Annotated in this window: 225 protein-coding genes, 1 tRNA gene, 3 pseudogenes and 1 other annotated feature (1 of these 230 running past the window's edge); of the genes and pseudogenes, 117 read left to right on the top strand and 112 right to left on the bottom strand. The window is 54.4% G+C overall.

Annotation, left to right across the window (positions count from 1 at the left end; translation table 11 throughout):
* The 15 genes from atpB to phoU form a co-directional block, all read left to right on the top strand.
* On the top strand, positions 1–669 hold the 3' portion of the coding sequence (gene atpB / locus PUZ33_RS07500; protein ID WP_013099405.1) for a F0F1 ATP synthase subunit A. It extends 147 nt beyond the left edge of the window; only the last 669 of its 816 coding nucleotides appear in the window; the start codon falls outside the window, past its left edge; it ends in the stop codon at positions 667–669.
* Positions 670–718: 49 nt separating this feature from the next.
* Positions 719–958: a F0F1 ATP synthase subunit C gene (gene atpE / locus PUZ33_RS07495; RefSeq protein ID WP_000429386.1), complete on the top strand. Its 240-nt coding sequence runs from the start codon at positions 719–721 to the stop codon at positions 956–958.
* Between the two features lie 48 nt (positions 959–1,006).
* Entirely contained in the window at positions 1,007–1,477 is a 471-nt protein-coding gene (gene atpF / locus PUZ33_RS07490; RefSeq protein ID WP_013099406.1) for a F0F1 ATP synthase subunit B, read from the top strand.
* A gap of 14 nt (positions 1,478–1,491) precedes the next feature.
* Entirely contained in the window at positions 1,492–2,025 is a 534-nt protein-coding gene (atpH, locus tag PUZ33_RS07485; protein WP_013099407.1) for a F0F1 ATP synthase subunit delta, read from the top strand.
* Between the two features lie 12 nt (positions 2,026–2,037).
* On the top strand, positions 2,038–3,579 hold the full coding sequence (gene atpA / locus PUZ33_RS07480; protein ID WP_003862367.1) for a F0F1 ATP synthase subunit alpha: 1,542 nt from the start codon (positions 2,038–2,040) through the stop codon (positions 3,577–3,579).
* A gap of 51 nt (positions 3,580–3,630) precedes the next feature.
* A complete protein-coding gene (gene atpG, locus PUZ33_RS07475) occupies positions 3,631–4,494 on the top strand; it encodes a F0F1 ATP synthase subunit gamma (RefSeq protein WP_003862364.1) in 864 nt (287 codons plus the stop codon).
* A gap of 31 nt (positions 4,495–4,525) precedes the next feature.
* On the top strand, positions 4,526–5,908 hold the full coding sequence (gene atpD / locus PUZ33_RS07470; protein WP_003862362.1) for a F0F1 ATP synthase subunit beta: 1,383 nt from the start codon (positions 4,526–4,528) through the stop codon (positions 5,906–5,908).
* Positions 5,909–5,928: 20 nt separating this feature from the next.
* Positions 5,929–6,348, top strand: a complete 420-nt coding sequence (locus PUZ33_RS07465; RefSeq protein ID WP_006177560.1) for a F0F1 ATP synthase subunit epsilon — start codon at positions 5,929–5,931, stop codon at positions 6,346–6,348.
* A gap of 137 nt (positions 6,349–6,485) precedes the next feature.
* Positions 6,486–7,856, top strand: a complete 1,371-nt coding sequence (glmU, locus tag PUZ33_RS07460) for a bifunctional UDP-N-acetylglucosamine diphosphorylase/glucosamine-1-phosphate N-acetyltransferase GlmU (protein WP_038420852.1) — start codon at positions 6,486–6,488, stop codon at positions 7,854–7,856.
* A 237-nt stretch (positions 7,857–8,093) separates the two neighbouring features.
* On the top strand, positions 8,094–9,923 hold the full coding sequence (glmS, locus tag PUZ33_RS07455; RefSeq protein WP_020690250.1) for a glutamine--fructose-6-phosphate transaminase (isomerizing): 1,830 nt from the start codon (positions 8,094–8,096) through the stop codon (positions 9,921–9,923).
* A gap of 324 nt (positions 9,924–10,247) precedes the next feature.
* Complete coding sequence (gene pstS, locus PUZ33_RS07450) at positions 10,248–11,288, top strand: phosphate ABC transporter substrate-binding protein PstS (protein WP_013099410.1); 1,041 nt, start codon at positions 10,248–10,250, stop codon at positions 11,286–11,288.
* 128 nt (positions 11,289–11,416) lie between these two features.
* Entirely contained in the window at positions 11,417–12,376 is a 960-nt protein-coding gene (gene pstC, locus PUZ33_RS07445) for a phosphate ABC transporter permease PstC (RefSeq protein ID WP_013099411.1), read from the top strand.
* Positions 12,376–13,266: a phosphate ABC transporter permease PstA gene (gene pstA, locus PUZ33_RS07440; protein WP_020690249.1), complete on the top strand. Its 891-nt coding sequence runs from the start codon at positions 12,376–12,378 to the stop codon at positions 13,264–13,266. Before pstC ends, pstA begins: the two co-directional genes overlap by 1 nt.
* Before the next feature lie 47 nt (positions 13,267–13,313).
* Complete coding sequence (gene pstB, locus PUZ33_RS07435) at positions 13,314–14,087, top strand: phosphate ABC transporter ATP-binding protein PstB (RefSeq protein ID WP_008500183.1); 774 nt, start codon at positions 13,314–13,316, stop codon at positions 14,085–14,087.
* A gap of 14 nt (positions 14,088–14,101) precedes the next feature.
* Positions 14,102–14,827, top strand: a complete 726-nt coding sequence (gene phoU, locus PUZ33_RS07430; protein WP_008500182.1) for a phosphate signaling complex protein PhoU — start codon at positions 14,102–14,104, stop codon at positions 14,825–14,827.
* A gap of 50 nt (positions 14,828–14,877) precedes the next feature.
* Here the strand turns inward: phoU and yieH are convergent, their stop codons facing one another.
* On the bottom strand, positions 14,878–15,543 hold the full coding sequence (gene yieH / locus PUZ33_RS07425; protein ID WP_013099413.1) for a 6-phosphogluconate phosphatase: 666 nt from the start codon (positions 15,541–15,543) through the stop codon (positions 14,878–14,880).
* Positions 15,544–15,708: 165 nt separating this feature from the next.
* Between yieH and adeP the strand changes: the two genes are divergently transcribed.
* Positions 15,709–17,046, top strand: coding sequence for an adenine permease AdeP (gene adeP / locus PUZ33_RS07420; RefSeq protein WP_139153273.1), 1,338 nt, complete (start codon positions 15,709–15,711; stop codon positions 17,044–17,046).
* 61 nt (positions 17,047–17,107) lie between these two features.
* Here the strand turns inward: adeP and PUZ33_RS07415 are convergent, their stop codons facing one another.
* From PUZ33_RS07415 to rpmH, 9 genes and pseudogenes are all read right to left on the bottom strand, one after another.
* Entirely contained in the window at positions 17,108–17,674 is a 567-nt protein-coding gene (locus PUZ33_RS07415; protein WP_013099415.1) for an NADPH-dependent FMN reductase, read from the bottom strand.
* A gap of 36 nt (positions 17,675–17,710) precedes the next feature.
* On the bottom strand, positions 17,711–18,457 hold the full coding sequence (locus tag PUZ33_RS07410; protein ID WP_013099416.1) for a 4'-phosphopantetheinyl transferase family protein: 747 nt from the start codon (positions 18,455–18,457) through the stop codon (positions 17,711–17,713).
* Between the two features lie 149 nt (positions 18,458–18,606).
* A pseudogene (locus PUZ33_RS25205) lies at positions 18,607–18,687 on the bottom strand (hypothetical protein); the annotation flags it as partial.
* A gap of 60 nt (positions 18,688–18,747) precedes the next feature.
* Positions 18,748–18,915: pseudogene (locus tag PUZ33_RS25200) on the bottom strand (multidrug transporter subunit MdtL); the annotation flags it as partial.
* A 99-nt stretch (positions 18,916–19,014) separates the two neighbouring features.
* Positions 19,015–20,379, bottom strand: a complete 1,365-nt coding sequence (gene mnmE / locus PUZ33_RS07400; protein ID WP_058681559.1) for a tRNA uridine-5-carboxymethylaminomethyl(34) synthesis GTPase MnmE — start codon at positions 20,377–20,379, stop codon at positions 19,015–19,017.
* A 72-nt stretch (positions 20,380–20,451) separates the two neighbouring features.
* The gene (gene yidC, locus PUZ33_RS07395) at positions 20,452–22,092 is read right to left on the bottom strand and encodes a membrane protein insertase YidC (protein WP_020685445.1); all 1,641 of its coding nucleotides are present in this window, start codon (positions 22,090–22,092) and stop codon (positions 20,452–20,454) included.
* Between the two features lie 2 nt (positions 22,093–22,094).
* Entirely contained in the window at positions 22,095–22,352 is a 258-nt protein-coding gene (gene yidD / locus PUZ33_RS07390; protein WP_001307474.1) for a membrane protein insertion efficiency factor YidD, read from the bottom strand.
* Entirely contained in the window at positions 22,316–22,675 is a 360-nt protein-coding gene (gene rnpA, locus PUZ33_RS07385; protein WP_028028049.1) for a ribonuclease P protein component, read from the bottom strand. Before rnpA ends, yidD begins: the two co-directional genes overlap by 37 nt.
* 16 nt (positions 22,676–22,691) lie before the next feature.
* Complete coding sequence (rpmH, locus tag PUZ33_RS07380) at positions 22,692–22,832, bottom strand: 50S ribosomal protein L34 (protein ID WP_000831330.1); 141 nt, start codon at positions 22,830–22,832, stop codon at positions 22,692–22,694.
* A 637-nt stretch (positions 22,833–23,469) separates the two neighbouring features.
* Between rpmH and dnaA the strand changes: the two genes are divergently transcribed.
* From dnaA to gyrB, 4 genes are read left to right on the top strand one after another with little or no spacing between them, the layout of a single operon-like run.
* Complete coding sequence (gene dnaA, locus PUZ33_RS07375) at positions 23,470–24,867, top strand: chromosomal replication initiator protein DnaA (protein WP_014830027.1); 1,398 nt, start codon at positions 23,470–23,472, stop codon at positions 24,865–24,867.
* Between the two features lie 4 nt (positions 24,868–24,871).
* A complete protein-coding gene (dnaN, locus tag PUZ33_RS07370) occupies positions 24,872–25,972 on the top strand; it encodes a DNA polymerase III subunit beta (protein WP_008500170.1) in 1,101 nt (366 codons plus the stop codon).
* Positions 25,972–27,045 (top strand): DNA replication/repair protein RecF, encoded by a 1,074-nt coding sequence (gene recF, locus PUZ33_RS07365; protein ID WP_013094779.1) that lies wholly within the window; start codon positions 25,972–25,974, stop codon positions 27,043–27,045. The genes dnaN and recF overlap by 1 nt, the downstream gene beginning before the upstream one ends.
* 28 nt (positions 27,046–27,073) lie before the next feature.
* Positions 27,074–29,485, top strand: a complete 2,412-nt coding sequence (gyrB, locus tag PUZ33_RS07360) for a DNA topoisomerase (ATP-hydrolyzing) subunit B (RefSeq protein WP_013094780.1) — start codon at positions 27,074–27,076, stop codon at positions 29,483–29,485.
* Positions 29,486–29,505: 20 nt separating this feature from the next.
* On the opposite strand, the gene PUZ33_RS07355 is transcribed toward gyrB, so the two are convergent.
* Positions 29,506–30,453 (bottom strand): LysR family transcriptional regulator, encoded by a 948-nt coding sequence (locus PUZ33_RS07355; RefSeq protein ID WP_058681560.1) that lies wholly within the window; start codon positions 30,451–30,453, stop codon positions 29,506–29,508.
* A 110-nt stretch (positions 30,454–30,563) separates the two neighbouring features.
* Between PUZ33_RS07355 and PUZ33_RS07350 the strand changes: the two genes are divergently transcribed.
* The 8 genes from PUZ33_RS07350 to PUZ33_RS07315 all read left to right on the top strand — a co-directional run bounded on the left by PUZ33_RS07350 (position 30,564) and on the right by PUZ33_RS07315 (position 38,788).
* The gene (locus tag PUZ33_RS07350) at positions 30,564–31,589 is read left to right on the top strand and encodes a zinc-dependent alcohol dehydrogenase family protein (RefSeq protein WP_013094782.1); all 1,026 of its coding nucleotides are present in this window, start codon (positions 30,564–30,566) and stop codon (positions 31,587–31,589) included.
* 114 nt (positions 31,590–31,703) lie between these two features.
* Positions 31,704–32,516 carry a sugar-phosphatase gene (gene yidA / locus PUZ33_RS07345; protein WP_020685441.1) on the top strand — a complete coding sequence of 271 codons (813 nt, stop codon included), beginning with the start codon at positions 31,704–31,706 and terminating at the stop codon, positions 32,514–32,516.
* 226 nt (positions 32,517–32,742) lie between these two features.
* Positions 32,743–33,432: a D-galactonate utilization transcriptional regulator DgoR gene (gene dgoR / locus PUZ33_RS07340; protein ID WP_003861109.1), complete on the top strand. Its 690-nt coding sequence runs from the start codon at positions 32,743–32,745 to the stop codon at positions 33,430–33,432.
* The gene (locus PUZ33_RS07335) at positions 33,429–34,307 is read left to right on the top strand and encodes a 2-dehydro-3-deoxygalactonokinase (protein ID WP_058681561.1); all 879 of its coding nucleotides are present in this window, start codon (positions 33,429–33,431) and stop codon (positions 34,305–34,307) included. The genes dgoR and PUZ33_RS07335 overlap by 4 nt, the downstream gene beginning before the upstream one ends.
* Positions 34,291–34,908: a 2-dehydro-3-deoxy-6-phosphogalactonate aldolase gene (locus PUZ33_RS07330; protein WP_029883592.1), complete on the top strand. Its 618-nt coding sequence runs from the start codon at positions 34,291–34,293 to the stop codon at positions 34,906–34,908. Before PUZ33_RS07335 ends, PUZ33_RS07330 begins: the two co-directional genes overlap by 17 nt.
* Positions 34,905–36,053 carry a galactonate dehydratase gene (dgoD, locus tag PUZ33_RS07325; RefSeq protein WP_013094786.1) on the top strand — a complete coding sequence of 383 codons (1,149 nt, stop codon included), beginning with the start codon at positions 34,905–34,907 and terminating at the stop codon, positions 36,051–36,053. The genes PUZ33_RS07330 and dgoD overlap by 4 nt, the downstream gene beginning before the upstream one ends.
* A gap of 117 nt (positions 36,054–36,170) precedes the next feature.
* Positions 36,171–37,508, top strand: coding sequence for an MFS transporter (locus PUZ33_RS07320; protein ID WP_161496901.1), 1,338 nt, complete (start codon positions 36,171–36,173; stop codon positions 37,506–37,508).
* Between the two features lie 50 nt (positions 37,509–37,558).
* On the top strand, positions 37,559–38,788 hold the full coding sequence (locus PUZ33_RS07315; RefSeq protein ID WP_058681562.1) for a DUF3748 domain-containing protein: 1,230 nt from the start codon (positions 37,559–37,561) through the stop codon (positions 38,786–38,788).
* Here the strand turns inward: PUZ33_RS07315 and PUZ33_RS07310 are convergent.
* On the bottom strand, positions 38,785–39,117 hold the full coding sequence (locus PUZ33_RS07310; protein WP_020685435.1) for a YceK/YidQ family lipoprotein: 333 nt from the start codon (positions 39,115–39,117) through the stop codon (positions 38,785–38,787). The two genes, PUZ33_RS07315 and PUZ33_RS07310, sit on opposite strands and share 4 nt — an antisense overlap.
* A gap of 248 nt (positions 39,118–39,365) precedes the next feature.
* Positions 39,366–39,438 (top strand) — a sequence feature (ROSE (Repression Of Heat Shock gene Expression) occurs in the 5'-region of heat shock genes and acts as an RNA thermometer to modulate expression.).
* Here PUZ33_RS07310 and ibpA point away from each other — a divergent pair.
* From ibpA to PUZ33_RS07295, 3 genes are all read left to right on the top strand, one after another.
* Entirely contained in the window at positions 39,432–39,842 is a 411-nt protein-coding gene (ibpA, locus tag PUZ33_RS07305; protein WP_006177605.1) for a small heat shock chaperone IbpA, read from the top strand. It overlaps the preceding feature by 7 nt.
* A 136-nt stretch (positions 39,843–39,978) precedes the next feature.
* Positions 39,979–40,407 (top strand): small heat shock chaperone IbpB, encoded by a 429-nt coding sequence (gene ibpB / locus PUZ33_RS07300; RefSeq protein WP_013094790.1) that lies wholly within the window; start codon positions 39,979–39,981, stop codon positions 40,405–40,407.
* 165 nt (positions 40,408–40,572) lie between these two features.
* Positions 40,573–42,234, top strand: a complete 1,662-nt coding sequence (locus PUZ33_RS07295; protein WP_274205310.1) for a putative transporter — start codon at positions 40,573–40,575, stop codon at positions 42,232–42,234.
* Here PUZ33_RS07295 and PUZ33_RS07290 read toward each other — a convergent pair.
* Positions 42,202–42,948 carry a GntR family transcriptional regulator gene (locus PUZ33_RS07290; protein ID WP_062676530.1) on the bottom strand — a complete coding sequence of 249 codons (747 nt, stop codon included), beginning with the start codon at positions 42,946–42,948 and terminating at the stop codon, positions 42,202–42,204. The two genes, PUZ33_RS07295 and PUZ33_RS07290, sit on opposite strands and share 33 nt — an antisense overlap.
* 222 nt (positions 42,949–43,170) lie before the next feature.
* Between PUZ33_RS07290 and PUZ33_RS07285 the strand changes: the two genes are divergently transcribed.
* The 4 genes from PUZ33_RS07285 (at position 43,171) to PUZ33_RS07270 (ending at position 46,898) form a co-directional block, all read left to right on the top strand.
* Positions 43,171–44,793, top strand: coding sequence for an alpha-glucoside-specific PTS transporter subunit IIBC (locus tag PUZ33_RS07285; protein WP_013094793.1), 1,623 nt, complete (start codon positions 43,171–43,173; stop codon positions 44,791–44,793).
* Positions 44,790–46,112 carry a 6-phospho-alpha-glucosidase gene (locus PUZ33_RS07280; RefSeq protein ID WP_058681564.1) on the top strand — a complete coding sequence of 441 codons (1,323 nt, stop codon included), beginning with the start codon at positions 44,790–44,792 and terminating at the stop codon, positions 46,110–46,112. Before PUZ33_RS07285 ends, PUZ33_RS07280 begins: the two co-directional genes overlap by 4 nt.
* Before the next feature lie 92 nt (positions 46,113–46,204).
* A complete protein-coding gene (locus tag PUZ33_RS07275; protein WP_013094795.1) occupies positions 46,205–46,552 on the top strand; it encodes a YidH family protein in 348 nt (115 codons plus the stop codon).
* Positions 46,542–46,898, top strand: coding sequence for a DUF202 domain-containing protein (locus PUZ33_RS07270; protein WP_058681565.1), 357 nt, complete (start codon positions 46,542–46,544; stop codon positions 46,896–46,898). Before PUZ33_RS07275 ends, PUZ33_RS07270 begins: the two co-directional genes overlap by 11 nt.
* 23 nt (positions 46,899–46,921) lie before the next feature.
* On the opposite strand, the gene dsdA is transcribed toward PUZ33_RS07270, so the two are convergent.
* Both dsdA and PUZ33_RS07260 read right to left on the bottom strand, forming a co-directional pair.
* The gene (gene dsdA, locus PUZ33_RS07265; protein WP_058681566.1) at positions 46,922–48,208 is read right to left on the bottom strand and encodes a D-serine ammonia-lyase; all 1,287 of its coding nucleotides are present in this window, start codon (positions 48,206–48,208) and stop codon (positions 46,922–46,924) included.
* A 17-nt stretch (positions 48,209–48,225) separates the two neighbouring features.
* Positions 48,226–48,453 (bottom strand): annotated as a pseudogene (locus PUZ33_RS07260) (GntT/GntP/DsdX family permease); the annotation flags it as partial.
* Between the two features lie 294 nt (positions 48,454–48,747).
* Here PUZ33_RS07260 and dsdC point away from each other — a divergent pair.
* Positions 48,748–49,674, top strand: coding sequence for a DNA-binding transcriptional regulator DsdC (gene dsdC, locus PUZ33_RS07255; protein ID WP_058681567.1), 927 nt, complete (start codon positions 48,748–48,750; stop codon positions 49,672–49,674).
* Between the two features lie 84 nt (positions 49,675–49,758).
* A complete protein-coding gene (locus PUZ33_RS07250; protein ID WP_058681568.1) occupies positions 49,759–50,847 on the top strand; it encodes a cellulase family glycosylhydrolase in 1,089 nt (362 codons plus the stop codon).
* Here the strand turns inward: PUZ33_RS07250 and emrD are convergent.
* The 4 genes from emrD to tisB all read right to left on the bottom strand — a co-directional run bounded on the left by emrD (position 50,750) and on the right by tisB (position 53,606).
* The gene (gene emrD / locus PUZ33_RS07245) at positions 50,750–51,934 is read right to left on the bottom strand and encodes a multidrug efflux MFS transporter EmrD (protein ID WP_023620624.1); all 1,185 of its coding nucleotides are present in this window, start codon (positions 51,932–51,934) and stop codon (positions 50,750–50,752) included. The genes PUZ33_RS07250 and emrD overlap by 98 nt on opposite strands.
* A 175-nt stretch (positions 51,935–52,109) precedes the next feature.
* Positions 52,110–52,943, bottom strand: a complete 834-nt coding sequence (locus PUZ33_RS07240; protein ID WP_058681569.1) for an EamA family transporter — start codon at positions 52,941–52,943, stop codon at positions 52,110–52,112.
* Between the two features lie 62 nt (positions 52,944–53,005).
* On the bottom strand, positions 53,006–53,452 hold the full coding sequence (locus tag PUZ33_RS07235; RefSeq protein ID WP_013094803.1) for a GNAT family N-acetyltransferase: 447 nt from the start codon (positions 53,450–53,452) through the stop codon (positions 53,006–53,008).
* 64 nt (positions 53,453–53,516) lie between these two features.
* The gene (gene tisB, locus PUZ33_RS07230; RefSeq protein WP_020684667.1) at positions 53,517–53,606 is read right to left on the bottom strand and encodes a type I toxin-antitoxin system toxin TisB; all 90 of its coding nucleotides are present in this window, start codon (positions 53,604–53,606) and stop codon (positions 53,517–53,519) included.
* Positions 53,607–54,094: 488 nt separating this feature from the next.
* Between tisB and PUZ33_RS07225 the strand changes: the two genes are divergently transcribed.
* The 10 genes from PUZ33_RS07225 (at position 54,095) to PUZ33_RS07180 (ending at position 63,401) form a co-directional block, all read left to right on the top strand.
* The gene (locus PUZ33_RS07225; RefSeq protein WP_058681570.1) at positions 54,095–54,409 is read left to right on the top strand and encodes a type II toxin-antitoxin system HigB family toxin; all 315 of its coding nucleotides are present in this window, start codon (positions 54,095–54,097) and stop codon (positions 54,407–54,409) included.
* Complete coding sequence (locus PUZ33_RS07220) at positions 54,409–54,825, top strand: helix-turn-helix domain-containing protein (RefSeq protein ID WP_058681645.1); 417 nt, start codon at positions 54,409–54,411, stop codon at positions 54,823–54,825. Before PUZ33_RS07225 ends, PUZ33_RS07220 begins: the two co-directional genes overlap by 1 nt.
* A 146-nt stretch (positions 54,826–54,971) precedes the next feature.
* Positions 54,972–55,070, top strand: a complete 99-nt coding sequence (gene ivbL, locus PUZ33_RS07215; RefSeq protein WP_071830013.1) for an ilvB operon leader peptide IvbL — start codon at positions 54,972–54,974, stop codon at positions 55,068–55,070.
* 163 nt (positions 55,071–55,233) lie between these two features.
* Positions 55,234–56,922 (top strand): acetolactate synthase large subunit, encoded by a 1,689-nt coding sequence (gene ilvB, locus PUZ33_RS07210; protein WP_058681571.1) that lies wholly within the window; start codon positions 55,234–55,236, stop codon positions 56,920–56,922.
* A 3-nt stretch (positions 56,923–56,925) separates the two neighbouring features.
* A complete protein-coding gene (gene ilvN, locus PUZ33_RS07205; RefSeq protein ID WP_001171659.1) occupies positions 56,926–57,213 on the top strand; it encodes an acetolactate synthase small subunit in 288 nt (95 codons plus the stop codon).
* An 82-nt stretch (positions 57,214–57,295) separates the two neighbouring features.
* Positions 57,296–57,889: a transcriptional regulator UhpA gene (uhpA, locus tag PUZ33_RS07200; protein ID WP_014830056.1), complete on the top strand. Its 594-nt coding sequence runs from the start codon at positions 57,296–57,298 to the stop codon at positions 57,887–57,889.
* The gene (uhpB, locus tag PUZ33_RS07195) at positions 57,886–59,391 is read left to right on the top strand and encodes a signal transduction histidine-protein kinase/phosphatase UhpB (RefSeq protein WP_058681572.1); all 1,506 of its coding nucleotides are present in this window, start codon (positions 57,886–57,888) and stop codon (positions 59,389–59,391) included. The genes uhpA and uhpB overlap by 4 nt, the downstream gene beginning before the upstream one ends.
* Entirely contained in the window at positions 59,384–60,703 is a 1,320-nt protein-coding gene (locus PUZ33_RS07190; RefSeq protein WP_013094811.1) for an MFS transporter, read from the top strand. The genes uhpB and PUZ33_RS07190 overlap by 8 nt, the downstream gene beginning before the upstream one ends.
* A gap of 140 nt (positions 60,704–60,843) precedes the next feature.
* Entirely contained in the window at positions 60,844–62,235 is a 1,392-nt protein-coding gene (gene uhpT, locus PUZ33_RS07185) for a hexose-6-phosphate:phosphate antiporter (protein ID WP_013094812.1), read from the top strand.
* Positions 62,236–62,396: 161 nt separating this feature from the next.
* Positions 62,397–63,401, top strand: a complete 1,005-nt coding sequence (locus PUZ33_RS07180) for an alpha/beta fold hydrolase (protein ID WP_038418263.1) — start codon at positions 62,397–62,399, stop codon at positions 63,399–63,401.
* Here the strand turns inward: PUZ33_RS07180 and PUZ33_RS07175 are convergent.
* Complete coding sequence (locus PUZ33_RS07175; protein ID WP_058681573.1) at positions 63,389–64,291, bottom strand: LysR family transcriptional regulator; 903 nt, start codon at positions 64,289–64,291, stop codon at positions 63,389–63,391. The two genes, PUZ33_RS07180 and PUZ33_RS07175, sit on opposite strands and share 13 nt — an antisense overlap.
* Positions 64,292–64,390: 99 nt before the next feature.
* Here PUZ33_RS07175 and PUZ33_RS07170 point away from each other — a divergent pair, with 99 nt between their 5' ends.
* From PUZ33_RS07170 to nepI, 3 genes are all read left to right on the top strand, one after another.
* Complete coding sequence (locus PUZ33_RS07170; protein ID WP_014830062.1) at positions 64,391–64,843, top strand: DUF1198 domain-containing protein; 453 nt, start codon at positions 64,391–64,393, stop codon at positions 64,841–64,843.
* 96 nt (positions 64,844–64,939) lie between these two features.
* A complete protein-coding gene (locus tag PUZ33_RS07165; protein ID WP_058681575.1) occupies positions 64,940–65,467 on the top strand; it encodes an SRPBCC domain-containing protein in 528 nt (175 codons plus the stop codon).
* Between the two features lie 64 nt (positions 65,468–65,531).
* Complete coding sequence (gene nepI, locus PUZ33_RS07160; RefSeq protein WP_013094817.1) at positions 65,532–66,722, top strand: purine ribonucleoside efflux pump NepI; 1,191 nt, start codon at positions 65,532–65,534, stop codon at positions 66,720–66,722.
* A gap of 48 nt (positions 66,723–66,770) precedes the next feature.
* Here nepI and PUZ33_RS07155 read toward each other — a convergent pair whose 3' ends face one another.
* The 6 genes from PUZ33_RS07155 to PUZ33_RS07130 form a co-directional block, all read right to left on the bottom strand.
* A complete protein-coding gene (locus PUZ33_RS07155; protein WP_058681646.1) occupies positions 66,771–67,676 on the bottom strand; it encodes an EamA family transporter in 906 nt (301 codons plus the stop codon).
* A gap of 134 nt (positions 67,677–67,810) precedes the next feature.
* Positions 67,811–69,190 (bottom strand): carbohydrate porin, encoded by a 1,380-nt coding sequence (locus PUZ33_RS07150; protein WP_013094819.1) that lies wholly within the window; start codon positions 69,188–69,190, stop codon positions 67,811–67,813.
* Between the two features lie 134 nt (positions 69,191–69,324).
* Positions 69,325–69,627, bottom strand: coding sequence for a PTS lactose/cellobiose transporter subunit IIA (locus PUZ33_RS07145; protein ID WP_008500136.1), 303 nt, complete (start codon positions 69,625–69,627; stop codon positions 69,325–69,327).
* 11 nt (positions 69,628–69,638) lie between these two features.
* On the bottom strand, positions 69,639–71,012 hold the full coding sequence (locus PUZ33_RS07140; RefSeq protein ID WP_013094820.1) for a glycoside hydrolase family 1 protein: 1,374 nt from the start codon (positions 71,010–71,012) through the stop codon (positions 69,639–69,641).
* A gap of 17 nt (positions 71,013–71,029) precedes the next feature.
* Positions 71,030–72,355, bottom strand: coding sequence for a PTS cellobiose transporter subunit IIC (locus tag PUZ33_RS07135; RefSeq protein WP_013094821.1), 1,326 nt, complete (start codon positions 72,353–72,355; stop codon positions 71,030–71,032).
* 11 nt (positions 72,356–72,366) lie between these two features.
* On the bottom strand, positions 72,367–72,681 hold the full coding sequence (locus PUZ33_RS07130; protein ID WP_013094822.1) for a PTS sugar transporter subunit IIB: 315 nt from the start codon (positions 72,679–72,681) through the stop codon (positions 72,367–72,369).
* A 293-nt stretch (positions 72,682–72,974) separates the two neighbouring features.
* Between PUZ33_RS07130 and PUZ33_RS07125 the strand changes: the two genes are divergently transcribed.
* Positions 72,975–73,925, top strand: a complete 951-nt coding sequence (locus PUZ33_RS07125; protein WP_274205309.1) for a LacI family DNA-binding transcriptional regulator — start codon at positions 72,975–72,977, stop codon at positions 73,923–73,925.
* 100 nt (positions 73,926–74,025) lie between these two features.
* Here PUZ33_RS07125 and PUZ33_RS07120 read toward each other — a convergent pair whose 3' ends face one another.
* The 4 genes from PUZ33_RS07120 to PUZ33_RS07105 form a co-directional block, all read right to left on the bottom strand.
* Positions 74,026–75,390: an efflux transporter outer membrane subunit gene (locus PUZ33_RS07120; protein ID WP_058681576.1), complete on the bottom strand. Its 1,365-nt coding sequence runs from the start codon at positions 75,388–75,390 to the stop codon at positions 74,026–74,028.
* Positions 75,390–78,500, bottom strand: coding sequence for an efflux RND transporter permease subunit (locus PUZ33_RS07115; RefSeq protein WP_058681577.1), 3,111 nt, complete (start codon positions 78,498–78,500; stop codon positions 75,390–75,392). The genes PUZ33_RS07120 and PUZ33_RS07115 overlap by 1 nt, the downstream gene beginning before the upstream one ends.
* Positions 78,500–79,621 (bottom strand): efflux RND transporter periplasmic adaptor subunit, encoded by a 1,122-nt coding sequence (locus PUZ33_RS07110; RefSeq protein ID WP_058681578.1) that lies wholly within the window; start codon positions 79,619–79,621, stop codon positions 78,500–78,502. Before PUZ33_RS07110 ends, PUZ33_RS07115 begins: the two co-directional genes overlap by 1 nt.
* A 148-nt stretch (positions 79,622–79,769) precedes the next feature.
* The gene (locus PUZ33_RS07105; protein WP_013094828.1) at positions 79,770–80,339 is read right to left on the bottom strand and encodes a TetR/AcrR family transcriptional regulator; all 570 of its coding nucleotides are present in this window, start codon (positions 80,337–80,339) and stop codon (positions 79,770–79,772) included.
* Between the two features lie 187 nt (positions 80,340–80,526).
* Between PUZ33_RS07105 and PUZ33_RS07100 the strand changes: the two genes are divergently transcribed.
* From PUZ33_RS07100 to nlpA, 4 genes are all read left to right on the top strand, one after another.
* Positions 80,527–80,946: a GNAT family N-acetyltransferase gene (locus PUZ33_RS07100; protein WP_058681579.1), complete on the top strand. Its 420-nt coding sequence runs from the start codon at positions 80,527–80,529 to the stop codon at positions 80,944–80,946.
* Positions 80,947–81,073: 127 nt separating this feature from the next.
* The gene (locus PUZ33_RS07095) at positions 81,074–81,334 is read left to right on the top strand and encodes an antitoxin (RefSeq protein WP_020686447.1); all 261 of its coding nucleotides are present in this window, start codon (positions 81,074–81,076) and stop codon (positions 81,332–81,334) included.
* Positions 81,335–81,337: 3 nt separating this feature from the next.
* Positions 81,338–81,736 carry a type II toxin-antitoxin system VapC family toxin gene (locus PUZ33_RS07090; RefSeq protein WP_020686448.1) on the top strand — a complete coding sequence of 133 codons (399 nt, stop codon included), beginning with the start codon at positions 81,338–81,340 and terminating at the stop codon, positions 81,734–81,736.
* 140 nt (positions 81,737–81,876) lie between these two features.
* Positions 81,877–82,677 (top strand): lipoprotein NlpA, encoded by an 801-nt coding sequence (nlpA, locus tag PUZ33_RS07085; protein ID WP_029881865.1) that lies wholly within the window; start codon positions 81,877–81,879, stop codon positions 82,675–82,677.
* 12 nt (positions 82,678–82,689) lie between these two features.
* Here nlpA and PUZ33_RS07080 read toward each other — a convergent pair whose 3' ends face one another.
* Positions 82,690–83,370 (bottom strand): EAL domain-containing protein, encoded by a 681-nt coding sequence (locus tag PUZ33_RS07080; protein ID WP_045901862.1) that lies wholly within the window; start codon positions 83,368–83,370, stop codon positions 82,690–82,692.
* Positions 83,371–83,439: 69 nt separating this feature from the next.
* A complete protein-coding gene (locus PUZ33_RS07075) occupies positions 83,440–84,057 on the bottom strand; it encodes a helix-turn-helix transcriptional regulator (protein ID WP_028027982.1) in 618 nt (205 codons plus the stop codon).
* Between the two features lie 111 nt (positions 84,058–84,168).
* On the opposite strand from PUZ33_RS07075, the gene PUZ33_RS07070 reads away from it, so the two are divergent.
* On the top strand, positions 84,169–84,381 hold the full coding sequence (locus tag PUZ33_RS07070) for a hypothetical protein (RefSeq protein ID WP_252107599.1): 213 nt from the start codon (positions 84,169–84,171) through the stop codon (positions 84,379–84,381).
* Between the two features lie 130 nt (positions 84,382–84,511).
* Positions 84,512–85,177, top strand: coding sequence for a LuxR C-terminal-related transcriptional regulator (locus tag PUZ33_RS07065; RefSeq protein ID WP_020686451.1), 666 nt, complete (start codon positions 84,512–84,514; stop codon positions 85,175–85,177).
* Between the two features lie 41 nt (positions 85,178–85,218).
* Here the strand turns inward: PUZ33_RS07065 and PUZ33_RS07060 are convergent, their stop codons facing one another.
* The 4 genes from PUZ33_RS07060 to PUZ33_RS07045 are packed head-to-tail and all read right to left on the bottom strand — an operon-like array spanning position 85,219 to position 90,136.
* Entirely contained in the window at positions 85,219–86,283 is a 1,065-nt protein-coding gene (locus PUZ33_RS07060) for a fimbrial protein (RefSeq protein WP_013094835.1), read from the bottom strand.
* A gap of 12 nt (positions 86,284–86,295) precedes the next feature.
* Positions 86,296–88,791, bottom strand: a complete 2,496-nt coding sequence (locus PUZ33_RS07055; protein WP_040021078.1) for a fimbria/pilus outer membrane usher protein — start codon at positions 88,789–88,791, stop codon at positions 86,296–86,298.
* A 15-nt stretch (positions 88,792–88,806) separates the two neighbouring features.
* Positions 88,807–89,499, bottom strand: coding sequence for a fimbrial biogenesis chaperone (locus tag PUZ33_RS07050; RefSeq protein WP_058681580.1), 693 nt, complete (start codon positions 89,497–89,499; stop codon positions 88,807–88,809).
* A 52-nt stretch (positions 89,500–89,551) separates the two neighbouring features.
* Positions 89,552–90,136 (bottom strand): fimbrial protein, encoded by a 585-nt coding sequence (locus PUZ33_RS07045; protein ID WP_013094838.1) that lies wholly within the window; start codon positions 90,134–90,136, stop codon positions 89,552–89,554.
* 374 nt (positions 90,137–90,510) lie between these two features.
* Between PUZ33_RS07045 and PUZ33_RS07040 the strand changes: the two genes are divergently transcribed.
* The 15 genes from PUZ33_RS07040 (at position 90,511) to PUZ33_RS06970 (ending at position 105,189) form a co-directional block, all read left to right on the top strand.
* Positions 90,511–91,311, top strand: a complete 801-nt coding sequence (locus tag PUZ33_RS07040; RefSeq protein WP_038418292.1) for a winged helix-turn-helix domain-containing protein — start codon at positions 90,511–90,513, stop codon at positions 91,309–91,311.
* Positions 91,312–91,315: 4 nt separating this feature from the next.
* The gene (locus PUZ33_RS07035) at positions 91,316–91,801 is read left to right on the top strand and encodes a hypothetical protein (RefSeq protein WP_072203706.1); all 486 of its coding nucleotides are present in this window, start codon (positions 91,316–91,318) and stop codon (positions 91,799–91,801) included.
* Positions 91,802–92,030: 229 nt separating this feature from the next.
* Positions 92,031–92,654, top strand: coding sequence for a common pilus major fimbrillin subunit EcpA (locus tag PUZ33_RS07030; RefSeq protein WP_013094841.1), 624 nt, complete (start codon positions 92,031–92,033; stop codon positions 92,652–92,654).
* 45 nt (positions 92,655–92,699) lie between these two features.
* Entirely contained in the window at positions 92,700–93,377 is a 678-nt protein-coding gene (locus PUZ33_RS07025) for a fimbria/pilus periplasmic chaperone (protein WP_020686458.1), read from the top strand.
* Positions 93,378–93,383: 6 nt separating this feature from the next.
* Positions 93,384–95,978: a CS1-pili formation C-terminal domain-containing protein gene (locus PUZ33_RS07020; protein ID WP_013094843.1), complete on the top strand. Its 2,595-nt coding sequence runs from the start codon at positions 93,384–93,386 to the stop codon at positions 95,976–95,978.
* On the top strand, positions 95,956–97,554 hold the full coding sequence (locus tag PUZ33_RS07015) for a hypothetical protein (RefSeq protein WP_023620607.1): 1,599 nt from the start codon (positions 95,956–95,958) through the stop codon (positions 97,552–97,554). Before PUZ33_RS07020 ends, PUZ33_RS07015 begins: the two co-directional genes overlap by 23 nt.
* Positions 97,555–97,560: 6 nt before the next feature.
* Positions 97,561–98,214 carry a hypothetical protein gene (locus PUZ33_RS07010; protein WP_062676531.1) on the top strand — a complete coding sequence of 218 codons (654 nt, stop codon included), beginning with the start codon at positions 97,561–97,563 and terminating at the stop codon, positions 98,212–98,214.
* A gap of 72 nt (positions 98,215–98,286) precedes the next feature.
* Entirely contained in the window at positions 98,287–98,481 is a 195-nt protein-coding gene (locus PUZ33_RS07005) for a hypothetical protein (RefSeq protein WP_013094846.1), read from the top strand.
* Positions 98,482–98,503: 22 nt separating this feature from the next.
* Entirely contained in the window at positions 98,504–98,689 is a 186-nt protein-coding gene (locus PUZ33_RS07000; RefSeq protein ID WP_013094847.1) for a hypothetical protein, read from the top strand.
* A gap of 64 nt (positions 98,690–98,753) precedes the next feature.
* Positions 98,754–100,850 carry a peptidase domain-containing ABC transporter gene (locus PUZ33_RS06995; protein ID WP_062676532.1) on the top strand — a complete coding sequence of 699 codons (2,097 nt, stop codon included), beginning with the start codon at positions 98,754–98,756 and terminating at the stop codon, positions 100,848–100,850.
* A complete protein-coding gene (locus tag PUZ33_RS06990; RefSeq protein ID WP_058681583.1) occupies positions 100,847–101,596 on the top strand; it encodes a hypothetical protein in 750 nt (249 codons plus the stop codon). Before PUZ33_RS06995 ends, PUZ33_RS06990 begins: the two co-directional genes overlap by 4 nt.
* 6 nt (positions 101,597–101,602) lie before the next feature.
* On the top strand, positions 101,603–102,853 hold the full coding sequence (locus PUZ33_RS06985) for an HlyD family secretion protein (protein ID WP_013094850.1): 1,251 nt from the start codon (positions 101,603–101,605) through the stop codon (positions 102,851–102,853).
* Between the two features lie 89 nt (positions 102,854–102,942).
* Positions 102,943–103,722: an MBL fold metallo-hydrolase gene (locus PUZ33_RS06980; protein WP_058681584.1), complete on the top strand. Its 780-nt coding sequence runs from the start codon at positions 102,943–102,945 to the stop codon at positions 103,720–103,722.
* 25 nt (positions 103,723–103,747) lie between these two features.
* Entirely contained in the window at positions 103,748–104,734 is a 987-nt protein-coding gene (locus PUZ33_RS06975; RefSeq protein WP_058681585.1) for a GlxA family transcriptional regulator, read from the top strand.
* A 125-nt stretch (positions 104,735–104,859) separates the two neighbouring features.
* On the top strand, positions 104,860–105,189 hold the full coding sequence (locus PUZ33_RS06970) for a hypothetical protein (RefSeq protein WP_023621569.1): 330 nt from the start codon (positions 104,860–104,862) through the stop codon (positions 105,187–105,189).
* On the opposite strand, the gene PUZ33_RS06965 is transcribed toward PUZ33_RS06970, so the two are convergent.
* From PUZ33_RS06965 to PUZ33_RS06940, 6 genes are all read right to left on the bottom strand, one after another.
* Positions 105,167–105,970: a DUF4225 domain-containing protein gene (locus PUZ33_RS06965; RefSeq protein ID WP_058681586.1), complete on the bottom strand. Its 804-nt coding sequence runs from the start codon at positions 105,968–105,970 to the stop codon at positions 105,167–105,169. The genes PUZ33_RS06970 and PUZ33_RS06965 overlap by 23 nt on opposite strands.
* Positions 105,971–106,142: 172 nt before the next feature.
* Positions 106,143–106,874, bottom strand: coding sequence for a carbonic anhydrase (locus PUZ33_RS06960; protein ID WP_013094853.1), 732 nt, complete (start codon positions 106,872–106,874; stop codon positions 106,143–106,145).
* A 114-nt stretch (positions 106,875–106,988) separates the two neighbouring features.
* Positions 106,989–108,077 carry an AAA family ATPase gene (locus PUZ33_RS06955; RefSeq protein WP_252107601.1) on the bottom strand — a complete coding sequence of 363 codons (1,089 nt, stop codon included), beginning with the start codon at positions 108,075–108,077 and terminating at the stop codon, positions 106,989–106,991.
* A gap of 145 nt (positions 108,078–108,222) precedes the next feature.
* The gene (locus tag PUZ33_RS06950) at positions 108,223–109,182 is read right to left on the bottom strand and encodes a YbgA family protein (protein ID WP_029881877.1); all 960 of its coding nucleotides are present in this window, start codon (positions 109,180–109,182) and stop codon (positions 108,223–108,225) included.
* 102 nt (positions 109,183–109,284) lie between these two features.
* The gene (uraH, locus tag PUZ33_RS06945) at positions 109,285–109,695 is read right to left on the bottom strand and encodes a hydroxyisourate hydrolase (RefSeq protein ID WP_047023317.1); all 411 of its coding nucleotides are present in this window, start codon (positions 109,693–109,695) and stop codon (positions 109,285–109,287) included.
* A gap of 99 nt (positions 109,696–109,794) precedes the next feature.
* Entirely contained in the window at positions 109,795–110,520 is a 726-nt protein-coding gene (locus PUZ33_RS06940) for a MerR family transcriptional regulator (protein ID WP_020686466.1), read from the bottom strand.
* A gap of 117 nt (positions 110,521–110,637) precedes the next feature.
* Between PUZ33_RS06940 and PUZ33_RS06935 the strand changes: the two genes are divergently transcribed.
* On the top strand, positions 110,638–111,162 hold the full coding sequence (locus PUZ33_RS06935; RefSeq protein WP_020686467.1) for a lipocalin family protein: 525 nt from the start codon (positions 110,638–110,640) through the stop codon (positions 111,160–111,162).
* A gap of 3 nt (positions 111,163–111,165) precedes the next feature.
* Here the strand turns inward: PUZ33_RS06935 and PUZ33_RS06930 are convergent, their stop codons facing one another.
* From PUZ33_RS06930 to PUZ33_RS06905, 6 genes are read right to left on the bottom strand one after another with little or no spacing between them, the layout of a single operon-like run.
* Positions 111,166–112,176, bottom strand: coding sequence for a fimbrial protein (locus PUZ33_RS06930; protein ID WP_058681647.1), 1,011 nt, complete (start codon positions 112,174–112,176; stop codon positions 111,166–111,168).
* Positions 112,176–112,691: a fimbrial protein gene (locus PUZ33_RS06925; protein WP_058681587.1), complete on the bottom strand. Its 516-nt coding sequence runs from the start codon at positions 112,689–112,691 to the stop codon at positions 112,176–112,178. Before PUZ33_RS06925 ends, PUZ33_RS06930 begins: the two co-directional genes overlap by 1 nt.
* Positions 112,682–115,204, bottom strand: a complete 2,523-nt coding sequence (locus PUZ33_RS06920) for a fimbria/pilus outer membrane usher protein (RefSeq protein ID WP_058681588.1) — start codon at positions 115,202–115,204, stop codon at positions 112,682–112,684. The genes PUZ33_RS06925 and PUZ33_RS06920 overlap by 10 nt, the downstream gene beginning before the upstream one ends.
* Before the next feature lie 23 nt (positions 115,205–115,227).
* The gene (locus PUZ33_RS06915; RefSeq protein ID WP_023621016.1) at positions 115,228–115,905 is read right to left on the bottom strand and encodes a fimbrial biogenesis chaperone; all 678 of its coding nucleotides are present in this window, start codon (positions 115,903–115,905) and stop codon (positions 115,228–115,230) included.
* A 53-nt stretch (positions 115,906–115,958) separates the two neighbouring features.
* The gene (locus PUZ33_RS06910; RefSeq protein WP_252107603.1) at positions 115,959–116,543 is read right to left on the bottom strand and encodes a fimbrial protein; all 585 of its coding nucleotides are present in this window, start codon (positions 116,541–116,543) and stop codon (positions 115,959–115,961) included.
* Between the two features lie 52 nt (positions 116,544–116,595).
* Positions 116,596–117,198 carry a LuxR C-terminal-related transcriptional regulator gene (locus PUZ33_RS06905; protein ID WP_013094865.1) on the bottom strand — a complete coding sequence of 201 codons (603 nt, stop codon included), beginning with the start codon at positions 117,196–117,198 and terminating at the stop codon, positions 116,596–116,598.
* Positions 117,199–117,908: 710 nt separating this feature from the next.
* Between PUZ33_RS06905 and PUZ33_RS06900 the strand changes: the two genes are divergently transcribed.
* From PUZ33_RS06900 to PUZ33_RS06880, 5 genes are all read left to right on the top strand, one after another.
* Positions 117,909–118,700: a winged helix-turn-helix domain-containing protein gene (locus tag PUZ33_RS06900; protein ID WP_058681590.1), complete on the top strand. Its 792-nt coding sequence runs from the start codon at positions 117,909–117,911 to the stop codon at positions 118,698–118,700.
* Position 118,701: 1 nt separating this feature from the next.
* Positions 118,702–119,184: a hypothetical protein gene (locus PUZ33_RS06895; protein ID WP_013094867.1), complete on the top strand. Its 483-nt coding sequence runs from the start codon at positions 118,702–118,704 to the stop codon at positions 119,182–119,184.
* 238 nt (positions 119,185–119,422) lie between these two features.
* Positions 119,423–120,310 carry a GlxA family transcriptional regulator gene (locus PUZ33_RS06890; protein WP_058681591.1) on the top strand — a complete coding sequence of 296 codons (888 nt, stop codon included), beginning with the start codon at positions 119,423–119,425 and terminating at the stop codon, positions 120,308–120,310.
* 85 nt (positions 120,311–120,395) lie between these two features.
* Complete coding sequence (locus PUZ33_RS06885) at positions 120,396–121,394, top strand: class I SAM-dependent methyltransferase (protein ID WP_058681592.1); 999 nt, start codon at positions 120,396–120,398, stop codon at positions 121,392–121,394.
* A gap of 95 nt (positions 121,395–121,489) precedes the next feature.
* The gene (locus tag PUZ33_RS06880; RefSeq protein ID WP_047024216.1) at positions 121,490–121,930 is read left to right on the top strand and encodes a GNAT family N-acetyltransferase; all 441 of its coding nucleotides are present in this window, start codon (positions 121,490–121,492) and stop codon (positions 121,928–121,930) included.
* On the opposite strand, the gene PUZ33_RS06875 is transcribed toward PUZ33_RS06880, so the two are convergent.
* A complete protein-coding gene (locus PUZ33_RS06875) occupies positions 121,927–122,955 on the bottom strand; it encodes a virulence RhuM family protein (protein ID WP_047024215.1) in 1,029 nt (342 codons plus the stop codon). The genes PUZ33_RS06880 and PUZ33_RS06875 overlap by 4 nt on opposite strands.
* Before the next feature lie 58 nt (positions 122,956–123,013).
* Positions 123,014–123,355, bottom strand: coding sequence for a SymE family type I addiction module toxin (locus tag PUZ33_RS06870; RefSeq protein WP_038982749.1), 342 nt, complete (start codon positions 123,353–123,355; stop codon positions 123,014–123,016).
* Between the two features lie 128 nt (positions 123,356–123,483).
* On the opposite strand from PUZ33_RS06870, the gene PUZ33_RS06865 reads away from it, so the two are divergent.
* The 3 genes from PUZ33_RS06865 to PUZ33_RS06855 all read left to right on the top strand — a co-directional run bounded on the left by PUZ33_RS06865 (position 123,484) and on the right by PUZ33_RS06855 (position 125,521).
* Positions 123,484–123,657 carry a YlcI/YnfO family protein gene (locus PUZ33_RS06865; RefSeq protein ID WP_065187088.1) on the top strand — a complete coding sequence of 58 codons (174 nt, stop codon included), beginning with the start codon at positions 123,484–123,486 and terminating at the stop codon, positions 123,655–123,657.
* Positions 123,658–123,777: 120 nt separating this feature from the next.
* Entirely contained in the window at positions 123,778–124,560 is a 783-nt protein-coding gene (locus PUZ33_RS06860) for a hypothetical protein (RefSeq protein ID WP_072203709.1), read from the top strand.
* 58 nt (positions 124,561–124,618) lie between these two features.
* The gene (locus tag PUZ33_RS06855; RefSeq protein ID WP_058681593.1) at positions 124,619–125,521 is read left to right on the top strand and encodes a hypothetical protein; all 903 of its coding nucleotides are present in this window, start codon (positions 124,619–124,621) and stop codon (positions 125,519–125,521) included.
* 398 nt (positions 125,522–125,919) lie between these two features.
* On the opposite strand, the gene PUZ33_RS06850 is transcribed toward PUZ33_RS06855, so the two are convergent.
* The 6 genes from PUZ33_RS06850 to PUZ33_RS06825 all read right to left on the bottom strand — a co-directional run bounded on the left by PUZ33_RS06850 (position 125,920) and on the right by PUZ33_RS06825 (position 131,453).
* The gene (locus PUZ33_RS06850; RefSeq protein WP_252107607.1) at positions 125,920–127,587 is read right to left on the bottom strand and encodes a hypothetical protein; all 1,668 of its coding nucleotides are present in this window, start codon (positions 127,585–127,587) and stop codon (positions 125,920–125,922) included.
* 162 nt (positions 127,588–127,749) lie between these two features.
* On the bottom strand, positions 127,750–130,083 hold the full coding sequence (locus PUZ33_RS06845; RefSeq protein ID WP_062676838.1) for a primase-helicase zinc-binding domain-containing protein: 2,334 nt from the start codon (positions 130,081–130,083) through the stop codon (positions 127,750–127,752).
* 14 nt (positions 130,084–130,097) lie between these two features.
* Positions 130,098–130,418 carry a DUF5375 domain-containing protein gene (locus PUZ33_RS06840; protein ID WP_062676837.1) on the bottom strand — a complete coding sequence of 107 codons (321 nt, stop codon included), beginning with the start codon at positions 130,416–130,418 and terminating at the stop codon, positions 130,098–130,100.
* Complete coding sequence (locus PUZ33_RS06835; RefSeq protein ID WP_032983269.1) at positions 130,415–130,642, bottom strand: hypothetical protein; 228 nt, start codon at positions 130,640–130,642, stop codon at positions 130,415–130,417. Before PUZ33_RS06835 ends, PUZ33_RS06840 begins: the two co-directional genes overlap by 4 nt.
* Entirely contained in the window at positions 130,639–131,190 is a 552-nt protein-coding gene (locus PUZ33_RS06830) for a host cell division inhibitor Icd-like protein (RefSeq protein WP_062676836.1), read from the bottom strand. Before PUZ33_RS06830 ends, PUZ33_RS06835 begins: the two co-directional genes overlap by 4 nt.
* On the bottom strand, positions 131,187–131,453 hold the full coding sequence (locus tag PUZ33_RS06825) for a helix-turn-helix transcriptional regulator (protein ID WP_013095392.1): 267 nt from the start codon (positions 131,451–131,453) through the stop codon (positions 131,187–131,189). Before PUZ33_RS06825 ends, PUZ33_RS06830 begins: the two co-directional genes overlap by 4 nt.
* 537 nt (positions 131,454–131,990) lie before the next feature.
* Between PUZ33_RS06825 and PUZ33_RS06820 the strand changes: the two genes are divergently transcribed.
* The 3 genes from PUZ33_RS06820 to PUZ33_RS06810 are packed head-to-tail and all read left to right on the top strand — an operon-like array spanning position 131,991 to position 133,547.
* Positions 131,991–132,734: a hypothetical protein gene (locus PUZ33_RS06820; RefSeq protein ID WP_062676835.1), complete on the top strand. Its 744-nt coding sequence runs from the start codon at positions 131,991–131,993 to the stop codon at positions 132,732–132,734.
* 2 nt (positions 132,735–132,736) lie between these two features.
* A complete protein-coding gene (locus PUZ33_RS06815; protein ID WP_014830132.1) occupies positions 132,737–132,955 on the top strand; it encodes an ogr/Delta-like zinc finger family protein in 219 nt (72 codons plus the stop codon).
* 28 nt (positions 132,956–132,983) lie between these two features.
* A complete protein-coding gene (locus tag PUZ33_RS06810; protein WP_062676834.1) occupies positions 132,984–133,547 on the top strand; it encodes a phage polarity suppression protein in 564 nt (187 codons plus the stop codon).
* 5 nt (positions 133,548–133,552) lie between these two features.
* Here PUZ33_RS06810 and PUZ33_RS06805 read toward each other — a convergent pair whose 3' ends face one another.
* Positions 133,553–133,696, bottom strand: coding sequence for a hypothetical protein (locus PUZ33_RS06805; RefSeq protein WP_032667872.1), 144 nt, complete (start codon positions 133,694–133,696; stop codon positions 133,553–133,555).
* 267 nt (positions 133,697–133,963) lie between these two features.
* Here PUZ33_RS06805 and PUZ33_RS06800 point away from each other — a divergent pair, with 267 nt between their 5' ends.
* A complete protein-coding gene (locus tag PUZ33_RS06800; protein ID WP_023302871.1) occupies positions 133,964–135,328 on the top strand; it encodes a hypothetical protein in 1,365 nt (454 codons plus the stop codon).
* 4 nt (positions 135,329–135,332) lie between these two features.
* On the opposite strand, the gene PUZ33_RS06795 is transcribed toward PUZ33_RS06800, so the two are convergent.
* On the bottom strand, positions 135,333–136,517 hold the full coding sequence (locus tag PUZ33_RS06795) for a tyrosine-type recombinase/integrase (RefSeq protein WP_023302872.1): 1,185 nt from the start codon (positions 136,515–136,517) through the stop codon (positions 135,333–135,335).
* Positions 136,518–136,678: 161 nt separating this feature from the next.
* Positions 136,679–136,773: transfer RNA gene (locus PUZ33_RS06790), tRNA-Sec, on the bottom strand.
* A gap of 328 nt (positions 136,774–137,101) precedes the next feature.
* Between PUZ33_RS06790 and yicI the strand changes: the two genes are divergently transcribed.
* Entirely contained in the window at positions 137,102–139,420 is a 2,319-nt protein-coding gene (gene yicI / locus PUZ33_RS06785) for an alpha-xylosidase (protein WP_062676833.1), read from the top strand.
* Between the two features lie 60 nt (positions 139,421–139,480).
* Here the strand turns inward: yicI and PUZ33_RS06780 are convergent, their stop codons facing one another.
* Complete coding sequence (locus tag PUZ33_RS06780; RefSeq protein WP_029881892.1) at positions 139,481–141,184, bottom strand: AsmA family protein; 1,704 nt, start codon at positions 141,182–141,184, stop codon at positions 139,481–139,483.
* Positions 141,185–141,303: 119 nt separating this feature from the next.
* The gene (gene xanP / locus PUZ33_RS06775; RefSeq protein WP_014830139.1) at positions 141,304–142,695 is read right to left on the bottom strand and encodes a xanthine/proton symporter XanP; all 1,392 of its coding nucleotides are present in this window, start codon (positions 142,693–142,695) and stop codon (positions 141,304–141,306) included.
* Positions 142,696–142,920: 225 nt separating this feature from the next.
* Between xanP and gltS the strand changes: the two genes are divergently transcribed.
* Positions 142,921–144,123, top strand: a complete 1,203-nt coding sequence (gltS, locus tag PUZ33_RS06770) for a sodium/glutamate symporter (protein ID WP_013094878.1) — start codon at positions 142,921–142,923, stop codon at positions 144,121–144,123.
* A 2-nt stretch (positions 144,124–144,125) separates the two neighbouring features.
* On the opposite strand, the gene recG is transcribed toward gltS, so the two are convergent.
* From recG to gmk, 5 genes are read right to left on the bottom strand one after another with little or no spacing between them, the layout of a single operon-like run.
* Positions 144,126–146,207: an ATP-dependent DNA helicase RecG gene (gene recG / locus PUZ33_RS06765; protein ID WP_058681606.1), complete on the bottom strand. Its 2,082-nt coding sequence runs from the start codon at positions 146,205–146,207 to the stop codon at positions 144,126–144,128.
* A gap of 3 nt (positions 146,208–146,210) precedes the next feature.
* On the bottom strand, positions 146,211–146,900 hold the full coding sequence (gene trmH / locus PUZ33_RS06760; RefSeq protein ID WP_020686483.1) for a tRNA (guanosine(18)-2'-O)-methyltransferase TrmH: 690 nt from the start codon (positions 146,898–146,900) through the stop codon (positions 146,211–146,213).
* 4 nt (positions 146,901–146,904) lie between these two features.
* Positions 146,905–149,019: a bifunctional GTP diphosphokinase/guanosine-3',5'-bis pyrophosphate 3'-pyrophosphohydrolase gene (spoT, locus tag PUZ33_RS06755; RefSeq protein ID WP_013094882.1), complete on the bottom strand. Its 2,115-nt coding sequence runs from the start codon at positions 149,017–149,019 to the stop codon at positions 146,905–146,907.
* A 19-nt stretch (positions 149,020–149,038) separates the two neighbouring features.
* On the bottom strand, positions 149,039–149,314 hold the full coding sequence (rpoZ, locus tag PUZ33_RS06750; protein ID WP_000135058.1) for a DNA-directed RNA polymerase subunit omega: 276 nt from the start codon (positions 149,312–149,314) through the stop codon (positions 149,039–149,041).
* Between the two features lie 54 nt (positions 149,315–149,368).
* Positions 149,369–149,992, bottom strand: a complete 624-nt coding sequence (gene gmk, locus PUZ33_RS06745) for a guanylate kinase (RefSeq protein WP_013094883.1) — start codon at positions 149,990–149,992, stop codon at positions 149,369–149,371.
* Between the two features lie 251 nt (positions 149,993–150,243).
* Here gmk and ligB point away from each other — a divergent pair, with 251 nt between their 5' ends.
* A complete protein-coding gene (gene ligB / locus PUZ33_RS06740; RefSeq protein WP_058681607.1) occupies positions 150,244–151,914 on the top strand; it encodes an NAD-dependent DNA ligase LigB in 1,671 nt (556 codons plus the stop codon).
* Positions 151,915–151,916: 2 nt separating this feature from the next.
* On the opposite strand, the gene PUZ33_RS06735 is transcribed toward ligB, so the two are convergent.
* Positions 151,917–152,534 carry a trimeric intracellular cation channel family protein gene (locus PUZ33_RS06735; RefSeq protein ID WP_013094886.1) on the bottom strand — a complete coding sequence of 206 codons (618 nt, stop codon included), beginning with the start codon at positions 152,532–152,534 and terminating at the stop codon, positions 151,917–151,919.
* 216 nt (positions 152,535–152,750) lie between these two features.
* Between PUZ33_RS06735 and PUZ33_RS06730 the strand changes: the two genes are divergently transcribed.
* Positions 152,751–153,839, top strand: a complete 1,089-nt coding sequence (locus tag PUZ33_RS06730) for a hypothetical protein (protein ID WP_058681608.1) — start codon at positions 152,751–152,753, stop codon at positions 153,837–153,839.
* Between the two features lie 45 nt (positions 153,840–153,884).
* Here the strand turns inward: PUZ33_RS06730 and PUZ33_RS06725 are convergent, their stop codons facing one another.
* A complete protein-coding gene (locus PUZ33_RS06725) occupies positions 153,885–154,748 on the bottom strand; it encodes a YicC/YloC family endoribonuclease (RefSeq protein WP_013094887.1) in 864 nt (287 codons plus the stop codon).
* Positions 154,749–154,873: 125 nt separating this feature from the next.
* Here PUZ33_RS06725 and rph point away from each other — a divergent pair, with 125 nt between their 5' ends.
* Positions 154,874–155,590, top strand: a complete 717-nt coding sequence (gene rph / locus PUZ33_RS06720) for a ribonuclease PH (RefSeq protein ID WP_013094888.1) — start codon at positions 154,874–154,876, stop codon at positions 155,588–155,590.
* 66 nt (positions 155,591–155,656) lie between these two features.
* A complete protein-coding gene (pyrE, locus tag PUZ33_RS06715; RefSeq protein WP_013094889.1) occupies positions 155,657–156,298 on the top strand; it encodes an orotate phosphoribosyltransferase in 642 nt (213 codons plus the stop codon).
* Positions 156,299–156,381: 83 nt separating this feature from the next.
* Here pyrE and slmA read toward each other — a convergent pair whose 3' ends face one another.
* From slmA to coaBC, 3 genes are all read right to left on the bottom strand, one after another.
* Entirely contained in the window at positions 156,382–156,978 is a 597-nt protein-coding gene (gene slmA, locus PUZ33_RS06710; RefSeq protein ID WP_013094890.1) for a nucleoid occlusion factor SlmA, read from the bottom strand.
* 120 nt (positions 156,979–157,098) lie between these two features.
* Positions 157,099–157,557: a dUTP diphosphatase gene (gene dut, locus PUZ33_RS06705; protein WP_058681609.1), complete on the bottom strand. Its 459-nt coding sequence runs from the start codon at positions 157,555–157,557 to the stop codon at positions 157,099–157,101.
* Positions 157,535–158,746 (bottom strand): bifunctional phosphopantothenoylcysteine decarboxylase/phosphopantothenate--cysteine ligase CoaBC, encoded by a 1,212-nt coding sequence (coaBC, locus tag PUZ33_RS06700; protein WP_105826592.1) that lies wholly within the window; start codon positions 158,744–158,746, stop codon positions 157,535–157,537. Before coaBC ends, dut begins: the two co-directional genes overlap by 23 nt.
* 172 nt (positions 158,747–158,918) lie before the next feature.
* Between coaBC and radC the strand changes: the two genes are divergently transcribed.
* The 4 genes from radC to mutM all read left to right on the top strand — a co-directional run bounded on the left by radC (position 158,919) and on the right by mutM (position 161,115).
* Complete coding sequence (gene radC / locus PUZ33_RS06695) at positions 158,919–159,587, top strand: RadC family protein (RefSeq protein ID WP_058681610.1); 669 nt, start codon at positions 158,919–158,921, stop codon at positions 159,585–159,587.
* Between the two features lie 217 nt (positions 159,588–159,804).
* Entirely contained in the window at positions 159,805–160,041 is a 237-nt protein-coding gene (gene rpmB / locus PUZ33_RS06690; RefSeq protein ID WP_002436699.1) for a 50S ribosomal protein L28, read from the top strand.
* Positions 160,042–160,063: 22 nt separating this feature from the next.
* The gene (rpmG, locus tag PUZ33_RS06685) at positions 160,064–160,231 is read left to right on the top strand and encodes a 50S ribosomal protein L33 (RefSeq protein WP_013094893.1); all 168 of its coding nucleotides are present in this window, start codon (positions 160,064–160,066) and stop codon (positions 160,229–160,231) included.
* 74 nt (positions 160,232–160,305) lie between these two features.
* Positions 160,306–161,115 (top strand): bifunctional DNA-formamidopyrimidine glycosylase/DNA-(apurinic or apyrimidinic site) lyase, encoded by an 810-nt coding sequence (gene mutM / locus PUZ33_RS06680; protein ID WP_013094894.1) that lies wholly within the window; start codon positions 160,306–160,308, stop codon positions 161,113–161,115.
* Positions 161,116–161,117: 2 nt separating this feature from the next.
* Here mutM and coaD read toward each other — a convergent pair whose 3' ends face one another.
* The 7 genes from coaD to rfaQ form a co-directional block, all read right to left on the bottom strand.
* Positions 161,118–161,597, bottom strand: a complete 480-nt coding sequence (gene coaD, locus PUZ33_RS06675; protein WP_020686494.1) for a pantetheine-phosphate adenylyltransferase — start codon at positions 161,595–161,597, stop codon at positions 161,118–161,120.
* Positions 161,598–161,600: 3 nt separating this feature from the next.
* Positions 161,601–162,371: a glycosyltransferase family 2 protein gene (locus tag PUZ33_RS06670; RefSeq protein WP_014830152.1), complete on the bottom strand. Its 771-nt coding sequence runs from the start codon at positions 162,369–162,371 to the stop codon at positions 161,601–161,603.
* Positions 162,371–163,645 carry a lipid IV(A) 3-deoxy-D-manno-octulosonic acid transferase gene (waaA, locus tag PUZ33_RS06665; protein WP_013094897.1) on the bottom strand — a complete coding sequence of 425 codons (1,275 nt, stop codon included), beginning with the start codon at positions 163,643–163,645 and terminating at the stop codon, positions 162,371–162,373. Before waaA ends, PUZ33_RS06670 begins: the two co-directional genes overlap by 1 nt.
* A 66-nt stretch (positions 163,646–163,711) precedes the next feature.
* Entirely contained in the window at positions 163,712–164,701 is a 990-nt protein-coding gene (locus PUZ33_RS06660) for a glycosyltransferase (RefSeq protein WP_013094898.1), read from the bottom strand.
* 11 nt (positions 164,702–164,712) lie between these two features.
* Positions 164,713–165,813 carry a glycosyltransferase gene (locus PUZ33_RS06655; protein ID WP_029881896.1) on the bottom strand — a complete coding sequence of 367 codons (1,101 nt, stop codon included), beginning with the start codon at positions 165,811–165,813 and terminating at the stop codon, positions 164,713–164,715.
* Positions 165,814–165,815: 2 nt separating this feature from the next.
* Complete coding sequence (locus PUZ33_RS06650) at positions 165,816–166,943, bottom strand: glycosyltransferase family 4 protein (RefSeq protein ID WP_013094900.1); 1,128 nt, start codon at positions 166,941–166,943, stop codon at positions 165,816–165,818.
* Positions 166,940–168,010, bottom strand: coding sequence for a putative lipopolysaccharide heptosyltransferase III (gene rfaQ, locus PUZ33_RS06645; RefSeq protein WP_013094901.1), 1,071 nt, complete (start codon positions 168,008–168,010; stop codon positions 166,940–166,942). The genes PUZ33_RS06650 and rfaQ overlap by 4 nt, the downstream gene beginning before the upstream one ends.
* Positions 168,011–168,160: 150 nt before the next feature.
* On the opposite strand from rfaQ, the gene PUZ33_RS06640 reads away from it, so the two are divergent.
* Complete coding sequence (locus PUZ33_RS06640; RefSeq protein ID WP_023620215.1) at positions 168,161–169,123, top strand: polysaccharide deacetylase family protein; 963 nt, start codon at positions 168,161–168,163, stop codon at positions 169,121–169,123.
* A gap of 15 nt (positions 169,124–169,138) precedes the next feature.
* On the opposite strand, the gene PUZ33_RS06635 is transcribed toward PUZ33_RS06640, so the two are convergent.
* Genes PUZ33_RS06635 through rfaD form a run of 6 tightly spaced genes read right to left on the bottom strand, consistent with a single transcriptional unit; the run spans position 169,139 to position 175,262 of the window.
* Positions 169,139–170,302: an O-antigen ligase family protein gene (locus tag PUZ33_RS06635; protein ID WP_058681611.1), complete on the bottom strand. Its 1,164-nt coding sequence runs from the start codon at positions 170,300–170,302 to the stop codon at positions 169,139–169,141.
* Entirely contained in the window at positions 170,289–171,194 is a 906-nt protein-coding gene (locus tag PUZ33_RS06630) for a hypothetical protein (protein ID WP_058681612.1), read from the bottom strand. Before PUZ33_RS06630 ends, PUZ33_RS06635 begins: the two co-directional genes overlap by 14 nt.
* Position 171,195: 1 nt before the next feature.
* Positions 171,196–172,290 (bottom strand): glycosyltransferase family 9 protein, encoded by a 1,095-nt coding sequence (locus tag PUZ33_RS06625; protein ID WP_023620211.1) that lies wholly within the window; start codon positions 172,288–172,290, stop codon positions 171,196–171,198.
* Positions 172,291–172,293: 3 nt separating this feature from the next.
* The gene (gene rfaC / locus PUZ33_RS06620; RefSeq protein ID WP_058681613.1) at positions 172,294–173,277 is read right to left on the bottom strand and encodes a lipopolysaccharide heptosyltransferase RfaC; all 984 of its coding nucleotides are present in this window, start codon (positions 173,275–173,277) and stop codon (positions 172,294–172,296) included.
* A 3-nt stretch (positions 173,278–173,280) separates the two neighbouring features.
* The gene (rfaF, locus tag PUZ33_RS06615; RefSeq protein ID WP_062676832.1) at positions 173,281–174,327 is read right to left on the bottom strand and encodes an ADP-heptose--LPS heptosyltransferase RfaF; all 1,047 of its coding nucleotides are present in this window, start codon (positions 174,325–174,327) and stop codon (positions 173,281–173,283) included.
* A 2-nt stretch (positions 174,328–174,329) separates the two neighbouring features.
* Positions 174,330–175,262, bottom strand: coding sequence for an ADP-glyceromanno-heptose 6-epimerase (gene rfaD, locus PUZ33_RS06610; protein ID WP_058681615.1), 933 nt, complete (start codon positions 175,260–175,262; stop codon positions 174,330–174,332).
* Positions 175,263–175,477: 215 nt separating this feature from the next.
* Between rfaD and kbl the strand changes: the two genes are divergently transcribed.
* From kbl to PUZ33_RS06595, 3 genes are all read left to right on the top strand, one after another.
* Entirely contained in the window at positions 175,478–176,674 is a 1,197-nt protein-coding gene (kbl, locus tag PUZ33_RS06605) for a glycine C-acetyltransferase (protein ID WP_058681616.1), read from the top strand.
* A 9-nt stretch (positions 176,675–176,683) separates the two neighbouring features.
* Positions 176,684–177,709: an L-threonine 3-dehydrogenase gene (gene tdh, locus PUZ33_RS06600; protein WP_029881902.1), complete on the top strand. Its 1,026-nt coding sequence runs from the start codon at positions 176,684–176,686 to the stop codon at positions 177,707–177,709.
* A 164-nt stretch (positions 177,710–177,873) separates the two neighbouring features.
* Positions 177,874–179,454, top strand: a complete 1,581-nt coding sequence (locus tag PUZ33_RS06595) for a phosphoethanolamine transferase (protein WP_058681617.1) — start codon at positions 177,874–177,876, stop codon at positions 179,452–179,454.
* Positions 179,455–179,527: 73 nt separating this feature from the next.
* Here the strand turns inward: PUZ33_RS06595 and PUZ33_RS06590 are convergent, their stop codons facing one another.
* Positions 179,528–180,625, bottom strand: a complete 1,098-nt coding sequence (locus PUZ33_RS06590; protein ID WP_058681618.1) for a glycosyltransferase family 9 protein — start codon at positions 180,623–180,625, stop codon at positions 179,528–179,530.
* 310 nt (positions 180,626–180,935) lie between these two features.
* Between PUZ33_RS06590 and PUZ33_RS06585 the strand changes: the two genes are divergently transcribed.
* A complete protein-coding gene (locus PUZ33_RS06585; RefSeq protein WP_252107609.1) occupies positions 180,936–181,736 on the top strand; it encodes a glycosyltransferase family 2 protein in 801 nt (266 codons plus the stop codon).
* A gap of 11 nt (positions 181,737–181,747) precedes the next feature.
* Here PUZ33_RS06585 and PUZ33_RS06580 read toward each other — a convergent pair whose 3' ends face one another.
* The 3 genes from PUZ33_RS06580 to gpmM are packed head-to-tail and all read right to left on the bottom strand — an operon-like array spanning position 181,748 to position 185,521.
* Positions 181,748–182,680, bottom strand: coding sequence for a divergent polysaccharide deacetylase family protein (locus tag PUZ33_RS06580; protein WP_013094917.1), 933 nt, complete (start codon positions 182,678–182,680; stop codon positions 181,748–181,750).
* 3 nt (positions 182,681–182,683) lie between these two features.
* Entirely contained in the window at positions 182,684–183,943 is a 1,260-nt protein-coding gene (envC, locus tag PUZ33_RS06575) for a murein hydrolase activator EnvC (protein WP_235836494.1), read from the bottom strand.
* A gap of 33 nt (positions 183,944–183,976) precedes the next feature.
* Positions 183,977–185,521, bottom strand: coding sequence for a 2,3-bisphosphoglycerate-independent phosphoglycerate mutase (gpmM, locus tag PUZ33_RS06570; protein WP_029881907.1), 1,545 nt, complete (start codon positions 185,519–185,521; stop codon positions 183,977–183,979).
* Between the two features lie 248 nt (positions 185,522–185,769).
* Here gpmM and PUZ33_RS06565 point away from each other — a divergent pair, with 248 nt between their 5' ends.
* The 5 genes from PUZ33_RS06565 (at position 185,770) to cysE (ending at position 188,881) form a co-directional block, all read left to right on the top strand.
* Positions 185,770–186,201, top strand: a complete 432-nt coding sequence (locus PUZ33_RS06565) for a rhodanese-like domain-containing protein (RefSeq protein WP_013094920.1) — start codon at positions 185,770–185,772, stop codon at positions 186,199–186,201.
* Between the two features lie 11 nt (positions 186,202–186,212).
* Positions 186,213–186,464, top strand: a complete 252-nt coding sequence (gene grxC / locus PUZ33_RS06560) for a glutaredoxin 3 (protein ID WP_010426371.1) — start codon at positions 186,213–186,215, stop codon at positions 186,462–186,464.
* A gap of 33 nt (positions 186,465–186,497) precedes the next feature.
* The gene (gene secB, locus PUZ33_RS06555) at positions 186,498–186,965 is read left to right on the top strand and encodes a protein-export chaperone SecB (protein ID WP_003860835.1); all 468 of its coding nucleotides are present in this window, start codon (positions 186,498–186,500) and stop codon (positions 186,963–186,965) included.
* On the top strand, positions 186,965–187,984 hold the full coding sequence (gene gpsA, locus PUZ33_RS06550) for an NAD(P)H-dependent glycerol-3-phosphate dehydrogenase (RefSeq protein WP_020686508.1): 1,020 nt from the start codon (positions 186,965–186,967) through the stop codon (positions 187,982–187,984). Before secB ends, gpsA begins: the two co-directional genes overlap by 1 nt.
* Before the next feature lie 75 nt (positions 187,985–188,059).
* Positions 188,060–188,881, top strand: coding sequence for a serine O-acetyltransferase (cysE, locus tag PUZ33_RS06545; RefSeq protein ID WP_013094922.1), 822 nt, complete (start codon positions 188,060–188,062; stop codon positions 188,879–188,881).
* Here the strand turns inward: cysE and trmL are convergent.
* The 12 genes from trmL to PUZ33_RS06485 form a co-directional block, all read right to left on the bottom strand.
* Complete coding sequence (trmL, locus tag PUZ33_RS06540) at positions 188,878–189,351, bottom strand: tRNA (uridine(34)/cytosine(34)/5-carboxymethylaminomethyluridine(34)-2'-O)-methyltransferase TrmL (RefSeq protein WP_058681621.1); 474 nt, start codon at positions 189,349–189,351, stop codon at positions 188,878–188,880. The genes cysE and trmL overlap by 4 nt on opposite strands.
* A 45-nt stretch (positions 189,352–189,396) precedes the next feature.
* Positions 189,397–190,737, bottom strand: coding sequence for an MFS transporter (locus PUZ33_RS06535; RefSeq protein WP_058681622.1), 1,341 nt, complete (start codon positions 190,735–190,737; stop codon positions 189,397–189,399).
* A gap of 181 nt (positions 190,738–190,918) precedes the next feature.
* On the bottom strand, positions 190,919–192,106 hold the full coding sequence (gene lldD, locus PUZ33_RS06530; RefSeq protein ID WP_013094925.1) for an FMN-dependent L-lactate dehydrogenase LldD: 1,188 nt from the start codon (positions 192,104–192,106) through the stop codon (positions 190,919–190,921).
* A complete protein-coding gene (gene lldR / locus PUZ33_RS06525; RefSeq protein ID WP_020686511.1) occupies positions 192,103–192,876 on the bottom strand; it encodes a transcriptional regulator LldR in 774 nt (257 codons plus the stop codon). Before lldR ends, lldD begins: the two co-directional genes overlap by 4 nt.
* Positions 192,873–194,528, bottom strand: coding sequence for an L-lactate permease (gene lldP, locus PUZ33_RS06520; RefSeq protein WP_023621174.1), 1,656 nt, complete (start codon positions 194,526–194,528; stop codon positions 192,873–192,875). Before lldP ends, lldR begins: the two co-directional genes overlap by 4 nt.
* 276 nt (positions 194,529–194,804) lie before the next feature.
* Positions 194,805–195,230: a nucleoside triphosphatase NudI gene (gene nudI, locus PUZ33_RS06515; protein WP_047024108.1), complete on the bottom strand. Its 426-nt coding sequence runs from the start codon at positions 195,228–195,230 to the stop codon at positions 194,805–194,807.
* Position 195,231: 1 nt separating this feature from the next.
* On the bottom strand, positions 195,232–195,939 hold the full coding sequence (locus PUZ33_RS06510) for a deoxynucleoside kinase (protein ID WP_047024109.1): 708 nt from the start codon (positions 195,937–195,939) through the stop codon (positions 195,232–195,234).
* On the bottom strand, positions 195,936–196,799 hold the full coding sequence (locus PUZ33_RS06505; RefSeq protein ID WP_058681623.1) for a radical SAM protein: 864 nt from the start codon (positions 196,797–196,799) through the stop codon (positions 195,936–195,938). Before PUZ33_RS06505 ends, PUZ33_RS06510 begins: the two co-directional genes overlap by 4 nt.
* 295 nt (positions 196,800–197,094) lie before the next feature.
* A complete protein-coding gene (locus PUZ33_RS06500; RefSeq protein WP_023621173.1) occupies positions 197,095–197,457 on the bottom strand; it encodes a YibL family ribosome-associated protein in 363 nt (120 codons plus the stop codon).
* Between the two features lie 58 nt (positions 197,458–197,515).
* Positions 197,516–198,106 (bottom strand): mannitol operon repressor MtlR, encoded by a 591-nt coding sequence (mtlR, locus tag PUZ33_RS06495; protein ID WP_047024110.1) that lies wholly within the window; start codon positions 198,104–198,106, stop codon positions 197,516–197,518.
* Complete coding sequence (gene mtlD / locus PUZ33_RS06490) at positions 198,103–199,251, bottom strand: mannitol-1-phosphate 5-dehydrogenase (protein ID WP_047024111.1); 1,149 nt, start codon at positions 199,249–199,251, stop codon at positions 198,103–198,105. Before mtlD ends, mtlR begins: the two co-directional genes overlap by 4 nt.
* Positions 199,252–199,353: 102 nt before the next feature.
* Positions 199,354–201,261 carry a PTS mannitol transporter subunit IICBA gene (locus PUZ33_RS06485; protein WP_020686515.1) on the bottom strand — a complete coding sequence of 636 codons (1,908 nt, stop codon included), beginning with the start codon at positions 201,259–201,261 and terminating at the stop codon, positions 199,354–199,356.
* A 659-nt stretch (positions 201,262–201,920) separates the two neighbouring features.
* Here PUZ33_RS06485 and PUZ33_RS06480 point away from each other — a divergent pair.
* From PUZ33_RS06480 to exaC, 6 genes are all read left to right on the top strand, one after another.
* A complete protein-coding gene (locus PUZ33_RS06480) occupies positions 201,921–202,277 on the top strand; it encodes a DUF3302 domain-containing protein (RefSeq protein ID WP_013094935.1) in 357 nt (118 codons plus the stop codon).
* Positions 202,278–202,279: 2 nt separating this feature from the next.
* Entirely contained in the window at positions 202,280–203,416 is a 1,137-nt protein-coding gene (locus PUZ33_RS06475; protein WP_062676829.1) for an HlyD family secretion protein, read from the top strand.
* 89 nt (positions 203,417–203,505) lie between these two features.
* Positions 203,506–204,114 carry a glutathione S-transferase gene (locus PUZ33_RS06470; RefSeq protein ID WP_013094937.1) on the top strand — a complete coding sequence of 203 codons (609 nt, stop codon included), beginning with the start codon at positions 203,506–203,508 and terminating at the stop codon, positions 204,112–204,114.
* Positions 204,115–204,217: 103 nt separating this feature from the next.
* The gene (gene selA, locus PUZ33_RS06465) at positions 204,218–205,603 is read left to right on the top strand and encodes an L-seryl-tRNA(Sec) selenium transferase (protein WP_058681625.1); all 1,386 of its coding nucleotides are present in this window, start codon (positions 204,218–204,220) and stop codon (positions 205,601–205,603) included.
* Positions 205,600–207,447 (top strand): selenocysteine-specific translation elongation factor, encoded by a 1,848-nt coding sequence (gene selB, locus PUZ33_RS06460; protein ID WP_058681626.1) that lies wholly within the window; start codon positions 205,600–205,602, stop codon positions 207,445–207,447. The genes selA and selB overlap by 4 nt, the downstream gene beginning before the upstream one ends.
* A gap of 86 nt (positions 207,448–207,533) precedes the next feature.
* Entirely contained in the window at positions 207,534–209,072 is a 1,539-nt protein-coding gene (gene exaC / locus PUZ33_RS06455; protein WP_020686520.1) for an acetaldehyde dehydrogenase ExaC, read from the top strand.
* Here exaC and PUZ33_RS06450 read toward each other — a convergent pair.
* Positions 209,069–210,034, bottom strand: coding sequence for a LysR family transcriptional regulator (locus tag PUZ33_RS06450; RefSeq protein ID WP_062676828.1), 966 nt, complete (start codon positions 210,032–210,034; stop codon positions 209,069–209,071). The genes exaC and PUZ33_RS06450 overlap by 4 nt on opposite strands.
* 117 nt (positions 210,035–210,151) lie before the next feature.
* On the opposite strand from PUZ33_RS06450, the gene PUZ33_RS06445 reads away from it, so the two are divergent.
* The 3 genes from PUZ33_RS06445 (at position 210,152) to PUZ33_RS06435 (ending at position 211,707) form a co-directional block, all read left to right on the top strand.
* Positions 210,152–210,892, top strand: a complete 741-nt coding sequence (locus PUZ33_RS06445) for a MipA/OmpV family protein (protein ID WP_058681627.1) — start codon at positions 210,152–210,154, stop codon at positions 210,890–210,892.
* Positions 210,893–211,102: 210 nt separating this feature from the next.
* A complete protein-coding gene (locus PUZ33_RS06440; RefSeq protein ID WP_071843252.1) occupies positions 211,103–211,288 on the top strand; it encodes a type II toxin-antitoxin system HicA family toxin in 186 nt (61 codons plus the stop codon).
* Positions 211,289–211,302: 14 nt separating this feature from the next.
* A complete protein-coding gene (locus tag PUZ33_RS06435; protein WP_013094943.1) occupies positions 211,303–211,707 on the top strand; it encodes a type II toxin-antitoxin system HicB family antitoxin in 405 nt (134 codons plus the stop codon).
* Positions 211,708–211,760: 53 nt separating this feature from the next.
* Here the strand turns inward: PUZ33_RS06435 and PUZ33_RS06430 are convergent, their stop codons facing one another.
* Positions 211,761–213,716 carry a glycoside hydrolase family 127 protein gene (locus tag PUZ33_RS06430; protein WP_058681628.1) on the bottom strand — a complete coding sequence of 652 codons (1,956 nt, stop codon included), beginning with the start codon at positions 213,714–213,716 and terminating at the stop codon, positions 211,761–211,763.
* A 10-nt stretch (positions 213,717–213,726) separates the two neighbouring features.
* Positions 213,727–215,127 (bottom strand): MFS transporter, encoded by a 1,401-nt coding sequence (locus tag PUZ33_RS06425; RefSeq protein WP_020686524.1) that lies wholly within the window; start codon positions 215,125–215,127, stop codon positions 213,727–213,729.
* Between the two features lie 224 nt (positions 215,128–215,351).
* On the opposite strand from PUZ33_RS06425, the gene PUZ33_RS06420 reads away from it, so the two are divergent.
* Positions 215,352–216,170 carry a helix-turn-helix domain-containing protein gene (locus PUZ33_RS06420; protein WP_058681629.1) on the top strand — a complete coding sequence of 273 codons (819 nt, stop codon included), beginning with the start codon at positions 215,352–215,354 and terminating at the stop codon, positions 216,168–216,170.
* On the opposite strand, the gene araD is transcribed toward PUZ33_RS06420, so the two are convergent.
* The 8 genes from araD to yiaK all read right to left on the bottom strand — a co-directional run bounded on the left by araD (position 216,171) and on the right by yiaK (position 223,894).
* On the bottom strand, positions 216,171–216,866 hold the full coding sequence (gene araD, locus PUZ33_RS06415) for an L-ribulose-5-phosphate 4-epimerase (RefSeq protein WP_013094947.1): 696 nt from the start codon (positions 216,864–216,866) through the stop codon (positions 216,171–216,173).
* Positions 216,860–217,720 (bottom strand): L-ribulose-5-phosphate 3-epimerase, encoded by an 861-nt coding sequence (locus tag PUZ33_RS06410; RefSeq protein ID WP_020686527.1) that lies wholly within the window; start codon positions 217,718–217,720, stop codon positions 216,860–216,862. Before PUZ33_RS06410 ends, araD begins: the two co-directional genes overlap by 7 nt.
* 2 nt (positions 217,721–217,722) lie before the next feature.
* Positions 217,723–218,376 (bottom strand): 3-keto-L-gulonate-6-phosphate decarboxylase UlaD, encoded by a 654-nt coding sequence (gene ulaD / locus PUZ33_RS06405; protein ID WP_038418390.1) that lies wholly within the window; start codon positions 218,374–218,376, stop codon positions 217,723–217,725.
* Positions 218,373–219,878, bottom strand: coding sequence for an FGGY-family carbohydrate kinase (locus PUZ33_RS06400; RefSeq protein ID WP_058681630.1), 1,506 nt, complete (start codon positions 219,876–219,878; stop codon positions 218,373–218,375). The genes ulaD and PUZ33_RS06400 overlap by 4 nt, the downstream gene beginning before the upstream one ends.
* A gap of 96 nt (positions 219,879–219,974) precedes the next feature.
* Positions 219,975–221,294 carry an MFS transporter gene (locus tag PUZ33_RS06395; protein WP_058681631.1) on the bottom strand — a complete coding sequence of 440 codons (1,320 nt, stop codon included), beginning with the start codon at positions 221,292–221,294 and terminating at the stop codon, positions 219,975–219,977.
* Between the two features lie 45 nt (positions 221,295–221,339).
* Positions 221,340–222,266, bottom strand: coding sequence for a DUF4862 family protein (locus PUZ33_RS06390; RefSeq protein WP_058681632.1), 927 nt, complete (start codon positions 222,264–222,266; stop codon positions 221,340–221,342).
* A gap of 151 nt (positions 222,267–222,417) precedes the next feature.
* Positions 222,418–222,885, bottom strand: a complete 468-nt coding sequence (locus PUZ33_RS06385) for a YhcH/YjgK/YiaL family protein (RefSeq protein ID WP_252107610.1) — start codon at positions 222,883–222,885, stop codon at positions 222,418–222,420.
* Positions 222,886–222,895: 10 nt separating this feature from the next.
* On the bottom strand, positions 222,896–223,894 hold the full coding sequence (yiaK, locus tag PUZ33_RS06380) for a 3-dehydro-L-gulonate 2-dehydrogenase (protein ID WP_013094954.1): 999 nt from the start codon (positions 223,892–223,894) through the stop codon (positions 222,896–222,898).
* 225 nt (positions 223,895–224,119) lie between these two features.
* On the opposite strand from yiaK, the gene yiaJ reads away from it, so the two are divergent.
* Positions 224,120–224,938: an IclR family transcriptional regulator YiaJ gene (gene yiaJ, locus PUZ33_RS06375; RefSeq protein WP_058681634.1), complete on the top strand. Its 819-nt coding sequence runs from the start codon at positions 224,120–224,122 to the stop codon at positions 224,936–224,938.
* A 3-nt stretch (positions 224,939–224,941) separates the two neighbouring features.
* The gene (locus PUZ33_RS06370; protein ID WP_058681635.1) at positions 224,942–225,397 is read left to right on the top strand and encodes a 4Fe-4S dicluster domain-containing protein; all 456 of its coding nucleotides are present in this window, start codon (positions 224,942–224,944) and stop codon (positions 225,395–225,397) included.
* A 4-nt stretch (positions 225,398–225,401) separates the two neighbouring features.
* On the opposite strand, the gene avtA is transcribed toward PUZ33_RS06370, so the two are convergent.
* A complete protein-coding gene (gene avtA / locus PUZ33_RS06365; protein ID WP_020686533.1) occupies positions 225,402–226,658 on the bottom strand; it encodes a valine--pyruvate transaminase in 1,257 nt (418 codons plus the stop codon).
* Between the last annotated feature and the right edge of the window lie 345 nt (positions 226,659–227,003).

Raw genomic sequence — 227,003 nt, 5'->3', positions numbered from 1 at the left:
GTGGTTTTGGGTCTTCTGTTCCTGGCCATGTTCCGCGGTGTTGCTAAAAAGGCGACCAGCGGTGTTCCAGGGAAATTCCAGACGTTCGTTGAGATGATCATCGGCTTCGTCCATGGCAGCGTGAAAGACATGTACCATGGTAAGAGCAAGCTGATTGCGCCACTGGCACTGACCGTGTTCGTGTGGGTCTTCCTGATGAACCTGATGGACCTTCTGCCTATCGATTTCCTGCCGTGGATTGGCGAGCATGTCTTCGGTCTGCCTGCTCTGCGCGTGGTTCCGTCTGCTGACGTGAACATCACCCTGTCGATGGCGCTGGGCGTGTTTATCCTGATTCTTTTCTACAGCATCAAAATGAAAGGCGTAAGCGGCTTTGTGAAAGAGCTTACCTTGCAGCCGTTCAACCACTGGGCGTTTATTCCGGTCAACCTGATCCTGGAAGGCGTTAGCCTGCTGTCCAAACCTGTTTCACTGGGTCTGCGACTGTTCGGCAACATGTATGCGGGTGAGCTGATTTTCATTCTGATCGCGGGTCTTCTGCCGTGGTGGTCACAGTGGGTTCTGAATGTGCCGTGGGCCATTTTCCACATCCTGATCATTACGCTGCAAGCCTTTATCTTCATGGTTCTGACGATCGTCTATCTGTCGATGGCGTCTGAAGAGCACTGATTTTTTACCAACACTACTACGTTTTAATTGAAACAAACTGGAGACTGTCATGGAAAACCTGAATATGGATCTGCTGTACATGGCTGCCGCTGTGATGATGGGTCTGGCGGCTATCGGTGCTGCGATCGGTATCGGCATCCTCGGGGGCAAATTCCTGGAAGGCGCTGCGCGTCAACCTGATCTGATTCCTCTGCTGCGTACTCAGTTCTTTATCGTTATGGGTCTGGTGGATGCTATCCCAATGATCGCTGTAGGTCTGGGTCTGTACGTGATGTTTGCTGTCGCGTAGTAGTTGTTTTAAAACCCCAAGCCACAGAAATTTAAGAGGTATTGTGCTGTGAACATGAACGCAACAATCCTCGGCCAGGCCATCGCGTTTATTATCTTTGTCTGGTTCTGCATGAAGTATGTATGGCCGCCTTTAATGGCTGCCATCGAAAAACGTCAGAAAGAAATTGCTGACGGTCTGGCTTCTGCAGAACGTGCAAAGAAAGATTTGGACCTTGCACAGGCCAACGCGACAGACCAGCTGAAAAAAGCGAAAGCGGAAGCTCAGGTAATCATCGAACAGGCTAACAAACGCCGTTCTCAGATCCTGGACGAAGCCAAAGCTGAAGCAGAACAGGAACGTACTAAGATCGTGACACAGGCTCAGGCTGAAATTGAAGCTGAGCGTAAACGTGCTCGTGAAGAACTGCGTAAGCAGGTTGCGATTCTGGCTGTTGCTGGCGCCGAGAAGATCATCGAACGTTCCGTGGATGAAGCTGCTAACAGCGACATCGTGGACAAACTTGTCGCTGAACTGTAAGGAGGGAGGGGCTGATGTCTGAATTTGTTACGGTAGCTCGCCCCTACGCCAAAGCAGCTTTTGACTTTGCTGTCGAACACCAAAATGTCGATCGCTGGCAGAATATGCTGGCGTTTGCCGCTGAGGTGACGAAAAACGAACAAATGGCCGAGTTGCTTTCTGGTGCATTAGCACCTGAAACCCTCGCCGCGTCGTTCATCGCCGTGTGCGGAGAGCAACTGGATGCCAACGGCCAGAACCTGATTAAGGTAATGGCAGAAAATGGTCGTCTCCGTGTGCTCCCGGATGTTCTCGAGCAGTTTGAGCACTTACGTGCCCTTAGTGAAGCTACTGCTGAAGTTGAAGTAACTTCTGCGACTGAACTGAGTCATGAACAGCTTGCGAAAATTACCGCCGCGATGGAAAAACGTCTGTCACGCAAAGTTAAGCTGAATTGCAAAATCGATAAGTCTGTAATGGCAGGCGTAATCATCCGCTCGGGTGATATGGTCATTGATGGCAGCGTACGCGGCCGTCTTGAGCGCCTTGCAGACGTCTTGCAGTCTTAAGGGGACTGGAGCATGCAACTGAATTCCACCGAAATCAGCGAACTGATCAAGCAGCGCATTGCTCAGTTCAATGTTGTGAGCGAAGCTCATAACGAAGGTACTATTGTTTCTGTAAGTGACGGTGTTATCCGCATCCACGGCCTGGCCGATTGTATGCAGGGTGAGATGATTTCCCTGCCGGGTAACCGTTACGCTATCGCACTGAACTTGGAGCGCGACTCCGTAGGTGCAGTTGTGATGGGTCCATACGCTGACCTCGCCGAAGGCATGAAGGTTAAGTGTACTGGCCGTATTCTGGAAGTTCCGGTTGGCCGTGGCCTGCTGGGTCGTGTTGTTAACACCCTGGGTGCACCAATCGACGGTAAAGGTCCGGTTGAGCACGATGGCTTCTCTCCAATCGAAGTTATCGCACCGGGCGTTATCGACCGTCAGTCCGTAGATCAGCCTGTTCAGACGGGTTATAAGTCCGTTGATGCCATGATCCCAATCGGTCGTGGTCAGCGTGAACTGATCATCGGTGACCGTCAGACCGGTAAAACCGCGATGGCTATCGATGCCATCATCAACCAGCGTGACTCCGGCATCAAATGTGTGTACGTGGCTATCGGCCAGAAAGCGTCCACCATTTCTAACGTGGTTCGTAAACTGGAAGAGCACGGCGCGCTGTCTAACACCATCGTTGTTGTGGCTACCGCTTCTGAATCTGCTGCACTGCAATACCTGGCGCCATACGCTGGTTGTGCAATGGGTGAATACTTCCGTGACCGCGGTGAAGATGCACTGATCGTATACGATGACCTGTCTAAACAGGCTGTTGCTTATCGTCAGGTTTCCCTGCTGCTCCGTCGTCCACCAGGACGTGAAGCGTTCCCTGGCGACGTATTCTACCTCCACTCTCGTCTGCTGGAGCGTGCTTCCCGCGTTAACGCGGAATACGTCGAGAACTTCACCAAAGGTGAAGTGAAGGGTAAAACGGGCTCTCTGACCGCGCTGCCGATCATTGAAACCCAGGCGGGTGACGTTTCTGCGTTCGTTCCGACCAACGTAATCTCCATTACCGATGGTCAGATCTTCCTGGAAACCAACCTGTTTAACTCCGGTATTCGTCCGGCGGTTAACCCGGGTATCTCCGTATCCCGTGTAGGTGGTGCTGCTCAGACCAAGATCATCAAGAAACTGTCCGGTGGTATCCGTACCGCGTTGGCACAGTATCGTGAACTGGCTGCGTTCTCTCAGTTCGCATCCGATCTGGACGAAGCAACCCGTAAACAGCTGAGCCATGGTCAGAAAGTGACCGAGCTGCTGAAGCAGAAACAGTACGCACCAATGTCTGTTGCTCAGCAGGGCCTGGTACTGTTCGCGGCTGAACGCGGTTACCTCGAAGATGTGGAACTGGCGAAAATCGGTAGCTTCGAAGCCGCTCTGCTGGCTTACGTCGACCGTGATCACGCTCCGCTGATGCAAGAGATCAACCAGACCGGTGGCTATAACGACGAAATCGAAGGCAAGCTGAAAGCTATCCTCGATTCCTTCAAAGCAACCCAATCCTGGTAATCGTCCGGCGGCTTGTCTCAGGACAAGCCGCCTGGCATTGAGGAGAAGCTCATGGCCGGCGCAAAAGAGATACGTAGTAAGATCGCAAGCGTCCAGAACACGCAAAAGATCACTAAAGCGATGGAGATGGTCGCCGCTTCCAAAATGCGTAAATCGCAGGATCGCATGGCGGCCAGCCGTCCTTATGCAGAAACCATGCGCAAAGTGATTGGTCACCTTGCAAACGGTAATCTGGAATATAAGCACCCTTACCTGGAAGAACGCGATGTTAAGCGCGTGGGCTACCTGGTGGTGTCGACCGACCGTGGTCTGTGTGGCGGCTTGAACATTAACCTGTTCAAAAAACTGCTGGCGGATATGAAAGGCTGGTCCGATAAAGGCGTTCAGTGCGACCTCGCATTGATCGGCTCTAAAGGCGTCTCTTTCTTTAACTCCGTTGGTGGCAACATTGTCGCTCAGGTGACCGGTATGGGTGATAACCCGTCCCTGTCCGAACTGATCGGCCCGGTTAAAGTGATGTTGCAGGCCTATGATGAAGGCCGTCTGGACAGACTGTACGTTGTCAGCAACAAATTTATTAACACCATGTCTCAGGTGCCAACGCTCACTCAGATGCTGCCTTTACCGGCTTCAGAAGATGACGAGCTGAAACAGAAAGCCTGGGATTACCTGTATGAACCCGATCCGAAACCGCTGCTGGATACCCTGCTGCGTCGTTACGTTGAATCTCAGGTTTATCAGGGCGTTGTAGAAAACCTGGCCAGCGAGCAGGCCGCACGAATGGTGGCGATGAAAGCCGCGACCGATAATGGCGGCAGCCTGATTAAAGAGCTGCAGTTGGTTTACAACAAAGCTCGTCAGGCCAGCATTACTCAGGAACTCACCGAGATCGTCTCGGGGGCCGCCGCGGTTTAACCAGGTTTACGAATTACGTAGAGGATTCAAGATGGCTACTGGAAAGATTGTCCAGGTAATCGGCGCCGTGGTGGACGTCGAGTTCCCTCAGGACGCCGTACCACGCGTGTACGACGCGCTTGAGGTACAGAATGGTAACGAGAGCCTGGTGCTGGAAGTTCAGCAGCAGCTCGGCGGCGGTATCGTGCGTACCATCGCGATGGGTTCTTCCGACGGTCTGCGTCGTGGTCTGGAAGTTAAAGACCTTGAGCACCCGATCGAAGTCCCGGTAGGTAAAGCAACACTGGGTCGTATCATGAACGTATTGGGTCAGCCAATCGACATGAAAGGCGACATCGGTGAAGAAGAGCGTTGGGCTATCCACCGCGCGGCACCTTCCTACGAAGAGCTGTCCAGCTCTCAGGAACTGCTGGAAACCGGTATCAAAGTTATCGACCTGATGTGTCCGTTTGCGAAGGGCGGTAAAGTTGGTCTGTTCGGTGGTGCGGGTGTAGGTAAAACCGTAAACATGATGGAGCTGATCCGTAACATCGCGATCGAGCACTCCGGTTATTCCGTATTTGCGGGCGTAGGTGAACGTACTCGTGAGGGTAACGACTTCTACCACGAAATGACCGACTCCAACGTTCTGGACAAAGTATCCCTGGTTTACGGCCAGATGAACGAGCCACCAGGAAACCGTCTGCGCGTTGCGCTGACTGGTCTGACGATGGCTGAGAAGTTCCGTGACGAAGGCCGTGACGTTCTGCTATTCGTTGATAACATCTACCGTTACACCTTGGCCGGTACGGAAGTATCTGCACTGCTGGGTCGTATGCCTTCAGCGGTAGGTTATCAGCCTACGCTGGCGGAAGAGATGGGTGTTCTTCAGGAACGTATCACCTCTACCAAAACCGGTTCTATCACCTCCGTTCAGGCGGTATACGTACCTGCGGATGACTTGACTGACCCATCACCAGCAACCACCTTTGCCCACTTAGATGCAACCGTGGTACTGAGCCGTCAGATCGCGTCTCTGGGTATCTACCCGGCCGTTGACCCGCTGGACTCCACCAGCCGTCAGCTGGATCCACTGGTTGTTGGTCAGGAACACTACGACACCGCGCGTGGCGTACAGTCCCTGCTGCAGCGTTACCAGGAACTGAAAGACATCATCGCCATCCTGGGTATGGATGAACTGTCTGAAGAAGACAAACTGGTGGTAGCACGTGCGCGTAAGATCCAGCGCTTCCTGTCCCAGCCGTTCTTCGTTGCGGAAGTATTCACCGGTTCTCCAGGTAAATACGTTTCCCTGAAAGACACCATCCGTGGCTTTAAAGGCATCATGGAAGGCGAATACGATCACCTGCCAGAGCAGGCGTTCTACATGGTTGGTTCCATCGAAGAAGCTGTGGAAAAAGCCAAAAAACTTTAACGCCTTAATCGGAGGGTGATATGGCAATGACTTACCACCTGGACGTCGTCAGCGCAGAGCAACAAATGTTCTCTGGTCTGGTCGAGAAAATCCAGGTAACGGGTAGTGAAGGTGAACTGGGTATCTTCCCGGGTCACGCACCGCTGCTCACCGCCATTAAGCCTGGTATGATCCGCATCGTTAAACAGTTCGGTCACGAAGAGTTTATCTATCTGTCCGGCGGCATTCTTGAAGTGCAGCCTGGCAGTGTGACCGTTCTGGCCGATACCGCTATTCGTGGCCAGGATCTCGACGAAGCGCGAGCCCTGGAATCGAAGCGTAAGGCTGAAGAGCACATTAGCAGCTCTCATGGTGACGTGGATTACGCTCAGGCGTCTGCGGAGCTGGCCAAAGCGATCGCCAAACTGCGCGTTATCGAGTTGACCAAAAAAGCGATGTAACACCGGCTTGAAAAGCACAAAAGCCAGTCTGGATACCAGGCTGGCTTTTTTTTCGTCCTTAATTCATGACGAAAAAGATGTAGAATTTTAAGCACCAAACGTTTTTACTTCTCACTCAAACTACCGTCAGGATGCGTATGTCAAACAGTGCGATGAGCGTGGTGATCCTTGCCGCAGGCAAAGGTACCCGCATGTATTCCGATCTGCCTAAAGTGCTTCATACACTGGCAGGAAAGCCAATGGTGCAGCATGTTATTGATGCAGCAAATGAATTGGGCGCTCGCCAGGTTCACCTGGTCTATGGCCACGGCGGCGATCTGCTTAAAAAGACGCTGAGCGATGACAAGCTCAACTGGGTGCTTCAGGCTGAACAGCTGGGAACCGGCCACGCAATGCAGCAGGCAGCACCGTTCTTTGCCGATGACGAAGACATTCTGATGCTCTACGGCGATGTTCCGCTGATCTCCATCGACACACTGACTCGCCTGCGTGAAGCCAAACCGCAGGGCGGTATCGGTTTATTAACCGTCGTGCTGGACGATCCGACCGGCTACGGCCGCATCACCCGTGAAAACGGCAACGTCACGGGTATCGTTGAACATAAAGACGCCAGCGAAGCACAGCGCCAGATTCAGGAGATCAACACCGGTATCCTGATGGCTAACGGCGCGGACATGAAGCGCTGGCTGTCTAAGCTCAACAACAACAACGCGCAGGGTGAATACTACATCACCGACATCATTGCGATGGCGTACCAGGAAGGGCGTGAGATTGCGGCGGTTCACCCGGCGCGTATCAGCGAAACCGAAGGGGTGAATAACCGCCTTCAGCTTTCCCGTCTGGAGCGTGTTTATCAGTCCGAACAGGCCGAAAAACTGCTGCTGGCCGGCGTGATGCTGCGCGATCCGGCGCGTTTCGATCTGCGTGGAACGTTAGCGCACGGGCGCGACGTTGAAATTGATACTAACGTTATCCTGGAAGGTAACGTCACGCTGGGTAACCGCGTCAAAATTGGTGCGGGCTGTGTGATCAAAAACAGCATCATCGGTGATGATTGCGAAATTAGCCCATACAGCGTGGTGGAAGATGCCCGTCTTGACGCGGCGTGCACCATTGGGCCGTTCGCGCGTCTGCGCCCGGGGGCTGAGCTGCTGGAAGGCTCACATGTTGGAAACTTCGTTGAGATGAAAAAAGCGCGTCTGGGTAAAGGCTCTAAAGCGGGTCATTTGACCTATCTGGGCGATGCGGAAATTGGCGACAACGTGAATATTGGCGCAGGAACGATTACCTGCAACTATGACGGCGCGAATAAGTTTAAAACCATCATCGGTGATGATGTGTTTGTTGGTTCCGACACTCAGTTGGTGGCGCCTGTTACCGTGGGTAACGGCGTAACGATTGCCGCCGGGACAACCGTTACGCGCGATATCGCCGATAACGAACTGGTATTAAGCCGTGTGCCGCAGGTGCACAAGCAGGGCTGGAAACGCCCTGTGAAGAAGAAGTAACGGATTTACTCCTCACCCTAACCCTCTCCCTAAAGGGAGAGGGGATCGTTCGGTGCGGTGTTTTTCTCCCTCGCCCCTTTGGGGAGAGGGCCGGGGTGAGGGGATAATATAATCCTCACCCCATAAGCAGTACCCATAACAATAACCCCACTCTCTACAAGGCTCGGGGCGCCCGGAAAGGGCAAATACAGGTCAGCGACAACGCATGGCATAACGCCATAATCAGGAAATCTAACTATGTGTGGAATTGTTGGCGCAGTTGCGCAGCGTGATATTGCTGAAATCCTTCTCGAAGGTTTACGTCGTCTGGAATACCGTGGCTACGACTCTGCCGGTCTGGCAGTGGTGGATGCAGAAGGTCATATGACCCGTCTGCGTCGCCTCGGTAAAGTGCAGATGCTGGCCCAGGCCGCGGAAGAACACCCGCTGCACGGTGGCACCGGTATTGCGCATACCCGCTGGGCGACACACGGCGAACCGTCTGAAGGCAACGCGCACCCGCATGTGTCTGAACACATCGTGGTCGTGCATAACGGCATTATCGAAAACCACGAACCGCTGCGCGAAGAACTGAAAGCGCGCGGCTATACCTTCGTTTCTGAAACCGATACCGAAGTGATTGCGCACCTGGTGCACTGGGAGCTGGCACAGGGCGGCACGCTACGTGACGCTGTGCTGCGCGCGATCCCACAGCTGCGCGGTGCGTACGGTACAGTGATCATGGACTCCCGCGATCCGTCCACCCTGCTGGCGGCGCGTTCCGGTAGTCCAATGGTTATCGGTATGGGCATGGGCGAAAACTTTATCGCTTCTGACCAACTGGCGCTCCTGCCGGTCACCCGCCGCTTTATCTTCCTGGAAGAGGGGGATATCGCAGAAGTGACTCGCCGCAGCGTGACGGTATTCGATACCAAAGGCGAGCAGGTGAAACGCCCTGAAATTGAATCCAATCTGCAGTACGACGCGGGCGACAAAGGCGCTTACCGTCACTACATGCAGAAAGAGATTTACGAGCAGCCAAACGCCATCAAAAACACCCTGACCGGTCGTATCAGCCACGGCGAAGTGGACCTGAGCGAACTGGGTGCCAACGCAAACGAGCTGCTCAGCAAGGTTGAGCACATTCAGATTGTGGCCTGCGGTACCTCCTACAACTCCGGGATGGTCTCTCGCTACTGGTTTGAGTCGCTGGCTGGCGTGCCGTGCGATGTGGAAATCGCCTCTGAATTCCGCTATCGCAAATCCGCCGTGCGCCGTAACAGCCTGATGATCACCCTTTCTCAGTCTGGCGAAACGGCAGATACCCTGGCGGCGCTGCGTCTCTCTAAAGAGCTGGGTTACCTGGGATCGCTGGCTATCTGTAACGTGCCGGGCTCATCGCTGGTGCGTGAATCCGATCTGGCTCTGATGACCAAAGCGGGCACTGAAATCGGCGTGGCCTCCACCAAAGCGTTTACCACGCAGCTGACGGTTCTGCTGATGCTTGTGGCGAAACTGGCGCGTCTGAAAGGGCTGGATGCTTCTGTTGAGCATGACATCGTTCATGGTCTGCAGGCGCTGCCAAGCCGTATTGAGCAGATGTTGTCTCAGGATAAGCGCATTGAAGCCCTGGCTGAAGATTTCTCTGACAAGCACCACGCCCTGTTCCTCGGCCGTGGCGACCAGTACCCCATTGCGCTGGAAGGCGCGCTGAAGCTGAAAGAGATCTCCTACATCCACGCTGAAGCCTACGCGGCAGGCGAGCTAAAACACGGCCCGCTGGCGCTGATTGACGCGGATATGCCGGTTATCGTTGTGGCACCTAACAACGAACTGCTGGAAAAACTGAAGTCCAACATTGAAGAAGTTCGCGCCCGCGGTGGTGTACTGTACGTCTTCGCTGATAAGGACGCCGGTTTTGCCAGCAGCGACAACATGCACATCATCGAGATGCCGCACGTAGAAGAGGTTATTGCCCCTATCTTCTACACCGTGCCGCTGCAGTTACTGGCTTACCACGTTGCGCTGATCAAAGGCACCGACGTTGACCAGCCGCGTAACCTGGCGAAATCGGTCACCGTAGAATAATCCCTCCAGGCTCCACCTTCGGGTGGAGCTTTTTTTTACCCTTACTGGTTTGTTTTTAATCAACGCATTCGCGTTTTTATTTATGACAATCTGTCATCTTCAGCTACTTTTTTCAGTGTCACATAAAGAAAATATTTCTGAAAAGTTGTTGTCATGATTGTGGCTAACATGATGATAAATCAGGAATCTTTCGCTGCTTTTTAAGCTAAATTTCCATTGTCATAAAACTGTCATAATTCGTACATTTATCTGTCACCTGTTTGTCCTATTTTGCTCATCGTAGCCACTTAAACAATGATTTACGAAATCCTTGCAGGAGACATTATGAAAGTTATGCGTACCACTGTCGCAACTGTTGTCGCCGCGACCTTATCTCTGAGCGCTTTCTCTGTATTCGCAGAAGCAAGCCTGACTGGCGCTGGTGCAACCTTCCCTGCGCCGGTGTATGCCAAATGGGCGGATACCTACCAGAAAGAAACCGGTAACAAGGTTAACTATCAGGGTATCGGCTCCTCCGGTGGCGTGAAACAAATTACCGCAAACACCGTTGATTTCGGCGCATCCGACGCTCCGCTGTCTGATGACAAACTGGCTCAGGAAGGCCTGTTCCAGTTCCCGACCGTAATCGGTGGTGTGGTTCTGGCGATCAACCTGCCGGGCGTGAAGTCGGGTGAGCTGGTGCTGGACGGTAAAACCCTGGGTGATATCTACCTGGGCAAAATCAAAAAATGGGATGACGAAGCCATCGCTAAGCTCAACCCTGGCCTGAAGCTGCCTTCTCAGAACATCGCCGTGGTTCGCCGCGCGGATGGTTCTGGTACCTCTTTCGTCTTCACCAGCTACCTGGCGAAGGTGAACGAAGAGTGGAAATCTAAAGTCGGTTCCGGCTCTACCGTTAACTGGCCAACCGGTCTGGGCGGTAAAGGGAACGACGGTATCGCCGCGTTCGTACAGCGTCTGCCGGGTTCTATCGGTTACGTAGAATATGCGTACGCCAAGCAGAACAACCTGTCCTACACCAAACTGGTTTCTGCTGATGGCAAACCTGTCAGCCCGACTGAAGAGAACTTTGCCAACGCTGCAAAAGGCGCTGACTGGAGCAAATCCTTCGCTCAGGACCTGACTAACCAGAAAGGTGAAGACGCGTGGCCAATCACCTCTACCACCTTCATTCTGGTTCACAAAGAGCAGAAGAAACCTGAGCAGGGCGCAGAAGTGCTGAAGTTCTTCGACTGGGCATACAAAAACGGCGGCAAACAGGCTAATGACCTGGATTATGCCAGCCTGCCAGACAGCGTGGTTGAGCAGATTCGTGCTGCATGGAAAACCAACGTGAAAGACAGCAGCGGTAAAGCGCTGTACTAACAGGATATATTTAACGAAGATGGCGGGTGGCGCTACGCTTACCCGCCCTACGGTTAACGCTGTAGGCCCGGTAAGCGTCAGCGCCACCGGGCATATTCGTAAAAACGTCTCAAACAGAAGAGTAATTTATGGCTGCAACCAAGCCTGCATTTAACCCTCCGGGTAAAAAAGGTGACATGATTTTCAGCGCGCTGGTGAAACTGGCTGCGCTGATTGTGCTATTGCTGCTGGGCGGCATTATCGTGTCTCTGATTTTCTCCTCCTGGCCGAGCATTCAGAAATTCGGTTTCTCCTTCCTGTGGACCAAAGAGTGGGACGCGCCGAATGATATCTACGGTGCGCTGGTGCCGATTTACGGCACGCTGGTCACCTCGTTCATCGCCCTGCTGATTGCAGTTCCGGTAAGCTTTGGTATCGCCCTGTTCCTGACGGAACTGGCACCGGGCTGGCTGCGACGCCCGCTGGGTATCGCCATTGAACTGCTGGCGGCCATTCCAAGTATCGTGTACGGCATGTGGGGTCTGTTTATCTTTGCGCCACTGTTTGCCACGTATTTCCAGGAGCCGGTGGGTAATGTTCTTTCCGCTATTCCGTTTGTGGGGGCGCTGTTCTCCGGCCCGGCATTCGGTATCGGTATTCTGGCGGCTGGTGTGATCCTCGCCATCATGATTATTCCGTACATTGCGGCAGTTATGCGCGATGTGTTCGAACAAACCCCGGTGATGATGAAAGAGTCGGCTTACGGCATTGGCTGCACCACCTGGGAAGTGATCTGGCGTATCGTTCTTCCGTTCACCAAAAATGGGGTTATCGGGGGCGTGATGCTGGGCTTAGGGCGTGCGTTGGGTGAGACCATGGCGGTGACCTTTATCATCGGTAACACCTACCAGCTCGACAGTGCCTCGCTCTATATGCCGGGTAACAGTATTACCTCCGCACTGGCGAACGAATTCGCCGAAGCGGAATCCGGGCTGCACGTGGCGGCGCTGATGGAGCTGGGTCTGATCCTGTTCGTGATTACCTTCATCGTACTGGCGATCTCCAAGCTGATGATCCTGCGTCTCGCGAAAAATGAGGGGGCACGCTAATGGCAACTCTCGAAATGCAAAGCACTGCTCAGCTTGCGGAATCCCGCCGCAAAATGCAGGCGAAGCGTCGTTTCAAAAACCGTATCGCGCTGACGCTCTCGATGGCGACGATGGCATTCGGTCTGTTCTGGCTGATCTGGATCCTCTTCTCAACCGTGGTTCGCGGTATCGACGGCATGTCTCTGGCGCTGTTTACCGAAATGACGCCGCCGCCGAACACGGCGGGTGGTGGACTGGCGAACGCCCTGGCAGGCAGCGGATTGCTGATCCTGTGGGCGACGGTATTCGGTACGCCGCTTGGCATCATGGCGGGTATCTATCTGGCGGAATATGGCCGTAAATCCTGGCTCGCAGAAGTGATTCGTTTCATTAACGACATTCTGCTCTCTGCGCCGTCTATTGTGGTGGGTCTGTTTGTTTACACCATTGTTGTGGCACAAATGGAACACTTCTCCGGCTGGGCGGGTGTGATTGCGCTGGCGCTGCTGCAGGTGCCTATCGTCATTCGTACCACCGAGAACATGCTCAAACTGGTGCCGGACAGTCTGCGTGAAGCGGCGTATGCGCTGGGTACACCAAAGTGGAAAATGATCTCCGCGATTACGCTTAAAGCCTCTGTCTCCGGGATCATGACCGGTATTCTGCTGGCCATTGCCCGTATCGCGGGTGAAACGGCACCGCTGCTGTTTACCGCCCTCTCCAACCAGTTCTGGAGCACGGACATGATGCAGCCGATCGCCAACCTGCCGGTGACGATCTTTAAATTTGCGATGAGCCCATTCGCGGAATGGCAGCAGCTGGCCTGGGCCGGGGTGCTGATCATCACCCTTTGCGTATTGTTGCTGAACATTCTGGCGCGCGTCATTTTCGCGAAGAAGAAACACGGTTAAATTTTTACGGCGCGGCAACTCGCGGCGCCGAATGAGGAAATGAGTCAATGAGTATGGTTGATACTGCCCCGGGTAAGATTCAGGTTCGTGATTTGAACTTCTACTACGGCAAATTCCATGCCCTGAAGAATATCAACCTGGATATCGCGAAGAACCAGGTAACGGCATTCATCGGTCCGTCCGGCTGTGGTAAATCCACGCTGCTGCGCACCTTTAACAAAATGTACTCGCTCTATCCAGAGCAGCGTGCCGAAGGCGAAATCATCCTGGACGGTGAAAACATTCTGACCCAGGCTCAGGATATCGCCCTCCTGCGCGCCAAAGTGGGCATGGTTTTCCAGAAACCGACGCCGTTCCCGATGTCGATTTACGACAACATCGCGTTTGGCGTACGCCTGTTTGAAAAGCTCTCCCGTGCCGATATGGACGAGCGCGTGCAGTGGGCCTTGACCAAGGCCGCATTATGGAACGAAACCAAAGATAAGTTGCACCAGAGCGGTTACTCTCTCTCCGGCGGGCAGCAGCAGCGTCTGTGCATTGCGCGTGGAATCGCGATCCGCCCGGAAGTGTTGCTGCTGGATGAGCCGTGTTCAGCGCTGGACCCGATCTCCACCGGTCGTATCGAAGAGCTGATCACCGAGCTGAAGCAGGATTACACCGTGGTTATCGTGACCCACAACATGCAGCAGGCTGCGCGTTGCTCCGACCACACGGCATTTATGTACCTGGGCGAGTTGATTGAGTTCAGTAACACGGACGATCTGTTCACCAAGCCCGCTAAAAAGCAAACAGAAGACTATATCACCGGTCGTTACGGTTGATTCAGGAGCGCGCTATGGACAATCTCAATCTTAATAAACACATTTCCGGCCAGTTCAACGCAGAGCTGGAAAGTATTCGCACTCAGGTCATGACCATGGGTGGCATGGTCGAGCAGCAGCTTTCTGATGCGATCACGGCGATGCATAACCAGGACAGCGAACTGGCGAAGCGCGTTATCGAAGGCGATAAAAACGTCAACATGATGGAAGTGGCGATTGACGAAGCGTGTGTGCGCATCATCGCCAAGCGTCAGCCGACGGCGAGCGACCTGCGTCTGGTGATGGCCATCATCAAAACCATCGCCGAGCTGGAACGTATCGGTGACGTTGCGGATAAAATCTGCCGCACCGCGCTGGAGAAATTCTCCCAGCAGCATCAGCCGCTGCTGGTAAGCCTGGAGTCGCTGGGCCGCCACACGGTGCAGATGCTGCACGACGTGCTGGATGCCTTTGCGCGTATGGATCTGGATGAAGCGGTACGTATCTACCGTGAAGACAAGAAAGTCGACCAGGAGTATGAAGGCATCGTGCGCCAGCTGATGACCTACATGATGGAAGATTCACGTACGATCCCAAGCGTACTGACCGCCCTGTTCTGCGCGCGCTCTATCGAGCGTATCGGCGACCGCTGCCAGAACATTTGCGAATACATTTTCTACTTCGTGAAAGGTCAGGACTTCCGTCACGTGGGCGGCGACGAGCTGGACAAGCTGCTGGCGGGTAAAGATCCAAAAGAGTAATCGGTGGTTAAAATGCCCGGTGGCGCTGCGCTTACCGGGCCTACAAAAACCTATCGTGTAATATTCCACCCGCGCGCCTTCCACAATTCCGGCAACTGCGCCAGATCGGTAAAGGTCGTCACTTTTGGATGATCGATCGGCTTGTTGTGCGGGTCGGCACAGAAATAAAACACTTCCATTCCTGCATCAATGCCCGACTGCGCGCCCGCGGACGAGTCATCCACCAGAATACAGTTCTCTACGTTGACGTTCATTGCGTTTGCCGCATGGAACATCAGCGCAGGATCTGGCTTCCAGCGTTGAATATCGTAGCCGCTGAACAATTTTTCCGGGAAGTGGTGCAGCATCTCAAGCTTACCCAGCGAGTGCTGCATTTTGCTGACCGGTCCGTTAGACACCACGCAGATCGGTACCGTCATGGCATCCAGCAGCGCGTTTGCGCCAGCAATGACCTCCAGCTCAGAATCGAACAGCCGTGCGACCTCGGCGCGGTACACCGGTTCCAGATCCGTTTTTGCCAGATCCACACCGTGTTCGGCGTTAATGATGTCGATGATCTCGTACAGCTTCACGCCCTTAAAGCGTTTGAACACCTCGTCGAGATCGAGCGTAATGCCAAATTCCTGGAACATGGCGACATACGCGCGGGAACAAATGACCTCACTGTCGACCAGCGTACCGTCGCAGTCGAAAAATACCGCTTCAATTCCGGACATGCCTTTCCCTTTTTACAAGTTTAACGTTTACGTACTGCAGTTCAACGAGACGCAATCGTTGCCGTATAAGCAAAATCAATGAAAAAAGTATCTCGTAACCGCCACTATTGTCGCATTTTGGTATAGGATAGCGACGAATTTTCCCTCCTTGTTCGGAAATTGATGATGAGTCAACAACACACAACCCAGACATCGGGTCAGGGTCTGCTTGAGCGCGTGTTTAAACTGCGCGAGCACGGCACAACGGCACGCACCGAAGTGATCGCCGGTTTTACCACCTTCCTGACGATGGTCTATATCGTTTTTGTTAACCCACAAATTCTGGGCGTTGCTGGCATGGATACCAGCGCCGTCTTCGTAACCACCTGCCTGATCGCTGCACTTGGCAGCATTCTGATGGGCGTATTCGCTAACCTGCCGGTTGCGCTGGCTCCGGCGATGGGGCTTAACGCATTCTTTGCGTTCGTAGTAGTTCAGGCGATGGGGCTGCCGTGGCAAGTCGGCATGGGCGCTATCTTCTGGGGCGCGGTTGGTCTGCTGCTGCTGACTATTTTCCGCGTGCGTTACTGGATGATTGCTAACATTCCTGTCAGCCTGCGCGTGGGTATCACCAGCGGTATCGGTCTGTTCATCGGTTTGATGGGGCTGAAAAATGCCGGTGTTATCGTCGCTAACCCGGAGACGCTGGTCAGCATCGGTCACCTGACCTCCCATAACGTGCTGCTGGGCGTGCTGGGCTTCTTTATCATCGCGATCCTCGCTTCCCGCAATATTCATGCGGCGGTGCTGGTATCCATCGTAGTGACCACCCTGCTGGGCTGGATGCTGGGTGACGTTCACTATAATGGCATTGTCTCCGCACCACCGAGCGTCTCTACCGTTATTGGTCATGTTGATCTGGCGGGTTCCCTGAATCTGGGCCTGGCGGGGGTGATTTTCTCCTTTATGCTGGTGAACCTGTTTGACTCCTCCGGCACGCTGATCGGCGTGACCGACAAAGCGGGTCTGGCGGATGAGAAAGGTAAATTCCCGCGCATGAAGCAGGCGCTGTTTGTGGACAGCATCTCCTCTGTCAGCGGTGCTTTTATCGGAACCTCTTCTGTTACCGCTTACATTGAGTCCTCTTCCGGTGTCTCCGTAGGGGGCCGTACCGGTCTGACCGCGGTAGTGGTGGGTATTCTGTTCCTGCTGGTGATCTTCCTTTCTCCACTGGCTGGCATGGTTCCACCGTATGCGGCTGCCGGTGCGCTGATTTACGTGGGGGTACTGATGACCTCCAGCCTGTCGCGCGTGAAGTGGGATGATTTAACCGAAGCGGTACCGGCGTTTATTACCGCGGTAATGATGCCGTTCAGTTTCTCTATTACTGAAGGTATCGCGCTGGGCTTTATCTCTTACTGCGTGATGAAGATTGGCACCGGTCGTTTCCGCGACCTCAGCCCGTGCGTCATCATTGTGGCGCTACTGTTTGTGCTGAAGATTGTGTTTATCGACGCCAAATAAACATGTTTGCACCCTCTCCCGTGGGAGAGGGCTGGGGTGAGGGCATCAGCCCGCACCTCACTTAAGCCTTCACCCTCTTGATATAATCCCCAAACGCCGTCAGTTGGCCAGAGAGATGGTCACGCGTGCTCTGATCCACCACTTCACCCGTCTGCGGGTCGACCTTATTCTGAATCACACCACCCATAAATTCCGGCTTGTTCATGACCATTGCATCCAGGAATACCAGGATCTGGCGCAGGTGATACTGGCAGCGCGCACCGCCAATGGCACCCATTGAACTGGTCTGAATCAGCACCGGCTTACCGGAAAGCGGCTGCTCCGGCAGGCGGGATAGCCAGTCAATTGCGTTTTTCAGACCACCCGGAACCGAGTAGTTATACTCTGGCGTCACAATCACCACCCCGTCAGCCTGGCGAATCTGCTCAGCCAGCGCTTCGACGCTCTGCGGAAAGCCTTCTTCCTGCTGCACGTCCGCATCGTAAAGGGGAATGTCACCAATGGACGGCAGGGCGCTAATCTCCATACCCGCCGGAGCCAACTGTGGCAGCGTACGGGCAACCATCCCGTTAAATGAACCTTTGCGCAGGCTTCCCAGTAATGTAACGACTTTCAACGTTTCAGACATGATTACTCCTGTTTCATCATGATGACCCTGAACGGATCAGCTAAGGGTATATGCTTTTTCTGCCGGTAAACTGGTTAATCTCATCAGGCGCGCGGCGGGCTCGTTGGCACGTTCGGGCACATCCGGAAGGCTACTCCATCCCTGTTTACTGTCAAATTCCCAGATTTTCAGCCGTTCAATGGCAGGTGTCACTGCTACAGACCAGATCAGTACGTCCTCAACATCGCTGAGCGCTTCTACCAGCGCGGCTTGCGTGGAGCGCAGGCGTCCGGAGCCCGGCAGGAGTTGCAGCTGACTGGCATCGTCTGACGCGCAACCACAGAGCTTACGAATGCTCTGACGCAAGGTAATAAGCTGAGCCCGGGCTTCAGTGGGATCGTTCTGGTTGCGCACCCACAGCTGTTCATTGCTGGAGAGCGGGTAATCATCATGCGGGCTGGCGCCGTGAAAACCGCGTGTCGCGCGCTGAAGCTCCATATCCAGCCCGCAATCGCCTTCGGTGGTGAGTGCCACGCCAATAATATTGCCCGTATAGGCAATGGAGAAACGCGGCAGCTCCGGGTCGGCAAAGACCGGACGACCTTCAGGTTGGATGATGATGTCCGGCAGCTCACTGGTGCCGTACAGCATAAACAGCAGTTCAGCAAGAAGCGCCCGGGACGCCAAAAAACGCGACCGACGGTGCTCAGGTAGTTTGAGCGCTTCACTGTGACACGCTGAAGAAATTCTGGCCGATACGAGACGACCTTCTGTCAGTATCCCTCTTGCAAAGTGCGTAGCCATTTTTCGCTCCTTGATAATGGTCGTAGTCGGTTAAACGGTTACATCATTATCGCTTAACTCAACTCCTGTTTTAATCAGTAAATGATAGTAAGAAAAGGCTGAGGACCGAACTTTACATTTTCTTAGGCGAAAATTGGATCGCTGACACCCTATAACGCCTTGATGGTCTCGCGTAGCCAGAGGATTTTCGGATTATGGCTGTTCCGTTTATGCCAGATCTGCGTGAAGGGCTGGAGGACCATAAGTAAAAGGATGCAGAGCATGCTACAGCCAATCAGAATCCCGATCAGCATATTGCGCGCAAACGGCGTCAAGAACGAGACCGCCATAATGACCATCGTGGAATACTGCTCGCGATTAAAACCCATGGTTTCCATCAGCAGCACCAGGGAAACGGTTACATAGGTGAGGATCGCCGTCACGCACAGGGTAGCGATCAATAACCGGCTAATAAAAAACGGTTCAGAAACTTTTTGGCCGGATGGCTCTCTTTGAGTACGGCAATCGACTGGACAAGGGTGATTTCCTGGGGGGAAATCACCCTTCAGTAACGGGAGTCACTTACCAATACAGAAGCTCGAGAAGATCCTCCCAAGCAGATCGTCCGACGTAAACTCCCCGGTGATCTCACTCAGATTCTGCTGCGCCAGGCGCAACTCTTCCGCCAGCAATTCCCCCGCCCATGCGCCAATCAGCTGCGCTTTGCCCTGCTCGAGGTGACGTGCCGCCTCTTCCAGCGCCTGCAGGTGGCGACGCCGCGCCAGGAAGCCGCCTTCCATGCTGGTGTCAAAGCCCATGCTCTGCTTGAGATGGTTACGCAGGTCGTCAACGCCCTCGCCAGTGCGGGCCGACAGACGGATAAGTGAGTGACCATTCACATCGCTGATGCCCAGCGTTTCGCCGGTGACGTCTGCTTTGTTACGCACCACGGTGATCGGCAGTTTAGCTGGCAGACGGGCGATAAAGTCTGGCCAGATCTCCGCCGGGTCTACGGCGTCGGTCGTGGTGCCATCTACCATAAACAGCACACGGTCGGCCTGCTCAATCTCCTGCCAGGCGCGCTCGATACCAATACGCTCCACTTCGTCGCTGGCATCACGCAGACCCGCAGTGTCGATGATATGCAACGGCATGCCATCGATGTGAATATGCTCACGCAGCACGTCGCGGGTGGTCCCGGCGATGTCGGTCACGATCGCCGCCTCACGGCCCGCGAGGGCGTTCAGCAGGCTCGATTTCCCGGCGTTTGGACGACCCGCGATGACCACCTTCATCCCTTCACGCAGCAGGCTCCCCTGACGCGCTTCGGCGCGAACGGCATCGAGATCGGCCATCACATCATTGAGCTGGGCTTCAATTTTACCGTCAGAGAGAAAGTCAATTTCTTCATCCGGGAAGTCAATCGCTGCTTCGACGTAGATCCTGAGGTGAGTAAGTGCTTCCACAAGGTGATTTACGCGTGCGGAAAACGCGCCCTGCAACGAGTTCAGAGCAGAGCGAGCCGCCTGTTCAGAGCTGGCGTCGATCAGGTCTGCAATCGCCTCGGCCTGCGCCAGGTCGAGCTTGTCGTTCAGAAAGGCACGTTCGGAGAACTCGCCCGGCTTCGCAATGCGCAGGCCCGGCAGAGTCAGAATACGTTTTAACAGCAGGTCGAGGATGACCGGGCCACCGTGACCCTGCAGCTCCAGCACGTCTTCACCAGTAAAGGAGTTCGGGCCGGGGAACCACAGCGCAATGCCCTGGTCCAGTGGGGTACCGTCGTTGTCTTTAAACGGCAGATAATCAGCGTAGCGCGGCTTTGGCAGTTTACCCAGCACCGCTTCAGCGACCTCGCGCGCCTTCAGGCCGGAGATACGCAAAATGCCTACACCACCGCGTCCCGGTGGGGTTGCCTGGGCGACGATAGTGTCGTTATGGCTCATGGTTGCTCTCGTTCAATACAAATAAAAAAGGCGGTCAATCGACCGCCCTTATTTTAGCGTTAACTTACCGAATCAGGACTTTTTCTTTTCGCGGCTATGCAGGCCACGTTTTTCCAGACCACGGTAAATCAGCTGCTGCTGGATGATGGTCACCAGGTTGCTGACGATATAGTACAGCACCAGACCTGACGGGAACCACAGGAAGAACACGGTGAAGATGACCGGCATAAAGGTCATGATCTTCTGCTGCATCGGGTCGGTCACGGTGGTCGGAGACATCTTCTGGATGAAGAACATCGTCACGCCCATCAGGATCGGCAGGATGTAGTACGGGTCCTGTGCGGACAGGTCATGGATCCACAGCGCGAACGGCGCATGGCGCAGCTCAACGGAACCCATCAGCATGTAGTACAGCGCAAGGAAGATTGGCATCTGAATCAGCAGCGGGAAGCAGCCACCCAGCGGGTTCACTTTCTCTGCTTTATACAGGGCCATCATCTCCTGGCTCTGACGCTGTTTGTCATCGCCCAGACGCTCGCGCATTGCCTGAATCTTCGGCTGCAGCATACGCATCTTCGCCATGGAGGTGTACTGCGCTTTGGTCAGCGGGTACATGATGCCACGTACGATGAAGGTGATAACGATGATGGAGAAGCCCCAGTTACCCAGGAAGCTGTGGATGAACTTCAGCAGCTTGAACAGCGGCTGAGAGATGAACCACAACCAGCCGTAGTCAACGGTCAGATCCAGGTGCGGTGCAACAGCAGCCATTTTGTCCTGGATTTCCGGGCCGACCCACAGGGTGCTTGCCAGCTTACCGGTTTGACCCGGCTGAACCAGAACCGGCTGAGATTTGTAGCCGATAGCCGCAATACCGTTGCCCAGATTCGCGGTGTAGAAGTTATTGGTACCGTCGTTATTTGGGATCCATGCCGTTGCGAAATACTGCTGCAACATTGCCACCCAACCGCCTTTGGAGCTGACGTTCAGGTTTTCGTTATCGGCAATGGTGTCGAATTTGTATTTCTCATACTTCGCGTCAGGCGTGGAGTATGCCGCGCCACGGAAGGTATGCAGCGCAAAGTTGCTGCTTCCGGTGTCACGGTGAGACGGCAGATTGATGGACTGCTTCAGCTGACCAAAGGTCGATACTTCAAGCGGTTTCGCACCGGCGTTCTGTACGCTGTAGCCCACGTTCACTGCATATTCACCGCGTTTCAGGGTGAAGGTTTTAGTGAAGGTGTTGCCTGCCGCGTCGGTGTAGGTCATCGGAATAACGAGTTCGTTCTGGCCATCAGCCAGTACAAAGGTGTCGTTTTCGACGTTGTACAGTGGACGCGCACCGTTAGCCGGGTTATCCGGGCCATCACGACCGGTCAGGCCGCTCTGCGCCTGGTAGATAAACTCTGGCGTGGTTTCCAGTAACTGGAACGGCTCGGTAGACTTCAGCTCTTTCGGGTAGGTCAACAGCAGCGCCTGCTCAACATCACCACCACGGGTGTTGATAGTCAGCTCAAGCACATCGGTCTTAACCGTAATCTGTTTCCCCTGGCCACTGGCCGGTACGCCCTGGTCGGCGGCACTCCCCTGGCTGCTCGTTGTCTGCGTGGTCTGCTGCTGGGGTTGAGGATTTTTATCCTGCTCCCATGCCTGCCAGATCATGAAAGACACGAACAACAAAGCGATGATAAGAAGATTGCGTTGCGAATCCATCGTTAGTGTTCTCTGGTATCAAAGGGTCCTGGGGGGACGGGGTCGTCTCCACCTGGGTGTAAAGGGTGGCATTTTAATACGCGTTTCACCGTCAACCAACTGCCTTTTATCACTCCAAACCTGCGCAATGCCTCAATTCCGTAGCTTGAGCATGTTGGCGTGAAACGGCAGTGTGGCCCGAGTAGCGGACTAATCAGGCGTTGATAGACCCGAATGAGGGCTATCAGGACCCGCGAGCCAGGCGACAGTGGCGGCGCCATAATTTTTCCAACGCTTCCGAGAGAGCACGGTTATCGAGGTCGGCAACCCCTTTTTTCGCCACCACCACGAAATCCATAGAAGGCAGTTCGTGCTGACGTAAACGGAAGCTTTCACGCGTCAGACGTTTAATCCGGTTGCGTTCATGCGCACGCTTAACGTTTTTCTTGGCGACAGTAAGACCGATGCGGGGATGCCCCAGCGAATTTTGGCGGCCGAGGATGGTGATTTGCGGCGTGCCAGCCCGTAGTGGCTGCTGGAAGACGAAAGTGAAATGAGCGGGAGTTAACAAACGTAACTCCCTGGGAAATGCTAGCTTAACCACTCAGGGGTTAGCTTTATTACTTGGAAACGGTCAGACGAGCGCGGCCTTTAGCACGACGACGTGCCAGAACCTGACGACCATTTTTAGTAGCCATACGAGCACGGAAGCCGTGAGAACGGTTGCGCTTCAGTACAGACGGTTGAAAAGTGCGTTTCATGGCGATTTCTACCTAAACTTGAATAAATTCACTGACTTTTGCGTATACCCGAACGAGATTCGAACGACTAACGCCTCAGCGTGGGTGATTAAAGAGGCCGGATTGTAATAATTGTACACTCCGGAGTCAATTCTCTTTCCTTATTTCCCGCGTATTTCCGCACGATTTCGCGTGGAAAATGAGCAACGGACGACGCAGGAAGAAGAGCATCACGCGCCGGGTCGAGGATTATACGGTCTCATCAACAAAGCGCAAGGATCGTCCTGGATCTTCGTTAGATCATTTAAGCAAAAAATAGTCTGTTCTCATTAAATTTTCCAATATGCGGGCTAAATCGTGGGGCACTCCCGCCAGGATCGTTTACACTTACCCGGTTTCGGATCTTCCTGTGGATAAATCGGGAAGAATCTGTGAGAAACAGAAGATCTCTGGCTCAGTTTAGGCTATGATCCGCGGTCCCGATCGGGATCCAGCGATCCTGGCCGGGCATAAACACAATATCGTTCAGGTTGTTTCAACGATGGCGTGTATAACCGCAGATAGCGGTTCGCACATCCCCCTCATTGGGTCATGTCGATGTGCGCCAACAATCATGAATATTCAATAGTTTTCTTTTATTGTTCGAGTGGAGTCCGCCGTGTCACTTTCGCTTTGGCAGCAGTGTCTTGCCCGATTGCAGGATGAGTTACCAGCCACAGAATTCAGTATGTGGATCCGCCCGTTGCAGGCGGAACTGAGCGATAACACGCTGGCTTTGTATGCGCCAAACCGTTTTGTGCTCGATTGGGTAAGGGACAAGTACCTTAATAACATCAATGGACTGCTGAATGATTTCTGCGGGTCAGATGCCCCGCAGCTGCGCTTTGAAGTGGGCACAAAGCCGGTCACCCAGACGGTGCGCGAAACCGTAAACGTGGCAGCGCCTGCTCAGGCGGCACCCGCTCCGGCTCCTCGCGTTGCTCCTGCTGCACGTCCGGGTTGGGATAATGTGCCTGCCCCGGCAGAACCGACCTACCGCTCTAACGTTAACGTCAAACACACCTTCGATAACTTCGTGGAAGGTAAATCGAACCAGCTGGCACGCGCGGCGGCTCGCCAGGTGGCAGACAACCCCGGTGGAGCCTATAACCCGCTGTTCCTCTATGGCGGCACGGGTCTGGGTAAAACGCACCTTCTGCACGCGGTGGGTAACGGCATTATGGCGCGCAAGCCAAATGCGAAAGTGGTGTATATGCACTCCGAGCGCTTCGTTCAGGACATGGTAAAGGCCCTGCAAAACAATGCGATCGAAGAGTTTAAACGCTATTATCGTTCTGTTGATGCGCTGCTGATCGATGACATTCAGTTCTTTGCGAATAAAGAACGATCGCAGGAGGAGTTTTTCCACACCTTCAATGCGCTGCTGGAAGGTAACCAGCAGATCATTTTGACCTCGGATCGTTATCCAAAAGAGATCAACGGTGTGGAAGATCGTCTGAAATCCCGCTTCGGCTGGGGCCTGACCGTGGCGATCGAGCCGCCGGAACTGGAAACCCGCGTCGCGATCCTGATGAAAAAAGCCGATGAGAACGACATTCGCCTGCCGGGTGAAGTGGCGTTCTTTATTGCCAAGCGTCTGCGTTCCAACGTTCGTGAGCTGGAAGGGGCGCTGAACCGCGTCATCGCCAATGCCAACTTTACCGGCCGCGCGATCACCATCGATTTTGTGCGTGAAGCGCTGCGCGATCTGCTGGCACTGCAGGAAAAACTGGTCACTATCGACAACATTCAGAAGACGGTGGCCGAGTACTACAAAATCAAAGTGGCAGATTTACTGTCTAAACGTCGTTCCCGCTCGGTGGCGCGCCCGCGTCAGATGGCGATGGCGCTGGCAAAGGAGTTAACCAACCACAGTCTGCCGGAGATCGGCGATGCGTTTGGTGGCCGTGACCATACGACCGTGCTGCACGCTTGTCGCAAGATTGAGCAGTTACGCGAAGAAAGCCACGACATAAAAGAAGATTTTTCCAATTTAATCAGAACATTATCATCGTGACGCTATGAAATTTACCGTTGAACGTGAACATTTATTAAAACCGCTGCAACAGGTGAGTGGCCCATTAGGTGGCCGCCCAACGCTGCCTATTCTCGGAAACCTGCTGCTTCAGGTCGCGGACGGTACGCTGTCGCTGACCGGCACAGACCTGGAAATGGAAATGATCGCGCGCGTTACGCTGACTCAGCCGCATGACGCAGGCGCGACCACGGTTCCGGCACGTAAATTCTTTGATATCTGCCGCGGGCTGCCGGAAGGCGCAGAGATCGCGGTGCAGCTGGAAGGCGACCGCATGCTGGTGCGTTCTGGCCGCAGCCGTTTCTCCCTCTCCACGCTGCCTGCTGCGGACTTCCCGAACCTGGACGACTGGCAAAGTGAAGTCGAATTCACCCTGCCGCAGGCGACGATGAAGCGTCTGATTGAAGCCACGCAGTTCTCTATGGCGCACCAGGACGTTCGTTACTATTTAAACGGCATGCTGTTCGAAACCGAAGGGGAAGAGCTGCGTACCGTGGCCACCGACGGCCACCGTCTGGCGGTCTGTTCCATGCCAATTGGCGACTCACTACCAAACCATTCGGTGATTGTGCCGCGTAAAGGCGTAATTGAGCTGATGCGTATGCTCGACGGTGGCGACACGCCGCTGCGCGTGCAGATCGGCAGCAACAACATCCGCGCTCACGTGGGCGATTTTGTCTTCACATCCAAGCTGGTTGACGGTCGTTTCCCGGATTATCGCCGCGTATTGCCGAAGAACCCGGACAAAACGCTGGAAGCGGGTTGCGATAGCCTCAAGCAGGCGTTTGCCCGCGCGGCCATTCTCTCGAACGAGAAATTCCGCGGTGTGCGCCTGTACGTAAGTGAAAACCAGATCAAAATCACCGCCAACAACCCGGAGCAGGAAGAGGCAGAAGAGATTCTGGACGTCACCTACGCCGGGGCAGAGATGGAAATCGGGTTTAACGTCAGCTACGTGCTGGACGTGCTGAATGCACTGAAATGCGAGAACGTTCGCATTCTGCTGACTGACTCCGTTTCGAGCGTACAGATTGAAGATGCCGCATCACAGTCGGCTGCGTATGTTGTTATGCCAATGAGACTGTAATGTCGCTCACCCGTCTGTTGATCCGCGACTTTCGCAATATCGAAAGCGCGGATCTCGCTTTATCCCCTGGCTTTAACTTCCTGGTTGGCGCAAACGGCAGCGGCAAAACCAGCGTGCTTGAAGCCATCTATACGCTCGGCCATGGCCGGGCGTTTCGCAGTTTGCAGATTGGTCGCGTGATTCGCCACGAACAGGAATCCTTTGTCCTGCACGGGCGTTTGCAGGGTGAGGAGCGGGAAACCGCCATTGGCCTGACCAAAGACAAGCAGGGCGACAGCAAGGTGCGCATCGACGGTACCGACGGCCACAAAGTGGCGGAGCTGGCGCTGCTGATGCCGATGCAGCTGATCACGCCGGAGGGGTTTACTTTACTCAACGGCGGCCCCAAATACAGAAGAGCGTTCCTCGACTGGGGATGCTTTCACAACGAAGCCGGTTTCTTTAACGCCTGGAGCAACCTGAAGCGTCTGCTTAAGCAGCGTAACGCCGCATTGCGCCAGGTCACGCGCTACGCCCAGCTGCGCCCGTGGGACATGGAATTAATTCCTCTTGCGGAACAAATCAGCCGCTGGCGTGCCGAATACAGCGCAGGCATCGCCGAAGATATGGCCGACACCTGCAAACAGTTTTTACCTGAATTTTCTCTCACCTTCTCCTTCCAGCGCGGCTGGGAAAAAGAGACGGATTATGCCGAGGTGCTGGAGAGAAACTTCGAGCGCGACCGTATGTTGACCTACACCGCGCACGGCCCGCACAAGGCGGATTTCCGCATTCGTGCTGACGGCGCGCCGGTAGAAGACACCCTGTCGCGCGGGCAGCTCAAGCTCCTGATGTGCGCGCTGCGCCTGGCGCAGGGGGAGTTCCTCACCCGCGAAAGCGGGCGACGCTGCCTGTACCTGATAGATGATTTTGCCTCGGAACTTGACGACGCGCGGCGCGGGCTGCTTGCCAGCCGCTTAAAAGCCACGCAGTCGCAGGTTTTCGTCAGCGCTATCAGCGCTGAACACGTTATGGACATGTCGGACGAAAATTCGAAGATGTTTACCGTGGAAAAGGGTAAAATAACGGATTAACCCAAGTTGAAATGAGCGAGAAACGTTGATGTCGAATTCTTATGACTCCTCCAGTATCAAAGTCCTGAAAGGGCTGGATGCGGTGCGTAAGCGCCCGGGTATGTATATCGGCGATACGGATGACGGCACCGGTCTGCACCACATGGTATTCGAGGTGGTAGATAACGCTATCGACGAAGCGCTCGCGGGTCACTGTAAAGACATTATCGTCACCATCCACGCCGATAACTCCGTTTCCGTACAGGATGACGGCCGTGGTATCCCGACCGGTATCCACCCGGAAGAGGGCGTGTCTGCTGCAGAAGTGATCATGACCGTTCTGCACGCAGGCGGTAAATTTGACGATAACTCCTATAAAGTCTCCGGCGGCCTGCACGGCGTAGGTGTTTCCGTGGTAAACGCCCTGTCGCAGAAACTGGAACTGGTTATCCAGCGCGAAGGCAAAATTCACCGCCAGATCTATCAGCACGGCGTGCCTGAAGCGCCGCTGGCCGTGACCGGCGATACCGAAAAAACCGGTACCATGGTGCGTTTCTGGCCGAGCCTCGAAACCTTCACCAACGTCACCGAGTTCGAGTACGACATCCTGGCAAAACGCCTGCGTGAACTGTCGTTCCTGAACTCCGGCGTCTCAATTCGTCTGCGTGACAAACGCGACAACAAAGAAGACCACTTCCACTATGAAGGTGGTATCAAAGCGTTCGTTGAATACCTGAACAAGAACAAAACGCCAATTCACCCAAATATCTTCTATTTCTCTACGGAAAAAGACGGTATCGGCGTGGAAGTGGCTCTGCAGTGGAACGACGGTTTCCAGGAAAACATCTACTGCTTCACCAACAACATTCCACAGCGTGACGGTGGTACGCACCTTGCGGGCTTCCGTGCGGCGATGACCCGTACCCTGAACGCCTACATGGACAAAGAAGGCTACAGCAAAAAAGCGAAAGTCAGCGCCACCGGTGATGACGCCCGTGAAGGCCTGATTGCTGTTGTCTCCGTGAAAGTGCCGGATCCGAAGTTCTCCTCACAGACCAAAGACAAGCTGGTCTCCTCTGAGGTGAAATCGGCGGTTGAACAGCAGATGAACGAACTGCTGAGCGACTACCTGCAGGAAAACCCGAACGACGCGAAAATTGTTGTTGGTAAAATTATCGATGCGGCGCGTGCCCGTGAAGCGGCGCGTAAAGCCCGTGAAATGACCCGCCGTAAAGGCGCGCTGGACTTAGCGGGTCTGCCGGGCAAACTGGCTGACTGCCAGGAACGCGACCCGGCGCTGTCCGAACTGTACCTTGTGGAAGGGGACTCCGCGGGCGGTTCTGCGAAGCAGGGCCGTAACCGTAAGAACCAGGCCATCCTGCCGTTGAAAGGTAAAATCCTCAACGTTGAGAAAGCGCGTTTCGACAAAATGCTCTCTTCTCAGGAAGTGGCGACGCTGATCACCGCGCTGGGCTGCGGCATTGGTCGTGACGAATACAACCCGGACAAGCTGCGCTATCACAGCATCATCATCATGACCGATGCGGACGTCGACGGCTCGCACATCCGTACGCTGCTGTTGACCTTCTTCTACCGTCAGATGCCGGAAATCGTTGAACGCGGCCACGTCTATATTGCACAGCCGCCGCTGTACAAAGTGAAGAAAGGCAAACAGGAACAGTACATCAAAGATGACGACGCGATGGATCAGTACCAAATCGCGATCGCACTTGATGGTGCGACCCTGCATGCGAACTCCAGCGCTCCGGCACTGGCAGGTGAGCCGCTGGAGCGTCTGGTGTCTGAGTTCAACGCCACGCAGAAAATGATTGGTCGTATGGAGCGTCGCTATCCAAAAGCGCTGCTGAAGGAGCTGATCTATCAGCCAACCCTGACTGAAGCCGATCTGAGCAACGAGCAGGCGGTGACCCGCTGGGTGAACGCGCTGGTGAGCGAGCTGAACGAGAAAGAGCAGCACGGTAGCCAGTGGAAGTTCGACGTTCAGCAGAACGCGGCGCAGCAGTTTGAGCCGATTATTCGCGTGCGTACCCACGGCGTCGATACCGATTACCCGCTGGAGCACGAGTTTGTGACCGGCCCGGAATACCGTCGTATCTGCACTCTTGGCGAGAAGCTGCGTGGTCTGATTGAAGATGATGCGTTCATCGAACGTGGCGAACGTCGCCAGCCGGTGGCCAGCTTCGAACAGGCGCTGGAATGGCTGGTGAAAGAGTCCCGTCGCGGCCTCTCTATCCAGCGTTATAAAGGTCTGGGCGAAATGAACCCGGATCAGCTGTGGGAAACCACCATGGATCCGGAAAGCCGTCGCATGCTGCGCGTTACGGTTAAAGACGCGATTGCTGCCGACCAGTTGTTCACGACCCTGATGGGCGATGCGGTTGAACCTCGTCGTGCCTTCATCGAAGAGAACGCACTGAAAGCGGCGAATATCGATATTTAATCGTTGTTATACAGCACGACTCAGGCCGCGCATTTAGCGCGGCTTTTTTTGGGCGCAGGCATATCCAGCGACAGCACTGACGGTAAACGGCTGGCAAGCGTATCGATGGCAATTCTGACTCTGAGTGGCAGATGCGGCGTCTGTTGCCAGACTGCATGAACGTCGAAGCGTACGTCCGGCGCCTGCTTTAAAAGCGGGATGAGTTTCCCCTGCTGTATTTCTCTGCGGGCCATCCAGCAGGGCAACCATGCAATGCCGTGTCCTGCCAGCGCTGCGTCGCAAATCACCTGCAAATCATCCATATTGAGGGATGAGCGGGGAGTAAAGGTGTGCGATCTCCCTTCGTTATCCATCAGCTGCCAGGGTAACACTCTGCCTGCTCGCAGATAGTTAATGGCAGTATGGTGGGGTAAATCAGCAACGGTGTCTGGCTGACCGCTTTTTTGCAGATATTCTGGCGCAGCACACAGCACCATGCGGTGTTCTCCCAGCCTTCTGGCGACCAGAACGCTACTGTCCTGCAACGTGCCGTTGCGCACCGCCATATCAAACCCTTCCTCTACGAGATCCACCACGCGGTCGCTGAATGACATTTCCAGTTCAAGACCGGGATGTTCCTGCGCCAGTTCTATCAGCAGTGGCGCGACACACTGGCGACCAAACAGCACCGGCATGGCCACACGCAGGCGGCCGCTGATCTGCTGCTTCCCCGTTTCCAGCAGCGATTCCGCGCCCCTAATCTCCTCCAGCGCGCGCAGGCAGCGCTCGTAAAAAAGCGCCCCGTTATCGGTCAGGCTTTGGCTGCGGGTGGTGCGGTGAAACAGACGGACTCCCAGCCGCTCTTCCAGGCGAGCGATACTTTTCCCCACCGCGGAGCGCGACAAATGCAGGCGGATCGCGGCCTGCGCAAAACTGCCCGCCTCCACGGCGGCCACGAAAACGGGAATATCCTTCAGCGTACTGGTCATGGATTGTTTCCATTATGGCGTCAATAGTGGGAAAAGTTATCGCCACTGGCAACAAGGAGTCAACGGTAGACTGTCGATACTGAAGCTTATTTAACGGCAGGAGAAAAACGATGGCAGAGACAATGCAACGCTGGTCAATGAACGCTCTCGGACGGGAGAATCTTAAACTCACCCAGGAACCTGTTCCGAAGCCAGGTCCAGGCGAAGTGCGCGTGCGGGTGAATGCCGTTGCGCTCAACTATCGCGATAAAATGGTTATTGAAGGCATGATGCCGATCCCGCTTTCCTTCCCGTTCACACCGGCGTCTGACATGGCCGGCGTGGTGGACAGCATTGGTGAAGGCGTGACGCGTTTTCAACCCGGCGCTCGCGTCATCTCGACGTTCTTCCCGGAGTGGATCGACGGCAGGCCGCAGGCGGATGCCCGTCATTTGCCCTATAAAACGAGCGGAGGGTACTTCCCGGGGATGCTGGCTGAGTACGTGATCGTGAATGAAAACGGGCTGGTGGCCGCTCCGGAAACCCTGGATGACGTTGAGGCCAGCACATTACCTTGTGCAGGGCTAACCGCCTGGTTTGCGCTGGTGGAGCGCGGGAACTTGCGAGCCGGACAATCGGTGCTGGTACAAGGCACCGGCGGGGTGGCGATTTTCGCACTGCAAATTGCAAAAGCACTCGGTGCAGAGGTTTACGTGACCTCGGGGAGTGATGAAAAGCTGGCGCGGGCCAAAAAACTGGGAGCCGATCGGGGTATCAACCGGCTGAAAGGCGACTGGGCTGAAGCGCTTTTAACGCTGACTCAGGATCGCGGCATTGACCACATAATTGAAACCGTGGGGGGAGAAAACCTGCAGCACTCCCTGCGTGCCGTTGCCGTTCATGGACGCATCTCGGTGATTGGCGTGCTGGCCGGGAGCGAGATTACGCTATCAGCGGGTGAGTTGTTGCTGAAATCCCCGGTTATTCAGGGGATTGGTGTCGGGCATCGCCGTGCGCTGGAAGAGTTTGTCCGCGCCGTGGAGGTGACAGGGCTGAAACCGGTCATTGAGCAGCGCTACCGTTTTGACCAGCTGGAGCAGGCGCTGGAACACCTCGATCGCGGCGCGTTTGGTAAAATCGTCCTCACCCGCGAGTGAGTCAACGTTCCCCGGGATTGCGGAAAAAGGGGTTTTCTGTTGCGCAATGTAGCTCTATTTTTGTGTGCTTAATCGCGTTAGCATGAGGTAGCACTCATTTATCCCGGGGACCTCATGGCTATCAAACTCATTGCAATCGATATGGACGGCACGCTGCTGCTGCCAGACCACACTATCTCTCCAGCCGTTAAAAACGCAATCGCCGCGGCGCGCGCAAAGGGCGTGAATGTGGTACTGACCACCGGGCGTCCGTATGCGGGCGTGCACAGCTACCTCAAAGAGCTACACATGAATCAGCCGGGTGATTACTGCATCACCTATAACGGCGCGCTGGTGCAGAAAGCCGCGGACGGCAGCACGGTTGCGCAAACCGCGCTGAATTATGATGACTATCTGTTCCTGGAAAAACTGTCCCGTGAAGTCGGGTCCCACTTCCACGCGCTCGATCGTACAACGCTCTACACCGCTAACCGCGACATCAGCTATTACACCGTGCACGAATCGTATGTCGCTACCATTCCGCTGGTGTTCTGTGAAGCAGAAAAAATGGATCCGAACACTCAGTTCCTGAAAGTGATGATGATCGATGAGCCAGAGATCCTCGATAAAGCCATTGCGCGCATCCCGGCGGAGGTCAAAGAGAAATACACCGTGCTGAAAAGCGCACCGTACTTCCTCGAAATCCTCGATAAACGCGTCAATAAGGGCACCGGCGTGAAGTCGCTTGCCGACGCGCTGGGCATTAAGCCTGAAGAGATCATGGCCCTGGGCGATCAGGAAAACGACATCGCAATGATTGAATACGCGGGTATGGGCGTGGCGATGGAAAACGCCATCCCGTCAGTGAAAGAAGTGGCGAACTTCGTCACCAAATCTAACCTGGAAGACGGCGTGGCTTACGCGATTGAGAAATTTGTCCTGTCTTAGCAGTCGCCCTTAATCATCAGCCTCGGTTATCAACCGGGGCTTTTTTTGGCTCTGAATTTATTGAATTGTTCTTTTTGTGATCTGGATTGTAGTACAACATTAACTGATTGTACTACATTGTCACCACGGCAAAGGCGAAAGGCCTCACGTTTGTACTGCAAAAGTGAGGCGAAATTCAGCGGTCGCGGTAAAGTAGTGATGGACTTACAGAGCACAAGGACTCTCCATGACTCTCAATAAAACCGATCGCATTGTCATCACGCTGGGTACACAGATTGTGGGTGGCAAATATGTTCCCGGCTCGCCGCTGCCGGCAGAGGCAGAACTGTGTGAGGAGTTTGAAACCTCCCGCAACATCATCCGGGAAGTGTTCCGCTCGCTGATGGCGAAGCGGCTGATTGAAATGAAACGCTATCGCGGCGCGTTTGTTGCTCCGCGTAACCAGTGGAACTACCTCGATACCGATGTTCTGCAGTGGGTACTGGAAAACGATTACGACCCGCGGCTGATTGGCGCCATGAGCGAGGTACGAAACCTGGTAGAACCGGCTATCGCCCGCTGGGCGGCAGAGCGTGCCACCTCAGGTGACCTGGCGCAGATTGAGTCGGCGCTGAACGACATGATCGCCAATAACCAGAATCGTGAGGCATTTAACGAGGCGGATATTCGCTACCACGAGGCGGTACTGCAGTCGGTGCATAACCCGGTGTTACAGCAGCTTAGCGTGGCGATCAGCTCGCTACAGCGAGCAGTATTTGAACGTACCTGGATGGGTGATGAGGCCAATATGCCAAAAACGCTCCAGGAACATAAAGCGCTGTTCGATGCGATACGGCATCAGGACGGCGATGCGGCAGAGCAGGCGGCGCTCACCATGATTGCCAGCTCAACACGAAGGCTGAAGGAAATCACATGACATCACGCTACATCGCAATTGACTGGGGATCGACCAATCTGCGCGCCTGGCTGTACCAGGGCGAGCAGTGCCTGGAGAGCAGGCAATCAGAAGCAGGCGTGACGCGTCTGAACGGAAAATCCCCCGAGGCGGTGTTAGCAGAGGTCACACAAAACTGGCGCGACAGCGCCACGCCCGTGGTGATGGCGGGGATGGTGGGCAGCAACGTGGGCTGGAAAATCGCGCCTTATCTGCCTGTTCCTGTCTCTTTCTCCGCCATTGGCAAGCAGTTAACGTCCGTTGGCGACAATATCTGGATTGTTCCCGGTTTGTGCGTCTCGCGCGACGATAACCATAACGTGATGCGCGGTGAAGAGACACAGCTGCTCGGTGCGCGCACGCTTTCTCCTTCTTCTGTCTACGTCATGCCCGGCACGCACTGCAAGTGGGTCCAGGCAGATGCAGAGCATATCCACGATTTTCGCACCGTGATGACCGGCGAATTGCACCATTTGCTGCTTAATCATTCGCTGTTGGGGGCCGGTTTACCGGAGCAGGTTCCGTCGCCGGAAGCGTTTGCTGCTGGCCTTGATCGTGGGATCGCTTCTCCTGATGTTTTGCCGCAACTTTTTGAAGTTCGCGCCTCACACGTGCTGGGAAATCTCCCGCGCGAGCAGGTCAGCGAGTTTCTTTCTGGCCTGCTGATTGGCGCAGAAGTCGCCAGCATGCGTGAGTTCGTCGGGTGCGAGCAGGCTGTCACGATTGTCGCTGGTGCAGCGCTGACGTCGCGCTACGAGCAGGCGTTTCGCGCGATTGGCCGTGAAGTATCAACGGTATCCGGCGACACGGCATTTCAGGCAGGAATAAGGAGCATCGCTCATGCAGTGGCAAACTAGTCTTCCCCTTATCGCAATCTTGCGCGGCATTACCCCCGACGAGGCGCTGGCGCACGTCGGTGCCGTGATCGACGCCGGATTCGACGCGGTGGAAATCCCGCTCAACTCCCCCGAATGGGAAAAAAGTATTCCGACAGTGGTGGAGGCCTTTGGTGATAAAGCGCTGATTGGCGCAGGAACCGTCTTGCAGCCGGAGCAGGTGGAGAGGCTGGCAAAGATGGGCTGCAAGCTCATCGTCACCCCCAACATCAACCCCGAGGTGATCCGCCGCGCGGTGAGCCATGGGATGACCGTGTGTCCAGGATGCGCGACGGCAACCGAAGCCTTTACCGCCCTCGATGCGGGTGCACAGTCGCTCAAAATTTTCCCGTCGTCGGCCTTTGGTCCGGATTACATCAAAGCACTGAAAGCGGTCTTGCCCGCCAGCGTGCCGGTCTTTGCCGTGGGCGGCGTGACGCCAGAAAACCTGGCGCAGTGGATTAACGCCGGTTGTGTGGGCGCGGGGCTGGGCAGCGATCTCTATCGCGCCGGACAGTCCGTTGAGCGTACCGCGCAGCAGGCGGCAGCATTTGTGAAAGCGTATCGAGAGGCAGTGCAATGAAAATAACCAAACTCACCACGTACCGTTTACCCCCGCGCTGGATGTTCCTGAAAATTGAAACCGATGAAGGCGTGGTTGGCTGGGGCGAGCCGGTGATAGAAGGGCGCGCACGCACCGTGGAGGCCGCGGTGCATGAGCTGGGGGAATACCTGATTGGTCAGGATCCGGCACGCATTAACGACCTGTGGCAGGTGATGTACCGGGCGGGCTTTTATCGCGGTGGCCCAATCCTGATGAGCGCCATCGCCGGTATTGACCAGGCGCTGTGGGATATCAAAGGCAAAGTGCTGAATGCCCCGGTCTGGCAGCTGATGGGCGGCCTGGTACGCGACAAAATCAAAGCCTACAGCTGGGTGGGTGGCGACCGCCCTGCGGAAGTGATCGACGGCATTACGCAGCTGCGCAATATCGGCTTCGATACTTTTAAGCTTAACGGCTGTGAAGAGATGGGCGTGATTGACAACTCGCGCGCGGTGGACCGGGCGGTGAATACCGTGGCGCAAATCCGTGAAGCTTTCGGTAACGAGATTGAGTTTGGTCTGGACTTCCACGGACGCGTCAGTGCGCCAATGGCCAAAGTGCTGATTAAAGAGCTGGAGCCCTATCGTCCGCTGTTTATTGAAGAGCCCGTCCTGGCCGAGCAGGCGGAGTACTATCCGAAACTGGCTGAACAGACCCATATTCCTATCGCCGCAGGTGAGCGTATGTTCTCGCGCTTCGAGTTCAAACGCGTGCTGGAAGCTGGCGGTATTGCGATCCTGCAACCGGATCTCTCCCATGCGGGCGGTATCACCGAATGCTACAAAATTGCCGGGATGGCAGAAGCCTACGATGTGGCGCTGGCACCGCACTGTCCGCTGGGGCCCGTCGCGCTGGCGGCCTGCCTGCACGTGGATTTTGTCTCCCGCAATGCCGTGTTCCAGGAACAGAGCATGGGTATTCACTATAACAAGGGCGCGGAATTGCTCGACTTTGTGAAAAACAAAGAAGACTTCAGCATGGAAGGCGGTTTCTTCAAACCATTAATGAAGCCGGGCCTTGGCGTAGACATTGACGAAGCCAAAGTCATTGAGCTCAGTAAAAATGCGCCGGACTGGCGTAACCCGCTGTGGCGCCATGAGGACGGCTCCGTAGCCGAGTGGTAAATCGCCGGATGGCGCTACGCTTATCCGGACTACTCTCTCGTAGGCCCGGTAAGCGTAGCGCCACCGGGCAAAAAAAACGTACATAGAAAAAATATAACCCTCTGTAAATTACAGGGCATGGTGAGCGGCTTCGCTATGCCCAAAATCTGGAGACAGATTGCGATGGATATTCCAGTTACTGCTACAAAGACCGGGCGTCGCCGCTACCTGACGCTAATCATGATCTTTATTACCGTGGTCATTTGCTATGTTGACCGCGCCAACCTTGCCGTGGCCTCGGCCCATATTCAGGAAGAGTTTGGGATCACCAAGGCGGAAATGGGCTACGTCTTCTCGGCGTTTGCCTGGCTCTATACGCTCTGCCAGATCCCGGGCGGCTGGTTCCTCGACCGAGTGGGGTCGCGTCTGACCTACTTCATCGCCATTTTAGGCTGGTCCGTGGCGACCCTGTTCCAGGGCTTCGCGACCGGGCTGATGTCGCTGATTGGCCTGCGTGCTATCACCGGCGTTTTCGAGGCACCCGCGTTCCCCACCAACAACCGTATGGTCACCAGTTGGTTCCCGGAGCATGAACGTGCCTCTGCGGTGGGCTTTTACACCTCCGGGCAGTTTGTCGGCCTGGCGTTCCTGACCCCGCTGTTAATCTGGATCCAGGAGCTGCTAAGCTGGCACTGGGTGTTTATCGTCACTGGTGGGATCGGCATTATCTGGTCCCTGATCTGGTTCAAGGTCTATCAACCGCCGCGTCTGACAAAAAATATCACCAAAGCGGAACTGGACTACATCCGCGACGGTGGCGGCCTGGTAGACGGCGATGCGCCAGTGAAAAAAGAGGCGCGTCAGCCGCTGACCCGCGCGGACTGGAAGCTGGTCTTCCATCGTAAGCTGGTGGGGGTTTATCTCGGTCAGTTTGCGGTTACGTCGACGCTGTGGTTCTTCCTGACCTGGTTCCCGAATTACCTCACCCAGGAAAAGGGGATTACCGCGCTGAAGGCGGGCTTTATGACCACCGTGCCGTTCCTTGCCGCATTCTTTGGCGTGCTGCTCTCGGGCTGGCTGGCGGATAAGCTGGTCAAAAAAGGCGTCTCATTAGGTGTTGCGCGTAAAACGCCGATTATCTGCGGGCTGCTGATCTCAACCTGTATCATGGGCGCCAACTACACCAACGATCCGGTGTGGATTATGACCCTGATGGCGCTCGCGTTCTTCGGCAACGGTTTTGCCTCTATCACCTGGTCGCTGGTGTCGTCTCTGGCGCCGATGCGTCTGATTGGCCTGACCGGTGGTGTGTTCAACTTCGTCGGTGGACTCGGCGGGATCACTGTGCCGCTGGTCATCGGTTACCTGGCGCAGGACTACGGCTTTGGCCCGGCTCTGGTCTACATCTCCGCCGTGGCGTTGATTGGCGCGCTCTCCTACATCCTGCTGGTCGGCGACGTGAAACGAGTAGGCTAATCCCTTCGGATGTTTTACCCTGATGCGATAACTGCGCATCAGGGTATCCCATGAAACAAATCACCTTTGCTTCCCGCAACCACCAGCTCACCAATACCAATACCTGGACACCGGACAGCCAGTGGCTGGTCTACGATGTGCGCCCGTCCGGGGCATCGTTCACCGGCGAAACCATAGAGCGGGTAAACGTCAGTACGGGCGAGGTTGAGGTGATTTATCGTGCCACGCACGGCGCGCATGTCGGGGTGGTGACCGTTCATCCTGCACAAGACAAATACGTCTTTATCCACGGCCCGAAAAACCCGGATGCAGACTGGCAATACGATTTTCACCATCGCCAGGGCGTGATTGTCCATAACGGCCAGGCGAGCAACCTCGATGCCATGGATATCACCGCGCCCTATACCGCAGGCGCACTCCGTGGCGGCAGCCATGTACACGTCTTTAGCCCGAACGGGCAGTTCGTCAGCTTCACCTATAACGACCATGTGTTGCATGAGCGCGATCCAAAGCTCGATTTACGTAACGTTGGCGTCGCCGTACCCTTTGGCCCGGTCATCCCGCAGGGCAACCATCCTCATGAATATCCGGGCACCTTCTGGAGCGTGCTGGTAAGCCGCACGACGCCGAACCCACAGCCGGGCAGCGATGAGATCAACCGCGCCTATGAAGAGGGCTGGGTGGGCAACGGCAGGCTGGCGTTTATTGGCGATACCCTGTCTGTGAAAGGCGAAAAAGTGCCTGAACTGTTTATTGTCGATCTGCCCAAAGACGAGCAGGGCTGGAAACAGGCAGGCGATGCGCCATTGCAGGGCACGCCAGAGACGATGCCAGCACCGCCTGCTGGTGTGCTGCAGCGCCGTCTGACTTTCACCCATCAAAAGGCGTATCCGGGGCTGGTGAACGTGCCGCGCCACTGGGTGCGCAGCAACCCGCAGGGTACGCAGATTGCTTTTCTGATGCGTGATGATAACGGCATTGTCCAGCTGTGGCTGATCTCACCGGAGGGGGGCGAGCCGCGTCAGTTAACGCATACCGAAAGCGGTATCCAGTCGGCATTCAACTGGCATCCTTCGGGCGACAGTCTGGGATTTGTGCTGGAAAATCGTATCGCCTGCTGCGATGCGCAGACCGGAGAGGTCACGTTTTTGACGTCCGATCACGGCAATCCGCCGTCTGCCGATGCGGTCGTCTTTTCCCCGAACGGGCGCGCTATTGCATGGATGGAGGAGAAAGAGGGTTTCCGCCAGCTGTGGCTAACGGAAACCGTACAGGATTAGCGTCGCGGCATCTCGGCGGGCGGGATAACGGCGTTGGTTGCCAGATTTTGCTGCTCGCTTTTCTCAACGCGCGAGCGTACGGAACTGTCCGTGCGGAACATATCCCAGGGCAGCAAAAGCGTATCGGCCACTGCCGTGAACGGCATATCGAGGATCACCAGGGATTTGGTGCCCCAGTTCGTGTCATCATCGGAGATCATCGCCGCGCTGGCGCGCGTCCCCGGATATGTTCCTTCTTTACCGCCGGTGTGAGACATCACGCTCGAACACCCGCAAAGTAAAACCACCCCGCTGAACATCGTCAGCTTAATCAGAACATTTTTCATCATCACTCAGTCATCGTTAATGGCACTGCATAGACCTGCAACTCTGGGTTATAGCGAGCCTTGTTGAAAATGAATAGCCCAATAACCCCGCACTGTGGCAGCCATCGCAATTTAACCCTTTGTGCTGTTGTCCCAGTCTAAGCGAGAAGCACAAAAGTGCAAAAAAAAGTGCGAACGTCGCGGTTGAAAACACCGGTTCCAGACCCATTTTAAGAATGTAACCCGATAACGAGCACGCCTGATGGGTGTTCGGGGGCGCAATGGCCTGTCCATGGTGGAAGGCTAAAATTTCTCGCTGATTTCAGGAGCTTTTATTTATGCGTAACTTCGATCTTTCCCCGCTATACCGTTCTGCAATTGGTTTTGATCGCCTGTTTAACCATTTAGAAAATAACCAAAGCCAGAGCAACGGCTACCCTCCATACAATGTTGAGCTGGTTGATGAAAACCACTACCGCATTGCCATTGCTGTCGCCGGTTTTGCAGAGAGCGAACTGGAGATCACCGCGCAGGACAACCTGCTGGTGGTGAAAGGTTCACATACGGCTGAGCAGAAAGAACGTACCTACCTTTACCAGGGCATCGCCGAGCGCAACTTTGAACGCAAGTTCCAGTTAGCGGAGAACATTCACGTTAAAGGCGCGAACCTGGTCAACGGTCTGCTGTTTATCGAGCTGGAACGTGTGATTCCGGAAGAGAAAAAACCGCGCCGTATCGAAATTAATTAATGCCGCGGGTCGTGTCAGCGGCCCACTCAGAATTGCTTGCCGAACCGGGAGCATATGCGAATCCACAAGGATTTGCAGGAACAACTGTGCACAAAAATAAACTGTGCCGAACTCGCTTCTCAGAAGGAGATTTAGTATGCGTAACTACGATTTATCCCCCCTGCTGCGTCAGTGGATTGGTTTTGACAAACTGGCTAACGCCCTGCAAAGCACCACTGAGCACCAGACGTTTCCGCCGTACAACATCGAAAAAAGCGATGATAACCACTATCGCATCACGCTGGCGCTGGCCGGGTTCCGCCAGGACGATCTGGATATCCAGCTCGAAGGCACGCGTCTGACCGTGAAAGGGTCGCCGGAAAAACAAGAAACCGAGACCAAATGGCTGCATCAGGGGCTGGTGACCCAGCCATTTAGCCTGAGCTTTACCCTGGCAGATCATATGGAAGTCTCCGGCGCGACCTTTACCAACGGGTTGCTGCATATTGACCTGGTCCGTAACGTGCCGGAAGCCATCGCGCCACAGCGTATCGCCATTAGCGAGCGGCCGGCGCTGAATAGTTAATGCTGTGCGGGCTGGTGCCCTCACCCCCAGCCCTCTCCCTGTGGGAGAGGGTGAAAAGTTAAAGCCCTGCCCCGGCAGGGCTTTTTTGTGCGCCATCACCCATACAACGCCCTTCACCTCTGAGAGAATCCTTAACATAACTAAGGTTATGCAAGGAAGTGGATCATGAGTGATATCGCGTTAACCGTCAGCGTGTTGGCCCTGGTCGCTGTTGTTGGATTATGGATTGGCAACATCAAAATCCGTGGCGTCGGGTTTGGGATCGGTGGGGTGCTGTTTGGCGGCATTTTTGTCGGGCACTTTGCTGACAAACTCGGTCTGGTTCTCAGCGCCGATATGCTCCACTTTACGCAGGAGTTCGGCCTGATCCTCTTCGTCTATACCATCGGCATTCAGGTCGGGCCGGGCTTTTTCGCCTCATTGCGGGTTTCGGGATTACGCCTCAATCTGTTTGCCCTCGGCATCGTCGTAATGGGTGGGTTGGTCACCGCTATCCTGCATAAACTCTTCGCAATTCCGCTGCCCGTGGTGCTGGGCATTTTCTCCGGGGCCGTGACTAACACGCCCGCGCTGGGTGCGGGCCAGCAAATTCTGCGCGACTTAGGTATCGAACCCGGCATTGTCGACCAGATGGGGATGAGCTATGCCATGGCTTATCCGTTCGGGATTTGCGGCATTCTGCTCTCCATGTGGCTGGTTCGGGTGCTCTTTCGCATTAACGTCGACAAAGAGGCGAAGGACCACGAAACCACGCTCACCAACGGCCATATGCCGATCAAAACCATCAACATCCGCGTCGATAACCCCAATCTGAACAACATGGCGATTCAGGACGTGCCGATCCTGAACAGCGCCAATATTATCTGCTCGCGCCTTAAACGTGACGAGATGCTGATGGTGCCCGCGCCTGGCACCATTATCCGGCAAGGCGATCTGCTGCACCTTGTCGGGCAGCCCGGGGATTTAAACAACGCGCGGCTGGTGATTGGTCAGGAAGTGGATACCTCGCTCTCTACCCGTGGCACCGACATGCGCGTGGAGCGTGTGGTGGTAACTAACGAGCACGTTCTGGGCAAGAAAATACGCGATTTGCAGGTAAAAGAACGTTACGACGTGGTTATCTCTCGTCTCAATCGCGCCGGTCTTGAACTGGTCGCCAGCCCGGAAGCCAGCCTGCAGTTCGGCGATATTCTTAACCTGGTCGGGCGTCCGTCGTCCATTGACGCCGTGGCGGATATGGTCGGTAACGCTCAGCAAAAACTGCAGCAGGTACAAATGCTGCCGGTGTTTATCGGTATCGGGCTGGGCGTGCTGCTTGGCTCCATTCCGCTGTATATACCGGGGTTCCCGGTGGCCCTCAAGCTGGGTCTGGCGGGTGGGCCGCTGATTATGGCGCTGATCCTCGGGCGAATCGGCTGTGTCGGTAAGCTCTACTGGTTTATGCCCCCGAGCGCCAACCTGGCGCTGCGCGAGCTGGGCATTGTGCTGTTTCTGGCGGTCGTCGGGCTAAAATCCGGTGGCGATTTTGTCGATACCCTGGTCAGGGGGGAAGGGATGAGTTGGGTCGGCTACGGCATCTTCATCACCGCGATCCCGCTGCTGACGGTCGGCATACTGGCGCGAATGTTCGCTAAAATGAACTATCTGACGCTGTGCGGCATGCTGGCGGGGTCAATGACGGATCCACCGGCGCTGGCCTTTGCCAATAGCCTGCACGCCACCAGCGGCGCGGCGGCGCTGTCGTACGCTACGGTCTATCCGCTGGTCATGTTCCTGCGCATCATCACCCCGCAGCTACTGGCGGTGCTGTTCTGGGGGATGAGTTAGCAGGTCGTCCGGGTGGATGCGCCGCAGATGGTAGTCCACCTGGTAATCACTGGTATTTCGGAACATCACGGAATAGTTAAGGAACTCGCCGCTGTCGCTGTAGGAGAGAGAGGTAATACGCAGCAGCGGCGTTTGCTCCGGCAGGTTCATGTAACCAGCGAGTTGTTTATCGGCCAGTACCGGCGTCAGGCTCTCGTAATTGCCGCTAATTGTAATTCCGCACTCCTTCTCGATGTAATCAAACTTTGACCCTTCCAGATGCGCCAGCGAGAGGTTGCGAAACAGCTTCACGGGCATAAAGCTGTCCTCCAGCATCAGCGGTTTTCCGTCCACGTAGCGCACCCGGCGGGAAAAGTAGATCCGCTCATTCACCTGGATCCGCAGCTGGCTGGCGATGGCGGGCGGGGCGGGCATCACTTCAAACTGCAACACCTTGCTCTGTACCTCTTTGCCCTGCTGACGCAGTACCTCCACCAGCCCGGTGAGGTTGGTGGTTTCATGGTGCACATCTTTGCGTGCTACAAACGTCCCGCTGCCGTGCCGCCGCTCAACCAGCCCCCAGCTCACCAGCAGATCCAGTGCCTTGCGAATGGTCATGCGCGCCACGCCAAACTCCTGCGCCAGCGCTTTCTCACCCGGAATGGGGCTGCCGATGTTGTAGTCCGATGAATTCAGCCGTAGCCGTAATCGGTCGGCAATGGATTTGTAGATCACCAGTAGACCTCTCTGCTCGTATCAGGGCGTGGATTGCATCCTGACATGTCCATATTTACAGCGAAAAGTAGACCTGATTGGTCAAAATAAAACCATGAATGCGATCACGAATCGCAGCGGCACGCCATGTTCGCGCATCAGTAACTTCTTATGCTCACCTCAGGCCAGCACAAAACCATAAAGGCCTCTCTCCCCTACAGGTTGTTACGTGAGGATTTAAAGATGCTCAGTCAAATACAACGTTTTGGTGGTGCCATGTTTACCCCGGTGTTGCTGTTTCCCTTTGCCGGGATCGTGGTGGGAATCGCCATCATGCTTCGTAATCCGCTTTTCGTGGGCGAAGCCTTAACGGCTCCTGATAATCTGTTCGCGCAGATCGTGCACATCATTGAAGAGGGCGGCTGGGCGGTGTTCCGCAATATGCCGCTGATTTTTGCCGTTGGCTTACCGATTGGTCTGGCGAAACAGGCGCAGGGCCGCGCCTGTCTGGCGGTGCTGATCAGCTTCCTGACCTGGAACTACTTCATCAACGCGATGGGGATGACCTGGGGCCACTTCTTTGGCGTCGACTTTTCCGCCGAACCGACGGCGGGAAGCGGGCTGGCGATGATTGCCGGGATCAAAACCCTTGATACCAGCATTATTGGGGCGATTGCGATTTCCGGTATTGTCACTGCGATCCATAACCGCTTTTTCGAGAAACCACTGCCGGTTTTCCTGGGCATTTTCCAGGGCACCTCATTTGTGGTGATTATCGCGTTTTTCGTCATGATCCCCTGCGCCTGGCTGACGCTGCTGGGCTGGCCGAAAGTGCAGATGGGCATTGAGTCCCTGCAGGCGTTCTTACGCTCCGCCGGTGCGCTCGGTGTCTGGGTGTATACCTTCCTGGAACGCATTCTGATCCCAACCGGGCTGCACCACTTCGTCTACGGTCCGTTTATCTTTGGCCCGGCCGCCGTTGAGGGCGGGATTCAGGTCTACTGGGCGCAGCATCTTCAGGCGTTCAGCCAGAGCACGCTGCCGCTGAAAACCCTCTTCCCGGAAGGTGGTTTCGCGCTGCACGGTAACGCTAAGGTGTTTGGATCGGTCGGGATTGCGCTGGCGATCTGGTACACCGCCTCACCAGAAAACCGCGTCAAGGTCGCGGGCCTGCTGATCCCGGCCACGCTTACCGCCGTGCTGGTGGGGATTACCGAACCGCTGGAGTTTACTTTCCTGTTTATCTCGCCGCTGCTGTTTGCCATTCACGCCGTGCTGGCGGCCACCATGGCGACGGTGATGTACACCTTTGGCGTGGTGGGCAACATGGGCGGTGGCCTGCTGGACCAGTTCCTGCCGCAAAACTGGATCCCCATGTTCCATAACCACGCTTCAACGGTATTCACCCAGATCGGCATCGGCGTCTGCTTTACCGGCCTTTACTTCGTAGTCTTCAAAACGCTGATTGAGCGTCTGAACCTCAAAACCCCGGGTCGTGAAGAGAGTGAAATCAAACTCTACAGCAAGGCGGACTATAAGGCGGCGCGCGGACAAACCACCGCCCCGGCTGCCGCCAGCCAGCAGGTCGGCCAAGCCGCCGGATTCCTGCAGGCGCTGGGCGGCGCGGCCAACATCGAAAGCATCAACAACTGCGCCACCCGCTTGCGTATCGCGCTGGTCGACATGGCGCAAACCCAAAGCGATGAGGTCTTTAAAGCCCTCGGCGCACACGGCGTAGTGCGACGCGGCAACGGCATACAGGTGATCGTTGGCCTGCACGTTCCGCAGGTGCGCGACCAGCTGGAATCGCTGATGAAAACCCCTTTAACGAATGAACAAACCACCCTGACAGAGGCTATATCATGAAAAAATTCTCAGTTGTCATTGCAGGCGGCGGCAGCACCTTTACGCCTGGTATCGTCCTGATGCTGTTAGCCAACCGTGACCGTTTCCCGCTGCGTGCCCTGAAGTTTTATGACAACGATGGCGCACGTCAGGAAACCATCGCCGAGGCGTGCAAAATTATCCTTAAGGAACAGGCACCGGAGGTTGAGTTTAGCTACACCACCGATCCAAAAGCGGCGTTTACCGATGTGGATTTCGTGATGGCGCACATCCGCGTGGGCAAATACCCGATGCGCGAAAAAGACGAGAAAATTCCGCTGCGTCACGGTGTGCTGGGTCAGGAAACCTGCGGCCCGGGTGGGATCTCTTACGGCATGCGCTCCATCGGCGGCGTACTGGAACTGGTGGATTATATGGAGCAGTACTCCCCGAACGCGTGGATGCTGAACTACTCCAACCCGGCGGCGATTGTGGCGGAAGCGACGCGCCGCCTGCGTCCGCATGCCAAAATTCTCAACATCTGCGATATGCCAATCGGTATTGAAGGGCGCATGGCGCAGATTGTCGGCCTGAAAGACCGCAAACAGATGCGCGTGCGTTACTACGGCCTGAACCACTTCGGCTGGTGGACATCGATTGAAGATCTGAACGGTAACGATCTGATGCCGAAACTGCGCGAATACGTGGCGAAACACGGCTATGTTCCGCCTTCGGAAGATGCGCATACCGAAGCGAGCTGGAACGATACCTTCGCCAAAGCCAAAGACGTGCAGGCGCTCGATCCAGATACCATGCCAAACACCTATCTGAAGTATTACCTGTTCCCGGACTACGTGGTCGCGCACGCCAACCCGGAGCGGACCCGCGCCAATGAAGTTATGGATCACCGTGAGAAGCATGTATTCAGTTCGTGCCGGGCGATTATAGAAGCCGGAAAATCCTCTGCCGGGGAGCTGGAGATCGACGAACATGCCTCGTACATCGTCGATCTGGCGACGGCGATTGCCTTTAATACCCAGGAGCGGATGCTGCTGATTGTGCCAAACAACGGGGCCATTCATAACTTCGATGCCGACGCGATGGTGGAAATTCCGTGTCTGGTGGGCCATAACGGGCCGGAGCCTCTCACCGTGGGCGATATCCCTCACTTCCAGAAAGGGCTGATGAGCCAGCAGGTGGCGGTGGAAAAACTGGTGGTGGATGCCTGGGAGCAACGCTCGTACCAGAAACTCTGGCAGGCAATCACCCTGTCAAAAACCGTACCGAGCGCGTCGGTCGCGAAAGCGATTCTGGATGACCTGATCGAGGCCAATAAGGATTACTGGCCAGAGCTGCATTAACCCTCCTGACCGGCATCGCCTGATGCCGGTCTCCTTGTCCTGGCCGATTTACGCTATGCTGAAGCCTGCCTGCAGCATGACAAGGAGCCTTCATGAAAATTTCCCGCCTCGGTGAAGCCCCGGACTACCGCTTCTCGCTGGCCAATGAACGTACATATCTGGCGTGGATCCGTACCGCGCTGGGCTTTCTGGCCGCCGGCGTCGGTCTTGATCAGCTCGCGCCCGATTTCGCCACGCCGTTGATTCGTGAAGTGCTGGCGCTGCTGCTGTGCCTGTTTGCGGGCGTACTGGCGATTTACGGCTATCTGCGCTGGCTGCGTAACGAAAAGGCGATGCGCCTGAAGCAGGATCTGCCCTATACGCGTGGGTTACTGATCATCAGTGCGATTTTGCTGACAGTGGCGGGCGTGGTGATGGTGCTGGTGGTGTATGGCGGATAGTCGCAAAGCGCGACGCGAAGCGGACCCCGGCCTGCAGCCGGAGCGGACGTCGCTGGCGTGGCTGCGCACGCTGCTGGGGTATGGCGCGCTGATTGCCCTGGCGATTAAGCACAACTGGCACCGCACGGGGCTACCTTTCTGGATCTCACTGGTTGTACTGGCGCTGGTGGCCATCATTTTATGGCGCTATACCCGCAGCCGTAACGTGATGGACGTGGCGCAGGACGATTTTGTGCAGCCGAAGGCGGTGCGGGATAAGTTCCTCATCGCCCTGGCCGTGCTGTCGCTATCACTGCTGTTTGCGGTAACCCACATTCAACAAATTGTGCACCTGTCGGCCGGGTAAGGCGCAGCCGCCACCCGGCATAATTACTTCCCTTTCGCCAGATACTTCGCCATCTCGTCTTCCGGCACCATGCCGCCGCCGGTCGCCCACACCAGATGGGTGACGTTGGCATCAGCCTGAACACGCAGCGGCCCGGCCATGCCCGCCAGCGCCGATGGCTCCAGACGAATCCCTTCATCCTGCGCCAGCCAGCCGAGCATGTCGTACATGCTTTGATCGGAAAGGGTATAGAACCCGTCGAGCAGACGTTCCATCGCGCGGCCGACGAAGCCCGACGCGCGTCCGACCGCCAGCCCGTCCGCTGCCGTCACGTTGTCGATACCCAGATCCTGCACGGCAATCTCATCGTGCAGGCCGGTATAAACCCCCAGCAGCATGCACGGGGAGTACGTGGGCTCGGCAAAGAAGCAGTGAACGTTGTCGCCAAACGCCAGCTTCAGACCAAACGCCACACCGCCAGGCCCCCCGCCAACGCCGCACGGCAGATAGACATACAGCGGGTGCTCTGCATCCACCACACGGCCCTGTTCGGCAAACTGCGCCTTCAGGCGCTCGCCGGCAACGGCATAGCCCAGGAACAGGGTGCGGGAGTTTTCATCGTCGATAAAGAAGCAGTTCGGGTCGTTTTCCGCCGCTTTTCGCCCTTGTTCCACCGCCACGCCATAATCCTGCTCATATTCCACGACGGTAACGCCATGGCTGCGCAGTTTGGCTTTCTTCCACTCGCGGGCGTCGGCGGACATATGTACCGTCACCTTAAAGCCGATGCGTGCGCTCATGATGCCGATGGACATTCCCAGGTTGCCGGTTGAACCCACCGCAATGCTGTACTGGCTAAAGAAGTCTTTAAAGCGCGGTTCCAGCAGGATGCTGTAGTCATCTTCGGTGCTCAGCAGTCCTGCTTCCAGCGCCAGTTTTTCCGCGTGGGTCAGCACCTCGTAGATGCCGCCGCGCGCTTTAATCGAGCCGGAGATGGGCAGATGACTGTCTTTTTTCAGCAGCAGCGTTCCGGGAAGAGCCTTGCCAGATTCTCTCTCCAGCCGTTTTTTCATGGCCGGAATAGCAACCAGCTCAGATTCGATAATCCCGCCCGTTGCCGCGGTTTCCGGGAAGGCTTTCGCCAGATACGGCGCGAAGCGGTTGAGGCGCGCATGCGCGTCGTCCACGTCGGCTTTGGTCAGCCCGACATAGGGCAACCCTTCTGCAAGCGAAGTGGTTCGCGGGTTAAGCCACGTGGTCTCTTTCAGAGCCATCAGATCCTCAACCAGAGGAAACTGTGCGGTTAAAGCAGTGATAGTTGCGTTTTCCATAATACGTCTCGTCGCGCTCAGATAATGAAAGAAAGCAGGAATGTGCCGCCAAGTGCAAGCACCGAGGCGATAAACGTCGCCGTCGTATAGTATTTGAAGGTCTCATTCAGGGTCGCGCCGCAGTATTGCTTGACCAGCCAGAAGAGCGAATCGGTCACGATCGTGCAGCCAATAGCGCCGGAACCGATGGCAATGGTGATGATCTCCGGGCTTACATTCGGGTATAGCGGCAGCATCGGCGCAAGGAACGGGTGAAACTTCAGTTTTACGATGGTTAAAACAATCAACACAATGCTGACAAGCAGCGTTACCACAACCCAGACCGGCGATCCCATATCTCACCTCACCCTTATGTCATCTGTGGGTATTGGACGAAAAAACGGCGTGAGCTGACAAACGATAAAAATTGCCGTTCAGGTGAGCCAGATTGGATCAACTGAGTGACTGAACTCAAAAAAGCGCACTTATTTCGCTGTTGGTTCACATAAATTCATGCCTGGGCGGTATGCTGGGCGCAGAAATAACGTGTGAGAATTGTGATGACCGATGCGAATGAAGTCAGAAACCGGCTGCTAAATGGCTGGCAACTGTCAAAAATGTACACTTTTGAAGTGGCTGCCCGGCATGAATCCTTCGCGCTGGCGGCGGCGGAACTGTCGCTCAGCCCCAGCGCGGTGAGCCACCGCATCAACCTGCTGGAAGAGGAGCTGGGCATTCAGCTGTTTGTCCGCTCGCACCGTAAAGTTGAACTGACGCAGGAGGGAAAGCGCGTTTACTGGACCCTAAAATCATCCCTCGACACCCTGAATCAGGAGATCCTGGATATTAAAAACCAGGCGCTGTCCGGTACGCTGACGGTGTATTCCCGGCCGTCAATCGCCCAGTGCTGGCTTGTCCCCATGCTGGGGGATTTTACCCGCCGTTATCCGTCGATATCTCTCACCATTCTCACCGGCAATGAGTACGTCAATATGCAGCGAACCGGCATCGATCTGGCCATCTATTTCGACGATACGCCGCCAAACCACCTTTCTCATCACTTCTTGATGGACGAGGAGATTTTGCCCGTCTGCTCGCCCGCGTATGCCCGCGAGCATGCGCTGTTGAAAAACCCCGATAACCTCAGCCACTGCACGTTACTGCACGACCGTCAGGCCTGGAGCAATGATTCCGGTACGGATGAGTGGCTCAGCTGGGCGCAGCATTTTGCGATGAATATGCCGTCATCATCGGGTATTGGCTTCGATCGTTCCGATTTAGCGATAGTTGCAGCCATGAATCATGTGGGCGTGGCGATGGGGAGAAAGCGGTTGGTGCAAAAGCACCTTGAGCGGGGCGAGCTTATCGCCCCGTTTGGCAACAAGACCCTCAAATGCCATCAGCACTATTACATCTCAACGCTTCCCGGCCGTCAGTGGCCGAAAATTGACGCCTTTATTGGCTGGCTAAGAGAACTGGCAGGCTGAAGAATTATTACGCTTTGACGCTACACCAAAGGCGAGAAAGCGTGCTAAATACAGGTAATCCTTTTGATTTATCCAGGGTAAAACGTGTTAAAGCCTCTTATTGCGACCGCGTTGCTTCTCTCTTCCGGCTGGGCGATAGCCGCCGAGCCGCCGCTGACGGCTGCGCTTTATGCACAAAAGCTGGGCGTGGGTATGGACGTGGACTGGGCGCGCACCGAGCGCGGCATACGCGAATTCGACCCGCTGGTGGTACGCGACTTTCGCGCGAAAGGCATCAGCCATGTGCGTATTCGCGTGGCCGATGAGCCGACCGAAGCACGGCTGATCCACCTGCGTAAGCTGGTGGAAGCCTGCGAGCAGTACGGCGTGATCCCGATTATCGCGTATCAGGCGGACAGCTATAAAAACGATCCGAAAGCCGATAACGAAAAAGAGGTTACCGACTGGTGGATTGCCGTGGCGCACTATTTCGGCAAACGTTCGCCGCTGCTGGGCTTTGACCTGATTTATGAGCCTGCGGACAAGCTCAACCACAACGCAGCCTCGCTCAACCGGGTGTATGAGAAAACCATCAAGGTCATTCACAGCATTGATGCGGATCGGATGATCTTCATCGCTCCCCGCCTGCGTGCGGCCCCCGAAGATCTCCCCAGCCTCAAGCTGCCTGCGCACAGCCAAAACTTCCTGCTGGCGGAGTGGCATATCTTTCCGTGGGGGCCGCTGAAAAATAACGGCAAATACCCGTGGACCTCCGGTACGGCGGCGGAGAAAGCGGCGATTCACAATCGCATCGCGACGGCGCTGCGCTGGCAACAAAAAACCGGACACGTCAGCTGGGTCGGGGGCTGGGGCGTGGGGGAGTCAAACCGCTTTACACCCACCGCGTCGCAAATGGCCTTTGCCATGTTTATGGCCTGCGAGCTGCAAAAGGCGAAAATACCCTACGCGATTAACGCCGATTTCCAGTTTTATGACGGAGAGGAGGGGGCCTGGCGGCCAGCGCCAGAGCCGCTGCTGGAGGCGATGATTGCCCCGGCGTGTGAAAAGCCCGGCGAGAAGCCGGGCCATCATGCGGTTAAACAGGCTGCTCGTGGTGGGGAACACGCGACGCCAGCGGCAGCCAGCACAGCAAAATCAGTAGCCCCATCAGCGTCATCAGTAAACCCAAACTAGCCTGCCCGGTTTGCGGCATCATGGCGGAGAGCCAGGCCAGCGCGCCGGAACCGATGTTTTGCAAACCGCCCACCAGTGCACCCGCCGTACCTGCGAGGAACGGGAACGGCTCCATGGCGCCGCTGGTGGCAAGCGGGAACAGCATCCCCGCGCCGAAGAAGAACAGCGCCGCCGGGATCAGCAGCGTCCAGACGGTCATTACGCCAAACAGACCCGGGATCCACATCATCAGGCCAGCCAGCAGGCAGCTGATAACAGACTGCCACATCAGCGTTGAGAAGCGTTTGTTCTGACGTCCGGCGAACCAGGCTCCAAAGAACGCCGCCGGGATCGGCAGGATAAACAGAATACTCACCACCATGCTGCTCAGGCCAAGCCCCGCTCCCAGCAGTACGCCGGAGCAGGCTTCGAACACCGCAATGCCCGCCAGACCGCCGATCAGCATCAGCAGGTAACAAGTAAAAGCCCCGTTGCCGAACAGCGTTTTGTAACTGGCGAGAAGCTTCGTGCGCGGTGCGTCCTGGGGACGGGTTTCCGGCATCCAGCGCGCCATACTGAAGGTGACAATCACGCACAGCACCAGCAGGAAGGCATAGCAGGCGCGCCATGACCACATTGTGTCCAGCAGGCCGCCAATCAGTGGTGCCAGCAGCGGGCTGACCAGAATACCCATATTCAACAGGCTGTTGGCATGGCGGAGTTGCGTGCCCTGATACATATCGCGCGGTAAGGTACGCGCCATCACCCCACCGACGCCCGTGCCTACACCCTGCAGCGCGCTGGCGGCAATCAGTACGGTCAGGCTATGGGTGGTAATAGCAATAACCGTCGCGACCATGAAAATGCACATGCCGGTAAGAATGACCGGACGGCGGCCAATGCGGTCGGACAATGGTCCGTAGAACAGCTGCGAAACGCCATAGGTCAGCAGGTAGGCGGCCATCACGCTTTGTACCGCGCCCTCGCGGACGTTGAGTTCCTTTGCCATGTCGGCAATCGCCGGAATGTAGATGGTTTGCGCCATCTGACCGACGGCCACCAGTAACACCAGCATCAACAATAAGTTAACGTTCCTTTGTTTTTTCATGTCGCTGAATACTTTTGCCAAAAGAGAAAAATGAAGAATAAGTGACTACGCATTCCCATAAATGCGCGAGGAATCTACCACAATGAGATGACAAATTAAGCATTGTCATGATGAATGAAAAAAAGGATTAAGGCAGGTTTTGTAAACAAGAACGGCAACTAATGTTGCCAGTGAATTACGCCAGACGCAGCAGGATCGCACCGGCTGCAATACCCAACGCGGCAGCGATGCGCAGACCGGCAACCTTTTCTTTTAAAAGCACAAATGCGATCAGCGCACCGAAGAGTATGGAGGTTTCACGCAGCGCAGCGACAACCGCCAGCGGAGCCTGCGTCATCGCCCATAAGGCCAGGCCATACGAGCCCATGGTTCCAACCCCGCCGAGCAACCCCTTTTTCCAGTGCAAACGCAGGTAGCTGGAAGCTTCGCGGCGTCGCGCCACCACTGCCCAGCACAGCAGGCAGAAGCCGTTCATAAAGAAGGTCCACAGCGTATAGCCCAGCGCGGTATCCGATAAACGTACGCCCGTTCCGTCCACCAGCGTATAGCCGGCGATAAAGCAGGCGTTCAGCAGTGCCAGCCAGATCCCTTTGCGGGACTGCAATCGGCCATTTATCGCCATCGCGAGGATCGACAGGCAGATCACCCCGATGCCCGCCCAGGCGAGCCAGGCGAGGCTATCCCCGAGCACCAGCACGCTGATCAGCGCCACCAGCAGTGGGGCTGTTCCGCGCATCAGCGGATAGGTCTGGCTCATGTCTGAGACCTGATACGTCTTCGCCACCAGTACCGTGTACACCACCTGCAGCGCGCAGGAGACCACTAAAAATGGCCAGCAGGCTACGGAGGGTTGAGGAGAAAATGGCAATAAAACCAGTGCAATGAGCGTGGCGGAGCCGCTAACGCTGATCGCCGAGTAAAGCTTATCCGTTCCGGCTTTGACGATGGCGTTCCAGCTGGCATGCAGCAGTGCGGCGAACAGCAAAATACAGAAAACGGAGAGGGTCATGGCGTCTTTGGCGGTGAATTGTCACTCAACTGTAACATTCACCACCTGATGTCGCCAGCCAGCTACACCGCGCAAAAGAGACGATGGGTAACCCGTGGCTCGTCTGACACCAGCCTGAAGCCTGCCCGACGGTAGAAGCCGCAGGCCGTATCGGGGGCATGGGTATTGAGGAAATCAAACCAGATGCTGGCATCGGCCATCACCACCGTTAACAGCTGTTTACCAATGCCCAGACCGCGGCACTTCTCGCTGACATAAAGATGGCGAATACGTCCTGCACGCGGCTGCTGGCTGAACGGATCGCGGTTAAGGCCGCAGACGCCCACCAGCTTGCCGTTTAAAAAGGCACCCAGCAGCTTTTCACCCGGCGCGTTAAAGCGGTTTTCACCACGCTGCCAGTTCTCTTCCAGCCTGCGCAGCATATTGAAATTCGCCGCGATGCTTTCGGCTTTCAGCGCGATATACCCGGGCTCTTCCGGCGTGATGGGTTCAATTAACAGACGCGACATAGCATTCCCTCGTTATTAAAGAGGGGCGGTTGCCCGCCCCTCTCAGGTGCGACTTGAACCTGAATCACCGAAGGTATTTCAGGACAGCATCAAGCAGTTGCAGAACAGCAACAATGAGTTTGAGGATAAGTATCACCATATCCACTACGCTCATACGCGTCTCCTTTTGGTAAAAAGGAGCACGATGCTGGCGTACCTTTCCGCCGCCTGTTGCCAGCACCTCGATTGACGTAACACAGTGTGCTCACTTCAGAGGGTTAAGGCACTGACGGCACCACCCGTTTCAGCCAGGACTTCGTTGCGCCGGTAGAACTGCGGCCCCCTCGCTCACTGCGAACATCCTCAGTATAGATAAATACTGTATGCATGAACAGTATTTTGTGGACAAAATTCGAAACCCATTCCATACTCAAAAACGTCAAAATCCGTGCCGGAATTGCGCGTTCGTCTTCGATCGCATATACTTCGTGCGTTGACGTAACACAGTGTGTTCTGCGGCAACCAACCGCAAAACCCTGAAAAAACCTCGCTCCGGCGGGGTTTTTTGTTTTCTGCTTTCTGTACCGAACGGGATGCTTGTTGACTTATTGGCAACGACTGCTATTGTTGCCATAATGGCAACGGACGCGGCAGGCATGCAGTATGCATTTAATCTCGATGAAGGCAATTTTGGATGCGGTTATCCAGTTTCCGCAGCACAGGGAAGAACTCCTCGTTTTGGGACGCACTCTTGAAAAGAGTCATTGCCCAACACCTGCTGCGTTGAAAAAACTATTTCCGACGCTGGATAACTTCAAGTATCTGGATAAGCATTATGTTATTGATATTGCGAACAAAAATCTTAGGGTAGTGGCTCTCATATTCTTTGAAAGCCAAAAGTTTTATGTGCGCCATGTTTTTACTCATAAGGAATATGACCGTTTTACGGAAAAACATCTCACTAAGGGGAAGAAATGATGATCGTCGCTGATGCAATGAAAGCTACGCATGCCCTTGTTGAGGCCGTTCCTCTATTGGGAGAGCAGCCGAGCGAGAAAGATTATAACGATGCACTGGAGTTGGTTGAGTATCTGCTTATTAACGAACCTAATAGCCCATTGCTGGATATCGTGTGCGCCAGAATCAGCCGTTACGAAGCCAATCGGCCAGAGATCGTCGCGTTACGCAAGGAGATGGAACTCGTGCCTGTCGGTATCGCGGTTTTAAGAACCTTGATGGATCAGTATAAACTGACAATATCTGATTTTCAGGATGAAATTGGTAGTAAATCAATGGTTTCAAGGGTTCTGAATGGTCAGCGACAGCTTACTCTGAACCATATTAAAAAGCTGGCGTCCAGATTTGGTGTTTCACCAGCACTATTTATTGAATAAGGCAAAACGGCTTTTTTGCTTTCATCACCCAACAAACGAAATGTGATCCCTGACGCATTTTTGCGCAGATGAAAATATTTCCATTGTCACGCCCGAAAACCTGTGTTTGTATAAATTCAATCAATGATTCCAAACACAGGTCCCCCATGACTGCATCCATGAACACCGCGACCCTACTAAAAACTGCGCAACCAGCCGCAGTGGTCGTCGTGCGTGTGGTGGTGGTCGTCGGCAATGCGCCGTAGGGACTGGATCAACACACGAATCCAAAACCCCGCCGGCGCAAACCGGGCGGGGTTTTTCGTTTAGGACCCCTCCCGGATACGCTAAGTAGTTCGGGTTGCAGCCAACGCATCTGCAACCTGAAATACGACGCGTAAAGCTGGCTCAGAAGAAAAGGACTGGAGCATGGCAAGTTCGGGCACAACATCCACCAAGACGCGTTTTACGGGCGCGCAGCTGATTGTTCATTTACTGGAACGACAGGGCATTACCACGGTTGCGGGTATTCCGGGCGGTACGGTGCTGCCGCTGTATGACGCGTTAAGCCAAAGCACGCAGATCCGCCACGTGCTGGCGCGTCACGAGCAGGGAGCGGGTTTTATCGCTCAGGGCATGGCACGTACGCAGGGTAAACCGGCAGTCTGTATGGCCTGTAGCGGTCCGGGGGCGACCAACCTGGTGACCGCCATCGCCGACGCGCGTCTCGACTCCATTCCGCTGATTTGCATCACCGGCCAGGTGCCGTCCTCAATGATCGGTACCGATGCGTTCCAGGAAGTGGATACCTACGGCATCTCTATCCCCATCACCAAACATAACTATTTAGTTCGCGATATTGCCGAGCTTCCTCAGGTTATCAGCGATGCGTTCCGCATTGCACAGTCCGGTCGTCCAGGCCCGGTGTGGATAGACATTCCTAAGGATGTCCAGACCGCAGAAATTGAGATCGACGTCCTGCCGGAGCCAGGCGAGCGGGCACCCGCGCCAGAATTCAGCGCTGAGAGCGTGCGCGATGCCGCGGCCATGATCAACGCCGCTAAACGTCCGGTGCTCTATCTGGGCGGCGGGGCAATCAATGCCGCAGATGAAATCCGTCAGTTCGCTGAAAAAGCCAACCTGCCTACCACCATGACCCTGATGGCGCTCGGCATGCTGCCCAAAGCACACCCGCTGTCATTAGGAATGCTGGGCATGCACGGCGCACGCAGCACCAACTACATCCTGCAAGAGGCGGATTTGCTGATTGTGATGGGCGCGCGTTTTGATGACCGGGCGATTGGTAAAACCGAGCAGTTCTGCCCGAACGCAAAAATCATTCACGTGGATATCGACCGCGCTGAGCTGGGTAAAATCAAACAACCGCACGTGGCGATTCAGGGAGACGTGGCCGACGTGCTGGCACAGCTGATCCCGCAAACGGACGCAACTGACCGCGCCGACTGGCGTCAGATGGTGGCGGATCTGCAACGCGAGTTCCCGGGCGCGATCCCAACCGAAGGCGACCCGCTGAGCCACTACGGGCTGATTAACGCCGTGGCCGCCTGCGTGGACGACAGCGCGATTATTACCACCGACGTTGGGCAGCACCAGATGTGGACCGCCCAGGCCTATCCGCTGAACCGTCCGCGTCAGTGGCTGACCTCCGGTGGCCTGGGAACCATGGGCTTTGGTCTGCCTGCGGCAGTTGGTGCGGCGCTGGCGAACCCGGACCGCAAGGTGATCTGCTTCTCCGGTGACGGCAGCCTGATGATGAACATTCAGGAGATGGCCACCGCGGCTGAAAATCAGTTAGACGTGAAAATCATCCTGATGAACAACGAGGCGCTGGGGCTGGTACACCAGCAGCAGAGCCTGTTCTACAAGCAGGGGGTGTTTGCGGCGACCTATCCGGGGATGATTAACTTCATGCAAATTGCCGCCGGTTTTGGCCTGTATACCTGCGATCTGAACGCAGAAGAGGACGCCCACGCGGCGCTGCAGGCGGCGATCTCTCATCCGGGCCCGGCGCTGATCCACGTCCGTATCGACCCTGAACAAAAAGTGTATCCGATGGTGCCGCCGGGTGCGGCAAATACTGAGATGGTGGGGGAATAAGCCATGCAGAAACAACATGAAAACGTCATTCTGGAACTCACCGTCCGCAACCACCCTGGCGTCATGACCCACGTCTGCGGGCTGTTTGCCCGCCGGGCGTTTAACGTGGAAGGCATTCTTTGTCTGCCGATTCAGGGCAGCGAGCACAGCCGCATCTGGCTACTGGTCAACGATGACCAGCGTCTGGAGCAGATGATGGCCCAGATCGACAAGCTGGAAGACGTCACCAGAGTGGCGCGCAACCAGTCCGACCCCACCATGTTTAACAAAATTGCGGTGTTCTTCGAATAGATCGCTTAAGGTAAGCGTCTTTCGCTCTTGTAGGCCGGATAAGCGCAGCGCCATCCGGCGTTTTCAGACCGCAGGAACAGACATGACCACCATCGCTCTCATCGACGACCATCTTATCGTTCGCTCCGGCTTTGCCCAGCTTCTCAACCTCGAACCGGATTTTCAGGTGGTGGCCGAGTTCGGTTCCGGGCGCGAGGCGCTGGCGGGCCTGCCGGGGCGTGGGGTACAGGTCTGTATCTGCGATATCTCCATGCCGGATCTCTCCGGACTGGAGTTGCTGAGCCAGTTACCGAAAGGGATGGCGATTATCATGCTCTCGGTTCACGACAGCCCGGCGCTGGTGGAGCAGGCGCTCAACGCCGGCGCGCGTGGGTTCCTGTCAAAACGCTGCAGCCCGGATGAGCTTATAGCCGCGGTGCGCACCGTCGCGACGGGCGGCTGCTACCTGACGCCGGACATCGCCCTCAAGCTGGCAGCCGGACGTCAGGATCCGCTTACCCGGCGTGAGCGTCAGGTGGCAGAAAAACTCGCTCAGGGGATGGCGGTGAAAGAGATTGCCGCCGAACTGGGTTTGTCGCCCAAAACCGTGCACGTTCACCGCGCCAACCTGATGGAAAAACTCAACGTCAGTAATGACGTCGAGCTGGCGCGCCGCATGTTCGATAGCTGGCAATGAGCCCCGTCTTTTCGCGGCTGATCGCCGTTGTTGCCAGCTTTTTTATCTTCTCTGCCGCCTGGTTCTGTCTGTGGAGCATCAGCCTGCACCTGGTGGAGCGCCCGGCGCTGGCGGTGCTGCTGTTTCCCTTTGGCCTGCGTCTGGGGCTGATGTTGCAATGCCCGCGCGGCTACTGGCCGGTTTTGTTGGGCGCAGAGTGGCTGATGCTGATCTGGTTGTCGCAGGAGGTCGCCCTCGCGCATCTGCCCTTATTGATGACCGGAAGCCTGCTCACGCTCCTCCCGGTTGCGTTGATTTCCCGCTATCGTCACCAGCGCGACTGGCGCACGCTGCTGCGCCAGGGGGCGGCGCTGATTGCTGCCGCGCTGCTGCAATCCCTGCCGTGGGTAGGCGAAAAGGAGATGCTTAACGCCCTGCTGCTGACCCTGACCGGCGGCCTGACGCTGGCACCCACCTGTCTGGTTTTCTGGCACTATCTCACCAGCACTGTCTGGCAGCCGCTCGGACCATCGCTGGTCTCCCAGCCGGTTAACTGGCGCGCCCGACATCTCATCTGGTATCTGCTGCTGTTTGTGGTGAGCCTGTGGCTGCAGCTTGGCCTGCCTGCTGAGCTTTCCCGTTTTACCCCGTTTTGTCTGGCGCTGCCGATCATTGCTCTCGCCTGGCATTACGGCTGGCAGGGGGCGCTGATCGCCACACTGATGAACGCCATCGCGCTGATTGCCAGCCAGACCTGGCACGATCACCCGGTCGATTTACTGCTCTCTCTGCTGGCGCAGAGCCTGACCGGGCTGCTGCTCGGGGCAGGTATTCAGCGCCTGCGTGAGCTGAACCAGTCCCTGCAAACCGAACTGTCGCGCAATCGCCGCCTGGCAGAACGCCTGCTGGAGACCGAAGAGAGCGTGCGCCAGGAGGTGGCGCGCGAACTGCACGACGACATCGGCCAGACCATTACCGCCATTCGCACCCAGGCGGGCATTGTTCAGCGCATGGCGGCGGATAACGCCGGAGTGAAGCAGGGCGGGGCGCATATCGAACAGCTCTCTCTTGGCGTGTACGATTCGGTGCGTCGCCTGCTGGGCAGGCTCCGTCCGCGCCAGCTGGACGATCTCTCTCTGGAACAGGCGGTGCGCTCCCTGATGCGCGAGATGGAGCTGGAAAGCCGCGGAATTGTCAGCCATCTCGACTGGCGCATTGATGAATCATTGCTGAGTGAAGGCCAGCGCGTCACGCTGTTCCGCGTCTGTCAGGAAGGGCTGAACAATATCGTCAAACACGCCAACGCCAGCGCGGTGACGCTGCAGGGCTGGCAGCAGGATGAAAGCCTCAGGCTGGTGATTGAGGACGACGGCTGCGGCCTGCCGCCGGGCTCGGGGCAGCAGGGCTTTGGCCTGGCGGGCATGCGCGAGCGCGTGAAGGCGCTGGGCGGCACGCTGAATATCTCCTGCACCCACGGGACGCGCGTCAGCGTCAGCCTGCCGCTAAGGAGCCATCATGTTTAAAACCCCCGCAAACGCCGCGCCGATAGGCAACAAAGCGGAGATCGACGCCCGCTACCGCTACTGGCGTCGTCATATCCTGATCACTATCTGGCTCGGCTACGCGTTGTTCTACTTTACCCGCAAAAGTTTCAACGCCGCCGCGCCGGAAATCCTTGCCAGCGGCGTGATGACGCGCACCGATATCGGCCTGCTGGCGACGCTGTTCTACATCACCTACGGCCTGTCGAAGTTCTTTTCCGGCATCGTCAGCGACCGCTCCAACGCCCGCTACTTTATGGGTTTTGGACTAATCGCCACCGGCGTGGTGAACATTCTGTTTGGCTTTTCCACCTCGCTCTGGGCCTTTGCCCTGCTGTGGGCGCTGAACGCCTTTTTCCAGGGCTGGGGCGCGCCGGTCTGCGCCCGCCTGCTCACGGCGTGGTATTCGCGCAACGAGCGCGGCGGCTGGTGGGCTATCTGGAACACCGCGCATAACGTCGGTGGCGCGCTGATCCCGATGGTGGTCGGTGCCGCGGCGCTGCACTACGGCTGGCGCGCGGGGATGATGATTGCCGGTGGCCTGGCGATCCTGGCCGGGTTGTTCCTCTGCTGGCGGCTGCGCGACAGGCCACAAACCGTGGGGCTGCCCGCGGTGGGCGACTGGCGGCACGATGAAATGGAAGTGGCGCAACAGCTTGAGGGGGCGGGGCTGACGCGCAAAGAGATCCTCACCAAATACGTGCTGTTAAACCCGTATATCTGGCTGCTGTCGCTTTGCTACGTGCTGGTCTACGTGGTGCGTGCGGCCATCAACGACTGGGGTAACCTGTACATGTCCGAGACGCTGGGGGTGGATTTGGTGACCGCCAACTCGGCGGTGACGATGTTCGAGCTGGGCGGGTTTATCGGCGCGCTTGTGGCGGGCTGGGGCTCGGATAAGCTCTTCAACGGTAACCGTGGCCCAATGAACCTGATTTTCGCCGCCGGGATTTTGCTCTCCGTCGGTTCGCTATGGCTGATGCCGTTCGCCAGCTACGTGATGCAGGCGGCGTGCTTCTTTACCATCGGCTTCTTCGTGTTTGGCCCGCAGATGCTGATCGGCATGGCGGCGGCAGAATGCTCGCATAAAGAGGCGGCCGGTGCGGCGACGGGCTTCGTCGGGTTGTTCGCCTACCTGGGCGCGTCCCTCTCCGGCTGGCCGCTGGCGCGGGTGATCGACATCTGGCACTGGAGCGGTTTCTTTGCCGTGATCGCCATCGCGGCGGGGATATCGGCCCTGCTGCTGCTGCCGTTTTTGCATGCGCAGGCGCCGCGTGAAGCCAGTGTGATGTGATGCGCCTCACCTTTTCACTCCGAGTGGCGCAAAACTAAGAAATTTTCCCGGTTTTACCTGGACGCTGTCTCAGGCATCTCTCCTGGCTGATTTTTACAATGCCTGCCATTCGCAGGTAAAAATCAGCTCAGGAGCAAACCATGCTGGCCTTCCTTAATCAGGTGCGCAAGCCGACCCTGGATCTGCCGCTCGACGTGCGGCGCAAAATGTGGTTCAAACCGTTCATGCAGTCCTATCTGGTGGTCTTTATCGGCTATCTGACCATGTACCTGATCCGCAAAAACTTTAACATCGCGCAGAACGACATGATCTCCACCTACGGGCTGAGCATGACGCAGCTGGGGATGATTGGCCTGGGCTTCTCCATCACCTACGGCGTGGGCAAAACCGTTGTCTCGTACTATGCAGACGGCAAAAACACCAAGCAATTCCTGCCGTTTATGCTGATCCTCTCCGCCATCTGTATGCTCGGCTTCAGCGCCAGCATGGGCGCGGGCTCCGTCAGCCTGTTCCTGATGATCGCTTTCTACGCCCTGAGCGGTTTCTTCCAGAGTACCGGTGGGTCGTGCAGCTACTCCACCATCACCAAATGGACCCCGCGCCGTAAGCGTGGTTCATACCTTGGCATGTGGAACATCTCCCACAACCTCGGCGGGGCGGGTGCGGCAGGGGTGGCGCTGTTCGGTGCTAACTACCTGTTTGACGGTCACGTCATCGGCATGTTTATCTTTCCGTCGATTATCGCCCTGATTGTCGGCTTTATCGGTCTGCGTTTCGGCAGTGACTCTCCGGAATCTTACGGCCTCGGTAAAGCCGAAGAGTTGTTCGGCGAGGCGATCAGCGAAGAGGACAAAGAGACCGAAGAGAACGAGATGACAAAATGGCAGATCTTTGTTGAGTACGTGCTGAAAAACAAAGTGATCTGGCTGCTCTGCTTCTCCAACATTTTCCTGTACGTGGTGCGCATCGGTATTGACCAGTGGTCGACCGTGTATGCCTTCCAGGAGCTGAAGCTCTCAAAAGAAGTCGCGATTCAGGGCTTCACCCTGTTTGAAGTGGGTGCGCTGGTCGGTACGCTGCTGTGGGGCTGGCTCTCTGACCTCGCCAACGGTCGTCGTGCGCTGGTGGCCTGCGTCGCGCTGGCGCTGATTATCGCTACCCTGGGCGTCTACCAGCACGCCAGCAACCAGTACGTTTACCTGGCGTCTCTGTTTGCGCTCGGCTTTCTGGTGTTTGGTCCGCAGCTGTTGATCGGCGTAGCGGCGGTAGGTTTTGTACCGAAAAAAGCGATCGGCGCCGCCGATGGGATTAAAGGCACCTTCGCCTACCTGATCGGCGACAGCTTCGCCAAGCTGGGTCTGGGGATGATTGCCGACGGCACGCCGATTTTCGGCCTCACCGGCTGGGCAGGCACCTTTGCGGCGCTGGATGCTGCCGCCATCGGCTGTATCGTCCTGATGGCAATGGTTGCTGTGCTCGAAGAACGTAAAATTCGCCGTGAAAATCGTGTGCAGAAATTAAAAGCAGCCTGAGTGTGCAGGTGACTTCTTTGCCCGGTGTGTGATGCCGGGCTTTTTTGTTTTAAATTCCAGTTTTTACCCCGCTTTACACACTCGCCCCTCTCCTTGCTCTACAGTTTTTTTTGCTGCCGCCTTTCGCGCAGCCTTATTCCTTTTGCTATGGGAGAGCTTGCATGTTGACCCGACGATTATCCTGCCTGGCGCTGTTGATGGCGCTGGCAACCCCCGCAATGGCTACGGATGCGCCCACCTACGGTGAGAAGCTGGAAGGTTTCGACTACGGCTGGCCGGTAAAACACTTTACGTTTACCTCCCAGGAACAGTCTCTGGATATGGCTTATCTGGACGTGAAGCCGGAAAAACCCAACGGCCGCACCGTGGTGCTGATGCACGGCAAAAACTTCTGCGCCGGTACCTGGGACGGCACTATCCGTGCGCTCTCAGCCAGCGGTTATCGGGTGATCGCTCCCGACCAGATTGGCTTTTGTAAATCCACCAAACCGGAGCACTATCAGTACACCTTTCAGCAGCTGGCGGATAACACCCACGCCTTGCTGAAAACGCTCGGCGTCGATCGCGTGACGGTTATCGGCCACTCGACCGGCGGCATGCTGGCGACCCGCTACGCGCTGATGTGGCCGCAGCAGGTGGAGCAGCTGGTGATGGTCAACCCAATTGGTCTGGAAGACTGGAAAGCGCGCGGTGTGCCGCATATTACGGTCGATCAGTGGTACCAGCGCGAGCTGAAGGTCAGCGCCGACGGCATTCGTCAGTACGAGAAAAATACTTACTACGCCGGAGAGTGGAAGCCGGAGTACGAGCGTTGGGTCACCATGCTTGCCGGGCTTAACAACGGGCCGGGAAAAGAACGTGTGGCCTGGAACTCGGCGCTGCTCTACGACATGATTTACACCCAGCCGGTGATCTACGAATTTAGTGAACTGAAGATGCCGGTATTATTGATGATCGGCACGAAGGACAACACCGCCATCGGGAAAGATCTCGCCCCGCCTGAGATCCGCAAAACGCTCGGCAACTATGCGGTGCTGGGGAAGGAGACGGCGAAACGCATCCCGCACGCGACGCTGGTCGAGTTCAACGACATGGGGCACGCGCCGCAGATGCAGGATCCTGCACGCTTCCACGAGGCACTGCTGAAAGGGCTTCAGGCGCGCTGACAGGTTTCCAGCAACAACCCGCGCAGCCACATCTGCGCGGGATTACGGTGTGTTCTTGCGTGCCAGGCCATGCACTTGGTGAAACCCGGCACCGGAACCGGTGTGTCGCAGACAAACATTCCCGTCTGGTTTTCCGCTATCCGTGACGGTACCACGGCGATCATATCGCTTATCGCCAGTACATCCGGCAGTACCAGGAAGTTGCTCACCGATAACCCCACGTGCCGCGTCCGGCCCATTTTTTCCAGCGCGCCATCCGTCACGCCGCGAAAACTATCACCTTCATAAGAGACCAGCACGTGTTCAAGGGCGCAAAAGCGCGCCAGAGAGAGCGGTTTGCCCGCGTCAGGGTGGTCGGCACGCATCATGCAAACGTACCGTTCATCATAAAGCGCCCGGCTGTGCAGGCCGTCTGGCGTGGTATGGGGCGTGATCAGCGCCACGTCAACGTTCCCGCGTTCAAGCTGGTTCATCATGCGCTCGGAATCGACAGGTATAACCCGCACGCGTATTGCCGGTGCCCGCACCTTCAGTGCCGCGATAAACGGCACCGCGATCGCGCGGAGCGCGTAATCGGTGGCAGCAAGCGTGAAGGTGAGGGTGGCCTGTCGTGGGTCAAACGCCACCGGCTGCAGCAGGAGGTCGATATCTGCCAGGATGCGCTTCACCGGCGCGGCCAGCTCTTCCGCACGCGTCGTGGGTACGATGCCGTGGGGCGCTCGGATAAACAGCGGGTCGTCGAAGTAATCCCGCAGGCGGTTCAACATGCCGCTGACCGCCGGCTGGGTCAGGGCCAGACGCGCCGCCGCGCGGGTGACGCTGCGTTCATCCAGCAGGGCGTCGAGCGTTTTCAGCAGGTTAAGATCCAGCGTGCGCAGATCCGTTTTCATGACGACATTCTACCTTTTTTCAGTTCACTATTATGGCCGTGCCCGCTGTCGATACCCTGCGTTTCCCGCTATGATGAGCGGCTATTCAAAGGAGAACGCATGGTCTGGATAATGCTGGCAACGCTTGCCGTGGTGTTTGTGGTTGGGTTTCGTGTACTGACCTCGGATTCCCGCCGCGCCATCAAACGCTTGAGCGAACGTCTGGGTATCACCCCGATGCCGGTCGAGTCGATGATCGACCAGTTCGGTAAAACGCCCGGCAATGAGTTTATCCGCTATCTTGAACGCCCGGACGAGGCGCATCTGCAAAACGCTGCCCAGGTGCTGCTCATCTGGCAGGTCTGTATCGTCGACGGTAGCGAAGAGAATCTCCACACCTGGCACCGCATGCTGCGTAAAGCCCGTCTGGCCGCGCCGATCACCGATGCGCAAATCCGCCTCGCCCTCGGCTTTATGCGCGAGATGGAGCCGGATCCGCAGGAGCTGAACGCTTTCCAGCTGCGTTACAACCAGCTTTTTCTGCCGGAAGAGGGAGTGTTTTACCTGCACTGATATCACGAACCGTGATGATGAGTATAAGGCATCATCATTAGATTTATACCACTCACGGGCGCACCATCACCTCATCCACTCACGATGAGGTGAACCATGAAACAATCCGCCATTATCTGGCCAGACGATTACCTGCCAGGCACTACCGATAACTTTGCATCCAACGAAATCATTGTCGCCGGATTGAGCGCGAAAGCGATCTGGGCGCAGCTCAACGACACTACCCTGTGGCCGAACTACTACAGCAACGCCGAAGATATTCGTTTTCACGACGGCAGCGGTCCGGAACTGAGCGCCAACGCCCGCTTCCGCTTCACGACCTTTGGCTTTCCGGTTGAGGCGCAGGTGACGGAGTATGTTCCGCCGGTCGATGGCGAGGCGGCGCGTATCGCCTGGCACGGCTGGGTGGAAGGGGAGGAGAGCGCGCGTCTGGATGCCTACCACGCCTGGCTGTTTGAAGACTTACCGGGTAACCGCGTCCGTATTTTGACTCAGGAGTCGCAGAAAGGCGTTCCGGCACAGGAATTAGCACGTACCCTACCGAACCCGATGATCAACGCGCACCAGGAGTGGATCGTCGGGCTGGCGAAGGCGGCGATGCAAGAAAAGTTGTCGAAACGTTAAATCCGTCACACTTTTGATGATAAACTGCGCGACTTTCCCGCACGTTTTTATCTCAGGTGACACCATGACAGAACATATCCAGCCCACGACCAGACCGCAGACCAAAGAGGTTTCTCGCCCCAACTGGTCGGCGGTTTTTTCCGTGGCGTTCTGCGTCGCCTGTCTGATTACCGTGGAGTTTTTACCGGTCAGCCTGCTGACGCCGATGGCGCAGGATCTGGGCATTTCCGAGGGCGTAGCAGGGCAGTCCGTTACCGTGACCGCGTTTGTGGCGATGTTTGCCAGCCTGTTTATCACGCAGGTTATTGGCGCGATTGATCGCCGCAAAGTGGTCATTCTCTTCAGCGTGCTCCTGACGCTCTCCTGTCTGCTGGTCTCTTTCGCGGAGAGCTTCACTCTGCTGCTGCTCGGCCGTGCCTGTCTGGGTCTGGGGTTGGGCGGTTTCTGGGCAATGTCCGCCTCGCTCACCATGCGTCTGGTGCCGGCACGCACCGTGCCGAAAGCCCTCTCCGTTATCTTTGGCGCGGTCTCCATCGCGCTGGTGATTGCCGCGCCGCTGGGAAGTTTCCTTGGCGGAATCATCGGCTGGCGTAACGTCTTTAACGCCGCAGCGGTGATGGGTTTTCTCTGCATTCTGTGGGTGTGGAAAGCGCTGCCGTCCCTGCCGGGAGAAGCGGCGCACCACAAACAGAACATGTTCAGTCTGCTTAAGCGCCCCGGCGTGCTGGCGGGGATGACCGCCATCTTCATGGCCTTTGCCGGGCAGTTTGCCTTCTTTACCTATATCCGCCCGGTCTTTATGACCATGGCGGGCTTTGACGTGGATGGCCTGACGCTGGTGCTGCTCAGCTTCGGTATCGCCAGCTTTGTCGGCACCTCGCTGTCGTCTCAGTTCCTGAAGCGTTCCCTGAAAGTGGCGCTTGCTGGTGCCCCGCTGGTACTGGCTGTCAGTGCCGTCGTGCTGATCCTGTGGGGCAGCGACAAATGGGTTGCCTCGGCGATTGCGATTATCTGGGGCTTTGCCTTTGCGCTGGTGCCGGTGGGCTGGTCGACGTGGATCACCCGCTCGCTTGCCGATCAGGCTGAAAAAGCCGGGTCGATTCAGGTGGCGGTGATCCAGCTGGCGAACACCTGCGGCGCGGCGGTGGGCGGCGTGGCGCTCGACCACCTGGGGCTGACGTCGCCGCTGGTCATCTCCGGCACGCTGATGTTGCTGACCGCGCTGCTGGTGGCAGGGAAAGTGAAGGCGAAGTAATGCTTTTATCCCTCTCCCGTGGGAGAGGGCTGAGGTGAGGGCAACAGGCTACACCGGGGCTTTCACCCGTTTTCTCGAATCCATCGAAATCAACACCACCGACGACACGATCAGCAGCGTGCCCAGCCAGTCCGGCAGGGTAAACGCCACGCCAAGTAAAATCACCGACAGTAACGCGCTGCTCAGCGGCTCGGCGCAGCTCAGAATGCTCGCCTTCGGCCCGCCGATCATCTGCGCGCCTTTCAGGTACAGGCTGAACGTCAGCGCCGTGCCGATCACCACCAGGTAGAAAAACGCCAGCAGCAGGCTGCCGTCAATGACAAACGCGGTGCCGCGCCGAGCGTAGAACGGCGTCAGCGTTAAGCCGGCGATCAACATACTCCAGCCGACAATCGGCAAGGTGCCGTAACGGGCGATCAGGGTTGACGGATAGGTCGTGTAAAACGCCGCGGCAAAGGCCGAGGCAATGCCAAAGAACAAAGCCGCAGGCGAGATGGAGAGTGAAGTGGGGTCGCCGTGGGTGACCAGCAAAAATGTCCCCACCAGTGAGGTCAGGATCGCGGAAAGCACAAACAGACCCGGCCGCTTTTTCCGCGCCAGCGCAAACCACGCCACGATAATCGTCGGTGACAGAAACTGCAGCACGGTGGCCGTAGCTGCGTTGGATTTCTCGATTGTCACCAGGAAGGTGAGCTGCACCGTGAGCGCGCCAGCCAGGGAGAAAAACAGCAGGCTGAGGGCGTCTTTGCGATGTTTGATGACCGAGAAAATTTTGTCGCCGTGAACGAAGGAAAGCGTCAGCAGGATCAGGCCGGTAAACAGCAGGCGAACCATGGTCAGATACGGTGACGAGATCTGGCTTTTCTCCATGATGTACTGCGCGCAAACCCCTGAGCTGCCCCATAAAACGGCGGCAATCAGGACGTTCAGCATCCCTTTACGTGTGGAACCCATGTTCTCCTCTGCGATGTTGGTTTTTTTGTAGCATAACATGGGATCTTGCCGGGTGGCGCTACGCTTACCCGGCCTACAAAACCTTGTAGGCCCGTGCAAGCGCAGCGCCGCCGGGCGAAACAAACGACGCTCTACTAGAACCACGCCTCCCACATCGCGCCGACGTTGAAGTCGTCCAGCGTTTCGTCTTTGGTATTGTTCACGCGGGCGGTACGTTCGTTATCCACTTTGCCGCCGGTGACGTAGAAGCGCAGCATCGGACGGAACTCCGGCCCCATGGCGATAGACATGTTCTGCGACAGGGTCAGCTTCCAGCCCTTGTTGTCGCCGCCGTTGTCGTAGTCCACATGCTGCCAGCCCGCTTCCAGCCAGGTGGAGTGAACGTCGTTCCACCAGTGCATCGGACGTACAATGGCGTTGTAGTTCTTACGGTTGTCGGTCTTATCACGGCTGTTGTCGTAGTCGTGGAAGGCGAGGATGTACTCCACCTGCGTGGCCTGGGTGAATTTGTACAGCCCTTCGAAGCTGGCATAGACCGTGGTCAGATCCTCGGTTTTATTGAACACGCTGTTGTCCGCGTTATCAGAGTAACGGGCAATCACCTTGTTCACGCCGCTGTCGTTGGTGTGGCTCAGCACCACGCCACCCTGCCAGGCATTCAGACGCTCATCGCTCTCCACCGCTTTTGAATCAAAGCCGTAGTTGGCGTAAAGCTCCAGATCCAGCGGACCGACCTTCATGCCGTGGATTTTAGAGGTGGCCGCATAGTTACCTTTGTCGCCCGTGCCGGACCCGCCGGTACAGGTGATGCGTGACGGGTTGGCTTCATCTTCCATGACTTCCGGGCTACAGGATTCCACCGCCGCCACCGCGGCCACGTCAAACTGCACGCCGCCGATGTCGAAGTTCTTCACCCCGGCGCCCTGGCCGTCGTGGTTCATCCAGAAGTAATCGTTGATGCCCTGCTGCGGACGCTGGTGGAAGTCACGACCGGCCCAGAAGTAGGCGTTCGGGTTGGAGGCCATAATGTTGGTCACCCCCGCGTAGGCTTTTTTCAGGTTAACTTCATCGCCCCAGTGGTCGATCATCACGTTGATGTCCCAGATGGCGCCGTTGTCACCCTTGAAGGCCTTGGAGAGCTGGAATTCACCGCCGTTGCCTTCGTTACCCAGACGACCGATGGCAGATGCCCCGTTATAGGAACCGTCCACCGCCACGTATTTCTGGTCAGCGGCCTGGAAGTGCGCGCCGTAACGGGCATAACCGGTAAATTTAATGCCGAACGGAATAGCCATATCCGGGGATTGCGCCGCGCTTTGCGGCTCCGTCACCACGTCGGCTTTTTTCGCGACCGCGGCATCCATTTTGGCCTGACGCTCCGCGAGGGCTTTATCCACCGCTTTTGCCACAATGGCGTCGATTTGTTCCTGGGTAAATTCCTGTGCGAGTACAGAAATTGGGCAAAGCGCGGCGATAACCGCCATGGTTAATGGAAGTTTTTTTAGGGTAGTCATGGTTATCTCAATATAGTTTAATTTTATTCAGACAATAACCATCCCGCTCCGATCTGACAGAGTATGTCGCTATCATCAGAACAAGTGGATTTCTATTTAAGGTACAGAGGTATTACTCGTTATTTCGCCATAGATTATCTCTGATATAAATGAATAATTTCTTCGGATAATTCACGCGCCAGTAATGAATTCATTAAATGATCCTGCGCGTGCACCATAATTAACGTCATCGGCTGACGGGCTTCACCCGCATCCTGCTCAATGAGTTTGGTCTGCATCTTGTGCGCCTGGCGCGCGTAGCCATCGGCTTCGCGCAGCAGGCTTTTGGCTTCGTCAATGTTGCCCTGCCGCGCAGCGTGCAGTGCTTCAAAGCACAGGCTGCGCGACTGACCCGCATTGACGATGATTTCCATCACGGCTTCTTCCAAGGCAATCATCGTCTTTCTCTCTATTTCTCGAAACTATTATGTAAAGAGGTGGCAGCAAACCACTCTCCGCTCTTTTTAATGGTGCGCTGTTGCGTAGTTAAATCGAGCTGAATAAAGCCATAGCGGTTTTTATACGCATTACACCACGACCAGTTATCAATAAACGTCCACATATGGTAACCAAGACAGTGACACCCTTCGCTAATACCTTTATGCAGCCAGGCTAAATGTCCGGAAATAAAATCGATGCGGTATTGATCGTTGATTTGGCCATTTTCAATAAAACGCTGTTCATTTTCGACGCCCATTCCGTTTTCAGAAATAAAACAGCGTGGGTTGCCGTAATTGTCGCGCAGATTAACCAGAATATCGTAAATACCCGGCTCGTAAATTTCCCAGCCACGGTACGGGTTCATCTTGCGGCCCGGCATCTCGTAGTTATCAAAGAACCACTCCGGCATAAACGGCGCCTGCGGGTTCACCGCGCTGTCGCGACACTTCACGCGACGCGGCTGGTAATAGTTAATGCCGAGCAGGTCGATTTTCCCTTCCGCGATCAGGAAACTGTCCTCCGGTTTACAGGCGGGCAGCTGGTCGTAAGATTTCAGCAGAGCCACCAGATCGGCCGGGTATTCGCCGCGCAGAACCGGGTCCAGAAAGCTGCGGTTGAACATCAGATCCGCAATGTGCGCCGCCTTCACGTCCGCCGGGTTTTGCGAGCGCGGGTAGGACGGCGTCAGGTTGAGCACGATGCCGATCTCACCTGCGTAATGTCCGGCGCGGTAGGCCTGGACAGCCTTCGCGTGGGCCAGCACGGTGTGATACGCCACGGTGGCCGCCCGACGGAAATCCACCACGTTGGGGTAGTGGAAATCGTACAGATAACCGCCCTCAACCGGGACAATCGGCTCGTTGAAGGTAAACCAGTGCAGCACGCGGTCGCCAAACAGGTCGAAGCAAATCTGCGCATAGCGGGCGTAAGCGTCCACCACCTCCCGGTTTTCCCAGCCGCCAATCTCCTGCATCGCCATCGGCATGTCGAAATGGAACAGGGTGATAAACGGCGTAATGCCCTGCTCGATCAGCTCATCAATGACCTGGTTATAAAATTCGACCGCCTTTGGATTCACTTCACCGATACCGTCGGGGATCAGGCGCGCCCAGCTTATAGAAGTGCGAAAGCTGTTGTGGTTCAGCTGCTTTAACAGCTGAATGTCCGTTTTCCAGTGCTGATAAAACGTGGAGGTATGCTGCGGCCCCACGCCGTTGTGAAAACGGTTCGGCTCGCGGGCAAACCAGTAATCCCATGTGGTTTCACCCTCTCGTGTCCCTTCGGTCTGGAGAGCAGAGCTTGCGCTGCCCCACCAGAAATTATCGGGAAATGTATATTTCATGACGCTTCCTCTTTGACTTAATTGCTTGCGGTCTCAGCGGTACCGACGGTTGCCTGAGCTTTCTGCTCTTCGTTTTTCATCAACGTACGCTCGTAAGCACGCAGGAACGGCAGGTACATCAGCGCTGACATCACCATACAGATGAGACACATCACCACCGGGCTCAGCGCCCAGTTCGCGGCCCATGAGGCGCCAATTGGTGCGGGCGTGGTCCACGGCGTTAACGATACCACCTGTGCCAGCCAGCCCAGTTTGGTTGCCGCGTACGCCAGGCACGCATTCACCAGCGGAACACACACGAACGGGATAAACAGCATCGGGTTCATGATAATGGGGGCGCCGAACAGGATCGGTTCGTTGATGTTAAAGAAGCTTGGCACAACGCCCATTTTGCCGATGGTGCGTAAGTGCGTTACCCGGCTACGCAGCAGCAGGAAGGCCAGCGGCAGTGTGGAGCCTACGCCGCCAATCAGCAGGTAGTGATCCCAGAAGCCCTGCAGGTAAACGTGTGGCAGTGCCGCACCGGCCGCCAGAGCCGCCTGGTTTGCCGACAGGTTCGCCATCCAGAACGGGTTCATGATGCCGGTGACAATCAGCGAGCCGTGGATACCGGCGAACCAGAAGATCTGGCACAGCAGCACGGAGAGCAGAATGGCAGGCAGCGAGTCAGACGCAGAGACCAGCGGTTCCAGCAGGTGCATAATCGCCTGTGGGATGATCATGCCGGTCTGCGCCTCGATAAACAGGTTCAGCGGATGCAGGGTGCCAATCACCACCATCACCGGGATCAGGATCTCAAACGAACGCGCCACGCCGGTCGGGACTTCCTTCGGCAGACGAATGGTCACGTTGTTCTGCTTCAGCCACGCATAGACGCGGGTGGCGTAGATGGCGGTGATCAGCGCAGTGAAAATCCCCTGACCAGACAGATACTGGGTGGAGATCTTACCGTCCGCATACGGCGCGGCGACCAGCAGGAAGGCCATAAAGGCCAGCAGGCCGGACATCACCGGGTCGAGATTAAACTGACGCCCCAGGCTCGCCCCGATCCCCACCGAGATGAAGAAGGTCATCACGCCCATGCTGAGGTTAAACGGCAGCATCAGCTGTTCGCGATAGGTCTGGGAGAAATCCAGCCAGCCGCGGGCAAAGCTGTTGGTGGTATCCGCCGAGAACGGCGGGAAGATGAACACCAGCATAAACGAGCCGATGATCATAAACGGCAGCGCGGCGGTAAAGCCGTCGCGGATGGCAATCACATACTTTTGCTGGCCGAGCTTCGCGGCCAGCGGGGTAATTGACTGCTCAATCACCGCGACCATGGATTGATATAACGAACTCATGTGAACACCTTTTAGTGTGCCGCTTCGATGAGCGACAGAGCATAGTCCAGTACTTTATCGCCACGCTGCATGCCGTAGTCCATCATATCGATGGGCTGGACCGGAATGCCTTTTGTGGCCGCCTTGTCTGAGAGTGTCTGTAACATGTATTTCACTTGCGGTCCGAGAAGCACCACCTGATATTGCGGAAACTGCGTATCAAATTCGGAAACGCCGTACGCATCAATTTTTACCGCCAAACCGCGTTCTTTCGCCACATCGACCATTTTGCTGACCAGCAGGCTGGTGGACATCCCGGCAGAGCAGCAGAGCATAATCTTGAACATCGACAACCATCCTCAAAATGTAAATAGATATTGCGGTAATGATTGGATATCAGATGGAAACCGGTTTCCATTTATAAAAGACAGAAGTGTGACAACCATCAAGATCCCTTATATATGAGGCTAATTAACCCGATGTGCGTCACAGAATTTGGCTGTTTTGACATCATTTTGAGTGGAAACGGAAAATCGGTTTCCATGGAAAACGGAAACGGATATACTCCTTACTGGCTATAATGTGAGCCGTAGCGGTAATGGAATTTGCAGGCGCGAGGTAAGCCTGTCAGGGGAAAAAGATGTCGACAATCAATGATGTATCACGTCTTGCCGGGGTGTCGAAAGCCACGGTATCGCGAGTGTTGAGTGGGTCGCGTGGCGTAAAGGAAGCCAGCCGTCAGGCCGTTCTGAAAGCGGTAGATGAACTGAACTACCGGCCCAATGTGATTGCGCAGTCGCTGCTGAGCCAGTCAACGGGGTGTATCGGGGTGATTTGCGCGCAGGAGAATATTAACCAGACGACCGGTTATCTGTACGCGCTGGAAAAACAGCTCAGCCAGCATCAAAAACACCTGCTGCTGCGTTTCGCCCATAGCAAAGCGGACGTGCTGCACGCCCTGGAAGAGCTCTCCTGTGGGCTTTGCGATGACATTCTGGTGATTGGCGCGCGTTTTCCACTGGATATCGACATGGATAACGTCATCCTGGTTGACTGTATGGGCTCAGAAAATCCCAACAGCATCCAGTTCGATCACGCCTTCGCCGCCGAAACCGCCTGTAACTACCTTTCCAGCCAGGGACGCCGCCAGATTGCCCTGATCCATCCGCACGGTAGCGGCTTTGCCGATCAGGTGCTGCTGGGCTACAAACATGCGCTGGAAAAAAATTTCCTGCCCTTCAACCGCAACCTCGTGTTTATGGACGCGACCTCCTCGTCCGTGGCGCTGCAGGAGCTGCTGAATAACGCCAGCACGCTGAATTTCAACGCATTACTGGTTGCGGACGAGCAGGAAGCGCAGCGGGTGATCCCGCAGTTGCAGGCGTTTAATAAATCGGTGCCGGAGGACATCATGGTCTTCAGCCTTGCCGGATCGCTGCATCTGCCAGGCATTCCGGTGATCCCGGCCATTGAGTATTCCATGGATGCCATGGCGGCGCGCATCGTGAGCTGGTTGACGGAAAAAACGCAGATGCTCGGGTCGTACGTGCTGCGCGGGGATTTGATCATTCCGGATGTGCGTAAGCGTTAAAAATGTTGTGCAGGCCGGGTAAGGCGCAGTCGCCACCCGGCGAGAAGCACGTTTCCAGCCCTCAATAATCCTCCATACAATCCACTCGCGCATATCCACTTTACTCAATCCCGCCTCCGAGCGACTGCCACAGCGTGATGCGGTTTTCCAGGTCGGTTTGCTGCAGCGATATCAGCGATTCCTGCGCCGACCACAGCGACCGCTGCGCGGTCAGTACCGTCAGATAATCCCCGGCACCCGCCTGATAGCTGCGGGTCGCCACATCCAGCGTTTTTTGCTCGGCCGCAACGTATTCACGCTGGGCATCAAGCTGCTCGCTGAGCGTTTCACGGCGTGCCAGCGCATCGGCCACGTCTTTAAACGCGCTCTGGATGGTTTTCTCGTAGGTGGCGATCAATCCCTTCTTCTCCGCTTCCGCGTAGCGCAGCTGGGCCAGATTGTTGCCGCCGCTGAACAGCGGCAGGGTGATGGACGGTGCGAATGACCACACCTTCATCCCGTGGCTGAACAGGGACGAAAGCGAATCGCTGCCGACGCCCGCACTGGCGGTCAGTGAAATGGTCGGGAAGAAGTTGGCGCGCGCGGCACCGATATTGGCGTTGGCGCTCAGCAGGTTGTGCTCCGCCTCCTTAATATCCGGGCGACGCAGCAGCGCGCTGGAACTGACACCCGCCGGGATCAGCGTGATGGCGTTATCGCTCAGGCTCTCCAGCGTACCCGGCAGCAGAGTGTCCGGCACCGTGTCACCCGCCAGCAGATTAAGGGCGTTTTTGTCCTGCATTACCTGCGTTTGATAGCTCGCCACGCTGGCTCGAGCCTGCTGGTAAACCGCCATCGCCTCGCTAACGTCCGTAGCCGCCGCCACGCCGACCTGCTGCTGACGCTTCACTATCCTGAGCGAGCTGGCGGCGCTCTCCATCGTCGATTTTGCCAGCGCCAGGTTGCTGTTATCGGCCGCCAGGGTCACCCAGGCGGTGGTCAGTTCGCTGACCATCGTCAGGCGCGTGTTCTGTGCGGTAAATTCACTGGCAAGCCAGGTTTCACGTGCTGCACGCGACAGGCTCTGGTTGCGGCCAAACAGATCCAGCTCGAAGCTGGAGACCGTGCCGTTGGCCTCATCGCTGGTCGCGACACCGCTTGCCAGCGTGCGGCTGCGGGTGTGGCTCAGCTCCGCGTCCACCGTCGGGAACAGGGACGATCGCGTTTCGCCGTACTGGGCGCGCGCGGCGTCAATATCGGCAATCGCTTTTTGCAGGTCGCGGTTGCTGTTGAGCGCCATCGTCACTACGCCTTTCAGACGCCCATCGTTCATCACCTGTTGCCACTGACTCACCACGGCGGTGGCTTCGCCGTGCGCACCCGGCAACGTCGCCGGGACGGGCGCAGCCGGGCGCTGATACGTGGGATCTAAAGAGACGCAGCCCGCGCTCATCAGCGCTAACACGAAAACAGATAAACGAAACATTATGACCTCCGGTTGCTGTGTTTACCGGAGAACAGACGTTTCACCAGTACAAAGAATAACGGAACGAAGAAGATCGCCAGCAGCGTGGCGGCCAGCGTCCCACCAATAATGCCGGTACCGATCGCCACCCGGCTGTTGGCTCCTGCTCCAGTGGCAATCGCCAGCGGCGTCACGCCTGCAATAAACGCCAGCGAGGTCATGATGATGGGGCGCAGACGCGTCTGGGCAGCACGCAGCGCCGCACGTGTCAGGGAGTAGCCTTCGGCGACTTTCGCCTCGGCAAATTCAACAATCAGAATGGCGTTCTTCGACGACAGGCCGATGGTGGTCAGCAGTGCCACCTGGAAGTAGACATCATTGTTCAGGCCGCGCAGGGAGGCGGCAATCGCCGCGCCCAGCACCCCAAGCGGGATCACCAGGATGACGGAAATCGGTACCGACCAGCTCTCATACAGCGCCGCCAGACACAGGAACACCACCAGGATCGAGAGGGCATACAGGCTCATGGCCTGGCCGCTCGCCAGTTTTTCCTGTAAGGACAACCCGCTCCACGCCCAGGTGCTGCCGGACGGCAAATTATTCGCCAGCTGCTCCATTTTGCTCATCGCCGTACCGGAACTGGCGCCTCTGGCGTTCTCGCCCTGAATTTCATACGCCGCCGAGCCGTTATAGCGTACCAGGCTTTCGGGGCCATACTCCCAGCGGGTGGTGGCAAAGGCGGAGAACGGGGTCATGGTGCTGTCGCTACCGCGCACATACCACTTGTTGAGATCGGACGGCACGGCGCGATAGTCGCTGTCGCCCTGGATATAGACCTTTTTCACGCGGCCGCGATCGATAAAATCATTCACGTAGGTACCGCCCCAGGCGCTGGAGAGGGTGTCGGTAACGTCGCTCAGGGAGAGCCCCAGCGACACGGCTTTATTGTTGTCGATATCCACCTGAAGCTGCGGCATCTGCGGCAGATCGTTGGCGCGAACCGCGTGCAGGGAGGCATCCTGATTCGCCTCGCCAATCAGCTGGTTACGCAGCTTGAGCAGCGTGTCGCGGTCGGTGCCGCCGCTCGCCATCAGCTCAAAGGTAAAGCCATTGCTCTGGCCCAGGCCGTCCACCGCCGGTGGCGTCATGGCAAAGATGGTCGCATCGCGGATGGTGCTCAGCTCCTGCGTGGCGCGCAGGGCAATGGCCTGAGCGGTGTTTTCATCCCCCTTACGTTCGGACCAGTTTTTCAGGGAGACAAACGCCATCCCGGCGTTCTGGCCGCTGCCGCTAAAGCTGAAGCCCTCAATGGTGAAGATAACGTTGGTGTTGGCTTTCTCTTTGGTGAGGAACCACTCGCGCACCTGGCGGCTGACTTCGGCAGTACGGACCGTCGTCGCGCCTGCTGGCAGGGTGTACTGCACCATGATTTCGCCCTGGTCTTCCGTCGGCAGGAAGCTGCCCGGCAGTTTCAGCATCGCGAACCCCATCGCGCCGCAGAGCAGGGCGTAGATGACCAGCATGCCGCCGGAACGGCGCAGGGCGCGCAGCACCTTGTTCTGATAGCCATGCTCGGTCTTGCTGTAGAAGCGGTTAAACGCGCCGAAAAAGCCCTTCTTATGTGGGGCGGTGTGGCTCAGAATCGAGCCGCACAGCGCAGGCGTCAGGGTTAATGCCACCACCACGGAAAGGAGCATCGCCGATATAATGGTGACCGAGAACTGACGGTAAATCACCCCGGTGGAGCCGCCAAAGAAGGCCATCGGCAGGAACACCGCAGAGAGCACCAGCGCAATCGCTACCAGCGCACCGGAGATTTCGCCCATCGATTTTTCCGTGGCTTCCCGGGCGGGCAGCCCTTCATCACGCATAATACGTTCGACGTTTTCCACCACCACGATGGCATCATCCACCAGCAGCCCTATCGCCAGCACCATCGCAAATAGGGTCAGGGTGTTGATGGAGTAGCCGAACAGCGCCAGTACGCCAAAGGTGCCCAGCAGAACCACCGGAACGGCCAGCGCCGGGATCAGCGTGGCGCGGATGTTTTGCAGGAACAGGTACATCACCACGACCACGAGGATAATGGCTTCGAACAGAGTCTGAATGACATCCTCAACGGAGATTTTGATGAACTCGGTGCTGTCTTTCGGGTAGGCCACGTCGTAGCCTTCCGGCATCGACTTTTTGAACTCGGCGATTTTCTCTTTTACCGCCGTGGCGGTATTGAGCGCGTTAGCGCCCGGTGAAAGCATCACCGCCATCCCCGCGGCCGGGTGGCCGTTCAGCTTCGCGGTGGAGGTGTAATCTTCGCTGCCCATCTCCACGCGTGCAACATCGCTGATGTGTACCACCGCGCCGTTAGACTGGCTCTTAACGATGATATTTTTGAACTGATCCACCGTCTGCAGACGCGACTGGGCGCGCACGGTCGCGGTCAGCTGCTGGGCGTTCGACGAGGGCAGCGCGCCGATTTTACCGGCGGAAACCTGCACGTTCTGCGCTTCAATCGCACTTTGCACATCTGACGGCATCAGCGAGTAGGACGCCAGCTTCGCCGGGTCGAGCCAGATACGCATCGCGTATTCCGCACCAAACACCTGCAGACTCCCGACGCCATCCACACGCGCCAGCGGATCCTGCATATTACTGACCAGCCAGTCGGCGATATCCGAGCTGCTGGCGGTGTCGGTTTTGTCGTACACCCCCATGATCAGCAGGAAGTTGCTCTGCGATTTCTCGACGGTGATCCCGGACTGCTGTACTTCAGTCGGCAGGCGTGATTCCGCCTGCTGGACTTTGTTCTGCACCTGGACCTGCGCGGTGTCCGGGTCGGTCCCCTGTTCAAAGGTGACAGTAATGCTCACCGAACCGTCCGAACTGCTGGTGGAGGTGAAGTAGAGCAGGTTATCCAGCCCGGTGAGCTGCTGCTCGATCACCTGCGTCACGCTGTTTTCCAGCGTCTGCGCGGAGGCACCGGTGTAGGTGGCGGAGATCTTGATCGACGGCGGGGCGACGTCCGGGTACTGCGCAACCGGCAGCGTGCGGATCGCCAGTATCCCGGCGAGCATTATGAGGATGGCGATCACCCAGGCAAAGACCGGGCGACGCACGAAGAAACGGGAAAACATCAGGCATTCCCTCCGCTGGATTTCATCTCTTCGGCCTTCACCTGTTGGCCGGCGGTGACTTTGTCGGTGCCTTCCACAATCAGCCTGTCACCCGCCTTCAGACCGCTCAGCACCAGCCATTTATCGCCGTAGGTGTCACCCGTTTCCAGCTGGCGTTGCTCCACCTTGTTGCTGGCGTTCACCACCAGCGCGGTGGCTTTGCCTTTGGCATCGCGGGTAATGCCCTGCTGAGGAGCCAGGATCGCGTCATCCATGATGCCCTCGTCCACGCTGGCGCGGACAAACATCCCCGGCAAAAGCTGATGCTGTGGGTTCGGGAAGACGGCGCGCAGGGTGACCGAGCCGGTCGATTCATCCACCGCCACTTCGGTCAGCGCCAGACGACCCTTTTCGCTGTAGGTGCTGCCGTCTTCTAGCTGCAACGTGACGCTGAGCGTATCGCTGTTCGAGGCGAGGGTTTGTTTGCGTAATCGCAGCAGATCGGCACTCGAACGCGTTAAGTCGACATACATGGCGTCCAGCCCGCGAATGGTGGCCAGCGCGGTGTCCTGCTGAGCGGTCACCAGCGCGCCGGGCGTGACGGAAGAGATGCCGATGCGTCCGGCAATCGGCGCGGTGACGGTAGTCCAGTTGAGGTTAATGCGCGCGCTCTCCTGCGCGGCTTTCTTTGACTCGACGCTGGCCTTGTCCTGCGCGCAGGTGGATTTCGCGTCTTCCGCATCCTGGCGCGACACGCCGTCGTCTTTCACCAGCTGCGCATAGCGCCGGGCTTTCTGGCAGTCGGCCTGCACCAGCGCTTGCGCCTGTTTCAGCGCCGCGGCGGCTTCATCAAACGCGGCGCGGTAGCTGGAGGGATCGATCTGATACAGCGCTTGTCCGGCTTTCACGGTATCGCCTTCGGTGAACAGCCGCTTCTGAATAATGCCGCCCACCTGTGGGCGAACTTCGGCGCTCATTGCGGCGGTGGTACGCCCGGTCAGTTCACTGACGACGGACACCGGCTGGCTCATGAGTGTGACAATCCCCACTTCCGGAAGAGGACGTTGGGGAGCAGATGTTTGCGCATTATCACACCCTGTCAGGAGGAGTAATGCGGCGATGGAGGTTGTTATCTTTTTCATCATCTTTTTCCAGGGTGAACGATGCCCGCCCTGTTAATGGCTTAACAAGGAGGAGGGCGTTTTAAAGGCACAGCGATACCGTATCTCTGGCAGAACCAGAAATGGTAAACCGGGAAATTACCTGTTCCCGTTAATTATTCACATGCGATTACTTCGCAGTGAAAAGCATATTTAAAATATTCTGATAAATCGGCTCTAATTGTTCTGACGGCACGTTTAAAGGCGTAAGCCGACGGTAAATTGTGCCTTCGATCATCACGGCGGTAATCTCCACGCAGCAGCGAATATGTTCATCACTTAAATGAGGAAACTGCTTTTTCAGGTGCGCACAGGCGTTGCTAAACATGCGGGCCTCGGCTGCGGTTAACATGGCGGCCACCTGCGGATTACGCGTCGCCTCGGCGGACATTTCGAGCATCAGCGCATCGTCGTCTTCGTTAATCGTCTGACGCCAGGCGAGCGCCTGCGGCATGCCTTCCACCACCGTTTTGTCCTGCATTCCCTCGATACGGGAATCGATAATACGGCGGATCATCTCTTCAATAATCGCATCTTTGTTACTGAAATAACGGTAAATTTGCCCGACGCTGAGTTTCGCCTCGCTGGCGATTTGCGACATACTGGCCGCATGAAATCCACTGGCGCGAAAGCAGCGCCGCGCGGCGGTGATGATCTCGTCCTGACGTTGTTTCTGCCGTTCTTCCAGTTTTGTGCTCATCGTCGATTACCGGGTAAAAAGTGAGAATGATCGTTCTCATTATACGTTTTGGGTGCGTATTGGAAAGGCTTTTTTTATTTACATATTGAATGAATATTTCAGGATTTAAAAAATGGAGGAAATAAGGAGTTTTTATGAAGGTTAACCTGTGAGATATTCAGATTGCGTGGAAAATAAGGAGAAAAATATGCACCTGAGCATAACAGAAAAAGTCACACCCGCAGAAAAAGAAGAGTTATTTGTGGGATTAAGAGCTTACAACGCCCAGTTTTTAGATATGGCAAACTTCAGCGGCGATATTGGCGTTTACATGCGAGACGAAAAGGGCGTCATGCTGGGTGGATTAATCGGCGTACGAAAAGGTGAATGGCTGAATATTGATTATCTCTGGGTGAGCGATACCGTACGGGGAACCGGCGTGGGCAGCCAGCTTATCAAAACGGCGGAAGAAGAAGCCCGACGTAAAGGCTGTACACATGCCCTGGTCGACACGGCCAGCTTCCAGGCGCGTCCGTTTTATGAAAAACAGGGGTACCAGCTGCAGATGTCTTTGCAGGATTACCCGTATCCAGGCATGCAGCGTCATTATCTGACGAAAGCGCTTTAGGCCCGGTTCTGCATTAGTCATTCCGCTATTTATTGCGAGTCGCTTTCTGAAATTGACGCGTCTCGCTTGCCTCCCTTGAGGGCGATGGCACATGCTTCGGCCTGGTCATTCAACCAGGGAGATAGCAATGAAACGTACAGCAAAACTCTTCAAAAAGGGGCGACGTCAGGCAGTGATGTTGCCTGCTGACTTCATGTTTGATACGGAGAGTGTTTACATCCGACGAGATGAGGAAGGGAACGTCATCTTGACTGCGAGATCGGAAAAGGAGCGTCACAGAGATAATTTTTTACGTTTATTGAAGCAGACTGATGTTCCTGATTCTTTCCTGAGTAAAGAGGAACGCAATCAGAGCTATACAACAAGAGATCCATTTGAAGGGTTCTAGAAAATGCTGCATATGTTGGATACAAACATAGTAAGCCACCTCGTCAGGCAACATCCCGGGGTGATAAAGCACTATTCTCGCACCCCAATAGAAAAAATGTGTATTTCAAGCGTGACGGAGGCTGAACTGCTTTATGGAATAGCCAAAAAGCAAAGTGACAGATTACAAAAAACAATACTTGAGTTCCTTAAAACCATCACTATTTGCGACTGGGACAGTGAAGCCGCAGCAACGTACGGTGAACTCCGCGCAGAAATGGAGAAGAGAGGGAGAGTGATGGGCGATCTCGATCAACTGATCGCTGCGCATGCTCTTAGTCGGGGTACAACAATAGTGACCAACGATCATGCATTCAGAATGGTGCAGGCGCTTGCCGTTGAGGACTGGACAACAGCGTCGTGATCGCCGATGCCAGGTGGCGCAGCGTCACCCGGCAATAGACCGCATATAACCTATCCTTCTTATTGATTCCTTTTCGGTTTTTATTTCACCGCCTCGTTGCCGATATAGTCACTGAAACGTTCATCAAAAGGATAGGTCTTGTGAAACTTCGATTGGGTGCTCTGGTTCTCGCGGGTCTGCTGCTGGCAGGATGCGATCAAAGTGGCAGCGATGCCAAACACATTAAAGTCGGCGTAATCAACGGCGCGGAGCAGGATGTGGCTGAAGTCGCCAAAAAAGTGGCAAAAGAGAAATACGGTCTGGATGTGGAGCTGGTCGGGTTTAGCGGTTCGCTGCTGCCCAACGATGCCACCAACCAGGGAGAACTGGATGCTAACGTCTTCCAGCATCGTCCGTTCCTTGCAGAAGATAACAAGGCGCATAACTACAAACTGGTTGCCGTAGCGAATACCTTCGTCTTCCCGATGGCCGGTTATTCCCGCAAAATCAAATCCGTGTCTGACCTGAAAGACGGGGCGACCATTGCCATCCCTAATGACCCCACCAACCTCGGTCGCGCGCTGCTCCTGCTGCAAAAAGAGAAGCTGATTACCCTGAAACCGGACGTGGGCCTGCTGCCAACCGCGCTGGATATCACCGCTAACCCGAAAAAACTGAACATTATGGAGCTGGAAGGGGCGCAACTTCCGCGCGTGCTGGATGACCCGAAAGTGGATGTTGCCATCATCAGCACCACCTATATCCAGCAAACCGGGCTTTCCCCGGTGCATGACAGCGTCTTTATCGAAGATAAAAACTCGCCGTACGTGAACATCGTGGTGACGCGCGAAGACAATAAAGACGCAGAGAACGTAAAGGAATTTATCCAGTCCTATCAGTCACCGGAGGTAGCGAAGGCGGCGGAGACCATTTTTAACGGCGGAGCGGTGCCGGGCTGGTAATGCCCACGGAATTTACACCGTCACGCTGGCATCTATCCGGCTTTCCGGCCAGAGGAAACCCTGGCCAAACCGTGCCCCTGAGGCGCAGGCTCGCTGTAAGTCCTGCGCGGTTTCAATGCCTTCGACGACAACAGCCCGGGCAATCTTCTCTCTGACGAAGTGAACCAGTGCGTCAAAGCGGGCGGGAGAACTCAGCTCTGAGCGGTCCAGCTTGATGCCATCTACCGGCAGAGCAAGACGCGCATAGTCGTCTGCCAGTTCCTGAGTCAGATCATCCAGCCAGATTTTCCAGCCCGCCGCCTTAAGCTGAAGCAGGGCGTGATGGATGCCGCGTTGCTCTGCGGCACTCATGCGGGTCACGGTTAACGGATCCTGAATTTCTATCGTTAAGCGCTGCTGGTGACGTAGCGCAAGCAACAGGTCGATGGCTTTAGCATCAAGCAGCTGGTCTGCCGGGAGATTAAGCCAGTACTGGCCTTTGTCCGGCATCTGCAGCAGCGTATTGGCCTGCCAGAAAAAAATTTGCAGCGCGCTGCGGGTGGGCAGTGAAGCGAAGAGTGCGTCAAGATTCACGTTGTGGATCTCCACCAGAACCTCATGCGCCACCGCCTGGCCGGAATGCAAATCGACTAAAGGCTGAAACCGCAATCCGGTGATGGCATGCAGCAGGGGAGAGGGAAGCACGGTGTACATGACAAGACCTGCAGAAAAAAAGGTTCCCGCGGACACGGGAACAAAGGCAAACGACACACGGTCGGGAAGTTAATTCAGGATCCAGCGAATGCTCTGATAGAACGAGGGGCCCCGCACGGCCTTCAGCTTATTCATGGCATTGTTTTTGTAGAAATAAACTAGCCTGACGTTGCAGCCGAGCTGACGGGCAATTTGCTTGGTTTTCAGGTTACATGAGTAGCCTCGCAGCACGCTCGCTTCCTCGTTGGAGAGCCTTGCAGGGCGCTGCCGCGTCGTAATGCTCACGTTGTAATGGTTTAACGCTTTTGGCGTCTGGCTCATCAGGATTTGCCACATCGCCTTGATATCCCCCAGCGACACGCGCTTATTGATGACCCCATCCACATGCTTAAATTTCAGAAAACCGACGGATAACGAATAGATATAGATCCTCGCCGCTGGCTGTTTTTCTTTAATGCGCAGAATATCTTCATTGGGCGTAATCATAAAACTGCCGATATTCAGTGGATCATAAATGACGATGTCCCAGGTTCGTTCGCTGAGGAGAAAATCTTCAATATTGCTGAACCCATGGAAAATAACATCCCGATGCGCGTCAGGTTCACGGTTGCCAAGATATTGCAGGCCAATCATTGTGAACTCACAACTATCAATAACGGCCACATGTATTGTTTCTTTCATGGTCATTCTCCTTTAGTTGGGCACCCGGTCCGTGTAAGAGAAACAGTAATTTGAATCGTGCGGTCACCCATGCCTTTGTCGCGAGACATGGCATAAAATGTATGCCAGGAGAATGTATTGCGTAAAGCCAATCCCTTTTATTATCGAAAGATAAAATTCCAAAAATATTTTAAGGTGAGATCTAATATTTTTAATCTTCTTATAATATTAGAGATAGATTTTTATCCTGAGAAATGGCGTTTGTTAAGGTTTGATATGGATAACACACTCTTTTTATGGGGTTTTCAGGCGGGGTTTTCAGGCGGGGTTTTAGCACGTTTTGGGTGTTGATTCGCCACTTGTATTGCTTCGCCAGGAATTTTAGCCTCCCGGGCGTTAAAATCCTGGTGGGAATAAGTTGTGAGCATGGGCTTATTACACTACTATCAGTCTCCTTTTATCGTGTTAATAATGAAATAATATGATTTTTTCTGAATTCACTCTCAGGATTATTGTGTTTTATCGGGTCAATATTCTGCAGGAGATGATAAGCGATGCGCTGCGTAAATTACTGCCTGAATATTCTCTGCAAATATCAATAGTGGAATCAACAGAACAGCTCTTTGATGCCATTAGCGACGGTCAGGTCGATATTGTTATGGCCGAGTTCAGTTATCTGTTTAACCATAAATCGTGGAGCGTACAGACCAGTAACCGGCTCAATATGTTATGTCATACGCACCACGTTAAGCGTGTACTTTTTGTGCCTGAATTACAGTACGGATTATTAAAAAGGGTGCTGGAGATGAAATACGAGCTGACCCTTTCCCTGCAGGACGAGCCCGGCGAGCTGAAAAGAGAATTACAGGCGCTGCTCAGAGCAGAAGAGGCCAGGCCGCGTGTCTCATCGTATCTGAAGGGAATGATGCGCGCTGGCGCGCGCTCGCGTTCGGTGCTTTCCGCCCGGGAGTGGGAGGTGCTGCATCTTCTGGTGGAAGGCTACACCGTGACCGAAATTGCCCAGCTGCGAAGCCGCTCGGCCAGTACCATCGCCACCCAAAAGCACAATGCGATGAAAAAACTCAACCTCACCAACCACAGCGAACTCATCAAATACCTGCAGATGGCGGGCCGGATCGGAAGTTAAGCGTCGATTCGCCGGAACGACAGCGTCCCGGCAGATGCGCATCAGGGGTAGATAATATTCAGCGTCGCCGTCGTATTGAGTTTGCCCTGACTGACCTTCGCCGGTGCCCAGACATAATAGGACGCCGCCATGGGCAGGGTGAACGTCTTGCTCAGTGCCCCGCCCGCCGCCACGTTGAACAGCAGCGTGGCATTTCCGCGGCTGGTGGTAGAGGTCGAGAAGATGACCGGCTGTTGCGGGTTATTCCGCTGAATCAGCCGCAGCCCCACGCCCTGTGCGGCACCGCTGCTGGTATCAACCAGTACGGAACTGTCGGTCGACAGCAGTTGCGTGCTGGAGAGGAACATCTCAATCGCCCGGTCAGACGTCCCGTTTGTCCCCAGATTCTGACAGCTCATATTGAGCGTAAAGGGCGTCAGCCCTGGCTGGGCAGAGGCACTCAACTGTGGGATACCCAACGTAGGTAAATGAACCGTCAGCCCCGCGTTGTCGAAAGAGCAGGTGGTCAGCTTCGGCGCATATTTGATGGTCATCGGCTGGCCAAACATATCCCGGTTATCGTATGGCCACTTAAAGCCGTTAAACAGCCACTGCACGATTTTCACCAGCTGATTGATCGGCCAGGTAATGATCTCCCAGAACGACATGCCGCTCATATCGCTGACGAACAAGACATCGCTCATGGTCGCCGTGTCCCCCGAGAGGGTCGTACCACTCTGATCAACCAGCGTAAAGCGCACGGTAAACGGCGTGTTCAGTTCAGAAGCCGTATGGTTACCGCTCGCGCTCAGCGTCTTGTTGGGATGCGTGCTGGTGATCTCCGCCCGCACCCTGTATTTGTCATTGCTGAAGCCCAGAATGGTGGCGTACTTACTGTCGGTCGAGAGGATCGGCGTGTAAGAAAACTCGCTGTTGCCGGTTGAGCAGTTAAACGAGCCGCTGTACTGGGTGCTGAAGCTCCCGGTCCAGGTCGGCGTGGCGGGCGTCAGCTTATCCGACAGATCGACGCTGATCGGCGGGCCATAGGAAATACTGCCCCCGGAACAGGTGGCATAGCTTGCCCCGCTGACGCAGGCGAGAAACAGAAAGGTCAGTAACCGTATCATGTTGATGTTCCGTTAGTAATGGCAAACAGAGGACGGGCTTTCCAGTCCCCACGCCGGTGCGGCGATAGTGCAATTTCCGCCACGCAAATGAACGCTAAGCTCACGTGGTGGTTGTTCCGCGCGAATGTAGAGCACGCTGGCCTGGCCGACATAACCCACCGACTCGCCGCGCTCGTTCAGCACTTCGGTACCAAACGGCAACGGTGCCCCGTCCGGGCGGGTGGCGCGCAGCATCCAGGACTGGCGCTGGTCGGTATCGAAGCGGATATAGTTCACCGCGCCATCGTAAGGGGCGACGTTAGCGATGTTGCCCAGCACTTCTGCCCCGCGGCTGTTCGCCGTTTCGGACAGGGTGATGGCATTTTTACGGTACGGCGTGGCGTAAGGCACCAGCGCCACGCCATCACGGTTGGTCACGATACTTTCGTCGCCGTTAACCATCAGCCCTTCCGCCTGCGGCGCATCGACAATGGTCATGGTGGAGCCGGTTTCGTTGGAGGCAAGCAGATGCCACGGCACGGCCACCAGGCTGCCGCGCCCGTTCAGCCCCATCTGGCGGTAGTCGGAGGATTCACTGTAGGAGCCACCAAGCGTCGCGAAGTTTGCCCGGTATGCGGTGTTCACGCTGGCGGTGTTGTTCCCGCCCCGCGCATTGCTGCCGGAGAGCGTATAGCTCAGGCGGTTCGACGCCAGCGCGTTGCCGCTCATGCTGATATTGCTCTGTTCATAATGCGAGTCGCTGGCCGTCAGGCTGGAGGTGACCCACGCGTTGTTATCAAACAGCGAGAAGGGCAGGCTGAGGGAGAGGTAAAAACGCGTCTCTTCTTCACGCTCGCTGTTGCGCACCCGGCTGGCGGAGACGGTATAGCTTGCCCGGCCGATGGCGTTGGAGTAGCCGGCCTGATATTCGCGCGAGGTTTGGCGGGAATTCCAGTAGTCGCGCTGTGTACCCGAGATAAACACCGTGCCCCAGTTGTCGGGCAGACGCTGGTTCAGGTTAAGCGTGAAGGTGTTTTTAGGCTGTGCGGCGCGCAGGGCATCCCAGGTGCTCATCGTCATCTCCGGAGCGACCCCGAAGCGATCTTCATACTCGTCATACTGTGCTTTCAGGCGTTGATACCCTTCCCGGGAGTAAAGCGCGTCGCTAAAGCTGTAATACCCTTTCGTGGAGTAGCGGTAGGCCGCCAGCGTGAAGTTGGTGGCTGTGGTATCGATAAATTTACTGTACGACACGCGAAAGCTTTGGCCGCTGTCGGTTCTGTCCTGCAGCGTGGTTTTGGCGTGGGTGACATCCACGGATACCGCGCCAAAGGGCAAATTCCAGCCGGTGCCGATAAGCCCCGCCTGATAATTATCGCTCACGATCGTGCCCGTATAGCCGGTCATCAGGTTATTAAAGCCATAGCGCAGCGTGGCCTGCAGGAACGCCGGGTCCGCCTCAAGGGTGTTTTGATGAACCTTTCCCGCCACCACGCTGTACTCGCTCACACCCTCTTTGAGCATGCCGGGCACGGCAGAGAAAGGCACCGTGAATGATTGCTGGGAACCGTCCGCTTCGCGCACGACCACCAGCAGGTCGCCCGCTGAACCGGTCGGCTGAATGCTGTCGAGGGTGAACTGGCCCGGCGGAACGTTCTCCTGATAGATGACGTTACCGTTCTGCATTACCTTCACCAGGGCGTTAGTGCGCGCCACGCCATGTACCACCGGTGAAAAGCCCTGCTGCGAGTTAGGGCGCATTTTCATATCGGAGGCCAGCGACACGCCGCGCACACGAAGGGAATCAAACAGATCGCCGGGAATATAAAAGTCGCCCAGCGTCAGGTTGGATTTCAGCGCCGCCAGCGGGCGGCGCAGGTAGCGGGTGTTATTCTGCCAGCTGCTGTCACCGCTGGCGGATTTGCGCCAGGTGCTGCTGTCGCGAAACTGCCAGCCCAGCAGGTTGGCACCGGAATCCAGCCCGGCGTAAAAATCATCGTTGGTCTCTTTGGCGGAGCCTTTCGTTCGCGTGTTGTACCAGGTGGTGTTCCAGGAGAGCATCAGCGCCGGGATCCCTTCGTCCCAGAACTGAGGGGCAACATAGCCCTCTTCGGTACGTAAGACGGCCGCCTGTGGCACGGTGAGTGCCAGACTTAGCGTGCTGGTGTCCGTTTTTACCTCGCCGCCCTGAACCAGATCGTGCAGCTGCACCTGGCCGTCAGTAATGGCGGGGGCCGGAATCGCTTTGGTGTTGATCCCCAGCATAAGCGCGTCTTTCCAGGCAAGGCGAACGTCATCCTGTTGCTCGCCGTACGTCACGGTATAGCGCCCCTTCCAGTCTCCGTTGACGTAAATATCCATCTCCTGGGGACCGGCTGGCATGGCGTTGTTTTCGTAAAAGCGTGACAGATCGGACTCACCGGATGCGCCAGCAAGCAGGGAGGTATCAAACGTTACCGCACCTGATTTATGCGAAAGCAGAAGCGAGCAGACAGCCAGCATGCAGAGCCTGTTTTGTTTCATTTTCATGGTGAGTCTTTCCGATCACTGGCTGGTGAGCGTGCGGGTTTTATACGCACCCAAATCATCCACATACATCAGCTGGTAGGTTTGGCCGCGTTTCACCGCGTTTTTTGTTGCGACGGTGAGTTGACCAAATGGCGCGACCATCGGTGATTCCTGCAGTAATTTGGTTTTGCCCTGGGAAATATTGGCAACCGTAATATGGAAAGGGCTGTCATTAACGATGCGGAACTGTTTACCGCTGGCGATCAGCGTCAGTTTCCCCGTTGCGTTATCCAGCGTGCCGGTTAACGAGGCCGGGCGATAAAACATTTTGATGCGTGATTTAATCGCCAGCTGAACGGTATTCTGGTTTTGTATATTTTCCGGCTTTGGCGGAATGTCGAGCACGTTCAGGAAAAAGACCGATTCGCGATCGCCCGGTAAATTCGCTGGCAACTTTTTTATCCGCAATTGCTGACCATTATGTTCGCTGACCTTCACCACCGGTGGCGATAACAAAAAAGGAACGTTTGCCGTTTCCGGGGTGGAGTTAATATCGCCGTCATCAATCCAGGATTGCACCAGCGCAGGGGCATCACCCGTATTGATTAACTGAACAATGACCTCTTTGTTATTCTCAGGATAAAGAACACGCGTGCCATTAATCACAATATTGGCCCATGCGTTGCCCGCGCTGAGCAGCAGAGATGCCAGCATAATAATCTTACGCATATTGGTAACCTTAAATACAGGCTTCGCCGGGACGAAGCCTGATTAACTGAAATTACAGGTAGGAAATGGTGTAGGTCACGTTAGAGCTCAACGCACCGACCGTTGCAGCAGCAGCGTTGGTTTTATAGTAATAAACGTCCAGCGTCAGCGTTTCTGAATCTGGCGCCGCTGAGGTACCCATAATGCTGGTGGTATAAGCCTGGTTCAGCGTAACCGGCGTAGATTTACCTGGTTCAACTAAGGCGAAACCGACATTACGCGCCACGCTGGCGTCGTTTTCATTAACGCTGTTATTCAACAGGTATTTGCCGTCGGTAGAAATATTATCGGCGCTGGAGAAATACACTTTCAGCGGCGTACCGGTCGTACCTGCTGCTGGCGTACAGCCAGAGAAGGTTAACGAAATGGATTTTTTATTTTTTGTAATCAGGCCAACCGTTGTTCCGGCATCCTTAACCGAAATGGGGGAGAGGGCGACGGTCATATCCGCGCTTTTCCCGCCATTAATCGTACAGGTGGTATCGGTAATAGCACCGGTAAAGTTAATTACGCCACCCGCTGAGTTATCTGCGGCAATGGCGTGAGTAGAGGCAATGGCTGCGCCAAGCACAGATACGGTCATGATCGTTTTGAACATGATAAACTCCATAATATTTTGTTTTATCTAAGAAAGAATGTTTCCCGGCTGCGCAACACACTGTGACAGGCTTACGCGCATCGCAACCTGAGTACGAGCCTTGACGATATTATGTTGCATCAAAAAGATACATAACAAAACATTATTCCGTTAATATTAAAATAATGAGATTATAATCTTGCTATAACGTTCTTTTAAGGATTATAACCTAAATACCTTCATTCGAAGGTCTTAATTAATGAATTAATAATTGTTAATTTATGAAGTTTTCTATGCGGCGTGCTCAAATAATATTTGATGACTTGACCACACCCTCTTTAGACCTATTATTGCGAGGGAAATACAGTCGTTTATAACAGTGGTGTAACAATCATATGAAGTATCTTATTGATCTCGCAATGCTTTATGAAGTGGACTCCGGTGTGATCATGATAAATGGAGAAGAGGAATCTTCCATTAAGTTATCAAATCAGGCGGCACGTTTGTTATATGAACTCATCATTAATAATGGTAAAACCCTCGACAGGGACGACCTGATTAAGAAAGTCTGGGAAGACCGGGGTTTTTCCGGCTCCTCGGTCAGTCTTAATGTTGCCATAAGTGAAATTAGAAAAGCTTTTCGGAGTTTAGGACGTGACCCGCTACTGATTAAGACCATTCGTGGAAAAGGTTTTAGTCTGGCCGCGCATATTGAACATCACACTGTCAGGCCGCCCGTGGCCGCTCCGGAAAAAATGATGACGGAAACCGTCGATATTGTGACGCAGCAGCGAGACCCGCCTGAAGGTTTGCGTCGTCGGGACAGCGGCTTTACCACCCTGTTCGTGATGGCGCTGGTGGCAATAATGGGTATTGCCGCGCTGCTGTTCTATCAAAATATGCGCGTCGCCGATCGTCCGAAGGAGTCCGATATCTATCGGCTGGGCAAAATTGACCGCTGTACGGTTTATCTTATTGATAAGAACATGTATCAGCCGCTGCAGGTCTATCTTAACCGCGCTAAAGAGGCGATCGCCCGTCAACATATCGACTGCGAACATCAGGCTGCTGATGCCTATTATTCAAAATTTAAAAAGTCACAGCTGGAAAATGATTTTTTGGCCGTCTGTTATCTGCAGGATGGCGCCGATAGCTATAAAAATTGCATCTCTTACAGAAGCCTGACAGGGAGTTAAGATCATGTCGAAGAGACAGATGGGTATATTATTGGGCGTGGTACTGCTGCTTTCCGTTATCGTCATTGCCGTGCTTTACCCGAAAAGAACTCAGGAAGTGGGATTTGGCTGTCAGTCTGATACGGTTTCCAGGAAAAACTATTCCACGGGAGAGTCGACCGCCCTGTCATTAACCACGCTGTTTCTGTTTAATGGCAGCGATATTGTCACGGTGATCCATAAAGGGGTATTCACCCGCGGCGACAAACGTTATTTGATTGACCGAAACTATGTCCTTAACGTTGAGAAAGTTGCTGGCAGTGATATTTACTATATTAAAGGAAAAAAACTGCATAAATCTGATGATGACATTGCCCCTGATGGAATTGTCAATGAGCTGCTAATGGACAGTATCGACTTCTTTTATGTTACCCGGGTTAAAGGTCATGCCTGGCTAATTAAAGGGCTGGTATTACCAATAATGATGTGCGTGGCTGTACCCACATCCTGATATTCTACAGAATAACCAGAATAGATGTTTATCTATTCATCAAAAAGTCTCAATTTTATTCATTATGTAACAACAAGATGCAAAAGCAGGTGGATATTTTTCATCTTTTGCTTTAAAGGGAATGAAATTTTCTGTATTGCCTCGTTATTTTTCGGGTGACTATACTTCGCCCCGAAAAAGGGGCTCCCCTTTTTTAAACATCTGGATTCTTTTTTGAAGGACTAAATAAATGAATAAACTGAACGCTATCGTTCTGGGCTCACTGCTGTCTCTTTCTGCCCTGAGCGTTGCTCATGCAGCGGAAACTACCGCTTCTGCAACCTGGCAAGCTTCTGCAACGAAAGACAGCGATTCCGATCTGGTTGTCACCCCAACACGCGCACTGAACTTCGTTTATAGCGCAAACACGAAAGCCTTTAACACCGACACCGGTCTGTTTGATGTGGCTATTCGTGGCGATCACTCTTCTGCAACCAGCTTCAAACTGGAAGCTATCGTTGATGACTCTGACAACACCCTGTTCAGCGTTGGCGGCGAAGCAACCAAACTGAAAGTGGGCGCGCGCTTTGGCGGGACCGATCTGGGCTCCATCGGTGGCACAGTGGGTACGAAGTCAACGGCATGGACTACCCTGGTTGACTCTTCAAACAACACCGGCGTCTCTTCTGGCCTGTGGAACCTGACCACCAGCGCAGGCGCGACGGCAAACACCGAAGTGACCGGCCAGGACAAGTTTGTGTTCTACGTCGATTCTGCACAGGACAGCACCGGTGCGGCGAAAGAGTTCAAAGACCTGACCAACAGCCTGTGGGAAGGTACTGTCTCCGTTGCGTTCCGCGCAACCTGGGGCTAAGAGCTGACAGTTACAGGGGCGTAAGCCCCTGTTTAGGGAAATATCATGTTTAGCCTCAAACCCATCTTCTTCTCTTTATTATTTATTTCCTCCTCCGCGCTGGCGATTAATGTTGGCAAAGTCACCACCATTATTCCTGCCGATGCGGATTCCACCGCCAAGGAATTAAAAAACGAAGCGGACAGCGTGCGCATTATTTCCATCAGCGCCCAGCGTATCAGCAGCCCGATGGATGAAGGCGTGGTGATTAATCCAGAGCAAACCGACGAGTTGCTGCTGACGCCCACGCGCATGGTCATGCCCGCCGGAACCAGCAATATCGTCAAATTTTACTATCACGGTAAGGCCGACGATCGGGAGCGCTATTACCGCATTACCTTCATTGATGAAGGGGTCAGCGAAGATCTCGACAACGGCACGCAAAAGAATGGCAAAGGGATGACCCGCGCCGTGGTGAGTACCATTCTGGTGGTCCAGCCCCGGAAGAAGAACGTCGATTTCGTCTACGTGGCCGGGAAGATCACCAATAAGGGCAATACCGCGTTTCGCGTGAACGCGAGCGGAACTTGCCTGAAACCCAACCCGGAATCGCCGACCACGCCGTGCGTCAAAAACTTTTACCTGATGCCGGGCACCTCCCGCGCGATCGACGATATCAACGTAACGGACAGCCATTTTCATCTCGGAATTTGGGACCTGAAACAGTTCATTCCTGTTAAGTAAGGATGCATGGTGAAAAATAAATTAGTGTTGCCGGTGATGATGGCGTGCACATCCGGCCTCTTGCCCGCGTATGCGCATGCGGCCTCCAGCTCCGTGGTTATCGCTAATTACCGTTTTCCCGACTCGCTCTATGCCCTGCTGGAGCAGGGGATCAAAATCCCCGTTTATCTGGTCAATACCCGCCCGGGTGCAGCGCAACAGGCGGGTAGCACCGGTGACGTGAGCGAGTATGTCCGTATTGGCGACGTAACGATCTACGCAGAAGACCGGCAGCTCGGGCTGCGCGATGTCCAGGTCCAGGAGTCAGACAACGGTATTCGCCTGTCAAAAGAGATGCGGACGCTGCTGCAAAGCATCAACGGCAAGCAGTTTGACGACCATATGCGTATTCCGGTGAGCGCCGGGTCGGCGTTCGAGCTGGATCAGAAAAAAATGCGCCTGCTGCTGAACCTCTCCCAACGTGACTACGGGGTCAATATTCGTCCGCGTGAGGTGGATATCGATGCCCCTGAATCAGACGATCTGAGCGGCACGCTCTCCTATAACCTGGGGGCGTATCACACCGAGAGCGGCTACGGCGACAGCTGGTCATCCGGCTATCTCAACGCCAAAAGCTGGGTCTCGATGGGGGTCGATCACCTGCTGGTCGATGGCTCGGGCTACGTTAACGAGAACAGCAGCGACACCCAGATGAACGCGGTGATGTGGGAACGTGACTATCAGGGCATGCGCTACGCCGCCGGGATGTTGAACGGCTGGGCGATGCAGTCTCTTGCCAGCGTCAGCGGGATCTCCGGCGGAGAGGTGTACGGCGTCTCCGTGGGGAACCAGGCCAACTCGCGTAAGCGGGACAATACCCTCTCCCTGACGCCGATCGTGGTCTATTTCCCGACCGCCGGAGAAGCCCGCATTCGTCGTGACGGCCAGCTTATTGGTATTCAACGCTTTGACGTGGGTAACCACGAAATCGACACCAGCGCGCTGCCCTACGGGATTTACAGCGTGGAAGTCGAGGTGGTCAGCGGCAGCCGCACCGTGTCACGGAGCATGTACACGGTGAACAAACCTTTCACTAACAACGTGTCGGAATCGCTGCGCTGGCAGACGTGGGGCGGGATTTATAGCCGCGACAAATCCGTCGTCAACTATAAGAAGTACGCCAAACGGAAAAACGAGCAGGACAACAGCTACTACTACGATTACGACACCAAACATAAAGACACCATGTCGCTGGTCGGCGCCTCCTTCAGCAAGCGCAGCGGGATGGTCGACTGGAACGCCTCCGGCTATATGATGCGCGAACACGTGGTCAGCGAACTGTGGGCCTCCCTGAACCTGACCGGGTACTTCTCGGTGAATACCCAGACGATGGCCGCCTCTGACGGAACGTACCGCGCCAACTACGGGGCTAATGTCAGCCTGCCGTGGAATATCGGTTCGGTCTGGTACTCGCATGAGCAGCTCTCCAGCGGCAAGTTCCTTGATATCTATGAAAACAAAGGCAACACGTGGGGGGCATCGTTCAGCCTGCCGTCGTTTGGCCTGCCGTCCGCCGGCAACCTGAGCCTGATGCGACAGGAAGACGACGTATACCGCTATAAACGCTATCAGGTTGACTACTCCCAGGGGCTGTATGCCGGTCGTTATGGTACGGCGCGCCTGCGGGTGGGGATGTCGCGCAATAAATACGAAGGCTATTACGAAGAGAAAGACCGCTACGTGATGCTCGATTTCTCGATCCCGCTGGGTAACACCGTCTCGGTGGGCGTTTCCCATAACCGCGATACCGGCACGGCGCTTAACGTCAGCGCCAGCCGCCAGTTCGAAGGAGATTACCTGAAGTCGGTTACCGCCAACGTTTCACGAGCTTTCAGCAGCAACCAGGATCGCACCGTGAGCGGCGGGGGCAGCGTGAGCTTCGACACGCCGTGGAACAGCAACATTCTGAGCGTGCAGAGCGGCACCAGCAAAGGCTGGAACTCCACGCTGACCAGCGACGGCAGCGTGGGCTGGTCGAAAGAGGCGGTTGCGGCCGGTAAAGGCACCCACAGCGCAGGGGTGATCGTCAGTACCGGGCTTAAGTCCGACGAGTCGCTCACGCTGAAGCTCAACGGCCGCACGGAGCGCATCAAGGGCGATAAAACCTGGCTGTCGTTACCGGCCTATCAGGCCTATGACCTGGAGGTCATGAACAGTGAAACCGGCACCGAAAGCTATGACATTGGCGCAAATGCCCGTCGTCATATCACGGTTTACCCGGGGAACACGGTGGTGATGAAGCCGCAGGTGAAAAAAATCGTCACCCTGTTTGGCCGCCTTGTTGATGCCAACGGTAACCCGGTGAGCGCCACGCAAATCAAAAACCACGTGGGTCTGACCCGCACCGAAAACGACGGTCGCTTCGTGATTGACGTGGACAAGAACAATCCGGTGCTCAGCATTGCCACGCCGGACGACAGCGTCTGCGAGGTGCGTCTGGATATTGCGTCCAACCGTGGCGCGCTGTGGCTTGGGGACATCTCCTGCGATAAAGGCGATTTCGTCTGGCAGGAAGCAAAAGGAACACGGGAACGTGACGATGAAAAAGATATTCGCTCTTAATCTGCTGCTGCTAAGCGCGGCGGCGCAGGCGCAGCAGATGCCCTATTTCGCGATCAACAATCCGGACAACAACGGGACGGGCAACACGGCGGCGCTGTTCAGTCTGAACAGCACCTCCACCGCGTTTTTACACGGCTCGCGGGAGTGGCCCACCCTGAGTGCGAAAACCAACAACGGGATTGCCACCTATATTCCGGACAACAGTTTTAACGGCCCGGCAGGCAGCCCGCTGACCATCAACTTCAGCGTCACAGGCTCCAGCGCCTCGCCGTTCTTTAAGGGCACCGCGTGTTCGTCAAGCTGTGGTACCACGGGCTATACCGCGACGACCAGCTATTCCGACACGTCCATGGTGGTGAAACCGCCGGTCATTGAGCCGGGCACCGCTTATGGCCGCTGGGTGCTGGGGGATCCGTTCTTTGATTATCTGCTCAATGCTGCACCTGGCAACGAGGTGACGATTACTTCCACGCCACAGATCTCCTCTATCGGCAAGGTCACCACCACCAACACGCTGCATAAGGTCGGCACATTGACCATGACCAACTCGCGGGCGCTGGATCTGGGCATTGACCCGATCAGCGGCGAGGTGACCATTGTGGATGGTTCAACCGGGGCGACGTGTACTAAATACACCCGCAATACGGTGTCGGGTGTGCTTTGCGAACTGCTGGAATACACCTTTGTCGGGGAAGATATCACCGGCTACAACCCGGGGCTGGCGCTGACCTCGTCCCGCGTGAACGGCGTGCTGCAATCGCACATGAACGGGGGGACGGGGCTGGCGGCGGAAATCACCTTCGATGAGAGCAACTGGTACAGCATCTCCGGCGGCATCCTGAGCGACACTCGCGTGCTGGCGAATACCTTCCTCGCTGCGCCGCAAAAAAACGGCGGCAAGGCGTACCTGAAAATCTTCCTCCCGAAGGCGCTGATTTTGAGCGTGGCGCAGGCGGGGGATGGCAACAACATCGGCAATATCGTCAGCCTGTGCCTGACGCCGGGTAACAGCTCGCTGGCGGCGGATTTCTGCTTCCAGCCGGGGGGCGGGCTGGTGATTGACCCTATCCAGCCAGGCCTTGCGATCGTGCCGGATAACCCGGATTACACGCTCGACCCTAACGGCCTGGGCGGTTCCGGGAAAGGCACGATTGGCGAGGGGCCGATAGAGATCCCCTACACCATTACCTACAGCGGCGCGCAAAAAGATGCCGCGATTGCGGTCACGGTGAAGGTCACCGGGCCGACGCAGAGTCTGAACGGCGTGGACTACTGTGCCTTTAGCGGTAACGGCTTCACGGTGCCTGTCCCCGGTAACGTGCTGCTGGGCAAAAGCCAAACGCTGAAGGCGCATAACTGCAAAGGCGAGGCGCTGTCCATTCCCGCACCCGCCACCCATGCGGAAGAGTGGGACAAGATAAGCTCAGGCGTGACGGACATGTGGCTGTGGAAAACCCCGCTGGTATTGCAGTTTGTGATGAACAACCCGGTATCGAAAACCACCTATGACGGTAATACGTGGTTTGGTGAAGTGACGGCTCAGGGTCGAATTGATGTCAGTGCATCCTGGAATTAAACGTGTATGACTGGAAAATTCCTGGCTATTTTCGCAATAAATTGCTTCATTTCTGCAAACGCAAATGCTTTAATTATTGAAAATCTAAATATTGATTTTCTACCTGAAAAAGAAGTTGTTTTTCAGCCAATAAAAAACGATACCAGCGTACGACAGAATTATACTGTTTCGCTTATTCAGGTTGATGTCCAAAAAGAACACGGGAAAGAGACTGAAATAAAAGATGGCGAGGTGATGTTCTCGCCAAAACAGTTAACTCTGGAGAGTGGCGAGCGGGCCGGATTTAAGTTTTATTATACCGGTCCGCACGACAGCAAAGAACGCTATTATCGCGTTAAATTCACCGAGACGCCGCTTCAGGCGCGGGTTGTGATGAGCAAAGGCCAACGCATTCAGTCGGATGTGGTGGTTTCGCTTGAGGCTATTTTAATTGTCCGACCATGGACAAGGCATTTTGATTATACGTTTAGTAACGGGGTGGTGAGTAATACCGGGAATACCTGGTTTAAATATGTCTCTTCTCAGGGATGTAGCTCACAATATAATGACTCAAAATATCTTCCACCGGGTCAACGGCTGGAAATAGATAATTACGCGCAGCCCGCAAGGCGGATGATTATTTATGGAAATAAAATCATCCCGCTTACGCGCTGCCCGTAACAACCGCTTTCCTTCATAAAAGGAAATTATCCTTTGGCGCAAGCTGAAGATTTACAACTACAGGAGAATAAAATGAAAGCGATTTCATTCGTAGAAGCGAAAGATATTATCGGTGGTGCATTAAACCCATTCGCTGGCCTCGTTAAAGGTGCACAGCTGGGTTATGACACCGGTGCAAGCATCATGGGCATGGTAGGCGGCGTGGTTGGCGGAATTCTGGGGGGCGCAATGGGCTTCCTGGGTGCGCTGGTTGGCAGCTACAACTAATTCAACGAACAGGAAGACAATCATGCAAGTTATCGATTTCAAAAAAGCACAGGCCATCATCGGTGGCTGGGATCCGTTTGCTGCTGCCCTTCAGGGCGCGAGCGCAGGCTATAACGCAGGCAGCCAGATGTTAGGCGCGCTGGGCGGCACCATCGGTGGTGTGTTTGGCCTGGTGGGCGGCTTCATCGGCGGCTTCTTCAGCGCATAAGTTATCGACCTATGCTTATGGCCCGCTTTGCCGGGCCATTTTTTTATTTCAGCCACGGATAATTATGTTTTCGCTTTTTCAGTATAAAAAAAAGGGTAAGACACCCGTTATTCGCCAGCATGAATATACCGAATGTGGGCTGGCCTGCCTGGCGATGGTGCTGGGGCACTATGAACACCACGTCTCCGTCAGCCAGCTGCGCAGGGAGCTTACCGTCTCTGCCGACGCGGGCACTTCGATGGCGGAACTCATGACCCTCGCCAGCGATAAAAATATGACGGGCCGGGTGCTCAAGGGCGAAATCACTGAAATTGAAAGTGCCGAACTGCCGCTCATCGCCTTCTGGCGCGGCAATCATTTCGTGGTGATCGTGAAGGTTGACGGGCGCAGCGTAACGGTCCACGACCCGGCCAGCGGCGTGCGTCGCTACAGCCTCAAGGAGGCGCAAAAACTCTTTTCCGGCTACGTGCTGGAGCTGAAGCCGATGCCGCACTTCGACAAAAAATCCCCTGACGAGACGCTCACGCTGGGGCGGCTGGCCAATAAATCCCCGAGCTTGTTTCAGCGGCAGGTGCTGCTGTTTGTGCTCTCGATTTTTACCCTCATCACCATGCTGGCCAGCCCCACTTACGTGCAGCTGATCATGGATGAGGCCATCTCGCGCAACGACAACGATCTGGTGATCTTACTCACCGCCATTTTCGCTATCGTCTTTATTTTTGAAGTCATAGGTAAGTTCCTCAAGCAACTGCTTGAGATCCTGATGCGTAACATCGCCTATGACGACCTCAGCCAGTCGGTTCGCCGCTATATGCTGCGTACCCAGATCGGCTGGTTCCGCAGCCGTCCGCCGGGCATTGTGCTGGCGATTGAAAAATCGCTCCATGCCTGTGCGGAGTTCATCAGCAATGGCTATGTGCAGATCCTCTTTTCCAGCTTGATCGCCTTCACCAGCCTGCTGTTTATGCTGCTGTATAACGTGAAAATCGCCGTGCTGACGATGCTGCTGATGGGGGTGTTCTTCCTGATCCGCTTTTCGCTGATCGGCCCTTACCAGCGCGCGGTGGACGACTCCATCGAGCGCACCGCAAAGTATGAATCGCTGCTGGTGGAGACGCAGAAGGGGATCATTACCCTGAAGGCCAACAACATGGAGCAGGCCCGGGACGCGGTGATGGATAAATCCCAGCGTGAGCACATAGCCGGGCTGATGCGCAAAGAGCGCCTGCTGGCCCGCTTTGATGTTGCCTCGCTGCTGGTGATCAACGCCGAGCAGCTGCTGGTGGTCTGCTTCGGCGCGTGGCTTATCCTGGAAGGGCAGATGAGTATCGGGATGCTCTACGCCTACATCAGCTACAAACGCTATTTCTCCGACGCGATGGTACAGGTGGCGCAAAAGCTGCTGGACAAAAATGCGCTGAAAGGGCCGCTGGATCGCGTGGGCGACCTGCTGTTTGCCCCCTCTGAAGCCAGCCAGTTTGGCCGGAAGATTGTGACTTCACCCGTCAGTCTGGCCTTTGAGGATGTCTCTTTTGCTTATCCGGGACGTGAGGCGACCCTGCAGCACATCAACATGACGCTGAAGCAGGGCGAAGAGGCGGTGATTGTCGGCCAGAGCGGCTCCGGGAAAACCACGCTGCTGCGTCTGATCTCCGGGATGTTGCTCTCCACATCGGGCAGTTTGCGGATCAATACGATCCCGATCACCGAGTGCGATCTCTCCTCTTTGCGCCAGCATATTCGCATTGTGCATGCGGACGATATTCTCTTTACCGGCTCTATTCTGGATAACCTCTCCTGCTTTGATAGCGCGCCGGACAAGGAGCGGGTGATTGCTGCCTGCCGGCTGGCGGAGATTGACCACGTGGTTGCGCGTCTGCCGCACGGATACGAAACGGAGCTGCTGCCGGGAAATACCTTTTTCTCCGCAGGCGAGATGCAGCGTCTGGTGCTGGCGCGCGCCCTGTACAGCCAGCCGAAGCTGCTGCTGTGCGATGAAGTGACGGCAAACCTCGATAAAACCACGGCGCAGAAGGTGCTGGCGAACCTGCGTGGTCTGGGGATTGGCCTGGTATTTGTCACCCACTCGCCGGAGGTGGTGGGCTGTCACGGACGGCTCTACACCATGGAAAACGGCACGCTGCGGGAGAGTGAGCAATGATGTTTCTGCCCCGTCTCTACGCCCGACTTTGCGCCCGGCAGGCCGGACGCACGCTGCTCGCAAGCCGGATCACGCAAAACTACAGCCAGTTTATGCGCTGCCCGGAGACTGACGTCCCGCCCGATTTTCTGCGCCAGAACGCCCTGGAGATGAGCGGCTTTCATTTTGTCGAGCAGATCTTCCCGCCCGCGCTGTGGCGGCGCAACGTGCGTTTCGATCTCCACGCCCGGGTGGCTGCATTTACCCGCGAGCAGGATTTCTATTCTCAGCCCCGCACCCTGCTGCTGGGCATGCGCTGGGCCGGATTTGGCCTGATCGCGGATGCGCTGCTCGCCACCGCGCCAGACGACGTGCGCTTTCAGTTTGTTACCCGCCTTCCCGCGCTGCACAAGCTGATGGCGGCGCACGAGGAGCGGCGGGCAGGGGCGTTTTTCGCCCCGCACCGGCTGGTGACCGTGCTGCTGGTGGATGAGCGCCTCCCGGATGCGCCGCTGTTCATGACCCAGGCGGGCGACCAGAAAGCGTGGTTAACGGACGTGTCGACGCGCTTTTTAACGCGCTACGGATACGTGATTCGTACGCTGCTGCCCGGCTGTTCGCTGCACTCGGCGGAATTTGCGCTGGAGAGCCAGACCTATGCCCCTGCGGAGTACCGTCAGGCCGCCATCGCCACGCTGAACGCGTTGCGTAAAACCCCCACGCTCTGGAGTGCATGGGACGATCTTTCAGTGATTTATCATGGATGACATGTCGTGAAATTAAGAAACCGAAACCGACAACGTCGGGCGCTGATCCCGCACCATTTTTCAAAGAGCTACGAGATCAACGCCCCGCGGCTGAAAGGCGTGTTAACGCTGTTTATCTCCTTTTTTCTCTGTCTGCTGGTCTTTTCGATCGTCTTTAACTTTTCGGAAACCACGCTGGCGCGCGGGGTGCTGATCCCGGCCCAGGGGGATGTGGAAGTGCGTGCCAGAGAGTCCGGCACCATCGTGGATTTTGCCGTACGTCCAGGCCAGTACGTGAAAGAGAATGACCCGCTTTTTACCGTGTCGCAGGACTACGGCGGCAAGCAGGGCTCGGTGGTGCAGTTCGATCGCCAGCAGATGGAGGCGGAGAAAAAGCGCAGCGAGCAGCGCGTGCAGACCATTGAAGATTCTATCGCTACGTACCGGAAAAACCTGGCGCAGCAGCTGGATATTGCCGACCGGCAGATTGTGGTATCCCGCGACAAAGTGAAAAAGCTGCGTGCGTTGCTCAAAAACAGCACCGATACCTATGAGGCGTGGAAAGCGATATCCGGGAAAGGCTATGTGTCGAAGGTCGATCTGGATAAAAGCCACAACGACGTGCTCAACGCTCAGCTTAACCTGACGCTGGAGGAGAGCAGTATCCTCGATCTGGAGGCGCGCAAAACCAGCCTGACCGACAGCACTCAGTCGCAAATCGACTCCCTGAGCCAGGAGCTGCTGTACGTGAAAAACCGGATCAGCGAAATTGACCGCAACCTCTCCAGCCGGGGCAGCTCTACGATGGCCATGCTGGCCCCTGCCGATGGCTACGTGGTAGCGATCAACTTCCCGCCGGGCCGGGCCATTACGCAAAACAGCGAGGTGGTGGTGGTGATCCGTAAAAACACCGCCGCGTCGATGGAGGGGTACCTCTATGTGCCAGCCACGGGCGTGGGCCGGGTGGCGAAAGGGGATAAGGTGAAGCTGCGCTTTGACTCCTGGCCGGTGGATAAATATGGCTCGGTGGAGGCCACCCTGTCTGATTTTTACGAGGTGAATATTGATGCGCATTCGGCGCTTATCCCGCTGCAGGAGGGGCAGAACTACTATCTTGCCAAGGTGCGGGTGCCTTCCTGGTTTACCGATCCGGACAACAAAAAGCGTCTGCTGATGGGCGGGATGACGGTTAACGCCGATATCGTTATCGATCGCAAACCGCTTATCAATCTGCTGATTGCGCCGCTGGAGCGGGTGCGTAAACGGTTTATCGATTGACCCGATTTCATCGTTCATCGCCCATTAGCCCACAGGCTAACGCCGGGTCGCGGGCTATTCTCCTTATCACACGCACAGGAGAATAGCCCATGAACATCACTCATATTCGCAATGCTACCCAACTGATCACATATGCCGGTAAACGCTTTTTGATCGACCCGATGCTGGCCGCAAAAGACGCTTACCCCGGTTTCCCCGGCACGGCGCGGGCCGAGATCCGTAACCCAATGGTTGAACTGCCCGTTGACGTCAGCACGCTGCTGGACGCTGATGCGGTGATCGTCACCCACACCCATGACGATCACTGGGATCGCGCGGCGGTGGAACTGATCGCCAAAGACAAACCGATCTATGTGCAAAACGATCGTGATGCCGCGCTGCTGCGAAGCCAGGGTTTTCATAACCTGACGGTCATGACCGACGAGACCACCTTTGGTGATATCCGCATCGCGAAAACCCACGGCGGCCAGCATGGTACCGATCGCGCGTACGCGGTGCCGGAGCTGGCAGAGCGTCTGGGCGAAGCCTGCGGTGTGGTTCTGCGCCACCCCGACGAGAAAACGCTCTACATCGCGGGCGATACCGTCTGGCGTGATGCGGTGGCGGCCGATCTGCAAAAACACCAGCCGGATGTGGTGGTGCTTAATGCCGGATACGCGCATGTGATCGGTTTCGGGCCCATCATTATGGGGGAACAGGATCTGCTCAACGTTCACTTCCTGCTGCCGCAGGCAAAAATTGTGGCGGTCCATATGGAAGCCATTAACCACTGCCTGCTGAGCCGCCGCGCGCTGCGGGAATACGTGGAAGCGAACCAGATCGGTGATGCGGTGAGCATTCCCCAGGACGGCGAAACCATTATATTCTGAACACCAAAAAGGGAAGGAGAGACAGATGCCACTTATCAACGTCGCGATTGTCGCGGTGGACGGGTTTAGCCCGTTCCACTACTCCGTTCCCTGTATTCTGTTTGGCGACGCGGTTTCCGGCGAAAAGCGCTTTAACGTGACGATCTGCGCCGAAAAACCCGGCGTTCTCACCTCAAAAGAGGGTTTTGCCCTTAACGCGACGCAGGATTTTTCAGCCATCGCGCAGGCGGATATTGTGGTGGTGCCCTACTGGCAGCACGTGCTGGATCGCCCGCCTCAGGCGCTGCTCGACAGCCTGGTGCAGGCAAGAGACAACGGCGCGGAAATCGTCGGGCTATGTCTGGGGTCGTTTGTGCTGGCGTATGCGGGCATTCTCGACGGCAAGCGCGCGGCCACCCACTGGGAGTTTGAACATCACTTCCAGTCGCTTTTTCCGCGCGTCCAGCTTGATATCAACGCCCTCTACGTGGATGACGACAATATCATCACCTCCGCCGGGACCGCCGCCGCGCTGGACTGCTGTCTGTACATCATCCGCCAGCGCTTCGGCAGCGTGGTCGCCAACCAGATCGCCCGCCGGATGATTGTGCCGCCGCACCGCGAAGGCGGACAGGCGCAGTTTATTGCCCAGCCGGTGCCGAAGGACACCCGCGACGCGCGGATTAACGGCCTGATCGACTACCTGCAGCAACACATTACCGAGCCGCATAATCTCGACTCGCTGGCAAAGGTGGTTTCGATGAGCCGCCGCACGCTGACCCGCCATTTTGTCAACGCCACCGGCATGACCGTGGCCGACTGGCTCACCGCCGAGCGCCTGCGGCGCAGCCAGATCTTACTGGAAGCTGGCAATATGCCGGTTGAACGCGTGGCCGAGCTGGTGGGGTTTAACTCTGCGGTGACCTGGCGACAACAGTTTAAGGCGCGTTTTGGCGTCAGCCCGACGGAGTGGCGCAAGACGTTTCGTATTCAGCCGTCTGTAGCAAAAAATAATGCTGTTGCGATGGAATAAATAGGCGTGGGAGGCATCTTTGTCACTTAAGCTGTCTGTGAATGCCTGTGCATCAGGCTGGTTACAAGACCCATCTCTTCCGGTTAATATATTCCACGTTACTTTCCAGAAGAAAAGGTAGTGGCATGTCCAATATTGAAACGCAGTTACTTGACGCAGGTTTTACCGGTAGAGAATTAGCGTATCTGAACCGGAATATTAGTCGTTATGGTTCATCCTTGCTCGAGGTCGTGCTTGAGTTAGGTAAGCGTTTCATCATGGTACTGTGTATTACGGCAGCGGTGGCTCTGATTTTCCTGGCGCTTCTTTTCTTTGCTGAACAGTACAATGTTATTTCCGGGGGCATTTCTCTATTCATCGTGTTGATGATTGTATGGTTTTTTCAACCCCCGATCATTACCTACAAAGCCTGGCGCTACAGGAAAAAATACATTAGTTCTGGTCAGACGCGTTAGAAATTAAATCAAAAGAGACTTTTGCAGAGACACCCCAGCCGACAATTTTCATGGTGAGCACTGCGCGATTCATTCTATCGACTTTGCGGTAAAAATCGAGCGGGAGATATCGGAAAAGACGCCAGGATTCTGGTTTTCGTATGGCACCAAATACCGTATAGACGCTTGCTGCCAGGCTTACGCTGTTGATCATTCCCAGTGCTGATTCACGTTTAAAACCCATAAACTGAGCGAAGCCCATTACGCCATCGGCCAGCATACCTTCTGAGTTTGGCTGATGCTGAAGTGTTCTGTTAATTTCTTTTGAGATGGCATTTGCACCATCCAAAACCAAAATCGCGCCAGCAAGCGCACCCACGGGATTCATTGTCATCATGGCACCGACACCTGCAACAACTTGCAATCCGGCAAGCACAACCTTAATCGATGAGATCACGTAACCGACGACTTTATTATTTTCTTTAACCAGTTCCACCTGAGCATATATCTGAGCGGTACGGGAGCGAAGCATTCTGCTTTGATCAAGAAGGCTTTCGTTCTCTGCTCGGATGTTTTTCAGGCACGCCATGCATTCTTCGTCACTTTTGGCCGCCCGGGTTGCGCTAAATTGTTGCATGACAAACTGCCGGATATCGTCCATAAATTTGATTCGTGCGAGACCGTCGCTGAGATGCTGCCCACCAACAATATTCGCAGTATTGATAAGCTTCCTGGCTTCAAGATTAATCATTGTTTCAGTCCATGCTCGGGCATTTTGACCAGGGAAAAGGGCAATATCCATTTTATTTTTCTCGTCTGATAACCAACATTTACAGATTATCCTTCCAGCATAAACAGGCAATCTTAAATTGAAAATTGTATTGCGAACTGAGCGTTGCGAAGGTGCATGATTGCGGAAAGTGTTATGTGATTATCCCGCCAGTACGGCGGGATATTTTATACGTCACACGGCTTTACTGAACAATCACGCGGCCGTTCAGCGGCTGAAGCGGACGGTTATTGCTGTGCTCAAGCGCTTGCTTAAACATCTCCAGCTGCTTTTCTGACAGGGTGACGGTGTTTTTCATCACCAGCCAGCGCAGCCCTTCGGTGCACGGTGGGGTGGTCAGCGAGCCGCTGAAGCGATAGTAGTGCAGGTCAGCCGGGAACAGCGGACGAAGATCGAGGTGTTTATCAATCGAGATTTCGTGGTCCTTTTCCTTCGGAAGGCGCGCCAGCAGCGGGTTGAGTGCGCTGTTTTCCGGGCCGACCTCAAACATAACGGCAAGCACCGCGACGTCGCCCTCTTTGCTGGCATGAACAAAGTGCGCTTCCAGCGGGAAGGATTTACCGTTGATCCGGTTTTCGCTCGGGGTGTGGAAATGGTACTGGCGCAGGGTAAAGATCTGATCGTCCAGACGGAATTCATCTTCGTCGCTGGCGGTCACCTGCAGGGTGTGGCCGTTGTTCACCAGCTTTTCGGCGGCGGTATGGAAATTCATCTCCAGCGGCGGCAGCGTGGCGTTATAGGCGTTACGGATATCGATGGGCGACTGGAATTTCCCGGTCTTGCAGGTGGCAAACTCGTCGCTGAGCTCGCCCCAGTTTTCCGGACCACTCTTGCCTTCATACGTCCAGTGTGGGGCAGACCCCGCAAACACAGAGGCAGATAAGGCGAATAAGGATGCGGTCAGAATGTGTTTCATGTTGTGTCTCTCAGAATAAGAAATGCGCGTTAATATACTGATGGCATTGTACTCTTTTCCAAAAGACCCGTCTTATATTGTGGTTATTTGCGTTAAAGAAAATGAAAGCCCTTCTTACCCCAGCTTCTCCATCTTCGTCTCTCCCTCCGTCATTGACAGCTGATACAGCGAAAACGATCGGTGCTTCTCAATCAACGTCGCCAGCTCCGGCGAGTGGCTGGTGAGCCAGATCTGCGAGTAGCGGCTGGCCTCGGCAATCAGGCTTGCCAGCGCGGGCAGCATCTGCGGATGCAGGCTGTTTTCCGGTTCGTTGAGGGCGATAAACGCCGGTGGGCGCGGGCTTAACAGTGCCACCGCCAGGCATAAAAAACGCAGCGTGCCGTCAGAGAACTCCGCCGGTTCCAGCGGGCGGCTTAAGCCCTCGCGCTGCATCATCATGCGAAAACGTCCGCCGGTGTTGTCGCTGTAAAACACGCAGCCGGGGAAAGCCTGGTCAAGAATGCGCATCAGCAGCAGTTCATCGCCAATCTCGACAATGGTCTGAAACGCCGCCGCGAGGTTGGCGCCGTCGCTCGCCAGCACCGGAGAGCGGAAACCCACCTGCGGGGCACGCATCATGGAGCCGCTTGCAACGGAAAACTCATGATAAAATCGCCAGTTACGCAGGGACTCGCGCATCTGCGACACTTCCGGGTAAAGGTGCGGTTCGCCGAGCTGTCCGAATACCGATTCGTTCTCGTACAGCGTGCCGCTGTGGGTCACTTTCTCGTGATGGACGTTATTCAGGAAAACCGCCTGATTTCTGCGCTTCATCAGCTGTGCCGACGGGCGGCGGTGCTGGCCGCTCAGCCAGAGCGACTCTTCCTTGATCACCGGATCGAGCTGAAACTGCGAGGGATAGGGCAGCTTCTCAACAAAGCCTACCTGCAGCTCGTATTCGTAGGTTTCGGTTTCTACCGCCAGGTTCATCCGTCGCAGCTGGTCGCTGCGGGTTTTACCCGCCCAGGACACTTTTAAAATCCCGCCTTCATTCGCCAGAGCCTGAGAAAACTGCCCCTGCGCGGCGCTGTGCATCAGGTGGATCGCCTTGTAAATATTTGATTTTCCGGTGCCATTCGGGCCGAAGACAATGTTGAGCTGTTCCAGCTCCAGCGACATATCGCGAATTGAGCGGTAGTTTTGAATGTGCAGGGTGTTAATCACAGGCCGATCCCTTTTTTGCGTTATAACCTGTATATATTTACAGCCTTTCAGGCGAAATGCAAAAAAGAGACGACAGTGAGGATGTCGTCTAAACGGGCTACTGCTTCGGGCCCCTGAGGGTCAATGGGGGCCTTCGCCTTATTGATTATTTAACGGCCAGACGCAGACCCAAATCATCAGGATAGGGATCAAAGTAGTTTTGCGTCATGAGATACTGATCCGGGTATTCGGCAAGGTAATGTTTTAGCAGCGTGATCGGCGCAAGAATGGGCAGAAGCCCTTCGCGGTAATGCAGGATCACGTCACGAAGCTCACCCCGCTGGCGGCTGTTAAGCTGATTGCGAAAATAGCCCTGAATATGCATCAGCACGTTGGTGTGATTTTTCCGCGAGGCGGGCTTTTTCAGGATGGTCATCAGTTTTTCGCGGTACGCCTCGAAGAACGCGTCCAGATCGTCCCATTCATGCAGCGAGGCGACAAACGGACCAATCTCACGGTAACCCGCCTGATGGTGTGCCAGAAGCTGCAGTTTGTAGCGGCTGTGAAAATCCAGCAGCGCGCGGCGCGTCAGGCCGTTTTTACGCAGCGTGTTCAGTTCGTGCAGCGCAAAAACGCGCTCGACGAAGTTTTCCCGCAGCACCGGGTCGTGCAGACGGCCATCCTCTTCTACGGGCAGCCACGGCCAGGTTTCAAGGAGCGCGGCGGTGAACAGCCCGACGCCCTCCTTGCGGCCCCGGTTGCCGTTTTCATCGTACACGCGCACGCGTTCCATGCCACAGCTGGGGGATTTTGCACAGACGATAAACCCGGCGAGATCGCCGATCTTAGGCAGATAGCTGGCCGTAAAGTCGGCCATTTTCTGCGTGACGTCATCATGCGGCGGATGGCTAAAACGCATCTGCGTGTCACCGCCGGTCGTCATGATCAAACGCAGCGCAGGGCGTGGCGTGGGCAGGCCGATGGCCATTTCGGGGCAAACGGGTCGGAAATTCACCCACTGGGCCAGCTCATCCATGACGAAACCCATACGCTTATGCCCGCCGTCAAAGCGAACGGCGGACCCGGTCAAGCAGCCGCTAATACCCAGCACAGGTTTCGTTGTCATGGTATGTTCCTCCAGAGCCAATACTTAAAACTTACACAATCTTGCTTATTTGTCCAAGTATTGGCGGAGGTATTTTTTATTGCCGTTTAAAATCAACAGGTTTTAACTGCCCTTGTAGGTTGAATAACCGTACTGACTCAGCAGAAGTGGAATGTGCAGTTTCTCGTTGGTCCGGGTGACGGTAAACAGCACCGGTACTTCCGGGAAGAATGTATCCAGCTTTTTAGCGTGGAAATAGTCTGCGGTTTTGAAGGTCACTTTATACACGCCAGGCTGCATGTCCTGTTCCTGGGGATAGAGCGATTTGATACGTCCGTCATGGTCAGTTTTGCCGCTGGCAACCGGGATCCATTTGTCCTGCTGCTGCTTTTCCAGGGTAACGGTGACATCCGATGGCGGCATGCCGGTTTGCTGGTCGAGAACGTGTACGCTCAGCGTGCCGGCAGGGGCACTAAAGGCGGCAGGGGCAAAAGCCATGGAGGCCAGGATCAGCAGAGGGGCAGTTTTTTTCATGTTGTTTTCCTGTGAAGTTGTCAGTCACAGGAAAACGTTAGCATCTGCGGCGCGGAAAAATATTCAACTTTTCGTGAAGATTCCCGCAGGAGAAAATCATTAGAGGATAATGACCTCAAGGGAAAGCTGCTGCTGCCACTGCGCCACCTGTTTTTTCCGCGCGGCGGTCAGTTTACCGCTGGTGACCAGCAACCATTTGCGATCGGGAAATATCTCCGGTGCCAGCGTGGCAGGGGGCGTGGGTAATACGTCGATGCGGTGACCCTGACCGGTCCGCGACAAGGCTTCGAGCCAGATTTCACACGGGTCGTTCAGGTACCAGCCGCTGAGCAGAATGTTATCGCCCGGCGCTTTTTTATCGCCTTCGAGGCAAAACGAGGTGTAGGCGATGAGGATGCCGTCGAGGATCGCGCGCAGGGTCATGGCGGCGGCGACGTTGGCGGACACCTGGCTGCGCAGCGGACGCAGCACGTTGGTCACCAGCTCAGGTCTGGGGTATTCGCGGCCCGCGTCGTAAATCATCTGGCGCAGGGACTCGATTTTGCCCCCCTGCAGGCGTTCCAGCATGTTCTGCTGTAGCGTTTGCCAGTTGTTGGTCCGGCGGGGTACAGGGCGCTCAAGCAGGGGTTTTACCTGGCCAATGGGCACGCCTTTTTTCACCCAGTCGAGGATTTTCAGCGCCTGCTGAACGTCTTCATCGCTGTACTGGCGGTGGCCGCCCTCCGTGCGCTGTGGCTTGAGTAAACCATAACGACGCTGCCACGCCCGCAGCGTGGTGGCGGTGATGCCGCTAAGTCTGGCGAATTCGCCGATGGAGTAAGCCATGCCCATGTCCAGAGTGGAGGAATACTCTCAATATACTACGAATTTTTCAGAACGGGATGAAGCGCCGAAAGGGTGCACTACACTTAACATCCAACCGTGCAAATGAAAGGAATTCTCATGAAGCTATGGCCTGTTGTCACCGGGGTTGCCATTGCGCTGACCCTTGTAGCCTGTAAATCCCCCACGCCGCCGAAAGGCGTGCAGCCTGTTTCCGGTTTTGATGCCAGCCGCTATCTCGGCAAGTGGTATGAAGTCGCCCGCCTGGAGAACCGCTTTGAACGCGGGCTGGAGCAGGTGACGGCCACCTACGGCCAACGGAGCGATGGCGGAATCAGCGTGCTTAACCGGGGTTACGACCCGGTGAAGAACAAATGGAACGAGAGTGAAGGCAAAGCGTACTTTACCGGCGCGCCAACCACCGCCGCGCTGAAGGTTTCGTTCTTCGGCCCGTTCTACGGCGGCTATAACGTCATCAAGCTGGACGATAAGTACCAGTACGCGCTGGTCAGCGGCCCGAACCGCGACTACCTGTGGATTTTGTCGCGCACGCCAACCGTGCCGGACGCGGTGAAGCAGGATTACCTGAACACCGCGCGCAGTCTGGGCTTCCGGGTCGATCAGCTGGTGTGGGTAAAACATTAACCCCTACTGGTACGAGAACGTAATGCTTGCCAGCGCGTTCGCCGAGCCGGGGACCAGTTCGCCGGTTCGGATGTATTGCGCCTGGAACGGCAGCGACAGGGTTTGTGCCGCAGTGGTGCTCTGGATAAAGAACTGATTGGTTGTGCCCGCCGCCGAGCTGTCCGGCCCCATCATCAGCGGGCCGGTGCCGTTATAGAAAAACTGCACCCCTACGCCGGACGCGGTGGAGTCGCCGGTCAGCGTCACCACCGACGAGGTGTTTGACGGCGTGGTCTGATCGGTCATCACCGCGCTTACCGCGACGTTCGCGTCACAGGTCAGGCTGACGTTAAACGCACCCGAAGGCGACGTACTGCCCACGGTGGCCAGCGTGCGGATATCGAGCGTGCCCAGATCGACGTTCGCGCTTTTGGTGCCCACCGTACAGCCGCTCGCCGTCACGGTGATGGTGGTGGGGTTAATGATGACCTTTGCCGTTTTGACCTCGTTGTTATAGGCGGTTAACACCGCGGCGTTGATAGTCGGGATCTGGTAAACCCCGGATTTCAGTGCTGTCGCGGTCTTAATAAAGGTCACCTTTGCCGACCAGCCTAAATCCTGAGCAATACCGCTAGTGCCATCCGCCGGATAGCTTTGGGTGATCCCGTTTTGCAACGGAATATACTGTGAACCCTTAAAATCTTTCAGCCCGATGATATACCCCACACCCGGAACGCCAGTTTCAAAAATGGTGTAGTTCGCGCCATCGACGGTGACTGTCATCCCGCTTGAGATCGCGCTGCTGCTCGGCTCCAGCGTGCCTTTGGAGCAGGTATAAAAAAAACCGCACCAGAACACCTGTTGCACGCTGGCGGTGGCGCTCCAGGTGGAGCCGATAATACTCCCCGGCGCCACCGAATCTGCCGGGCCGCTGTAGGTCATCGGCTGCGGGGAGAGGGTGATATCTGATTTCCATTCCATCGCCTGTGCGCTGGCGCAGAGCAGTAATCCGCTAATAAACAAGAATAAACGCATCATTGATACTCCGTGGTCCAGGTGGCAAAGGCGGAGACGTCTCCGGCATTCACCGGCGCGCCCGTGGCGGCCAGCCGAGCGTAGAAGGTCATCTCTACGCTGTCATCGCCCGGCGTGCCCCGGGCGGTGGTTTGCGTGTCGAGGGGGATCAGCACGCCGTCTTTATCGAGGATCTGCACCGCCACGCCGGTGGCGCCGCCGTCGGCAATTTTCACCAGCTGCGGGTTGTCGTTATCCGGCGTGCCGCTGAAGCGGATTTTGACCCCGGCAAAGGTTGGCCCGCACGCTTCAAGCCTGATTGTGAAGGGCGTTTTGATATTGCTGACCGCGCCTGCACGGGGGAATTGTTTAATCCCGATGGTACCCAGCGGAACGTCCTGCTCTTTAGAGTCCGCCGCGACAACGCAGGTGTTGCCGATCAAATTCCCGGTGACGGAAACCAGCACGTCATAGCCGTGAACCGGGAACGTGAAGATCAGCAAAGCGATGCTGAACGTCCGAAGCGTTACTGACATACCACCTCCTGTGAATAGAGCCCGGTACGGGCGTTATAGCTCTGCTTGTTCAACGCGTAGTTGATGGTGCAGCGCTGGTCGCTGTTGCGCCCCCATACGGCACTCAACGTGCCTCGCTCGGTTAACCCCGACAAATACAGGCTGCCGCCGTCGCCGACGATGCCGCTGGTTTTGTTATCGTTCAGTGAGACCAGCGTGCCGAAGGGCAGCACGTCGTTGCCGCGGCGCACGACAAACATCGCTTTTTTCCCCTGGCGTGTGACAAGGGTGGCGCGAACCAGCGCGCCGTCGGTCGGCGTTTTGTTGACGATGGCATTCTCCAGCTCCACGTCATTACCTGCGGTTGTGACATCCAGCGCGACCTGGTTCACGCGGTACGGCGTGGCGTAGGGGATCACCGCGTAGCCCCGGCTGTCGGTTTTGATACCCTTGTGGTTAAGCACGGCAACGTCGCTGGCGCCCGGGGCTTTCACCAGAATGTTGGTGTTGCCGAGCGGCTGGCTCAGCGTCAGACCATCTTCATGCAGCACCGCGCCGCCGCTCATCCCGTAGCTGAGGTTGCGGGAATCGCGGGTATAGCTGTAGCCCAGGTTGTAGTCTCCTTTTGCGCCTTCGTATTGCAGCGTGGCGTCGCCGCCGTAGTGCTGCTGCGCGCTATAGCGCTGGTTGACGCTGTAAAACAGGTTCTCCTGGCCCGGCAGATAACCGCTCACGCCGGTACTGGCCGTAGTGCCGGTTGAATCCGCATGGGTGGTGGTAAAGCGGGCGCGGGTCGACAGCGCCGGGTTGCCCAGCGGCACCGAAAGTGACATCGCCAGCACGTTATCTTTTTTGTCGTCATACAGGCTGGCGCTGCGCTGAACGCTGACGCCAAGCGACACGTTACGAAACGTGGCATTCCACGCGAACTGCAAACTTTGCGTGGTTTTCGACGTGTTCCAGTAGGTTTGCTGATCCCACGACAGCGACAGCGAACCGTATTGCCCCATCGGCTGTGACAGCAGCAGCTGGTTTTTGGCCTTACGCGACATGCGCAGATTATATACCGTGTCGTAGTGGGTGGTGACGGTGCCATCGTCTTCCACAATTTGCTTTGGGGATCCGCCCGCCATGCCCTTGTACGTGGTATCGCTCAGGGTATAAAACCCTTTCGTTGAGTAGCGCAGCGAGAAAAAATTAACCCGCGTGCCGATATCATTCAGCAGCTTGCTGTAACGCAGGCGCACGGAATCGCCGGTGTAGTGCTGGTCGTCCGCCAGCTGGCTGCGGGCGTGGGTCAGGTCGATGGAATACGCGCCAAAGCGCCCCAGGTTCTGCCCAATCCCGAAGGCCAGACCGTTATAGCGATCGGCAAACTGCGCCCCACCGTAAAACGTCAGGCCATAACGCCAGCCGTAGAACAGCTCGCCCTGCGCGAAAGAGGGCGCATCCTGATGGCCCATCGGACGATATTTCCCTGCTCCCAGGGCATATTTCAGCTGTCCGTTACGCACCAGGTTTGGCACGCTGGCATACGGAAGCGTGTACTGCGTCTGGCTGCCGTCGTTCTCCTGGATCGTGACCGCGAGATCGCCCCCGGAAGAGGTCGGGTAGAGATCTTTCAGCACAAACGCCCCCGGCGGCACTGAGGTTTGATAAATGATGTTGCCGTTCTGGCGAACCGTCACCGTGGCGTTGCTGCGGGCGATGCCGCGCACTTCCGGCGCATAGCCGCTCAGGCTGGCAGGCAGCATATTGTCATCGGTTTTCAGGGCAATGCCGCGCAGGCCCACGGCGTCGAACACCTGGGCGGAGGTATACGTTTCCCCGGCGTAAACCTGCGCGTTCAGGGCGGGAATATCCCGCTGCAGCCAGGTCTGCACGTGGGTGAGTTCGTTAGTATCTTTGGTCCACGTGGTGAAATCACGCAGCCGCCACGCGCCGAGATTGATGCCGCTGTTCAGGCTCGCAAACAGCTGCTGGTCGCGCGTGCGCGTCTCGCCCTGATAGTCATTGTTCGAGCCGTTTACCACATAGTTCAGCCACGTGGCAGGAATGCCCGCTTCCCAGCTTTCCGGGCTGACATACCCGCGCGGCAAATTGCGCATCGCGCTCTGCGGTACGGTGAAGCTGAGGGAGAGCGTCTGCTGGTCAAAATCAAACCGGGTATCGGCAAACGCCTCCGTCAGAAAAATGCAGCGCTGCGCGAGCGGCAGTGCGCCGCCTTTCGCCTGCTGGCTGTCGATGCCCAGCGCCGCGATCTGTTCAGGCGTGAGGCATGGCAGGGCTTCCCCTGTATTTTCAGCGGTGCGGAACGTGATATTGCCGGTGAACGCATAGTTGTTATTGATATACACGTTGAGGTTGTGATCGCCCGGCGGCAATGCGCTCCCGGCGTTGACCCAGGCGAGATCGGCGCTGTTGGCGCTCTCACCGTTGAGGAACGCAGGGTTAAATTGCAACGCGCTTTCAGCCGCCATGGCCTGCCGAATTACCAGGGAGATCACCGTGGCACACAGGATTTTTCTTTTCACGTGGTCACGCCTCACAGTCGGGATTATTGGGACAATGCCGCGCGTGTCGCGGGCGTCCATGCGCCGTAATCGTTAATGGTCTGGTAGCTCACGCTGCTGGCGTGGCTGAAGGTTTCGCCCAGCGTTACGCTGGATTTCGGCGGCACCATCACCGGCTGTACCGGCATGCCATCGATTTTCAGGTTGATGGTGGTGAGGTAGTACGGCGTTGGGTTGCTGAGCGTGACCTTTCCGCCGCGATAGGCTCCGGTCAGGCTTTTCCAGGCGTCCCCTGCGCCTTGCCCAAGGCTCTCCGGGCGATAAAACACCTTGATGCGGTTTGCCGAAGCAAACTGCAGCGAATTGCCGGAACCGCTTTTGGTCTGCTGTGGAATGGCTTTCACCGTCATCCAGTAGAGCGTTTCGCGATCCTCTGGCAGGGCTTTACCGTTAAACATGATTTTCACCGCGCTTTCGCTGGCCGGTTTCATGACGAACAGTGGCGGCGTAATAACGAAGTCGTTGGTTTTTTGCCCTTTTTCGTTTTCCATCCATGACTGGATCAGGAACGTGGCGTCGGGATGCGTGTTCCTGACCTGCAGCATGGACTGGTTAGTAGTGCTGGAGTAGACCATTCGCGTGGCGCCCAGCCCTACGCCGCCTGCATATGCGGCGGATGAACATAATGAAATAGCCAGACAGATCCCTGCTTTTGCGCGCATGGTGCGTCTCCTTAAAGCTGAGTCAGGCCCGGCCAGCGAACCGGGCCTGAAAATTACGAGTAGGTAACGGTGTAGGTTGCAACCGCGCTGGCATCACCCGCCGTGGCGTTGCCCTGCGGTGAGTAATATTTCGCGCTGAAGTTCAGGGTGTTGGCCCCCGCACGCAGAGGAATGGCGGCGGCAGGTTCACCCAGCTTCACCACTTTGCCCTGCTCGTCGTACAGGCGAATCGCAACATGCTGCGCCGAGTTAGCGCCGCCGTTTGTGCCAACGGCCAGGCTGTTGGCATCGGCCGCATCCGGCGTACCGGTGAAGGTCACGGCCACGGTGGTAGCGGCAATCGGGTTGTCTTCCGTTGAGGCGGAGGTATCGGCGATTTCGCAATCTTCCAGGGTGATGGAGAAGGCTTTCGCGGTGCTGGCTTCACTGCCTGCCGCGGCCAGCGTGGCGGTACGCACTTCGCCCATGTCGACATCAATGTTGGCGCTGCCAGCACTGATGGCGCAGGCTGAGTTCACCACCTTGCCGCTGAAGTTCACCGTACCGCCGCTGGTGGTTGCAGCGAACGCCGACCCTGCTGGCAGTACTGCCGCAACGGCGACGGCAAGCAGTGTTTTCGTTTTAAATTGAGCTTTCATTGTCCTGATTCCATGTTGTCGTTATGTCGGGTTGTGCTCTTGGTCGACAGATCTAACTGGTTAAAAAGACCAGCAAATCTGTCTTATTTCTGAGCCCAAGTTTTCTTATCGCTGAGCTTTTTAACGCGCTGACGCGGCGGTAAGAAAGCTGCTCTGTTTCGGCGATATAACGCATATCCAGACCTTTTCGCAGATCCTTCAATACTCGCCATTCGCCCGGCGTCAGCGATAACGCCGTGGGTTTCTTTTTTGGGCGATATCGGCTATCGACCATTTTTAATAAGCTGGCTCGCCAGTGATAAAGTGGCTCCTGCAGCGAGATATAGGCATCTATATCGCCGCGTATCCACAGCCAGGAATTGGCTGGCGCGGAATACATACAAATAAGGACGTCAGGCTGGCGGGATTTGATGTTTTTTATATATTTCAGGCAATCAAATCCCGCGTGATACTTTTCCGTGCCGGATAAAAAAATGACATCAACGGGGGTGGTTAAAAACACGGTTTCCATTAATGAATAATCATCGCTTGATGCTATTACCTGCATTTCAGGAACCATGTTTTTTAATACCGCGGCGATCCCCTGACGTGAAAAGTGATCGCCTCCCAACAGTGCGGTTGTTAAATGACGTTTATTTCCGGTTTTATTCGCCATGTTATTCCCTCGATTTATAATTGTAATGAGGCTCGCCCGTCTGGCAGAACGATGCCTGTATTTTCGAAGCAATTAAGCATTGCACGGTGTGGAGTCACTATACGGATAGTGCGAAACAGGTAATCTGAATTAATCTTAATTTGTATTAAGTTGAGCTAAACGGATTTCTTCATTATCTCCCTGCCGTACCGGCTGCCTCATATTTGCCTGTAATTAATCATACCGACACTTTTTAATGAAAAGTTGGCTTTACTAAATGTTTTGTAAGGAAATTGTCTGGTGATGTCAGGTATTCCGCCTTGTTACTTACTTCTGCTAACAATTTCAGGGTGAAACTGTTAATTATGACGGGTCTTTTAGACGAGTTTGAGATGACTGAAATTGCCTACAGGCCGCGTCTTGTCTGGTTTCCTCGGAAAAAGTGAATAAAGGTCTCTGAATAATTCAGACACGGATGGCCGAAGCGTTCAATTCGCCGTTTTGTCGAGTTTTGTCAGTGTCAAGTCCGCGTGGGGAAAGGTAGCATGAGGCATTTTCAGGTGCTTTGCCAGATCTCATATGGCCAAAAAGGCGGTTAAGAGAACTTCAGATAAGCGGTTAAGAAAAAATAAAAATAAGATTTTTCGCCAGGCGCCAGGATATACAGACGCGGGTTTATCGGTCACATTAATCCTTAAACCGGCGTTTACAGGAGGTATTTAACGAGTCTTATGCATAAGTATTATATCATTAATGGCATCGTCGAGTTTCATCCTGCGGCCAGCACATTACGCGACCTCAATAATCCTGAACAGGTGGTGGTATTAAACTCGCCTGCCGGACGTTGTTTGCTGTTATTGATTGAAAGAGCCGGGAGTATTGTCACTCAACAGGAGTGTATGGACATTGTCTGGCAACGTCGGGGAATGATGGTGTCGCCGAATACCTATTACCAGAATATCTCTATTCTGCGTAAGGGGCTGAAAAAAGCCGGGTTTGAAACCGATCCAATCGTCACGATCCCCCGTATTGGCCTGACGCTGGCAAGCGATACGCAAATTACGATTAAAGAGGCGCAGTTGCCCTCGGCAGAGCCAGAAGCACCGGTCCAGACCGTTCAGGAAGAGGATGGCGTGCCGCAGCCCGTGGCTCCTGTCACTCCCGTTGCTCCGGTTGCGAAACGACGCTTCTGGCTGGGGGGCGCACAGCTGGCGCTGCTGTTAATCATTAGCGTGAGCGTCATCAGCTATAGCCGGCCGCATGACAACTATTTTGTGGACGGTTACCGCTTCACGACAATGATGGGAGAGTGTCGGCTCTATTTTGCCCGCGATATCGAGACGCCGCAGGACAGGGAAAAAGCGCTGGCCTATGCTGCGCCATTTAAAGATGAATGCAGCAGTTACCCCTGGATCTATATCAGTGGATATAGCCTGTTGCCGCGTGCTTCGGTGATCCGCTGCGACCGGGCAATGACGGAACCAAACCGTTGTATGTCAGATTACTTTATTCAGGATCATTAATATGGCTCGTTACCGTCAAACGCTGTTAACGCTCTGTTTGTGCCTGCTGGTGGGGGCGTTAGCCGCTGGTTATTATCTGTGGCAGCGTTATTACATTCACCCTTTTGCCTGTCAGGTGAACTTTATTCAGCACCATCCTGAAGAGACACTGACCCTGTGGCTAAATTATACGGTGGACGGTAACAACGGCACGCTCAGCATGAACGGTCGGGTGAAGAGCGATCCGGGTAAGACCTTTAATCGTAAAATATTCTTTCAGGTAGAGCGCAAAGATAATGTCTATTACATGCGATCTGTCCGCAATATCAAATTCCCCGATGATGACGTGAGCGACAGCTGGCTGGAGAAGTACGAACCGTTATTTTTCATCTACCCCAACGAGAGTATTTATATGCGAATTAAGAAACAGCAGAATGATAATTATTTATTCATTCTGGGGACGTTACCGACCTATGTGTGCCACCCCTCAAAAACGGAGGGCTGAACGGGAAAAGCGTTGCTGTTTTGTGGTCATCATTTATACTTTATTGAACCGCTAAGAAATATCTTAGAGTAATATAAGAGCAACACAATATGTTGCGATAATGTAATTAATATTTTTTGGCAAGGTAATGAAAACTTTAATTGATGACTCATGCAGGCGTGGTTCTGCACGAAATAAACCCCTGCATATCGGTTTATTTCTGTGGCCCCATTTTTCGTTATTAGCCTTATCGGGGTTAATGGAGGCGTTACGTACGGCGTCCTGTGTACAAAAATCCAGACAGAAAATCGCGTTCAAACTCAGTCTGATAAGCACCCGGGCGGAATTGCCCATCACCAGCAACGCCGGTATTAGCGTGCAGCCTGAAGCCGCGCATCTTACTCCGGGGGAATACGACTATATTGCCGTGATTGGCGGAAGCCTGGAGGATCTGGATAAGGGGCTCCAGGACGACCGGGCATTTCTTGCAGAGGCGCATCACAACGCCATTCCGCTGATCGGTATTGGCACCGGGAGCTTTATCCTGGCGGAAGAGGGGATCCTCAATGAACGGCGCGCCTCGATCCATCCTTATCATCATGACGTCTTCACGCAACGGTTTCCGCAGGTTTATGCCGAGCAGGGGCTGGATTTTATCGATGAAGGCGATGTGCTGACCTGCCCGGGCGGGATCTCGACGCTGACGCTAACCACGGCGCTGATTCGCGCCCATGCGGGCGACGATATTGCCGCCACCACGTCACGGCGTTTATCGCTCTCACCGCACGCTGTTACTACCCCGCGGCCTGCCAATATTGCGCTGATCCCGGACTCGCGGCTGCGCAGAGCGGTCATGATCATCGAACAGTACCTGACACGCCCGCTTAGCGCCGCCGGGCTGGCCCAGGACGTCAAGCTGAGCGAGCGTCAGCTTAATCGCCTGTTTCACGCCGAGTTTGGTAAAACGGCACGTGAATTTATCCGCAGCGCCAGACTGCGCTATGCCTGCTGGCTGTTGAAGAACTCGCAGCAAAGCGTCACGGACATTGCGCGGCGGATGGGCTTTAGCGACTGCGCCCATTTTATTCGTCACTTCCAGCTTGAGTACGGCTGTACGCCAGGGGTGTGGCGCACGTCGCAGAGCTAATGCCCCGATTTCGTGCTTTCTTCGTAGGGTATTACTGGTTTGCCTGGATACACTTCCGTTAAAAGCCCAACGGGGGGACGATGACATGAACTGGCAGCCTTTTCGCGGCAGCGCACCGGGAAATATGACCATTTTCAGCGCCTCATTTCCTGATGTCAGCGACCAGTGGCCGATGAAAGACGAGACTGCCCGGGAGATCAACGCGCTTAACCGGGCCCTGAAAGCCGACCCGGCGCTTCGCCCTCCGCTGATTGAATACGAAGAGGGCGGGCAGGCGGTGCTTGTCCCGCAGAACCGTTACTCCGAACAGGCTTTTCGCAACCGGCCTGCGCTTCTCGCGTGGCGCGCCCGGCTGGTTCCCACCGCGCTGGCGCTGTTTGTGGTGCAAAATCCGCTGGAGGAGCGCCTCCCCGAAGGCACGAAAATGGACAGCGACAGCCGCCAGTGGTTTATTCACGCTAACGACGCCATCGGCGTGCGCTCCCGCGCAAAAGTGCTGGCTGCGCTGGTAGAGAAGTACATCCATAACGAGAGCGAGAACAACTGGGTGAGCCTGGCCAGCGGGGCGGCCATTCCCGTGCTGGAGGCGCTGCGCAACGCAAAGCTCGACGGTCAGCAGGTGTACCTGACGCTGGTAGATAAAGACCCCGTCGCGCTGAGCTGGGCCGAGACCATGGCCGCGCAGGAGGGGCTGGTTGTGGGCGAACAGCTGACGCTGCTCAGGCGCAACCTGCTGCATACGCTGGTGCGTAACGACGATTTACTGCTGGAGCTGGGCGAGCATCAGGCCGAACTGGTCGACGCGCTGGGTATATTTGAGTACTTCAACGATACCGATGCGGTGACTTTCCTGCAGCGCGCGCTGCGGCTGGTGAAGCCCGGCGGGGCGGTGATTGTGTCGAATATGCTGACCAGCAGCCCGCAGCTCGACTTTGTGCTGCGCGGTATTGGCTGGGAGGACATCCATCCCAGGTCGTTGCTGCAATTGCAGGATATCCACCTCGCGGCGGGCGTGCCGGTGGAGAATGTCACCGTGGTGGTGCCAAAGGATGGGGTGTACGCGGTGATGGAGGTGAGGGTTTAGCGCGAACGGTTCCCTCTCCCTGTGGGAGAGGGTGAGGGGGAGCAGCACGCACAGCGTGACTTGCATTAGTTCGGTTTTCCAAACATGATCCCCTCATGAAAATAGAAACCGCACATCCCTCACACTTCGAACGCCTGGTCGCAATCTGGGAATCCTCCGTTCGCGCTACCCATCACTTTTTACAGGAAAGCGATATCGCGGCTCTGCGCCCACTATTGCTCAACGCGTATCTGCCAAACCTCACCGTCGTGATGGCCCGCGATGATGCAGGTATTATCCACGGCTTTTTAGGCGTGGATGAAAACCGCATTGAAATGCTGTTTGTTGATGATGCGAGCCGGGGAAAGGGCGTGGGGAAATTGCTGCTGCACTATGCCATCGCAGAGTTTGGCGTAAACGAAGTGGATGTGAATGAGCAAAACCCGCAGGGCGTCGCGTTTTATCGCCATATGGGGTTTGTGCAGGTCGGCCGCTCAGAGGTTGATGGGCAGGGGAATCCGTTTCCGTTGCTGCATATGCGGTTGAATAGGGATTAGCGCTTAGCCTGCTTATCCCATTTTAATAAGCCGACAATATCTTTCTCTCCCTCGGCTTCTTTCAGCAGGCGCTGCTTCTTTTCATACTCAATGTATTCTGAACACGCCTTTTCATCCGCCGCCTTTTTGCTGATTTTGCCTGCGCCTTCTAAAACGTCCCGGTCGTTAAATTGCAGGAACTGATCGAGTTTGGTTTGCCAGTCTCGTAAAAATACCTGCTTGCGGCGTTTGGCCTGATCTTCAGCAAAGTCGAGCCACATATTAACGACACGATTTAGTTCGCTGACTTCATCCTGAGACAGATAATTTTTTGCTGTGGTGACATCGCTTTTACGGACTTCTTCGCCTTTATAGCTGGTCAGCCCCATATACGGTTGCGTGGCGTCCGCACGCTGGTGAATCAACTCAGCGGCGGTAAGGCCGGTGCAGGCAAAATGCAGTTTATTCTGGATGGTCTGGAAGAATTGCGTGGTTTCTTTGAGTGACGGCTGATAGTCAGCGGCTAATGCAAAAATCTCCCTCACACGGAGATAAACCCGGCGTTCGCTGGCCCGTATATCGCGAATGCGTTCCAGCATTTCATCGAAATAGTCAGGTACGGCGGATGATCCCACAGGCGGGTTTTTCAGGCGCTCGTCGTCCATAACGAAGCCTTTTACCAGATATTCCTGCAGCGTTTGGGTGGCCCACTGGCGGAACTGTGTCCCTCGCGTGGAGCGGACGCGATAGCCGATGGCGAGAATGACGGGCAGGCTAAAATATTGAACGTTATATACTTTACCATCGCTGGCAGTTGTTCGGTAAAACCGAACAACTGAATTTTCGACCAGCTCACCCTCATCAAAAATATTCTTGATATGCCCACTGATCGTTGCTTTGGCTTTGCCGTATAACTCACAGATCGTAGCCTGTGAGAGCCACAAAGTATCGCTTTCGAAGCGGCATTCAATGCGAACTTTTCCATCCTTGCTGGCAAACATGACGAACTCACCGGCTGGTGAATTGATTAATTCTTCATATGTCATGCTGCCCCCACCCTATAAGGTTGATGTCGGTAAGTTCGTAGTATGCCAGAAACAGCCGCTAAGCCAGGTGGTTTGTATTTGTTTTTGCGAGGCGCTTTCCAGCACGCGGAGTTTGGATGGCTGTCAGCGCGTTCTCTATCTCAATAAGCTTTGCTTTCGTCCGTTTATAATCATCCTGCAACCTCTGCTCCTGCTCGTTATACGCCACCAGAACGATGCATCCTTTCATGACTTTTATCGTGACTTGCTGCCCAGTATCAAAACCCGCCGCGCGCAGCCACTTGCCGGAAAGGATGATTTTAGGCGTGGATTTGTCGAAAACATTCGGGCGGTATCCCACAATTAACGAACGCTCGGTTCCGGATTGGTCGGTGTCTGGGGTAGAATGCGAATCAGCCATAATCAACTCCTTGATAGTTGGTGATGTTAGACGCCCTTTAGTGCTCCAACACTGCTGGGCGTTGTTAGAATTCCGAATCCATGTGGTAGGTACCACATGCGGATAAACTAACCGAAGTGGTACCTACCATGCAAGAGAAAAAGAAACCAAATTTTGACCGTACCAAGAGCACGATGAAGAACATCCGGTTTGAGGATGAGCTTTTGGAGCAGATTGAGAAGGCGGCGGGGAAAGGGAATTTTAGTAAGTGGGTGAAAGAGGCTTGTTTATTCCGTTTGAATAAAAAAAATGATCTTAGTTGACATAAAAATTATCTAAGAATATTTTGAGTATTGAAGTTCCGCTGGTTTAAATTTATTGATGTATATTGAAGTATTCATTCGGTGAATCATTCATAATCAACGATAATTGGCGTTAAAACAATGCAAGCTATTTTTCAATTGATTAAAGATCCTTATGAAAGAAAGGCCCGATTAATTCCTGGGCTTTTAGTCGCTCTGCCATTAATAGTACCTATGATTTGTGTGTATGGCGCTAAAAATCCGATACTTACGAGTGTTATTGGCTTATTAAGCAGTTGTGGTGCAATGTTCGCATTGGCGAATATATCTCGTGGTTTAGGTAAAAAACTTGAACAGAAGCTCATAGTCAGGTGGGGGGGAATGCCAACAACATTGGTATTAAGGCATCGTGATGATCACTATGATTTTGTAACAAAGAGTAGGTACCATCAAGCAATAACCGCAAAGTTAGGTATACAAATCCCGTCACCATCAGAGGAGATAGGTGATCCTAAAAAGGCAGATGAAATATATATAGGTATTTCCAGAAGATTAAGAGAGTTAACTAGAAATAAAAAAGGATTACTTTTTAATGAAAATATATCCTATGGATTTCATCGGAATATGACGGCAATGAAAATTATTGGATTATCAACAAGTTCATTAGGCATTATATACGGATTGATTATTGCTAAAGTATTAACAATAATACCACCGCATATAGAAATAATACATTTTGCTAATCCAGGATTACCAGCCTCATTGACTTTGATTATTTCCTGTATTCTCCTTTTTTCTTGGGGTTTTTACTTTAACGAAGAATCTGTTAAGAGAATTGGTTATGTATATGCCGAACGTTTATATGAAAATTTACTTAGTGTGAAAGTAAGTACGTCAAAAAGAAGAGTAAACTCTGCTCAGTAACTTATTGGATTATCGAGCGATGTTATTAATAAAATGATTGTTTACTGGAGTAATATTAATGGCTATTGTCAAAAGCTTTTCCGTTGGTAATGGAGATATGTGTTACATTCAACATAACTCAGATAACTTTTCAATAATTGATTGCGATATTTCAAGTGAAAATCAACAGAGAATAATTTCTGAAATAAAAGAAAAGTCAGCTTCTAAACGGATTACAAGATTCATATGCACACATCCTGATGATGATCATTTTGGCGGGATTGAATATCTTGATGCAGTATTAGGTATTACTAATTTTTATGTGGTAAAAAATAAGGCTATAAAGAGTCATGAGACACAATCTTTTAAACATTACTGCCGCTTAAGAGATGATAAAAATAAAGCTTTTTATATATATAAAGATTGTAAAAGAAAATGGGCAACTCATGGTGATGATGTTAGAGGTAGTTCAGGTTTAGAGTTTTTATGGCCTGATACAGAAAATACCCACTTTAAATCAGCTTTATTAGAAGCGGAAATAGGATTAAGTTATAACAATACATCAGCTGTGATAAGATATAGTATTATAAATGGACCTAGTTTTCTTTGGATCGGTGATTTAGAAACCGATTTTATGGAAAACATTAGCAACGATATTGAGCTTAAAAAAACTACAATTGTTTTTGCTTCGCATCATGGAAGAGTATCTGGAAAGATACCGGATTCCTGGTTGGAAAAGCTAGATCCTCAAATAATAATTATAGGTGAAGCACCTTCTCGCCATCTAACTTACTATACTGGCTATAAAACTATAACTCAAAATAGATGCGGGGATATAACTATGGAATGCGAAGGTAATAAGATTCATTTTTATTCTTCAAATGAAAATTATGTGAATACACATTTAGATGATGAACAAAAAAATACATTTTCTAATTATATAGGCACTATTACAGTAGAAGCTGAGTATACTATTGAATAGTTATTTTTCTGAGCCAGCTTTTTTAATGAGTAATTTTCTTAAGAAGAAAAATTAACTTATTTGAAGGGATGGATACTCCATTTGTAACTGACCATAACAATGTGGCTCGGTTTGGGATAGGATAGGAAAGCATTTTTGGCGGAAGATCACAGGAGTTGGTAGTAAATTTTATTTCATTGATTTTTATGAAAAAAAACAAAACAAAATAACAAGTCTATACACATAACTATACACATTGGCGAAATTGTTCGTTTTTTGAACTCCTTTCAGACATAGAAAAAATTTTTTTTAGAAAAACTGTTCACACTATTCACTAAGTTATTTTTATCATTATTTTCATAGGCATACGTGGTGAATGGTTGGTGAACAGTGAATACTTTACTGTTCACCGTATTAACCTATTCGAGGTAAAGATAATGCTTTGGAGCCTCTTTGTTTATGCCGACAGCGTAGGTCTTAACTAGGCATTTTCTCTCCGGGTCGTAAGATATGCATTTTGGAAACATGCTTTCCGCAACCTGGGGTTGTTGCGCTAAAAGTGTTAGAAATCTTTCTTTTATTATTTTTTGAGTAAGTCTTTTGATGAGAGCAAGCCTTTTATCGTTTCTTGTTGCAAAACAAGGTCCGGTGTCTAATCCCAATACATTTAATATAAGGCCTGCAATTCTTGTGTTTTTGAAATTTGCAACTTTTTCAATGCTTTTGAGCTCTTCATACAATTTTCTTATTGTCTTTTTTATTGCCTTGCTATGAAAATCCCCAAGGGATTTTTCATGGGGTGAAAATATGCCATCCCAAACAATATTGTTTTGAATGTGCCAAGTGGTAAAATTATCTGCTTGGCATAGTGATGCCTTGAATAATAATTCTCTTAAAGCGCTTGAGACATGATGATGTATATCGAAAACATATTTCCGTCGTTCCTTGACACTATATTGATAAATAGTTTTCGCTTTGCATTTTGTTGTGGTGTTAAAGAGGTTTTCAATGAAATTTATTGATGAGTGTAATTTCTCCACCAATTCGCTTTTCATAATCTCATCATCTGTTTTATCTACCATGTGTAGATTTTGAGTGCAGTGTTTTATGCTTTCTAACACAGAATTTAGTACTGGATTTGTATCAATAAACTTTTCTATTTTTAATTTTTCCTCTAAATATATAATGCTAAGTCTAAAATATGCATCCCACTGTTCGTTATCAAAGCCTAAAAAAGTTTTATAATTGAACTGAAATGGAGAGAGATGTCCTCTTTGAAGTGAGTCGATAAGTCGGTAGTTGCCATAAAAACTTTTTGACCACTCTTGGATTTCTCCCATCAAGCCAGAGTCATATCCATCATCCTCATGGTAAATTATAGAGTTCTTATTCTTTATGACTTCTTGTGATACGTTAGCGGAGAACTGATGGAGTGGAATGTCATAATTTTTAAAAGTAGCTGTGCTTACAAAGAAATATGTAGCAGTGCGTGGTGATGTAGCCACAAGCACTTTGCAAAAATTTTTATTTCCTATTAAATATAAAATATCATTGGCTATTTGAGTGGTTGCACTATCTCCTCTGCCAGCATGTTTTATTAATGACTTAGACGAGCGACCTAATTCGTCACTTATTATGGCTAATTCCTGTTCAACGCCTTTTGCAATGTATTTGTATAATGCATTTATATACTTCATTTGGTTTCTTTTGCTGAATACAGGAGGTTTAAGAAAAGCGTAATATATCCATAACATAAAGCAAAATAAAAAACAAAATCCAAGTGTCGCTTGGATGTATATCTTTATTTCAAAACTTGAGTCAAGCACCCACCATTTAGCTGCGCTCCAGACATCAGACACTAGACTTATGATGCCAGTGAGTGCAATTATTGCAAAAGTGATGGCGTAAAGTGGGAGTGGGGCGATGGTAATACGGAATTTGTATCTAGTATCTGTTACAGTAAATACAACAACTAAAAGAGCAAGCGAAGCTAGAAACTCAGAAAAACCGAATATTTTTACCCCAGAAGATAATGGATCTGGAGGAACAAAACACAAACTATGGAAAAAACATTTTGATGGTTGCATGGTTGCGTTCATAAATTGGTTAACTATTAACAATATTTAACTCTAAGTCATTCCATTTTTCAACAAGCAGAATCCATTTAACGAATGGTGGCTATATCAATGTTAGCGGATTATTTTTATTTATTATACGCAAAAAGACCGGCGTTTGCCGGTCAGGATAAGTTATTTCGCTATAGGGTCATCACATTTCGGCAGCCAGTCGGCGTTGCTTTCCTCTCTTAGCGCCAGATTAGTTTGTATGCCCTGATTTTTTCGGCGCTTCTCATAACTCAGTCCGTACTCTTTTAGCATGGCCGGCAGTCCTTTACCGAACATGGTGAGGCTCAGGGTATTCTTGTAGCCGTGTGCCTCCATATACGCCAGATAGGCATGATAAAGATACAGGCGCGGCTGGCGCGGAATGATGTTGGCATTGCCAATATACATACCCTCAGGCTCCGGCAGTGCTTCCAGATAGCCGCAAAAATCAAACGTCGGATCAGCATCGCGTTTAATACTTAGCGCCTCGTCGGAGTTCTGCTGTGACTGGAGCAGAGCACGGGCAGTCATCGGGTCGCTGAACTTCTGCATAAGCTGGCGCACAATAACGGCCAGCTCGCGAGCGATTTTGTTTTTTAGCTGCGGGTCGCGTTCTTCGGGGGCAATCTGTTCCGGGAAATGCAGAATCACCCGGCGACGGGAAACACCGCCGCTGCGGTCGGTAAAGCGCATCGGGTTGTTGTTTACGGCCAGGATCACCGCCGGAATATGGGTGGAGTATGCATCCTTGTATTTCGGGTCTACCGAGACCGCATCCCCGCCGGTGATGGCCTTTAGTCCTGCCCCGTCACCGCTCCACTTTTCCTGGTCTGGCAGACGTATCAGCGAGAAGCCAATCAGAGCCGCACGTTCGCGGGGTGATTCCAGCGTTTCGATGGTGGCCGACGTGGCGTTATCTTCCCCGGCAAGCATGGTCGCAATTTCGGCCAGAATACTTTTTCCGCTCCCGCCGGGACCGGTGACCTCAAGAAAGAGCTGCCAGTCGTAACGGTTCGCCAGCACCATAAACAGCGCGGCCAGAATCACGTCGCGTTTTTCCGGTCTGCCACCGGCGGCGCGGTCGAGCCAGCGCCAGAACTCCGGGGCGTGGGTTTCCAGCGTTTCCCCCTCTACCGGTGGGGTAAAATCGACATCACAGAGTGTGCGCAGCCAGTGCGATTTATGGTGTGGGCTGAAAGTACCCGTGGCGGTATCGAGTACTCCGTTACGAAAGCCAATCAGACGCCGTGCCGGGGCATCCTGCTGCGGAATAATCAGTTTCAGGGTCTCCACCACTGAAGCAATTTTCCCCGACGAGAACGGTGCGCGCAGACGCTGGAACAACCCGGCCACGTCGCGGGCAAAATCCGACGGCGGAATGATTTTCCATATCCCGGCCTCATAGCGGGACAGGAGCTGGCCGTTTGCATCCACGGCCAGCGCTTCGCCGTAATGCTCATGCACCCGCATTGCCTTTTCACTGGTGCTCATGGCGGTAAATTCTGCCTCGCTCATGGTAGCGAAAGGGCTGTCAGCCGGTGGCCGGATGGCGTCATATATCGCTTTCCGCGTTGCCTCCCCGCCGTGCTGCATAAACGCATCATTCCAGTCACCGAACACCGGCGGCAGGGCGACAATGCCCTCACAGGCTTCTGCGGCCGTTGCGGCTTTGTTCTGGCCGTCGCCGTTAAGGTCGCGGTCGGCGGCGAGGACAATCTGACAGGCCGGGTGTTTCTGACGGGCAAGGCTCGCCAGAGAAAGGAGGTTCACGGACGACAGTGCCACCATGACGGTTTCGCCGGTCAGGTGATGCACGGTGAGCGCGGTTGCATAGCCCTCCGCAATCCACAGGCGTTTTCCGGCCTGTTTTTTTCCTTCGATGGTGTGACACGCTCCTTTTACCGCCCCGCCTTTCAGGGTGCGTTTGAGACCGTCAGAATTAATAAGCTGAATGTTAACCAGTGCGCCGGTATCGTCATACAGCGGGACAACCATATCACCGGCGCGGAACGTCACGCCGCCGGTTTTGTGTGTGGCCGACAGTACCGGACATTCCCGGTCGGGGAAGCCCTTGCGGGTCAGGTAGGCGTTGCCGCTGGCTGGTCGGGTTTTCTCCATGAGCCTGACGGCCAGTGCGGCCGCTGCCTGGCGGTCGGCATCGGTTTCAGCCTCTGCGGCCGCAATCACTTCCGGGGCAACCGGCGGCAGGTTGCCGGTCACGGCGTTAACCTTCCCGGCAGCCTCTGATGCGGTTACGCCGAACACTTTCTCTACCAGCTTAAGACCGTCACCCGCACCGCACTGGTTACAGAACCATGTGCCGCGCCCCTCTTTATCGTCAAAGCGGAAGCGGTCAGAGCCGCCGCACACCGGACAGGCCTGATGGCGGTTTTTAATGACCTTCACACCCAGCGCCGGGAGAATGCGCGGCCAGTGGCCGCACGCCTGTTTTACGGTTTCCGTTACGTTCATTTTCATGGTTATTTTCTCCCTCAGTGCATAACAGGCGATTGCATGTGACGGGCGCAGAGTTCATCCATCACGGCCAGCCCGAGAAAGGACAGCGACGGCGCGGCCATGAGCGGTCCGGCTTCCATTAAATCTTCCAGCAGCGCACAGGCAATCTGGCGGCCTTTTGCCTCACCGTGCTGGCGCAGATAGAAGCCCTCCAGCTCGTCGGCAATGGCGTTTTCCAGCGCATCAAGGGTGAGGTGTTCGTAGCAGTGCTGACGCTCGCATACTGTCAGCCATGCACAGGCCACGGCGCGGCGATAGAGCGCGGCGCGTAATACAGGTGAAAGAGGCTTTTTCATACGTTATCCTCCCCGGTCAGCCAGCGCTTTTTGCAGCGCTCGACCACGCCGTCGAGCTGGGCGGTCATGAGGTAAATCACGGAGGTGAGTTGCAACTGCTGCGCCGGGTCGCGACAAACGGAGGTTGAGTCCTGCACCTTCATCAGCTCGTCAACGAGCTGGCCGAGATTACGCATATGCTCAAGGCACTCGATATCATGAGGGGTGATAAGGGTCTGTTTCATGGTCGCACCTCCGTAACCGGCAGGCGGCCAGCGAACGACAGAATGTAATCACGAACGAGGGACAGGCGTGCGGCGTGTTCATCACCGGCAACGGTGCGAAGCATACAGATACGGGGTTTACGGTCTGCGCGACGAACAGCGGCAAACACAAAGACAAACTGCGGATGTGACGGGGTGAGGGTCGTAGCCATAATGGCAACCTCCTTGAAGTAGCGGTTATCGCCACCACCGGAGCTGCAAATCTCATGGGTGGTAGCCCGGACGGGGTTTGCAGTACCGGCCTTCAAGGAAACCGGCCAGCCCGAAGGCTGCCCCGCCCGGACCACCATTATCTGACAGGAGCCACGGTGTAAGCACCACAGCCCGAAAAATAGGTGTGCCTGAGCAACGACATAAAAAAACACGCATGGCGCGTGTTGTGTCGCCTTGAAGTTACACGGGCTGCAAATCCCGGCTGCCGATTTTGCGACAGCGGGAAAACTATACCTGGAAACGGCGACAGGAAGCAAGCCAGAAAAAGGGGCTGTTTGCTGAACGGTCATCATCATGCGTCACAGCCCCGGTTGCGCTCGGCAATGCGATCCGCCATCCATGCGGTGATTTCAGACTGCGCCCACGCCACGTTTTTTCCGCCCAGGCTGATTTGTTTCGGGAAAGCCTCCCGGCTGATGAGGTCGTAAATGGTCGACCGGGATAGACCGCACAGATGCATCACTTCGGGCAGGCGGATAAAGCGTTCCTGAACCGCATCAGAGACCGGCATCATTGGGGCGGCAGGGGCAGAAGACGGGGAAGAAAAAGCGGTGTGCATCGGGCTACCTCATAAAATCCATACTGTGCCGGTCGTGTCCGTCCGGCTTCGGGTAGCTCCTTATTATGTCTATATTTTTCCTCAGGTCATGTGAGATTTTCGGGGAAACAAACATTGACTTTTCGCTATGGCAAACAAAGGAAAACGCTGGCAAACATATGCAAATCACTGCATTACAATGCAGCAATTTCTATTGCTTTTAGTTATACGTTTTTCTTTTTTAATCGAAATAAAATCTAAGTGGTATAGACATAGCAAAACAGGAGGGTGAACAGTGGTGAACAGACGGTGAACAGTCAGACCTGCAACTGTTCACCCTTTAAATTACTGTATTACTTATATTTTTATTTATGGTGAACAGTGGTGAACAGTTATCAGTAAAAAAATAAACGATGAGTAAGGTTTTGCTGAGACCTTTCTCTGGCCAGCCGGGTTTTGAGTGCCGTTTGTGCCAGAACTGCCACAACTGCAATGAATCGAGATGTTGTGTGATGAAGGGCAGAATCATTTCAGGTTGAACACACGGAGAGCCTGAACATGAAACCCGAAACAGTCATTACCGCCCTGCAGAATGTAGCCGCTCAACAGTCAGCAGAGAGCAGCCAGCGCATCACCGACAAGCTGAGCGCATTCACTGCGGCCAGAGACACGCACGCGGCCAGCATGCAGGAACTGAAAGAGATTGATACGTCCATTGAACGCTGTAAGCAGGAGCGGCAGACCGCCCTCAGTGAGAGTGCAGAGGCGGAGCAGGACTGGCGCAGTCGCTTCCGCACCCTGCGCGGCAATCTCACCCCTGAAATGAAAGCAGAGCACAGCAAGCGTATCGCCAGTCGCGAGCTGGCCGACGAGTTCACCGGCCTGATTGCGGAGCTGGAAACCGACCGGACACGCGCCATGCTGAATGCCTGCTCCACCGCCAGTAAATACCTGTCAGCGCATGACGATGCCTTTACCGCTTATGCCGGTGCGGAATGGGCTCAGGCGGTCAACATGCTCCCCGTCGCGCTCATACGCGCTTTCCTGCTGCGCATTCGCGCGCTCGAAATGCAGGGTGACAGTGCCCCCCAGTCGGTTGTCGTCGGCGAGTTGCGCGATGCGCTGAGCCGTCAGGGCAGCCTGTATCACTTCGATATGAAGCAGGAGCCGGTATTGTCTGTGACGGGCATGCACCGGCCGCAGATTAACGGTGTGGATATGGAGCTGTTACGCAGCCCGGCGAAGAGAATGATGCTCGCCAGAAAACTGGCTGATAATGGCGAGACAAAAGCGGAGGTATAAGCATGTTTCACTGCCCGTTCTGCAAAACCAGTGCGCACGCCCGCACCAGTCGCTATCTGTCTGAGAACGTCAAACAGCGCTATCACCAGTGCGTGAACGTCGAGTGCTCGGCGACCTTCCGTACGCTTGAATCCGTTGACGGGATTATCCGTTCACCGGTTACTGAGCCGGTTATCCCTGTACCCGCACCGGCGGCCACCGTTAACCGTGCCGGTGCGTGAGCACGGCCAGACATCAGGAGAGACATACGTGACCACACTGACGCTACAGAAAGCCTTTGAGGCCTGTCAGGCAAATAAATCCGCCTGGCTGCAACGCCGGGATGAACTGAAGCAGGCCGAACAGGCATACCGCGAACAGCTTGCCGGTAACGGCCACAGCGGCCGGAGCCTGCAAACCCTGCGCGAAATTATCGATGTGAAAAAGTGGGAAATAAATCAGGCTGCCGGGCGTTATATCCGCTCGCATGAGGAGGTGCAGCGCATCAGCATCCGTAACCGTCTGAATGATTTTATGCAGGCGCACGGCGCGGAGCTGGCAGCCGCCCTTGCCCCGGAGCTGATGAATTATTCCGGGCAGCATTCCGCCATTCAGCGTTGCGCCATGCAGCACTCACTCGACTATCTGCGTGAGGCGCTGCAGGTCTGGCTGGCCACCGGTGAAAAAATTAATTATTCGGCGCAGGATAATGACATTTTAACGGCCATCGGATTCAGGCCTGACGCGGCTTCGCGCGATGATAATCGTGAAAAATTCACACCCGCACAGAACCTGAATTACACCCGCCGACGCGCAGAGCTGGCCGCGCAGTAGTCCTTTCAAAAATTCCCGAAAATCCCGCCTTTTTCCAATAAAAAAGCCATGCATGCATAAGGTGCATGGTTTTGCATGCGTTTTACCGATACTGGAACCCCCGCCAGCGCCAGCACTGGCGCGCCCTGAGGCCGGTCATGCACCTGCATTAAAAGCGCCCCCTTAAGCGGGCAGGCGTGGCGGGGAGAGCATTGCGCGCTTCAGATGTTAATCGTTTTTAGCAGTTTAATGTCACTGAGTTATTGGAGATGAGTTATAAACCGCATCTCTATGACGATGTGATTTCTGATGACGTGACTAAAGCGTAATATGCTGTAATGACCCTCTAATGGTCGGAGGTTTAGAGCATTACCTAATGGGGGCTTGGGGTTGTTCTGAACTAATTTAGGTAGTATTTAAACGAATTTGGAGAAGATATGGATAAAAATTTAATAGATTTTCTTTTGCAAAGTCAATTATATGACGATATTGATTCCTCACAGGTATATTCGAATGTTCCTGATTCAGATTTTGTGAGGTTGTTAGAGGAGTATTACAGTTATTCTTCAGAAGTGGATGCTCAAGCTAAGTATTTTCTGGAGGATGATGGTTTTTTGAATTTATATATGACGGATATAAATGATTCTAGTTTTTATTACAAGGCTCTTCTTAGCATTGATAATATAATAATTAATGATGAAATTATTGAGTGCTATTACCAAGCTAAACGCACGGATATCGATGAAACGATGAGTAATATGCTTTGGGAAAAGGATTCAAACATCATTCCAAAGTTAAAGTCTCAGGTGGCAAATTTTATAAATTTTATAAGAAAAAACAAAGATCTTATTGCTATAGGTTCTATACAGATTGTTGGGAGAAAATCGAGTGCGTATCACTATGTTACAAAGCAAGCTGTGCTTCTGAATGATGCCGATGAGGAAAAGTTGCATGAAATGATATCCAATCCGGCTATTGTCAGCGAATATTTAAATGCTGCAAGTTATAGGAGTTGTAAGCGCCTATCTGCTGAAGGGCATATAAAAATACTAGACGCTCAAGAAATAAGTGATTTTATTATTATTAATTTGAGTGATTGTACTAGTGACTATGTGAATTGTTATAACTACTCTACAATGGAGGTTATTGATTATGATCAAAGTAGCGGGTTGTTGAGATTCCAAATAAAAAAAGACACACCTCCTGAGACTGAAGAAATTTTCAAGAACTGGGTCAAATCCTCCATTCACAGAACAATTTCTCAGCATTACAATAGTTTTTCTATAGATTATGGATTTGCCTATTATCTAAATTCATCATTCACAACTACATGTCCTTTTATTAATAAAATACTTCCTTATCTAAATGACGGTTCAAGTGTTATTCAAAAAATGGTTGAAGTTGATTCTCCAATATTGAATAATCTTTCAATTGATTATATCGCAAATGTCAAAAAAGACTATGGTGAGAGTTTTAATGCTTATAAGTTAATCCTTAAAGATATAGCTAGACGGATTCAATTTGCAAGTAGTGAAAACGAGATAATAGGATTACATCAAGAGCTTAAAGAGAAAATTATAGATGAAGGTATGCCTGAAGTTAAAAAGGCAATAAAAGATATGAAAAAGAATGTTGTTTTAAATTCAGCTTTTGATTTTGGGTTGCTGGCGGTTGGGTTAACAACAATGCCAGCAAGTTTTCTTGCAGTAGCTTTGCAAGCAGGAAAAACAGTTTATGATTATAATAATAGAATGGCGGCGATTAAAAACCACCCATCCTATTTTATACTCAAATCAAAATGATTTATCATGCTGGCAATTTATAATATGCATATAAGTTGTCAGCATACCATTGCATCATTTCACTGCGTTTTTCAAAATATAGCGCATGATTATAAATGCCTCGTATACTGTTTTTATCAGCATGTGCTAACTGCATTTCAATCCATGCACTATCAAACCCCTGTTCATGTAAAATTGTCGACATTGTATGTCTAAAACCGTGACCGGTAGCACGTCCTTTGTAACCAAGCAACTCAATTACCTGTGACACACTTTCTTTTGAGATCGGTTTACTACGGTTGTTCCTGCCAATAAAAATATAAGGGTAGTGACCAGTAATAGGCTTGAGTTGCTTGAAAAGGTCGATTACCTGAGTAGAAAGCGGCACTATGTGAGGCCTGCGCATTTTCATCCTTTCTGCTGGGATTTCCCAAATACCTTTCTCAAGGTCAACTTCATCCCACGTAGCAAAGCGCATCTCTTGTGTTCGAACACCAGTTAGCATAACTATTTTTGTCGCATTCTTAGTGATGATGCTGCCGGTATACGCTTCAAGATCACGAATAAAATGAGGTAACTCTTCAGCGGATAAAAATGGATGATGCTTTTGCTTCGGAACGGTCAAAGCAATAGCCAAATCAGGAGCAGGATTGTATTCTGCGCGGCCAGTTATGATTGCATAGCGATAGACCTCACCGCATCTTTGGCGCACTTTTCTGGTCTTCTCTAGTGCTCCACGCTTCTCTATTCGTCTCAATACTTCAAGCAGTTCTAGCGGTTTGATTTCACTGATAGGGCGTTTACCAATGAACGGGAACACATCTTGTTCAAATGTCTTAATGATTTCTTCGCGATAGGCCACTGTCCAGCGGTCAGCTTTGTTGGTGTGCCATTCTCGACATATGGCTTCGAATGAATTCTCTGTTGAGAGTTGCTGTGCCAGCTTTTGGGCTTTACGTTCTTCTACTGGGTCTATGCCGTTTGCTACCTGCTTACGAGCTGTATCGCGTTTCTCACGTGCTTCTGCAAGGCTCACAAGGTCGTAGCTGCCAAATGACATTAGCCGTGCTTTACCGGCAAAACGAAAGCGGAAGCGCCAGCCCTTTGAGCCGTCTGGATTGATGAGTAATGACAGGCCTTGACCATCGTTCAATGTGTAGGGCTTGTCTTGGGGCTTTGCTCGTTTAATTTGAATGTCTGTGAGTGGCATGTGTATAAGTCAAAAATGTGTATAAAAGATCTATACACATCACTATACATATTTTTCACGGATTCAGGGAGAACTTGTCGGACGTTTACGGATGAGTGATTTACTATGTATACTGAAAATAAAGGATTTTTATACGTTCCCGGATAGCGGCGGAGGAATTTTGGCGGAAGATCACAGGAGTCGAACCTGCCCGGGAACGCTGGCGTCCCCAACTGGATTTGAAGTCCAGCCACCTCACCGGAGATGACGATCTTCCGCGCCTGCATTGCTACATGGAGGCGGGGCGCATTATAGCTACTTTCAGACATTTACCACATACCCCGACACACTTTTTTCACCTCTCTTTTGACCTGAGCACCCCCATTTCAGTTAATTCTTAAGAAAATCCTCAGGTTAGCATTTCGTGCTCCGCGACATTTACCCCGATCACAAAAAACAAGAAACGTAATTTGCTAACCAGAAAACGCAATACTCGCTCCTGAAACAATGGTTTAAAACCTCTGTAACCGGTCTCAGTGCCCGTATCGCCACACTATAGGCACCTGACGGCCAGCAAAGGATTACAGAACCAGGAGGACGAAAGTATGAAAATCAGTGATGGAAACTGGCTTATTCAACCTGGCCTGACCGTGACGTATCCGGTCCAGGTGTTCGATGTGGAGCAGCAGGGCAATGACCTGGTGGTGTATGTGGCACCGCGCAACGTCCGCGAACGCGCGTGGCAGCTCGATACGTTGATGTTCACCGTCCGGCTCTTCGCACCGCAGGAAGGGATTGTCGGGGTGCGCATCGAGCACTTCCAGGGGGCGCAGGACAAAGGCCCGCACTATCCGCTCAACGTGCTGAAGGACGTAAGGGTCGAGACGGTAAATAACGCCGAATACGCCGAGCTGAAAAGCGGAAATCTCAGCGTGCGCGTCACCAAAGGCGAATTCTGGGCGCTCGATTTTCTGCGTAACGGCCAGCGGATCACCGGCAGTGAACTGAAAAACAACGGCTACGTGCAGGACAGCAACACGAATCGCAACTATCTGTTCGAACGTCTGGATCTGGGCGTCGGGGAAACGGTTTATGGCCTCGGTGAGCGCTTTACCGCCCTGGTGCGCAACGGTCAGCAGGTCGATACCTGGAACCGCGACGGCGGCACCAGCACCGAGCAGTCCTACAAAAATATTCCGTTCTATCTCACCAACCGCGGCTACGGCGTGCTGGTCAACCATCCGGAAAATGTGTCGTTTGAAATCGGCTCGGAGAAGGTCTCCAAAGTGCAGTTCAGCGTCGAGGGCGAATATCTGGAGTATTTTGTGATCGACGGCCCGACGCCGAAAGCGGTCCTGGACCGCTACACGCAGTTCACCGGACGGCCGGCGCTGCCGCCAGCGTGGTCCTTCGGCCTGTGGCTCACCACCTCGTTTACCACTAACTACGACGAAGCGACGGTGAACAGCTTCATCGACGGCATGGCCGAACGCGACCTGCCGCTACACGTCTTCCACTTTGACTGCTTCTGGATGAAGGCCTTCCAGTGGTGTGATTTTGAGTGGGACCCGGTGACCTTCCCGGATCCAGAAGGGATGATCCGCCGCCTGAAAGAGAAGGGGCTGAAGGTCTGCGTGTGGATCAACCCGTACATCGGTCAGAAATCGCCGGTATTTAACGAGCTGAAAGAGAAAGGTTATCTGCTGAAGCGCCCGGATGGCAGCGTGTGGCAGTGGGACAAATGGCAGCCCGGGCTGGCGATTTACGACTTCACTAACCCGGACGCGTGCCGGTGGTACGCCGACAAGCTGAAGGGCCTGGTGGAGATTGGCGTGGACTGCTTCAAAACCGATTTCGGCGAGCGTATCCCGACGGATGTGCAGTGGTTTGACGGTTCCGATCCGCAGAAGATGCACAACCATTACGCCTTCATCTATAACGCGCTGGTGTGGAACGTGCTGAAAGAGACGGTAGGCGAGGAGGAGGCGGTGCTGTTTGCGCGCTCGGCGTCCGTCGGCGCACAGCAGTTCCCGGTGCACTGGGGCGGCGACTGCTATGCCAACTATGAATCCATGGCGGAAAGCTTGCGCGGCGGGCTGTCGATTGGTCTGTCCGGCTTCGGGTTCTGGAGCCACGATATCGGCGGGTTCGAAAACACCGCCCCGGCGCACGTCTACAAACGCTGGTGCGCGTTCGGGCTGTTCTCCAGCCACAGCCGCCTGCATGGCAGCAAATCCTACCGGGTGCCGTGGGCGTACGATGATGAGTCCTGCGACGTGGTGCGCCACTTTACGCAGCTGAAATGCCAGCTGATGCCGTACCTCTATCGTCAGGCGGCGCTGGCACGGGAGTGCGGCACGCCGATGCTGCGGGCGATGATGCTGGAGTTCCCGGACGATCCGGCGTGTGACTATCTCGACCGTCAGTACATGCTGGGGGATGCCTTGATGGTGGCGCCGGTGTTCTCAGAGGCGGGTGAGGTGCAGTTTTACCTGCCGGAAGGTCGCTGGACGCACTTGTGGCACAACGATGAGGTTCAGGGCTGTCGCTGGCATAAGCAGCAGCACGATTTCATGAGCCTGCCGGTTTATGTGCGCGACAACACCCTGCTGGCGCTGGGTAACAACAAGCACAAACCGGACTACGCCTGGAATGAGGGCACGGCTTTCCAGCTGTTTAACCTGGATGAGGGCGCAACGGCGGTGAGCGAGGTGCCTGCGGCTGACGGTTCGGTGGTATTTACGCTGAAGGCGTCACGCAAGGGCGACACTGTGACCCTTACCGGCGCGGGTGAAGCGCGGAACTGGTCGGTATGCTTGCGCAACGTGCAGAAGGTGAGTGGTGTGAAAGGTGGCTCATACGCGGGCAGCGAGTGGGGCGTGGTGGTGAACGCGGAGGGGGATGAGGTGGTGGTTCACCTTTAATTCCCCTCACCCTAACCCTCTCCCCAAAGGGGCGAGGGAATGGTTTACTCCCTCTCCCTTTCAGGGAGAGGGCTGGGGTGAGGGTGGTGTTGAAACTACACCACCCGTCATGGTCTGCTGAACCTGCTGTTTATCCATATTAACCGCGCTCAGCTTGCCATTTACCGTTGGCTTCAGCGGGGCATTCGCCTGCACACTCCCGCTGGCAGTCAGCTGAATATTGCCGTCGCCGCTCACCGGCAGCGCGGGCCAGCCCCACTGCTGCAGGATGTTGAGCGGCACGCCGCGACCGTTCAGGCTCACCGTGGTCTGTCGTTGCGCAAGCTGAGAAACCGTCGCGGTGGCTTCCAGAATGCCTTTCTCGGTAAAGGCGCTCAGATCGGTGATATTGACCGTGGCGGCGTTAGCGTTCAGTGCCAGCGACGGGCGTCGCACGTCCACGCGGTTAAAAGTGGCTGCCGCGCCGTTTAGCGTGGCGCTGCCGCCCCATACGCCCCATTTGTGGTCCTGCGCCAGCTGCAGGTTAGCCCCATAGCCATCAAGAGAGGTGATCTGCCACGGGAACGCGGGATCAATGTCGATCACCAGGTTGCGGCTCAGGCCGAATTTCTTCAGCGTCACGCTGTTCAGCCATTCCGGCAGCGGATCCATCCACAGCGTTTTCCAGTTCTGCGGCAGGGTGTACTCCAGCCCGGCGACGGCGACATCGTCCAGTACCAGCGCTTTACCGTCGCGCAGCCAGTTGCCGGAGGTGCGCACCATGCCCCCTTCCCAGCGGGAGGTGAACTGGCGCAGCGCCACGCCCTGCGGAGAGAATTCCGCATTCAGGATCGGGTCGAACAGATGCAGCGAGCCGTAAATAAATTCGCTGGCATTCATGGATAAACGCCCGTCCTGGCTCTGCCAGTCTCCTTTGCTCAGCGTCAGGTTGCGCAGGCTGAGATCCAAATCGGTTACGGCCCAGTCTGGCCCCTGCAGGCGCGCATCGGTGACTTCCAGGCGGCCAATCTGCAAGGAGGGGATGGTATTGAGCGGCGCGAAGAAATCCAGCAGCGATTTATCGCTCTGCAGGCGGATCTCGTTCAGGCGCATGGTGTCGATGACCCAGCTTCCGTCGGCGTTGCGCAGGGCGGAGCCGGTAAGCGAGCCGCGCGCCATATCGGCACCGATGGTGTTCAGCACCACCTCCTTGCCGTTCAGCTGGCCCTGGATCAGCACGTTAGTGGCCGGTACCCCGTTCAGGGTGAGCGAACCCGCGCTCATCTGGATCTGCGCATTTTTGCCCAGCACGTTACCCGCTTCTGGCTGCCACGGACTGACACCGCCCGTCACTTTTTGCGCGCTTAAATCCCACTCCGTGTTGGGGCTGTTGAAGGCCATGTTGTTCAGCTGCAGACGGTCTGCCTGGAAGGGCATCGGCGCGGTCTGCGGAGAGAGGTTCAGCGTGCCATCGACCAGGGTGATGGTGTCCATATGCAGCGGATCGGTGAGCTGTCGGCTGCCAAGACCAATATCGACTTTTTTAGCCACCAGCGTGGCGGGCTGACCGTCGCGGCCAAAGGTGACGTTTTCCAGAAGGATGTGGGAAGGCGACGAAAAGCGGTGGTCCATCAGGTCGAAACTGAGTTCGTAATCGGTGTTCACCGTTACCCAACTGCTGACCTGTGACGCACCCCAGCGGGTCTGAAGCAGAAAATAGAGTGCCAGCAGCACAAGGAGCAGGGCTACCAGAAGATAGACGAGCAGCTTTCCAATAAATTTCATGGTCTTCCTTCCCGCGAAACGTACATAAAGGAGTTATGCACGATTTATGCGCAATGCTCAAGGCGGGAATGGTGTAAAGAGATGTCACGGCAGGCATTGACAGCCTGCCGCGAGGACAATCAGTTTTTCTCTGGGGGGAAAACGAGGTTCAGCACGATAGCGGTGATACCGCCAGCGGCGATGCCGGAAGAGAGCAGGTTTTTCACCCAGTCCGGGGCAAACTGCAGGATCAGCGGCTGCTGAGAAACGCCCAGACCCACGGCCAGCGACAGGGCAATAATCATGATCGCGCGGCGGTTCAGTGGCTCGCGGGAGACGATTCGCACACCCGAGGCCGCGATAGTACCGAACATCACCAGCGTTGCTCCGCCCAGAACCGGCTCAGGGATGTGCTGCACAAAACCACTCACGGCCGGGAACAGGCCAAGGACAATCAGCATCAGCGCCACCACAAACCCGACATAACGGCTGGCCACGCCGGTCAGCTGGATCACGCCGTTGTTCTGCCCGAAGCAGGAGTTCGGGAATGTATTAAACACGGCAGAGACAAAGGAGTTCAGACCGTTTGCCAGCACGCCGCCTTTCAGACGCTTCATGTACAGCGGGCCGGACACCGGCTGCTCGGAGACGTCGGAGGTGGCGGTGATATCGCCGATGGTCTCCAGGGAAGTGATCATAAAGACCAGCATCAGCGGCAGCAGCAGACCCCAGTCAATGCCCAGGCCGTAGTACAGTGGCGTTGGAACGGTAATCAGCGCGCTGTTGGTCGGCGCGGTGTTTTCCGGCAACATGCCCAGCGCCCACGCCAGCAGGTAACCGGCCGCCATGGCGATCACCAGCGAGGCCACGCGCAGGTACGGGTTACGCTGACGGTTGAGCAGAATAATGATGGCCAGCACCACGCCAGCCAGCAGCAGGTTTTTTGGTGCGCCAAAGGTGTGGTCGCTCATTGCGGCATAGCCCCCGCCGATGGAGGTCAGCCCCACCTGGATCAGCGACAGACCGATAATCATCACCACCACGCCCGAGACCAGCGGGGTGATCACGCGGCGAGCCAGATGCAGAACACGGGAGATCACCATCTCCGTGCAGCTGGCCAGCATCAGCGTGCCGAACAGCGCCGCCATCATGGTCGGGACATCCGCCCCGCCGGTTTTTAACGCCGTACCACCCATGATCAGCGGTGCCACAAAGTTAAAACTGGTACCCTGAATCGACAGCAAACCAGACCCCACCGGACCCCAGGCTTTAATTTGAATAATTGAGGCCACGCCGGAGGCAAAGAGGGACATGCTGATGATGTGCTGCGTATCCTGAGCCGGTAAACCCAGCGCCTGACAGATCAACAGCGCCGGGGTGATCACCGCAACAAACATGGCCAGAAGATGCTGGCAGGCAGCGAAGAGCGTCTGCGGAAGCGGTGGGCGGTCTTCAAGACGGTAAATCAGTTCGCTATTTTGCTTCTGCGCAATCGGTTGCGCATCAGGAGACTCTATGCTGTTAACGGACATCGACGGTAATCCCACGGTGGAAAAGCGGGCATTTTATCTGACCACCTGGTAAAAGCAAACGATTGCCAGCAAAAAAAACAGAGAAAATCTGCCGGTATGAGCAGGTTTTCTACAACGTGGAGGAAAAAAAAATTACACTTTTCGCGCCGGTGGCTCATGACGAGCATAAGCCGGCCCAGGATAACGCCGCGTGTGTATGGAACACGCGCATAACAGGAGCCTCTTATGATTCATCTCGATACGTTGTCGACCCTTGTTGCCGCAACGCTGGTTCTTCTGCTTGGTCGCAAGCTGGTACACAGTGTTTCCTTTCTGAAAAAGTACACCATTCCTGAACCTGTTGCCGGTGGGTTGCTGGTGGCGCTGGCCCTGCTGGTGTTGAAAAAAAGCATGGGCTGGGAAATCGATTTCGATATGTCCCTCAAAGATCCGCTGATGCTGGCCTTCTTTGCCACTATCGGCCTGAACGCCAACCTGGCGAGTCTGCGCTCGGGCGGTAAGGTGCTGGGCGTGTTTCTGATTGTCGTGGTTGGTCTGCTGCTGATGCAAAACGCCATCGGCATCGGTATGGCGTCTCTGCTGGGGCTGGATCCGCTGATGGGTCTGCTGGCTGGCTCCATCACTCTGTCCGGCGGGCACGGTACCGGGGCGGCGTGGAGTAAGCTGTTTATCGAGCGCTATGGCTTTGAAAACGCAACGGAAGTGGCGATGGCCTGCGCGACCTTTGGTCTGGTGCTTGGCGGTCTGATTGGCGGCCCGGTAGCGCGCTACCTGGTGAAGCACTCCACCACGCCAGACGGCAGACCGGACGATGAACTGGTCCCCACCGCGTTCGAAAAGCCGGACGTTGGCCGCACCATCACCTCGCTGGTGATGATTGAAACCATCGCCATGATCGCCATCTGTCTGACGCTGGGTAAAGTGGTTGCGCAATGGCTGGCGGGCACGGCCTTTGAACTGCCGACCTTTGTTTGTGTGCTGTTTATCGGGGTGATCCTGAGCAATGGTCTGGCCCTGATGGGCTTCTATCGCGTGTTTGAACGTGCGGTCTCGGTGCTGGGTAACGTCTGCCTGTCGCTGTTCCTGGCGATGGCCCTGATGAGCCTTAAACTGTGGGAACTGGCGTCGCTGGCGCTGCCGATGGTAGCCATTCTGGCGGTGCAGGCGCTGTTTATGGCGCTCTATGCCATGTTTGTTACCTGGCGCATGATGGGCAAAAACTACGATGCCGCGGTGCTGGCGGCGGGGCACTGTGGGTTTGGTCTGGGTGCCACGCCAACGGCAATCGCCAATATGCAGGCAATCACCGAACGTTTCGGGCCTTCGCACATGGCGTTTCTGGTGGTACCGATGGTTGGGGCATTCTTTATTGATATCGTCAACGCGCTGGTGATCAAGCTGTACCTGATGCTGCCGATGTTCGCCTGAGATCAGGCGTTGGAGTAGCGCTCAGTTTCCGGCATCCAGCGCTCAATTAACGCTGCCGCCTGTTCGGGGTAGCGTTCATGAATATGGCGGGCAAGGCGCTGAACTTCAGGGATCATGGCCTGATCCCGCAGCAAATCTGCCACTTTGAATTCAGCGTTCCCGGTCTGACGTGTGCCCAGGAGCTCGCCCGGGCCACGGATCTCCAGGTCTTTTTGCGCAATGACGAATCCGTCGTTGCTGTCACGCAGTACCTGCAAACGCATCTGCGCGGTTTTTGAGAGCGGGGCTTTGTAGAGCAGAACGCAATGTGAGGCCACCGCACCACGGCCCACGCGGCCACGCAACTGGTGTAACTGCGCAAGCCCCAGACGTTCCGGGTTTTCGATGATCATCAGGCTGGAGTTTGGCACATCCACGCCCACTTCAATCACCGTTGTGGCGACCAGCAAATGCAGCTCACCCTGTTTGAAGGATTGCATGACGGCCTGTTTTTCTGCGGGCTTCATGCGCCCGTGCACCAGGCCCACCTTCAGTTCCGGTAGCGCCAGCTTCAGCTCTTCCCACGTTGCTTCTGCGGCCTGCGCTTCAAGCAGGTCAGACTCCTCAATCAGCGTGCAGACCCAGTACGCCTGACGCCCTTCATGGATGCAGGCGTTGCGCACGCGATCGATGATGTCGCTGCGGCGGGTATCCGGGATGGCCACCGTCGTGACCGGCGTACGGCCCGGCGGCAGTTCGTCAATGGTGGAGGTGTCCAGATCGGCGTAGGCGGTCATCGCCAGGGTTCGCGGAATAGGCGTGGCGGTCATGATCAGCTGGTGCGGATGGAAGCCCTGCTGCAGCCCCTTCTCCCACAGCGCCAGGCGCTGATGCACGCCAAAGCGGTGCTGTTCATCGATGATCACCAGCGCGAGGCCGTTAAACTGCACCTGCTCCTGGAAGATGGCATGGGTGCCGACAATCATCTGCACCTCACCGCGAGCGATGGCGTCCTGTTGCGCAAGACGCGCTTTGCCCTTTTGTTTTCCGGCAAGCCAGCCCACCTCAATGCCCAGCGGGGCGAACCAGGCGCGGAAGTTATTCGCGTGCTGCTCCGCCAGCAGTTCCGTCGGCGCCATCAGCGCCACCTGCTTGCCGTGGGCAATGGCGCGCAGGGCTGCCAGGGCAGCAACCAGCGTTTTACCAGAGCCTACATCGCCCTGCACCAGGCGCATCATGGGCACATCAAGCGCCATATCGCGTTCGATCTCGGCGGTGACGCGCGCCTGGGCACCGGTAGGTTTAAACGGCAGGGAGGCCAGCAGCTTATCCTTGAGCTCATCACGCGGACTTAAGGGCTGGGCATGAAAACGCTGCGCACCGGCGCGCAGCGCCAGCATGCTCAGGTTATGCGCCAGTAATTCCTCAAGGATAAGACGCCGTTGGGCAGGGTGCTTGCCGCTTTCTAAATCGCTGAGCTGCAGCGTGGGCGGCGGGCGATGCAGCGTACGCAGCGCTTCCGGCAGGCTCATCATTCCCTGCGCCAGCTCAGGCGGCAGCAGTTCGGTGATGGCGCAGGTATCGAGTAACTCCAGGGCCTGGTCGGTGAGCTTACGCAGCGTCGCCTGTTTGATACCTTCCGTTGTCGGGTAGACCGGGGTGAGCGTCTCCTGCAGCTCCGGCGTGCTGAGATCGCCCTGCACGCGGTACTCCGGGTGGATCATCTCTGCGCCATATTTCCCGCGTTTGGCTTCGCCATACGCCAGCACCCGGCGGCCCGTCGCAAGGCTGTTTTTCATCGCCGCGTTGAAGTTGAAAAAGCGCATGGTGAGAATGCCGGTGCCGTCGCTGATTTGACAGGTCATCATCCGGCGGCCGCCAAAGGTGATGTTGCAGTTCAGCACCTCGCCCTCAACGGTGGCGTAAATCGCGGGCAGCAGATCGCCAATCTTATAAAGTTGCGTGCGGTCTTCATAACGCAGGGGGAGGTGAAGCAGGAGATCCTGCACGGTGTGCAGGCCAATTTTGCCCAGTTTACTGCTTTGCGCCGCGCCCACGCCCGTCAGGCTATTGAGCGGGATGGCATCCAGCAGGCGGCCTTTCATCGGTTACCCTGCGTACTGCATGGTGGCCCACCACCCGGCATCGGCTTCAATTTCGCCCTGCGCGTTGACGTGAGGGTAGGGCAATTTTTTCTGCTTCGCAACACGAGCCAGCACCGGATAACCGCCTTCAAACAGCAGGCGCTGCTGTTCGTCTTCCGGCAGCATGCTGTTGCTGCGCTCGTACATCCCGGCGTTCTGACGCTGGCGTTGGGCTTCATACAGAATGAGCGCGGAAGCCACAGAGACATTCAGGGACTGCACCATGCCGATCATGGGGATGATGATGTCCTGATCCGCCAGATCCAGCGCTTCCTGAGTGATCCCGGTTTTCTCCTGACCCATCAAAATACAGGTCGGGCGGGTGTAGTCGATCTCGCGGAAATCGACCGCTTTGGCAGACAGGTTGGTGGCAAGAATCTGCATACCGCGACCTTTCAGGTGCGATACGGCTTCGCCGATGGTCTGATGGGTTTTGACGGACACCCAGCTGTTACTGCCTGCGGCTGTCGACGCCATGGTGCGCATGCGGGCACCGGGCCAGACGGCGTGCACTTCATGCACGCCGACGGCGTCTGCGGTACGGACAATGGCAGAGACGTTATGAGGTTTATGGACCTGCTCCATGCAGACCGTCAGATCAGGCTGACGCCTGGCGAGCATTTCGCAGATACGTGCATAACGTTGTGCATTCATAAAACTAGTTTCGGTTTCGGGTGACTTTAATAACGTCCGGCATGACGCGGATCTTGCGCATAATATTTGCCAGATGCACGCGGTCGCGGGCGGTCAGACGAATAAAGGCGCTGTATACGCGGCCATCTTTTTCTTCCGTATTCAGGCTCTGAATGTTGGAAGAGGCCGTGTTGATCGCTGCCGTCAGGTTCGCCAGGGCACCCTGGTGGTTGAACATATCCACCTTAATTTCGGTGATAAATTCCTGCGCCGTCTCTTTATCCCACTCGACCGCCATAAACTTCTCCGCCTCTTTTTGATAGCCGCGGATGTTACGACAAGATTCATGGTGGATAACCAGCCCTTTGCCCGGGCTGACGTGCGCAATAATCGGATCGCCAGGAATTGGACGGCAACACTTCGCAAAGGTGATAAGCACCCCGTCCGCGCCTTTGATCGGCAGATGCGCGTGGCCGGATGCGCCAGGTGCGGAAGGTATTGCTTCGCCCTGCTGCAGATTTTTGGCCACCACGACGCTCATGGCGTTACCCAGCCCAATTTCCGCCAGCAGATCGTCCAGAGAGGTGAGCTTCATCCGGTCGAGTTCACGCTGGATATGTTCTGGTGGGATCTCTGCCAGCTTACGGCTGCCACCCAACGCATGGTTGAGCAGACGACGCCCAAGGCTGACGGAGTCATCACGCTTGAGGTTTTTCAGCAGCTGACGGATTTTGGCGCGCGCTTTGGAGCTCACAACAAAGTTCAGCCAGGCCGCGTTTGGACGTGCGCCCGGTGCGGTGATGATTTCGACTGTCTGGCCGCTGGCGAGCGGTTGAGACAGCGGATAAGGCTGTCTGTCTACGCGTGCGCCTACGCAGGCGTGGCCGATATCGGTATGCACGGCATACGCGAAGTCGACCGGGGTCGCGCCCGCAGGCAGTTCGACAATACGCCCTTCAGGCGTGAAAACGTAAATCTCATCCGGGAAGAGATCGGATTTTACGCTCTCGATAAATTCAAACGAGCTCCCCGCACTCTGCTGCAGCTCGAGCAGGCTCTGCATCCAGCGCTGGGCGCGGATTTGTGCCGTAGTGCTGCTTTCACCACCGTGCTCTTTATAGGCCCAGTGTGCGGCGACACCCATCTCCGCCATCTGGTCCATGTCTTCGGTGCGGATCTGCACTTCAACAGGGACGCCGTGCGGGCCGATCATCGAGGTATGCAAAGATTGATAGCCGTTCGCTTTTGGAATGGCGATGTAATCTTTCATGCGCCCAGGACGCGGCTTGTAGAGGCTGTGCATCTGCCCCAGAACGCGATAGCAGGTATCGGCATCGTGGACGATCACGCGGAACGCGTAGATATCCATGATCGAGTGAAAACGCTGCTCTTTGAGCACCATTTTGCAGTAAATAGAATACAGGTGTTTTTCGCGACCGCTCACGCGGCAGGGAATGCCCGCTTCCTGTAAACGTCCTTCAATTTCCGAGAGGATCTTTTGAATCATCTCTTTACGGTTACCGCGGGCGGCTTTCACCACCTCTTTAATGACGCGATAGCGGTTCGGGTACAACGCTTCAAAACCCAGCTCTTCCAGCTCGGTTTTAATGTGATGGATACCTAAACGGTGCGCCAGCGGACTGTAGATTTCGAGGGTTTCACGGGCAATGCGGCGACGTTTGTCCGGGCGGAGTGAGCCCAGCGTGCGCATGTTGTGGGTTCGGTCAGCGAGTTTGATGAGAATGACGCGGATATCCTGCACCATCGCCATAATCATCTTGCGAAAGTTTTCGGCTTGCGCCTCTTTCTTGTCGCGGAAGTTCAGTTTATCAAGCTTGGACACCCCTTCCACCAGTTCGGCAACGCTTTTACCAAACAGCTGTTCCATATCCTGGTAAGTGGCAGGGGTATCTTCGATCACGTCGTGCAGCAGAGCGGCCATCAGCGTTTCATAGTCGAGTTTCATCTCGGCCAGAATGCAGGCCACCGCTACCGGGTGCGTGATATAGGGTTCACCGCTTGAACGTGTCTGGCCCTCGTGAGCGTCACGTGCAACGAGATAAGCCTGCTGAAGACGCTTAATCTGGTCTTCAGGCAGGTAGGTTTGAATCAGTTGATTCAGGCTTTCAAACAGATACAAGGGCGACCCGCAGGTTTAATTAACGACGACCTTCAGCAATGGCGGTTACGGCCTGCAGTTCTGCGGCTTCCTGCTCTTGCTGCTCCTGGCGCTCACGTACGTCGAGGATCTGGTTGTTGATCAGACCTTCTTCGATTTCGCGAAGTGCAATTACGGTGGTTTTATCGTTTTCTTCCGGTACCAGCGGATCTTTTCCGCCTACCTGCATCTGACGAGCGCGACGCGCGGCGACCAGCACCAGGTCAAAACGGTTACCAATTTTCTCTACAGCGTCCTGAACAGTTACGCGTGCCATACTTAAAATGCTCCACAGGTGAAGAAATGACTGGGCATAATACTGAAAGTGGGTTCAGTCTGCCAACAGTTTGGTGATTAATGCGTCATGTCGCTGCTTCTGGCGGCTCATACGCAGACGTTCTGCGCGAAGGATGGTTTTGAGATCGCTCAGTGCGGCATCAAAATCATCATTCACAATAAGGTAATCATATTCGGCGTAATGGCTCATTTCTGCAACTGCCTGTTCCATACGCTTTGCAATGACCTCTTCGCTGTCCTGACCGCGGCCACGCAGGCGGCGATCCAGCTCATCTTTCGACGGCGGTAAAATAAAGATACTGCGCGAATCAGGCATTTTCTTGCGAATTTGCTGTGCGCCCTGCCAGTCGATATCCAGGAACACATTCACGCCGGTTGCCAGAACCTGCTCAATGGTTTCACGCGAAGTACCGTAGTAGTTCCCGAAAACTTCTGCGTGTTCAAGAAACGCATCTCGGCCAATCATCGCTTTAAATTCGTCGTGATCGACAAAGAAATAGTGTTCACCGTGCACTTCACCCGGACGCGGTTTACGCGTGGTGTGTGAAACAGAAACCTGAGTATCATACAACGGTTGGGTTTTTAACAGTGCCTGAATAAGGCTGGATTTACCCGCGCCACTAGGGGCAGAAACAATATAAAGCGTGCCTTGAGCCATGAGAGTCTTTTGTATGTGTTAACGAAGAAGTCCTACATACGGGCTTATTATACACGTCGCCGCTGTGTGACGTAGCCTTTGTCACACTTTTTCCCCTGGATTATTGCATTTTGCGTGTCGTTTTCAGGTTTTACCTGTGTTTTGCAGCAACATAAATTCACTCTGGATAGCGCCTCGCAAAGCGCAATGTTGCCATTAGCGTAGTTTTCGTCGCCGGGTTATACCTCCAGCAACGTAAAGGAGGGGTAGCAATGTGGCGATGGATAAGCGGCTTCATGCTGTTGTGGTGTGGTTCTGCGGCGGCGGTGTGCCCGGTGTGGTCTCAGGCGAGGGCGGAGAAAGAGATTGCGACGTTAAGTGCGCAAATCAAACGCTGGGATGACGCCTACTGGCAGCAGGGTATCAGCGAAGTGAACGATGAAGTGTATGACCAGCTCAACGGGCGGTTAAAACAGTGGCAGCACTGTTTTGGGTATGCCTCACCTGACGCAGCACTTCCCGCCCTGACGGGACGTATCAAACACCCTGTCGCCCATACAGGGGTTCATAAGGTGAGCAGTAAAGAAGAGCTTGTCCAGTGGATGCATGCCCGGCGCAATCTCTGGATGCAACCCAAAGTTGACGGCGTAGCGGTAACGCTGGTGTATCGGGGTGGAACATTGGCTCAGGCCATTAGCCGTGGCGATGGGCTAAAAGGTGAAGACTGGACATCGCAGGTGCGTTTAATACCGTCGGTGCCACAACACCTTTCCGGCGCGCTGGCGAACAGCGTGTTACAGGGGGAGCTTTTTTGGCAGCGTGAAAATCACATTCAGCAGCAGATGGGCGGAATGAATGCACGCGCAAAAGTCGCAGGTGCGATGATGCGCCAGCAGGATAACGCGTTTTTGAGAGAGGTTGGGGTATTCATCTGGGCCTGGCCAGACGGGCCAAAAGAGATGAAAACCGCACTGGCGGAACTGTCTGACGCGGGTTTTACCCTGACAGCGCGCTATACCTTGCCCGTAGAGCATATTGAGGCCGTCGAAAAGCAGCGCTCAGCGTGGCACACCGCAGCATTACCCTTTGCCACGGACGGCATTGTGGTTCGCTTGGCGGATGAACTGCCGGGTGAAAACTGGCTGCCTGGAGAGGGCAGTTGGGTTGTTGCCTGGAAATATCCCCCTGTCGCGCAGGTTGCTGAAGTACGGGATATTCACTTCACTGTGGGCCGAACGGGGAAAATTGCCGTTGTGGCGGGGCTGGAGCCAGTACGGCTGGATGATAAACAGGTGCAGCGGGTTAGCCTGGGATCCGTTGGCCGCTGGCAAAGGCTGGATATCGCGCCGGGCGATCAGATCCAGGTAAGCCTGGCCGGGCAGGGGATCCCCCGATTCGACAAAGTCGTCTGGCGAGGGACCGACCGGCAAAAACCAGAACCTCCAGTCCCGCAGTACCATTCTCTCAGCTGTTTTTACGCTTCACCGGAATGTATGGAGCAGTTCTTTGCCCGGCTGACGTGGCTCAGTTCTAAGCAGGGGCTGGATATTGCCGGTTTAGGCGAGTCAGGCTGGCGGTCGCTCTGGCAGGCACATCGCTTTGAACATATTTTCTCATGGCTGTTGTTAACCCAGGCGCAGCTGCAAACCACGCCGGGGTTTTCGGCTGCACGCGGACTGGCGCTCTGGCATCAGTTTAATCTGGTGCGCGAGCGTCCTTTTATTCGTTGGATCATGGCGATGGGTGTTCCGCTGGCTCAGGCGACCCTGAAAGCCGCCGGAGAGCTATCATGGCAGATCATGCACCAGCGTAGCGCTATGGACTGGCAGACCTTGCCGGGGACCGGAGAAGAGAAAGCGCGGCAAATCGTTAACTGGCTCCACGCGCCGGAGGTGGATGTGCTGGCAAAGTGGCTGGCTGAACAGCACATCAAGGGATTCTGAAATTAGTGAGCGCTGTGTTTGTAGTGAAACACCGGCAGGCCGAGCTTCAGTCGCAACGCCAGCATGCGGGCCGTAAAGCCGAACAGCAGCGTGGAGATGACCACCACATCATGGTTCGAAACATAATGCTGCAGGGCAATATAGAGCACCGCTGCGGCGAAGGAGATGCCGGCATACAGCTCTTTTTGAAAGACCAGAGGAATACGTTTGCAGAACATATCGCGCAGCACGCCTCCAAACACCCCGGTCACCACGGCGGCAATGGTGGCGATAACTGGCCCTTCACCCATATCGAGCGCGATTTGTGCGCCAATGATAGAAAAGACAATCAGCCCGAGCGCATCAAGCACCAGAAACAGGCGACGCAGATGGGTCATAACGGGCGCGACAATGGTGGTTACTACGGCGGCGGTCGCCACAATAATCACGTACTCGGGGTTTTTCACCCAGCCCAGCGGGTAATGGCCCAGCAAAATATCGCGCACGGAACCTCCGCCCAGCGCGGTCGCTGTGGCAATAATGATCACGCCGAAGGTATCCATTCGGCGACGACCGGCTGCAAGCGCACCAGTCATGGCTTCTGCAGTGATGCCAATGAGATAAAGAGTGTGAAGCAGCATATAACCTCCGGTGTGAAGCCGGGAAGGTTAACGTTTTGTGCGCACGATCACGATTGAGATTTTCTAAGGCGAACAGTTTCAGATTAGTAAAAGTAATGATAAGTAAATCACTTCTTCTTCATAAATAGGTAAATAAAAGAGAGGGTTTAGTCAATTACCAGTTGCTCGTTTTTTATATGTGAAATATAATCATAAAAAAACAAATGGTGATTTTAAATGGAGATATTATTTCAATTAGCTATTTTTTACATTTTGCTTGCTCTTGCAAGCGATTGGTTTTTTAAAGAAACATCAAGTCCTTTAACGTTTAGACAATTAAGAAAATTTAACTTTCAATCATTTTTTATTGCTCAAGCTAAAATGTTTTTTAGCTTTCTAAAACTTAGTGAAGATAGCTTGTCTCGGCAACCGGTGTTTTGGCTTGGGACTATTTTACCTCTTCTTGCAGCTTCTGTAATCGAATTTAAGATTTTGCAGGTAAACGAAATTGAATTATCGATTCAAAACATTAATGTCATTTTTGAATTTAGTAAGATACCGCTTTATATATCAGCACTGACACCCACACTTGGTGTATTTATATCAAACATTCACCGAACAATTCAGACAAAAAAACAAATAGAGACGGCAGAAAAGAAAAATATATCAGACGGTTATTACGCACATCTGAAATATATCACGGATTGCTTTAATAATTTAGCTCTTGCTGAGAAATCGAATTCTAAGATTAAAGTTCTTCAGGAAAATCCTTTTATTATACTTAGGCCTAATAGTTTATACAAAGCTATTTTTATAGAGTCAAGTATTAATGGCGGTTTTAAAGACAAAGTTTCTGACAAATTCATCAAAAATGTCACAATGAAACTTAGACGTTTCAACAAAAAAATTGTTTTAAATGAGCTTGAATATACCAATATACTGAATGAACGAAAAATAAAGGATATTCATAAAATAATTACTGAGTGTAATACTGGAATTAATGAGATTTTAAATTGTTTTTATGCAACCTGTAAGAAAAGCTCATTAATTGAGGCGGAGTACGTCAATGAAAATAATGTAAAAAGAATGAATATTGATTTGACGATGCTTGAAATAGGTTGGGGTAAACGCAGAATATACGACTTCATTATATACCTTTTTGACGTCATAGATTTAAAAGTGTCTTCTCATCCTGAGCTTAAAAAAGAAATTAATGAGTTTTTTGAGCTTATTAAATTAAGTAGCTCAGTAAGAAAAAGTTATTTAGCAGCTCAAGCAGCTCAAGCAGCTCAAGCAGCTCAAGCAGCCCAAGGAAAAAAGAAATAGAAAAGGGCATAGGATTGATTACATTTCCTATGCCAAATAACTTAACTACTCGATATTCTGGATCTGCTCGCGCATCTGCTCAATCAGTACCTTGAGCTCAATGGCGGAATTCGTCACGTCGGCATTGATTGATTTAGACGCCAGGGTATTCGACTCGCGGTTGAACTCCTGCATCATAAAGTCGAGACGACGGCCAACGGCTTCTTTCTTCTTCAGAATGTTGTAGGTCTCTTTAACGTGTGCTTCCAGACGGTCCAGCTCTTCGGCCACGTCAACGCGCTGCGCCATCAGCACCAGCTCTTGTTCCAGACGGTTATTTTCCAGCTGAACTTCCGCTTCTTCCAGTTTGGCAACCAGACGCTCGCGCTGCCACTGCAGCACTTCCGGCATATGGGTACGTACTTTTGCCACTTCGGCGCTGACGCCTTCAAGGCGCTGTTCAATCATCGCTTTCAGCGCCTGGCCTTCGGTTTCGCGAGCAACGATAAAGTCATCGAGCGTGCTGTCGAGGGCGGCAAGGATTTCAGCGGCAATTGCATCCAGATCCTGCTCTCCGGCAGCCATAACGCCAGGCCAGCGCAGAATATCAACCGGATTAATTTCGCCTTCGTCGCTTTGCATTTTGACCCAGTTCGCCGCATTGACGAGCTGTTTTGCCAGTTTTTCGTTGAGGATCAGTTCGCCCTGCGCGCTGGCATCCGGCTCAAAACGCAGGTTACATTCCACTTTGCCGCGCGTCAGACGCGTACGGATACGCTCACGCACCACAGGCTCAAGGCTGCGGAACTGCTCCGGCATACGGAAATAGGTTTCCAGATAGCGCTGGTTTACCGAACGCATTTCCCAGGTAGCGCTACCCCAGCTACCCTTGATTTCACGCCGGGCGTAGGCGGTCATACTGCGGATCATAGATATTCCCGTTTTTAAAGGAGAGATGGGGGGATTATAGCTTTCAGGGGCTTCTCAGGATAGGAATAAGCGTCCTTTATCCGTATAATGCGCAGCCACATTCGTTTCAAGCCGGAGAATTCATCATGCGTCCAGCAGGTCGTAGCGCCAATCAGGTGCGTCCCGTCACCCTGACCCGTAACTATACAAAACACGCAGAAGGCTCCGTTCTGGTTGAGTTTGGTGACACCAAAGTGCTGTGCACGGCTTCCATTGAAGAAGGCGTTCCGCGTTTCCTGAAAGGTCAGGGCCAGGGCTGGATCACGGCTGAATACGGCATGCTGCCGCGTGCAACGCATACCCGTAATGCCCGTGAAGCGGCAAAAGGTAAGCAGGGCGGCCGTACCATGGAAATTCAGCGCCTCATCGCGCGTGCGCTGCGCGCCGCTGTTGATCTGAAAACGCTGGGCGAATTCACCATTACCCTGGACTGCGACGTCATTCAGGCTGACGGTGGCACGCGTACCGCATCGATTACCGGTGCCTGTGTGGCGCTGGCGGATGCCCTGAATAAACTGGTTGCGGCCGGTAAGCTGAAAACAAACCCAATGAAAGGGATGGTTGCCGCGGTGTCCGTCGGTATCGTTAACGGTGAAGCGCTTTGCGATCTGGAATACGTAGAAGACTCCGCTGCCGAAACTGACATGAACGTGGTGATGACCGAAGACGGACGTATCATTGAGGTGCAGGGCACCGCAGAAGGCGAACCGTTTACCCACGAAGAACTTCTCACCTTGCTGGCTCTGGCCCGAGGGGGAATTGAATCTATTGTAACGACGCAGAAAGCGGCGTTAGAAAATTGATTTTAAAGGCGACCAATGAGTCGCCTTTTTTTGCCTGTAAGACAGAAAAGACAAAGGAGCGAATCCATGAAACCGTATCAGCGCCAGTTTATTGAGTTTGCGCTTAACAAGCAGGTCCTCAAGTTTGGCGAGTTTACGCTGAAATCCGGGCGCAAGAGTCCCTATTTCTTCAATGCCGGGCTGTTCAATACCGGGCGCGATCTGGCGCTGTTAGGCCGTTTCTATGCCGAAGCGCTGGTGGATTCAGGGATTGATTTCGACCTGCTGTTTGGCCCGGCCTATAAGGGCATTCCGATTGCGACCACCACCGCGGTTGCGCTGGCAGAACACCATGACCGCGACGTGCCGTACTGCTTTAACCGTAAAGAGGCCAAAACCCACGGTGAAGGCGGCAACCTGGTCGGCAGCCCACTGCAGGGGCGCGTGATGCTGGTGGACGACGTCATCACCGCGGGTACCGCCATTCGCGAATCCATGGAGATTATCCAGGCCAACGGCGCGACGCTGGCTGGCGTGTTGATTTCTCTGGACCGTCAGGAACGGGGTCGTGGTGAAATCTCGGCCATTCAGGAAGTTGAACGTGATTACAGCTGCAAAGTGACGTCAATCATCAACCTGAAAGACCTGATTGCGTATCTGGAAGAGAAGCCAGAGATGGCGGATCATCTGGCTGCGGTGCGGGCATATCGCGAAGAGTTTGGCGTGTAACGGAATCGCCCGGTGGCGCGTCGCTTGCCGGGCCTGCGCAATTCGTAGGCCGGATAAGGCGAAGCCGCCATCCGGCAACGACGTTACTGCAACTGCGCCGCCACTAACGGCCAACGGGCGTCGAAATCGTCCGTTGGGCTGTATTTGAACTCACTGCGTACAAAACGGGAGAGCATGCCTTCGCAAAACGCCAGGATCTGGCTTGCCAGCAGCGTTTCATCCGTGCTGTAACCTTCGCCTTCACGCATTTTTTTCTCACGCAGTACCTGGCGCAGCTGCGCTTCAATACGCTCGAAAAGCTGGTTAATGCGACCCTGCAGTCTGTCCTGCTCAAACATCAGCGCATGGCCAGTCAGAATACGGGTCAGGCCCGGGTTACGTTCTCCAAATCCCAGAATCAACTGCACAATCAGACGCAGACGCGCAGTGGTGTCTTTTTCGTCTTTCAGAATCAAGTTGATACGCGTGATCAGACTGTCTTCGATAAACTCGATCAGGCTGTCGAACATCCGGGTTTTGCTCGGGAAATGACGGTACAGCGCCGCTTCAGACACGCCTACAGAGGCGGCCAGTTTTGCGGTGGTGATGCGTTGACTGCCATCGCTGGATTCAAGCATCAGAGCCAGAGATTGAAGTATTTCTTCGCGACGGTTCCTTTTCGCGGTTTGTTTTTCTGCCATGTTGCAAAATACCCCTGAAAATAAGCACTTGTCAGGCGGGCATCCACACAGCGACCGCAAACTGGCGTTTGCGGTTTGTTATGACATTATGGCGCTGTGAGATGCGTGTCTGTCGGGCGGTTATTTGCGCCCGGAATGGCCGAAGCCGCCTTCGCCACGGTCGGTGGCATCAAAGTCCGCCACCAGGTTAAATTCTGCCTGCACCACAGGTACAAAGACCATCTGCGCGATACGCTCGCCCGGTTCAATGGTGAAGCTGTCCTGACTTCGGTTCCAGACGGAGACCATCAGCTGGCCCTGGTAGTCAGAGTCGATCAGGCCGACCAGGTTACCCAGCACGACACCATGCTTATGACCCAGGCCTGAACGTGGCAGGATCACCGCCGCCAGTGAAGGGTCAGCAATGTGAATCGCCAGGCCCGTTGGGATCAGGGTGGTCGCACCCGGAGCCAGTTCTACGGCGTCATCGAGACAGGCGCGTAGGTCAAGACCGGCAGAGCCGGAGGTGGCATAGGTTGGCAGCGGGAATTGCTCGCCAACACGCGGGTCCAGAATCTTAACGTCGATTTTTTTCATCATAACGGGTAACGATCTCGTCCAGTAATTGTTGGCCCAGGAGTTCCTTGCGCTCAAGCGGTAAGATTTTATCTCCATCCTGCCAGAAAAGGTGCAGTGCGTTGCTGTCGCTGTTAAATCCTTGCGTGGCCAGCGATACGTCATTCGCGCAAATCAAATCGAGGTTTTTGCGGGTACGTTTTTGCCGGGCATATTCTTCCACATTATTTGTTTCTGCGGCAAACCCAACAACGTAAGGACGATGGGTTTTCAGCGCGGCGACGCCAGCAACGATATCCGGGTTTTTCACCATTTTTAGTGTTAATTCATCGCCTTGCTTTTTGATTTTGGCATCGGAAATGGTCTCTGCGCGGTAGTCCGCGACGGCAGCACAACCGATAAAAATCTGCTGGTTTTGCGCACGGGCCTGTACCGCGGCCTCCATTTCCAGCGCGGTGGTGACATCAATACGCTGCACAAAAGGCGGCGTAGGTAACGAGACCGGGCCACTGACCAGCGTGACGTTCGCGCCGCGTTTCGCCGCTGCGGCCGCAATCGCAAAGCCCATTTTACCGGAGCTGTGGTTGGTAATGTAACGTACCGGATCCAGCGGCTCGCGCGTTGGGCCGGCTGTAATCATGATGTTGAGATGTTGCAGGTCGTTGACAGGCGAAAAATGGGCCGCGGCCATATCGACAATAGTCAATGGATCAAGCATACGGCCTGGGCCGACATCGCCACAGGCCTGGCTCCCGCTGTCCGGCCCCCAGATCAGCAGGCCGCGCGAAGCCAGCGTCTGTAGATTATGCTGGGTCGCGGCATTGCGATACATCTGCTGATTCATGGCCGGCACAACGGCAACAGGGGCGGGCGTGGCCAGACAAATGGTCGAAACCAGATCGTTCGCCATCCCGGCGGCAACGCGGGCAATTAAATCGGCCGTGGCGGGGGCAAGGATAACCAGGTCTGCCCATTTCCCAAGCTCAATATGGCCCATCGCGGCTTCTGCGGCAGGGTCAAGCAGGCTGTCAGATACCGGGTATCCTGAAACGGCCTGCAGGCTCAGAGGAGTGATAAAGGCTTTTCCGCCTTCGGTTATCGCGACCCGTACGTCGGCCCCGCGCTCGCGCAGACGGCGCACCAGTTCCGGCGTTTTATAGGCTGCAATGCCGCCGCTAACGCCAAGAACGATTTTTTTACCGGCCAGGCTCATCATGATTCTTTCCTGTTGGGTTTCACCAGAGAGCGGGCATTTTATCACAATCCCAAAAACGGGGTGATCTTGTCCTTCGGTCACTTTGCGAGGCGTTACGCAAGAACGAGACGCGAGAGTCAGGTACCTGAGTAGCCTATGGCAAGATGGGCAAAAAACAGGGAGAAAAAGCATGGAAGACGAGGATGAACTGCTCTTACCGCGCGAAAAATTGCTGCGCTATGGCGTCACTTTGCTAAAAGATGAGGAACTGCTGGCGCTTTTTTTGCGCACCGGTACGCCGGGCAAAACGGTCTTTACGCTGGCAAAAGATCTGATAGGCCATTTTGGCTCACTCTACGGTTTGATGACGGCGGAACTGGCGGAGTTTGCGCGTGTGGAGGGTATCGGTGTGGCGAAATATGCCCAGCTTAAAGGGATTGCCGAACTGGCCCGCCGTTTTCAGTGTGTTCGTATGCAGGAGGAGGACCCGATACTGACTCCTGCGATGACGCGCGAGTTTCTGCAAAGTCAGTTAACCGATATTGAACGCGAGATCTTTATGGTGATCTTTCTCGACAACCGGAACCGGGTGCTCAAGCATAGCCACCTTTTCTCGGGCACGCTAAGCCATGTTGAGGTTCATCCGCGTGAAATTGTGCGCGAAGCAATAAAATTGAATGCAGCCGGCGTGATACTCGCGCATAATCACCCTTCTGGCTGTGCAGAACCAAGCAGAGCTGACAAAGAGATCACCGACCGCATTGTCAAATGCTGTCAATTCATGGACATTCGTGTGCTGGACCATCTGATAATTGGCCGCGGAGAGTACCTTTCTTTTGCAGAACATGGCTGGATTTAGGCTATTTCTCGCGATCCATCGGGATCTTTGTCTGTTCGGGACTTGAGCACACCGCCGAGTCAGCGTATACTACGCCACCTTTGAGAATCTCGGGTTTGGCATTTGGGCCTGGCAATCGAGAGTTCAATAGAACTATGCGATGACCGGGCTGTAAAGCCTGACGAGGCGCCGATACCCCATACGAAGCTCGAGCTAATTTGATTTTTGGAGAATAGACATGTCCCGAGTCTGCCAAGTTACTGGCAAGCGTCCGGTGACCGGTAACAACCGTTCCCACGCACTGAACGCGACTAAACGCCGTTTCCTGCCGAACCTGCACTCTCACCGTTTCTGGGTTGAGAGCGAGAAGCGTTTTGTCACCCTGCGCGTATCTGCTAAAGGTATGCGTGTAATTGATAAGAAAGGCATCGATACAGTTCTGTCCGAACTGCGTGCCCGTGGCGAAAAGTACTAAGTACTTAAAGAGGAAATAAATCATGGCTAAAGGTATTCGCGAGAAAATCAAGCTGGTTTCTTCTGCTGGTACAGGTCACTTCTACACCACCACGAAGAACAAACGTACTAAGCCGGAAAAACTGGAACTGAAAAAATTCGATCCAGTTGTACGCCAGCACGTAATGTACAAAGAAGCTAAAATCAAATAATTTTAGCCTCCTTGTATTGAAAAACCCCGCAACTGCGGGGTTTTTTGCATTCTGCATCTTACTACGGAGGAATCATGCCTGAATTACCTGAGGTGGAGACCAGCCGCCGCGGTATTGAGCCGCATCTGGTCGGCGCGACTATTCTTCATGCTACCGTGCGTAACGGTCGCCTCCGTTGGCCGGTTTCTGATGAGATCCATGCGTTAAGCGATAAACCGATCCTCAGCGTCCAGCGCCGCGCGAAATATCTGCTTCTGGAGCTGCCCGATGGCTGGATCATCATTCATCTTGGCATGTCCGGCAGCCTGCGGATCCTCACTGAAGAGCTGCCTGCGGAAAAGCATGACCATGTCGATCTGGTGATGAGTAACGGCAAAGTGTTGCGTTATACCGATCCCCGCCGCTTTGGCGCATGGTTGTGGACCAAAGAACTGGAAGGACATAGCGTACTGGCACATCTGGGGCCAGAGCCGCTTTCAGAAGCGTTTAACGCGGAATACCTGAAAGCGAAGTGTGCGAAAAAGAAAACCCCGATTAAACCCTGGCTGATGGATAACAAGCTGGTGGTCGGCGTGGGGAATATCTATGCCAGCGAATCGCTGTTTGCAGCCGGGATCCATCCCGATCGGTTGGCCTCTTCGCTGTCGGCGCAGGAGTGTGAGCTGCTGGTACGGGTGATTAAAGCGGTGCTGCTTCGCTCAATTGAGCAGGGGGGAACGACGCTGAAGGACTTCCTGCAAAGCGATGGTAAGCCAGGCTATTTTGCTCAGGAGCTGCAGGTGTATGGCCGCAAAGGCGAGCCGTGCAGAGTATGTGGAACGCCGATCATCGCAACAAAGCATGCCCAGCGCGCCACATTCTATTGCCGTCAGTGCCAGAAATAGCGCTACTTTAGCTTGTCCATCAACGCCTGGTGGACGTTAACCGGCAGGAAATGGGTAACGTCCCCGTGATGACGCGCCACCTCTTTCACCAGCGTGGAAGAGATGAACGACCACTCCTTGGATGGCATCAGAAATACGCTTTCCAGCTCCGGCATCAAATGACGATTCATATGCGCCAGCTGCATCTCATACTCGAAGTCTGCCACCGCGCGTAAGCCACGGATCAGAATCGTCGCCTGCTGGGCGCGGGCAAAGTTGGCCATCAGATCGCTGAAGCCCACCACTTCCACGTTCGGCAGGTGCGCAATGGCCTCGGTGGCAAGCGCGACGCGCTCGTTCAGGTCAAACATCGGTTTTTTACTGGGGCTGGCAGCAATCGCCAGAATCACCTTGTCGAACATGCACGACGCACGGGTGATGATATCAAGATGACCATTGGTGATCGGATCAAAGGTACCTGGATAAATCGCTTTTGTGCTCATGGCTCACGTTTTCTCTGAGTAGCCGCGGCTGAGCGCCCACAGCTCGGTGTATTTGTTGAAAGTATACTGGGCATTTACCACGGCCAGTAACCAGCCCTGTTTACCGTCCAGCACGCCGCCACGCAGCAGCAGCGTTTTCAGAAATGCCCCCAGCGTATGGGTGAAGATACCTGTCAGCGTGGCTTTCTTGCCGCGCTGATGGCGCTCCTGTGCCCAGGCGGTGGCATAGTTGAGCTGTTTACGCTGGAAGCTGGCGAAATCCCGGCAGGTCAGGTGCAAAAGATCGCCCGTCAGCGGGACGACTGGCGCACTGTCGCAGGCCAGGGATTCATGGACCAGATTATCATTGTACTGATACCGCTCGCGCTCGTAGAGGCGCGTGACCCGGTCGGGGTACCAGCCGCTGTGACGCATAAAACGGCCAAGGAAATAGTTACGACGCGCAATGCTGTAGACCGTGCCCGGCGTTGGTGCGGCGAGCACCGCCTGAATAGCCTGACGCAGCTCCGGCGTGATGCGCTCGTCTGTGTCGAGCATCAGTACATAATCACCGGTGGCATATCCCTGCGCACGCTGGCGCTGGATGCCATACCCTTGCCAGTCGGTGTTGGTATAGACTTTTGCACCCGCTGCGCGGGCAACGTCCGCCGTGTTGTCTTCACTGCCGGAGTCGAGCAGGATAATTTCGTCAGCCCAGGCAACGGAGGCCAGGCAATCCGGAAGCAGGTCGGCAGCGTTTTTGGCGATCAGAACGACCGACAGGCGCGTTGACATTAGTGGCTCCGCTGCGGCAGATAAGGTTGCAGAAGCTGCAGCAGACGGGTGAGGGCACCCTGGTTCTGATGCAGCACTTCGACGGCATGACGACCGTACCACAGGCGGTAATCTTCGTCGGTCAGCAGAGTCGAGACCTCTTTGACCACCGAATCCGCATCGGTCACGGTAATTAGCCCTTCCGCTTGCTGCAATTTCGCACAGATATCTTTGAAGTTGAAGGTATGTGGACCCATCAGCACGGGAATGGCATGGGCCGCTGGTTCCAGCGGGTTATGGCCACCACGCTCCACCAGGCTGCCGCCAACAAAGGCCAGATCAGCGATGCCATACAGCAGCATCAGCTCACCCATGGTATCGCCAATAACCACCTGCGTGCTGGTGGAGGGGATCTCACCGCTGCTGCGCAGGGTGAAGCTGAAGCCGCCTTTTTGCACCATTTCACGGGCGTCTTTAAAACGCTCGGGATGGCGAGGTACCAGAATCAGCAGCAAATCGGGGAATTTCTCCAGCAGCTTACGATGCGCCTGCAGGATAATCGCCTCTTCGCCATCATGGGTGCTGGTCGCAATCCAGACCTGGCGACGCGGTGCCCACTGGCGGCGCAGCGTGATAGCACGGGCGGCAAGTTCAGGCGTGACGGAGATATCGAATTTGAGGCTGCCTGTCACCGCCAGCTGGTTGCGTTTCAGGCCAAGCGAGATAAAGCGCGCTGCGTCTTCTTCGTTTTGCGCAGCAATCAGTGTGATTTTGCTGAGCAGGCGGCGCATAAATTTCCCCAGCTTGCCGTAGCCTTTTGCCGAACGTTCTGACAGACGCGCGTTAGCGATCACCAGTGGAATTTTACGGGCATGCAGAGCGGAAATCATATTCGGCCACAGCTCGGTTTCCATCACGATCACCAGTTTAGGGCGAACGGTTTCCAGAAAACGGTTCATGGCGCAGGGAAGGTCGTAGGGCAGATAGACGTGATGCACGTCTTTACCGAAGGCGGACATCACGCGCTCAGAGCCGGTCGGCGTCATGGTCGTGACGGTGATCGGTAGCGACGGATAACGGTGACGCAGGGCGCGAACCAGCGGGATCGCTGCCAGCGTTTCGCCAACAGAAACGGAATGCAGCAAAATACCGTCCGGGGCAACTTTATTGCGACAGAAGCCATAGCGTTCAGCCCAGCGTTTTCGGTACGCAGGCGCTTTACGGCTACGAAGCAGCAGTCTCAGCCACACCAGTGGCTGAATGATATAGAGCAGGGCGGTATACAACAATTCCAAGCGATTATCCGTCTTTTTAGTTTCGGCGGGCAAATTCTAAGCATTTGGGCCAGGTAAAGCTATCTCTTATGCCACATAGCGCTTCAAACGGAAGTAACGACGGCCCAGTCGCCAGCGCAATCGGGGACTTTTTGCATTTTTCCAGATGAGTTTCCAGATCCCTTTATCGAAAAACTCTTTGATAATAAATGCCTTTTTCTGCTCATCTTTCATGTTGTCGAAAGTATGAATGATGCCCAGCCCTTCTTTGGCAATTTGCCAGTGGCAAGCAGGGATCCCTTTCACTTTATCGGGGTAGCGCTGATTAATGGCATCGAGCATCTGCAGGATTTTCATGTAGTGACGCGCCGAGCGAATGAGCGTGTCGTCATTGTCCGGCATATGAGACACCGACGCAGAGTGAATGTAGTAGTCGTAGTAACGTTCACTGGTGTACTGCACCCGCTCCGCCGCCAGCAGTACTTCTGTGGTCCACGGAATATCCTGATGGCGCAACCCCGGTTCAAAGTGAAAACCGTGCTCGCGAATAAAGTCATGACGATAGATGTTCAGCCAGGTCACGTGCAGGAACTTACGGGAGTCGAGCGCCATTTTGAGCCATGCAGGGCCGGACATGACGCCCGTTGATGCCAGTTTGTCTTCAGGGAAAATAGGGCGTGAAGGCTTCTTATTATTTTCCCAGACGTAGTTGCCGTTACAGGTAGCGACATCAAGACGTTGCGTAACAGCCATATCAAGCAGGTGCTGATACATGCCGGGTTTAAAGACATCATCAATATCAGGGAAAGAAAGATATTGGCCCGTCGCGACGGCCAGACCGGTATTACGCGCGATGGATACGCCCTGATTTTGCTGCTCAATAACCTGCATCTGCGGCAGCTTTTCGCGCCAGTTTTCGACGATCTGCATCGAACGGTCCGTGGAGCCGTCATTGACGATGATGACTTCCATACTGTCGATGCGTTGATCCACAAGGCAGGTAAAGAACTGATCCAGGAACGCTTCACCGTTATAAACGGCTACCACCACGCTTAATAATGGCGCTGAATTTTGCATAAGAAACCTGATTATTTTTGATTGTCGACCAAAGCAATATATTGCTGGCAAATGGCCTTGATACCGAACGATGCAATGGTTGCGCGATCAACGACCGGTGGAGAGGTATAAATATCCGCCAGCGTTTTTGCCAGAGACTCGTCATTCATCTCTGCCAGACCGCGGGATAAGTCTCCCTTGAGGATTTCGGCGGGGCCACCTGGACAATGTGTACTGACGGGTGGCGTCTGGCAGATAATGGATTCAACCAGCACATTACCAAAACCTTCGCAGTCAGAACTTAACACTAAAAGGCGTGCCCCTTTAATCCAGGGATAAGGATTAGGTTCGAACGGACGGAAAACCGTTTTGTCTTCAATGCCCAGTTCGCGGGCAAGCTGCTTAAGCTTTTGAATTTTAGCCTCAGAGCCATTGCCCATCATGACCAGCGTGGTATTGAGCTGACTCAGCGCGAACGCCCGTAGCAGGCGATCGTGGCGCTTGTGTTCATGGAAGCGGCCGACGTGAATGATGTAATCCTTTCCCTGCATCTCAAAGGGGGCGTCCGCCAGACGCTGGATTTCAGGAATATCAAAAGGATTATGGATTACCGCCGTGCGTCGGAGATTCAGGGCCAGCGTTTCTGAAAGATCTTTCAACACGGCGCCTGAGACGGCGACCACGTTGCGGTTTTCGTAGGTATGGCGAATCTTAGTGTGTTTAAACCAGCGTGAAAGCCCACGGCGATGACGAAGGTAGGAGAATGAGAACATGCCATGCACGCAGAACCAGACTTTATCGCGCTCCAGGGCGCGGCAGTGCGCCACGATGCGGTCAGTTTTGTGCAGATGCGAGAACACCACATCAAATTTGCCGCTGCGCTCCGCCCGCTCGATAGCCTGATCCAGCAGCCTGGCGCGGCGTGGGATCTCCGTTAGCTTCCGCCACGGTTTTTTGCAGGTATCCTGAACGACCTGATAATCGATGCCTTCCGGAATGGCGTAGTCGCACACTTTCCGCAGCGAGAAGAGAGAGACCTGATGCCCCATCTCTGTTAATCCGCTGGAGAGTGTAAGAACCGTTTTTTCAGCTCCTCCACCGGGTAAACCATCAATAATCATTAGGATGCGCATTTTTAATCCAGTAATTTTTGATAAAGCGAAATAAGCTGACTTGACAGTTTTTCGGGGGTGGCGTCTTTTACACGTTCACGTGCCGCTCGTCCCATATCGTTATTTTTTTCCAGCGAAGGGGTGGCCGCTACCGCCTCCTTCAGGGTGCTGATATCAAGTGCGTCACAGTAAAATCCGTTCTGGCCTTGCTGAATAAATTCTGCCCCACCGCAACTCTCTGATGTAATGACCGGCAAACCGCAGGCCATCGCTTCAAGAATGACGTTAGGGAAAGGATCATACAGCGTTGGTAGCAGTAAACCATCAGATAGCTGATAAAATGGCAGCGTCTCTTTTTGCATCCCCAGAAAACGGATTTGCCCCTCGCAGCCTAATGAACGGGCGAGGTCGCGATAGCGACGTTCTGCTTTATCCTGCCCAACCACAATCAGCCACGCCGCAGTACCCGCAACGGCGCGTATAGCGCTGGCCAATCCTTTTCGTTCAAATCCTGACCCTACGAAGCAGAAAATGACGGCATCGGTCGGCAAACCAAACTGCTGACGCAATGCAATACGTTGTGCCTCTTCTGCCGGAACGAAACGGGTGGAATCAATTGAATTATAAATCACATGTATTTTTTTTGCGTCAATATCAAAGTCTTCGACGATTTCGCGCTTGATCATCTCCGCATTACAGATAACCGCCTTTAACTCCGGCGCCTGGTACATTTCACGTTCGGCATTCATCACATAGCGGTGATAGCGATCATGCATCAGCAGTTTTGCACGCCAGGCAGGCAGAATGCGTGCGCGCTGCAGGAGCCAGCGTCGGTGTACGCCGTCGCCTGCACGATAAATGTCACAGCCCGGAATGCGCTCGTGGCTTTGCACAATATCAAACTGCTGCTGCTGCCAGAGCGCACGTGCGGCATGCGCAAATCCGCGCTCGCGGCTGATGCGGCCCCATTTGCGCGGATCGCAAATATGAATATGCCAGTCGTCCTGTTTCTCACCCTGCCATTCGCGCGTGATGACGTTGAGCTCGAGATTTTGGTTGCTCAGCGCGGTAAGGGCGCGAGACACGAAGCGTTCTGCCCCGCCATCCGGGCGATACTTTTGGCGAACAATCGCCAGGCGATGGTGTTTCATGACAGATATCTCCTTGCGGCGGAGACGACAGCATCAACGGGAATGGCGTCGAGATAGCGTTCTTTTGTTTTGGTATCAATGGCGTCTGGATCGGGCAGCGGGCCGTAATCACCTGCCCAGATGACTTCCCCATTAACCTGCCAGGGTGACCAGAAGGTGAGTTTTGATGGGCCAAACAATGCCACACAGGGGGTCTGAAGCGCAGCGGCCATATGCATCGGAACGGAGTCAACGCCAATAAACAGAGACGCATGATCGATAAGCGAAGCCAGTTGACGCAACGTGAGCTGACCTGCCAGCGAGACGACCCCCGTCTCTGGCGAGGCGGCGAGAATGCGATCGATCATCGCCAGCTCTTTTTTATCCGGCCCGGCGGTGAGGACGACAGTGTGGCCATCCTGCTGCAGCGCCGTGATGGTTTGCGCCATTTTGCCTTCGTCCCAGCATTTAAAGAACCAGCGCGACGTAGGCTGAATCACGATGTAGTTGTCTCCCACACCGTTTTGCATCAGCTTTTGGTGAGCCTCGTGCCAGTCTTCAGCATGGTAGGCCATGGTCACGGCAGGTTGAGCGGTGACCGGTAATGGCGACAAAATAGAGAGGTTCTGTTCGACAGTGTGCAATGCGTTGTGCCCGGCCACAGAGACCAAATCGCTATGGCAAAACCGCCAGAATGCGTTGTTGCGCTTATTAAAAGCGAACCCGAGTCGTACCGGTGCGCCGGTGAAACGGGTAACGATAGCGCTGCGCCACTGATCGGCAAGATTAATCACCAGGTGATAATGCTGTTTCCTTAACGCACAGAGCAACTGCCACTCTTTTTGCAGATGTTTCAGCGTGCCCAGCTGCTTCCATTTACGGTCGATCCCGTAAACAGTACCGATCGCCGGGTGTGCGGCGAGCATATCGCGGGTTTCTTCATACAACAGCACATCAATCTGTGCCTGCGGCCATTTTTGACGTAACGAATCAATGACGGGAGTGGTCAGCAACATGTCGCCATGATGGCGGAGTTTGATAAGTAAAATGCGCAAATCAGGCGTGTCAGGTAAGTTATTCATCATCATCTTATTGGCGTTGTACTGTTGGCAATTCTAATAGACCTGATAGCGACTTGCACTCTTTCTCCATAATCTCAGGAAATTCCCTGGAAGGGTTTACTCATGCTTCGGTGAGTGCGTAACATAGCGCTAACTTTCCTGTCTTGCGGACTCATTATGAAAAAACCAGCGTTTATCATCACGATTGATACTGAAGGCGATAATCTCTGGCAAAATCACCGCGTCATTAAAACGGAGAATGCGCGCTATCTGGCGCGATTCCAGACGCTTTGTGAGCGTTTCGGTTTCAAACCCGTATGGCTGACAAATTATGAGATGGCGATTGAGCCGGTTTTCATTGAGTTTGCCAAAGATGTGATCGCCCGCGGTCAGGGTGAAGTCGGGATGCACCTTCACGCGTGGAATAGCCCTCCTGAACACGATCTCACCGGAGATGACTGGCGCTGGCAGCCGTATTTGATTGAATTTTCAGATGAGGTGATGCGCGAGAAAGTGTTGTTCATGACCCGTCTGCTGGAAGAGACCTTCCAGACCAAAATGTTAAGCCATCGCGCCGGGCGCTGGGCCTTTGATAGCCGTTACGCCAGACTGCTGATCGAACTGGGCTACCAGGTTGATTGCTCTGTTACGCCGCGCGTGAACTGGCGCAACGCGAAAGGCGCACCGCAGGGGAATGGCGGAACCAATTATCAGCACTTTCCAGACCACGCCTACTTTATTGATACAGACGATATCTCACGAGCGGGCAATAGCCCCTTACTCGAAGTGCCGATGAGCATCCAGTATAAGCATCCGGCCTGGTTGAACACCGTCAAACAGGGCTACGATCGCCTGCGCGGTAAATATCGTTCACCGTCCGTAAACTGGTTGAGACCGTCCGGTGGTAATGCGTCGCAGATGATTCAGGTCGCACAGCAATGCCTGTCTCAGGGACATGACTACGTGGAGTTTATGCTGCATTCCTCTGAATTTATGCCGGGCGGAAGTCCTACGTTTAAAGATGAGGCGGCGATTGAAGGGTTGTATCAGGATCTGGAAGTGCTCTTTAGCTGGTTATCCGACAAGACGGTAGGGATGACGCTGGCGGAGTTTTATTCCCATAAAAAAAGCGCCGATTAATCGGCGCCTCTGGAATTATTTTTGCAGCGCGGTTTTTACCGGGGTGCTGAAAATAATGGCAAGTGGAAGCCAGAATAGCACCCAGTATTCTCGCGGATTGCTGATTACGAACATGCCCTGGGTAACATAGAACATCAGCGCAAAGACGATAACCGCAATCTCTGCTTTGTGATTAGCAGCAAGGTGGCGAAGACATTGTCTGCCCGCAAAGAGAATCATACTCAAAAGCAGCAGAAGCCCCACAATACCGCCCTTCAGGAAAGTCGCTAAATAAAGGCTATGCGTTGTGGTAACAGGTTGACCATAGCCGTTAATGAATTCAAGTTCTTTATTGAAACCCCAGCCGAAAATCATTTTTTGTTTCGCCACTTCAAAGGCATGCAGCCAGATGCCGAAACGGACAGAGCCTGCACGGGAAGATTCTTCCGCGCGTTTGATGAATATATCGAAGAAGCCGCTGAAATAGAGGATGGAACCAATAGCTAACAATACGATCAGCGAGCCCGCTAATAGCTTTAAATTCCATTTCGGTTTACACAGAAACGCAACGATAGCGGCGACAATCATCGAAAGGAAAGGCCCACGGCTTTGGGTCAGAATCAAGCAGACCAGCAGCAGGGGAACGGGAATATAGAACCAGTAGTTACGCGTTTCGCGAACCAGAATGGCGCTCAACAGAATACCCAGCGCCATGTATCCCCCAAGATCAATGACATTGTCCGGGGAGAACGGGAAAGCACGTGCTAGCCGATTTTGAAATATGTGCTCTTTATTGACATAAATCAGCGTTAATATCGTCAGTGCCACGATGCCGAGATAGGCTGCGCCAATGATATATTTTTTTCTTTCCTGTAACTCACACTGACGATAAAGGCACAGAAAAACAAATAAATAAAAAGAATGGCTGATGGCTGAGCTAAGATGTGAAGATTCCGCCCACAAATTTGAGAGTGAAAAGTAAAGCAAAAAGGCACCGGTCATCCCCAGTGCAGGAAGGAAGTCACGATCGTTGATAAAACGGGTGCGTGTCTCACTATTGATAATCATAGTGATGATAAACAGAGCCAGCGTGATATGGAATAAGATATTTACCCGTGAGACACCGCAAAAAATCATGCTCAAAAACATAAAGAGCACAAAAGGATAGAACAGGTGGCGTTGCAAATTAACTGAAGACATCACTAAAATCCTTTCTGGGAAAAACGGAGTCAGGGATAGCGCTTTGAGGAGAGAGATTGATAACTGAAATGTTATCATTTTTGAAAATGGTGCTTGCCAGCTTTAGCGCGGGGATCACAACATTATGCACTTTATCCTCAAGAAATGATGGCAACATCGTATCGTTGCTTTCATAGAAACGTGGCTGGTTGAAATTATTCATATCAAGACCGGCAATATAAATTTTCTTGAATCCCAGAAAGTAAATTATCTGAAGCGCCCAGTATATCACGGTGCCAGCATCAACCACTCCATGTCGCACATCACGACTAAAAGCAATATTCGGATGCGTATCAGAGAAAACAATTTCTGGTGTGTCCGCTAAAGCTTGACGCAGATTATCCTGTTTAATTGAAGGTTTGTAGGTCTCATAACAAATATCTTCAATAATACAAATCTCGCACTGAATGTTTTCGTAGGAGAAACGCTTTATAAGTTTGACGATCCCCATAACGGTAGTAAATAAAATAACATTTTTACAGCCGGTTAATCGTTTCAAAAGCGCCGTTTGACGGTCGATAAACGTCATGTCGACAATGAAATAAAGACTAAAATTGAGCTGGTGATTAAGGTGCCAGGCGCCATTCACGCCAGCGGTCGCTACCGATGTCGGCAATTTTGCAAAATCAATATGTTTGATTGAAGGGCCTGTCGCCGCAATCAGAATCTCACCATTGAATCGGTGGTGAAGTGAGGATAAGGAAGTCAGTTTGATATCCAACCCCTTATATTTTAAATCACATATTTCACCGGTTTCATTGCGGGATAATTTAATAAATGGCCATAAATTCTCATTATGTCGCATATTACGCTTATGCGTATATCGATACAGTTGCTTGGTCAAAGAGCCCATTTCACGCCTCAAGTGATTCTTTTTTGTTTTTATTCACGGTCGTTAATAAACTGGCAATCTTATCCAGATCGGTTTCACCTACGGCAAACAGCTCTTCTTTTGGTTGGCTGAAATAGTAACGCGTTTCAAATACGTATGAGTTAATATTCTCATCATTGCCAATCAACAGAACATTGCCGAGAGGGCGTTGTTCGTAATGGCAGCACGGGCCAAACAACATGACGATAGGCACACCCACTGCATCGGCAATGTAAATATTCCCGGAATCCGACGCGATATAGCAATCCATCTTTGAAATAGCCCACGGGAGTTCTTCCAGCGTGATCTTCCCAATCAGACTGATCAAGTTAGGAATGTCACCGTAAGCACGGGTGATATCGTCCAGCCACGACTGTTCATCAGGGGCGCCAAACACATAAAACTCGCAGGGCAGGTCGGCGAGACGGTCAATAATTCGCTTCCAGATGACCGGCGGCACCGTTTTGGCTTTATTACCTGCGGCAATGCTGATGCCGATGCGGATCACATCAGGTTTGTCGAGAATTGCCGGGTAGGTCGCTGGTTTGAACAGCGGCTTTGTGGCGTGCTTGGGCGAGTCCTGCCACGTCAACGAACGGTCGGCCAGCTTCAGGTAATTGGTCACTGATAGCGTTTTTTTGCCGTGCTCAACGGTACCGTCGGCGGTGAGATAGAAAATCCCGTGATACCATCTGCGGGTGTAAATGCTTAAAAATTGTTTGTTTTTGGCATTACAGACGGCGGCAAAAAAGAGATTTACACTGTTGGGTTGCAGAAGATAGACGTTGTCGTAGCGGTTCATGATGCGGCAGGCAAAGCTGAGCTTACGCCACAGACTACGCTTATGCTGCTCGATAAAAAAAATCTCTTCGATCGTTTCGTCATGCTTCGCCAGCGCACCTACGCTGCGACTGATAAGCACATCACTTTTTTGCAGGTATGCCAGCAGGGGCGTCGCATTAACAAAATCACCGATTTTGGCTGTCTGAATGACCAGGTTTTTACCTGTATCTTTGCGGAACAGCTTCCGGATTAGCTTCACCGGAAGGAGTAAAATGAGCAGAAATACGTAACTCATTCGTTAGATATCCCTGTCGGAAAGCCAGTGGCTGTCCTGTAAAAATGAAAAAATGGCATCTGCGCTAATGTCCCTCGTTTGTTGAGTCGGGCTGACCATTTGATGCTGGTTTTTACCGTAACCCCCAATCAAACCGGGATCGGTCGGGCCAAAAATCGTGATGTTTGGACGATCCAGCGCCGCGGTTAAATGGCTTAAACCCGTATCAACGGATACGACAGCTTTAGCTCCGGCCAGCTCTGCAGCAACTTGCGCCAGCGTGAGTTTAGGTAAAACCTCGACGTGCGAAAAACCGGCTGCCAGACGTTCAGCACGCTGGCGCTCATGTTCAGCACCCCACGGCAGTTTAATATGGATGCCGGCAGGTTGCATTAGTTCAATGAGTCTTCGCCAGTGCGTTTCCGGCCAGTGCTTATCATCGCGCGTTGTGGCATGCAGGAAGACCAGCCAGGGCTGTGCAGGCTTCTCTGCATCACGCAGAAAATGCTGCGAAATCGCGTAATCACCCTGCGTTTCCGGCTTTGTGTAACCGAGGCTTTTTGCGAACAGCTCGCGGGTGCGTTCCACTGCGTGCTGCTGCTTTGCAATATGGTGACGACGGTTATAGAACAGGCTGGCGAGTGGTTCGCGGGCGGTTTGCCAGTCCATGCCGTGCTTTACACCGTGTGCCAGGCGCGTGACCAGCGCGGCGCTTTTGACCAGCCCCTGCGCGTCGATTATGGCGTCGTAACGCTGCGCCTGCACCGCATCGCGGAAGGCTTTGCGCTCGGCTTTAATCGGTGTGGAAAACCACGCTTTACGCCAGCGGCGGATGGCCACCGGGATCACGCGATCGACCGCTTCGTGCCAGGTAGGGATCTGCGCGAAGCCTTCTTCCACCACCCAGTCAAAACGAATGTCAGGAATGGCCCGCATGGCGTCCGTCAGCGACGGAAGCGTATGCAGCACATCACCCATCGAAGAGGTTTTAACGATCAATACCCGCATTCGTTATCCTTCTTCGCTCAGCAGCAGTTCGTTGAGTTCTTCGAGAACGCGCTGCGGCGTGATGTCGATCAGGCTCTGGTGATAACCTTGCGCGGCATCGCCTTTACGCACCTTATGGTAACCCGTGATTAGACGAATAACGCGCGCCTTATTTGAGAGCGGCGGCGTAAAGTCCGGGCTACTTGGACCGTACAACGCAACCAGCGGGCGGTTGAGCGCGGCGGCGACGTGCATCAGCCCGGAGTCGTTGGTGACTACGGCTTTACAGGCAGAAAGTAAAATCACCGCCTGCTCGAGCTGGGTTTCCCCGGCCAGGTTGCGGCACCAGGCCTGCTGTTCTGTGCTGAGGGCTGCAAGAATTTCGTTCCCCGCCTCGTGGTCTTTGGCCGAGCCGAACAGAACGATCTGATAACCTTCGTCGATCAACTGCTTTGCCAGCTCTGCGTAGTGATAGTGCGGCCAGCGTTTTGCCGGGCCGAATTCTGCGCCCGGGCAGAAGCCAATCATTGGCCGTTCAGAGGAAAGACCAAACGCGTTACAGGTCTGGGATTTTTCACCCTCGCTGACCTGTAGCTGTGGCCATAGCAGCGGCTGCGGCAGGTCTTTTGCGCTGTGCATCACGCCCTTGTCGTAGGCCAGCGCCACATAGCGCTCCACCATTAATGGCCAGGCCTCTTTATCCAGCACGCGTGCGTCATTCAGCAGACCGTAGCGCATCTCACCGCGCCAGCCGGTACGGTGCGGCACACCGGCGAAGAAGGGAACAAGCGCGGATTTAAACGAATTGGGTAACACGTAAGCGCGGTCATAACGCTTCTCGCGCAGACTGTGGCCGAGTTTACGACGTTCGCCAATTTCCAGCGCCCCGTGGCCGAGCGGCATTGGGATGGCTTCATTCACTTCCGGCATACGCGATAACAACGGACGGCACCATGCGGGTGCCATCACGTCGATTATCGCCTGGGGATAACGCGCCTTGAGCGTGCGATAGAGACTTTGCGACATCATCATGTCGCCCACCCATGACGGGCCGATCACCAGAATTCTCATACTTACGCGTCGCGATTCAGCCAGGCCATATATTCCGTTACGCCTTCGGCAACGGTCTTGAACGGCTTGTCATAACCCGCTGCGCGCAGGTTGGTCAGATCGGCCTGGGTGAATGCCTGGTAGCGGCCTTTCAGTTTGTCCGGGAAAGGAATGTACTCAATGCTGCCTTTATTGTGATACGCCAGCGTTGCGTCAGCCACGGCCTGGAAAGACTCCGCGCGGCCGGTGCCAAGGTTGAAAATACCGGATACCCCATTTTCCCAGAACCACAGGTTCACGGCGGCAACGTCGCCTACGTAGACGAAGTCACGCTTAAAGCCGTCGCTGCCTTCGAACAGTTTTGGGCTTTCGCCGTTATTCAGCTGAGTGTTCAGATGGAACGCCACGCTCGCCATGCTGCCTTTGTGGCCTTCGCGCGGCCCGTAGACGTTGAAGTAGCGGAAACCAACAATCTGGGAGTTCGCTTCTGGCAACACCTGACGCACATACTCGTCGAAAAGGAACTTGGAGTAACCGTAGACGTTCAACGGCTGCTCATATTCGCGGGATTCAATGAAATCAGAGGTACGTCCGCCGTAGGTGGCCGCCGAAGAGGCATACAGGAACGGAATTTCACGCTCCAGACAGTAGTGAAGCAGCTCTTTAGAGTACTGATAGTTGTTGTCCATCATGTACTTGCCGTCCCACTCTGTGGTGGAGGAGCATGCCCCTTCGTGGAAGATGGCTTCGATCTCGCCGAACTCTTCACCTGCCATAATCTGGATAAGGAAGTCTTCTTTATCCATGTAGTCAGCGATGTTCAGATCCACCAGGTTGACGAACTTGGTGCCGTCTTTCAGGTTGTCAACCACCAGGATGTCGGTGATGCCTTTGTCATTGAGAGCTTTAACAATATTGCTGCCGATAAAGCCCGCGCCGCCGGTAACGATGATCATAACTGTAACCTTTGAAGTGTGGAGTCCGGGGACAATCCCGGACGCTAATGGTTCTATCATATCATTAGTATGGCTGCCCTTCAGCCATTCACCGACATAGCGCAAGGGTACACGTGATTTATGCTGCAAAAACGAGAAGAGATAATGTGTCATCTCGTCATGAACTATAGGTTTGGGTAATATGTGCCGAAATTTGCCGAGTCTGGAGAATTGCAATGCGTGGTGATTTTTACAAACAGTTAAACAGCGACCTTGAAACCGCGCGTGCGGAAGGGTTGTTTAAAGAAGAGCGTATTATCACGTCTGCTCAGCAGGCGGACATCACCGTTGCCGATGGCAGCCATGTGATCAACTTTTGTGCGAACAACTACCTGGGTCTTGCGAATCACCCTGAGCTGATTGCTGCGGCGAAAAGCGGTATGGATACCCACGGTTTTGGTATGGCCTCCGTACGCTTTATCTGCGGCACGCAGGACAGTCACAAGCAGCTTGAGAAAAAGCTGGCGAACTTCTTAGGCATGGAAGACGCAATTCTGTACTCCTCCTGCTTCGATGCCAACGGCGGTCTGTTTGAGACGCTGCTGGGTGCAGAAGATGCCATTATCTCCGACGCCCTTAACCACGCTTCCATCATTGACGGTGTGCGCCTGTGTAAAGCGAAGCGTTTCCGCTATGCCAACAACGATATGGTTGAACTGGAAGCACGCCTGAAAGAGGCGCGTGAAGCGGGTGCTCGCCATGTGCTCATCGCCACCGACGGCGTGTTCTCTATGGACGGCGTGATCGCCAACCTGAAGGGCGTGTGTGACCTGGCGGATAAATACGATGCGCTGGTGATGGTCGATGACTCGCACGCGGTCGGTTTTGTGGGTGAAAACGGCCGTGGCTCGCATGAATACTGTGACGTGATGGGCCGCGTGGACATCATCACCGGTACGCTGGGCAAAGCGCTTGGTGGCGCGTCTGGCGGCTATACCGCTGCGCGTAAAGAGGTGGTGGAGTGGCTGCGCCAGCGCTCCCGTCCGTACCTGTTCTCCAATTCCCTCGCGCCGGCCATTGTTGCCGCCTCCATCAAAGTGCTGGAGATGGTGGAATCCGGGGCTGAACTGCGCGACCGTCTGTGGTCCAACGCGCGCCTGTTCCGCGAAAAAATGAGTGCGGCAGGGTTTACCCTGGCCGGTGCTGACCACGCCATTATCCCGGTCATGCTGGGTGATGCCGTCGTGGCGCAGAACTTTGCCCGTGAGCTGCAAAAAGAAGGCATTTACGTGACCGGGTTCTTCTTCCCGGTCGTACCAAAAGGCCAGGCGCGTATCCGCACCCAGATGTCCGCGGCGCATTCGCCTGAACAAATTGAAGGTGCGGTGGAAGCCTTTACCCGCATCGGTAAACAGCTGGGCGTAATTGCCTGAGGACGTGTGATGAAAGCGTTATCCAAACTGAAAGCGGAAGAAGGGATTTGGATGACCGACGTGCCGGAGCCGGAAGTCGGTCATAACGATCTGCTGATCAAAATTCGTAAAACCGCCATTTGCGGCACTGACGTTCATATCTACAACTGGGATCAGTGGTCGCAAAAAACCATTCCGGTACCCATGGTTGTCGGCCACGAATACGTTGGTGAAGTAGTTGGGATTGGTCAGGAAGTGAAAGGTTTTAACATTGGCGACCGCGTCTCGGGTGAAGGACACATCACCTGCGGCCACTGCCGTAACTGCCGCGGTGGGCGTACGCACCTGTGCCGTAATACCATTGGCGTGGGCGTGAATCGTCCGGGTTGCTTCGCGGAATATCTGGTGATCCCGGCTTTCAACGCGTTCAAAATTCCGGACAACATTTCTGACGATCTGGCCTCGATCTTTGACCCGTTCGGCAACGCGGTACATACGGCGCTCTCTTTCGACCTGGTCGGCGAGGATGTGCTGGTCTCCGGTGCGGGCCCTATCGGGATTATGGCCGCAGCGGTGGCGAAGCACGTGGGTGCGCGTAATGTAGTGATTACCGACGTGAACGAATACCGTCTGTCGCTGGCCCGCAAGATGGGCGTCACCCGTGCGGTGGATGTCTCTAAAGAGAGCCTGGCCGATGTGATGGAAGAGCTGGGCATGACCGAAGGGTTTGACGTGGGTCTTGAGATGTCCGGCGCACCACCGGCGTTCCGTACTATGTTGGATACCATGAACCACGGCGGTCGTATTGCGATGCTGGGTATTCCGCCGTCGGATATGTCTATCGACTGGAATAAAGTTATCTTCAAAGGGCTGTTCATTAAAGGCATCTATGGCCGTGAAATGTTCGAAACCTGGTATAAGATGGCGGCATTAATTCAGTCTGGCCTGGATCTGTCCCCGATTATTACACATCGTTTCTCCGTTGATGATTTCCAGAAAGGCTTTGACGCGATGCGTTCGGGCCAGTCCGGGAAAGTTATTTTGAGCTGGGATTAAACCTGCCAGCTGGCACCCGTATAAACGGGTGCCAGTGCTAATTATGGTAGTTTGACTTTTCGGAATTTTCTTGTTACTTTTCAATAAAATACCAATCTTTCTTCTCCACGCGTTTATTAATAATAATTACGTCAGGAAGACACTGTCAGGCTTGTCAAAACATTATGTCCACGCACCTTTCGCTGAAGCTGGTTGATACAACTTCACGGTTTACCTCTTTTTTAAATCTGGCGATTTCTCTTTTAATATTTATGGCTGTAAATATTTTACATGCCCGATATAATTTGGTAATTAACAGAACGTTTGTTTTTTTGCTGATGTTGTTGATGCTCAAGTGCATAGACAATAAATTAATACGCAATGTACTGGCGATTGTACTTCTCATTCCAGTTGCGGCAGATATTTCTCTCCAGCTACACGCATGGAGAAATTTCGATTCTGCGTTTAGTTATGGGTTTGCAATGAGCATAATCCACTCCACACCGGATGAAGCAAGTTCAATGCTCAGCGTGTACTGGCGTGAATGCATTATTTTTATCACACTCTCTGCTTTTTTTATTTATACCGCAAATACGGGTGCATGGCCCGTTGCACCGCGATTTCGTCGCTGGCCTGCCATTGTGCTTGGTGTGACGTTGTTGGCTTTCTATGGTCAGGCACTACAGCACCAGTTCAGGAAAAGCAGCGTCGAAAGTCTGGCGCAGCGCGTGGTTCAGGCGACACCAGTCAGTACGGCAAAAGTTTTTATGCAGGCTTTTGAAGATAACGCGGTCATTGCCAATATCGGTAACAACATTCCTGATTACAAACTCACGCTTTCGGATACCGGTATTGAGAACTACGTGCTGGTTATCGGTGAGTCTGAGCGAGCGGCGAATATGGGCATCTATGGTTATCAACGAGATACTACACCAGAGCTGGAAAAGCAGAAATCGCAGCTCTTGCTGTTCCGTAATGCTGTAGCGCCAGCGCCGGTCACGATTATGGCCGTACCGTTGGCCATGACCGCTGATAAAGTGAATATTCGCGATCCGAAAAAATATGGTGATAATGTTATTAATATTGCCAATAAAGCAGGCTATGAAACTTATTGGTTTAGTCATCAGGGTAAAGGCGGGGCGCATAACAACGTCATCACCGGGATTGCCATGAATACGAAAAAGCATGAATGGCTCGAAGGCGGTTACGATGAAGATCTTCTACCTCTGTTGCAGAATGCATTAAAAGCCCCGGGTAAAAAAGTGATCGTCTTGCATTTATACGGCAGCCATGAACCATCCTGTACGCGCTTTCCGGCAAACCAGGCGGTGTTACATGGTACCAATGAGGCCGATGACTGTTATGACAACTCGGTACGGTATACAGACACATTGATGGGCAAGATGTTTAGTATGCTGGCCAACTCGCGTTCTTCGGTTATGTATTTTTCCGATCATGGTTTGATTCGTGATCCGCAACGCGCTGTCGTTTACTCTCACGGTAATGTGAACCCTCCACGAGAGGCTCTGCACATCCCTGTGTTTATCTGGTATGGGCAACAGGTTGATAAAGCCAGGCAATACACAGGAGACTATTACACCGTCTGGTCTGCTGATGATGTGAACACGCTTGCTGAATTGTGGTTGGGGATCCATCGTCAGGGTCAACCTGTCCAGTCGGTAAACTCATGGCTTGCCGGTTACGATAAGAATGTCTCAGTACTGGATACCACAGGTAAGACCTATTACTGGAGTAATATACGTTAGCCCGGACGTGTGATATCTACTGCACATCAAGGTGACGTAAAATAATAAAAGGGGCCTGAGGCCCCTTTTATTATTAGATCGCAGAACTATCGTTACTAAGTTTATTCAATACTTTTGATGAGATATCATCAATGTTTATTTTATTGTGGCGCTTGTCAAATATCAGTTGTTCTGAATTCTTGCCAATTGGGGAGAAAATAGTATTGCCTTCGAAGTTTTTATTATGATCCAGCAGCATTGAAAAATAGATGGCAATAATTTTTTTATCAAACGCACAGGCGATATGAACAATGGCCGTATCAACAGAGACCACTAAATCGGCTTTTTTTATGAGCGTGATAGCATCCCAAAGCGATTTAAATCGACAGACAGTAATTTTCTCATCATCGAAGGCAAGGTCTGCTAGTTTTTTACCTTCACCAATGATGAAAACTTGTGTATCCGGGTGCTGCACAATATCAATCGCCAGTTTTTCCAGTTGAGGCAGAGAAAGACTGCGTTCGGCTACGCTCGCGAAGGGATTAAGCACAACGATCTTTTTACCAGCATGAGGTTGTAGAAAATCATCAATAAAAACTTCATGCTCGGGTAAAACAGGTAAGGAGTAGCTAAGAGATGCGGGCTTAATACTTAAAGCGTTAAGTATTTTTTTTTGGGGATGTGTAATATGAAACTCAGGACTCACCGGTAACATTAAGTTATAGGGTTTATCCAGCCAGCCACCAAATCCAATCGCATATTTATAATGAATTTTTGCCAGAAGTTGTGTGTTAAATAATTCCTTTCTCTTCATCCATGAATAATGACTAATCACCAGATCTGTCTCGATATCTTTCATTTTTTTGATATTGTTGATATCGACAACATAAACTTCATCAATGTCAGTCATCTTCTCGAAGAGATCGCGATTTCGTTCTTCAACAATGACCTGAAGTTGATAGCCTGCATCTTTCAGATTACGCCAGGTTCCTGTATGGCATACCGCATCGCCAATTCCAAGATCAACAAAAGGGAAAAGAATTTTTTTAACGCTGGAGACGTCAATTTTTTCTTGTCGCTTATCCTGTAATTGTCGCGATAAAGAAAGCAACTGTAGCCGTCTTTTTAATTCTTTAGTTTTATAGTTTCGCTGCCTGTTAATTTCCTTTAAATAACCAATTATTTTCTTCATAACCACGCTAAACCAAATTAAGCATTTTACTGTGGGTAGTATAATCTTAACGACAACGAAAAGGAATGTCTGAGGAAATAGAACAACGCGACAAAGATTTTACTGTTACTTAACAATAAGTTAATGCATTTTTTCACTCTGTGAGTTCCGTCATTTTTTCTGGGATGACTATCATGTTATAGAGTTTTTTATTGACCAAAGTGAGCTTTGCCAGCTTTTCCATAAAAAATAAGATACAGATTCGGAAGTGACAACAGTGATAGCTGGCACTATCTTGTCAGGAATGACTTGACTGAGTTCAGGAGACCACATGTTTAAACTAACCGTATGTCTTTTGACATACAACTCTGCCCGCTTGTTACATAAGGTGTTAACGCCGTTAATGAGTATTGCAGATGAGTTTATTGTTGTTGATTCTGGTAGTTCAGATGAGACATTAGTTATCCTTCAGGAATATGCCATTACACCAATGTTTCATCCGTATGCAATGCACGGTGAGCAGATGAATATTGCCATTTCCCGGTCATCTAACGACTGGGTGTTATGTATGGATAGTGACGAAATACTCGATGAAGACACTATACACTATATCCTGGCGTTAAAGTCTGGAGAGGAGCCGCCCGCTGATTGCGGATGGAGCCTGTCACGCTACTGGTATGTCTTAGGCGAGCGCACACGAACCATCTATCCGATTTCTTCTCCAGATTTCCCATTAAGATTGTTCAACCGCCAGCATGTCAGATTTAACAATCGACCAGTGGATGATAAGGCGATAGGTGCGGCGCGGGTGACACGTATACCTGGCCATGTCCGGCACGACACATTTTATTCCCTGCATGAAGTGTTTAATAAGCTGAATGTCTATACCACCCGAGTCGTAAAATATCAGACGCTCAGGCCGTCAATCGCACGTGGTGTGGTGAGTGCTATTGGGGCTTTCTTTAAATGGTACTTGTTTAGCGGGGCATGGCGGCAGGGGAAAGTTGGTGTAGTTACAGGGCTCTATGCCACCTTGTACAGTTTTTTAAAATATTTCAAAGCCTGGTATCAATATCAGGAAAGAAAAGAGCCCGTTACAAAAGAGCAAACGGACTCTCACATTACAGAATAAGCGTTAGCCGATCAGGCTTTCTTACCCCAGCCCTGCCACTGATGTTGAAAATATTGCACCAGCGTACTCTGGCTCATGCTTTCACCAATCACAGAGAAGAACCGGGTCGCATAAACCGGTTCAGGGGCATGTTTCGGCACACAGCGTTTTACGCCGCGGAACGGGTTACGCGGCGTTGATGACCCTGGTTTCCCCTGGTTCGGCGTTGACGTATCAACCTGTGGTTCGTTCAGGAGATCGCTCGGGCGGACCAGCGTGATATCCGAAGGCAAGGTCGGCAGCATTTGCTGCAGGACGCGAACGGTCGACGGATGCGGGTGGCCGATGGCAATCGCGGAGCCATTGCGGCGGGCCAGCTGCACAGCGCGATTAAACTGCACGCGAATGTCTGCTTCGTTCTGCGTATCGTCAAGGAACACCTTGCGCTTAATCACCTTCACCCCCGTTCCCTGCGCGGCACGCATCGCCTGACTGTTGCCGATGGTCATGCTATCGAGGAAGTAGAGGTTGTAACGCTCCAGCGCCTGCATCACTTTGAGCATCCCGTACAGGCTGGATGTCATCGCGCTGCCCATATGGTTGTTTAACCCCACGGCATACGGAACTTTGTTGTAAGCGTCGCGGATAATGCGATCGATCTCATCGCTGCTCATCTCAGGGCGCAGAGTATCTTTTTCCAGCGGTTGTTTGCTGATGGGGGCCATCGGCAGATGGATCAATACCTGGTGGCCGCTGTTGTGGGCCTTGGTCGCCATCTCACGCGCGTGTGGCGCATTCGGGAGGACGGCGACAGAAATGGCTGCCGGCATCGCCAGCACCTGATTTTCATAGTGCGGACGATAACCGAAGTCATCAATCACAATGGCGAGTTTACCGGCGTATACCGGTGCGACCAGCGCCAGTGCGCTGGCGACGGAGAGAACAATTCGACGAAATTGAAGCAAAACTTATCTTCCCAACCACGGCTGTGGATTGACCGCCTGACCCTGGCGACGAATTTCGAAATAGAGTGACGGGCGGCCCTGACCGCCACTGCTGCCCACAAGGGCGATGGGTTGACCCGCGCGCACCTGAGTGCCAACGCTGACCAGTGCGCTCTGGTTATAACCGTAGAGGCTCATGTCGCCTTTACCGTGCTCAACCACTACCACAAGCCCGTAACCCTGCAGCCAGTCGGCCAGGATCACGCGGCCATCGGCGATGGCTCTGACTTCGCTACCTTCAGACGCACCGATAACTATCCCTTTCCAACGTAGTTCACCCTGCAGCTGTTCGCCATAACGATGCAGAATTGAACCGCGAACGGGCCAGTAAGCCTGACCGCGAGGGGAGCCCAGGCCACCGGTTCGTGACATCAATGAGCGTTCGCTTTCGCTTGGTTTATAGGTTGTGCCCTTACGGGAGGCTTCCTGCTGCTTATCACGAACGGCCTGCGCCTCGCGAGCCTCTTTTTCGGCGCGGGCTTTTGCCGCGGCCTCCGCTCGGGCGATGCTATTGCGCAGCTTCGATTCGTTGGCGCGCATTTCGCTCAACTGGCTCTGACCAGCCTGAATGGAGGATTCAAGCCCGGAAAGGGTTTTCTTACGTTCGTTGCGAGCCTGTTCGAGCTTTGCCTGCTGGGCCTGCTGTTCGTAGAGCAGCGTCTGCTGCTGGCTCTGCTTCTCTTCCAGCTCGGCTTTTTGCGTGGTGACCTCTTCGCGCGTCTGTTTTAGCTGCGCGATAGTCTCCTGACGCGCCTGGTTCAGATAGCCGAAATAAGCCTGCAGGCGCTGACCGCGCTGGCTCTCTTCACCGCTGAGGATCAGCTGAAGGCCGGTGTGTTCACCCTGGCGGAATGCGGCGTCAAGTTGCGCCGCAAGATTACGTTCCTGCGCATCGCGCTGACGTTCCAGCTTGGCAATCGACGCGTTCATCTCGTCGATCTGTTTATTCAACTGGGAGAGGGTGTTTTGTGTTTCGCGGAGCTTACGTGCGGCGGCGGAGATCGCCTCTTCCTGCTGCTTAAGCTGAGCAAGCAGCGACGCGCGTTGCTGTTGCTGCTGACGTACCGCACGCTCTTTGGCGGCGATATCGGCCTGAATGGATTTCAGCTGGTCGCGATCATCCGCGTGGGCGGATGCGGCGCACAGCAATACGCCAGCGCTGAGTGCGCTGGCGTAAAACAGAGGTCTGACTGATAACCTAAGCGGTTTCACGACCCATGTGATTGAAAAAATCGCCTTTCCCCTCATGGGGAGCGATTATTCCACGATGAACAGCGGCTTACCAGTCATCTCTTCAGGGATCGGCATACCCATCAGCGACAACATGGTTGGCGCGATGTCAGAAAGCTTGCCGCCTTCCACTGCTTTCAGTGCTTTATCACCTACATAAATCAGCGGAACCGGCAGGTTGGTGTGGGCGGTGTGCGCCTGTCCGGTTGCCGGGTCGCGCATCTGCTCTGCGTTACCGTGGTCAGCGGTAATCAGCAGCTGGCCGCCAACGGATTCAACCGCTTTGGCAACCTGCTCAACGCAGTGATCCAGCGCTTCAACCGCTTTAATAGCCGCTTCCATCACCCCGGTATGACCCACCATGTCACCGTTCGGGTAGTTACAGATGATGGTGTCGTATTTGCCGCTAACGATCGCCGCAACCAGTTTTTCGGTCAATTCCGCAGAGCTCATCTCTGGCTGCAGGTCATAGGTAGCAACTTTTGGTGAATTAATCAGAATGCGATCTTCGCCTTTGAACGGCTCTTCTACACCGCCGTTAAAGAAGAAGGTGACGTGGGCATATTTCTCGGTTTCGGAGATACGCAACTGCGTCTTATCGTTTTTCGCCATCCACTCACCGAAGGTGTTGGCCAGTGAAGCCGGTGGGTAAGCGCATGGGGCGTCGATGTCAGCGGCGTACTCGGTCAACTGGATGAAGTTGATGTTCACCGCTTTCTTACGGGCGAAACCGTCGAAATCGCTGTTAACGAATGCGCGGGTGATTTCACGCGCACGGTCAGCACGGAAGTTCATGAAGATCAGCGCGTCGCCATCTTCCATGGCGGCATCAGCCTGGCCTTCTGCGCGAATGACGGTCGCTTTAACGAATTCGTCGTTTTCATCGCGCGCGTACGCGGCTTCAAGACCCTCAACGGCAGTCGCAAACTGGAACTCGCCTTTTGCCAGCGTCATCAGGTCATAGGCCTGTTCCACACGATCCCAGCGATTATCGCGATCCATGGCGTAGTAGCGGCCAATAATAGATGCCACGCGGCCTTTGCCCAGTGCGGCAAATTTCTCTTCGAAGGCTTCCAGCGAACCTTTAGCGCTACGCGGTGGCGTATCGCGGCCATCCAGGAACGCGTGCAGGTAGATTTTTTCCGCACCGCGCTCAGCGGCCAGTTCAACCATCGCCATAATATGATCTTCATGGCTATGAACGCCGCCGGCAGACAGCAGACCCATGATATGCACGGCTTTGCCTGCGGCAACGGCTTTATCCACCGCACCACACAGCACAGGGTTGGCGAAGAAGGTGCGTTCTTTGATTTCAACATCCAGACGCGTCAGATCCTGATAGACGATACGCCCGGCGCCCAGGTTGACGTGACCGACTTCAGAGTTACCCATCTGACGGTCCGGCAGACCCACTTCCAGGCCGGATGCGTCAATCAGAGTGTGGGGACGTTTCGCCCACAGCGCATCCATGACCGGGGTTTTAGCGTTGAAAATGGCGTTATCCTGTTGATCTTCACGGTAGCCATAGCCATCCAGAATCACCAGTACCATAGGTTTTTTAGAAACCGACATTGCGACAACCTCATGCTCAAGAGTCAAAAATTTGCGTAATTTTACTACAGCTGAATCGTTCAAATAGCCGCAGAAGATCAAAGAAAGGGCAGGGGCAAGATGCTTCTCCGACCATTTTGAGGCATTTTTTTAGGTGGCATGCCGCAGAAAATGGATTAGCTTAGGGTCGCTGGCTGTATTTGCCACAACGCACAGGTATACTCCTGTCCTGGTTTTTTTAATCACTAAGTCGGGAGTAGTTACCCTCCATGCAAGAAATTATGCAATTCGTTAGCCGCCATCCGGTTCTGAGCATCGCGTGGATTGGCCTGCTGGCCGCTGTGCTGTTCACCACATTTAAGGGCCTGACTTCTAAGATTAAGGTTATCACCCGTGGTGAAGCGACGCGTCTGATTAACAAAGAAGATGCCGTCGTGGTCGATCTGCGTCAGCGTGACGATTTCCGCAAAGGGCACATTGCAGGCGCTATCAACCTGCTGCCAGCTGAAATCAAAGCCAACAACGTGGGCGAGCTTGAGAAGCATAAAGCCCAGCCGATTATCGTTGTTGACGGTACCGGCATGCAGGCGCAGGAATCTGCTAGCCTGCTTCATAAAGCAGGCTTCGAAAACGTCTCTGTACTGAAAGAAGGCATTTCCGGCTGGAGCGGAGAAAACCTTCCTTTGGTGCGCGGTAAATAAGGAGTTCAGTGATGGCCAATATCGAGATCTACACCAAAGCGACCTGCCCGTTCTGTCACCGTGCGAAAGCGCTGCTGAACAGCAAAGGCGTAACGTTCCAGGAACTGCCGATCGATGGTGACGCGATAAAACGCGAAGAGATGATTCAACGTAGTGGTCGCACGACGGTTCCGCAGATTTTTATTGATGCGCAGCACATTGGCGGCTGTGATGACTTGTATGCGCTCGACGCCCGTGGTGGACTCGATCCCCTGCTGAGCTAAGAGACTTTAGGACAATTTAAAAAGGGTTTTTCCATGTCAGAACAAAACAACACCGAAATGACTTTCCAGATCCAGCGTATCTACACCAAGGATGTCTCTTTCGAAGCGCCAAATGCGCCACATGTTTTCCAGAAAGATTGGCAGCCAGAGGTTAAACTTGATCTGGATACCGCATCAACCCAGCTGGCTGATGACGTGTATGAAGTCGTACTGCGTGTGACCGTGACCGCCTCTCTGGGCGAAGAAACTGCATTCCTGTGTGAAGTACAGCAGGGCGGTATCTTCTCCATCGGCGGTATTGAAGGCAACCAGATGGCGCATTGCCTGGGTGCATACTGCCCGAACATCCTGTTCCCGTATGCGCGTGAATGCATCACCAGCCTGGTTTCTCGCGGTACATTCCCGCAACTGAACCTTGCGCCAGTTAACTTTGATGCGCTGTTCATGAACTATCTGCAGCAGCAGGCTGGCGAAGGTGCTGAACAACATCAGGATGCCTGATGAGCACTGTTAATGCGTCAATGACTGTGATCGGTGCCGGCTCTTACGGCACCGCTCTTGCCATCACGCTGGCAAGAAATGGTCACGAGGTGGTCCTGTGGGGCCACGACCCAAAACATATCGCAACGCTGCAGCACGACCGCTGCAACGTGGCGTTCCTTCCTGACGTTCCGTTCCCTGACTCCCTGCACCTGGAAAGCGACCTTGCGACCGCGCTGGCAGCAAGCCGCAATATTTTGATTGTGGTGCCGAGCCATGTGTTTGGCGACGTGCTACAGCAGATCAAGCCGCTGATGCGCCCGGATGCACGCATTGTGTGGGCAACGAAGGGGCTGGAAGCCGAAACCGGTCGTCTGTTGCAGGACGTTGCCCGCGAAGTGCTGGGTACCGAGATCCCGCTGGCGGTTATCTCCGGCCCAACGTTTGCCAAAGAGCTGGCCGCAGGCCTGCCAACGGCAATCTCGCTGGCCTCCACGGATCCTGTTTTTGCGGACGATCTTCAGCACCTGCTGCACTGCGGCAAGAGTTTCCGCGTCTACAGCAACCCCGATTTTATCGGCGTGCAGCTGGGCGGTGCGGTGAAGAACGTCATCGCCATTGGCGCCGGGATGTCCGACGGCATTGGCTTTGGTGCCAATGCACGTACTGCGCTGATTACCCGTGGGTTAACCGAGATGTCCCGTCTCGGGGCGGCACTGGGTGCCGATCCGGCCACCTTTATGGGGATGGCGGGTTTAGGCGATCTGGTGCTGACCTGTACCGACAACCAGTCGCGTAACCGCCGCTTTGGCATGATGCTCGGTCAGGGCATGGATGTAAAAGGCGCGCAGGAGAAGATTGGTCAGGTGGTTGAAGGCTACCGCAATACCAAAGAAGTCCGCGAATTGGCGCACCGTTTTGGTGTCGAAATGCCAATAACCGAGGAAATTTATCAGGTATTGTATTGCGGAAAAAATGCGCGCGAGGCAGCATTGACCTTATTAGGTCGTGCGCGCAAGGACGAGCGCAGCAGTAACTAGTCGGAACCATTGTCACCTGAATGACCCAGCCAGCGCAGAACTGGCTGGTCATTATACTATCGTCTGGAGTAAGCAATGCCGTGTGAAGAACTGGATATCGTCTGGAATAATATTAAAGCCGAAGCCCGGGCGTTGGCCGACTGTGAGCCGATGCTGGCCAGTTTCTACCATGCAACGTTACTCAAGCACGAAAACCTCGGTAGTGCCCTGAGCTATATGCTCGCCAACAAGCTGGCGTCTTCAATCATGCCCGCCATCGCCATTCGTGAAGTGGTGGAAGAGGCCTACGCCGCAGACCCGGAAATGATCGCCTCTGCCGCCTGTGATATTCAGGCCGTGCGCACGCGTGATCCGGCGGTCGATAAATATTCTACGCCGCTGCTGTACCTGAAGGGTTTCCATGCCTTACAGGCGTACCGCATCGGCCACTGGTTATGGAAGGAAGGCCGCCGCGCGCTGGCAATTTTTCTGCAAAACCAGGTTTCTGTTACCTTCCAGGTTGATATTCACCCGGCGGCCAAAATTGGCCGGGGGATCATGCTCGACCATGCCACCGGGATTGTTGTGGGTGAGACGGCGGTCATTGAAGATGACGTGTCGATCCTGCAGTCGGTTACCCTGGGCGGTACCGGCAAAACCAGCGGCGATCGCCATCCGAAAATTCGTGAAGGGGTGATGATTGGCGCGGGTGCCAAAATCCTCGGCAATATCGAAGTGGGCCGCGGCGCGAAAATCGGCGCGGGCTCTGTGGTGCTGCAGCCCGTGCCGCCGCACACCACCGCCGCTGGCGTACCGGCGCGCATCGTCGGTAAGCCAGACAGTGATAAACCATCGATGGACATGGATCAGCACTTCAACGGCATTCACCATACGTTTGAGTATGGTGACGGCATTTAACTTCTGAGAATGGCGCCCGGATACCCCAGCTGGCGCCAGGCTTCATACACCACCACGGACACCGCGTTCGACAGGTTCATGCTGCGGCTGTCCGGCATCATCGGAATACGGATTTTCTGCTCAGTGGGCAGGGCGTCCAGAATCGTGGCCGGCAGGCCGCGGGTTTCCGGGCCAAACATCAGATAGTCGCCTGCCTGGTAGCTCACGGCGCTGTGCGCGGGCGTGCCTTTGGTCGTCAGGGCAAACATGCGCTCTGGCTTTTCGCTTTCCAGAAACGCGGCGTAATCATGATGGCGAACCACCGCGGTAAATTCATGATAATCCAGCCCCGCACGACGCAGGCGTTTGTCATCCCACGTAAAACCCATCGGCTCGATAATATGCAGGCGAAACCCGGTGTTGGCGCACAGGCGGATAATGTTGCCGGTATTAGGCGGAATTTCTGGTTCGAATAAAACGATGTTAAGCATGCTGCCCCCTTAATTGCGGGGGCAGCATAGCAGAAATGACGGGCACTACGCGACGCCGGGTTCCTGTGGGCGGCAGCGCAGCATTTTATAGACGGTGGCACCTGCAGCCACCAGCGCGGGCAGGCTGAGGATCATCAAAATACTGTCTGCCTGCCACTGCATGGAGAGAAGCTGCGCGCTGGTCATGGTACCCGCCACGCCACCAAAACGGCCAATTCCCTGCATCCACGCGATACCCGTCGCGCGGCATTCGGTTGGGTAGAAGGTGGCGGCCAGGGTTTGCATCCCTGATTGCGCGCCGTTCATGGCGATCCCCATCAGGAAAATCAATCCGCCAAACAGGGCGATGTGATTATGCTCCATGCCGAGCAGCAGGATGAGCGCCATGGTCAGCATAAACCCACCTGCCACCACCCTGTGCGCCTCCCAGCGGTCCATCATCCACCCGGCGAGAAGAATGCCTGCGGTACCGCCGAAGGTGAACAGCGAGGTGAGCCAGGCAGATTCCGCCAGCGGATAACCCATCCCCAGCATCAACGTCGGCATCCAGCTCAGCAGGACGTAATAAATCACCAGCCCCATAAAGTAGGTCACCCACAGCATCAGGGTGCCGGGCAGCCAGGGCATAGAAAACAGCTGTGCCACGCTCCCTTTCTTAGACGCGACCCGCTCCTCCGCCAGGAAAAAGCCGGTCACGCCATCCAGCGTGCCGCGGGCGAAGCGGCTGGCGATACGGCGGATCTGCATCACGTCTCTTCCACGCTGAACCAGAAACTTCACCGACTCCGGAAAAAATAGCGCCAGCAGCAGCGTCAGGATCAGCGGGGCAATTGCGCCGGTCAGCAGTACGCTTCGCCAGCCGTGGTGAGGAATCAGCCAGGAGGAGATTGCCCCACCCCCCGCCGCGCCCAGAGGAAAACCGCAGTACATGGTATTGATCGCCATGGCGCGACAGCGCTTAGGGGCAAACTCTGAGATCAGCGTGATGGCGTTAGGCATTGCCGCACCCAAACCCAGGCCGGTGAGAAATCGCCACAGCGTCAGGGTGTTCAGGGTTTGCGCCCAGGCGGCGCCCAGACTTGCAAGACCAAAGAATAAACACGAAAAGACCAGCACGCGCTTGCGGCCCATCCGGTCCGATACCGGACCTGCGATCAGCGCACCCAGCGACAGTCCCAACAGCCCGGCACTCAGTACCGGCCCCAGATCCTGTTTGTGGATCCCCCATTCTGCCGAGAGTGTCGGGGCAATGTAGCCCATTGCCGCTGTATCGAAACCATCGATTGCCAGCACCAGAAAGCCCAGCACAATGAGTAGCCAGTGAAACCATGAAAAGGAACTGTCGTCGATTACCTGCTGAATATCCACCTTACCTGAATAGGCCATACGCTCCTCTCTGATGTGATGTTGTTTTTGTGTTCTTGTATTTGCTTGTCTATACAATTGCGTGTGGCAGGGGATGTCAAATATTCTTATCTAATATGTTATCTAGATGTTATTTACGACACAAAAACGCGCCCGATGGAGGAGATCGGACGCGTGAGTAAGGTTGGTTAAGGGGAGGGGGTCAGGCCGCGTCTCCGTGGGTAAGCGGTGCCAGTGCCGCAGGGATCTTGCTCAGCTCCTGCACCAGAGAATCCTTGCTGATCTCGCCAATTGTTTTCGCCCCGGTGAGAGTCATTGCAACCTTCATCTCTTTCTCAATCAGGTTGAGCAGGTTTGCTACCCCTGCCTGGCCGCTGGTGGCCAGCGCGTAAAGATAAGCGCGTCCCAGAAGTACGCTGTCGGCGCCGAGCGCAATCATACGTACCACGTCCAGCCCGTTACGAATACCGCTGTCGGCGAGGATAGCGATGTCGCCTTTAACCGCATCGGCAATCGCCGGAAGGGCGCGTGCGGATGAGAGCACGCCATCGAGCTGACGTCCGCCGTGGTTCGAGACCACTATCCCGTCTGCGCCAAAACGCACCGCGTCGCGGGCGTCGTCCGGGTCGAGGATCCCTTTGATCACCATTGGGCCGTCCCAGAATTCGCGGATCCACTCCAGGTCTTTCCAGGAGATGGACGGATCGAAATTGTTCGCCAGCCAGCCGATATAATCTTCCAGCCCGGTAGGTTTACCGAGATAAGCCGAGATGTTACCCAGATCGTGTGGACGGCCATTCAGGCCCACGTCCCACGCCCACTGCGGATGTGTTACCGCCTGCCAGTAACGACGCATAGCAGCATTCGGGCCGCTCATGCCGGAGTGGGCATCACGGTAGCGCGCGCCGGGAGTGGGCATATCAACGGTAAAGACCAGCGTGGAACAGCCCGCCGCTTTGGCGCGCTCCAGCGCGTTACGCATAAAGCCGCGATCGCGCAGGACGTACAGCTGGAACCACATCGGGCGTTTGATGGTCGGGGCGACCTCTTCAATCGGGCAGACAGACACGGTGGAGAGGGTAAACGGGATGCCTTTGGCATCCGCCGCGGCTGCGGCCTGCACTTCACCGCGACGGGCGTACATGCCACACAGCCCGACCGGGGCAAGCGCTACCGGCATGGAGAGCGTTTCGTTAAACAGTTTCGTCTCAAGGCTCAGATCCGACATATTCTTCAGCACGCGCTGACGCAGAGCCACCTCCGACAGATCTTCCACGTTACGGCGCAGGGTATATTCGGCATAGGCCCCGCCGTCGATATAGTGGAACAGGAACGGCGGCAAAATACGCTGCGCCGCGGCGCGGTAGTCACTGGCTGCTGAAATAATCATGCTTTGTTCTCCCTGGATATATCACTGTCGCCAGGCAGACGGGTAATACGCGCCTGTCGGGCCTGATCTTCATCAAATCGTTTAATGGTGGTGTGGACGAAGCCCAGATGCGCCATCATCGCCTTGCGTGCGGCCTCGGCATCACCGGCCAGAATGGCGTTGAGCACCGCCTCGTGCTGTTCGGTCAGTTGAGCAAAGACCGGCGGGACCAGATACATGCGCTGGCGGCTCTGCTTCACGGAGGATTGCAGCAGGTCGAAAAAACCGCGCATGGTCTGGAGCAGCACCACGTTGTGCGACGCCTCGGCAATCGCCAGGTGAAAGCGGACATCCGCCTGCGAAGCGATATCCGGGTCGCTGCTTTGCGTGGCGTCGAAGCAGGCCCTGAGCTTCTCTTTATCGGCTTCGGTTGCCCGCATGGCCGCATGCCAGGCGGTACTGGTTTCGATGGCGTGACGGGCTTCGAGGATGTCGAAGCTGTAGTCCGGGTCATTCTCCATCAGGGTTTTGAGCGGCTGGACGATGTTTTGCTCGGACCAGTCGTCATGTTGCCAGCGCACAAAGGTGCCGCCGCCGCGACGGCTTACCAGTACTCCTTCGCTGACCAGCGTCGCCAGCGCTTCACGCAGGGAATTGCGCGACACGCCAAGCTGGGCGGCGAGTTGACGTTCAGCGGGCAATTTCATGCCCGCTTCCAGCTGTTGTTCTTCAATCAGCGCCCGCACGCGAGAGGCAATCTCGTCGGACAGGCGTCTGGGCATAACTATCATGGGATCATCCAGGTTAAGACATAGGCCTGCAGGGTGGTGATCACCCCGACCATGCAGGTGAATATCAGGCTGTGTTTCACGGTAAAACGGAACAGGTCGGACTCTTTACCCACCAGCCCTACCGCCGCACAGGCAATGGCGATGGACTGCGGAGAGATCATCTTCCCGGTCACGCCGCCGGTAGTATTCGCGGCCACCAGCAGCACGTCAGAGACGCCAATCTGCTGAGCCGCCGTCGCCTGCAGGGCGGCGAACAGGGCGTTAGACGAGGTATCTGAACCGGTCAGGAATACCCCCAGCCAGCCGAGGAACGGCGAGAAGAAGGTGAAGGCGTGGCCGGTATGGGCCAGCGCCAGTGCCAGCGTTGATGACAGGCCGGAGTAGTTCGAGATAAACGCGAACGCCAGCACCATGCCGATGGAGTAGATCGGCAGCATCAATTCTTTAATGGTTGCTGCAAAGGTCTGTACCGCGGCGGCCGGCTTCATGCGCAGCCACACCACAGAAAGGAGTGCGGCAAACAGGATGGCCGTGCCGGTGGCGGAGAACCAGTCAAACTTAAATACCGCCGCGTACGGCGTGGCGTCGTGCACCACTGGCGGCATACGGGCGACCATTTTGTCGAGGAACGGCACGGAGATGTTAATCACCATGTCGTACAGCGCACCGCCCGGGGCAAACAGGGCCTTAAAAGGCGGGATGCTCCACAGCGTTACGGTGGCGGTCAGGAACAGGAACGGTGACCAGGCGCGAACGATCTGCCCGGCGGTATAGCCCGTGCGGGCGAGCGTCTGATCCACGTGCGACGCGCCCATATCGGCAAAGCGGAAAATACGTACCGGCTGCCAGCGTTTCAGGAACAGCGTCAGACAGACCAGCGAGACCAGCGAAGAGATAATGTCCGGCAGCTCCGGGCCAAGGAAGTTCGAGCTGAGATACTGGGCAATCGCGAACGAACCGCCCGCTACCATCACCGCAGGCCAGGTCTCCTTCACGCCGCGCCAGCCGTCCATAATCGCCATGATCCAGAACAGCACGATAATGGTCAGGAACGGCAGCTGGCGGCCAACCATCTGACCAATCTCGAAGCTGTCCAGGCCAGTCACCTGGCCTGCGACCAGAATCGGAATACCCATCGCGCCAAACGCCACCGGCGCGGTGTTGACGATCAGGCAAAGACCGGCGGCATAGAGCGGGTTAAAGCCCAGCCCCACCAGCAGCGCGGCGGTGATTGCCACCGGTGCGCCAAACCCTGCCGCCCCTTCCAGAAACGCCCCGAAGGAGAAGCCAACAATCAGCATCTGCAGGCGCTGGTCCGGCGTGATGGAGAGTATCGACGAGCGAATGATGTCGAACTGCCCGGTTTTGACTGAGATTTTATAGACAAAGACTGCGGCGATGATGATCCACGCAATCGGCCACAGGCCATAAAAGAAACCGTAGACAACGGAGGCCAGTGCGCGATCGATCGGCATTTTGTAGAAGAACAGCGCCACCAGCAGCGCGATGGCGACGGTGTACGTCGCGGCGAGGTAGCCCTTCAGCTTGAGCTTAATCAGCGCAAAGAAGAAGAACAGGATCGGCAGCGATGCGATCAGGCTAGACAGCCAGATATTTCCGGCCGGGTCGTAGTTTTGTTGCCAGAGGCTCATGCAGGTCTCCTGGGGACCAGACAGCCTATGCTGCGGGTGAGTCTCCGCTCATCTCTGCGTCACAGTCTGTGTAAAAGTGGTCCTGCCAATATTGTGTTGTAGGGGTAATGACAACAAATGGTTAACCAGATGTTATGGGCTGGCAATGTTTTTGTGAGCGGAAATAATGGATTTGTGAGCCACGGAAGAAAGAAAGGGGGGATTGGTTGGGCCAATTTTGAAGCGGGGCTGGCCGTGACCAAGCTAACCCCGCGTTCGTCAAACAACAGCCAACTGTTAAATGAGCCCTTTTTGGGAAAAAGTAATCAGAGTGGCCTCGTTTAAGTCCATGTTTTTAAGTTTATCAGGGCTAACCCAGGTTATTTCCTGAAATTCTTCATTGAAGGTAACATTCCGGTTAGCACTCATGCAGTCAAAGATAAGATAAATCATGTAAATTTCTTCGGTAGTGCCATCCTGATACGTTTTAGTACGGATATCGTCACGAAATGCCCATGGTTGAATGTCTGTGATATTAAGTTCTTCACCTAACTCTTCCATGATTTCTCGCCTCAGTGCGGTTTCCATCGTCTCACCCGGTTCAATACCGCCACCTGGTAGCGCCCACTGTCCTGGAAAAACTCCACGGTCCGGTGCCATTTTACAGAGCAGATACTCTCCGTTGTTTTGGATAACAGGGCACACAATTACTCTCTGGCGCATTTTATCTCCTTAAAAAAATAGCTTTCTGAATAATCATATCAGAAAAGACTTCAATATCATCAGGACGATTACAAACTAGTACGCGCTGGCGAAGATGATCTGGAAGATTTTCGATATAATTTTGGTATTCTGCATGCCAGCCTGTTATCCATTTAATTTTCATCTCCTCATCCGGAAACTCTTCTGGCCTTATACCATGCATTTCATCGTTCTTTAGGTGAGCAAGTGAATACTCTACTGGATAATCAATGAAAGCTATGATATCGGGTTCTGCTAGTAATTCACTTATTCTTTCCCAGAGTTGAATGTAAGAGTCGTGCTGAGTCCTATTAATATAGCCAGCTTTAAACATGAAATTAATAAAAATATAATCCTCAATATGGGAACGCTCCATTATTAGATTGTATCCCTTATCCAGCCATGATTTTATGATCAACGCTCGCTGTATCATAAAGTTGATCTGAATAAGATAGCCGTAGTTTTTTGTATCATCGAAAAGGTAAGGAAGAAGAGAATGGTGAACACTTTTTTCATCTACAGCGATTGTATATGAATCCTGCTTAAAAAGATGAGTAGACAATTTCTTCAGAAGCGTGCTTTTACCCACCCCTGAGTTACCTGATAAACATATATATAGAGGGCATCTGTCCTTGTTATATACTTGCTTATCTGCCGACCAGGGATCCATGTAAAGAAAATTATATCTCATGCAGTATATTCCCTATTCTCAAGCCAGAATCGGTTGTTCTCGCATTTCCTCATGATCTCTTTATTTCCAAAAATGGAATGAATGATTTTATCTGGTGAGTCGGTTAGCATATTCCCCAGCAAAGTATATTTTTCACCATCAGGTATGATGATGTCGAAATTGGGTTCCATAACAACATTTGCTTTATCTCTCTCTTCGAAAGTAGCCCAACTAATGGGCATATTAGGATGTTGCTTTTCAAGTATATTCATTTTATATAAAAACAATTCTGTGTTAATTTCTAATTTATCCCTTTTTTCTTTTCCTACACCCAAAGGGCAAAATTGATAAAATCTCCATGCTTGTATTTTATAGGGAAGATTTTCAACCCAATTAACGATGTCACCCAGTATGTTAATATTTGCTTGAGAAACTACAGTGGTAAGTTTGATATTAATCTGATTGTTATTTGGAAGCCATGATAATATATTTTTTACAACTCTGTGCTGATTACTCATTTTATCACTGCGAATATCTGCATTGACCAGTTTATCTATACCATCAATCGGTATCCCCACCCAGTCCAGAATCGAATTTAAACGCTCATGATCTATCGTAAAGCGATGTCCGACGGTTGAGAGATAGGTCATAAAACCCATCTGTTTCGCATATTCAATTAAATCAATGTAGTCCGCTCTTGACGTCGGTTCACCACCTGTAAAACCAATACGACGGAAACCTATTTTATACATACGTTCAATGACATTAAGGGCGCTGGAGAGAGAGGAGTCGTTAATTCCAGGGTTACGGAAGCATAGATCACATCCGAGATTGCAGTGTGAGGTTATCCTAAAATCCAGAAGCAATGTGCTAATGTCCATTATATTTCCTCAGATTTGTTGGTTGAAAGCCAATAACCACTCATATTGCATGGTTATTGGTGAGCATACTCTTTGGCTGGTTAAATTAAAAGCAAATCTGTCCATTTATTGCGGCTAGCCTTATCACCAATTTTGAGTTTTGTGGTTGCAATGCTTGTAATGGCTGTGCTTACTCATGGAAGGAGTTTGATATGACAGATAAACTTTATTCGAATCGAAAATGGAATGAGTTAGATAAAAACCCAATGCATTCTTGTTATGAATGCATTGGCCAAGATAATTTAGCTTCGGATTATCAGAAAGCCGTCTTACAAAAACCCGTCATCTCTTTCAGGCCCATCTCGCGGCCAAGCTCGGTCATCGGGTGGACCACCACCAGACCCCGTACGCTTTTCTTCAGCTTGCCCATATCGGCCTGCTCTTTTTTGGTAATGGCGCGGCGGTGCGGCATATTCATCAGCTTCTGCGCTTCTTTACTCAGCTTCTGGCTTTTCACTTCGCGCAGGCGCTCGATCTCCGCTTCCAGCTTCGCGGTCTCTTTCTCAAGCTCGGCGTACTTCTCGGCGGAGTCTACCAGCGAGAGACCGGCCATCTGATGGCGGATCAGATCCAGGCGGTCGCTCAGGCGTTTAATTTCGTTCTTTTCGACTTCTTTCATGACAAATAACTCTGAAAACGGGGAATTTAGAGGGAAGGATACACCAATGTGAGCAGGCTTACTTCTGAAACGCTTTTTTTAAGCTGATTCGGGAAATCAGCTCAGTCAGGGAAAGAACCATCGTGGAACGGACAATCTGTTGATAACGCAGCTTTTGCATGGCGTACAGTTCCGGGTCGCTGTTATCAAAATGGGGGGCAGGGGGGAGCGCGGTAACGCAATGCAGCTCGCCGAAAGGGCCAAGGATCTCGTCATCGGTAAAGGTGTACTCATTACCGTCATGATTGAGCTCTTCGCGCAGCGCCATCAACAGCTCCGCATCTTCATACTCTTGCCGGTTCAGCACGCCAAGACCATAAATCAACTTCAGACGCACGGATAAATCGCCCAGCGGTCCGTCGCCGTCCAGTAACGGTTCTACAGCATATTTTACCGCGTAGTCGTCTTTGCGAAACACCTGAAGTACCAGGATATTCACCGCCTCGGTTAACAACTCGACGGCGGTAATCAGGAAACTTCGTACGGTTTTGCCAGCATTCAGACGCTCAAGCACACGATTTTCAAAGGCCTGGGTTTGTTCCATTATTGCCTGCATATCTGACAATCTGTAATCAGGGCGCAGGATTGCCTGCGCCTCACTGTGCATCATTTGGTTGCGTTATATGCGTTAACCGCCTCCGCAACCACGTCGCTGTTGGCGTCCAGACCGGAAATCTGCGCCAGCGCAGCCTGTGCGCCCTGGTCATCAATCAGCTGAGCCAGCTCCTGCGCCTGCGGATCCTGCTCGCTGCGGTAGTGCATCGCGGCGGCAATCCCTTTCACCAGGTTGGCGTGCGGCAGGCCGTATTCCAGCGTACCCAGCAGCGGCTTAATCAGGCGATCGCCCGCGCTCAGCTTACGCAATGGCTGGCGGCCCACGCGCTCAACGTCATCTTTCAGATACGGGTTTTCAAAACGACCGAGGATTTTCTGGATGTATGCTGCGTGTTTATCAGCATCAAAACCGTAGCGTTTGATCAGCACCGCGCCGCTCTCTTCCATTGCCCCTTTTACCACCGCGCGGGTCTTCTCGTCGAGGATCGCATCACGAATAGTCTGATGACCGGCCAATTTTCCGAGGTACGCGGTTATAGCATGACCCGTGTTCAGCGTGAAGAGTTTACGTTCCACAAATGCCATCAGGTTATCCGTTAATTCCATACCTGGAATGGTCGGCAGCGCGCCTTTAAATTGGGTTTTGTCCACGATCCACTCGCTGAAGGTTTCTACCGTCACTTCCAGCGGGTCGTTAGTTGCAGATTCTGACGGCGGAACGATGCGGTCAACGGCGGAATCCACGAAGCCAACGTGCGCTTCCACCCAGGCTTTGTCTTCGTCCGCAACGGCGGCCAGAACGTGGCCTTTCAGCTGCGTGGTGCCACGCACCATATTTTCACAGGCAATGATGTTCAGCGGGGTATCGATGCCCTGCGCTTTACGTTTTGCCAGGCCTTTTGCGACCGCAGGCGCGATGCGCTCAAGTACCACCGGGCCCACCGCGGTGGTCACCAGGTCAACGCTGGCGATGAGGTCGATAACATCGTCGCCAATGCTGCTTACCGCGTTGACGCCAGAGACCGTTTCAACCTGCTCGTTTTCTCCCACCACGTGTACCTGGTAGCTATGACGGGCATTCAGGGCATCCAGAACGACCTGATTCACATCGGCGAATGTCAGCGTAATGCCCGCGTCTGCCAGCAGTTTGCCGATAAAGCCACGACCGATATTACCTGCGCCAAAATGTAATGCTTTCATAGTGTTAACCTTTATCAATGTTTTTACCCGAGAGGGCTGGGGTGAGGAACGTTTACCCCTCACCCTAGCCCTCTCCCCTAAGGGGAGAGGGAAGATACGCTGTTATTTGTTGAGGAGTGCCAGCACTTCTTCAACGCTTTCAGTCTGTGCCAGACGCTCGATGACGGACTCATCATCCAGCGCGTTGGTCAGGCTGGTAATCACCTGGATATGCTCGTTATTGCGAGCGGCGATACCAATCACCAGACGGGCAATGTCGTCTTCTTCTTCACCGAAGCGCACGCCATCAGGATACTGGCAGAACACCACGCCGGTTTTGAGCACGCGGTCTTTCGCTTCCACCGTACCGTGCGGCACCGCGATGGATTCGCCCAGGTAGGTTGGCGTCAGTTTTTCGCGTTCCAGCATCGCGTCGACATATTCAGGCTGAACGTAGCCGCCTTTAACCAGCTGCTCACCGGCAAAGCGAATTGCCTCTTCTTTGGTGGCTGCGGTACGACCGAGGAAGATGTTCTCAGCACCCAGCTTAAACAGGTGAGCATTGCTCTCGTCAAAGCTGTCCTGAAGGCTGGTTCGCACTTTCACTTCGTTGTCTTCGTGACGCTGTGCGGCCACCAGACGTTCAGTCAGGCTGGTGTACAGGCCGCTGTCGAGGAAGTTGGTCAGCGAAATATGCTGTGCCTGCGGTACCTGGCGCATGGCGCGTTCGGTCAGGTCACGGTGCGTAATCACCAGGTCAACATCCGGTGGCAGGCTGTTAATGGCGCTGTTGGTCACTGAGATATTGGTCAGGCCCGCATCCTGCACTTTCTTACGCAGCACGCCGGCACCCATTGCGCTGGAACCCATACCGGCATCACAGGCAACGATGATTTTACGCACGTGGCTCAGGTCGTTAGAAACATCACCCGCTGACAGCGGCGTTGCGCCTTTGGACTCGGCTTTCATGTCGTGCATACGACGGGTGGCCGCTTCGATATCGTCATCTTCTTTCACTTTGCTGGTTTTCAGCAGGATAGAAGCGACCACGAAGGAGACTGCCATTGCCGCACAGATAGCCGCGATGTTAGCAAAATAGGCACCTTTCGGCGTCATCGCCAGTACCGCCAGGATAGAGCCCGGAGACGCCGGAGAAACCAGACCACCGTTCAGCACGCTCAGAGTGAACACACCGGTCATACCGCCGAGGATAACGGCCAGGATCAGACGTGGGTTCATCAGCACGTACGGGAAGTAAATTTCGTGAATACCACCCAGGAAGTGAATGATAGCCGCACCGCCAGCAGACTGCTTCGCGCTGCCGCGACCAAAGAACATGTACGCCAGCAGAACGCCCATACCCGGACCCGGGTTCGCTTCAATCAGGAAGAAGATGGACTTGCCGAGGTCATGAGACTGCTGAATACCCAGCGGTGAGAAGATACCGTGGTTGATGGCGTTGTTCAGGAACAGGATTTTCGCCGGTTCAACAAAGATAGACGCCAGCGGCAGCATGTCGTGCGCCACCATGAAGTTAACGCCCGCCGCCAGAATCTTGGACAGGACTTCAACTGCCGGGCCAATGCCGAGGAACGCCAGAATTGCGAGGATCATCCCGATGATGCCCGCAGAGAAGTTGTTCACCAGCATCTCGAAGCCGGATTTGATTTTGCCATCAACCCAAACGTCGAATTTCTTAATCGCCCAGCCACCCAGAGGACCGGCGATCATCGCACCGAGGAACATCGGCATATCCGCACCGACGATAACACCCATGGTTGTGATGGCACCCACTACGCCACCACGGTCACCGCCCACCAGACGACCACCGGTATAACCGATGAGCAGCGGCAGCAGGTAAGTAATCATTGGGCCAACAAGTTTCGCCAGCGTTTCGTTAGGCAACCACCCTGTCGGAATGAATAATGCAGTGATGATACCCCACGCGATAAACGCGCCGATATTTGGCATCACCATATTGCTGAGGAAACGACCAAAGCTTTGAACTTTGATCTTGAAATCGGATGACATAAAACACCCCTTCTTCTGTTTACGCTTAGGCTTGCGGCCCGAGGTTTATTGTTAATGAGGCGGCAGAGGTAGCCGGGCCCTGTTCTGATGCTGTGAAATCTGGCACTGAATCGTTCAACTGTCCAGACGGCGAAAAATTGTGTGATCACAATCACGTAAATGCAGGGGGTGTGGCGGGAAATGAGGTGATCTTAATCACAAAATCACAGTCTAAAAAAAACACAATGGGGAGAAAATCGGCAAAACACCCCTGTTTTTGTGAGATGAATCACATTTAGTTGTCGCGGGTTTGTTTCTGAGTTGTGATTTAATTCACAAAAAATTTTTATACGGATTTCTCCGGCTGTGATCGGCGGCAAATTCTGCCTGACGAATGAGCGTCACGATGGTTCCGGGCAACACGCAAAGCTAAAAAACCACTTTTCATGTGTGCTATGGCGAAAAGCGAAAACGTGGATTACGCTCATAATGTAAGGTTAAGTATAATATTATTCAGGATATATTTTGACACGTTTATAAACTTGCATGGAGATATTATAAAAACCGATACTCCCCGGCTCTGAAATAACCAGTCTACCTTTTATGTTTAAAAATAAATTAATTAGGTTACGTACTGTTTTATTAATTTAATGAGTTGACGTTGTTTAAGTGAGGAGAATATGTTTCTCAACTATTTTGCGCTGGGCGTATTGATTTTTGTTTTTCTGGTTCTGTTTTACGGAATCATCGCCATTCATGACATCCCCTATAACATGGCCAAAAAGCGTAATCATCCCCATGCCGATGCAATCCACACGGCGGGCTGGATTAGCCTGTTTACGCTCCATGCCATCTGGCCGTTCCTGTGGATCTGGGCCACGCTGTACCGGGAAGATCGCGGTTGGGGCATGCAAAACCACATCACCAAACCTGATGAGGTGCCGGGTATGGATGCGCTGGCCAAACGCGTGGCCGAATTAGAACAAAAGCTGGCAGCGGTACAGCCCACTGCTGATACGAAAACGCTGGAGCGCTAATTATGGATCTGTTGATTATTTTGACCTACGTGGCGTTTGCCTGGGCGATTTTTAAAATATTCCGTATTCCGGTCAACCAGTGGACGCTCGCCACCGCCACATTAGGTGGGGTATTTATTGTGGCGGGCCTCATTTTATTAATGAACTATAACCACCCGTATACGTTTACGGCGCAAAAAGCGGTTATTTCCATTCCGATTACGCCGCAGGTGACCGGCGTGGTCAGCGAAGTCACTGATAAAAATAACCAGCTTATTAAAAAAGGCGAAGTGTTATTTAAACTTGACCCGGGCCGCTATCAGGCACGGGTCGACAGACTGCAGGCCGACCTGGTGACCGCGACGCACAATATCGACGTGCTCAAAGCGCAACTGTCGGAAGCAGTAGCCAACACCACGCGCGTGTCCGCCGAGCGGGACCGTCTGTATAAAGATTACCAGCGCTATCTCAAAGGCAGCCAGGCGAAGGTAAACCCGTTCTCTGAGAGCGATATCGACAACGCGCGGCAGAACTATCTGGCTCAGGACGCGCTGGTAAAAGGCTCAGTGGCGGAACAGACGCAGATCAAAAGCCAGTTAGACAGCATGGTGAACGGCGAACAGTCGCAGATTGCCTCTTTACGCGCCCAGCTGGCCGAAGCCAAATACAACCTGGATCAGACCGTGGTACGTGCGCCGAGCAATGGCTACATCACCCAGGTGCTGATTCGCCCGGGAACGTATGCCGCCGCGCTGCCGCTGCGCCCGGTCATGGTCTTTATTCCTGAACAGAAACGCCAGATTGTGGCCCAGTTCCGTCAGAACTCGCTGCTGCGTCTGAAGCCGGGCGATGAAGCGGAAGTGGTGTTTAACGCCCTGCCGGGGCAGGTCTTCTCCGGCAAGCTCACCAGCATTCTGCCGGTGGTGCCAGGGGGCTCATATCAGGCGCAGGGGGCACTGCAATCGCTAACGGTAACACCGGGAACGGATGGCGTGCAGGCGCTGATAGAACTGGAGCCTAACGCCGACGTTGATGTGTTGCCGGACGGTATTTACGCGCAGGTGGCGGTCTATTCCGACCATTTCGCGCACGTCTCGGTGATGCGTAAAGTCCTGCTGCGCATGACCAGCTGGATGCACTATCTCTATCTTGATCATTAATCCTCGCCGGGCAGGAATGCGACATGCATACCTGCCCTTTTTTCAGCGCTTGATCCATACTGACTTTTTCTGGCATCAAGGATCAGGCAATGAAACTCATCGGCAGCTACACCAGTCCCTTCGTGCGAAAGATCTCGATTCTCCTGCTGGAGAAAGGGATTGAATTTGAATTCGTTAATGAACAGCCCTATAACGCCGAAAACGGCGTTGCGCAGTACAACCCGCTGGGGAAAGTCCCGGCGCTGGTAACGGACGAGGGCGAATACTGGTTTGATTCCCCGATTATCGCTGAGTACATCGAGCTGCTCGGCGTTGCGCCAGCCATGTTACCGGCAGATCCGAAGGCGGCCCTGGCAGTGAAGCAAATTGAAGCGCTGGCCGATGGCATCATGGATGCGGCGTTAACTTCCGTGCGCGAGCAGGCAAGGCCCGTTGCTCAGCAGTCTGAAACGGAGCTGCTGCGCCAGCGTGAGAAAATCAGCCGCAGCCTGGACAGGTGCGAGCAGCTCATCCAGGAGGGCAAAATAGCAACGGATAGCCTGAATCTGGCGACGATCGCTATCGCCTGCGCCATTGGTTATCTCAACTTTCGTCGCGTCTCTCCGGGCTGGTGCGTCGACCGTCCGCTGCTGGTGAAGCTCGCCGAAACGCTCTTCCAGCGCGAGAGCTTCGCCCGTACCGAACCGCCAAAGGCTTGACGCGGGTTATAACACTTCGCGTCAGGAGGCGGTACAATCCCTCCACATGTTAACTCCCTCTCCCGTCGGGAGGGGGGATGATATTTACTCGCCAGGCGCTTTCATGACTACTCATCACTCCCTGTACAGCCAGATCCCCGCTACCGACCGACTCCTTCGAGAACCCCTTATTCATTCCGCTGTCGAGCGGTTCGGCCATACCGCGACGGTTGAGATGTTACGTCTGCTTCAGGACGAGGCCCGGCGCCATATTCAGGCAGAAAATGCCTTGCCCGGCTGGTGCGTGGCGTGGGAGCAGGAGCTGGAACAGAGGCTGGTTGAGAAAGGGCAAAGCGCGTTGCGCCCGGTGATTAACCTGACGGGGACTGTCCTGCATACCAATCTCGGGCGTGCGCAGCAGGCGGAAGAGGCGGTAGATGCCGTAGCGCAGGCCATGCGTTCGCCTGTCACGCTGGAGTACGATCTCGACGGAGCAGGACGCGGGCATCGTGATCGGGCCCTGGCGGATCTGCTTTGTCAGCTCACCGGTGCTGAAGATGCCTGCATTGTGAATAACAACGCGGCGGCGGTCCTGTTGATGCTGGCAGCGACCGCCAGCGGCAAAGAGGTGGTCGTCTCGCGTGGCGAGCTGGTGGAGATTGGCGGCGCGTTTCGCATCCCGGACGTGATGCGCCAGGCGGGCTGTACCCTGCATGAAGTGGGTACCACTAACCGGACCCATGCGAAAGATTACCGTGCGGCGGTTAATGAAAACACCGCCCTGCTGATGAAGGTCCACACCAGTAATTATCATATCGAAGGGTTCACTAAAGCCGTTGAAGAGGCCGAGCTGTCGGCGATAGGCCAGGAGCTGAATGTGCCGGTCGTTGCCGATCTCGGCAGCGGCTCGCTGGTGGATCTGAGCCAGTATGGTCTGCCGAAAGAGCCGATGGTGCAGGAGATGATTGCGGCGGGCGTTAGCCTGGTCAGTTTTTCCGGTGATAAGCTGCTGGGCGGGCCGCAGGCCGGGATCATCGTCGGTAAGCGTGAATTGATTGCGAAACTGCAGCAGCATCCGCTGAAGCGCGCCCTGCGTGCCGATAAAATGACGCTTGCCGCGCTGGACGCGACACTGCGGCTCTATCTCCACCCGGAGAAACTGGCGGAACGCCTGCCAACGCTGCGTCTGTTAACGCGTGATGCCGCCTCGATTCGCGCGCAGGCCGAGTTACTGTTGCCCAATGTCGCGTCGCATTACGCCGATTTCGACGTGCGCATTGAGTCCTGCCAGTCGCAAATTGGCAGTGGCTCGTTACCGGTGGATCGGCTGCCCAGCGCGGCCCTGACCTTCACCCCGCGCGATGGCCGCGGCAGCAGGCTTGATGCGCTCTCTGCGCGCTGGCGTGCTCTGCCTACGCCGGTTATCGGGCGAATTTACGATGGCCGAATGTGGCTGGATCTACGCTGTCTTGAAGATGAAGAGCGATTTCTGGAGATGCTGTTGAAATGATTATTGCCACCGCCGGTCATGTTGACCACGGAAAAACCACCTTGTTGCAGGCCATCACGGGCGTGAATGCCGATCGCCTGCCGGAAGAGAAAAAGCGCGGTATGACCATCGATCTGGGTTATGCCTACTGGCCGCAGCCCGATGGCCGCGTGCTGGGCTTTATTGACGTCCCCGGACACGAAAAGTTTCTTTCCAACATGCTGGCGGGGGTCGGTGGTATTGACCATGCCCTGCTGGTGGTGGCCTGTGATGACGGCGTTATGGCGCAAACGCGTGAACACCTGGCGATCCTGCAGTTGACGGGCAACCCACAGCTAACCGTGGCGCTGACCAAAGCCGATCGTGTGGACGCGACGCGTATTAACGAGGTGCGCGAGGCGGTGCAGGCCACGTTGCGCGAATATGGCTTTACCGATGCTGCGCTGTTTGAAACAGTCGCCACAGAAGGGCGCGGGATCGACGCACTTCGCCACCATTTGCAGCAGCTTTCGTCGCGGGAACATGCCAGCCATCATCGCTTTCGTCTGGCCATCGACAGGGCGTTTACCGTTAAAGGTGCGGGTCTGGTGGTGACCGGTACCGCCCTGAGTGGTGAAGTGAAGGTGGGCGATACCGTATGGCTGACGGGTATTAACAAGCCGATGCGGGTGCGCGGGTTGCATGCACAAAACCAGCCCGTTGATCATGCCCATGCCGGGCAGCGTATCGCCCTCAATATTGCCGGCGATGCGGAGAAAGCGCAGCTAAACCGCGGCGACTGGCTGCTGTCTGAGGCGCCGCCAGAACCGTCTGAGCGGGTGATTGTCTTCCTGCAGACGCATATCCCGCTCAGTCAGTGGCAGCCGCTGCATATCCACCATGCGGCCAGCCATATCACCGGGCGCGTGTCGCTGCTGGAAAACGATCTCGCTGAACTGGTTTTCGATACGCCACTCTGGCTGGCAGATAATGACCGTCTGGTGCTGCGTGATATTTCGGCGCGAGAAACGCTGGCCGGGGCGCGGGTGGTGACGCTCAACCCGCCGCGGCGCGGGAAGCGTAAACCGGAGTATTTGCAGTGGCTGTCGGCACTGGCGCAGACCAGTAACGATAAGGCTGCGCTGGAGGTGCATCTTGAACGCGGTGCGGTGAACCTGACCGACTTCGCCTGGGCACGACAGCTCAGCAACGAAGGCCTCCTCCCGCTGACCCAGCAGCCGGGTTTTATCCAGGCCGGTAATAACCTGCTGAACGCGCCGGTTGCGGCGTGCTGGCAGCGAAAGGTGTTAAACACGCTTGCCACCTACCATGAACAGCATCAGGATGAACCTGGCCCGGGGCGCGAGCGCCTGCGTCGTATGGCGCTGCCAATGGAAGACGATGCGCTGGTGCTGTTGCTGATAGAAAACATGCGTGAAAGCGGCGTGATCAAAAGCCACCACGGCTGGCTGCATCTGCCGGATCACAAAGCCGGGTTCACCGCAGAGCAAGAGGCAATCTGGCAAAAAGCGGCCCCTCTGTTTGGCGATGAGCCCTGGTGGGTTCGCGATCTCGCCCGTGAAACGAATACCGACGAGCAGGTGATGCGCCAGGTATTGCGCCATGCCGCGCAGCAGGGGCTCATCGTTGCGATCGTGAAAGATCGTTATTACCGCAACGATCGTATCGTCGCGTTTGCCAGCCTGATCCGCGAACTGGATCAGGCGCGAGGCTCCACCTGTGCGGCTGATTTCCGCGATCGTCTGAACGTGGGGCGAAAGCTTGCCATTCAGATCCTGGAATATTTCAACCGCATCGGTTTTACCCGCCGTCGCGGTAACGACCATTTATTACGGGATTCGTTGCTCTTTCCAGAAACAGCGTGACCCCTGTCGTAAACACCACTCCCGGCTGGCGATAAAATCACCAGCCGGTACTACCCTTGTTGTACACCAACAGCAAGGAGACGGTCATGACAAACAATCCTCCCTCTTCACGCATTCAGCCAGGCGAGTACGGTTTCCCTCTCAAGCTAAAACCCCGTTATGACAACTTTATTGGCGGCGACTGGGTGGCACCCGTCGACGGCGAATACTATTCCAACCTGACTCCCGTCACCGGCCAGCCGCTGTGCGAGATAGCCAGCTCAGGCAAGCGCGATATCGATCTGGCGCTGGATGCGGCGCATAAAGCCAAAGATAAATGGGGACAGACTTCCGTGCAGGACAGGGCGGCGATCCTGTTCAAAATTGCCGACCGGATGGAGCAAAATCTTGAGCTGCTGGCGACGGCAGAAACCTGGGATAACGGCAAGCCGATCCGTGAAACGATGGCGGCCGATGTGCCGCTGGCGATTGACCACTTCCGCTATTTTGCCTCCTGTATTCGTGCTCAGGAGGGGGGAATCAGTGAAGTCGATAGCGACACCGTGGCGTATCACTTCCACGAGCCGCTGGGCGTGGTGGGGCAGATTATCCCGTGGAACTTCCCGCTGCTGATGGCGAGCTGGAAAATGGCGCCCGCGCTGGCGGCCGGGAACTGCATTGTGCTGAAACCGGCCCGCTTAACGCCGCTTTCAGTACTGCTGCTGATGGACATTATCGGTGACCTGCTGCCCCCGGGGGTGATTAACGTGGTCAACGGGGCCGGGGGGGAGATTGGGGAATACCTGGCGACCTCAAAACGCATCGCCAAAGTGGCGTTTACCGGCTCGACGGAAGTGGGTCAGCAGATCATGCAGTACGCCACCCAGAACATCATTCCGGTGACGCTGGAGCTGGGCGGAAAATCCCCGAACATCTTCTTCGAGGACGTGATGGCGGAAGAGGACGCCTTCTTCGATAAAGCGCTGGAAGGGTTTGCGCTGTTTGCCTTTAACCAGGGCGAAGTCTGCACCTGCCCAAGCCGCGCGCTGGTGCAGGAGTCCATCTATGAGCGCTTTATGGAACGGGCCATTCGCCGCGTGGAGTCGATCCGCAGCGGTAACCCGCTAGATAACGTGACGCAGATGGGCGCGCAGGTGTCGCATGGACAGCTGGAAACCATCCTTAATTACATTGATATCGGCAAAAAAGAAGGGGCGGATGTCCTCACCGGTGGACGCCGTAAAGTGCTCGGCGGCGATCTGCAGGAAGGGTATTACCTTGAGCCGACCATACTGTCTGGCAAAAACAACATGCGCGTTTTCCAGGAGGAAATTTTTGGACCGGTGCTGGCCGTGACCACCTTCAAAACGATGGAGGAGGCGCTGGAGATTGCTAACGATACGCCGTATGGCCTGGGGGCGGGCGTCTGGAGCCGCAACGGCAATCTGGCGTATAAAATGGGCCGGGGGATCCAGGCCGGACGCGTATGGACCAACTGTTATCACGCCTACCCGGCGCACGCGGCCTTTGGGGGTTATAAGCAGTCAGGCATCGGGCGTGAAACGCACAAGATGATGCTGGAGCATTATCAGCAGACGAAATGCCTGCTGGTCAGCTACTCCGATAAACCGCTGGGGCTGTTCTAGTCATCCAGCTCAGGCCGTCCGTGGGCGGCCTGAGCTATTTGCTGGCGAAGATTATTCAGGACACCATCCAGAACATATTGCACGCGCCATGGCTGGTATTCACGCTTGCGGAAGATGGCCGTCAGATCCAGCCACCATTCTTCCTGATGCGGGAAGCAGGGAACCAGTGAACCGTTTTTTAACTCTTTTCTCAGGCTCTCTTTCGGCGCAAAGACGATACCGAGATTATTCCTCGCCAGCTCCAGGGCAGTTTGCGTATTGTCGCAAATATAATTCCCGGTAACCCGGTAATCCTGTACATCATCACTGCCATGAACGCGGAACCGCCAGATGTTAGCATCATCCACCAGCATGGAGTCGATTAAAATACAGGAGTGATGAATTAAATCTTCCGGGCCGTTTAACGGGTGCTGATGTAAATACTCTTCGGTTGCGAAGGCGGTAACGGAATATTGGGTTAATACACTTGCGACCAGACTTTCATCTTTCGGCTGAGCATAGGTAATTAAAATATCGCAGTCATCCGGAAAGGTCACCCCCTCAGAAAATTCATTGCGATCCAGATTGTATGTTTTCAGCGAAATACGAATATCGCCAATATCTTTTATCTGGTGGATCACATGACGAGAGAGATAGGTCACGATGCCTGTCGGGGCGTAAATCGTCACCTTTCCACGCTTTTCATGCTTATAATCGGCAATAAAATTAATAAGCTGACTATTTTTATCCAGCGTGGCGTTCACGTAAGGAAGCAAGGCCTCACCAAACTGCGTTAGCGCAAGCTGACGGGTGGTGCGCTCAAAGACCTTGAGACCGACTCGTGTTTCAAAATCAGAGAGATATTTACTGACGTTGGCCTGTGCCATGCCCAGCAGGGCGGCGGCGTCACCAATGCTGTGGGTAGCGGCGATGACGGAAATTATTTTTAATTCACGGGGTTTTAGTTGTAATTTATTCATCATGCCCACCCATCTATATGATTTTATATATAATATTATATAAACAGCGGCGTTGCATACGCAAATTTGTAACCATTATTATTCGCCTCGCTTGTTCGGCGTTTAAATGGATTACATGGAATGACTATTAAAAACAATTTACTCATCGCTGCCACGTTATTTGCGACCTCATCCGCAATGGCCGGTGACTTTTCACTTGGCGCGGGGGCTGTATTTAATGAGTCACCTTATAAAGGGTATAATGAAAATACCACCGCGGTTCCGTTAATTAGCTATGAAGGTGACCGATTCTATGTGCGCCAGACCACAGGTGGATGGATCCTGTGGAAAGACGAAAAAAATGAATTTAGCCTGACCGCGTCGTGGATGCCGCTGCATTTTGATCCCGACGATAACGACGACCCTCAGATGAAACATCTGGATGAGCGTAAAGCGTCTGCTTTCCTGGGTGGCGCCTATTACCGCCATGAAAACTGGGGCTCGCTGAAAATGGCCGTTTCCGGCGATGCGATGGATGAAAGCGGTGGCGTAGTCGGTGAGATTTCGTACTTCCGCCCCATCCGCATGGAACGCCTCACGCTGACGCCATCTGTGGGCATTTTCTACAGTGACGAGAGCTATAACGACTACTACTACGGGGTTTCCGGCAGCGAGTCTCGCCGCTCAGGTCTCAATGAATACGCCGCCGGTGACAGCTGGACGCCATACGTGGGTTTGGCGGCAAAATATCAGTTAACCCAGAACCTGTTCCTTAACGCCAGCGCGGTTTATACCGTATTGCCTGACGACGTGAAGAACAGCCCGATGATCGACCGCGACGACAGCTTCGCGCTGATGACCGGGCTGAGCTGGCGCTTCTGATGCTGTAAAGCCGGGTGGCGGCTTCGCCTTACCCGGCGTTGTGATAGCGCCTGTATTTTGATCTGCAATTTACCTGTTCAGCCTTTCTTTTTGCGTTGCTCCTTCCTGTTCAGACAAAACCCGGCTGCGTTTGCATTTCCTTTCGTCTATTGTCATCTGCACCAGTAGCGATGGTGTGTATGATGTGTATAATCATGGAAGGATTGGAATGTGAAAAGTGCGGATGTCATTACTGTTCTGGTCAGGCATGGCTGGAAATGTGTAAGAACGAAAGGAAGCCATCATCAGTTTCGCCACCCAGTACATGCGGGGTTGGTGACCGTTCCACATCCCAAAAAGGACATAAAACCCGGCACCCTCGCGCAAATCTGGCGGCAGGCGGGAATCAAACACTGATATCAGGAGTAGTTATGTTTTATCCGGCTTACATTCATTCTGATCCCGACGGTAGCGCCAGCGGTTTTTTTCCTGACGTTCCTGGTTGTTTTTTTGCCGGCAATTCTCTGGATGATGCTTTTCAGGATGCACGTGATGCACTGACAGCTCACTTCGAAGCGCTATTTGAAATGGATGAAGAGTTACCTCTCCCTGGCAATGTTGAAGCACATCTTGAAGCCACACCGGGTGATTTTATCGGCGGACAATGGTTGCTTGTAGATATCAATATGAAGCAATTCGACGGTAAGGCCGAGCGTATCAATATCACCCTGCCTCGTCGATTGCTGGTGAAAATTGATTCTTTTGTGAATGAGCATCCGCAGTTTAGTAACCGAAGCGCTTTTCTTGCTGAGGCAGCGCGTCGCGTGCTGCCTTAACGATCCCTCTCCCGTGGGAGAGGGTTGGGGTGAGGGCATCAGGCCGCAGATATTCAGTCCTCATCCACCCAAATGCGCATTTCCCCTTCTCCCCGGTTAGCCCAGCTAAACCACGGAATAAAGGTCAACGTTTTGGGTTGACGTTGCACCGCAGGACGGTCGTACTGCCATAACGCCTCCGATCCCGCTTCTGCGGCGTCATGCGTGACACCTTCCGCCTGAATCAGCATCTTATGAGCGAAAATTCCTTTACCCTCGAAAACCCGGAATTCACTGTTGGCAGGCAGGGCAAGATTATGCAGGTTGGCGCCGTTGTCGGCTTCTTCCAGGCAGTAGACCAGCGGACCGCGCTGCAGCGCGACCTTTCCGGCCTGCTGACGAACCTGTGGGTGACCGTACACGCGGCGGACCGGCATCGGTAAGGTTAGCGTGAGCGTATCGCCCTCCTGCCAGCGACGGGTGAGGTGAAGATAGCCCCGTGATACCTCGCCCGTCATGCCTTCTCCGTTCAGCGACACGTGAGGATTTGCGCACCAGTCCGGCAGTCGCAGGGCCAGGGTGTGCGTCACCGGTACGGGCGAGGCGATCTCAATGTTGACCTCTTCCTGCCACGGATAATTACCGCTGATCCGCAGCTTAAGCGTCTCATCGCCCACAGGGAGGGTGACCTCATTCCCTACGTAGAGATTAATGAAAAGCGCATCCGGGCGAACGGTGTAAATGTAATGCCCCAGCGACGTCAGCACGCGGGCGATATTCGGCGGGCAACAGGCGCAGCCGAACCAGCGCTGACGAACCGGTTTGACGTGGTCATAGATGTGGTTAAAGGCCAGCGTCCTGGGGTGCACTTCCAGCGGGTTAACATAGAAGAAATGCTTACCGTCCAGCGCCATGCCGCCCAGCACCGTGTTGTACAGGGCGCGCTCCATCACGTCGGCGTAGCGGCTATCCGCTTCCATCTCCAGCATCCGACGGGCAAACATCATCAGGCCAATCGAGGCGCAGCTTTCGGCATACACCGTATCGTTGGGCAGATCGTAATCGCTGCTGAAGGCTTCACCGCTACTTTGCGAACCAATCCCGCCGGTAATGTACAACTGGCGCTGCGCCATGTTGTTCCACAGGCGTAAGCAGTCCTGACGTTTTGCGTCGTCTTTGCTCAGACGAGCCAGGTGTGCCATACCCGCCATCAGGTAGACAAAACGCACCGCATGGCCAATCGCTGTTTGTTGTTCAGCAAGCGGTTGATGCGCCTGGCTGTAAGCTTTGTCCTTGACCATCCATGCCGGGCCGTAGGTGTGCCAGTACGATGTTCTGCCGCGCTTCTCGTATTCGATATCATAGAAGTGAGGCTGCGTACCGCGCGCCTCGATGAAGTATTTCACCAGGTTCAGGTAGCGTGGCTCCTCAGTAACGTCGTACAGCCGCATCAGCGCCAGCTCGATTTCCGGGTGGCCCGGATAGCCGTGAAGCTGGCCTTCCCGGGGGCCGAAAACGGTGTCGATATGATCTGCCAGTTTACACACCACCTCCAGCAGTCGGCGTTTTCCGGTGCCCTGAAAATACGCCACGCCAGCTTCGATCATATGCCCCGCGCAGTAAAGCTCGTGGCACTCGGCCAGATTTGTCCAGCGTTCGTCGGGCGCTTTGACGGTGAAGTACGTATTGAGATAACCATCTTCACACTGCGCCGCGGCGATCAGTTCAATCACCTCATCGGCGGTTTTTTCCAGTTCAGCATCGGGTTTCTGACACAGCGACCACGCCACGGCTTCCAGCCATTTCGCCACGTCACTGTCCTGAAATACCATGCCGTAGAACTCACCTTCTTCAAGACCTGCCGCAATGCGGAAGTTGGTGATGGCATGACTGGGCTCGGCTTCTGCCACGCGATCGTTGAGCGCATCCCACTGATAGGGGATGACCACATCACGCACCAGCCGCTGATACTGGCCAAGAAACGGATCGTTGATTTTCAGGTTATGCAGGTCGGCTTCCATTATGGACATCACGTTCTCCTCAGGACGGTACATGACGCTGGCGCAAATCGGTGGCAATGCGCGACATCATCGGATTGTTGAGTCTGCACCAGCGGATTGAGACCGCCAGCAGCAGGTGGAAAAGGGCAGGGAGCAGCGTCTCCATGGCGGTAATGCCCTGCAGCGAGGCGGGCGTCTGGTTACCCGCTCCCGGCTGATAGGCGACGGCGATAAACACCAGGCTGATGATCCCGGCGCTGGAGGCCCACGCCAGCTTGATGAAAAACAGGTTGAAGGCGAAGTTCATGCCCGACGATCGCACGCCGGTCTTCCACTCGCCGTAGTCGTCGGCAAAAGCCATCAGCGAGAAGTGCAGCGGCAGGGTAAAGCCCAGGATGACGCCGTTACTCAGAATTACGATCAGCCAGAGCGTCTGATGCGCCGGGCCGCCGGGCAGGAACCACATGCCAGCCGCGATCGCGGCGAGCACCAGGTTGGTGTAGTAGTAGAGTTTGACCGTATCAATACGGCGAGAGAGGGGGCTGACGATCACCGCCCCGAGGATCGCTGCGAAGGTCACCATGGTGAAAAATAGCGAGGTGTAGGCGGTGCTGCCCTGAAGCACATAGGTGATGAAGTACATGTATCCGCCGCCACGGATGTTGAAGACGTTGATCAGCAAAAACGACATCACCAGCATCAGCAGCAGCTGGTCATTTTTACGCAGCCCTGCCAGGTGTTCGCGCAGGGTGAATTTACCCATCAGCGCCAGTGGGACGCGTTCACGGACCCAGAAGAAGCAGCAGAGAAACATCACCACGGCGAGGGTGCACAGGACGCCAACGCCCAGCTGATAACCCCGGGCGGCGTTGCCTTGCCCCAGCGCTGCCACCAGCCACGGCAGGCCGACGGAGACCAAAAATCCCGCAACGCCGCACAGCACAAAGCGCCATGACTGGCAGGATATGACCTCGCTGTGGCGGGTGGTCATGGTGTTGATAAGCGCACAGTAGGGCACGTTGATGGCGGTATAGCCGACGGACAGCAGCAGGTAGGTGCCGAATGCCCACGCAATCTTCACGCCCATGCTGGCTTCAGGTACGGTGAAGGTCAGCACGCCGATGATGCCAATAGGGAATGCCACCCACAGCTGCCAGGGACGAAAGCGCCCCCATCGGCTTTGGGTGCGGTCAGCAATCACGCCCATGACAGGGTCAGAAATCGCGTCAAATACGCGCAGGGCAATAAACAGCGTGCCGACAAGCGCCGGGGTCAGGCCAAAAATATCGGTATAGAAAAAGGTCAGGAAATTCATTATCAGGCAGGTAATGACCGTGCCGCCCGCGTCGCCCAGGCCGTAGCCAATTTTCTCGCGAACGGACAAACGTTCTTCTCTCACCCGTTGTGCAACGTCAGACTCGGTGATCGGTGTGGAAGTCATGAGATAACTCCTCGGTAATCGATTTTTATCGTATTTGTGCAAGGTACCTCATTCATTCTGCACTGAACGCAAAGGGCAACAAGGGAAGGGAAAAGTATAAAAAGATGACGATTCCGACCTGATGAAGAAAGTGTGAGTTTGATCGGGCAGCTATAACGTTAATTGTTAATAATCAATGGATAAGTCAATTAAATGCGGCAATAAAAGCGGAATGGTGAATATCCATGCTCGAATTATCCATAGCGCTTCCGATTAAAGTGCAAAACGGCGGATTGTTTATTTCGCGGGGCGTGGGTCGCCACCCGGCGCGTAAATTAACGTCGTGGGAAATCATTTTCGTCGAAAAGGGGACATTAACGATCCAGGAGGAGAACCGTCTTTTTGAGGTGAAGGCGGGGGAGAGTTTATTGCTCTGGCCGAAGCGGCGGCATGTGGGTACAGAAGATTTTCCGGCCGATCTGCGATTTTACTGGCTGCATTTTGAGGTGAAACCTGGGCCTTCCGTTTTGCCGGAGGCTTCTCCGCTGACCATTGAACAACATTGCTGCGTGAGGGATGTCCCGTCGGTGATTGCGCTTTTCCGCCAGTTCCTCAGCGAGCAGGAAAAATTACAGCGCAGCGTGGCGCTGGAAATGCTTTTGCTACTGATTTTGCAGCAAATATCCCTCTCAGCAGGGTATGAGGACCGCCCCGATGAGGCCGGTGCAGCTCTGGCCTGGAAGGCAAAACAGCTTATTCGCACGCAGTTTCATTTACCGCTCTCCACCTCGCTGCTGGCAAAATCGCTGCACTGTAATGCCGATTACCTCGGGCGCGTGTTTCGTCGGACATTTCATTTAACCCTGACGGAGGCGATTCATCGCCAGCGCGTCAGGGCGGCAGAAAAAATGCTGCTGAATGACTCAGCGTCATTAACGGAAGTGGCCACCCGCTGCGGTTTTAACGACGTGGGGTATTTCCGGCAGATATTTTCGAAGCATACCGGGTTAACGCCCGCCGTCTGGAAACGGCGGTACTGTAAAGAACACATTAATTCCGGTTGATCACTGCCCGTAATAGGCATGCGCACCGTGCTTGCGCAGATAATGTTTGTCGAGCAGTTCCTGCTGCATAACCGGAAGCTGCGGCGCAAGCTGGCGCGAAAACAGGCCCATGTACGCGCACTCTTCCAGCACCACGGCGTTGTGTACCGCATCGGCGGCATCTTTACCCCAGGCAAACGGTCCGTGGGAGTGCACCAGCACTGCCGGGATCTGCATGGGGCTGATGTCGCGCTCTTCAAAGGTTTTGATGATCACTTCACCGGTCTGATACTCGTAGTCTCCTGCGATCTCCGCCGTGGTCATCCGCCGCGTGCAGGGGATCGCGCCGTAGAAGTAGTCCGCGTGCGTCGTGCCCCATGCGGGCAGATCCTGACCTGCCTGAGACCAGATGGTGGCATGGCGGGAATGGGTATGGACGATGCCGCCAATTTCCGGGTAGCGACGGTACAGCGCAAGATGGGTAGGCGTGTCTGACGACGGTTTCATGCTGCCCTCGACCACCTCACCGGTGGCGATATTCACCACCACCATATCATCCGCCGTCATCACGTCATACTCCACGCCGGACGGTTTGATCACCATCAGACCGCTGTCGCGATCCACCGCGCTGACGTTACCCCAGGTGAAGGTCACCAGCTGGTGGGCGGGCAGTGCCAGGTTGGCTGCCAGCACCTCGGCTTTGAGTTGTTCTAACATGTCATGCCTCCTTCCTGCATGCGGGCTTCAATCCAGCGGCGCGCCTGGATAATCTCCAGCACCGGCTCTTTTGCTTTTTCGGTCCACATTTCAATCAGAAACGCGCCGCGGTAGTTCAGCTTATTGAGCGTGTTAAACACGCCAACGAAATCGACGCAGCCCTCGCCAAACGGCACGTCGCGGAACTGTCCTGGGCTTTGTGCCGTGACGGGCTGGGTATCTTTCAGGTGAATTGCCGCGATGCGGTCAATGCCCAGCGTCAGTTCGGCGGCCACATCGTTACCCCACGCGCTGAGGTTGCCGACATCCGGGTAAACGCTAAACCACGGCGAGGCCAGCATCTCGTCCCACTTTTTCCATTTGCTGATGGAGTTCATAAACGCGGTGTCCATGATCTCAACGGCCACCATCACCTGCGCGGCGGCGGCCTGCTCGACTGCCCATGCCAGCCCTTCGGCGAAGCGTTGCCGGGTGCCTTCATCATGCTCTTCGTAATACACGTCATACCCGGCCAGCTGGATGGTGCGAATACCCAAATCACGCGCCAGTTTAATGGCGCTGGACATGATCTCCCGGGCGCGGGCGCGCACGGTTTCGTCCCGGCTGCCAAACGGGAAGCGGCGGTGGGCAGACAGGCACATGGAGGGGATCGACACACCGGTCTCCAGCATCGCTTCCACCAGCGATGCACGCTGTGTGGTGCTCCACGCCAGGCGCGACAGGCGTTCGTCCGTTTCATCTACCGACATTTCAACAAAATCAAAGCCACAGCTTTTTGCCAGCACCAGGCGCTCCGGCCAGGTGAGGGATTTCGGCAGCGCTTTTTCGTAAATACCTAACGGATGCTGACGCATGATTACGCTCCCCAGATGTCGCGGATTTGCGAATGGAAGGCCTCGGCCACCTGCGGTGGATTGGCAGCGCCTGCCAGTGCGCGACCGGCGATAAAGGCTTTGACGTTGATCTGCTTAAACAGCGGCAGGTCGGCCGGGGTGATGCCGCCGGTGACGGACAGCTGCAAACCAATGTCGGAGAGCGCCTTCATTCGGGCGAGATCTGCCTCACCCCACTGCTGACCGCTGGCCTGCGCGTCGCGTCCCCGGTGGTAGATGGCCTGCTTCACGCCGATGCGGTGCCAGGCGCGGGCATCATCCAGCGTCCAGTTGCCAAACAGCTCCATCTGAATTTCCCCACCGCAGCGCAGCGCCACCGCGTGACCTTTTTCAACCGTGGCCAGCGGCGCTGCGCAGATGATGGTCATCCAGTTCGCACCTGCGCCAAACGCCTGCTCTGCCAGCGTTTCTCCGGCGTCGGCCACCTTCCAGTCCGCCACGAGGGTTTTCCCTGGACACTGCTCGCGCAGCGCACGCACGGCGTTAAGCCCTTCGGTCAGACATAAAATGGTGCCCGCTTCGATAATATCGACGTGATCGGAAAGCCTGGCGACATCGCGCTGGGCAGCCTGAAGTGAGGTGTGGTCGAGCGCCAGCTGCAGTAATGGTCGGCTCATAGGTCGTGCTCCTTAACACGGGCGTGATAACCCTGTAGTGCTGAAATCAGTAACTGATAGCGCTGATACTTGCGCTGATAGGCCGCATGGGCGTGCATGTCGGGTTCAATGACCCGAATGTCGTGTCTGAGCGCGCGCTGCGCTGCGTAAAAATCGGGATAAACGCCGGTGCCAACCAGGGCGGCTAGCGCCGCGCCGGAACAGCCAGTCTCTTCCACCTGCGGCAGCGCAATCGCCAGACCGCTGACATCCGCCAGCATCTGCATCCATACGTCAGAGTGGGTCGGGCCGCCGGTGACGCGCAGTGCCTGTACGTCGGTAAAGCGTTCGAGCATGCGGTTTAGATGGGTCATATGGCTGAACACCACGCCTTCGTAAACTGCCTGTAAAAGATGCGCGCGAGTATGCAGCGCCTGCATGCCGTAGAAACCGCTCGTCATCTCCAGCCCGGCGTTGCTGCCATAGAGAAACGGCAGAAAGAACAGATCGCTTTCGGCTTTCGGCAGGCTGGCCACGGCGCGGTTGATCTCGCTGAAAGACATTTCTCCCCACTGGGCGGTCAACCACTCAAGGTTGCCGGAAGAGGTGGGGCTGGCTTCGTGGACAATGTACTGCTGCGGGTGGACGTAACGCCCATAGACATAGGGATGCGGTTCGTCGTCCCGAAGCGCATTGGCAATCCCGCTGGTGACGGCCCAGGTGCCCATGACGGCGTTCAGCGTATGTTCGTCGTGCAGTCCGGCACAGATCGCGGTGGAAACCACATCAAACAGCCCACCAACGACGGGGGTTCCCGCCGCGAGACCGGTAAGTGCGGCAGCCTGAGCGGTGATTTCCCCGCAGATTTCCGCTGAACCGACAACGGGCGGCAGAGCGTTGTCGATTTCACTGATACCCAGCCAGCGCGTGAGCTGCGGATCGTACTGGCCGGTGTTCATGTTGTAGAGATTGGATTCAGAGATGTTGCTCTCTTCGCAGCCTTTTACGCCGGTGAGGCACCAGCGCAGGTAGTCGTGTGCCATCATCACGCAGCCAATCTGCTGATAGCGCTGTGGTTCATTCTCTTTGACCCAGCGCAGAAGTGAGGCCGGATGCCCGGTCCAGAGCGTCTGTCGTGTATGCGGATAGAGCTTTTCGGGAATACCGTCCTGCTGCCAGCGCTGCACGATGTCCAGTGCCCGACGGTCTGAGGAGAGCATCGCATTGCCCAGAGGACGATCCTGTTTATCGAGAAGAAACAGCCCCTTGCCCTGCGCTGAAATGCCCACGCCTTTGATCTGCTCGCCGCTAACCCGGGCGTTGTTGAGCAGAAGAGCGACGGTGGTGTGACACTGCTGCCACAGCTGGTTCATGTCCCGCTCCGCATAGCCTGCTCGCGGGCTGAGCGTGGCAACCGTGCGGCGTTCAATACAGACCTCTTTGCCCTGGCGGGTATATAAACCGGCTTTCAGATAAGTACCGCCACAATCGATACCCAGCCAGAAGGGTTCTTTTTCACTCATCTTTGACTCTCTCGTCTTGCTTCCTCTCCCCGTGGGAGAGGGCGGGGGTTCTCGTCTTGCTCCCTCTCCCTGTGGGAGAGGGCTGGGGTGAGGGCATCAGGCCGCACGCTTATGCGAATTCACCGTAGGGTTAGGCTCCGCACCGGCATCGCACTTCGCCGGTAGAAACAGGGCCAGCAGAGAGGCCAGTGCCAGTGATACCGCCAGGCAGTAAACCCCCGCATCTTTGCTGTACAAGGTGATCAGCACGCCGACCGCATAAGGGCCACAGAACCCGCCGAGGTTACCCAGGGCGTTAATTACCCCCCGCGCACCGCCTGCCATCTCCGCGCTGAACAGGCGTGCCGGAATGGTCCAGAACACGCCCGCCGCCGACTGCAGGAAGAACCCACACCCCACCAGCGCGGCGTAGGCCAGCCAGGTATGCTCTTTCAGCGCCACGGAGAGGAACATGCAGAGCGCAAAACCAATCAGCGGCAGGGAGACAAACAGCTTGCGTTTACCGGTACGGTCAGAGAGCGAAGAGAAGAGGAACATACCCGCAATGGCCCCGATATAAGGCAGGATCGCGAGCACGCCTACCTGGCCGATGCTGGTGTGCGTGAGCTCTTTGAGAATGGTGGGTAGCCAGAGGGTGTAACCGTAAATGCCGGTCTGGTAGAAGAAGTTCAGGGCAATCAGCTGCCACATGGTTTTGTCGGACAGCACCGCGCTCAGCGAGGCGTTTTTCACCCCTTTACCGGCAATGGCCTGCTGTTCTGCGGCCAGGGTTTTGACCAGATAGTTTTTTTCCGCTTCAGAAATCCAGCGTGCTTCCTGCGGGCGGTCGTACACCGTGAAGGCCCACAGCACCAGTACAACGATGGACATCAGCCCTTCAATGATGAACAACCAGCGCCAGTGGAGTGCGGTAATAATCCAGCCCGACAGGGGCGCGGTGATGATCCCGGCAATGGGGACGAACATAATTACAATCGCATTGGCACGACCGCGTTCAGCGTCAGGGAACCAGTTACTGATCATCGTCAGCACAACCGGCAGCATCCCGCCTTCTGCTACCCCGAGTAAGAAACGCAGCACCAGCAGTTGATACTGACTGGTGACGAGCCCGGTCAGGACCGAAATCACCGCCCAGGCGACCAGCGACCAGCCGATAAATTTCTTCCCGCTACCATGAACGGCAATCTTGCCGCCAGGCACCTGCAAAAACAGATAGCCAATAAAGAAGATCCCACCCGCCAGGCCTGCCATGGTGGCAGAAATACCTAACTCTTCATCCATACCGCCGGGCATGGCAAAAGCAATATTCACACGGTCCATATAAGAAATAATGCAGGCGATAAGAATCGGGGGAATAATTCTTAGCCAGCGCTGGCGCGGAATGTCCGCATGTAGAGCTTGAGTAGACGTATTCATATTTAATATCTCAGTGTAGGTAACCGGAATAAGATTTTTTTATTGTTATTGCGTTGCTTTTTTCATTTGGCTAATGCCGTCTCGCAAAATAGCGATGCGATGGCTGATATCAGCATTAGCATTTATTTCCAGTAATTTAATACCGGAAAATTTCAATGTTGCGGCGCTCGCCGCAGTAAAGAGTGCTTTTGCATGTTCAGTGGTCATCAAACTGTCGGCACAGTACGATGAAAACGGTGCGTGCAGATCCTGCCATTCACCGTACTCTCCGCGGATGGTGGTGCCGGAGAACATCAGCGCGGCCAGTTTTCCGGCCTGAAGGGCGGTCTGAACGTGCTCAAGCGGAAGCGTGGTGTTGCGCCCTTCAATGGCTGAGCGCGCCCAGTTGATACAGACGCTGATATCCGTCTCTTTTATCACCTCCAGCACCTGCTCTAAGGGTAAAAATCCCTTACGCGGTGCGGGACCGGTCATGGCATCGCAGTGTTCAAGCACCAGATCGCAGGACCAGTCCCAGCCCGCGATTTCACGAATGGAACGGGCGAACGCCTCGATAGCCTGCTCGACTGAAGCATTGCCCGCCTGCGGTGCGGCCTGCATTTCCAGAGCGATCACCTTTCCAGGAAAACGGGCGTTAACGGCAGCAATCTTCTGCTGCAGATGGCGGTAATATTCCACACACGCTTTACGCTGTTCTTCGTCAGCAGACGCCAGGCCAAACGCACCGTTTGTGCCGCGGCGGCGCATGGTTTCCATCACGGCGGTCACCACGATTTGCCATTCACCCGGCGTATGGCGGAACAGCCATTCATCCCCATAAGGATGGAGATGTTCAAGGCAGGGTTGTTCCAGCCCGCGAATGTGTGGCGTGTCAGAAAGTTCCCGCCAGAAGGTTTGTTCTTCTTGTTCCCCTTTCTGGTGAAACGAGGGTGCGCAGGGGTACGCACCAATAATAAAACCGGTATTGGTCATTTCGCGTTCCTGTATTTATACCCGTCATACTTCAAGTTGCATGTGCGTTGGCTGCGCTCGTTCACCCCAGTCACTTACTTATGTAAGCTCCTGGAGATTCACTCTCTTGCCGCCTTCCTGCAACACGAATTATTTAGGGTATATCAGAAAATCAATCTAATTCGCTGATTGCCACTTTCACCACAATTTTGCGAATTGCGGCTTCCTTGTTTTTAATACAGGCAGGACGGTGTACATCCTGCGGGAAAAATATGGCATAACTGCCGGGTATCATTTCGATAAACGATTCATTTTCACTGTTGTGATAAAAAATAATATCCCGTTGTTCCAGTAATGATTCGCTGATGTTGTTATTTCCGGTATCGATAGCAATACCGATTTTTTCTTCACCCCACGCCAGAAATTGAATATCAAGATAGCGGCGATGCACTTCGGGGCGATTCTCATGCGGCTCTTTGGTGGTCAGGTCGAGGATCTGGGCAAAGAGGTTGCGCCCCTCAATTTCAACGACACCCGGTTTTAGCATGCTGAAATCCGTGGTACGCAGAAAATCTAACGCTTTTTCAATCGCCCGCGGCAGGCGACACGGATTTGGCTGTGAAATATGTCCGAATATCATGGCCCACTCCTTACAGCGCCTGGATTTTCGCCCACACGCTGTCGTCAATGGTGATGCCGTTGCGGCGGTTCTCTTCAAGCAGTCGCGTAAATTCGTGCCCCGGCAGACGGACTGCGACGTTTTCGTCTGCCCGCTCGGCGGTGGTGATGAAGTCCATAATACGCTGCAGTTTGGCATCGCGGGTTGGGCCGTCGATCAGGCGGTCGACCTCGATGGCGATAAAGATCTGCGACACGCCATACTCGTCGCTGTTGTCCTGGGTAACTTCCGCCACGGAGGAGCCGTTAGAGAGCAGGGTGGCGATCATGTCGAGGACAATCGATAAGCCGGAACCTTTCCAGTAGCCCATCGGCAGGATACGGCGATTTTTCTCAATCACGCCAGGCTCTTTGGTCAGATTGCCCTCGTCGTCGAATCCGCCGTCGACCGGTAACGTGCGTCCGGCCAGTCGGTTCACTTCCAGCATGCCGTAGGAGAACATCGACATCGACATATCGACCATGGTGATTGGGGAGGAGGGGATCGCCACGATCAGCGGGTTGGTGCCGATGCAACATTCTTTTGACCCCCACGCGGGCATCACCGCAATGGAGTTGGTCCAGCAGATCCCGATGTAGCCCTTCTCTGCGGCTTGCCAGCCGTAGCTCCCTCCGCGCATCCAGTGGTTAGCGTTACGCAGCGCAACCAGACCGATACCGTGATCGGAGGCCAGTTCGGTGGCGCGATCCATCATTTTTTTCGCCGTCAGGTTACCGATGGCGCGTTGGGCATCCCACTGTTCGATGGCCCCTAATGTGGTCACCCGTTTTGGCTGGGCATCAGGAATGATGTCGCCCGCGTCCAGTTGCTGAATAAAACGCGGGAAGCGGTTCACGCCGTGGGAATAGACGCCAGATTCCGTGGTGCGGGCAAACATCTCCGCGCAGGCATCCGCCGTTTCTGCTTTTACACCGCGATCGAGCAGAACCCGATTGAACGCTGCTTTCAACTCTTCGAATGTCACTTTCATCCCTGTTCTCCTGTTCTTCGTAGGGGCAAGTGCGAGTGCTTTTTTATCGCTAAATTTCACTATGCGAAATCTGATTTCAAATATAGCGATCAAATTTTGCCAGATCAACGACATTCATGATTTTCAAAATCGATTAAAATCAACTGGTTGTGTTTTTTCTGTTGAGATCGTGAACTGAACCACACTTTGCGCTACCATCAGGGCGCGATAAAAAGGAGCCATGGGATGAGCATGAAAGAGAGCGACATGACGCAAGAAAAAGAGAGGCCAGCAGGTAGCCAGAGCTTGTTTCGCGGTCTGATGCTGATTGAGATCCTCAGTAACTATCCGAACGGCTGTCCTCTGGCCCATTTATCGGAACTGGCCGGGCTGAATAAGAGCACCGTGCACCGGTTACTGCAGGGATTGCAGTCATGCGGGTACGTCACCCCGGCGCCGGCGGCGGGCAGCTATCGCCTGACCACCAAATTTATCGCCGTCGGGCAAAAGGCGCTGTCGTCGCTGAATATCATCCATGTGGCTGCTCCGCATCTTGAGTCGCTGAATATCGCCACCGGCGAGACGGTGAACTTCTCCAGCCGCGAAGACGATCACGCGATCCTGATTTATAAGCTTGAGCCGACCACCGGTATGCTGCGCACGCGCGCCTATATCGGCCAGCATATGCCGCTTTACTGCTCGGCAATGGGCAAGATCTACATGGCATTCGGTCACCAGGACTATGTGACGAGCTACTGGGAAAGCCACCAGGATCAGATCCAGCCGCTGACCCGCAACACCATCACTGAACTGAGCGCGATGTATGACGAGCTGGCGGAAATCCGCGAGCACAGCATGGCGATGGACAAAGAAGAGAACGAGCTGGGGGTCTCCTGTATCGCGGTGCCGGTGTTTGATATTCATGGCCGCGTGCCGTATGCGATCTCAATTTCGCTGTCGACCTCCCGCATGAAGCAGATTGGCGAAAAAAATCTGCTTACACCTCTGCGTGAAACGGCGGACGCGATCTCCAGAGAGCTGGGTTTTAACGTGCGCGAGGGATAACAGATGAACCGGTTCATCATGGCGGATTCGGCAAAATGCATCGGCTGTCGCACCTGCGAAGTGGCGTGTGTCGTGTCGCATCAGGACGCCATCTCAACAGACGCCTTTACGCCCCGCATTCGGGTAGTCAAAGGGGACGCTTTCACCACGGCGGTGGGTTGCCATCAGTGTGAAGATGCCCCTTGCGCGAATGTCTGCCCAACGCAGGCGATTCGCCGTGGCGAGGGAGCCTGGCAAGTTGAGCAGGCGCGGTGTATTGGGTGTAAACGCTGTATGGTAGCGTGCCCGTTTGGGGCGATGCAGGTGGAATGGGCAGGAGATACGCTTCAGGCGCTGAAATGCGATTTATGCGCGCACCGCGCGGACGGACCGGCCTGTGTGGAAGCCTGCCCGACCCACGCGCTGAGCTGTGTCGATCCCGCCAGATTACGCACCGAGCGGTTGCGTCATCTGGCGTAGGTTCTTACTGGGCGTCTTCGCGCCAGGCGAATTCGATCTCTTCGGCGAGAATTTTCACCCCGGCTTCGATTTTTTCCGGATCGGGCACGTAGTTCATGCGCATACATTGATGCGTATGCGGCCACGGCTTGTCCAGCCCCGGGAAGAAGTAATCACCCGGCACCATCAATACGCCTCGCTTCTTCAGGCGCTGGTAAAGCAGCTCGGTGGTGATCGGCAGATCTTTAAACCACAACCACAGGAAAATCGCCCCTTCAGGTTTGTGGATCAGGCAGCGTTCTTCCGGTAAATAGCGGCGAAGTATGGCAATCGTCTCCTGAACGCGCTGATAATAGAACGGCTTAATCACGTCATTAGACAGGCGCAGCAGATCGTTGCGTTTGATCATTTCGCACATCATCGCCGGGCCAATACCGCCAGGAGAAAGGCTGATAATGCCGTTCATGTTGGTAATGGCGGTGATGATTTTTTCATTGGCGACGATGATCCCGCAGCGGCTGCCCGGCAGGCCGAGCTTGGAGAGGCTCATACACAGGACGATGTTCGGGTTCCACAGCGGACGTGCTTCGCTGAAGATAATGCCCGGGAACGGCACGCCATAGGCGTTATCGATCACCAGCGGGATGCCATGCTGATTTGCCAGCGCATCCAGTTTCATCAGTTCGTCGTCGGTGATGACGTTGCCCGTTGGGTTGGTTGGACGTGATACGCAGATCATGCCCGTCTCTTCACCAATGTGCAGATGTTCAAAATCGACGTGGTATTTGAACTGACCTTCCGGCAGCAGCTCAATATTCGGGCGCGCGGAGACGAACAGATCCTCTTCCAGACCGGAATCGGCGTAGCCGATATACTCTGGTGCCAGCGGGAACAGTACTTTTTTGGTAGTGCCGTCGGCGCGACGTCCTGCGAAAAGGTTAAACAAGTAGAAAAACGCGCTCTGACTGCCGTTTGTCAGTGCAATATTCTGCGGTTCGATATCCCAACCCAGCTCTTCACGCAGCATGTCGGCGAGGAGTTTCAGCAGTTCGGTTTTACCCTGAGGGCCGTCGTAATTGCAAAGCGCATCGGTTGCTTTGCCGTTTTCCAGCATCTGAGCGAGCAGCGTCTGGAAATAGGTATTCATCTCCGGGATTTGAGCCGGGTTTCCGCCGCCGAGCATGATGGCGCCCGGTGTGCGCAGCCCGTCGTTGAGGTCCTCCATCAGGCGGGTAATGCCTGAATGGCGGGTAAATTTGTCGCCGAAAAGTGAAAACGTCATAGCAGGTGATCTGTCGAGCTTGTTTTGAAAGTGGGTAACCATAACGCTAGCACCGTGCGGGTGCAAATCGGCTGGTGTGGTCGGATTTGTGGTTTTATGTGGTGGGTGTGGATTTTTGTAGTGAATAGTTCTGGCGAGTGCCCCTCATCCGGCCCTCTCCCTAAGGGTTGAGGGATTCCCATAAAATAATGCCAGCACGGAGGACCCCCTCTCCCTTGAGGGCTGAGGGATCCCCAGTAATATGGTCATGCCACCATGACCATATTACTGTACTCTTTTCCCAGCTTTTTCATCTCGTTAACTATATTCAGCCGTCTCACTTTCCCGGGCTCATGCCGGATGACT

Origin of the sequence: Enterobacter cloacae complex sp. 2022EL-00981 (assembly GCF_028737495.1) — a bacterium.
Taxonomy (GTDB): domain Bacteria; phylum Pseudomonadota; class Gammaproteobacteria; order Enterobacterales; family Enterobacteriaceae; genus Enterobacter; species Enterobacter cloacae.
This window is presented reverse-complemented; position numbering and strand designations above follow the sequence as displayed.

Excerpts from the sequence above, each read along its gene's own strand:
- gpmM (WP_029881907.1), bottom strand. The coding sequence starts at position 185,521 with ATGTCGGTTTCTAAAAAACCTATGGTACTGGTGATTCTGGATGGCTAT.
- PUZ33_RS06950 (WP_029881877.1), bottom strand. The coding sequence starts at position 109,182 with ATGACAACGAAACCTGTGCTGGGTATTAGCGGCTGCTTGACCGGGTCC.
- yidC (WP_020685445.1), bottom strand. The coding sequence starts at position 22,092 with ATGGATTCGCAACGCAATCTTCTTATCATCGCTTTGTTGTTCGTGTCT.
- PUZ33_RS06815 (WP_014830132.1), top strand. The coding sequence starts at position 132,737 with ATGTTTCACTGCCCGTTCTGCAAAACCAGTGCGCACGCCCGCACCAGT.
- pstC (WP_013099411.1), top strand. The coding sequence starts at position 11,417 with ATGGCTGCAACCAAGCCTGCATTTAACCCTCCGGGTAAAAAAGGTGAC.
- PUZ33_RS06470 (WP_013094937.1), top strand. The coding sequence starts at position 203,506 with ATGAAACTCATCGGCAGCTACACCAGTCCCTTCGTGCGAAAGATCTCG.
- PUZ33_RS06990 (WP_058681583.1), top strand. The coding sequence starts at position 100,847 with ATGATGTTTCTGCCCCGTCTCTACGCCCGACTTTGCGCCCGGCAGGCC.
- PUZ33_RS07125 (WP_274205309.1), top strand. The coding sequence starts at position 72,975 with ATGTCGACAATCAATGATGTATCACGTCTTGCCGGGGTGTCGAAAGCC.
- PUZ33_RS07005 (WP_013094846.1), top strand. The coding sequence starts at position 98,287 with ATGAAAGCGATTTCATTCGTAGAAGCGAAAGATATTATCGGTGGTGCA.
- PUZ33_RS06730 (WP_058681608.1), top strand. The coding sequence starts at position 152,751 with ATGGAGATATTATTTCAATTAGCTATTTTTTACATTTTGCTTGCTCTT.
- PUZ33_RS06865 (WP_065187088.1), top strand. The coding sequence starts at position 123,484 with ATGCAAGAGAAAAAGAAACCAAATTTTGACCGTACCAAGAGCACGATG.
- PUZ33_RS07105 (WP_013094828.1), bottom strand. The coding sequence starts at position 80,339 with ATGAGCACAAAACTGGAAGAACGGCAGAAACAACGTCAGGACGAGATC.
- dgoR (WP_003861109.1), top strand. The coding sequence starts at position 32,743 with ATGACTCTCAATAAAACCGATCGCATTGTCATCACGCTGGGTACACAG.
- ibpB (WP_013094790.1), top strand. The coding sequence starts at position 39,979 with ATGCGTAACTACGATTTATCCCCCCTGCTGCGTCAGTGGATTGGTTTT.
- PUZ33_RS06595 (WP_058681617.1), top strand. The coding sequence starts at position 177,874 with ATGTCCACGCACCTTTCGCTGAAGCTGGTTGATACAACTTCACGGTTT.
- PUZ33_RS07240 (WP_058681569.1), bottom strand. The coding sequence starts at position 52,943 with ATGACCCTCTCCGTTTTCTGTATTTTGCTGTTCGCCGCACTGCTGCAT.
- mtlD (WP_047024111.1), bottom strand. The coding sequence starts at position 199,251 with ATGAAAGCATTACATTTTGGCGCAGGTAATATCGGTCGTGGCTTTATC.
- rpoZ (WP_000135058.1), bottom strand. The coding sequence starts at position 149,314 with ATGGCACGCGTAACTGTTCAGGACGCTGTAGAGAAAATTGGTAACCGT.
- PUZ33_RS07130 (WP_013094822.1), bottom strand. The coding sequence starts at position 72,681 with ATGTTCAAGATTATGCTCTGCTGCTCTGCCGGGATGTCCACCAGCCTG.
- PUZ33_RS07310 (WP_020685435.1), bottom strand. The coding sequence starts at position 39,117 with ATGATGAAAAATGTTCTGATTAAGCTGACGATGTTCAGCGGGGTGGTT.
- pstB (WP_008500183.1), top strand. The coding sequence starts at position 13,314 with ATGAGTATGGTTGATACTGCCCCGGGTAAGATTCAGGTTCGTGATTTG.
- PUZ33_RS06860 (WP_072203709.1), top strand. The coding sequence starts at position 123,778 with ATGCAAGCTATTTTTCAATTGATTAAAGATCCTTATGAAAGAAAGGCC.
- PUZ33_RS07280 (WP_058681564.1), top strand. The coding sequence starts at position 44,790 with ATGAAAAAATTCTCAGTTGTCATTGCAGGCGGCGGCAGCACCTTTACG.
- yidA (WP_020685441.1), top strand. The coding sequence starts at position 31,704 with ATGGCTATCAAACTCATTGCAATCGATATGGACGGCACGCTGCTGCTG.
- PUZ33_RS06895 (WP_013094867.1), top strand. The coding sequence starts at position 118,702 with ATGGCTCGTTACCGTCAAACGCTGTTAACGCTCTGTTTGTGCCTGCTG.
- PUZ33_RS06870 (WP_038982749.1), bottom strand. The coding sequence starts at position 123,355 with ATGGCTGATTCGCATTCTACCCCAGACACCGACCAATCCGGAACCGAG.
- PUZ33_RS06915 (WP_023621016.1), bottom strand. The coding sequence starts at position 115,905 with ATGCGCGCAAAAGCAGGGATCTGTCTGGCTATTTCATTATGTTCATCC.
- PUZ33_RS07410 (WP_013099416.1), bottom strand. The coding sequence starts at position 18,457 with ATGGCTACGCACTTTGCAAGAGGGATACTGACAGAAGGTCGTCTCGTA.
- PUZ33_RS06900 (WP_058681590.1), top strand. The coding sequence starts at position 117,909 with ATGCATAAGTATTATATCATTAATGGCATCGTCGAGTTTCATCCTGCG.
- rfaD (WP_058681615.1), bottom strand. The coding sequence starts at position 175,262 with ATGATCATCGTTACCGGCGGCGCGGGCTTTATCGGCAGCAATATTGTT.
- PUZ33_RS06800 (WP_023302871.1), top strand. The coding sequence starts at position 133,964 with ATGGATAAAAATTTAATAGATTTTCTTTTGCAAAGTCAATTATATGAC.
- PUZ33_RS07355 (WP_058681560.1), bottom strand. The coding sequence starts at position 30,453 with ATGACCAGTACGCTGAAGGATATTCCCGTTTTCGTGGCCGCCGTGGAG.
- coaBC (WP_105826592.1), bottom strand. The coding sequence starts at position 158,746 with ATGAGCCTGGCCGGTAAAAAAATCGTTCTTGGCGTTAGCGGCGGCATT.
- PUZ33_RS06880 (WP_047024216.1), top strand. The coding sequence starts at position 121,490 with ATGAAAATAGAAACCGCACATCCCTCACACTTCGAACGCCTGGTCGCA.
- PUZ33_RS07020 (WP_013094843.1), top strand. The coding sequence starts at position 93,384 with ATGGTGAAAAATAAATTAGTGTTGCCGGTGATGATGGCGTGCACATCC.
- uhpB (WP_058681572.1), top strand. The coding sequence starts at position 57,886 with ATGAGCCCCGTCTTTTCGCGGCTGATCGCCGTTGTTGCCAGCTTTTTT.
- gyrB (WP_013094780.1), top strand. The coding sequence starts at position 27,074 with ATGTCGAATTCTTATGACTCCTCCAGTATCAAAGTCCTGAAAGGGCTG.
- PUZ33_RS06840 (WP_062676837.1), bottom strand. The coding sequence starts at position 130,418 with ATGAAAAAGCCTCTTTCACCTGTATTACGCGCCGCGCTCTATCGCCGC.
- PUZ33_RS06850 (WP_252107607.1), bottom strand. The coding sequence starts at position 127,587 with ATGCAACCATCAAAATGTTTTTTCCATAGTTTGTGTTTTGTTCCTCCA.
- PUZ33_RS07465 (WP_006177560.1), top strand. The coding sequence starts at position 5,929 with ATGGCAATGACTTACCACCTGGACGTCGTCAGCGCAGAGCAACAAATG.
- recF (WP_013094779.1), top strand. The coding sequence starts at position 25,972 with ATGTCGCTCACCCGTCTGTTGATCCGCGACTTTCGCAATATCGAAAGC.
- PUZ33_RS06450 (WP_062676828.1), bottom strand. The coding sequence starts at position 210,034 with ATGATGAATAAATTACAACTAAAACCCCGTGAATTAAAAATAATTTCC.
- PUZ33_RS06475 (WP_062676829.1), top strand. The coding sequence starts at position 202,280 with ATGGATCTGTTGATTATTTTGACCTACGTGGCGTTTGCCTGGGCGATT.
- PUZ33_RS06935 (WP_020686467.1), top strand. The coding sequence starts at position 110,638 with ATGAAGCTATGGCCTGTTGTCACCGGGGTTGCCATTGCGCTGACCCTT.
- mutM (WP_013094894.1), top strand. The coding sequence starts at position 160,306 with ATGCCTGAATTACCTGAGGTGGAGACCAGCCGCCGCGGTATTGAGCCG.
- uraH (WP_047023317.1), bottom strand. The coding sequence starts at position 109,695 with ATGAAAAAAACTGCCCCTCTGCTGATCCTGGCCTCCATGGCTTTTGCC.
- PUZ33_RS07190 (WP_013094811.1), top strand. The coding sequence starts at position 59,384 with ATGTTTAAAACCCCCGCAAACGCCGCGCCGATAGGCAACAAAGCGGAG.
- PUZ33_RS06995 (WP_062676532.1), top strand. The coding sequence starts at position 98,754 with ATGTTTTCGCTTTTTCAGTATAAAAAAAAGGGTAAGACACCCGTTATT.
- dnaN (WP_008500170.1), top strand. The coding sequence starts at position 24,872 with ATGAAATTTACCGTTGAACGTGAACATTTATTAAAACCGCTGCAACAG.
- lldR (WP_020686511.1), bottom strand. The coding sequence starts at position 192,876 with ATGATAGTTATGCCCAGACGCCTGTCCGACGAGATTGCCTCTCGCGTG.
- lldD (WP_013094925.1), bottom strand. The coding sequence starts at position 192,106 with ATGATTATTTCAGCAGCCAGTGACTACCGCGCCGCGGCGCAGCGTATT.
- uhpA (WP_014830056.1), top strand. The coding sequence starts at position 57,296 with ATGACCACCATCGCTCTCATCGACGACCATCTTATCGTTCGCTCCGGC.
- ilvN (WP_001171659.1), top strand. The coding sequence starts at position 56,926 with ATGCAGAAACAACATGAAAACGTCATTCTGGAACTCACCGTCCGCAAC.
- phoU (WP_008500182.1), top strand. The coding sequence starts at position 14,102 with ATGGACAATCTCAATCTTAATAAACACATTTCCGGCCAGTTCAACGCA.
- PUZ33_RS06660 (WP_013094898.1), bottom strand. The coding sequence starts at position 164,701 with ATGCAAAATTCAGCGCCATTATTAAGCGTGGTGGTAGCCGTTTATAAC.
- PUZ33_RS06625 (WP_023620211.1), bottom strand. The coding sequence starts at position 172,290 with ATGAGTTACGTATTTCTGCTCATTTTACTCCTTCCGGTGAAGCTAATC.
- PUZ33_RS06905 (WP_013094865.1), bottom strand. The coding sequence starts at position 117,198 with ATGGCGAATAAAACCGGAAATAAACGTCATTTAACAACCGCACTGTTG.
- PUZ33_RS07115 (WP_058681577.1), bottom strand. The coding sequence starts at position 78,500 with ATGTTTTCCCGTTTCTTCGTGCGTCGCCCGGTCTTTGCCTGGGTGATC.
- PUZ33_RS07030 (WP_013094841.1), top strand. The coding sequence starts at position 92,031 with ATGAATAAACTGAACGCTATCGTTCTGGGCTCACTGCTGTCTCTTTCT.
- avtA (WP_020686533.1), bottom strand. The coding sequence starts at position 226,658 with ATGACGTTTTCACTTTTCGGCGACAAATTTACCCGCCATTCAGGCATT.
- ligB (WP_058681607.1), top strand. The coding sequence starts at position 150,244 with ATGTGGCGATGGATAAGCGGCTTCATGCTGTTGTGGTGTGGTTCTGCG.
- slmA (WP_013094890.1), bottom strand. The coding sequence starts at position 156,978 with ATGGCAGAAAAACAAACCGCGAAAAGGAACCGTCGCGAAGAAATACTT.
- rpmB (WP_002436699.1), top strand. The coding sequence starts at position 159,805 with ATGTCCCGAGTCTGCCAAGTTACTGGCAAGCGTCCGGTGACCGGTAAC.
- PUZ33_RS07055 (WP_040021078.1), bottom strand. The coding sequence starts at position 88,791 with ATGAAAATGAAACAAAACAGGCTCTGCATGCTGGCTGTCTGCTCGCTT.
- PUZ33_RS06650 (WP_013094900.1), bottom strand. The coding sequence starts at position 166,943 with ATGAAACACCATCGCCTGGCGATTGTTCGCCAAAAGTATCGCCCGGAT.
- PUZ33_RS06940 (WP_020686466.1), bottom strand. The coding sequence starts at position 110,520 with ATGGCTTACTCCATCGGCGAATTCGCCAGACTTAGCGGCATCACCGCC.
- rfaC (WP_058681613.1), bottom strand. The coding sequence starts at position 173,277 with ATGCGGGTATTGATCGTTAAAACCTCTTCGATGGGTGATGTGCTGCAT.
- yieH (WP_013099413.1), bottom strand. The coding sequence starts at position 15,543 with ATGTCCGGAATTGAAGCGGTATTTTTCGACTGCGACGGTACGCTGGTC.
- PUZ33_RS06420 (WP_058681629.1), top strand. The coding sequence starts at position 215,352 with ATGCTCGAATTATCCATAGCGCTTCCGATTAAAGTGCAAAACGGCGGA.
- PUZ33_RS06585 (WP_252107609.1), top strand. The coding sequence starts at position 180,936 with ATGTTTAAACTAACCGTATGTCTTTTGACATACAACTCTGCCCGCTTG.
- PUZ33_RS07175 (WP_058681573.1), bottom strand. The coding sequence starts at position 64,291 with ATGAAAACGGATCTGCGCACGCTGGATCTTAACCTGCTGAAAACGCTC.
- PUZ33_RS06960 (WP_013094853.1), bottom strand. The coding sequence starts at position 106,874 with ATGAAACACATTCTGACCGCATCCTTATTCGCCTTATCTGCCTCTGTG.
- PUZ33_RS07415 (WP_013099415.1), bottom strand. The coding sequence starts at position 17,674 with ATGTCTGAAACGTTGAAAGTCGTTACATTACTGGGAAGCCTGCGCAAA.
- PUZ33_RS06445 (WP_058681627.1), top strand. The coding sequence starts at position 210,152 with ATGACTATTAAAAACAATTTACTCATCGCTGCCACGTTATTTGCGACC.
- PUZ33_RS07220 (WP_058681645.1), top strand. The coding sequence starts at position 54,409 with ATGATCGTCGCTGATGCAATGAAAGCTACGCATGCCCTTGTTGAGGCC.
- tisB (WP_020684667.1), bottom strand. The coding sequence starts at position 53,606 with ATGAGCGTAGTGGATATGGTGATACTTATCCTCAAACTCATTGTTGCT.
- PUZ33_RS06965 (WP_058681586.1), bottom strand. The coding sequence starts at position 105,970 with ATGGATATTGCCCTTTTCCCTGGTCAAAATGCCCGAGCATGGACTGAA.
- coaD (WP_020686494.1), bottom strand. The coding sequence starts at position 161,597 with ATGAGCACAAAAGCGATTTATCCAGGTACCTTTGATCCGATCACCAAT.
- rfaQ (WP_013094901.1), bottom strand. The coding sequence starts at position 168,010 with ATGATGATGAATAACTTACCTGACACGCCTGATTTGCGCATTTTACTT.
- PUZ33_RS07120 (WP_058681576.1), bottom strand. The coding sequence starts at position 75,390 with ATGTTTCGTTTATCTGTTTTCGTGTTAGCGCTGATGAGCGCGGGCTGC.
- pyrE (WP_013094889.1), top strand. The coding sequence starts at position 155,657 with ATGAAACCGTATCAGCGCCAGTTTATTGAGTTTGCGCTTAACAAGCAG.
- selB (WP_058681626.1), top strand. The coding sequence starts at position 205,600 with ATGATTATTGCCACCGCCGGTCATGTTGACCACGGAAAAACCACCTTG.
- rpmG (WP_013094893.1), top strand. The coding sequence starts at position 160,064 with ATGGCTAAAGGTATTCGCGAGAAAATCAAGCTGGTTTCTTCTGCTGGT.
- PUZ33_RS06630 (WP_058681612.1), bottom strand. The coding sequence starts at position 171,194 with ATGGGCTCTTTGACCAAGCAACTGTATCGATATACGCATAAGCGTAAT.
- PUZ33_RS07235 (WP_013094803.1), bottom strand. The coding sequence starts at position 53,452 with ATGTCGCGTCTGTTAATTGAACCCATCACGCCGGAAGAGCCCGGGTAT.
- PUZ33_RS06635 (WP_058681611.1), bottom strand. The coding sequence starts at position 170,302 with ATGTCTTCAGTTAATTTGCAACGCCACCTGTTCTATCCTTTTGTGCTC.
- PUZ33_RS06670 (WP_014830152.1), bottom strand. The coding sequence starts at position 162,371 with ATGTCAACGCGCCTGTCGGTCGTTCTGATCGCCAAAAACGCTGCCGAC.
- PUZ33_RS07335 (WP_058681561.1), top strand. The coding sequence starts at position 33,429 with ATGACATCACGCTACATCGCAATTGACTGGGGATCGACCAATCTGCGC.
- ivbL (WP_071830013.1), top strand. The coding sequence starts at position 54,972 with ATGACTGCATCCATGAACACCGCGACCCTACTAAAAACTGCGCAACCA.
- PUZ33_RS07015 (WP_023620607.1), top strand. The coding sequence starts at position 95,956 with ATGAAAAAGATATTCGCTCTTAATCTGCTGCTGCTAAGCGCGGCGGCG.
- pstS (WP_013099410.1), top strand. The coding sequence starts at position 10,248 with ATGAAAGTTATGCGTACCACTGTCGCAACTGTTGTCGCCGCGACCTTA.
- yicI (WP_062676833.1), top strand. The coding sequence starts at position 137,102 with ATGAAAATCAGTGATGGAAACTGGCTTATTCAACCTGGCCTGACCGTG.
- PUZ33_RS06395 (WP_058681631.1), bottom strand. The coding sequence starts at position 221,294 with ATGAATACGTCTACTCAAGCTCTACATGCGGACATTCCGCGCCAGCGC.
- PUZ33_RS07075 (WP_028027982.1), bottom strand. The coding sequence starts at position 84,057 with ATGACCATGAAAGAAACAATACATGTGGCCGTTATTGATAGTTGTGAG.
- PUZ33_RS06820 (WP_062676835.1), top strand. The coding sequence starts at position 131,991 with ATGAAACCCGAAACAGTCATTACCGCCCTGCAGAATGTAGCCGCTCAA.
- PUZ33_RS07155 (WP_058681646.1), bottom strand. The coding sequence starts at position 67,676 with ATGGGTTCCACACGTAAAGGGATGCTGAACGTCCTGATTGCCGCCGTT.
- PUZ33_RS07350 (WP_013094782.1), top strand. The coding sequence starts at position 30,564 with ATGGCAGAGACAATGCAACGCTGGTCAATGAACGCTCTCGGACGGGAG.
- radC (WP_058681610.1), top strand. The coding sequence starts at position 158,919 with ATGGAAGACGAGGATGAACTGCTCTTACCGCGCGAAAAATTGCTGCGC.
- PUZ33_RS07275 (WP_013094795.1), top strand. The coding sequence starts at position 46,205 with ATGAAAATTTCCCGCCTCGGTGAAGCCCCGGACTACCGCTTCTCGCTG.
- PUZ33_RS06980 (WP_058681584.1), top strand. The coding sequence starts at position 102,943 with ATGAACATCACTCATATTCGCAATGCTACCCAACTGATCACATATGCC.
- PUZ33_RS06385 (WP_252107610.1), bottom strand. The coding sequence starts at position 222,885 with ATGATATTCGGACATATTTCACAGCCAAATCCGTGTCGCCTGCCGCGG.
- PUZ33_RS06825 (WP_013095392.1), bottom strand. The coding sequence starts at position 131,453 with ATGCACACCGCTTTTTCTTCCCCGTCTTCTGCCCCTGCCGCCCCAATG.
- PUZ33_RS06640 (WP_023620215.1), top strand. The coding sequence starts at position 168,161 with ATGAAAAAACCAGCGTTTATCATCACGATTGATACTGAAGGCGATAAT.
- PUZ33_RS07330 (WP_029883592.1), top strand. The coding sequence starts at position 34,291 with ATGCAGTGGCAAACTAGTCTTCCCCTTATCGCAATCTTGCGCGGCATT.
- PUZ33_RS06510 (WP_047024109.1), bottom strand. The coding sequence starts at position 195,939 with ATGAGATATAATTTTCTTTACATGGATCCCTGGTCGGCAGATAAGCAA.
- PUZ33_RS06795 (WP_023302872.1), bottom strand. The coding sequence starts at position 136,517 with ATGCCACTCACAGACATTCAAATTAAACGAGCAAAGCCCCAAGACAAG.
- atpD (WP_003862362.1), top strand. The coding sequence starts at position 4,526 with ATGGCTACTGGAAAGATTGTCCAGGTAATCGGCGCCGTGGTGGACGTC.
- grxC (WP_010426371.1), top strand. The coding sequence starts at position 186,213 with ATGGCCAATATCGAGATCTACACCAAAGCGACCTGCCCGTTCTGTCAC.
- selA (WP_058681625.1), top strand. The coding sequence starts at position 204,218 with ATGACTACTCATCACTCCCTGTACAGCCAGATCCCCGCTACCGACCGA.
- PUZ33_RS07165 (WP_058681575.1), top strand. The coding sequence starts at position 64,940 with ATGAAACAATCCGCCATTATCTGGCCAGACGATTACCTGCCAGGCACT.
- mtlR (WP_047024110.1), bottom strand. The coding sequence starts at position 198,106 with ATGATGCACAGTGAGGCGCAGGCAATCCTGCGCCCTGATTACAGATTG.
- gmk (WP_013094883.1), bottom strand. The coding sequence starts at position 149,992 with ATGGCTCAAGGCACGCTTTATATTGTTTCTGCCCCTAGTGGCGCGGGT.
- PUZ33_RS07050 (WP_058681580.1), bottom strand. The coding sequence starts at position 89,499 with ATGCGTAAGATTATTATGCTGGCATCTCTGCTGCTCAGCGCGGGCAAC.
- PUZ33_RS06370 (WP_058681635.1), top strand. The coding sequence starts at position 224,942 with ATGAACCGGTTCATCATGGCGGATTCGGCAAAATGCATCGGCTGTCGC.
- PUZ33_RS07140 (WP_013094820.1), bottom strand. The coding sequence starts at position 71,012 with ATGAAATATACATTTCCCGATAATTTCTGGTGGGGCAGCGCAAGCTCT.
- dsdC (WP_058681567.1), top strand. The coding sequence starts at position 48,748 with ATGACCGATGCGAATGAAGTCAGAAACCGGCTGCTAAATGGCTGGCAA.
- PUZ33_RS07150 (WP_013094819.1), bottom strand. The coding sequence starts at position 69,190 with ATGACTACCCTAAAAAAACTTCCATTAACCATGGCGGTTATCGCCGCG.
- ilvB (WP_058681571.1), top strand. The coding sequence starts at position 55,234 with ATGGCAAGTTCGGGCACAACATCCACCAAGACGCGTTTTACGGGCGCG.
- dsdA (WP_058681566.1), bottom strand. The coding sequence starts at position 48,208 with ATGGAAAACGCAACTATCACTGCTTTAACCGCACAGTTTCCTCTGGTT.
- PUZ33_RS07225 (WP_058681570.1), top strand. The coding sequence starts at position 54,095 with ATGCATTTAATCTCGATGAAGGCAATTTTGGATGCGGTTATCCAGTTT.
- PUZ33_RS06565 (WP_013094920.1), top strand. The coding sequence starts at position 185,770 with ATGCAAGAAATTATGCAATTCGTTAGCCGCCATCCGGTTCTGAGCATC.
- atpE (WP_000429386.1), top strand. The coding sequence starts at position 719 with ATGGAAAACCTGAATATGGATCTGCTGTACATGGCTGCCGCTGTGATG.
- kbl (WP_058681616.1), top strand. The coding sequence starts at position 175,478 with ATGCGTGGTGATTTTTACAAACAGTTAAACAGCGACCTTGAAACCGCG.
- PUZ33_RS07045 (WP_013094838.1), bottom strand. The coding sequence starts at position 90,136 with ATGTTCAAAACGATCATGACCGTATCTGTGCTTGGCGCAGCCATTGCC.
- nudI (WP_047024108.1), bottom strand. The coding sequence starts at position 195,230 with ATGCGCCAGAGAGTAATTGTGTGCCCTGTTATCCAAAACAACGGAGAG.
- secB (WP_003860835.1), top strand. The coding sequence starts at position 186,498 with ATGTCAGAACAAAACAACACCGAAATGACTTTCCAGATCCAGCGTATC.
- yiaK (WP_013094954.1), bottom strand. The coding sequence starts at position 223,894 with ATGAAAGTGACATTCGAAGAGTTGAAAGCAGCGTTCAATCGGGTTCTG.
- PUZ33_RS07035 (WP_072203706.1), top strand. The coding sequence starts at position 91,316 with ATGTCGAAGAGACAGATGGGTATATTATTGGGCGTGGTACTGCTGCTT.
- PUZ33_RS06505 (WP_058681623.1), bottom strand. The coding sequence starts at position 196,799 with ATGGACATTAGCACATTGCTTCTGGATTTTAGGATAACCTCACACTGC.
- gltS (WP_013094878.1), top strand. The coding sequence starts at position 142,921 with ATGATTCATCTCGATACGTTGTCGACCCTTGTTGCCGCAACGCTGGTT.
- PUZ33_RS06400 (WP_058681630.1), bottom strand. The coding sequence starts at position 219,878 with ATGAGTGAAAAAGAACCCTTCTGGCTGGGTATCGATTGTGGCGGTACT.
- PUZ33_RS06975 (WP_058681585.1), top strand. The coding sequence starts at position 103,748 with ATGCCACTTATCAACGTCGCGATTGTCGCGGTGGACGGGTTTAGCCCG.
- PUZ33_RS06435 (WP_013094943.1), top strand. The coding sequence starts at position 211,303 with ATGTTTTATCCGGCTTACATTCATTCTGATCCCGACGGTAGCGCCAGC.
- mnmE (WP_058681559.1), bottom strand. The coding sequence starts at position 20,379 with ATGAGCCATAACGACACTATCGTCGCCCAGGCAACCCCACCGGGACGC.
- PUZ33_RS07145 (WP_008500136.1), bottom strand. The coding sequence starts at position 69,627 with ATGATTGCCTTGGAAGAAGCCGTGATGGAAATCATCGTCAATGCGGGT.
- yidD (WP_001307474.1), bottom strand. The coding sequence starts at position 22,352 with ATGGCGCCGCCACTGTCGCCTGGCTCGCGGGTCCTGATAGCCCTCATT.
- dut (WP_058681609.1), bottom strand. The coding sequence starts at position 157,557 with ATGATGAAAAAAATCGACGTTAAGATTCTGGACCCGCGTGTTGGCGAG.
- PUZ33_RS06830 (WP_062676836.1), bottom strand. The coding sequence starts at position 131,190 with ATGATGATGACCGTTCAGCAAACAGCCCCTTTTTCTGGCTTGCTTCCT.
- recG (WP_058681606.1), bottom strand. The coding sequence starts at position 146,207 with ATGAAAGGCCGCCTGCTGGATGCCATCCCGCTCAATAGCCTGACGGGC.
- yiaJ (WP_058681634.1), top strand. The coding sequence starts at position 224,120 with ATGAGCATGAAAGAGAGCGACATGACGCAAGAAAAAGAGAGGCCAGCA.
- PUZ33_RS06425 (WP_020686524.1), bottom strand. The coding sequence starts at position 215,127 with ATGACTTCCACACCGATCACCGAGTCTGACGTTGCACAACGGGTGAGA.
- cysE (WP_013094922.1), top strand. The coding sequence starts at position 188,060 with ATGCCGTGTGAAGAACTGGATATCGTCTGGAATAATATTAAAGCCGAA.
- atpA (WP_003862367.1), top strand. The coding sequence starts at position 2,038 with ATGCAACTGAATTCCACCGAAATCAGCGAACTGATCAAGCAGCGCATT.
- atpG (WP_003862364.1), top strand. The coding sequence starts at position 3,631 with ATGGCCGGCGCAAAAGAGATACGTAGTAAGATCGCAAGCGTCCAGAAC.
- emrD (WP_023620624.1), bottom strand. The coding sequence starts at position 51,934 with ATGAAAAAACAAAGGAACGTTAACTTATTGTTGATGCTGGTGTTACTG.
- PUZ33_RS06890 (WP_058681591.1), top strand. The coding sequence starts at position 119,423 with ATGGAGGCGTTACGTACGGCGTCCTGTGTACAAAAATCCAGACAGAAA.
- PUZ33_RS07040 (WP_038418292.1), top strand. The coding sequence starts at position 90,511 with ATGAAGTATCTTATTGATCTCGCAATGCTTTATGAAGTGGACTCCGGT.
- trmL (WP_058681621.1), bottom strand. The coding sequence starts at position 189,351 with ATGCTTAACATCGTTTTATTCGAACCAGAAATTCCGCCTAATACCGGC.
- adeP (WP_139153273.1), top strand. The coding sequence starts at position 15,709 with ATGAGTCAACAACACACAACCCAGACATCGGGTCAGGGTCTGCTTGAG.
- rfaF (WP_062676832.1), bottom strand. The coding sequence starts at position 174,327 with ATGAGAATTCTGGTGATCGGCCCGTCATGGGTGGGCGACATGATGATG.
- PUZ33_RS07110 (WP_058681578.1), bottom strand. The coding sequence starts at position 79,621 with ATGAAAAAGATAACAACCTCCATCGCCGCATTACTCCTCCTGACAGGG.
- PUZ33_RS06725 (WP_013094887.1), bottom strand. The coding sequence starts at position 154,748 with ATGATCCGCAGTATGACCGCCTACGCCCGGCGTGAAATCAAGGGTAGC.
- xanP (WP_014830139.1), bottom strand. The coding sequence starts at position 142,695 with ATGTCCGTTAACAGCATAGAGTCTCCTGATGCGCAACCGATTGCGCAG.
- PUZ33_RS07320 (WP_161496901.1), top strand. The coding sequence starts at position 36,171 with ATGGTGAGCGGCTTCGCTATGCCCAAAATCTGGAGACAGATTGCGATG.
- araD (WP_013094947.1), bottom strand. The coding sequence starts at position 216,866 with ATGTTAGAACAACTCAAAGCCGAGGTGCTGGCAGCCAACCTGGCACTG.
- PUZ33_RS07080 (WP_045901862.1), bottom strand. The coding sequence starts at position 83,370 with ATGTACACCGTGCTTCCCTCTCCCCTGCTGCATGCCATCACCGGATTG.
- lldP (WP_023621174.1), bottom strand. The coding sequence starts at position 194,528 with ATGAGCCTCTGGCAACAAAACTACGACCCGGCCGGAAATATCTGGCTG.
- rpmH (WP_000831330.1), bottom strand. The coding sequence starts at position 22,832 with ATGAAACGCACTTTTCAACCGTCTGTACTGAAGCGCAACCGTTCTCAC.
- PUZ33_RS06970 (WP_023621569.1), top strand. The coding sequence starts at position 104,860 with ATGTCCAATATTGAAACGCAGTTACTTGACGCAGGTTTTACCGGTAGA.
- PUZ33_RS06780 (WP_029881892.1), bottom strand. The coding sequence starts at position 141,184 with ATGAAATTTATTGGAAAGCTGCTCGTCTATCTTCTGGTAGCCCTGCTC.
- PUZ33_RS07090 (WP_020686448.1), top strand. The coding sequence starts at position 81,338 with ATGCTGCATATGTTGGATACAAACATAGTAAGCCACCTCGTCAGGCAA.
- PUZ33_RS07065 (WP_020686451.1), top strand. The coding sequence starts at position 84,512 with ATGATTTTTTCTGAATTCACTCTCAGGATTATTGTGTTTTATCGGGTC.
- exaC (WP_020686520.1), top strand. The coding sequence starts at position 207,534 with ATGACAAACAATCCTCCCTCTTCACGCATTCAGCCAGGCGAGTACGGT.
- PUZ33_RS06885 (WP_058681592.1), top strand. The coding sequence starts at position 120,396 with ATGAACTGGCAGCCTTTTCGCGGCAGCGCACCGGGAAATATGACCATT.
- glmS (WP_020690250.1), top strand. The coding sequence starts at position 8,094 with ATGTGTGGAATTGTTGGCGCAGTTGCGCAGCGTGATATTGCTGAAATC.
- nepI (WP_013094817.1), top strand. The coding sequence starts at position 65,532 with ATGACAGAACATATCCAGCCCACGACCAGACCGCAGACCAAAGAGGTT.
- PUZ33_RS07285 (WP_013094793.1), top strand. The coding sequence starts at position 43,171 with ATGCTCAGTCAAATACAACGTTTTGGTGGTGCCATGTTTACCCCGGTG.
- PUZ33_RS07025 (WP_020686458.1), top strand. The coding sequence starts at position 92,700 with ATGTTTAGCCTCAAACCCATCTTCTTCTCTTTATTATTTATTTCCTCC.
- ibpA (WP_006177605.1), top strand. The coding sequence starts at position 39,432 with ATGCGTAACTTCGATCTTTCCCCGCTATACCGTTCTGCAATTGGTTTT.
- PUZ33_RS06485 (WP_020686515.1), bottom strand. The coding sequence starts at position 201,261 with ATGTCATCCGATTTCAAGATCAAAGTTCAAAGCTTTGGTCGTTTCCTC.
- atpH (WP_013099407.1), top strand. The coding sequence starts at position 1,492 with ATGTCTGAATTTGTTACGGTAGCTCGCCCCTACGCCAAAGCAGCTTTT.
- PUZ33_RS07180 (WP_038418263.1), top strand. The coding sequence starts at position 62,397 with ATGTTGACCCGACGATTATCCTGCCTGGCGCTGTTGATGGCGCTGGCA.
- trmH (WP_020686483.1), bottom strand. The coding sequence starts at position 146,900 with ATGAATGCACAACGTTATGCACGTATCTGCGAAATGCTCGCCAGGCGT.
- PUZ33_RS06590 (WP_058681618.1), bottom strand. The coding sequence starts at position 180,625 with ATGAAGAAAATAATTGGTTATTTAAAGGAAATTAACAGGCAGCGAAAC.
- pstA (WP_020690249.1), top strand. The coding sequence starts at position 12,376 with ATGGCAACTCTCGAAATGCAAAGCACTGCTCAGCTTGCGGAATCCCGC.
- PUZ33_RS06875 (WP_047024215.1), bottom strand. The coding sequence starts at position 122,955 with ATGACATATGAAGAATTAATCAATTCACCAGCCGGTGAGTTCGTCATG.
- gpsA (WP_020686508.1), top strand. The coding sequence starts at position 186,965 with ATGAGCACTGTTAATGCGTCAATGACTGTGATCGGTGCCGGCTCTTAC.
- dgoD (WP_013094786.1), top strand. The coding sequence starts at position 34,905 with ATGAAAATAACCAAACTCACCACGTACCGTTTACCCCCGCGCTGGATG.
- PUZ33_RS06535 (WP_058681622.1), bottom strand. The coding sequence starts at position 190,737 with ATGGCCTATTCAGGTAAGGTGGATATTCAGCAGGTAATCGACGACAGT.
- PUZ33_RS06500 (WP_023621173.1), bottom strand. The coding sequence starts at position 197,457 with ATGAAAGAAGTCGAAAAGAACGAAATTAAACGCCTGAGCGACCGCCTG.
- PUZ33_RS06410 (WP_020686527.1), bottom strand. The coding sequence starts at position 217,720 with ATGCGTCAGCATCCGTTAGGTATTTACGAAAAAGCGCTGCCGAAATCC.
- PUZ33_RS07000 (WP_013094847.1), top strand. The coding sequence starts at position 98,504 with ATGCAAGTTATCGATTTCAAAAAAGCACAGGCCATCATCGGTGGCTGG.
- PUZ33_RS06480 (WP_013094935.1), top strand. The coding sequence starts at position 201,921 with ATGTTTCTCAACTATTTTGCGCTGGGCGTATTGATTTTTGTTTTTCTG.
- PUZ33_RS06845 (WP_062676838.1), bottom strand. The coding sequence starts at position 130,083 with ATGAAAATGAACGTAACGGAAACCGTAAAACAGGCGTGCGGCCACTGG.
- PUZ33_RS07095 (WP_020686447.1), top strand. The coding sequence starts at position 81,074 with ATGAAACGTACAGCAAAACTCTTCAAAAAGGGGCGACGTCAGGCAGTG.
- PUZ33_RS07100 (WP_058681579.1), top strand. The coding sequence starts at position 80,527 with ATGCACCTGAGCATAACAGAAAAAGTCACACCCGCAGAAAAAGAAGAG.
- glmU (WP_038420852.1), top strand. The coding sequence starts at position 6,486 with ATGTCAAACAGTGCGATGAGCGTGGTGATCCTTGCCGCAGGCAAAGGT.
- rph (WP_013094888.1), top strand. The coding sequence starts at position 154,874 with ATGCGTCCAGCAGGTCGTAGCGCCAATCAGGTGCGTCCCGTCACCCTG.
- PUZ33_RS07010 (WP_062676531.1), top strand. The coding sequence starts at position 97,561 with ATGACTGGAAAATTCCTGGCTATTTTCGCAATAAATTGCTTCATTTCT.
- tdh (WP_029881902.1), top strand. The coding sequence starts at position 176,684 with ATGAAAGCGTTATCCAAACTGAAAGCGGAAGAAGGGATTTGGATGACC.
- PUZ33_RS06835 (WP_032983269.1), bottom strand. The coding sequence starts at position 130,642 with ATGAAACAGACCCTTATCACCCCTCATGATATCGAGTGCCTTGAGCAT.
- PUZ33_RS07295 (WP_274205310.1), top strand. The coding sequence starts at position 40,573 with ATGAGTGATATCGCGTTAACCGTCAGCGTGTTGGCCCTGGTCGCTGTT.
- PUZ33_RS07315 (WP_058681562.1), top strand. The coding sequence starts at position 37,559 with ATGAAACAAATCACCTTTGCTTCCCGCAACCACCAGCTCACCAATACC.
- ulaD (WP_038418390.1), bottom strand. The coding sequence starts at position 218,376 with ATGAGCCGACCATTACTGCAGCTGGCGCTCGACCACACCTCACTTCAG.
- uhpT (WP_013094812.1), top strand. The coding sequence starts at position 60,844 with ATGCTGGCCTTCCTTAATCAGGTGCGCAAGCCGACCCTGGATCTGCCG.
- PUZ33_RS06930 (WP_058681647.1), bottom strand. The coding sequence starts at position 112,176 with ATGCGTTTATTCTTGTTTATTAGCGGATTACTGCTCTGCGCCAGCGCA.
- PUZ33_RS07060 (WP_013094835.1), bottom strand. The coding sequence starts at position 86,283 with ATGATACGGTTACTGACCTTTCTGTTTCTCGCCTGCGTCAGCGGGGCA.
- PUZ33_RS07270 (WP_058681565.1), top strand. The coding sequence starts at position 46,542 with ATGGCGGATAGTCGCAAAGCGCGACGCGAAGCGGACCCCGGCCTGCAG.
- PUZ33_RS07170 (WP_014830062.1), top strand. The coding sequence starts at position 64,391 with ATGGTCTGGATAATGCTGGCAACGCTTGCCGTGGTGTTTGTGGTTGGG.
- PUZ33_RS06430 (WP_058681628.1), bottom strand. The coding sequence starts at position 213,716 with ATGTCCATAATGGAAGCCGACCTGCATAACCTGAAAATCAACGATCCG.
- PUZ33_RS06925 (WP_058681587.1), bottom strand. The coding sequence starts at position 112,691 with ATGTCAGTAACGCTTCGGACGTTCAGCATCGCTTTGCTGATCTTCACG.
- PUZ33_RS06910 (WP_252107603.1), bottom strand. The coding sequence starts at position 116,543 with ATGAAAGCTCAATTTAAAACGAAAACACTGCTTGCCGTCGCCGTTGCG.
- PUZ33_RS06805 (WP_032667872.1), bottom strand. The coding sequence starts at position 133,696 with ATGCAGGTGCATGACCGGCCTCAGGGCGCGCCAGTGCTGGCGCTGGCG.
- PUZ33_RS06735 (WP_013094886.1), bottom strand. The coding sequence starts at position 152,534 with ATGCTGCTTCACACTCTTTATCTCATTGGCATCACTGCAGAAGCCATG.
- PUZ33_RS06390 (WP_058681632.1), bottom strand. The coding sequence starts at position 222,266 with ATGACCAATACCGGTTTTATTATTGGTGCGTACCCCTGCGCACCCTCG.
- PUZ33_RS06855 (WP_058681593.1), top strand. The coding sequence starts at position 124,619 with ATGGCTATTGTCAAAAGCTTTTCCGTTGGTAATGGAGATATGTGTTAC.
- PUZ33_RS07135 (WP_013094821.1), bottom strand. The coding sequence starts at position 72,355 with ATGAGTTCGTTATATCAATCCATGGTCGCGGTGATTGAGCAGTCAATT.
- PUZ33_RS06655 (WP_029881896.1), bottom strand. The coding sequence starts at position 165,813 with ATGCGCATCCTAATGATTATTGATGGTTTACCCGGTGGAGGAGCTGAA.